Source organism: Mesobacillus foraminis (genome assembly GCF_004340465.1).
Lineage (GTDB): Bacteria > Bacillota > Bacilli > Bacillales > Cytobacillaceae > Mesobacillus_B > Mesobacillus_B foraminis.
In genome coordinates this window covers 106,653-337,338 of sequence record NZ_SLVV01000003.1, presented here as the reverse complement: position 1 = coordinate 337,338, position 230,686 = coordinate 106,653, and the positions used below count along the sequence as shown (strand labels likewise).

Sequence of the window (230,686 nt, the reverse complement as noted above, 5' to 3'; positions counted from 1 at the left end):
ATCTGCATCTCCGCGCTGATCGGCAATGCCTTTCACCCATTCCCCAACTTTCGGGCTTACACGTCCCTGTCTAGTGCTTCCCAGGATAATACCAATTTTTAAGTTTGCCATTGTTTCTTCCTCCTCCGTTTTTTTCTTGCCAAATAATCTCTCTATCAATCCCATTGCTGCACCTCTATGCTGTATTTTTTCTGTTTGTCCGCAGCAACCTCTTTTTAAATGGAATCAGGTTCCATGAGGTCTCACACTATTTAACCATCCTATTTCTTTCAGCTGTTTTTATGCTAAAAGTTTTCCTTATACCACTTAGCAGCAGCATCGACTTCCCCGTAGGTCAGCTGATGGCCATGATTCTCCCAGTGCAGCTCCACGTTGGCGTTCGCCTTTTGCAGCAGGATTTGAAGTTCTTCTGACTCCGCTGCCGGGCAGATTGGATCATTCGTGCCAGCCCCAATAAAAGCGTATCTGCCAGTGAGATCAGGTAATTCAATTCCTCTGCGCGGAACCATCGGATGATGGAGAATCGCTCCCTTTAATGCTTCCTGAAAATGGAACATCAGGCTCGCGGCGATATTGGCACCGTTGGAATAGCCAACAGCAACAATATTCTCACGGTCAAATCCGTATTCCTGAGCCGCCTCATCAAGGAACTGATTCAACTCCCTGGTACGAAACACAAGGTCCTCTTCATCAAAAACACCTTCTGCCAGCCTCCTGAAGAAACGGGGCATGCCATTTTCCAGAACATTCCCTCTGACACTCAGGACAGAAGCTTCTTCATCAATCCGTTCTGCCAGCGGGATCAAATCCTGCTCCGTCCCGCCCGTACCATGCAATAACAGCAGCGTAGGCCTTGCCGGATTGCTTCCTTTGCGAAAAATATGCTTCATCATCATTCTCCTTTCACACTTTCTTGGAATCTGTCCCCCTAAAGTTTTGCCCTCTTTGCCACACTAAAGGGGGTCTGGCACCCTTTGTCTTGCTAAAGCAAAAGGGAGTGCTCGTTCACTATAAATGACGCGGGCAGAGCTTTACCTCATTCAAAAACGCGGAGTCCCACTTTACCTTAAATGGGGTCTGACCCCCTTTTATGCTTTAAAGCATGTAGGGGGGCTGACCCGGTTTATCACTTTAAAGCATGCGGGGAGTGTTGCTCTTTATTTTTTTAAACTAACTGCAAGGAGGACCCACCTTACTTCTTTGAAACAATGAGGGGGAGTGACCCGCCTTGCTTTTTGGAATAGTGGGCCCACTCGCCGGTACTTCAATTGTTAGTTTAGCCTTTATGTCTGGACGCAAACATGATGGAGTTTTTCCTGTTTTGACGAAAGTTAATTCCTGATGTATTTAAGAATCCCTTGATCGTTATCTTTAATTAAAATATCTTGAATATGAGATAATCTTAAACCAGTTACTTTTTTCTGTCAACTAAAAGGATTTTCCCTCTGGCTGAAAACTAGAAAGGAAATTGTACTTGCTTTGTCACGTTCGGGTTCTTGCTTCCCAATTTTAAACATTGCGTGCGGAGGATTATTGAACTATAATTCTGATAGCTAATTGAATATTCCCATTCACCGATGGGATAGAGGCTGCGGCTTGTATGATTAGGACGGACGAGATTCAATGAAATTGATGACTCTTTCTGAAAGGACAAGCTGCCGAAGCCGGGATGATTCATTGATTATTCCAGCTGGTGATGTTTTCGAAGAGAGGCATCACTGTCACGTTCTATAAACGTGGAGAGCTATCTTCGGAAGGATTAAACGGATGATGAAACAGCCGTCGATCTTTTTCGACGGCTGTTTTTTTATTTGTTTTTAATTCTTCCAGTATAAAAGGAGTGTACAGCATTGGCGAATACATCAGCACCATCCAATCCAACTCAATTAAAAAGAACGCTTAAAGCCCGCCACTTAATGATGATCTCTCTGGGTGGTTCGATCGGGACAGGAATCTTCCTGGCAAGCGGCGGTGCGATTCATAATGCAGGACCCGGCGGCGCCTTGCTTGCCTATTCAGCCGTAGGGATCATGGTCTATTTTTTAATGACCAGCCTGGCAGAAATGGCCGCCTTCATGCCTGTCGCCGGTTCATTTAAGGAATACGCAAACAGATTTGTTGACCCTGCATTCGGCTTTGCGATCGGCTGGAACTATTGGTACAACTGGGCCATCACCATTGCCGCAGAGCTTGCGGCGGTTGTCCTCATCATGAAGTTCTGGTTCCCGGACAGCCCTTCGTTCATTTGGAGTGCCATTGCACTAGTGATCATGTTTGGCTTCAACTATATGTCGGTTAAAGGTTTCGGTGAAGCTGAGTTCTGGTTTGCCCTGATTAAAGTGATAACGGTCATTCTTTTCATTGTGACCGGATTCTTAATGATTCTCGGCATTATGGGTGGCGAAGCAGTAGGCTTTACCAACTTCACGATGGAGGATGCCCCGTTCAATGGCGGATTCTTCGCCATCCTGGGTGTGTTTATGGCAGCCGGTTTTTCCTTCCAGGGGACGGAATTGCTCGGAGTAGCGGCCGGTGAGAGTGAAGAACCTGAAAAAAACATCCCTAAAGCAATCAGTACTGTATTCTGGAGAATTTTACTGTTCTACATTCTCGCCATCTTTGTCATTGGAATGATTCTTCCATACACAGATGAACGATTGCTCAGTGACGCCGTTACTGTCAGCCCGTTCACACTCGTATTTGAGCGAGCTGGATTCGCTTTTGCGGCATCCGTGATGAATGCCATCATCTTAACTTCAGTTTTATCAGCAGGAAATTCCGGAATGTACGCATCCACCCGTATGCTTTGGGACTTGGCACGCGACGGCAAAGCACCAAAATTCCTGGGCAAGCTGGATAGGAGAGGGGTACCAGTCAATGCCCTGATTGCCACTGCATTAGTTGGCTCCCTGGCATTCCTGACCACCTTCTTCGGCGATGGTGCAGTTTATATCTGGCTGCTCAATGCTTCAGGAATGGCCGGGTTCGTTACCTGGGTCGGAATTGCGATCAGTCATTATCGCTTCCGGAGAGCCTATATCGCACAAGGGCGTGACCTGAACCAACTGCCGTACCGTGCAAGTTGGTTCCCGATTGGCCCACTTCTGGCATTAATTCTATGTATTTTCATTATTTTGGGCCAAAACTTCCAGGCCTTCACCGGCGAAGGCATCGACTGGAACGGTGTCCTCGTTTCCTATATTGGCCTGCCGCTTTTCCTCATAGTCTGGCTGGTTTATAAGGTAAAGCACAAAACAAAGCTGATTCCTTTAAAAGAGTGCGATTTTAAACAAAGTTAACCAACAGCAAAGAAACGCCCCTTAAACAGGAGCGTTTCTTTTTATTTCATTATTCTTTTACAAATTCCTTATCACTTCGGACCGTATCAATCGGACGGACATAGCTTTCAATTTCATCACGCTTCGGTTCAAGGAATGGCGGCAATGACAGCTTCTCCCCGAGAGTCTCGTATGGTTCGTCCCCCATGAACCCAGGGCCATCTGTAGCAAATTCAAATAATATGGACGGAGCAACCCTGGTATAAAGCGAACCGAAGAAGAATCGGTCCACGAACCCGGAGGTCTGGAACCCAAAGCCGCGCATATGGCGATCCCATTCGTCCAGGACAGATTTGTCATCAACTCGGAAGGCCGCATGGTGAACAACACCGTAACCCTGTCTTGCTGCAGGAAGAACCGAGTTATACTCTACGACTACCTGCGCACCATTTCCTCCTTCTCCCACTTCGAATAAATGGAGATCGCCGTCACTCGCAATTTCCTTAAAGTGAAGGACCCTTTCCATCATTTCCTTAAAGTAATCAAAATTCGCTACCCGGACGAAGATCGGCCCAAGACCAGTGATAGCATGCTCTAGGGGAACCGGGCCCTTTTGCCACGGAGTTCCTGCGGGAACTCCTTCATTGTTCTCATCTGAAATCAGCTGATATTGCTGGTCGTCAATATCCACGAATGAAATCGTCTTTTTGCCAAACAGCTCCTGAATTCCTCCATGTTTTACACCAAGGCGGTCAAACCGTTTGACCCAGTAGTCCATCGCGGCATCATTCGGTACACGAAAAGAGGTTTTATAAATTTCATTTGTCCCATGTGAGCCTTTCGGTATGCCAGGGAAGTCAAAGAATGTCATATCTGTTCCCGGGCTGCCCGTATCATCAGCAAAGAATAAGTGGTAGGTCTGAATATCATCCTGGTTAACCGTCTTCTTCACAAGTCGCATTCCCAGTATATACGTAAAGAATTCATAATTCTTTTCAGCAGAGCTTGTGATGGCTGTTACGTGATGGATTCCTTTTAATCCGTTCATTTTTGTATTCCTCCAATTGAATCACAGGCATAGCCCACAATTTTTTCTAGTACTATATTTTCCCTTTACGAAGACAGAGTTAATCGTTTTTCGTGCAAGAATTTATCTTTAAATAAAGTGTTTTTAATTCGAGATAAATATAGCATGGTTCCCATACCTTGTCAAACAAATCAAAAGCCAACATTCTTGAACTGCCCCTTATCAAAGCTTGGAGGGCAAGTCCCATAGATTGTTGGCTTCTTTCATTACTTAATGCTATTTATAAATTCCCTGACAGCATCCTGGGTCTTTGCGTTGGCACTATGTAAATGGGCTAGCTTTTCGCCATTTTTAAACACCAACAGAGACGGAATCCCCATTACATTTTGCTCCTCGGAAATTTCGGGAAACTCATCACGGTCCACCTTGATCCAGTGCTTGTCCTGGTTCTCTTCAATCACTTCATCAATAAACATATCGAGCCGCTTGCAGTCCGGACACCATGTTGTCGTAAATATCCCGACTGTCAGCTCGTCCTTTGCAATTTGATCCCGATATTCCTGCTCTGTCTGCACTTGTTTCATGAAAGATCCCCCCAGATAGTTTGTACCCTTTTATTATACTCAAACTTTTCCTCCAGTTCACAAAGAATGCCTCTTTTTATTCCACCTGACAGCGGAATTTTTATAGGAAGATTTTCTTACATAAGAAAGGCTTTTTAACACAATCTGTTTTAAGCTTTGATTAAAAACGATTTGTGAGGGGTGAACTCAGGTGAACATTCATGACAAAGTTCTATATAGCGGGAATGTGTACAGAATCATTTATGACTATAAAAATGGATTGTATGAAATTCGGAGAGAATGCAATTTTTATGAGGTCGAACTGGTCAGTGAAACGCAAATTTGCAAACTGTAAGGTGAATCCCCTATCTGCAAGCCTGTGTCCCTTTCCCCGCTCTGCTAAAATAAAATTCTTCTGCGCAGCCGGCATTCACAACTTCATAAAAAAAAATGAGAAACGGCAGCCGCCGTTTCCCACTTTCTCAACTATCTAATTACACCGCCGCACTGTCCCACTTCTTCTCGTCCTGGACAAACAGAATGCCCAGCTCATGATGATCGCCTTCATACAAAGCACGCTGGACAAAACGGATTTGTCCGTTTGTATCAAGGACCTCGAGCTTGCAGTGGGCCCCGTTGCGCTGGAGGGCCTCGTAAAGGCTTTGTTCATCATTGACGGCACTGCCATTTACTTTTGTGATCAATTCCCCAACCTGAAGCTCCATCCGTTCCGCCGGCGAACCTGGAATGATTCCAAGGATCATGACTCCGTGATTTTGCTTGGCAAAATAAAATGGCCGATTGTCGTCGCGCATTCGCTGGACAAGGGCAATCCCTTCACGTCCAATGATCGCGGCAGCAGCTGCCGCAATCGAAGCAATGGGGTACCAGTAGCCTGCGACTGCAATGACGAACACCAGCAAGCCAACACCAAGAACCTGGCCTCCGTAACGTCTCACAGCTTCCTTGGGAAGCATCCCCTGAATCTGCTGCTGGAAGCCAATTCCGAACGGAACGAGCATCAAGGAATATAGGTTGTCCCCCATTTCAAAAACAGGCCACCAGGCAAATGGCGGTTCCAATATTTCTCCAGGTATCAGCAGAAAGACCGGCAGCATCCATAGCCTCTTGGCCTCATGAACCCCTACCGTCTGCCCGCGCTTGCTTTTCGCCAGCTTTGGTGAAGTCCCTTTACTGCCGTTCCTGCTGATTAAAATCCCTTCACCAATCATCAGCAGGGCAAGAAGGATGGCCACAGATGGATAAACTTTGTCCTCGAGAGATTCAAAATAGGTACCGATAAGCGGAATATCCCAGCTTTTCCCCGCAACGTAAGTCAGCACGAAAAACGCCGCCCCGACGGCATAGGCAGGGGAAAGAACCCTTACACGTGAAACCAGGCTAAAAAGGAGCATAAACACTCCGGTTAACAGCACCGCTGCGAAAGGGATCACCAGACCCGTCGCCACCGTAATAATCGACAATATTAGACCAATCAACAGCCCAAGCGGAAACAGCTGCCGCAGTTCATATAAGGCATCCTTGGCCCGGACATGGAAATTCTTCCGTTCCCGCTTCACCCGGGAAATACCAAGAAGACCCGCCAGAAAAACGAAGTAATAGATCAAAGGGTGAAGAAACAGCTTACCCGCACCCTTAAGCAATTCTAATAACCATATCTGCATCACCCAATGTCACCAGCCTTTATCTTAAAGTTAAAATTTTTGGTCAGTTAAATCTATTTTAACAAAATCATTGAATAAAACATATCGCTAGTTTGGTATTTTCTCAAAGATAATTGAAAAGGTGTTCATCCGCGATATAAGGTGCTCATGGGGTGGTAGTCTGCCGCCAGGCGATTATTAGTCTAAAAGAAGACACAGAAATCACTAACTTGCTCTAGATTTTCATTTACATTATCAAGCACTTAAACAACTCATTTTTCTCGATAAGTTTTATCTTGACCTGCCTTTCCCGTAATGTGCATCCCGTTCACCAAAAGAATTTAGGAGAAGTGTTAACATCACTTTCAATCTGGATTCTCCCCACAAAAAATGCTGCCAAAATGGCAGCATTTCCTTTATTTGGCCAGAAGCTTGATGGCCGTCTGCAGCTGTGCATCGTTTTCTTCTTTTTTCATTTCTTCTCTTGCGGCTTCTTCGAGGGCGGCCGCGGTCTTGCTGTCAATAATGCCAGTAACAGCCATTCCTCTTTTTCGCTGGAAGGCCCTTACTGCCATTTCTGTCTGTGTGCTGAAATAGCCATCGGTCCGCCCTGGGGCATAGCCTATTCCCTCAAGGATTTCCTGCGCATTCTTCACTTGTTCGCTGTTCATGTCCTGCTTCAAGGACTGTTCCATTTGGATCGGGTGGGTATGATAGAGCTTTGGCTGTTCTACCGCCACAGTCGGCTTGATTCCATTTTTGTGGATCCAGTTTCCATCCGGCGTCAGCCATTTGAACAAGGTTAGCTTGATATTGCTGCCGTCACCCATTGGAACTGCCTGCTGGACGGTACCTTTTCCAAACGTCTTTTCTCCTACAATAGGATAACTTCCGGCTTCTTTCATCGCTCCTGCTAGGATTTCTGATGCAGAGGCGCTGCCCTTGTCGGTCAAAACGACAATCGGGTATGGCTTCCTCTCTTTTAACGATGAAAAGAACCTGGTTTTTTCACCGCTTCGTTCTTCTATCTGATAAATGGGCTTCATTTCGGTGATCATTTCTTTTAACACTTCTTCTACACTAGACAGGAGCCCTCCCGGGTTGCCACGTACATCAATAATCAGAGAGTTCATTCCCTGGTCTTCCAGTACAGCCAATTCCTTTTTAAATTCCTTGGCTGTATGTTCAGAGAAAGTGGTGATTTCCAAGTATCCGATTTTATCACCAGCATGCTGCTTCATATCTGCATGTACGGTGATTTGTGGAATTTCATCACGCTTCACTTCCACTTTCAGGGGCTCCTTCAACCCTTGCCTTCCTATCTCCAGCTCAACGGTTGTCCCCTTCTTCCCCCTGATTTTCAAAGTGGCTTCGTACAGATCCAACCCCTCAACACTCTCGCCATCTACCTTAAGAATTTGGTCATTTGGCTTGAGCCCGGCTTTTTCAGCTGGAGAATCCTTGAATGGGGAGACAATGATGACTTTGTTATCAATCATGCTAACCTCTGCACCGATTCCTTCAAAAGAAGATTCCAGCGTCTCACTAAACTGTTTGGCTGTTTTTTTATCCATATAGACAGAGTATGGGTCCTCAAGCTTAGTGAGCATCCCCTGAATCGCACCTTCGACCAGTTTGTCCTCTTCTACTTTTTCGACATAGCTGGTTAAAATCAAGCTGTACGCCTGTTCTACTTTCTTCAGCCCTTCCGCTGATATGATTTGTGCGTTTTCTGTTTCCTTAGACCCTAAACTGAATGTTTCCCCTTTCGCAACAGCCCACTGCATGCCGACATAGGTGCTGCCAGCTCCTATCAACAGGGACCCTGTCATCAACAGGGCAATCCATTTTCGGTTCATCTCCGCCCTCCCGCTCTGCCTTGCTTGTTTTATAGTAAACTTGCTTTTCATTATATGAATGGTTCGGACGAGTTATGAGAATTATTTGTACATGCATTCCTCCAAAGTTTAGCTTGAGACGGCTACGGTATGAGGATGTTTTGCTACAGAGTAAAACGGGTATGCAAGAAGACGAACCCACTCGCATAGTTTAATAAAAGTACACGAATGAAGGAGGTCTTAAGCTATGGAAACGATTGAAACATTTGCATGGATCTTGTCCTCCATTTTAGGGTTAGGCTTTGTTGGTATGATCATTGCATTGGCAAAAAAACCGAAGCACCTCTTAAATAATCAACGCAGAAAATCAAGATCTCTTGAGTAGCCCTACTTCATTCCCATATAGTTCAACAATAAAAAAACAGCCTGGAGCGTACTCCAAGCTGTTTTTCTGTTTATTCAAGTCGATTTCCCGGGTATACAATATACTGAGACCTCTTAAATTACAATACCGACAATGGATTAATTGCATTTGATTTGGATGCATTCCAAGGCCCTTTATGAACTTCAAAATGCAAATGTTGTCCGTAGGATTGGCCTGTGTTCCCCATCGTACCAATTCTTTGACCTTTTTTCACAACTGCTCCATTTCCTGCCATTCTCGCACTCATGTGAGCGTAGACTGTTGTATAAACTTGTCCATTAATAGAGTGGGAGACAAAAATCGCATTTCCATAGCTGGAAGAGAAATAAGAACGGATGACAACACCGTCAGCTGCAGCTACGATTGGAACGTTGCCGCCACGGCGCGCAATATCAATACCGGCATGGAAGCTTCCCCAACGCTGCCCCATGCCAGAAGTAACACTTCCGCTGGCTGGCCAAGTGAAGGCGCCACTGGAAACCTTTGGTGCTGGTGCTGGTGCCGGGGCAGGAGCTGGTGCCGGGGCAGCTGAGCTAGCACTGGAGCTGGAGCTGGACGAAGAAGAACCGCTGCTCTTTTTCGACTGTGCTGCCGCAGCCGCAGCTGCTGCCGCTTCCGCTGCTCTTTGCCTTTCAAGCTCTGCCTGTCTAGCGAGTTCTGCCTGACGAGCAACCTCTGCAATTCTATTCTTTTCAAGCTGGATTGCTTTTTCCATTGCTGATGCCTGTGCAGACAGTACAGCAGCCTCTTCCTGCTTGCTAATCATTTCTGCATGCTGATGTTTCTCTTCTTTTTTCAGTGATTCCATCAGTTTATTCTTTTCAGCAATCTGCGCTTTAAGATTTGCTTTTAACGTTTCAAGCTCCTTCTTCATTTCCTGAAGATCTGCAAGCTTCGTTTCAACTTCGTTTTTCTTCTTCTCAAGTTCGTCCTTATCCCTTTGATGCTCTTCAAGAAGCTCCTTGTCGGCCTGTGCGAGTGTAGCAACAGCACCTACACGGTCAACAAAATCGCTGAAGCTTTGAGCTCCCATAAGCACATCAAGGTAGCTCACATTGCCGCCGCTTTCCTGATAAGAACGTGCTCTTTCTTTCAGAAGTTCATTTCTCTTCTCGATGCGTTCCTCAAGAATCTTGATTTCTTCTCTCAGCTTCTTGATCTGCTCCTCAGTTTCTTTAATCTGAGCATTTTTTTCATCGAGCTTTTTAGTTGTATCTTCTACTTTAAGATCAAGTGTCTTGATTTGACTTTCGACGCTTGCCTGCTGATTCTGCAGCTCGCCGATTTTGGATTCTTTTTCTTGCACTTCAGCATTTTTCTTTGCCTGTTCCTGAAGCAGGTTCGCTTTCTTCTGCTCCATTTCTGAAAGATTGTCTGCACTTGCATGGTTTAACGTATATGGGCTGAGCAAGGAACCCAGGCTTAAAGTACTGACTACTGCTAGTGAGAGTATATGCTTTTTCACTAGATTATTTCCCCTCTCCGACTTTTGATAGTTTCGTAACTTTATCTCTCTCTGTATCGTCTATTATTAGAAAGTGTTTATGTAAGGGAGAACTGCCTCCCCTGTTCAGACTACACTTTTAAGAACTTACGGACGGACATAAGACTTCCCCAGATTCCAATTGCTGCTCCCATGATCAGGAGGATAGCGGATAATTGGTATACAAACGGGTTAAACTCAATTAATTTGATAAAATTGTTGGCCAGCTTTTGCTGGAGGATATCAAACAAATAATAGTAAGCAGTTGAAACAGCTGCAATCGGAATAATGGCACCAAAAATCCCCAGCCAGAGTCCTTCAAGGAAAAATGGCCATCTGATGAAGGAGTTGGTCGCCCCGACCAGCCTCATGATTTCAATTTCATTCCGCCGTGCCAGTATCGTAATTTTGATCGTATTCGAGATCAGGAACATCGCCGTAAACAACAGGCCCACAATCAGGATCAGCCCGACATTCCTGCTGACCTTGATAAATTTAAACAGCGGCTCGACTGTGCCTTGTCCATATTTGACGGAGGCAACATGCTTTAACTCTTCAATTTCCCCGGCCACGTTTACAGTATCGGTGGGATTTTTGGTCTTTACGACGAACACATCATTTAAAGGGTTCTCTTGTTCAACTAGCTTAAAGGCTTCTCCTTCTTCCCCAAAGCTGTCAATCAGACTTTTCAGCTCTTGTTCTTTGGAAGAGTAGACGATGCTTTCTATTTTTGGAATCTGCTCCAGTTGCTGTTTTAAAACCTCTTTATCTTTATCATTGGCAGCGATATCGATATGGACGCGAATTTCGACATCCTTCTCAATGGACGTTGCCACGCTATTCAGGTTCATCATAATGACGAAAAAGACACCGACCAACAACAGCGTCACTGTTACGGAACTTATGGATGCGAAGGTCATCCAGCCGTTTCGTCCCAGGCTCTTAAAGCTTTCTCTGAAATGCCTGCGGAAGGTTCTAGCTTTCATAGCCGTAATCACCCTTCTGTACATCACGCACAATCTTTCCGCCTTCGATCGCAATAACACGGTGCGTGATTGTATTAACAACTTCCTTGTTATGGGTGGCCATAACAATGGTTGTTCCTCTTAAATTAATCTCTGCAAGAATATTCATGATTTCCCATGAAGTATCCGGGTCCAGGTTTCCGGTGGGCTCATCGGCAATGACAACTTTCGGCGAATTCACGATGGAACGGGCAATCGCCACTCGCTGCTGTTCTCCTCCGGAAAGTTCTGTCGGAAGCATTCTCGCTTTATGCTTCAAGCCGACAAGATCAAGAGTTTCCATAACCTTTTTCTTTATGGCTGCAGGCTGTTCCTCGATTACCTCCAGGGCAAAAGCCACATTCTCATAAACCGTTATGTTCGGCAGGAGCTTAAAATCCTGGAAAACCACCCCGATGTTCCGGCGCAGCAATGGAACCTTGCTGTTTTTTAATGTAGAGAGGTTAATTCCATTTACCGTAATCATCCCTTTAGTGGCTTTTTCTTCCCGGTACATCAATTTAATGAAGGTTGATTTCCCGGCACCGCTGGGTCCGACAACATAAACAAATTCACCTTGATCTATTTTAACTGTCAATCCGCTGGCTGCAGTTACGCCATTGGAATAAGTTTTATATACATCCTGCATTTCTATCATTCTATAATCACCTTAGATACTAGTTTATCCCATGGCTAACATTCGACATATTTTTCTACCAGAATCATTATATCATCAAGTTCTTCCAAAAAAACCACTTAATATATTACAATTTGTTTTCAAAATGAGCGCTTTCTCCCATTTTTAGCCTATGACAGAGGATAGCGGCAAGGGTATTGGAAAATTCAGGAGAAGGAAAACCGCCAACCCTATGTAATTACTAGGGTTTTAACTTTTGTGCCAAGGAAGCGAATCTTCAGAAGTATTTCATTCATGTTACAAAGGGGTTAAAAATATTGTTGGATAAATTGTGAAAAACGTTTGATTTGAGGTTTATTTTTATGAAAAGGGGGATGTATTAGGGAAAAAAGAAAAAGCCTGTGGCTTTTCAGCTCACAAGCTTCCTGTCTTGGCTTATTTTTTGCCTGCCAGCCATTCTGCGACTGCGGAGGCATCTTCACCTGTCAATAAGCCTTTAGGCATTGCACCCTGACCGTTCTTAATGATTCCCTCGATATCTTCCTGGGTATACTTGGATCCGATATGCGCCAGTTCCGGCCCCGCACCGCCCTGAAGCTCACCGCCATGGCAGCCAGAGCACTTCTGGTTGTACAGCTTTTCTGGATCTCCTGCTCCGGCTGTATCGTTCCCGGCCTCATCTCCTCCGCCGCCGCCACAGGCAGCAAGGGCAAGGGATGCTCCCATCAACAGAGCAAAAAACTTCTTTTTCAATGTTACTCCCCCTCAGCAAATTTTACATACAGTTCTATCATATACTAATGTTATGCCCGTTTAAAACCTTCACCCAATACCTCAGAAGCATCAGTCACAATTACAAATGCTGATGGGTCAATTGTCTGGACAATTTGTTTCAATCTTGTGAACTCCGTCTGATCGACAACGCACATCAGGACAGGGCGTTCTTGATCGGTATAGCCACCATATGCTGATAGTTTTGTCACACCGCGGTCGATTTTATGCAGGATGGCTTCCCGGACCTCATCCTGATGAGCCGTGATGACCATCGCCATTTTGGATCTGCCAATCCCAATCTGGACCATATCAATCGTCTTCGAAGTCACATACAGGGAAATCAAGGCATATAAGCCGCGTTCAATGTCAAAGACGACCGTGGCTGTCAGGACAATCAATCCATCAATCAGAGCAACACAGGTCCCCAGGGATAAACCCGTGAACTTATGAATGATTTGTGCAGCCAGGTCGGTACCTCCAGTTGAAGCCTTTCCGCGAAACGCCAGGCCAAGCCCGAGACCCACACCAATTCCTCCAAACAAGGAACCCAGAAGCGGATCCAGCGTCCAGGGCTCCCAGCCCTTTGTCAAAAACACAACAAACGGCAGAAAAATGGTTCCGACAAGCGTCTTGATCCCGTACCGCCCGCCAAGAAAAATAACACCCGCTATAAATAACGGGATATTAAAAGCCCATTGAACATAAGCTGGCTCCCAGCCCAAAAGACTATTAAGAATCGTGCTGATTCCGCTGACCCCGCCAGAAGCAACCTGGTTCGGGAGCAGGAACTGGTTAAAAGCAATTGCAACAACAGCCGAACCCGCAAGAATGTACACATATTCAAACAGCTTTTCCAATCCCGGATTTTGCACAGTATTTCGTTTTTTCTTCACCTAGTTAGTCTCCTTCAGTCAATTTCCAGCAGTGAGTATAGCATTGGAGACAAAAGTTGTAAATGCCAGCCATCTACCGTGGTAAAGGGCTAAATCTTCTATTTGAATTAGTTTGATTTTATCTGGAGGAATTATGCAGGGGGAGTTGGGCTGTTTGGGGATATGGTATTTTGAGGGAAGGTGGTTGAGTTTTGCGGGCTTCATGGGGAGGAGAATGAGATTCCTTGGAAACCTTGTTTATATTCTTATTGTGATGCTTATTGCTAAATTAGTCCCTTTTTCCATCGTGATGAGTACATAGAACTCCTCTATGTGACCTTCTTCTCCAATTTCCACCAGGGTTGGTTGCATAGAACTCCTCTACGTGACCTCCTCCGCCCTTTTCTACAGGGATTGGTTACATAGAACTCCTCTACGTGACCTTCTCTTCCTTTTTTCACCGGGATTGGTTACATAGAACTCCTCTACGTGACCTCCTTCACCCTTTTCTACAGGGATTGGTTACATAGAGCTCCTCTACGTGACCTTCTTCTCCAATTTCCACCAGGGTTGGTTACATAGAACTCCTCTACGTGACCTTCTCTCCCTTTTTCCACCAAGATTGGTTCCATAGAATTTTTTTCATATGTAACCTCCTCCCTTTATTCGCCGGCACCTTTATGTACATAAACTACACTGTTTTCCTTCATATAAAATAACCGTCGATAAAGCTCGCAAAAAAAGCCCCTTGCCAGGCATCCAGACCAGGCAAGGGGCTTCCTTGTTTCTATATTATACTAACTTCGAGCGCAGGTAGGCATCGATGAATTGATTGATGTCCCCGTCCATGACGCCTTGCACGTTTCCTGATTCGGTATTGGTGCGGTGATCTTTTACCATTGAGTAGGGGTGGAAGACGTAGGAACGGATTTGGCTTCCCCAGCCGATTTCTTTTTGTTCTCCGCGGATTTCGGCGAGCTGCTGCTCCTGCTCTTCGATTTTACGCTGATAGAGCTTTGCCTTCAGCATCGTCATCGCACGTTCACGGTTTTTGATCTGGGAACGCTCGGTCTGGCAGGTCACGACTACTCCGGTCGGAACGTGCGTGATCCGGACAGCCGAGTCGGTCGTATTGATATGCTGACCGCCGGCACCGCTCGCACGGTACGTATCAATCTTTAAATCTTCAGTACGAATGTCAATTTGGATGTCGTCGTTCAATTCCGGCATAACCTCACAGGATACGAAGGAGGTATGGCGGCGGCCCGACGAATCAAATGGCGAAATCCGCACCAGACGGTGAACTCCTTTTTCAGCTTTCAGGTAGCCATAAGCATTGTGTCCTTTAATGGAAAGAGTCACACTCTTGATACCTGCTTCATCTCCAGGCAGGTAATCCAGAGTCTCGACTTTGAAGCCTCTTTTTTCTGCCCATCTTGTGTACATGCGCAGCAGCATGGAGCCCCAGTCCTGTGACTCGGTTCCGCCTGCTCCCGGGTGAAGCTCAAGGATGGCATTGCTTTTATCATAAGGCTCGCTCAACAGAAGCTCGAGCTCAAAATCGCTCAGGCGCTTCGTCAATTGCACAAGCTCGTTCTCCAGCTCTTCCTGAAGCTCTGCGTCGCTTTCCTCTTTTACAAGCTCATAGGTCAGTTCAAGGTTTTCAAAGGTTTCATTCAGATCGTGAAACACATGGACCTGATCCTTCAGAGCATTCGATTCATTAATCACAGTCTGTGCGTTCTGCTGGTCATCCCAGAAATCAGGGGCAAGCATGACCTCATCCAGCTCAGCTATTCTGGCTTCTTTGTTTTCGAGGTCAAAGAGACCCCCTGAAGCCCGCTAATTTCTTAGCTGTTTTTTCTAGTTCATTCCGAATATCTGCTAATTCCATTTTGGTCACCTCATAAAATAATTACTTTCATTATAGCCGATTTTACACTTCAAGGGAAAAGAGGGCTGCAGAACATCCGCCAGCCCTCCCTTCTATTATATTCCAGATTACAATTTATGACATTGTTCCGTGGCAGTTCTTGAACTTCTTGCCGCTGCCGCAGTAGCATGGGTCGTTGCGGCCAATTTCAATTTGTTTAACCACTGGTTTTTTCTTTACTTTTTCGCCATCTTCCTTGGGGTTGACAGCCTGTCCTTTCGCGACTTCCTCACGCTGCAGGTTGTTGCGGATTTCAGCCTTCATGATATAGCGGGCAACATCGCCTTCAATGGACTCGATCATGCTTTCGAACATCGCAAATCCTTCCTGCTGATATTCACGCAATGGATCGATCTGGCCATAGGCACGAAGATGGATTCCCTGGCGGAGGTGGTCCATCTGGTCAATGTGGTCCATCCACTTGGAGTCTACACTGCGAAGAACGATGACTTTTTCGAACTCGCGCATCTGTTCGGCGCTCAGCTGTTCTTCTTTTTCATTATAACGCTGCTTCACCTTATCCATGATGATATCGACAATCATCTCGCGGTCCTTGCCTCGAAGGTCATCCTGTGCAAGATCGCCTTCATTAAGAAGGTTCCCGTTCACATAATCAATCAGGCCTTCAAGATTCCAGGAATCCATGTCTTCGCCTACCGGTGTAAAAGCAGACACATTACGTTCGACAGAAGAAAGAATCATACGTTCCACAATGTCACGGAGGTTCTCGGCTTCAAGCACCTCATCACGCTGTTTGTAGATGATTTCACGCTGCTGGCGGAGAACATCATCATACTGGAGCAATTGCTTACGGGCATCAAAGTTGTTGCCTTCCACACGCTTCTGGGCAGATTCTACGGCCCTGGAAACCATCTTGCTCTGGATTGGCTGTGAATCATCCATTCCGAGTCGGGCCATCATGGTCTTCATATTGTCGGAACCGAAGCGGCGCATTAGTTCATCTTCCATTGAGAGGTAGAACTGGGTGATACCCGGATCTCCCTGACGTCCGGAACGACCGCGGAGCTGGTTATCAATCCGGCGGCTTTCGTGACGCTCTGTTCCAATGACGGCAAGACCGCCCAGCTCCCGGACCCCTTCTCCAAGCTTGATGTCCGTACCGCGTCCGGCCATATTGGTGGCAATCGTAACGGCCCCGCGATGTCCGGCTTCAGCAATGATTTCTGCTTCACGGCCGTGGTTCTTTGCGTTCAGGACATTGTGCCTGATACCTTTTTTCGTCAAATACCTCGAAATCAGTTCAGAAGTCTCAATTGCCACTGTACCTAAAAGGACTGGCTGTCCCAGGGCATTTCGCTGGGCAATGTCCTCCACCACCGCACGGAATTTCCCGTCCATGGTCGCATAAATCAAATCGGCACGGTCATCACGGACAATTGGACGATTCGTTGGAATAACGACAACACTCATATTATAAATGTTGCGGAATTCCTCTTCTTCCGTTTTCGCTGTTCCTGTCATCCCGGAAAGCTTTTCATACATCCGGAAGTAGTTCTGGAACGTAATCGTTGCAAGCGTCATGCTTTCATTCTGGATTTCAAGGCCTTCCTTCGCCTCGATTGCCTGGTGAAGGCCTTCGCTGTAGCGGCGGCCCTTCATCAGACGGCCTGTGAACTGGTCAACAATGACAATCTCGCCGTCCTGGACGACATAATCCACATCCAGGTGCATGCTGACATTGGCTTTCAGCGCCTGGTTAATATGGTGATTCAGGGTTACATGGGAAATATCGAAAAGATTTTCGATTCCAAAAGCCCGTTCCGCTTTGGTAATTCCCTCTTCCGTCAACAGTACACCCTTTGTTTTTTCATCATAGGTGTAGTCTTCGTCTTTTTTTAGCATATTGACAAAAGCATTGGCCTGGATATAGAGACCCGCACTTTTTTGAGCTGTGCCGGAAATGATCAGCGGCGTCCGCGCCTCGTCAATCAGGATGGAGTCCACTTCATCGATAACCGCATAATGAAGCGGGCGCTGAACCTTCTGGTGGCTGTACAGCACCATATTGTCACGAAGATAGTCAAAGCCATATTCGTTGTTTGTGCCATACGTAATATCCGCCTGATAGGCAGCCTGCTTTTCTTCCTTATCCATGCCTGTTAAGTTCAGGCCGACTGTCAGGCCAAGGAACTCATAAAGCTGGCCCATTTCGTTTGCGTCACGGCTTGCCAGGTATTCGTTGACAGTGACAACGTGAACACCCTTGCCAGTGATGGCATTCAGGTAAACCGGCATGGTCGCTGTGAGGGTTTTACCTTCCCCTGTTTTCATTTCGGAAATATTTCCTTCGTGAAGAGCGACGCCACCCATCAGCTGCACCTTATATGGATAGAGCCCCAGCACGCGGCGGGCACCTTCGCGGACAACCGCAAACGCTTCAACAAGGAGGTCATCTGTGGATTCTCCATTCTGGTAGCGTGCCTTGAACTCTTCTGTTTTTCCTCTTAATTCATCATCGGATAGCTTTTCAGTTGCTGCAGCCAGCTTGTCAATTTCATCTGCCAGCCTGGTAAGCTTTTTCACATCGCGTTTGTTCTGGTCGAAAATTTTATTTAAAATCCCCATTCTGATGCTCCTTTTATCTATTGGGTCTAAGAAGACATATTGAAAAACCTTATACTAGAAAAAGATTCGCTTAAAATGCTCTGAATCCTGTTAAAAATTTGGATTTATTCCTAATTTAATCTTACCACTTAGACTATGGAGTGACAACAGATGCACAGCCAACGGGAAACATTGACAAGTTTCTCCATAAAATTTGTCTATTAAACTACATATTTCAGCAATAGGGATGCTTGCGCCCTCGCAGAGGTTTTATCCCTCCATATTAGTGAAAATAGTAAATAGGAATCAATAGGAGGGATACAACCATGAACCTTAACTACAAAACAAAGCTTCTCCCTGTTGGAATCGCATTTAGCCTGGCTTTCGGGGTGAGTGCATGCTCCAGTGACCAGAGCCCTCCGCCGGATGAAGAACGAGATACAGGCAATCAGGTGGAAGAGCTTGAAGAGGAAGAAAAGGAGCTTCAGAAGGAACACGGAGATACAGACACTGAGCATCCGGAAGTTCCAGAAGAACCTGGTACCTCGGAACAGGAGAAAATGGACCAGCACGATGATAATCATGCCGGGTAGACGGGAAAAAAGGAACGCATTTGACGGGCGTTCCTTTTCCCATTTACCGCTGTTTTTTCATAAACTCCAAAACTTCCAGATCGATCTTCCCTCGCTCCTGCTCGCGCTCCTCGAAGTTTTCAGTGTGAATATAGGCTGTCAGTGCCTTAAACAAGTCTTCCTCATCTTCCTTTTCCCCTTTTAAATAATCCAGGCGCCTTAAGTTCGCAATCAGCTCTTCCTTCACCTTTCCCTCAATGGCCGCCACATTGTCCGGCTTTGATTTCGCAAAATAGAGCTGCTGGAGGCCATAGATGCGGATCAGCTCTTTAATGGGCTCCGGATGGTCATCGACACGCAGGTCAATATAACGGTCATTATATCCGCCGTAGCCTCCTGCTTCTTTTACGACAAGAAGCGCTGCGGATTGCTGCCCCCGGCTGTCCCCTCCCGCCAGCTGTCCGGCATACAGGGTGGAAACGAGCCGGTGGGCAAGGCTCCCTTCCGTTTCTGTAAAGGTTTTGGCCATTGCCCGGACGGTTTCCTCGCTAACCAGGATGTTTCCCTGTGCTGCAAAATGCTCTCCGGTCACACCACCGGCCCAGTCATAGCAATAGGTACCTGTAAAAGTAGCGGCATTGCCATGGGCATCAATCAGCCCGACCTGGCGCATCTCCTTATCCTTGTCCTCCCTGGTGATGAGTTCCAGTGCTTCCTGTGCGGACTTGCCTTCTGCCATCAGTTCAAGCGCCTGTGGCCCGTACGCCGTATTCGCGTACGATTGGGTGGCAACTGCTCCCACTCCGGCCTTTGCGAAGGGGACGACTGCCCCCACGCCCAGAAACTTCGATTGAACGGCAATGCCCCACTCTTTTTCCTTTGGATCATACCCGACGATTGAAAAGGTCATAATGTCCTTCCTCCTTGTTGTAAAATGATGCTAAAACCCGCAGCCATTTGTCAGGCTGCGGGTCTCTTTTACACATTTAATTTAAACTTAAAGGGCTCTGGGCTTACTGCGCTTCAATCAAGCCGTAGCGGCCGTCTTTCCGCTTGTAAACGACGTTCGTATTATTGGTTTCAGCATTCTGGAAAACGTAGAAATTGTGGCCCAGCAGGTTCATCTGCAGGATGGCTTCCTCGCTGTCCATCGGCTTCAGGTCGAAGCGTTTGGTACGGACAAGCTCGAGATCCTCTTCTTCCCCATAAGGAGTGTCATCGGAGAAGATTGGCCCAACATCCTTGATGCTGTCCTGGCCGCGGAATTTACGGTTCACTTTTGTTTTATGCTTGCGGATTTGGCGCTCTAATTTATCAGTAATCAGGTCGATTGCCGCATACATGTCTTCGTGCAGCTCTTCAGCTCGGAGGACCAGATTTTTCATTGGAATGGTAATTTCCACTTTGGCTTTTTTATCTTGATAAACCCTCAGGTTCACGCTTACGCTTGCATTTGGTGTTTCTGTAAAATAACGGTCCAGCTTGGAGACCTTCTTCTCCACATACTCTCTGATTGCTGGAGTTACCTCAATGTTTTCACCACGAATGTTATAGTTCATAAGCGATACTCCTCCTTTGAAAAGACTATGTATCTATACTTCTATATTACCCTAAAGAACTCCTTCCTTAACACAGAAAAGATTTGACGAATTAGTGAATTTTCCATGTCGTAAAAAGAGAGAGTCTGTAAGATTCTGTTGAATAAAAAAGAAAACCGCCGGCAATTGGCGGTTCATCACAGTTTTAATTGCGTTTATCATAGAACATCCCGTCCACAGCCAGGCTCTGATACGGATTCACATATTTGTTGCTTGACTCTTTTTTGACATTGAGTTCTTTTAGATCCTTCTGGATGTCATTCTTCTCTGATGCCAGCAGCCTGTCCAGAAGCGAGTTCAGTTCAATCAGCTTTTTCCCGAGCTGCTTTTCCTCATCTGTATAAGGGGCGACCATTCCCTTCATGGCCTCTTCCCGCTTTTGCAAAAGTTCCTCGACCAAGGTGATTTTTTGGTCACGGTTAAAATCCTTTTGAAGCACTTCGATCAGCTGCAACGTTAGCTGATAAACCTGCCGGACGGCACTCACAGGGCACTGCCGCCATGACCGTACTGCTTCTGGCGGTTAATCTGGATAACCTGCTTCCACGTATCACGGAACTCGGTTACCAACCCTTCCACTTCCTCCAAAATGCCGGCATCACTCTTGATGTTCGCTTCAATCAGACGACGGTTCATATAGTCATACAGAGACAGCATATCTTTTGAAACCTCGAGGTCCTGATTCAGGGTCACCATCAGCTCCTGGATAATTTTCTGCGCCTTTTGGATATTAGTGTTTTTCACCTGGATATCTTTTGTCTGGATCGCATTTTTCGCAATGTGAATGAACTTCAGGCAGCCGTTGTACAGCATAAGCGTCAGCTCGCCTGGCGATGCTGTATTGACGGAATTTTGCTGGTAGGATTGATATGGATTGTTAATTGCCATGTTTTTTCTCCTTATTACACAGAATTTCTATTATCGTTTCGATCACCCAAACTGCTGCATTAAATAGGTAGCCTGCTCGTTAGAACGCTGGATTGCTTTCTCCATTGCGGTAAACTGGCGCCAGTAGCGATCCTCCACTTTGGTCAGGCGATTTTCAAATGTGCTGATCTGGGACGTAACATTCGTCAGCTGGCGGCCAAGCAAGAACTGCGAGTTCGTGGAGAACGTATTTCCTGCCTTCGCTTTTAATTTATCCATTGCAGCATTGATCGTGTCTGTTAAGCGGTGGGCAATCCCTTGCTCCGCGCTGGTCGTTCCACTTCCCCGGAACAGATTCTCAACCGACTGAGGATCCTCCTCGATGGCTTTTTTCAGTTTAGCTTCATCGATTTGCAGCTTCCCGCCTTCAAGATAGTTCGAGGTGGTGCTAATGCCTATGCTCGCCAGCTGACTAAATAGCGGTGACACCTCGGAATTTTTCACCGGCGTGCTAAAATTGCTGCGCATTCCGTTCAGCACCTGGGCAAGAATCGGATCCCGGCGAAGCAAGCCGCTTTTCGCCTTCTCTTCCCATTGCTCCTGCTGCTTGTCGGACAGCTGCTCCTTCTGTTCATCCGTCAGCGGCTTGTAGTCCCGGTAATATTCCTCTGACGATTTCTTCGAGATTTTATCAATCAGCTCATTGTACTTATCGATGAAAGATTTAATATTGTCATAGACTTTCGTGGTGTCATTGTTGACTGATAGCGACACTGGAGGAGCTTCTGTTTCTGTAAAGGTCTGCTTCAGCGTGAAGGTGACTCCGTTCATTTCAAAGGTGTTGGAGTTACGCTCTGTTCTTAAACCGTTTATTGTAAAAACTGCATTTTCTCCACCGGATTCAGCGGAATCCGCAAATTTCAATAGGGATTCTGCAAAAAGGCCCGTTGCGGAGATTTCGTTTCCAGTACCGGCTAAAAAGTCTCCCGTTTCTTTTCTTGTCAGGGAAATTTTATCCGAAAAACTGTCATAGAACATCGAAACACCAGCATTGGAACTGTTGACGCGGTTGACTACCTGGTTAAGAGACTCGGAGGCTTCTACCAGGAAGTTTTCGCTCACTTCGCCTTTTGATGTTTGGGTGGTGATATTGAAGCTGGAGTATTTTTGTTTATAAGTTGCTGTCAGCTCGGTGTCGGCGGCTTGCTCAGCATCAAATTTAACTTTTCCTGTCTCAAGATTGATAGAACCAATATACTGACCATTATTTACAAGCCGGTGACCATTTTCATCCTGTGTTCCATCTATGGTATAAGCAACGTCTCCAACCTTTAAAGAAAAATCCATGGTTAGGCCGCCTTTTCCTAGCTGCCACTCAATTGTTGCGGCTGTCAGCTTGTTGGTCTCAACCTTCTGATCAGCGATATAGCTGACCTTAATGGAAGAATCTTTTGCAATTGGACCGCTAAAGGTTAGAGTACCGTCCTCCGCCAATTGCACTTCGTTTTTCCCTGCCGCAGGAGTGCCGGAGACAATTTTATAGGAGGTGCCGTTAACTTTAACCGACATTTGGTCTAGTTTAGTTGTAGCAATCTTTTCATTAGCATTTAAGGTTATCTTTGGTCCAGAGGTGCCATCAGACACAAGGGTGGCATTTCCCACAACTCCATCTTCGGACCAGGTAAACCCAGGAGAAGCTCCAACAGCTGTGGTGTTTAATTTATCCTGCTGGCTGATCAATGATTTTGATGCATCGATTTTACTATTAGGGTCTCCTGACAAAGATGTGTTTGTAATCCTCGTCGCCGCACTCGCCAGCTTTTCAACCGACTTGATGCTATACGATGAAGCTGATGCAGCACTGCTTGCGGTAGCTGAAATTCTGCTTTCGTTTGTTGACGTTACGGAGCGTGCCCGGTATTGGGTGGTCAGCTTCATGTTCGTCAGCTCGGTCCGGAAGTTTAACAGCAGTGTGTTCATTGAGCGGTAGTCATCCCGCTGCCATTCGAGGGCCTGCTTTTTCTGTTTTAGTTTATCGAGCGGCATTCGCTCTGCTTTCATCAGGTCGCTGACAAGCGTGTCGATATCCATTCCGCTGGCCAGTCCGCCTATACGTATCCCTGCCATGTTTCCATCACCTTTATATCTTTTTGTCGACCATCAGCCCGAGGAATTCCGTCATTGCTGCATAGATATCCAGCATCTTTTTTGGCGGTATCTCACGGACCACTTCATTGGTGGTATTATCTACTATACTTACATAGTACTCATGCAGTTTTTCATGATATTGAAATTTGATTGAAGTATCGGAAGCTTGGACAAATTCGTTTAGGGTGTCCACCATTTCTTTCACTTTAGCTTTTGATAGATTAAGATTCTTTTCGGTTTCTTCCTGTGACCTTGAAACACTTTCTATTTCCTTAGTGTTAATGTTGGTAACTCCCGTTTTTGAAGTACTTTGTTGCGAAGGTATATGAATAGATGAAAGTTTATCAATCACCCTAAGTTCCTCCTGCTGTAGCTTTGGTCTTTTGTTTTTATATCGGATGGTTGTATTTAATGTTTAGAAAGATGGCGGAATCCCGTTAAAAAATATAAAATCAGGTGTAAATGGGTGCATAGTGTCCTGGCAGAAATATTATATACTGTTTAAGGTAAGACCTTTTTACTTCTAGAAAGGATTTTTCTAATGACGCCTTTTACCGAAAATGTAATCAGGATTATTCGCAGCATCCCCCCTGGCAAAGTGATGACCTATGGCCAAATCTCAAGTCTTGCAGGAAGTCCCCGAGGAGCCCGGCAAGTCGTCCGCATCCTGCACTCAATGAGCAGAAAGCATCAGCTCCCCTGGCACCGAGTCATCAACAGCAAGGGACAGATCGCCCTCAAGGATGAAGAGTCCTATCAAGAGCAGCTATACATGCTTGAAGGTGAAGGCGTAGAAATTGGACTGCATGGGGTTATCGACCTGGATAAATATCGGTATCATCCTGAGGAATAGGAATTTATTTGATGCGTGAATTCAGCATGAAGTACACTAGAGACGCCATTCCAGCACCACTTTTGCAAAAAAGGGACATCTTCCCAAAAAAGTCCAATCGGAAATGAAGCCTTGAGAACCAAGGCTTTTTTATGTGCAAAAAAGTCTAATAGACGGGTATTTAAAACCGGTGTTAAGATAAATAACCATATTGATGAATTGTTTTATTTGATAAGGCACAAGAATATGCAATTTTGTAACCGCTTGCATATTTCTCCCTTTCAAAGAAACAAAAAAGATCAATAAGGAAGGGGTGAAGGAAAGCGGAACAAATAAAAGGGTGCATTACGCACTTGCAAGGGAGAACTTGTTAAAAAAACAGAGGAGTGAAAACGTAAATTGGGGATGAACAAAAGCAAGATTAAACTATTTTCCGTACTGATGGCGATTGCCCTTATTTTCTCAAACCTTCAATTTGTGGGTGCCGCCAACGAAACTAGCGATTATAACCTGCTCACCAGCACCGATTTTGAAAATAATGATACATGGGGCTTTACAACAGCTGCCAGTACTCTTTCCATCCATAATGAGGATCTTGGGGGCAACACTTCTTCCAAGCTTCAATACAGCATGGTGAACCAATCGGGCGGCCGTGTGGCAACGAAGAAATTTGATACAGCTGCCAAAGGACAAAACATTCTTGTAAAATTCGACTGGTACCCCGGCAAGGTAAATGATAAAGGGGACAAGCTCGAGGAAAACGGCGGCGAGTTTAGAATCATCGACACTTCCGGCAATACGATTTTTACACTAAACAATACCAATAATGCACCACTGAAGTATTTCGCACGCGGCCAGGCTCCAGCCGAAACAAAGATTACAAACAAGGAAGCCTGGTACAGCTTTGAGGTTAATTTTAATATTTCTACCAATGAAGTAGTTTTAAAGATTACGGATCAGACAGGTGCCACCGAAGAATATACTTCTTCACTTGAAGGTGCATCCTTTGATGGTTCTGTCGCATCCGTAAAGCTTGTGGGACTCAGGACCTCCGGAAATAATATCACCTGGACGACTTATCTTGATAATTTTGGAGTCTATCATATTCCAGTTGCGGACAACACGCTTTACCTGGTAGATAAGCTTCCATACCATCGTGTTTATGTTAATGAAACAACAAAAGATATCGCCTCTATCGGTCTGCCTAAAACCGTTAAGGTGACGCTTGCTGATAATAGTAAAAAAGATGTTGCAGTAACTAAGTGGACAAGTGTAGGAAAAGAGTGGAATCCTGATGAGCAGGGAGTTTACGAGTTTAAAGGCACCCTTGCTGAAACAGAGGGGATTGTGAACTCTTTTAACAAGGATGTCAAAATCTATGTGTATAACCGCCTTGCTCCTCCTGAAAATGAGCGGCAGACGGAGTGGCTTGACAGAGGAGTCATTGCTCTTAAATCAGATGATGGCATCTTCGTGAGCTGGCGTTTGCTTGCCGATGAATATGCGAAAGATGTGAAATTCAATATTTACCGCAATGGTGAAAAATTGAATACCGAAGCACTGGATATTACCAACTATCTTGATGCGAACGGTGCTCCAGAAGATACTTACACGGTAGAAACATTGGTAAATGGAAAATCAACCGAGAAAAATGATGTGAAAGCCGCAGGCAAAGATTATCTTTCCATCCCAATGCAGAAGCCTGAGGGCGGAAAAACCGCCACTGGTGAATACACCTACACCGTGAACGATTCCAGTGTAGGAGATCTGGATGGAGATGGCGAGTATGAGGTCATTGTAAAATGGTATCCAACAAATGCGATTGACAGCTCGCAGACAGGGATGACTGGCCCAACGATTTTTGATGCTTATAAGCTGGATGGCACGCTTTTATGGCGAATCAACATGGGACTCAACCTTACTTCCGGCGCCCATTATAACCAGTTTATCGTCGCTGACTTTGACGGCAATGGAAAAAGCGAATTCCTCATTAAAACGGCGGATGCAACCACGTCATACGGTGCAACCGATGGGAAGTTCGACAGCAGCAAAGTCCTGAGTGTAATTGGAAATGCCGAGGACAATGGAAAGTGGGTCGGTGATAATGGCCATGTTATTGGCGGTCCGGAGTACATGTCCGTTTTCAATGGCGAAACAGGAAAAGTGATTAATACGATTGATTACGCCTTCCCGCTTGGTGAAGACGGCGGAGCTTCATGGGGCGATACGTGGCAAAACCGTTCCGACCGTTTCCTTGCTGGTTTAGCCTACCTGGATGGCAAAAAGCCAAGTGCGGTCTATGGCAGAGGATACTATGAAAGAACAAGCTTCGTAGCTTATAGTTTAGTAGATGGAAAGCTGAAAGAAGAATGGACCTTTGATTCCGATGAAGCCGGCAGAGGGAAAAGCCTAGGTTATCACAGCCTCGCCACTGGAGATGTGGATAATGACGGCTTTGATGAAATCGTCGCAGGTTCCTTAACCCTAGATCACGACGGAAGCATCCTTTATGCAATGGACGGCGAAATGGGACGCGAAACAGGTTCCCATGGCGATGCCTTGCATGTCGGCGCCTTTGACCCTGACCGTGAAGGCCTTCATGTCTTTGGTGTCCATGAAGTGCCAGCTGTTGCATCTTTAGAGCTGCATGATGGCGCAACTGGAGAAACCTTGATGTCCTACTACGCTTCCCTGGACGCTGGCCGAGGACTGGCGGCAAACATCACCTCCTCCCCTGGCTATGAATTCTGGGGAACGGGCGGTTCAACCGTAGAGACGGGCGGAGGCATTTACAATGTCCAAGGCAAAGTCGAAGCCAACATCTACCGTTCCGCAGGACTCTCCGTCAACTTTGCCCTTTACTGGGATGGAGACCTTCTGCATGAACTACTCGATAACACATCTATTACCAAGTACAACGAAGCCACTGGAAAAGCTTCATTGTTGAAAGGCTTTGAAGGCGTGGTAAGCAATAACGGCACAAAAGCAACACCAACCCTTCAGGCAGATATCCTTGGAGACTGGCGTGAAGAAGTCCTTTTGCCGACAACCGACAGTTCCGAGCTGAGAGTATACAGCACCACGATCCCTACGGATTACAGACTGTATACACTGATGCATGATGCCACATACCGAAACGCTATCGCATGGCAAAACACTGCCTACAACCAGCCGCCGCATATTGGGTTCTACCTTGGCGAAGATATCAAAGAGGCAGTTCTGGCTGGGGAGTTAAAAGCACCTGGGGTTGACTATACGGCAAGTTTGGATGCTTTGAAGCATGTCGTTGACCTTGAATTGGATGCTCCGGAGTATTTCGTTTTGAAGAATCTCTTGAGGCAGGCTGAGCGGAAGCTGGAGAGCGGGAAGTATGAGCAGGCCGCGAAGCATTTGGGGGATTTTGTGAGGCATGTTAATCGGGAGAATAAAATTAATGAAGATTTAAGGACAAAATTGGTTTCAGATGGTAAAAGATTAATAGAGATTTGGAATGAGTAGATAGCAAGATGTAATTGCTTTAAGCTACAAAAAAGGATGAACGCCTTGAGCGTCCATCCTTTTTGAGTATTAACGAAGAAGTTGAAGAACACCTTGTGGCTGTTGGTTAGCTTGTGCAAGCATTGCTTGAGCTGCTTGACCAAGAATCGAGTTCTTAGTTTGGTTCATCATTTCTTTTGCCATGTCTACGTCACGTACACGAGACTCAGCAGCTGTTAAGTTTTCAGAAGATGTATTTAAGTTGTTAATTGTATGCTCTAATCGGTTTTGATTAGCACCAAGTTTAGAACGTTCAGCAGAGACTTTATCAATTGCAGATTGAATTTTTGTCACTGTTTCTGCAGCTTCCTCATGAGATAATACACTCAAAGCTGTTTCTGAAGCTGTACTATCAGTACCATTAGTAACTGCTAATTTACTATCAGTATTATTTGCAGCTGAAAGACCTAAAGCTTGAGCTCTCATGTCACTGATATTAAGAGTAAGACTTTGGCTCTCATTTGCACCAATTTGGAAATTTAATGGAGCTTTATCAGCAGCACCAGCTGTTGTTGTTACAGGTGCACCTGTTGCACCTGTTGCACCGGAAAGGTCTGCAGTTAAAGCTTTATCTTCTCCATTAGTTTTTGCTTCAATTGCTACTCCAGTAGTGCTTGAAATTGTAACAGTGTATTTATCCTTTAAATCAGCATCGTTATCAATGGCTGATTTAATAGCAGTAGCGGTGCCTCCCGCACTAGTTGAAAAGTTGACTGTTTTACCAAGAACTTCCACAGACCCTGCTGTCATATTAGCAACGTCAAATGTGATTTTTGCTTTACTGCCAGCTTCAGTAGTTGCTTTATCACCATTTAGTAATTTTTGAGTGTTAAATTCGGTTGTATTACCTATACGGTTGATTTCTGAAGTCATTTGGTTGATTTCTTTTTGGATTTCTTCACGGTCAGATGTTGTGTTTGTATCGTTACCGGCTTGAACAGCTAATTCCCGCATACGTTGAAGAATATCGTGAGTTTCGTTTAATGCACCTTCAGCCGTTTGAATTAAAGAAATCCCATCTTGAGCATTCTTTGAGGCTTGATCTAGTCCTCGTACCTGTGCACGCATTTTTTCAGAGATTGCAAGACCAGCCGCGTCGTCGCCAGCCCGATTTATACGTTGACCAGAAGATAATTTCTCCATTGACTTAGCTTGTGCGTTGGAAGCACTATTTAACTTATTGTAAGTGTTAAGCGCCGCAATATTATGATTGATTTTCATTGTTTTTTTCCTCCCTGAATTTAGTTGTCCACTTCCTTGTGAACAATGGGTGATTTGCTTGAGTGATTGGGTCGGCCGCCCCTTCATCTCTTACACTATTATTATCGTCACCATGGAGGAATGTTTAATAGGTTTAATCTTTTTTTATTTAGTTTTTTTCGTTTTTTGACATGAATTTTAGGAGGCCTGAGATGTCCTTTGATGCCTGCTGGTTTTCGCTGGTGATCATGTCGTAGATTTCTTTACGGTAGATTTCGACGTTTTTTGGTGCCTTGATGCCGATTTTGACCTGGTCGTTTTTAGACGCAACGATGGTGATTTCGATATCGTCACCGATTTTGATGGTTTCGCCGTTTTTTCTTGTAAGTACAAGCATATCTGGTCACCCCTTTACCTTTTCAAAGATTGGGTGTTTCGTTTTATAATCAAATGTATGCAGAATCACTTGCTTGGCCTTTGAATTTTTAATGTTAATAATGACTGGTGCCTGCAGGTTGGCGGTTGTTTTTTCAAATGGATCCTGAACCGTTAAGATGGAATAAACCACTACATCCTTTTCTGACTGCAGATTTAGTTCTTCTACCACCGAATCCTCCAGCTGAAAATCATATTCTTTAAAAAAGTTAAATGGAGAGCTCAGGATAAATGCCAGCTGCGGTGTTTCCACCGATTGCAAGACCATAAAAACCTGGTCATCCGACAGCGGGATCAAGGTGAATTTCTTTTCATCCGGGAAACCGGGAATTCCTTTCTCAAATTGCAGGAGCTCCGTTACCTCTACTTCCCCGTGATATTTTGTTTGGATCTTCATTTTGTTCTCCTTCCTCAAATGGACTGCTCGTAATTCGTTCCGATATATTTCAGGTTGTCAAAGTCGATTTTTAATGAAGCATGGTTCTTTAATGAGACTTCTGCCTTGCCTGGCTTGTAGCTGATTTCCGGCTTGTTCATTTTGCTTTCAATCACCGGTTTGTTTACTTTCCAATTTATCTCCACTTTTCCAGGGCTGTAATCAACCTTTACACTGCCGGGAGAAGGAATCCAGCCAATATTGAATGGCTTTGTATCATCCAAATTCCGTTTGGCCTGTGAAGCAATTGGGTTTCCGCCGTTTTCAATCATCATCATTTCATTGCCTTCCTGAATCCGGCGGGAGATGCCAGCAAGCAGGTCACTTCGTCCTTGCTGGGCATCCATCTCGGTTTTCCGGGCAACGGAAATCATTCCGACATCCTCGCGTGCTTTTGTCTGGTCAATCGTCAGCCTTGAGGGTGTCCGTTCGATTGACAAATCCGCTTTAGGCTGTTCGATGGTGAGGTCAGCGGGACGCTGCTGGATTTCCAGCTTGGCGGGTGTGGTGCGGATTTCGGTCTGCGCAAAGGTAGACTGCAATCTGATCTGCGGCAGCTGCATACTTTATTCCCCCTAGAGAAAAAGCTATTCCCCTAGAGAATAGCTTTTTAAAAGATTCTGTTTATCGTAAAAAGTCCATCAATGTGGGCTGGATGATTTTTGCACCGGCACTGAGGGCGGCACGATGGACGCTTTCCTGGGTGGTCAAATCAATGATGACTCTTTCCAGGTCAACATCTTCATTATCAGAGAGCACCCTTGAGGCCATGATTTCCTGCTGGCCGATCCGGGACTCGACCATTTCGAGGCGGTTGTAGCGGGCTCCAAGCTCGGAACGCTCGGCCAGCAAGCCGCTCATCTGTTTATCTAGGTCTTTTAGGAGTGAGTCTAAATTAAGTTGTGCTGGATCAAAGGTGGAAGCTGATTCACTGCTTGGATCCAGCACCGCCTCAATTTTACCCAAAACATCGAAGAGCTCCTGGCTAAACACGTTTTCCGGATTAATGTTCGCTGTCAGGAATACGCCGCGAGAAACTTCCACACGGTAATCCTTGATTGCCGGGCTGCCTACATTGTCTGCAACTGTAGGAGGGCTATCCTGCACAACCACCGGATTCCCAGTGTCGGAGCCGTGAAAAATGTATCGTCCTGCCACCTGAGTGTTAGCAACATTGACAAGGTCTGCCTTGATTTGACCGATTTCCTTGGCCACCGCCTGCTTGTCCTCGGGACTGAGCGTTCCGTTGCTTCCCTGAATAACGAGCTCCCTGACCCGCTGGAGGCCATCGTTGGCATGTTCGAGGCCTGCTTCCGAGTTTTCCATCCAGAGATACAGCTCGGAAAGGTTTCGCTTGTATTGTTCTACCTCTGAAAGGTTTGAACGGTAGTACATTCCCTTCATCGCGACAACCGGGTCGTCCGAGGCTCTTGTAATCTTTTTGCCGGTGGACAGCTGATCCTGAAGCTGCCCCATTTTCCGGTAGCTGTCACTGATATTTTTAAGCGAATTAGAAGAAATCATCGATTGAGTTATTCGCATTTACTTCACCTATCTTCCGCCAGTTCCCATGCCGTTGATGACTTTGTCAAGCAGCTCGTCCACCAGGGTGATCATCCTGGCCGAGGCATTGTAGGCATGCTGGAACTGGATCATGTTGGACATTTCTTCATCGAGTGAAACGGCACTGACGGATTGGCGGCGCGTTTCAACTGCTTCTTTTAAGGAACTGGAGTTTAGCGAGAGCCGCTCTGCTTCCTGAGAAGAAACAGCCATTCCGCCGATCACACCTTCATAAAAGTTCCGGAAGCTGGCCTTCTCATTATTGCCGCTGTAATCATAGGCTTCATTAATGATGTTGGCAAGCTTCAGTACATTGCTGGCATCTCCCAAAGTCGGGTTTGCCGCGTTTGCGGTCGCAATATTATCTAGGCTGTTCTCAATGTTTTGAGCCAGCTTGATTTGACCTGCAAATCCTTTGCGGTCCGCCCCCTCTTCAAAGAATGGATTGGAAGCATTGGTGCCGGAAGCAATCTCGTTCGGGCTCATGCCTTCTTGATGAACCTTATTGAATTCTTTTGCAAAGGTAAAAGCCAAATCATCCAGCTTCGCGAGCATGTCTGGATAGACTCCTTTAACACCGTCTGCTGTATCGTACCCGAAAGAGTCAATGAGAGCTTTCAGCTTTCCATTGGCAGAGGCAAAATCAAAGCTCTTCCCTCCGACAGTTGTCGTTCTCACTGAACCATCACTTCCGTCGAAGTTGATCTTCATTTCATTGTAGCTGCCGCCATTCACCAGTGTGGCATCACTGCCGCCTGCGAGCTTAATGACCGCCTGTCCCTGCGCCATCTTGCTGGCATTTCCGCCTGATGGAGTATATTCCACTTTAATGTTGGCGAGGGTAGAGAGCTGGTCAATCAGCCTGTCCCGCTCGTCGTAAAGATCATTCGGCAAATAGCCGTGGGGCTCAATGCCTCCGATTTGCTTATTGATCTCGCTGATTTGGTAAGCGATCGAGTTGATCTCTTTCTCCGTCACGGAGATTTCATTTTTCAAATCAGTTTGAATGGATGTCAGCGAGCTATGAAGATAGTTGAACGTTTCGGCAACGGCCACACCGCGCTGGCGGACAACCGAGCGAGCACCTGCATTCTGCGGGTTGACGGCCAGGTCCTGCAGCGACTGCCAGAACTGGTTCATTGTTTCGGCAAGACCTGAGTCCGACGGCTCGTTCATGACTTCTTCAAGCTTTTGATAGGCTTCCGCACGAGATTCCCAGTATCCAAGTTTATTATTTTCATTGCGGTATTGAACATCCAAAAAGTCTTCCCTGACACGTCCAATTGAGCCAGCCTGCACCCCCGTACCGACCTGGCCGGGAATTTGCGGCCTGTTCATCGAAGCAGCCGGATAGGGTTCAGTCTGTTCAAAGTTCACGCGCTGCCTCGTGTATCCTGGTGTATTCGCATTGGCGATATTATGGCCTGTTGTATTAAGTGCGCTCTGCTGCGTAAACATTCCGCGGCGCGCCGTTTCTAAACCCATAAAGGTAGAACGCATCTGTTGTTCCTCCGATTACTATGCTTTTGAGTTGAAGAGTCCTGATGTGGGGCCGGCTGCTTTTGGCTTTCCAGCCGGTGGTCCGTACGTATAGGTTTCCTTCTGGGGCATGACCAGGCTCCGGGAAAAGTTAATGAACTGAAGGGACTGGTGAATCAGCTCCTGGTTCAGGGAGTTCACTTGCTTGATTTCTGAAACAGCCTCCAAGAGTTCGTCCCTAAGTTTTAACAGGACAGGCTTCTCTTGAGTGTTTGCTTGTTCAGCGATCTCTCCCACCGCTGGATTCGGAGTTCCAGGAAGGAGGTCGCTGCAAAGACTGAGCCGCTCCTGTTCAAGCCTTCCAATGGCGGCTATGTGAGTCTGCTCATCTTTTATTAGCTGCTGAAGGGCTGCCATGTCCCCCTGTTTCACAATCTCTGTCTTTTTTACCGAAAGCTCCAGCAGGCTTTTATGGAGCACAAGCAGCTTATTCATGTTGGAAATCAGTGATTCAGTGGACATTGGCTACCTCCAAAAGAAAGACTCGCCTCATAGACGAGTTTTATTTCTTATAAAAATCTAGTAAGCTTTTAGCTGTTTCTTTCGCATCCATCTTGTAGGTTCCGTTTTGAACCTGAAGCTTCAGTTCCTCCACCTTCGCTTTGCGCTCGGCGGAAATCTGGGACAGCTGCTGCATTTCCTTTGCTGCGGATGAGATTTCGACCTTATCCGTTTTTTTATCTGTTCGAGCGGCAGCACCGTCCAGCTTGTTCATCTGCTTTTTATATGGATTGATTCCTGATGGACCAAAATTGTTAATTTTCATTTTCCAAAGACCTCGCTTTCAGACCGACTAGTATCTTACTAGTATTATCGGTCATTTGAGCATTATTTTAACTACAAAAACCATTTTGAAACTTTGTGCCTATTTTCTTTGTGTGAAAAAAGTCGGATTGCTTCGTTCCCGTTTCCGCTCTTCCTCGTGCTCATGCTGAATCAGGTCATTTCTCAGTTCCGTTGAGCAGGATGCACACAAACGGCCTTCTCTTATGATTGTCCCGCATTTGTCACAGGGATAGCCCAGGTTCGGGAACTGTGCTGTCTTTAGCCGTCCGGCTTTGACAAATTTTAAAATCAGTTCTTCCGGAACCCCGGTTGCTTCTACAATCTGAAGCGTTGTTGCCGCCCAGTTCTCGCGTTTTCTCATATATCTGTATACCAGGTCGAAGGCTTCTTCTTCCTTCTTCCAGCATTTCTCGCATACAGCGCGGAATTTATTTTTTAAGTAGATTTCTCCACAGACAGGGCAATTCGTTACATCCACTGCCTTTCCCCCTAACATGTTCATTATAGCCCTCATAGAATTGGTACTCAACGGGCCAAGGTGAGGGAATAGATGCTTCCTGCGCCATTCTCCTTTAAAATCTTGGCTGCATGGCGCAGCGTGGAGCCCGTAGTATATATATCGTCAAAGAGCAGAATAGTTTTACCGTTAATATCAGGGATTTTTTCAGGAATCATCTGGAATACCTGGGAAAGGTGGATACGGTCGGTCCGCGACTTCTTTGACTGCTTTTCTGTGTGAATTCTGGAAAGCAGAGGTGTAGGCTGGAGGCCGCTTTCCAGAATCAGCGCTTCCGTTTGGTTAAAGCCTCTTTCGTACTGCCTTTCTGGACTTAAAGGAATGGGGACAAGGCAGTCGAATAGCATGGATTTCACGGCCGAGGCGATGTCCGGCTTAAACCCTCTGGCCAGCACGTAATCTCCGCGGTATTTGAATCTGGCAATGATTTCTTTTAAAAAGTCATTGTAGTGATAAAGGGAAATGTTTTGCGTGAGCAAGCCGGACCAATGGGGATTCTCCTCCCATCTGATGCAATCATAGCAAAGGTTTCCTTTCCGGAACTCCGCTTCCAAGACCTTGCTGCAAATCCTGCAAGTATCCCCTTTAAGTGGCTCGAGCCTGTTTTTACACCCACCGCAAATGTATTCTCTTTCTGTTTTGAGGAATACGCTTCGCCAACTGGCCGCCGTCTTCAGCTCTCCATGGCAAAACAGGCAATGTTCGAAGGCGAACCAGTTCATCCGTCAATCAGCCCTCTCGTTTCCGCTTCTTTATTCATCGCGACAATCTGCTTCTTCGCCTGCAGCATTTCCTCGGTTTTTCCATAGTGAAAAAAAGTGATATCACCAGTTGGGAACTGGGCACTCCTTCCGACACGGCCGGAAATCTGAACCAGGGCACTTTCCGTAAAGATTCGGTCCTCCGCTCCGAGAACAGCCACATCGATATTCGGGAAGGTGACACCCCGCTCCAGGATGGTCGTGGTTAAAAGCAACGGAACTTCTTTGCTGCGCATTTTCATGACTTTTTCTTTGCGTTCCGGGTCTTCGGCATGAACGGCTTCAATATCTGGATGGAGTTTGCGGAACAGCGGGAGCATTTTGTCCATTGAGGCAATCTTCGGGGTGAAAATTAAGGCTTGCTTACCTTCATTCAGTCTTTGTCTCGCCCAGCGGAGAATATTTTCGGGCAGTCGGCCCTTAGAGAGCTGTTTCTCCCAATTGCCGCACCAAACAAATTTAGGGACAGGAAGAGGACGGCGGTGGTACCTGGCCGGAATGGTGACATAATCCCGTTTCCCAAGGCGGCAGTCCCTTTGCCATTTCCGGCTTGGGGTTGCAGTCAGGTAAATGAGCGAGGAGTCCGGTTTCCTGGCCTGCTGTACGGCATATTTAAGGGTTTCATCAACAGAGTACGGAAAGGCATCCACTTCATCGACAATCACTGTATCAAAAGCCCGGTAGAAGCGAAGCAGCTGGTGAGTGGTAGAGATGGTAAGCGGAGCATATTTATGGCGGTCTTCGCTTCCTCCGTAAAGAGAGGCGACTTCGATGTGCGGGAAGACAGCTTTTAAGCGGGGTGTCAGTTCAAGGACGACATCCGTTCTCGGGGTTGCAATGCAGACTCTCCCTCCCTGTGCCAGGGAATGCTCAATCCCTTTAAAAAGGACCTCCGTTTTTCCTGCGCCGCAGACGGCCCAAAGAAGCAGCTCCTTTTTTTCGTCAATCGCATGAACCACCCGCCGGGATGCTTCGCTTTGCCCTTCTGACAAGCTGCCTTCCCACTGTAAGAGGTTTTTGGAGTGTTCGTGAGCTGGTACAGGGCCTGTCCAGCTAATTAGCGGGGTGCAGGAGCTGACCCTGCCCATCATCAGGCACTGGCGGCAATACACACAGGGCTCCCCGCAACGTGAACATGGAAAGCTTGCAAACCAGTTGGGATCCTTCGTGCCGCAGCGCAGGCATTCATGTGTGCTTCCGTTGGTCTCAATTCCCTTTCGATAGGAAAGCATGCCATTTTCATAGTGGTTTTGAATTTCTTCCAGCGGAAATGGAAGATCGTCCAGAAGTAGCTGTTTTCCGGAGAGAAGTTTTTGAAGCTCGGGATTGCAGACGAAGGAAGAATTGCCTGGAATAACAGGTAGATGGGTGATCTTTGAAATAGAAAGAGTATCTTGAGAGGTTAACAGAAGAGGTGCAGGGACTAGTTTGTTCGTTTGGAGGGCAAATCTCATAAAAGCGTCCTCCAATTTTGCGTGATATTCATGAGTACCTCCTTAAAAGTTGATTTACGTTTCTATTATAAATGAATTTCAATCTATTTTTATAAAGCAGTTCTGACAATTTTGGTTCATTTGCAACGCTGGGTAATTCTATGATTGAAGCCTTTGATTTTATCCGATGTTGTACCATTTATTCCTGATCGGACTTGCTTATATTCCCGATGTTGAACGATATATTCCCGATGTGAATCGCTTTATTCCCGATGTTGAACGATATATTCCCGATGCGAGCTTATTTATAACAGCATTATATTCCTAACAGGAGTAAATTATTGTAAATTATCAATGCAGTTCACTCGCAACCATAACAAAACGCCACTCCCCAAAGGAGAGTGGCGCCAAAACTCACTTCTTATACCAGCCCATGCCCATTGAGCCTTCCCCTAAATGGGTTCCGATAACAGGACCGAAATAGCTGATCATGAATTCGACATTTGGGTACTTGGCCTGCAGCTCGCTTCTCCACTGCTTTGCCTCGTCTTCCCGGTTGGCATGGATGATGACGGCACGGTATTCTTCGCCGCTGCCTGCATCTTCTCCTAAAAGGTCGACCACCCGGTTCAAGGCCCGCTTGCGTGTCCGGACTTTTTCAAATGGCTCAATCTTTTTATCAACAAAGTGTAGTAACGGCTTGACCTGAAGCAGGCTTCCGATAAAGGCCTGTGCGCTCGACAGCCTGCCGCCGCGCTGCAGATGGCTTAAATCGTCGACCATGAAATAGGCCCGGGCCGATTCCTTGACTTCAAACAGCCGGGCAACAATTTCTTCTGCCGTGTGGCCTTTTGCTGAAAGCTCTGCGGCTTCCAGCGCGTAGAAGCCCTGGACCATGCAGCTGATTTCGGTGTCAAACGGGAACACCTTGATTCCTTCGACCATGCCGGCTGCGGTGACGGCCCCCTGGTAGGTGCCGGAAATGCCGCTTGATAAGTGTATCGAGATGACGGCATCGTACTCCTTGGCCAGCTCCTCGAACAATTCAACGAAATGCCCGATTGGCGGCTGGGACGTGGTAGGCAGATCGCGGGTTTTAACTTCTTCATAAAATTCTTCTGCGGTAATATCTATTTCTTCACGATAGGTTTCAGTTCCAAAGATGACACTTAACGGAATCATGGAGATTTTGTGCTTCTCCCTCAATTCCTTTGGGATGTACGCTGTACTATCCGTTACAACTGCCGTTTTCATATATTCTGTTTACCTGCCTTTTTTATATACAATATGTACAAACCCCATTTTATATGAAATTGTTTCAAATTGCATTCATTAGTGTGAAAAGACAGGGTAAGCTGCTGGAATACGGCAAATTACCATCAGGATTAGGTCTAGCCGGCAAATGAGATGCGGGACACTAATCCTCTCCTATTCAGTTCTTCTTCAATCAGCTGGATAAAGTGATTTTCAAGCTTCAGCTTGAGTGCCTGGTTGTAAACGTCCAGCAATTTCTCATCAGCCAGAGAGTCAAAAGTAGAAGTCACTAACTATCACTCCTTGTAAATTCTACTATTATTATATCGAAATTTCCCTCTCGGCTGTAAAAAACTGTTAGACAACTCTCTCGGTTTTGCGACAAAAACCGCGAATTGACATAAAAAAGACACATTCGCCTCGGCAAATGTGTCTAATCTCCTATTGAGGTTTCTCGCATTGCTTATCTTACTTCTACCCAGCCATTCTTGATTGCAACGACTACAGCCTGGGTACGGTCATTTACACTCATTTTTTGAAGAATGTTGCTGACATGGTTTTTGACGGTTTTCTCACTGATGAACAGCGCTTCCCCAATACCGCGGTTGCTTTTCCCGTCAGCCAGCAGCTGAAGGACTTCGCATTCCCTGCGTGTCAGCAGATGCAGCGGCCTGCGGATTTCAACCGGGGAAATGTACTGATCCCCTGACAGCCCCTGGTCCGCCGAAAGACGCCGGTACTCTTTTACAAGATTATGGGTAACCTTTGGATGGAGGTACGAACCGCCGTCCGCCACAACCTTAACCGCATCGATCAAGGCATCGGCATCCATTTCTTTTAAAAGGTATCCTGTTGCCCCAGTTTTCAATGCGTGGGTCACATAGTTCTCATCGTCATGGATGGAGAGAATGATCACCTTTGCATCGGGGTATTTTTCAATTAAGTGGCGAGTCGCATCGACCCCGTTTGTGTTTGGCATGTTGATGTCCATAATGATCACATCGGGCTCATGGGCCTCATAAAGTCCAATTACTTCACAGCCATCATCCCCCTCGGCCACAACCTCGAAAGAATCTTCAAAATCGAGAATCCGCTTTACCCCTTCTCTGAATAGCTGATGATCGTCAATAATGACTATTTTGGTTGCCATACGTACGCCTCCCTATGCCGTCTGTCTCTATTTTTATATATCACCGGAACAGGAAGCGGCAGGCTCCTGTTCCTATTATTCCCGATTTGCAACCGGCACCTGGATCATGACCAGCGTCCCGCTTCCAACCTTTGAATCAATGGAAATTTCCCCATCGAGCAGCTCGACCCGCTCTTTCATTCCCAGGATCCCAAAGGACTCAGGCTTCGTTTTCTCCTGATCAAACCCATTGCCGTCATCCTTAATAATAACGGAAATAACGCAGTTCTTAATTTCCAGCTTTACCTGAATCAGATTCGCATTCGCATGCTTGAACGCATTCTGAACGGACTCCTGAATCAGTCTGAACAATGCGACCTCGTATTTTGCCGGAAGCCGCCGGTCTTCCCCGATATTGACAAACTGGATTTTTGTCGTCTTATGATACTCTTCGATCGTCTGCAAATACTTTTTGAGGGTTGGAACCAGTCCCAGGTCATCCAGGGCCATTGGGCGCAGGTCATAAATAATCCTCCTGACCTCATACAAAGCAGACCGGACCATCTTTTTTAAGCTGCGGATTTCAGCAATTGCCTCTTCTCCGCTTCTTTCCTTATAGATCTTTTCTATTAAATCGGAACGCATCATCACATTGGCCAGCATTTGAGCCGGCCCATCATGGATTTCCCTAGATAAGCGCTTCCGTTCTTCCTCTTGGGCTTCAATGATCTTCAAGCCGAAATCCTGCTTTTGCTTGGCATTCTCGAGGGCTTGTCCCATTTGACGGATATCGCTCATCATGTAGTTCATGACAACGCTAATCTGGGATACAAGGGATCCGGCTCTCTCAATTGTTTCGCTCAGGCCAATCAACCGGCGCTCAAGATCATCGCGGCGCTCCCTCAGCTGCTTTTCCTGCTGGCGGTTCATCGTCAGCTCCATCTGCAGCTTATGAGCCACCTCATATGCCTGCCGGACCTCTGCTTCGGTATAATCCTTAAAATGCTTGCTTACTTCAGACAGCCGTTTCCGGGCAAACCGGACCTTCGTCTCAAGCTTGTCCCCGTCATGGATGATCAGCGCGACCATCCTCTTGACTTCTTTTAACTCATCCGTGATTGTTTCATAGTCATGGCGGCATTGCTCCCCGATCCGGAAGATTTCATCTTTGCTGCTCCCGACCGTTTCAATCATACTTTCCAGAATATGATCGAGCGTATTGGCGTCTAGTTTTCTCAATCCCATTATCATTCCCCCACGGGCAGCACTTAATAGTATTTTAGCCTGAAAAATACATAGTTACTAATGATGACTATGGAAAATATGCCAATTTATCACAAATTCGGTAAAAAGGCATAGAATCAGCTTTCCATGCTATGTAATATATCCTATAATTTTAACAGTTACATCCATCATAATCGGAAACCCCTGTTGACATCCACTAAAAAAATATACCAAATTATGCGCCTGGGATACCCCTATTATATCATTGTCTCTATTTACGAATATTAAAGTTTAGTTACATTGCCTAGAGAAATGTAACTAGGAAAGGGACTGAAAGTATAATGATGGGAGGGGGCCTGTACGACGAATGGCTTAGATTCTACAAAAAATTGTAACTTTTTCGCCATTCATCCGTCTTATGGGGTATGGGCTTTTTTAAAAATAAAAGGAAGAAAAACAGCAAATATTGTAGAATAGAGCCAGGACGTTTTTAGAAAGGAGCCATTTACATGCTTCCCCGTTATCTTACGGTAAAAGGCTATGGCGAAAATGAAATCATCATTCAAAAATCAAGATTTATCGCCTACATAGACCGGGCTGAAACAGAAGAGGAAGCCCAGGAATTCATTCAAAAAATTAAAAAGCAAAACTGGGACGCTACCCACAATTGCTCCGCCTATCTCATTGGCGAGCAGGATCATATCCAAAAAGCGAATGATGACGGTGAACCGAGCGGCACAGCGGGGGTTCCCATCCTTGAGGTTCTTAAAAAGAAGAAGCTGAAAGACACCGTTGTCGTAATCACCCGATACTTCGGGGGCATTAAGCTTGGGGCAGGCGGCCTGATCCGTGCTTACGGCAAAGCAACTTCAGAAGGGCTTGCCGCCACTGGAATCGTCGAACGCAAGCTGATGGCCATCATGCATACCACGATTGATTATACCCTTCTTGGAAAAGTCGAAAACGAATTAAGATCCTCAATTTATACCATCAAAGACATTCATTATCAGGATAAAGTGGAAATCGAAGCTTATGTTGAGGAAAATCAGACGGAAAGCTTTACTGCCTGGATGGTTGAGCTGACAAATGGCCAGGGTGAAACCCGCCAAGGTGAAACACTATATCAAGAGGAAGCTTACGAAGGATAAAGAACTGGCAAAAAATACGATTTACGAACAGGTGAAAAGATTGTAAAATGGAGGATAGGTTTCATTTTAAAATCAAGGGTCAATGGACCTTATTATAATAGTAGAAAAGGAGATTCATATGTCAGAAAATAGACGAGCCAATCTTCATCATCCTAAGAAGAAGAAACGAAAGAGAATTGTACGCTGGATCTTAATGCCTCTCCTGCTCATTACTGTGACAGTTGGAGCCTATGGAGCTCACCTGTACAGCAAAGCTGAATCGGTCATTAACAAGTCCTATCAGCCAATCGACCGCGAAGGCAAACGGGCGAACGTAAACCCCTTTGAAGAAAACATTTCCGTTCTGTTCATCGGTGTTGATGACAGTCAAAAGCGCAAGCTTGAAGGAAATACCCGGACTGACGCAATGATGCTTGCTACTTTTAACAAGGATGACAAATCGGTCAAATTGCTGAGCATCCCTCGTGACTCTTACGTATACATTCCAGGCCAGGACGTTTATACAAAAATCAACCATGCCCACGCCTATGGCGGAGTGGAAATGACGCTTGATACGGTTGAGAACCTTCTTGATGTTCCAGTCGATTATTATGTGAAAATGAACTTCAATGCCTTCATGGATGTCATTGATGCCCTTAACGGAATTGAAGTCGACGTGCCGGTTACCTTTACGGAACAGGATTCAAAGGATAAAGCAGGCGCCATCACCCTCGAAAAAGGCCTTCAGACGCTGAACGGCGAGGAAGCCCTAGCTTTGGCAAGAACACGTAAAATTGACAACGACATTGAACGCGGAAAACGTCAGCAGTTAATCATTAAAGCCATCATTTCAAAAGCTGCTTCCGCTAAATCGGTTGCCAACTATACCGATGTCATGGAAGCAATTGGCGAAAACATGAGTACAGACTTAAGATTCAATGAAATGGTCTCCTTCATCGACTATGCGACAGCAGGCAATAAATTAAGTACCGAAACATTGAACCTGGCTGGAGCAGACTCCAGGATCAACGGCATTTACTACTACCAGCTGGACGAAGCCGCACTGGCACAAACCAAGCTTGAGCTGCAAACCCATCTGGGACTTGCCGAGACAACGACAGAAGCAGATTCAGTCACAACTCCTGAAACTGGAACAACGACAGACACAGGAATAACAACCGATCCCGCGACAACAGAAACAACCCCTTCTTACTAAGAAGGGGCTTTTTTTTGTGATGATTCTGGCTGGGAGTGATGGGCGCTTTAGTTCTGCACTGCAACAACGGGGGTCTGGCACCCTTTAGTGCTTCACCTAATCAGCGGGGGTCTGGCACGCTTTAGCACTTCACTTAATCAGCGGGGGTCTGGCACGCTTTAGCACTTCACTTAATCAGCGGGGGTCTGGCACTTTTTTTAATGAGAAACCGGTGACAAATGTGTAAAATTGACCTTTTTTCAGGGTTTCTAGGTTCGAACCGGCGTTTTTCTGTTTCGATGTGAGGGCGATTGGGTAATTTTAGGAGTGAAAACCAGCTCCATCTAGGCTATATGACCAGTCGGTTCCCTGGTCTTAACGGGGAAAGACAAGTTATGCATCAAATAATTTAGTTTATGCATCGTTCCCGGCGTGTTATGCATCGATTATTTCAGGTTATGCATCGATTATTTCAGGTTATGCATCGATTCCCCGTTTTTATTGAAAAACCGGTGACAAATGTGTGAAAGTGACCTTTTTTCAGGGGTTCTAGGTTCGAACCGGCGTTTTTCTGTTTCGATGTGAGGGCGGTTGGGTAATTTTAGGGGTGAAAACCAGCTCCATTTCGGCTATATGGCCGGTCGGTTCCCTGGTCTTAACGGGCAAAGACAAGTTATGCATCAAATAATTTAATTTATGCATTGTTCCCGGCGTGTTATGCATCGATTATTTCAGGTTATGCATCGATTCCCCGTTTTTATTGAAAAACCAGTGATAAAGGAGTGACAATGACCTTTTTTGGATTCAAAACCAAGCTTACTCGTAACCTTTGGATATGCCGTTATTACAGAAAATTCTGCGCCCTTCTTATTAGTATACTGCTTTGAATCAACCCATCCTTTTTACGAGGGTCAGGCACGCTTTAGTTCTGCGCTGCAACAACGAGGGCCAGGCACGCTTTAGGGGAATAAAGTTTCAGGCAGTAAAAAACCCGGCTTCGGTTAGCCGGGTTTTGTTTTGCTCTATCGGTTCTTTGCGTATTTGTTTGCCCTCATCATGTTGAGAAGCGGCCTGTAATTTTTATCGACGAGGCCGACGCTTTCGACAATCAGCTCGATCGCCAGCAGGATGATGGTTAGAATCAGCAGAGAGCCCCACATCGTTGTCAGCGAGAAGATGAAGGCGGTCAGGCCAAACATCGCGGAGATTGCATAAATGAGCAATACGGTTTGTTTATGGGTATATCCAAGGTCCAGGAAGCAATGATGAAGATGAGATTTATCCGGCGCCGACAATGGCGCCTTTTTCACCAAACGGCGAACGATGGCAAAAATCGTATCGGTCATTGGTACTCCAAGGATAATGACTGGAATGATAAACGAGATGAACGCTACGTTCTTGAATCCCAGCAGTGATAGAACAGCGATCATGTAACCCAGGAACAGCGCCCCTGTATCCCCCATAAAAATCTTGGCAGGATAGAAATTGTAAAACAGGAACCCCAGCGTACTGACGAGCAGGATAAACCCGATGGTCATGACATACACATCACCCATGACAATCGCCATTCCGGAGATTGAAATCAAGGCAATGGATGAGACACCAGCAGCCAGACCGTCAAGGCCGTCAATCAGATTGATCGCGTTCGTTACCCCAACAATCCAGATAATCGTGATCGGGACAGCTAGGACTCCAAATTCGAGCACTCCACCAAAAGGAAGGTTAATGAAGTTAACCTGGACGCCTCCCCAGAGGACAACAACGAGGGCTGCTGCAATCTGGTTGAACAGCTTCACCTTTGCTGAAAGCTCGAAGATATCGTCTAATATTCCCGTTGCGACAATGATGACACTGCCCAAAATGATGGCGAGGTGATACTGGCTGTCGGGATTCATGATCAGAATCCCCAGCATAAAGCTTATATAAATAACAAGTCCACCCATGCGCGGCATGATTTTTTCGTGGACCTTCCGATTATTCGGTTTGTCAGTAGCTCCAAGACGAAACGCCAATTTCTTGATCATTGGTGTGATAAGGATGGAGCACACAAAACATAATATTAAGGTCATGTAAAACATATTGCCCCTCCTGGTAGATAGGATGCCCCAAAGTACGGTGTTAAATCAGGCGTTTTTTTAAAACCTTCATTCAAACGTTTTTAATTATACCATATAGCCATACTTTCAACTACGATTTCCAAAATGATAATTTAATAGTTTTTTTACAGAAACTTTACCCTGATTTATCATTTCTAACCCATTTTTTTGTTACCATCTTATTAGACGGTAGAATTTTAAAAAAGTTTCATTCTTTTGTGCGTTAAATTACTTTAAGCTGCGCTTATATTTAGCGACCTCGAAAACGAAAGCAGGCAGCGCCAGCATCCTTCTCCATCTGGAAGGCTGCTTCACCAGCCGGTAGAGCCATTCAATATTAAGCTTCTGCCAGATTTCAGGTGCTCTTTTTGCTGTGCCTGCAAGGACATCGATGCTTCCGCCGACCCCAATAAAAATCCCGTGTGCAAAAGTATCGATATGATCAGCAATCCATCGTTCCTGGCGCGGGAATCCAAGGGCCACAAGAACGATATCAGGCTTTAGCTCTGCGATTTCTTCCTGGATTTCTGTATCCTTTTCGTCAAAAAAGCCATGATGCCTTCCGGCTAAAACGGCTTTAGGATACTTTTCTTTAATACTTTCGGCCGCTGCCTTATTAACTTCTTCTCTTCCCCCAAGCAGGTACAGGCTCCAGCCGTTTCGATTGGACAGCTCCAGCAAACGGACTGTCAAATCAAAGCCGGTAACACGCTCGGAAATCGGCTCCTGCATCATACGGGACCCAACCAGGATACCTACCCCGTCTGGCACCACAAAATCAGCCCTCAGCACAGCCTGTTTATACTCCTCACTTTGAAGAGTATGCATGACGATCTCAGGATTTGCCGTAACGAGAAAAGTTTTTTCCTTGCTTTCAATTCGATCTACAATAATATCGGCCATTTCTTTAAATGTTTTATTTATAAAGGGGATGCCGAGAATGTTTACATGTCTTTTTTTCATTGTTTAACTCTCTTCTCTAAAAAATTCACTATTAACAATAAGGTACCATCTATGACCGTTAAAATAAAGCCTGTTCCACCGTTAAATGAAACAGGCTTTGGTATTATCGATTACTTGCTTTCCGTTAAACCATTATCGGTCAACGCGCTTTTCATCGCAGGAATTTTACCGTCAGCGGAAGTCGTGTCATCCTTTTTGAACAGCCAGTTGAGCGAAGGCTCAACAAGCGGCTTGAACACCGCCCGGACAATTGGAAGTGAAACAGCCCAGCAGAGCACCAGTGCAAACAGCAGCCCCACTGAAATCACAAGTGCCGGATTTTTTGCAGCTTCTTCCGGCATCATCGGACGGAAAACGCGAATAATATTGGTGTGAATGAGGTAAACAAAGACTGAGTAGATCCCAATATGATTAAAGAACGGAATTTTCTTATTCATCGGAACCAGGAAGAACAGCGAGATCGACAGAAGAACTACGAGTCCATACAAAGCAACATGAAAAGCCGCCCCCTTGATGAAGGACCACTCAAAGTAGCTGTAGGATTCTCTCATGAATAAAAACTCGGTTCCCTTGGGAATTTGGGTATAGTACAGCATGCCTCCAAGGTAAACCAGCAGGACAGCAAGCGCAGTCCAGCGTACAGGCGACTTCAGCCCTTTTGCCTTTTCACTTAAAGTATGCAATATTTGTTTTTCGGATAGAAGATAGCCAATTAAAAAGTACGGATAAAAGTTAACAAGCTTCCGAAGCGAGAACCAGCCTGTCACATTTTCAGCATAGCTGATCAACAAGGCAAGTCCAATGCTGATCAGAACCGGATGCTTTAGTTTTAAAAAGTATGGTGTAACAACTGACCAGACCACAATGCCAAGCAGATACCACATTGTCCAATACGGTTCAAATATGGAGAATATCCGTCCTTCAGGTGTGAGTGTCAAGATTGCCTGTTCCTTTATTAGCTTTGACAGGATTCCATGGACCAGCTGCCAAATAAAGAAGACTGATAATAGCTTTACCACCCGATCAAATTTATTGGGACGGTAGAAATATCCGCTAATAATAATGAACAGCGGCATGTGGAAAAAGTAGATGACATCATAAAGATATTTGACAGATTCATTGCCTGCTGTATGACGATAAACCTCGATAGCATGCCCAAAGACGACCAGGAAAATAAGGAGGCCTTTGATGTTGTCAAACCATGGAATCCTTTTCAACTTCATAACCCCCTCGAAATGTTTATGAATCTAGTATAATTTCAGCTAAATGAATTGGTGCCCCAAAAATTTCTATACCCAGCATTGCTGGTGCTTAAACAAAAAAATCTAAAATAACGTTTTTTTTCAAAAGTCATTTTAGATTTTAATTTTTATTTACCAAGTGTTGCGGCTGGACCGCTTTGCTTGCGCATGACTTCTTCACGGAACTTGCGCTGTTCCTCCTTCGTCATGGCTTTGTATTTTTTAAGAAATTTTTCATACTCGGGAATGACCTCTTTGACAGGCCCATAGTCCTTAATTTCCCCATACTCAAGCCAAAGTGCACTATCACAGAACTCCTTGATCTGTCCCATGGAATGGCTCACAAAAAAGATTGTTTTTCCCTTTTCCTTGAATTCAAACATTTTGTTCTTTGACTTTTGTGCAAAAGCCTGGTCTCCTACCGAAAGAGCTTCGTCGACAACCAGGATATCGGGATTGACGGTAACAGAAATGGCAAATCCGAGCCTGGATTTCATCCCGCTGGAATACTTTTTAACAGGCTGGTCGATAAATTTGCCAATATCGGCAAACTCAATGATTTCCGGTTCCATTTCTTTAATCTCTTTTTTCGTAAAGCCAAGCATCAAACACTTTAATTCAATATTATCCCGTCCTGATAATTGATTGTTCAGTCCGGAAGCAATGGCGATCAGGGAGGTTTGTCCAATTGTCTCCACTGTGCCGGATGTCGGAGGAACGACGCCGGCGATAATATTGGAAAGCGTCGATTTCCCGGAACCGTTCACTCCCACAAGCCCGATGACGTCGCCCTTTTTGGCAGTAAAGGAGATGTCCTGCAGGGCATAAAAATCCTCTCCATATCCTCCTGGCAAAATAACATCAAGGAGCTTTTCGGACGGCTTGCTGTGCATTTTATATTTTTTATAGACATTTTTCACAATGACTGTTTCACTCAAGAAATGGTACCTCCATTTTACATATAGTCAACAAAATGGTTTCTGAATTTTACATGCAGAGCTGAACCGATGAGCAGCATCACAATCACCACTCCCCAAAAATAAAGTGTCAGCTGCGTATTTTCAACCAGATACCAGGATGTCCCAAGCAAGGATGCCCTGTAGCCCTCTACAATATAATACAGAGGATTGATCATGATGACCTGCTTGATCCAGCCGCTCGGCTCCCATAAAAGCGGAGTCAAGTAAAGGAGCATTCTTACAATGGATGTGACAACCATGTGCACGTCCCGGACAATGGTTGATAAAGTTGACGTAATTAGTGATAACGAAATCAATAGCATCAGCGTACAAAATATGAAATAAGGGAGCTGGACAAAATATGGTGAAATCGTATAATCCGTAAACTGCAGAATAATGGTCACCAGAGCAACCAGCATAAGATGAGAATAGAGCTTTGAGACAATGACATAGGTAGGAATAACACTCATTGGAAAGCTCATTTTCGAAATAAAATTAATCCTTGTATAAATCGATTTCGAAGCTTCGATAATGGATTGGTTAACAAAGAACCAGACGACCATTCCGGAGAGCAGCCAAAAGACAAAAGGCACTCCATCCACTGGATCGCCGCCGCGGATTCCAAAGCCGAAAACAAACCAGTAGATGGCAAGCTGGATGGCTGGATTGATCAATTCCCATAGCATGCCAAGATAGTTGTTATTATTAGCACTTTTCAACTCAAATAAAGATAATCTTCTAATCAGATAAAAGCTGCTTATCTGCTCCTTGATGACCGTAAACATTGACTTCATGCTCAAAAACCTTCCTAAACAATTTAATCTGTTCCTCATAATCGAAAATCATCAAATAAAAACTTCGAAGTAACCCCCCGAAGCACCATTACAGTTTATCATATTGTGGTTCATTATACTAATACCCAAATGTTACAGGTTTATAACGCTGTGCGCCTCTGGCCCTCCGAAATAACAGCTTCCTTTTCGAAGAGGTAGCCCACAAGGTTTTCACTTGAATGCCCTGCAGAATATCGGTTCCATTTAGCGGCATATTCCTTAATCTCTTCCAGATTAAAATTGTCCTCCTTGATGAGGGCAATTATATCCTTTGTATGATTCACTACTGGACCGGGAACGGTATGTTCATAATTGTCCATTAGTCCTCTTTCCTTTTTATACTGCTCTAAATCATAAGCAAAGAAAATCATGGGCTTATTCAATAAAGAGAATTCATATGGGATTGAGGAATAGTCCGTAATTAGATAATTAGCAATTAATAACAGCTCATTAATATCGTATTTGGAGGAAGAATAATTATAGACAAATCCAGGATACAGCTCTGAGTAATCAACAGTCCCTTTGATGGCGGGGTGAAGTCTCAAAAGAACCACATAGTCCTCCCCAAGTTCACGGGACATTTCATCCAGCTCAAGCTCCATTTTAAATTCGTCGAGCTGATTGTCACGGTAAGTTGGAGCATACAGCACTTTTTTCTTGTATTTTAACACCGGGTTTTCTTTTATCAGCGTGTCAATAATCTGGTTTTGCGTTCTTTCATCATAAAAAAAGTCGGTACGAGGGATCCCCGTTCTTAAAATACGTTCCTGGGGAAGATTAAAAGCATTCATAAAAATATTGGCCATCACATCGGAACCGACGATGACTTTGTCAAATTTGTCGTAAACACGCAAAAAGCGCTCCTGCGCTCTTTTGCTGCGGTATTTAACAGACTGGTCTTCGAGCCCGAACTTTTTCAATGCACCAGACGCATGCCACAGCTGGATGCACTCTGTACCTTCTTTAAAATCTGTCACGGCTAAAAAGCCAAAATAGTTATCAATAATGATATATTTAGAGGTTGCTAAATGGTAAATGGACTTCAAGAAAGAAGCTAGATTCCCAGATTCAAAGGGAATTAAATCAATGTCTCTGCATTCCTGGAAATGGGAACCCGCAGCCCCTTTGTAAAGGACAGCGACCTCTACATCGATGTCTTTCCTGCGAATTTCGTCATAAACATATTTACTGTTATCACCGAAGCTGACTGTAAATGTGACTTTGTTTTTCAGAGGGAACATTTTAAAAATGTTAAAAAGAACCTTAAACACCGTTAAATACAATGTGATAAGTATTTCTCTCATCATTTTTCCACCCCCTGTAAATCTGTTTTGATTTTAGTTGTGGAAACCCCCGTTGTCCTGGGCAGATAAATGACATCGCAGTGTTCTTTCAGGAAGTCAAAATGGCCTTCCCAATCGCTGCCCATCACGAAGATATCAACCTTGTTATCAAGAACATCCTTTACCTTTTGGTCCCAGGAGTTCTCCGGAATGACCCGATCAACATAGCGAATCGCTTCAAGGATTAATTTCCTGTCTTCATAGGAATGGTAGGACTCTTTATGCTTTTGAAGATTGAACTCGTCGGAAGAAAGCCCTACAATCAGGAAATCTCCAAGCTCTTTCGCCCGGCGCAATATATTGATATGCCCCGCATGAAGCAGGTCAAATGTTCCATATGTTAATACTGTTTTCAAATTAATTTCATCTCCTTACCAAGTTTACAGGTGAAACCAGGTAATGACATTATATCTATTTTTGTCGAAAATGGATCGCTTAAGGGTGCTAATTCTAAAAAAATTTATTTTAAATCAGGCTACTCCTCATTATATTACTCGATAAATGTTATTTCAAACCCAATATAAGGATTTCATGCCACGTTAAAAAAGCAGCGGCTTTCTGCCGTATACGACAGAAGGGTCCGCTGCCTTCCAACTTATCCGCTGGCCGCCAGATATTATATAGATATTATTGTTGAATATTCCTTTGGAATCTTTGCAAAGCATCTTCCCAGGACGGTATATCGAATCCCGTTTCTTTTACTTTATCAAGTGACATCACGGAATGCTTCGGCCTGCTGGCTTTTTGAGGAAACTCGCTGGAGTCGACCGGCAATACCACAACATCTTCACCCTTGAGGATTTCCCTGGCGAATTGATACCATGTAGCCTCATTGTCATTGGAGAAATGATATATTCCTCCTTCAATGTTCCGTTCCATGATGTAGATCATAAAATTGGCAAGATCCCTTGCGTAGGTTGGACGCCCATATTGATCATCCACCACTTTTAAGGTATCCATTTTCTTTGCCAGCTTCAACATGGTATAGACAAAATTGTGCCCATGCTCTCCAAACACCCATGAGGTCCTGATGATGCGGGCATCTGGACTGTATTCCAAAACGGCTTTTTCACCCGCAAGCTTGGCCGCCCCGTACTCATTGATGGGATTTGTTGGATCATCGGGCTGATAAGGCTCCTGCCTGGTTCCGTCGAATACATAATCGGTGCTGATGAAGATGAGCTGTGCATCGACCGAAGCGGCCGCTTTGCTGATGATTGCCGAACCATCTCTGTTTACTTTCCAGTTCAGATCCTTCCCTTCGTCCTCTGCCGCTTCCACATTGGTATAAGCTGCACAGTGAAGGATCCAGTCCGGGCTGATCTCTTCGACCTTTGACTGGACGACAGCCTCATCCAGTATATTCAGTTCAGCCTTACTGAAGGGATATACCTTATACCCCTTATTCCGTAAAAGTTCCGTGACGTCCTGACCCAGTTGTCCTTTTGCGCCTGTTACTATTACCTTCATCTTATTTCTCCAGCCTGGCGCGCTCTTTTAAAGGACGCCACCAATCTTCGTTATTGAGGTACCAGTCAATGGTCTCGACAATGCCCGTATCAAAGGTATATTTTGGTTTCCAGCCAAGTTCTGTTTCCAGCTTGTGCGGGTCGATGGCATAGCGCCGGTCATGGCCAAGGCGGTCCTGGACATATTTAATCCTGTCTCTGGACAAATTAAGCTTATCCACAATAATATCGACAATTTCATTGTTCGTTCTTTCATTATGGCCGCCAACATTATAGACTTCCCCCGATTTTCCTTTATGCAGGACAAGGTCAATGGCTGCACAATGGTCTGTTACATGGAGCCAATCACGGATATTCTTCCCGTCGCCGTAAATTGGCAGGATTTCTCCATCAATTCCATTGGTAATCATTAACGGGATCAATTTCTCGGGGAAATGATAGGGTCCGTAATTATTGGAACAGCGAGTAATATTCACATTCATGCCATACGTTTCATGATAGGCACGAACCAGCATGTCTGCTCCCGCCTTGCTGGCTGAATACGGACTGTTTGGAGCAAGCGGTGTTTCTTCAGTAAAATAGCCCGTCTCTCCAAGGGAACCGTATACCTCGTCTGTTGAAACCTGAAGGAATTTATCAATATTGCATTCCTTGGCGGCATTCAGGAGGGAAAGCGTTCCCTGTACATTTGTTTCAATAAAAATCCCTGGATCGATTATACTTCTGTCCACATGGGATTCCGCCGCAAAATTGATGATGGCATTGATTTTATGTTCTTTTATTAAATCCACTACGAGTGCATGGTCGGTAATGTTCCCTTTCACAAACACATGCTTGGGGTTATCCTTTAAATCATCAAGATTATGGATATTCCCGGCATATGTAAGCAGGTCCAAATTGACTACCTTGTATTCTGGATAGTTGGTTAGCATGTGGCGCACAAAATTGCTTCCAATAAAGCCGGCGCCTCCTGTTACAATGATATTCATCCTAATCCTCCCAAACAAAATTATTTTCAGCATCCTTCAGCTGCGGATGCTTCCCGTCCTTTTCAGAAAGAATCGGGTTCGATACAGGCCAGTCAATTCCCAGTTCCTCATCATCCCAGGCGATTCCGCGGTCATGCTCTGGCGAGTACAGCTCATCCACCTTATAAAGCACATTAACGTTTTCAGTAATGGTGCAAAATCCATGGGCAAATCCCTTTGGTACAAGGAGCTGCCGCTTATTGTGTTCGCTTAAAATATACCCTTCCCACTCTCCGTAGGTAGGGGAGCCTTTCCGCATATCAACTACTACATCATAAATTGCTCCCGTTGCGACTCGGATCAGCTTTGTCTGCCCTTTGGGCGCCAACTGGTAATGCATCCCTCGCAGGACACCGGCTTCTTTTGAAAGGGAGTGATTGTCCTGGACGAAGTTTTCAGTAATTCCATTTTCCTTGAAGACCTTCTCATTGTAGCTTTCCATGAAGAATCCCCGGTGATCTCCAAAGGCCTTTGGCTCGATCAGTTTAACACCTTTTAATTTGCTCTCAATGACTCGCATTGCTTTTCTCCTTCCTATTGGCATGGGTATCCAGCATCCGGAGCAGGTACTGCCCGTATTCATTTTTCTTTAAAGGTTCAGCCAGCACCCTGACCTGTTCAGCATCAATGTATCCCATCCGAAAAGCGACCTCTTCAAGACAGGCAATTTTAAGGCGCTGTCTTTTTTCAACCGTTTCGATAAAAGTGGAAGCTTCCAGCAGGCTTTCGTGAGTTCCAGTATCCAGCCAGGCAAACCCGCGGCCCATTACTTCCACTTCCAGCTGGCCTGCTTCAAGGTACAGGCTGTTCAAATCTGTAATTTCCAGCTCCCCGCGCGGTGATGGTTCTATCAGCTTGGCATAATCCACCACTTTGTTATCATAGAAGTACAAACCAGTCACAGCATAATGGCTTTTAGGGTGCTCAGGCTTTTCCTCGATTGAAATAGCCTTCATATTTTCATCGAACTCCACGACCCCAAATCGCTCGGGATCATGAACGTGGTACCCAAACACCGTTGCCCCTCTTTTCTTGGAAGCAGCGCGCTGAAGGATTTTTGAAAAGCCCTGGCCATAGTAAATATTATCACCGAGGATCAGAGCAACAGAGTCGTTCCCAATGAACTCTTCTCCAATAATGAACGCCTGCGCCAGCCCCTCGGGCTTGCGCTGGACGGCATAGGAAAGGGAGATGCCCAAATCAGATCCATTCCCCAATAACTGCTCAAATCTTGGTGTGTCCTCTGGCGTTGAAATTATTAAGATTTCTTTGATTCCGGCAAGCATCAGGACGGACAATGGATAATAAATCATTGGCTTGTCATAGATCGGCAGCATTTGCTTTGAAATAGCGCGAGTCAATGGATACAGGCGAGTTCCACTTCCTCCGGCCAGGATAATCCCTTTCATGGTTTACCTCCCTTTTATTACATTTTTTACAAGAGCTGTAATTTTTCCAAGGTCTGAGGTTTCTGAGTCAAGAGGGCTATTCGCCACCTTTTTCTGTTCTTTCCCTACTATTTTAATGTCACTTTTCTGCACAAATTCAGTATTAAGGACCCCATCGATATCTACCGGACGAAGCTCATACCAGCCTTCAATACTCGGATAAACAGTCAGCTCCTTGCCGGCTAATGGATGATCATTGACGATAATGGCATTAATGGAAGGCCTTGCGTACGTTTTTACATGATCTTTTACTGTGATTACCTTTATCATTTTGCTCTCCTGTATTTAGGTATTAGATTTAGCAACCATATAAATCTTTTAATCTTCCAATCTGATATCCAGTGAAATATTATCATGTGGTTTTGTAAAATAAGACCGTATTGAGTACTTGCGTCCAAAGGAGGATATACCTGAAATCGTCCTTTCTTCTTTAAGCCATGGAGACCTGGATGCTCCTATTCTTCTTCTTTTTACGTAACTGCCGGTAGAGGCCTGAACAAATAAATCCCATGGCCCAGTGAGCGCCTCATTAAATAGAACTTCTTTATAATCCACTTCAAATTCATACTTCCCGGAAGATGTAGCCATTGGGGATCTATGAACCTTTTCGATTCCTGTTGAACGATGGACCAGGATCAATTCATACGATATATCAAAATTAACGAGTAAACTCTGGGTAAAATCTCCTTTTACAATAAACCTTGTATCCTCAAGCTGCAGTTCCGAAACAAAAACATTCGAGGTATTCTTGTGATTAACAACGAGTTCCTCGTTATAGGAACATTCTTTTGATAGTCTTTGAATCTTTGCATAAATAAAACCATTCTGAACTCTTGTCACATGATTAGAGGTAATGTTTTCTATCTGATTATGCACGGACAGGAGCTTTTCGATATCATTATCTTTAGCAACTGTAACCAGATATTGAAAACGGGATGCCAGGGAAGGGATAATTTTGTCCTCAACATGGTTATCAAGAAACCGTTTTGTTTCGTTAAGCCAGTCGATTTTCTGTTCCCTGCTCAGCAAGCCGGATAAAAGGTGGCCCCTAAGCCGGCTCGCATGTAAAAATCGATTTAGGAATGCAATTTTTACCGAACGTTTATAAAGTTCGTTTAAGCTGCTGGCTTCGAGAAATTCCATAATTCTGTTAAAGGAAAAGAAAAATTGCTCAGCCGGAAAGTATTTTAAGCTGAGGTTTTCATTCCCTCTCGAGACAACGAAGTAATAATCATAATCAGCCATTACAGTAATGACTTTGGCGTTTATATAGCACTGCATCACAAATAGCTGATCCTCGCCTACTACAGCTTTGGGGTGGAACTCAAACCCGTTTTCCCTCACAAATGAAAGCTTGAACATTTTATGGGGAGCCAGTGAATACAAAAGATTGTCTTCAATCATATCAGCATTTAAACGATCGCCTTTCTTGAACATGGACTCAGGTACATGACGTCCATTAACCCCGACATACTTGCCATATATTACATCGGAGTTATTTTCTTCAGCGGACCGGTAAAGACGCTCTAATGTTTCTTCACCCAGGAAATCATCATTATCCAAAAATAAGATATATTCGCCGCGCGCAGCTTCAATGGCATTGTTTCTGGGAATCATTGGGCCGCCCGAATTAACTTCTCGATCGATAAGCACTAAATTATCCATCGTCTTCATATAACCTTCGATAACGGCTTTACTGTTATCTGTGGAACGATCGTTCACACAAATCACTTCAAAATCAGAAGATGGCATTGTCTGCTTAATTAACGAATCCAAGGTGACGTTCAAATGCCTTGCCGCGTTGTATATGGGAATTGCTACGGAAATTTTCAACTCATTACCTCCCCGGCTACATATCATCTATATTTTCATGAGTAAAAAATAAAAGTGTCATTGTTTATTAATCTTGTTCTCGAGCTCATTGAATAGAGATTCCCATTTCCTGCAAACGTGTACTTTAGAAAAATTTCTTATTACAAACTCATGGGCTTCAATTCCCATCTTGGTGATTTTTTTCGGATTGGTCAGCATCTCCACAATCCGTTCCGCCAAGGCATCCCGGTCGCCGTAAGAAACCAGGTAACCTGTCTTGCCATTCTGGATAATGTCTCTCATTCCATAGTTGACGTCATAGCTTACCACTGGGACTTTACAGAACATGGATTCCAGGCTTACAACATTGAGCCCTTCAAATTGGGAAGTAAGCAGGGTCATGCTGCTTCTACCAAGGACCTCGCCAACCTTGGTTGTATAACCTTTAAGAAAGACATTTTTCCCCAGCTTCTTTTCCTTTATCATGCTTCGGAGCCTGTCCTCGTCTTCCCCATGGCCGTAGATTTCGAGCTTCGCATCTGGCAGTTTTTTTACAACCTTGCCAAAAGCTATAATTGCTTCATCAATCCCTTTTTCAGGATGGTATCTGGCAATCATTGTTACTAGTTTCGGGTCCCGTTCTAGCTTATAATCTTTGATAGGTGTGATAAAATTAGGGACTACATATACATTTTTGTGATCACCATATTGTTTGACAATGTCTTTTTTCTGCGACTCTGTCAAAACAACCAATGCTTCTTCCTTTTCAAGGTTGTCCAAGAGGGTCACATGATCCTCTTTGATTGGACTGCCATATTGATACGGCGCCTCAAAATGATTGGTATGGATGGCATAGATTCGATAGGCTGCATCAGGGTCCATGCTCAATACCTTTGAAGCGGATCCAACTCCATCACAAATCAGAAATGGTTTTTCCTTTTGCTCGCGGCAAAGCTCGTTCAGCCAGTACACATGAAATTCTTTATTGCTTTTAAATTCACGTGCCTGGTTTGTAAACCTGTCGAATAAAAAAATCTTTTGAAGCTTACCATTGTTGGGATTATACCACTTGTTCAAATAGCAAAACCCGTCTTCGGTAAAATGGAGTTCCTGTTTCGGCTCATTGCATATCAAATCATACCATATTTCCCTGTAAATATATCCCTTTTTATGAAATTCTTCTCTATATAGTCGATTTCGATTCTTACTAAAATGGTCGATATGTGATAATCGACCATCCTGTGACCATTTCTTGTATTTTACGTATTCTCCATTGCCGAAATATCTGGCATAATTTTTTTGTGTATCTTCCTGGACGAACAAACCCTCTTCATGGAGTTTGGAAGCATCCTCATAATGCTTGAGCTGCTCCCTTTTTATTTTTCCGGAGCTGTATTTATCCCTGTAATAGGTATGTACATTCAAAATGTTTACTTTTGGAAATAATCGACCGTCCTGGATCAGCTTCTCCTGGATTTCATCATAATTGTTCTTATAGTCCAGGCTGATTAAATCAACATCATATCCAAACCTGCGGCTTAACTCACGGGACCTGCTCAGCATAACAGAGGTAATCCCGCCTTTATTCACATCAATATCATAAAGTAACATAAAAACCTTTTTACTCAAATAAGAACCTCCCTTGGAATTTCCGCGATCCTTTCTATTTCAAAGCATAAAAATGATACGTCTCCCTCAAGCCCTCTTTTAAGGTGTATCTGGGTTCCCATCCTAATTCTTTTTGTGTTGCCTCGTTGCTTAAAACACTGGCCGGTATGTCTCCTGGCCGTTCGTTCGCATACTGGACTTCAATAGGACCGCCTGATATCTCCCTGACCATTTCGTAAACCTGGTTCAGGCTTATTTCCCGGCCGGTTGAGACGTTCAGTATTTTCCTGCTGCCCATCTCAAGCGCTCTAAAATTGGCCCTGGCCACATCTCCGACATAGATAAAATCCCTCGTTTGCTCGCCATCACCATAAATGGTAAGTGTTTCACCCCTGCAAATTTGGTCCATGAATATCGAAATGACCCCGCCTTCTCCAGTTGCATCCTGGCGTGGGCCATATACATTGGCATACCTTAAAATCGTGTAATCCAAATCATAAAGGCTCGAGTATACATCTAAATATCTTTCCACGCTGAATTTTGAAATTCCATAAGGAGATAGTGGGGCAACAGGGTGCTGCGTATCAATCGGGAGGTACTCGGGCTTCCCGTAAACGGCCGCACTTGATGCGTATATGATTTTCTTTGTATGGGCTTTGAGCGCTGCCTCAATGACATTGATGGAACCGCGGATATTCACTTCTTCGTCATAAAGAACATTTTCAATCGAACCCGCAACACTGACTTGAGCAGCCTGATGGATGATATAATCAGGCTGCTCCTTTAAGACAATTCCTTCAAACTCTTTATCCAGGATACTGCATTTATAGAAACAGATATCCGGTGATGCAAGATTCGATTTTCTTCCTGTCGCTAAATTATCCACAACAACGACCTCATAGCCATTGCTGACAAGCTTATCTGCAATATGTGACCCAATAAAGCCGCAGCCTCCTGTCACCAAAACCTTTTGCGGCATGCAGCAACCCTCCCTTTCCATTGCTCTTTGGAGGATTCTTTAGCATTAATGATCTTCATTTTCTTCCGTTTGGCCTAAAATCAGCCGATCTACTACCCGCTTGCTTGATTTTCCATCATGATGATCAAAGAAGTACTCAATAAACGGCTGAATCTTTTCCATCTCAAACGCCCCGCGGTCGATAGTTTCGATAATATCATCGGTAGAACGAGCGAGCGGTCCAGGAATAAAGGATGTATATTCATAGTAAAAATCACGCTTTTGTACATATTCCTCAACATCATAGGCAAAAAATATCATTGGTTTGTTCAGAAGTGCATATTCAAAGCACACAGAGGAATAGTCGGTAATCAGGATATCTGTGACAAACAGCAAATCGTTTATTTCCCGATAAGATGAGAAATCATAGAAGAAATCCTTGTATTGATATGGAATATTGAAGTCATTCTTTACAAAAGGATGGATTTTGAATAAGAATACATACTCATCCTTCAGTTCGCTGTAAAGCTTATCCAAATCGAGTACTTCCATTGGATAATGGGCCGATTGCTGCCCATTGCCGCGGAACGTTGGAGCAAAAGTTATAACCTTCTTCCCGCGAAGAAATGGAAATTCTTGATAAAGACGCTCCTGAACTTCTCTCTTATAATCTTCATCGAAGAAAATATCAGTCCGGGGAATGCCCGTCGGCACTACTTTTTCTTCATCAATTCCAAAGCCTTCAGCGTAATATTTTGCAACATGTTTGGAGCTGACAATCGCCTTTGTATAATTCCGATGGTTCTTGGACGTCGGCGACGGGCCTCCTGGCCGCCCTATACGGCTGAAGCCAAAGGTTTTAAACGCACCTACCGCATGCCACAGCTGAATCAGCTCCGCATTTTGACGGATTTTCAATGGGTAGACCATCGGATAGAAATCATCAAGGACGATAAACTTGGATGTAGCCAGGTGATAGGCAAGTTCCCTGATTTCTTTTAAAGTCTTCTTTTCTCCCACACCGCTTTTCAGCATAAAGTGATAATCAAGATCCAGTTCACGATTGAGCATTTCTTCGTAGACAAACTGGAAGTTCCCGTTCATCTCGGTTCTGCTGTCTGAAGCAAACAGGATTTTATTTTCCTTTATTGGCAGCAGGCAGTACATTTTGTATAAAAGCCTGAAGCCGGTTGAATTAAAGAAACGGTAAAACAGGCCTCTCCTATGGTCATCAGCGTCAAGAGCCATCTCTCTCGGGTCAAAATCCTTTAATTTTGAAGAAACGATTTTCAGGGTTTTTACAGGCTGGTCATAGGTTGCAAGCAGGTTGAACTTCATTTCCCTTTTCGCAGTGAAGTACTCCATTTTTGCAGTATGGAAGCCTTTATTCAAGAAAGGCGTAATATTTCCCAGTGTGAAGATTTTTTTGTATCTTTTATCACCTGGCACCTGTACTTCCGCTTCAATATAGACTTTGTATTCAGAATCCGGAAGAGGTCGATTATTTGTATCGATTGTGGCAAAATTTATGGTGCCTTCAAACCCGGACCATTGGTAAAATGAATCGACTTCCTCTTTTAGGTTCAGGTCTGAAACAGGAATATCCTGCAAGGTAATGATTAATTTTTTGCCTGCTTTATCGATAAGAACAAGTCTTTTCTTTACGAGATCCTCATCCCGCATCGGGATATCTTCCAAATAGTAATATCCCTTTATTTTCATGATCGGGCCGTTCCAGTCGAGCATCGTGACCCTTCGCTTAGGAATTAAGTTCTCATCCTGGCCTGCCAGTTCATTAATGACAGGCAAGGACTCCCCCAAGTTTTCCTTATTAATAATGATACGATGATCATCAATGACGATCGGGCGATCTGCCCCTAGCTCACTTCCATAATTATTGGCTATCGCTGCCGGGGGTGGTGTTTTTATTAAAACTTTTTTAATTTTCCTTTTCAGTCGAGAAACCATTACTTTACTCCTATCTCCAAAGATATCTATTTTAAGGTGGCAGTTAATCACAAATAGGGGATTATCTTAATCCCCTGAAGCTGTTTATCAATGTTGTTTAGGCTCTTTATTTAGTAAATGGGTGACGATTCTTTCACTTGCCCTGCCATCTTGGTAGTCAAAAAAGAAATTTCTAAAATCCGAGACTTTCTTCATATCATAATTCCCCTTTACTAGCCATCTTGCCAGTGAATGAGTTTCCGTCATCAAAGGACCAGGTATAAAGCTTTTATAATCAAAATAAAAATCCCGTTCTTTAATATAATCTTCCAAATCAGCGGCAAAAAATACGATGGGCCTGCCTAATAAACTGTAATCAAAAATAATGGATGAATAATCAGTTATCAGTACATCTGTTACTGTAAGCAATTCTTCAATCGTAAATTGCCCTTCTATATGACAAGCAAACTCACGGTCTTCATTGTCTATCTTCAGCCCTGACCTCATATAAGGGTGAAGATGGATGAGGAGAGCAAACTCTTCGCCAGCCATCTTTTTTAGCAGCGGGATGTCGATTGGAGATGTGAATTTCCCCTGAGAATGGCTGCTTCCTCTAAAAGTAGGGGCATAGAGGACTAATTTTTTATTTTTAAATTCAGGAAATTTTATATTGAATTCCCTGCGAATCGATTCTTTTGCTTCCTCTTTAAAAAAGAAATCAGTCCGGGGCAGCCCAAGTGGGTAGATGTTCTCCTCCGGCATATCAAAAGCCTCTGCATAATGCGGGATAATATTCCCGGAGCTAACATACACCCTTGTATAGTTCGAGTGGACCTTAATATGTTTTAAGTACTCTCTGCTCGGACCAAAGGATTTCCCAATGGTGCTGTATCCAAACTTTTTAAACGCTCCAGCAGCATGCCAGAGCTGGACAATATCAGTGCCTTTCCGGGGCTTTATCGCATAAACAGGAAAATAAAAATCATCAATGATAAAATACCGGGACGTTGCGACAGCATGGCTTGCCTGAAGCATGTGCATCACATAATTCAATTTCCCCATCAGAGAACCTTGATATTTCTTAAAAAGAAAATGATACTGGTGGCCCTCATCCCTGCGGCGGAATTCTTCATGGATATACAGCAGGTTCCCTTCAAGCTTTCCGGACCGGTAGGAAGCAAAGGTCACCTTTTTTTGATTGACAGGAAATAAAAGACAAGACATGAAAAAGACTGTTCGGATTAAATACTTCACCATTAATGTAGGAATTAATTTTACATTCACCGGTAGAATCCTGCCTTTCCCATGCCCGTCCTTGCCTGGATTATATTTTCCACTCCATCACAGTCTTGCCCCATGATGAGGTTAGATCCTTTTCAAATGCTTCAACGATGTCCTGGATTGTCCTTACTTCCTGCATCTCGCCTACAAGAAGCCCCATATATTCAACAAAATCAGGATGCTCTTTCATAAACTCCACAGTGTTGACAAAATCGGAACGGCCGCTGCGGCTGCTGCCGATTAAGGTAATTCCTTTTTCCAGAATCATTCTTGTGTTCACTTCAACTGGATATTCAGAGACACCCATGAGAGAAATGGAGCCTTCAGGATGCAGGTGGTCAATCATCTGGTCAATTGCATACTGGCTCCCTTTTCCTCCTACCGCTTCAAATGCATGGTCGATCAAAAGGTCATCCGGAATTTCGTCAATCGTATAAGCTTCATCAACAAAAGAAAAATGATCAAGCTTGTACTGGTTTTTACCGAAGATGATCACCTTGCTGTCCTTATACCGTCTCTTCAATATCAGGGTAGTGATGTAGCCAAGATTGCCGTCCCCCCAAACACCGAAAACTCTGCGACGTCTGTGGGCCCTGTCCTCAAAACGGACAATGGAATGCATGGCAATGGTGATAAGCTCCGTAAAAGCCAATACGGATGGATTTAGTTCTTCCGGCAGCTCTACAATCCGGTCGCGGTTCAAAAAGACATAATCCTGCATAAAACCATCATATCCGCTGGAACGGAATTTACTGGTCCTTAAATAGTTTTCGGCAATAATCTCATCCGTTTCAGTGGGTGTATTCGGAACCATGACAACACGTGTTCCAACCTTAACTTCGCCCTTGGGATCATAAACGACCTTTCCAATCCCTTCATGAATCAACGCCATGGGAAGCTTCTTAGCCATCGCCTCTTTTCCGCGCGTTCCGGTATAATAGCGCTGGTCAGCCGCACAGATTGAGAGATGCGTTGGACGTACAACAATATAATCGGATTGAAGAGAACGGTCCTTATATGTTACTTCAAATTGCCGGGGAGAAACTAACCGATATACTTGATTGATCATCTTGAGATCCGCTCCTGTATGATAGCATTAGCTACTTTCAAATCGTATGGAGTTGTTACTTTGATATTGAATACTTCGCCTTTAACTAATTTGACCTTGTCGCCATGAAGTGCACAAATCTTTGCCGCATCTGTCAAAACGACTTTTTGGTCATCCGTTAAGGAATTGTAGTAGTTCACCAATTTCTTTATATTGAAACTTTGAGGCGTCTGGCCCTGGAACATGGTATCACGGACAGGAATATCGGAGATGACGTCGCCGTCCTCCGACTGAATGATTGTATCAATCGCTTCTATTACAGTATCAACGGCGCCGTACTCAATTGCAGCATCAATATTCTCTTCGATAATCCGATGTGTCAAGAATGGACGAACGGAATCATGGGTTATGATAACATCATCATCATTTAGCCCAAAATTCTTCTCAATATATTTAATGCCGCTCATAATGGACTCGTTGCGGTCCTTTCCGCCTTCGACAACCACAATGCGGTCGATTCCCCCGATATGTTTTTTAATGATATCCTTTGTATGGTTGATCCAATCGCGCGGAGAAACGATGATGATTTTATCAAAACGGTCATTTAAGAGGAACTTTTCAATTGTATGAATAATGATTGGCCGATTGTTCAGCGTCAGGAACTGTTTAGGCATATTTATATTACCCATCCTCGTCCCTTTCCCTCCGGCAAGTATCTCAGCGTAAATCACCAATACCACTCCTTTTCTGCTATCCTCAATATGCATTTCTTCTATTATTTATAACACTTGTAAAATTATGATGTAAATTGTCAAAGATTGAGAGCAAAATACATAATTCAATATACACGTTTTCATTTTCATTATCAAGTTACGGCATGGTTACAATCCCAGCTCTGTTGTCACAAATAATATTCAAAAAAAATAGGCTTCCTTGGCGGGAAAGCCTACTGTTCTATGAAGAAAGTCGAGTTAGTTATAGAAATTCATAATCCCTTTATAAATCGCATCGGCTGTTTTCTGTCTGTACGTATTGCTCGCAAGCTTGCTGGCATCAGAGGAATTGCTGATAAAGGCGATTTCGACCAGCACACTTGGCATCGTGGTATTTTTAATCACATAGAATCCGCCTTCTTTCACTCCCCTGTCGTTTGTTCCAAGGGCTTTGACCAATTCTTTCTGAATTTCTTCTGCAAGCTCCTTGCTCTCTGAAGAAGCATATCTTGCGCTGTACCAGGTTTCTGTTCCGTTAGCTGCACTTGAAGCAAATGAGTTCACATGAATGCTCACAAAAGTATCTGCATCGGCCTTTTCAGCCTCTTTAACCCGCTGGTCCAGCGAAATGTATTTGTCGGTAGATCTGGTCATCACGACCTTCGCCAGGGAACTATTAAGCTTTGAATTCACCCTTTTGGCAATATCCATTACGATTTCTTTTTCTACCAGCCCGTTCCCGGAAGCGCCCGGATCTGTTCCACCGTGACCAGGGTCAAGCATAATCGTTGCCCCGACAATCTCGTTGTCCAGTTTGTTTTTAATGCTGTCGGTAACGGAAATCGGTCCGCCCAAGATCATGAATCGGTCAAAACCAATATTGATAATGGTGTTTTTAATCGAAGCAGGCAAGCTATTTGGCTCTATCAATAACATTGGGGCGTTCTTCTTTGCCGCAAGCACAGTTCCTGTCAGAGCATCGGCGAAAATAGAACCTTTTGTAACAAATGCTGTTGAGGCAGACGAATAATAAGCTTTTGCAATATTCGCTGATACCTCGTATCGGCTGTTGCCCCCGAATCTCCTTGGATTAGGAACATTTTTATAGACGGTATTGGAAACACTTAATGGTCCTCCCGATATAATGGTCTGACTGATGGCCCAGCTATTTATCAGGCTTTGAGTTGAATTCTCCAGTAAATGTTTGTTGTTGGTAAGCAGGATAGGATACCCGTTTCTGGCTGCGTATGGAGCAATGGATAATGCATCAGGAAAATTGAAGCCGTCCGCTATTACCACTTTGCTTTTTTTACCCATTGCCTTAGCGATATTATTTGCCACTTCCATACGGCTGTTACCCGAAATCCTTTTGACCGAAATCCCCATGTTTTTCAGTTCTTTTACGATGTTTTCAGAAACACTGATCGGGCCACCGACAATAATGACATTTTTGGCACGCAGCCGCTTGATTTCCTCTTTCGTCCTGGGAGTTATAGAGGCTGGCTTTGTCAAAAGAATAGGCGCATTATATTTGTAAGCTAAAGGTGTTGCGGCCAAGGTATCTCCATAAGCATCCCAGTTAGCCAGAACCACTGTCGTTGAGCTTGACCACCCGTTTTTCGAAACATTAACAGCAACATCAAACCGATCCTGTCCACCCAGCCTTGTTGTACTAGCTGCGGAAACCTGAAAAGAGACGAGAGCAGATAAAAAGAGAACAAAGGCACAGGCAACAAGGTTTTTTTTCATTATAAAAGCCTCCCATGATGACTTGCTAAGCAGATTTAGTAGCTTTGATAACGAACGGTTTAGATTTGAAAATCCGTATTTCGTTCATCCAGCTATTACCCATGGCAAATTTACAAAAGTTTTTTTCAAATAGAGGTTTAATCGTCTGGCAAAAAGGGAATAAAAAAGGATGACTCCTCTCCACCATAATCGGTGTCATCCTTTTTAGTTTACTAATTTGATAGAGATGTTCCTGGATAGTAGAAACTCAAAATGTCTTTATAGTTCTTTCCGTCTTTCGCCATTTGGCTTGCACCGTACTGACTCATGCCAACACCATGGCCGTATCCGGCGCCTGAAAGCTTAACAGAAAGATTAGGCAGACTTAACGCAATTTTTTCGCTAACAGAGATTGGCCCCCCTAAAATGGTAAACTGATCAAATCCGTTTGCTTCAATTGAGTCTTCGATTGGCCACGTAAGCTTTTCAGGTTCAATCAATAGAATTGGAGCGTTTTTCTTAGCTGCTAAGACTGATCCTGTCAAGGCATCAGCAAAAATCGATCCTCTGGTTAGAAAAGCATTGGTGCTGTTTGAAAAATAAGCATTCGCTATATTCGCCGAAACCTCATAGCGGCTGTTTCCGCCAAATCGTCTTGGACCAGGAACACTATTATACACCTTGTCCGATACACTTAATGGTCCGCCAGATATAATGGTTTCCTGGACATTTCTGCTCTTAATGAGGTTCTGTGTTGACGATTCCAGTAAATGCTTATTGTTCGTCAATAAGATGGGGTACCCGTTCCTTGCTGCATATGGAGCAATGGACAATGCATCCGGGAAGTTAAAGCCGTCTGCAATGACAACCTTGCTGCTAGTCCCCAATTCCTCAGCGATATTATTCGCCACTTCCATACGGCTGTTCCCTGTTATACGCTCCACCGAAATCCCCATGTTCTTTAATTCACTTACAATATTCTCTGAAACAGAGATTGGTCCCCCAACAATAATGACATTTTTAGCGTTTAGCCTCTTAATTTCCTCTTTTGTCCGGGGAGTTAAGCTTGCAGGCTTTGTTAGAAGCATAGGCGCGTTGTATTTATAAGCCAAAGGTGTAGCTGCGAGTGCATCCCCAAAAGCTTCCCAGTTTGCCAAAACAACTGTTGATGCAGTTGACCAGCCTTCTTTAGAGACATTTATCGCAACATCAAACCGGTCATTCCCACCCAGCCGCGGATGCTCGATGATTTCATTGCCAGTGACAAGCGTACTTTTCATATTGCTCGTGCCCAGGAGAGTCCTCATGGCATTGGCTGTGATTTTCCCAGTAACAGAAAAGGTTTTAATCTTTCCGTTTTCCATTCGGAAAGTATTGGTCGCCTTGTCCTTCACAAAGAATTCAACGGTAAAAGTGGCATTTTGGCTTCTACCGCTGCTATTTTTATCTGTAAAGGCAATATCAGCGATACGGGTAATCTTGATTTCTGTATTTTCGTAGCCAGTCTGTTTATAAAGGCAGGTTTTAATTCCATTAGTCACGGATGGTGTGCTCTCTGCTGTAGTTGCCCACCAGCTCGACGGCTTGGCTAAATCCAGCTTTCTAGTATTGATTTGGTCCTTGTTATAGGAGACCGTCCAAGTATGGACAGGATCACTTGTATCTCTTTTTGCAGGCAGGTAGGCAACCGCGTTGCCCCACAGGTTCGACGCTGCTTCTGTATATCCGCCGTTGCTGGAAGAGTAGACAGCATTCAACCCGATACTGTATCCGTTATACTTCAGGATCTGGCCCTTTGTTTCCTCTAACGCTTTGGTCGAATTCGGGTGCCAGTCATAGCCGCCGTATACCTGGAAGGCCTGCGTATCATCTACTGTTTTTCCCTGTTTATGAATGGAATAGGTCCTTGCTGTTACAGCCTGTGCCTTTAGGGCTTCCAGATCCCAGGATGCAGGCATCTCGTGAGGGACCACGCTTTTTAGATAATCCTCGAAAGGGATATTCCTGTTGGTTGGACGCACATATTTGGCATCCTCCACTGCATAGCTTACGTCTCCAAGATATTTTCTCGTTTCGTTTCCATAGATTGTATGAATACTAGCGGTAGAATACACCTTTGCTTCTACGGTGATGGATGTGTCAAACTCCTTTAGTTTAGTGCCGTCTGACCGGTAAAGAGTGAGTTTGCCATTTACAGCTTTTATCTTATATTTCTTATTATCCTCGAGGGTCACTTCATTTTTTAAATCTTCCTTAATACTATGTTCGCCAACTATCGAAAAACTTAGTTCCGTTTTCTTCCCAATGTAGTTGCTCAACTTTACGGAAATGGTTTCAGTACTTGCCTCTGCTGTATGAATTCCGGTCATGGAGACAAATAAAAGCACTGAAACAATCACCGCTAGTATTCTTTTAAAATACAATTTTCTAATTCCTCCCTTTTTTTCCTTTTACAATTTACGAGTATATCACAAATCTGTTACGAATTGAGGGGAATTATTGTAAAAATTGAGGGAATTTGTACCATTTTGTCGGATGCTGTAATTAATGTTTTTCAAAGAATAGTACTTTCTTCACTCTACTTAAGCCTGTCCACAAAACAAATGCATGTTTCCTACAGAATCTGAATAGATTGAATTAAAATCTACTTATGAATGGGGAAAGACGATGAAAAATCATAACTTCCATATTGATGAACTCATTGAGCACTTCGCCAATTCTCTTCCGGCACTTCCCAATCAACCCGTAAAAGAGACCGGGACCAAAATACTGGAACTTATCAATCAATTGAGACAGGAAAATTTATTCCTTAAGGAAAAGCTGCGAAAAGCTGATAATGATTTAAAGTGGATGGAAATGAGGGCAGACGAGTGGATGCTTAAAGCAATGGAAAAGTCGCAAAATAAATCCTCTTTATAGTAAGTTGCTCTATTCTGCATTTTCCTCTCAAAACAAAGCTTGTTTAGCCAAAGAACCGGCTCAGTGGTACTGAACCGGTTTCTTTTCTGTCCTTTTAGAGGGTGAATCGGGTGTTCTCCCTTGCTTTATCAAACGTTACAATTCTGGCAAGCTCACCGGTAAGGCTCCGGTAATAGGCGGATTCATAGTGATGCGGGCCGAAGGGGCTTGGGTGATGAACATCACCGATATACCCGTACTTTTTCATATCAATGACCTTGGCCCTAGGCGCTCTCGCCAAAAAATAGTGATTCATCCGGTCCCAGGTACTATTATAGTAGATTAGCTCTTTCTGCGAGATAATCTTCTCATCAATAAAGCTTTTAACCTCTCGATTTTTATCGTAATAACGATTGATAAGCCCGCCTGTATTTAAAACCATTCTTTCTTGCGGTAGGAATTGCTGAATCCTGGCGATAAATTCATCGCATGCTTTCATCCAGATACTGAAAAATTCAGGGCTTCTTGAATCAATCTGCCTAGTTGTCTTTAAGACCTCATTCCGGTAGAAACTTGTGGAGCGAACCGATGGATTCACTCCTATGGCGGCTCCGTTTTCATACATGCGGACGCCGTGAATGGCGTCTACATAAAAATCGATCAATAAATAGTCCACAGCCGCTTCTTTTAAATCTGGAATAATGGACTTATTCAGTTCACTCTTAATTTCCGCAGCCTTCCTTTCGCTTGCATCCTCAAGCATGCGCTTGTCGAACGGGACAGGCTCACTCACCATGGAAATCACGGAGGGCCAGAAATGGCTGTAGCCTACTTTGAAAATCATCTTATAATCTTTATTATTATAGAATTTACTTACGCTGTTAAAATGGCTGCGGGAGTAGCAGGAGCCAAGGACACCAACTTTCATATGGCTGCTCTGTTTGTTCCTGACAAAAAGATTAAGGACTTTTTCCCCTTCCAGCCAGACCTCATTCCGATTCAGGGGATGGCACACCTCTAGCTTATCTTCTAGTCCAGCCTTATAAAAGGTTCCATCCCATGTCTGAATCAATATGCGATACCTTTGTTCATAGTTGGTGTCAATTTCACCAAAGAGGGTTTTTAAATCAAGCAAAAGGTAGCTGTTATCTTCCCCATTATGGAAGAGTTCGAGGTTTTTAAATTCTGTATAGCCATCCTGGCTGCTGACATATTTCAATTTATGATATCGATAAAGACCCGCTTTCCCGGCCAGCTTGGAAGGCAGAATGACTTTATAGACATCTGGGCGGATTTCTTCTATCCTTTTGATTTTAATCTTATTATATTTCCTTGTTACTTTAAGCGCCAGATTCCCTTTTTTAGTCTGATACAGTTCTCCGGTGTAGCTTTTATTCTGAAAATGAAAAGTATGAGTTCGAAACACATCGCCGCCTTGTACCTTTGCAAATGACTCAATAGAAACACCATCCACTTTACTTTCCACACAAAAGTCGAAGATTGTGACTTCCTCTTTGAAATAATCCGGATTCAGCAGACTTTGTTCAAATCTGTAGCCTTCAGGCATATGAGGCATTCTGTAAGATTCTGAATGAATCCCGGCATCCTTATTCACCCGCTTCCGGAGGAACAGCCTTTTCTCAAGGATTTCAGGAGTGCTTAACTGGAAGGTCGCACCGGCGGGTCCAGGATTCACCTTAATGGTTACAGCTGGATTGCGCACACACAGTTTGAAGTTCATTTCATTCTTTTTATTTGTCGATGAGGCCACTTCCAGACTGTTCGAAAGGGGCATATTGAAATGGCTGACTTCTTCGCTTCCATTGATGGGATAATCCTTCCCATCACTCACAACCGCAAGCCAGATGAGCTGGTCTGATTTTAGCACGATACCGCTTTCTTGAAGCAGCTGTTTTATTGGGATATTTGCATAAAAGAGTCCTTCCCGTTGCATAACTTTAATGGTTTGATGATAAAAGTAAGCCTGTCCTCCAATAAATCGTTCCATGTCCTTATATCTCAATTCAAGCTGAAGGTACTTCTGCTGCCCGCCGGAGTCAAATTCCAGGGTGATGCTTTCATTCTGTGGCACTAGCCTTGTTATGGTAAACAACTGAATCACTTCCCTGATGTTAGTTAAGGCCAATCGAAAGGCATGATAATAGCAGGCCGCTAATAATTGCTTTGCAGCCTGCCTGCTTTATAAATAGTTGTCAATCTGCCAGCTTTTTGAGCAGCTGATTGACGACCCGTTCACTCGCTTTTCCATCCTGATAGTCGAAAAAGTAATCTCTGAACGGCTTTACTTTTTGCTGGGCAAAATCCTTGTTTTGGATTTTTTCGATAAGCTGATTGGAATCCTTTACAAGATGGCCAGGAATGAAGCTCTGATATTCATAGTAAAATCCGCGTTTGCTAATGTATTCTTCGACATCGTAGGCAAAAAACAGCATCGGTTTATCCAGCAAAGAGTATTCAAAACAGATCGATGAATAATCGGTGATCAAAAGGTCAGTGATCAATAATAAATCATTTACTTCACGGTAATCGGTAAAATCATAGAAGAAACCCGCATATTTATGAGGGATGATCACTTTGTTCAATACAATAAAATGGAGCTTGAACAAAAATACGTATTCATCCTTGAACGTTTCGTACAGTTTTTCAAAATCCAGGTTTTCAATCGGATAATGAGCTTCTTTCCTTCCTCTGCCTCTAAATGTCGGGGCAAACAGAATCACTTTTTTCCCCTTTAAAAATGGGTATTGATCGTACAGCTCTTTTCTTTTCTCATTTTTATAAGCTTCATCGAAAAAAATGTCCGTGCGGGGGATACCCAGAGGAAGAATACTTTCTTCAAGAATATCGAAGCCTTCCGCATATTGAGGGACAACATTTTTGGAGCTAACGACCGCTTTTGTATAATTCCGGTGGTCTTTGGAGTTGATTTTCGGGCCCCCTGGCTGGCCAAGCCGGCTGTATCCAAACTTTTTAAACGCTCCTGCCCCATGCCACAGCTGGATTAAATCCGTGTTTTTCCTAATTTTTAAAGGCGAGACCATTGGGTAATTCTCTTCCAGAAGAGTTGCCTTTGAGGTCGCGGCATAATAAGCCAGCCTGATAATCTCGAAAAAAGACTTCTTCACGAAGCTGTTTTCCTTAAACATGAACTTATAATCATATGGGAGCTGCTGTCTCTCCATTTCTTCATAGACATACTTCAAGTTTCCGCCTATTTCATCCCTGCTGTCCGAAGCAAATAAAATTCGATTTTCCCTGACCGGAAATAGGTGGAAAAGATAATAAAGGATCATGAACATTTTTGTTCTCATGAACCGGTAGATAGCTCCAGGTTTTTCTGTTTTATTTTTTATGTCGCCGTAAAGAGCGCTTGGATTAAAATCTTTTAGCTTGGTGGATTTAAGCAGCATACTTTTTGAGTTTTTATCATATGTCACCATCAAATTATGCACGGACTGGGACTTGGCAGAGTAATACTCCATTTTCGAGCTGTAAAAGTCATCCTGCAAGTAACGACGGATGTCCCCAAGCGGAATTTTCCTAATAATTTTCTTTTTGTTGCCCAGAGTCGCTTCTATTTCGAGAAATGTTCGATAGGTCCCTGGCGGCAGCGGCTTTGTATGATTGGCGACAACCGCCGAAAAATTTATGGTGCTTTTAAAACCTGCCCACATGTACTCATCCTGTATATAGTCGTCTGTACTCAGGTTGTAGATTGGAATATCCTCCAGGACGAATTTCTTCGTCTTGTCTTTATCATTCATTAAAACAAACCACTTTTTAACATTAAGATACCTTTCGAGCGGAATCCCTTTGATATAGCAATAACCCTCTATATCCAGTATGGCTCCTTTCCATTTCATATCGGTTACCTTATGCTCAACCTCGTAATAATCAATAAGCAGATTCTCAACATCTTCGTGCATGACCGTTTCATAGGTCTCATCCGCATCAAATTCCGCAGCTGTACTGCTTTCCATCTCGTTAGCCTTCATGGTCGTCTTCCCCTTAAGTATTGATCTCTATCCTGTTCCTTTATTTTTCATTCTAAGCAGAGCTACCTATTTTTATTTTAATATAGCAATCTCCAAATTTTTGGCTTTGCCCGTTTTCTTCCCGCACTGTCCATAATCGCTTCCATTTCACTCCCCCATTAGAACCAGAATAATATCCCAACATTGCCTAAATATACCCCTATTGTAATACAATGGCTGTATGTTGTCATTATCTGTAATAAATGAGTTAAATTTGTCCTATCTTGTCGTCATTGGTTATTATACCTATATACCTATATAATAAGAGACGGCATTTAGACAAATTTTGTGGATGATATGACGATTTTGTATCCATCCATACTATTAGTAAGTTAATGCGCATATATTAAAAAATATGCAAAAATTATAAAATAGGGACTTGCTGACTATATTTTCTATATCCAAAACATTAATTTTCTGCTATTCTATTATTCGAATGCAAAATTTTGTCAATCTATGGAGGGGGAGCTAGATGAGAGCTGACCGAACAAAGCAAAAGAATAAGTGGCTCCGTATTACCGGAATTATTGTGTTATTGTTGGCTGTATCCCTGGGAGCTTATCTTTTTACTGTATATAAATCTTTGACCAGTGCTGTTGAAACAATGCAGGAACCGATTGAGCGTGAAACCCGCCCAATCAAGTTTGATAACAGGGAACCATTCACGGTTTTAATGCTTGGAGTTGACGAACGTGAGGGCGACCGCGGCCGTTCGGATACGATCATTGCGTTAACGGTGAATCCCGAGAAAAACTCAATTAAAATGCTGAGCATCCCGCGTGATACCCGTACCGAAATTGTCGGACGCGGAACAGAGGACAAAATCAACCATGCCTATGCTTTTGGCGGTGTTGAAATGTCTATGGACACCGTAGAAAACTTTTTGGACATTCCAATTGATTATTATTTAAAAATGAATATGGAAGGCTTCCAGGAAATTGTTGACGCGGTCGGAGGCATCACCGTGAATAACGACCTTGAGTTTACGGAAGGCAGCTTCCACTTCGCCAAAGGAAATATTGAGCTGAACGGCCGAGAAGCCCTTGCCTATGTAAGGATGAGAAAGCAGGACCCAGAGGGAGATTTCGGCCGCCAGAAACGCCAGCGCCAAATTATCCAGGGCATCATCAAAAAAGGGGCCAGCGTCGGATCCCTTACGAAGTTTGATGATATCTTCGCTGCCCTCGGCAACAATGTAAAAACCAACATATCCTTTGAGGATATGGTCGATATCCAAAGCAACTATAAGAGTGCTGCAGGAAATATCGAACAAATGAGAATTGAAAGTGCCGGGACAACAATCGGCGGAATTTATTACGGAGTTGTGTCTTCCGAAGAACAACAGCGTGTACAGAATGAATTGAAGACTCATTTGGGTATTTAGTGATTACCATTTTATAAAAGTGCAAGGCGGCTCCCAGAAGGGAGCCGCCTTTTTTGTATCGTTTTCCCTCTGGCCTCAAAAAAATCACAATATTTATTTGGATATATTTACAAATCCTTTTTTTAACCGATAAACCCTACATAGGATAAAACTCCTGCTTTTAAGGATCAATATTCAGCAAAGGAGGCACAAGATTAAACAGCAGCAGGAATGAAGGGATTTACGGAGGAACAATGAAAGCAATCAAACAGATAAGGTATGCAGTTCTCATCATTATTTTACTGACAGGGGTATTGGCCCCATATGGAGCTGGAGGATTCCTCACAGCCCAGGCAGCCAGCACCTCCATCAGCAAGACCATTTTCACGACAAGCCAGAACCTGAATATGCGCACTGGCCCGAGTACAAAATACAAAACCATCATAACTGTCCCAAAGGGCAAGAACATAACCGCCATTGCCAGGAACGGGAATTGGTACAAGTCGTCCTATACCTACAAGTCGAAGGGGAAAAACATCACAAAAACCGGCTGGTTAAGCGGACAATACCTTAAGAAGGTCAGTTCAGCGCCGAGCAACACCGTACATTTTGCCAAAACAATCTACCAAGTGAAGGATAACCTGAGACTTCGCACAGGAAGTTCTGCAAAGGACAAGGCTATTTTAACCATTCCAAAAGGACGGACCCTTACATCGACGTCCAAAAAAGGCAATTGGTACAAAGCATCCTATACATACAGTAAAAGCGGCAGGAAATATACAGCGACTGGCTGGGTTGATGGAAGATACCTGAAGGAATACACCCAATATTCCAAAACAGCCGGAACCTATTATTTTACAAAAAAAACGGCCGGTCTTTACTCCGCGCCGGATACGAAAAAGAAGGCGGCCTATACCCTTGGCTCCCATAATGGCTTCTACTCCACGCAAAAGGCAATAAACAGCCTTGGCCAGACCTGGTACCAGGTATCATATAAGGGGAAATCACTATATGTAAAAGCGGCGGATGTGGTAAAACACACTCCAAAATCTATTAAAAAGACAAACTATAAAGCTGCGAAAAACACCTATTTATACCAGTCCTACGGAGAAGGCTATACAAAATTAATAATGATTCCAAAGGGGAAAATCATTTCCGTTTCGTCCAGCATCGAGAATTGGTATAAAACCAGCTACGGCGGAAAAACAGGCTATGTATACATAAGCAATTTTACAAAATCAAGCTCTCCCGCGGAAAAAAAGCCTTTCGTATTTACAGAAACAGCAAGCGCCGGAAAAAAGTACCTGACCAAAGAAGATGCAAGGATCAGGAGGACGCCCGAAAGCACTTCAGCAACACTGGCTTTTATCCCGAAATCAAAACTGATTGTACCGACCCATAAAACATCAAATGGCTGGTATAAGATAAAATACAGCGGGAAAACCGGGTATGTCTCTGCGGGTGCCATTCAGGAAGTGATTACAGGAAGCCCTGCAAACCGTGATAACTATCAATATATCGATCTCAGGACAAAAGCCCCTGTTACGGCGGCCCAGATCAATGCTTATATCTCAAGCTATGTTAAACAGACAGGGAAATCCAGTATACTGACAGGGAGCGGCCAGACTTTCATCCAGGCTGGAAACAAATATGGGGTGAACGCTCTTTATTTGGCTGCTCATGCCATCCATGAAAGCGGGTATGGCACTTCCCTGATCTCTTTAGGCAAATACAATCTGTTTGGCTTTGGCGCCTATGATGCCACCCCCTATATCGGGGCCTACCGCTTCGCTTCCGTTCAGCAATCGATTGAGTATATCGCCCGCGAAATGAAGGCAACCTATCTTAATCCTGGCAGCTGGAAGTATAAGGGATCCTACCTGGGATTCAGTACAAAGACCACGACAGGCACCAGGATTGATTCATACAGTACAGGCATGAATTTCTATTATGCGAGTGACCCCAACTGGGGAAAAGGGATTGCTGCGCACATGCAAAGGATCCTTCCCTACAGCAAGGCTTATTACAGCAATGCAAAGCCTAATACAACTGTTTTCAGCGCACCTGCCAGGCCGGATGGGAAGGACGTGTTCCCTGCAGGCATCCAGGCGACGGCCAGCCAAACTCTTGCTCTTACCCTAAAAAAAGGAGGAACAGTGGCGAAAACCTTGCCAAAAGGGGATGCTTTTACCCTTCTTGAAAAAGGAAATGATTTCTGGCTCAGAGTGAAAGTCGGTTCGAAGACCTATTATGCCGGTGTGAAAAGAGGAAATGATGTTTCGATCATCAGCTTTGACCGATATAAGGAATTTTTGACTGTCAAAAACCTGGGCAGAGTGACGACATCAGGATTAAACGTCCGGACACTGCCTTTGCTGACCGCAAGTAAAGCAGGCGGTCCGCTCAGACTGAACCAATATATCCAACTGAAGCTGGACAAACTAGGTAAACCGAAAATGGACAAAAGCAAAAAGTGGTATCTAATCAAATTGTCCAATGGAAAGGAAGGCTGGGTGAGTTCGCAATTTGTCGCCCGGGAGCTGAAGTAATGTGATGACACTGTCCCTATACGGTCCGGCCGTTTCATGGACAGTGTTTTTCTGTGCAAAAAAAGCGGCTGCCATTAACGGCAGCCGCTTTCCTATCCTAGAATAGATGAAAATTAGTTCTACTTGCTTGAAAAGTATTGAATCAATCCATCATAGATTCCCCTGGCTGCCTTCTTTTGATAAGCAGAAGTGCCAACGATTTTTTCTTCAATCGGATTTGATATAAACCCTAGCTCCACCAGGACTCCCGGACGATTATTTTCTCGAATGACATGGTAATCGCCGAAATGTGCCCCCCTGTTTTTCAGGCCGGTCTGGACAACCAGGTTATTCTGAATGTAACGGGCCAGTTCCCCTTCCTGAGCATAGCTGTAATAAAATGTATCGATGCCAGAACAGGTCCCTGTACAAGCATTATAATGAAAGGAGACGAAAGCATCAGCTTTTGCCTGGTGGCTGATGGTGACCCTTTGGCCAAGAGACAGGTAGACATCTTTATTTCGTGTGTAGACGACCTTAGCGCCGGCATTCTGTAATAGCGATCCTGCCTCAAATGCAGAATTAAGGTTCAGTACTTTTTCACGGTAAAGCCTTCCAACGGCACCACTATCAAATCCGCCATGCCCTGGATCCAGTACAATGATCTTTCCTTCTAATGGAGAATTGCCAACAGGGCTAGGAACAGGACTGGGACTGGGATTGGGACTTGAGCTAGAGCCAGAAGCTTGAATGAGCCAGCCAGCAACCCAGCCTGTTGTACCTTTCGCGTTCTTCACTTGAACCCAGCCGTTTTTTTCCCCAATTTTACTAAGGACTGCCCCTGCCTTCTCAACTATGATGACAGGATAGCTGGTTCCGGGGCCTTTTCGAAGGTTACTGTTTTCTTTTAACACAACCTTTGGTGCATTTGATACAGATGCTCCTGGTGCAGTAACTGGTTTCTTAGAACTCAGGTAGGCTGATGAAACCCAGCCCTGCAGGTTTGAGGCTTCGATTTGGGACCAGCTCCCGCTTTTTTTATAGACTGTAACCGCAGTCCCTTTTTTCAGCGTGCCGACAACACCTGCAGTTCCGGATGCTGTTTTGCGAACATTCAAGGAAGTTGCCATTACATAATAGGTGCCCAGGCTTTTAGGTACTGCTGCTACAGTTGCCGGCTTTTTGATGGATAGATAGGAAGACAATACCCACCCCTTTACATTTGACGCCTCTATTTGAAACCAGTTTCCGCTTTTTTTATAGACTTTAACCGCGGTCCCTTTTTTCAGCGTCCCGACAACACCAGCAGTTCCTGATGCTGTTTTACGAACATTCAAGGAAGTTGCCGTTACATAATAAGTACCGAGGCTTTTAGGTACTGCTGCTACAGTTGCCGGCTTTTTGGTGGATAGATAGGAAGACGATACCCAACCCTTTACGTTTGAAGCTTCAATTTGGGACCAGTTCCCGATTTTCTTATAGACTTTAACCGCGGTCCCTTTTTTCAGCGTCCCGACAACACCTGCAGTTCCTGATGCTGTTTTGCGAACATTCAAGGAAGTTGCCGTTACATAATAGGTGCCCAGGCTTTTAGGTGCTGCTGCAACAGTTGGCGGCTTTTTTGTAGAAATATAAGAAGCCGAAACCCAGCCTGTCCTCTTGCTTGATGGTACTGTTATTTTAAGCCAGCTGCCATCCTTTCCTTGAACGGTGACAGTTGTTCCTGATTTAAGAGTTTCCAGAATTTTTCCTTTGCTGGTTGGAGTACTTCGTAAATATAAGCTTGTTGCATTTACATATCCTTTCCAAGTCACACTAGTGAGAAACTTGGCCGATACCCAGCCAGTTTTCTTTCCAAAGATAATCTTTGACCACCCGCTTTGTTGCCCTGTAACCGTGACAACCTGGCTTTTCTTTAACTTTCCCACAATGGAAGAAGTTGTCCCCGGCTTGGACCGTACATTAAGAACATTCGCATTCACCTTACCTTGATAAGTATAGGCAGCCTCCGCAATATTTCCGCTAAATGGATGTATTAGCGAAAAAAGGACCAAAAAACATAGAACCAGTGCCTTCACTAAAGAAGCAGCTTTCACTCATTTCCCACCTTTTGTCTAATTTTGTCTAATCTTGAAAAGCCTATCCACTATAACCCGAAAATAGGAGAAGAAAGAGGGCAGAAATACCCAATTAAATGGAAGTACCCATTCAAATTTTTGGATTACTATATTCTTTTTAGTTGTAAATATAGATCCAATCTAAACGAGCTAAATTTCCTACAAGGTTTTTTTAATAATTTAACGATTTTAATAGAAAAAAAGGTCTATATGGTCATTTCATGACTGACTATGGCGGAACCTTGACAAACGTCAGCATATTTTGCATCTCCTTAAAAAGTTTGTAGAAACTTTTATTGTTTAAATCTAGTGAAACCGCGGTATTTAAATAACACAGCTAGAAGAATTTCCTAATTATTACAAATCCTTTACGAGGAGTGGTAAGAATGAAAATCCGGGCTGGCAGTTGGGCATTGTTATCTTCCCAGGAGAAGTTATTTATTCTAAAAGCGGTAAGCTTTCGATCAAAGAGATTAAAAAAGGGTGCATAATTCTATGAAACTGATGTCGTCCCCAGGAAAAAGGCGGTGATGGAACCTGTGCTATTAATAGGATCCGTCGCTGCCTTTTGTATATATCGGATGTAATGATTAAAAGTTAATTCAAATATTTACATATTTTTAAAAAGGAAATAACTCCCTGCTTCAGCTTTTCAAAAACCCACCGATAATACCTGTATCGGAGATTCCTATTATTAGAGATAGACTTCGAACCAATTAAAATGAAAAGGGGTTTAATTGTGGGGGTTTTTAGGAAAGGTTTGTTACTCGGTCTTGTGTTAATGTTGATTTTGCCGTTTATCCCTTCTCTTCCTGCAAAAGCAGCAGGAGAGCCGGTTTTACAAGTGAAACTCAGAAACTATCTAGGAAATACGAAGGAAATCAAACTGTATCCAGAGGCAGAATACTCGACTAGTTTGGCTGGTGTTAAATTACAGGCTAACCAATCGTACACACTGAAAATCAGCGGTACGAACATTGTAATCATGAAAGGGACAAGCGAAGTCGGCAAAGCTGCCGAACTGGAAGTCAAGCCAGCAGCAAGCGATGGCCCTCTCTCCATCAACAGCCGTCCTTATCTAGGAAGCTTTAAGTTTGTAATTGACGACGGTTATTTAAGGCCAATCAACTCTATTGGTCTGGAAGATTATCTTAAGGGTGTCGTTCCTGCGGAAATGCCTGCCCTTTGGCACTCTGAGGCATTAAAAGCGCAAACGATTACAGCCCGGACCTATGCAATGGGCTATTTAAATAAAATCATCGATGATACGCAAAGCTATCAGGTTTACGGTGGATATACCTGGCATACCCGCACAACGGAAGCCGTTCAAGCGACAGAAGGAAAAGTAATTACGTACGGCGGAAAAGCAATCGGAAGCGGTGCATTGTTCTCCTCCAGCAATGGCGGAAAAACGGAATCAAACAGCAATGCGTGGGGAACAACGGCATTGCCATATCTGACAATAAAAAGTGATCCTTACGATCCTAAAACGCCTTGGAGCTTTCAAGTCAAAAAGCAGCAAATTGATGCGGCCAAGCTTGATTTTGCACATGCAGACAGCTGGTGGGCTTCCGTTAAGGAAGTGGAACAAACCACTGTTATTTCCAACATCAAAGCGTGGCTGAAAGCAAACGGCTATGCCGGAAAAGATTTGAAGATTGCGGCGGTACCGGACCTTTCCCTTCATGGCGTGACCTCCGGCGGCAGGGTAAGCAAGGGAAGCATGACGATTGAATTTTTAGTGAAGGAAGCCGACAAAGCAGTATTAAAGCGCCTTGAAATCAAGGATGCGGCCGCTTCGAAAATTCGATCGATTATTGGTTTAAACTTAATGAAGAGCTATTTAGTCAATGAGGTAAATACACAAGGGGATTCTATCAGCGTTTCCGGAGCCGGCTATGGGCACGGGATTGGCCTTAGCCAGTACGGAGCTAAGAAGGCTGCCGAACAAGGTGTAGGGTATCAGGATATTCTTGGTTTTTATTTCGATAAAACCAGCATTACGACGGCCTATCAGGTCCCAGCAGTGGATGCAGAAACGAAGCCGGATCCAGCACCGGTAGCTCCGGCTCCAACTCCGGTAGAACCGATTGCAGCAAAGCCAGCTCCGGAAGCTTCTAATCCTGCGCCAGTGGTGGTGACGCCTGCTCCGGAAACCGAAAAGCCAGCACCAGAAACAGCGAAACCAGCGCCAGTTCCGGCGAAACCTGCTCCGGCTCTAAAGAAGCCAGCAGTTGTGAAGGACACTAAGGCACCGATCATTAAATCGATTAAAACAACTTTAGATGCACAGAAGAAACAGGTGAAGCTGAGTTTTTCCACTAATGAAAAGGCTAAAATAACTGTTTATGTAAAAGACTCAAAAGGAAAAATCATCTCTTATCCGTTAAAGGATGCTCAAAAATCAGCTGGTACACAGACAGCGATTTGGTATGTATCCAAGATAAATAATGGAAAATACAGCTTTGGCATCATTGCGGTAGATGGAAGCAATAACCGCGGGTCCGCAGTTTTCAACTACACATTGTCGAAGCCGGCTGCAAAGAAGGCTGCTCCAAAGCCAGCAGTAAAGAAAAAGACTGGAAACGTTACTGCGACAACATTAAATATCCGGTCAACGGCGTCCACCAAAGGAAAGGTCGTCGGAACGGTGAAGAAAAACAAGACCGTGACCGTTTTATCAAAAACAGGCTCATGGTATAAGATCCAGTATGGAACAAAGACTGGATATGTGTCTGCAAAGTATGTTTCTAATGTGAAGTAAATAAAAGCACGAAAGGCCCGTTGAAATGTGGTTGGCCTTCGTGCTTTTTTAATGGGGTTTTATGGAGGCTTCAGTCAGGTGTTGCTTGCCGGCTGGTGGCTGCAGATATTCGTCAGTCTAATTTCTTTCTTGAACACATATGCTCGTTTTATAACTTACTTTTTTAATAGGTGATAAACATGCGAAGAAGACGGGTTCCCCCCATATTGCTTCCAGGAATTTTGATTTTAATTATTGGGATTGTCCTACTGTCAGGAACAAAGCTGCTTCTGTTTTCTCCCGACCGGCAGGCTGAAGCTGCTGTTGAGGAGTTTTATACATTTGAAGCGGATGGTGATTTTTCCGACTCATGGGAGCTTCTTCATCCTTTTATGAAGGAAAAGTTTTCAAAAACGGCCTATATCCAGGATCGAACCCATGTCTTTATCGGCCACTTTGGTGCCGAGACTTTTACCTATGATCTATCCGAAGGCGAAGAAATTGATAACTGGAAAATGGAGGAGGGCCGTCCCCCCTTCAAAACAGCCTATAAATTCCTTGTTACCCAAAGCTATGAAGGCAAGTACGGCAAATTCAACTTTCAGCAGGAAGTTTATGTCGTCCGCCATCAAGAACAGTGGTCTATCCTTTGGGACTACAACCAATGACGCTCGCAAGCTTTGCACCCCGTAGCCAGCTTTTTTTATGTGGTCCCTTCATCAAGGAAAGTGCGGCTTCATCATCAAGCACCTTCCCCATTTACTAAAAGTGCCTGACCCCCTTTAGCATACTAAAGGGGGTCAGGCACTTATTTGGGCATTACAGTACTAAAGTGTAGATTGTGTTTTTAAATTTAATCATTTAAACATCACGGGTAGCTTCGCAGCTCCCTTTGTAGTTTTGCATTAAATTTTATAATAATTGCAGAACGCTTTTATTTTTAACTCTCAAATGGTACTCTTTTCTAATGTAAATAACTTATTTAGGAGCAGAAGAATGCTTTCACAACTTCGTTTTAAAGGGAAGCAGCTAGTTTTGGCCATTTGCTACCTTGGATTTGCCCTTTATATCGCAATGGCAGCCATTCTGCTATTTTTTAGTCCCTACCGGCAGGCAAATCGCACCAATGCTGATGGAGCTGTAGTAACCGATGTTAATTTAGTTCCTTTTCAGACCATTTCCAACTACATTAAAGCATCCGGGCACATCAATTCGAGCGTTTGGGTTACAAACCTGTTTGGCAATGTCCTAGCCTTTATGCCGCTAGGCTTTTTCCTCCCCCTATTATTCAGGAGATTTATGAAATTCTGGCCAACTGTCATTCTGGTTTTCGTTTCCACCCTGGCCGTCGAGTGTCTCCAACTCTTTTTCCATGTAGGCAGCTTTGACATCGATGACATCATCCTTAACACACTGGGCGGGGCCATCGGCTACCTATTCTATAAAGCTGTAGCCAACATCAGCTCCATTGTCCTCAAAGGGAAACAATAAAAGCGTGCCAGATACGGCACGCTTTTCCTATGGCCCTTAAGGGGTCAGGCACGCTTTACCGCTTTATTGCACAGCGGGTCAGGCACGCTTTAGCGTATTGCTTTATCAAAGTGGGTCGGCCCCGCCCCGTTTGTGGTTAATGGCCGTTTTGTTGTGCTCGGTTTTTACCCATGTATGCTGCTGCCTCCATTTGAGCAGACCCATGACCTGCGCGTAAACAAAGGTATAGGCATAATAGAACACCGAGATGCTCATCCGGAACAGCTTGAATTCCTGGTTTGTGTCCACCTTGATGGCGTAATACATGCAAATCAAGAATTGATAGGCAAACAGGATTAGAGAGAGAATGCTTCCTCCAAGGATTAAATAGATAATCCTTTCCCCGCCTGCAGTGAGGAGATCATAGTTTTGGGTCACTAATCCATAACCTGCTGCTCCAAGGATTCCAATAATGACGATGGACAGTTGCACCGCGCGAGCCATTCCAAACAGGTAAACGAGCTGATCAACGATTTTTAGCTTGCCTTTTTCCGTGAACAATTTTTTCAGCATCGGCTTCAGGTTGGTAAAGGCTACATACCAATGCCCTTGTGACCATCGAGTTCGTTGTTTAATGCTGATTTTAAAATTATCGGGCTTTTCATCATAAACCCGCACAAAGTGATTCCAGAGCACCCGCCCATTGTCTTTCACGATTTCCATTTCCAGCTCAAGGTCTTCGGTTAATGAGTGGAATCGGAAACCGCCGTGTTTCATGAGATAATCAAGCCTGACTATGAATCCTGTTCCGCCAATTGCGTTTGGCAGTCCCAGCCGGTATTTGGCCAGCTGGAAAAAGCGGTTGGTAATATAGTAGCTCATCGCATAGCCTAAAGACAGGCTGGTTGAAGAATTCTTGGAATCCAGATAGGTTTGTATGGCCTCGGGCTTCCCTTTTCCGATGTACTGGGAGTTTAGTTCACTTAAAATATCAGGATCTACATGGTTGTCTGCATCAAGAATCATGAGGCAGTCATATTGGTCTGTCAGTTTCTCGAAGCCTAAAAAACGCAGGGCATACTGGAGTCCAGCTGGTTTCCCCACCCCTTCCCTTGGGAACAGCTTCTCCCCCGTATTAATATATTTCATTCCTTTTTCCTCACAAATTTCTCCCGTTCGATCCGTGCTGTTATCATTCACGACATAAATATCATAAAGATCTGGCGAGTACCGGATATTTCTGAGGTTCTCAATTGTGGAACCAATGACCTTTTCTTCATTATGAGCGGCTACTAAAATCAAAAATCTTGTCTGATCTTTCACCAGTTCATAATCCCTTTTCGCTTTTCCAAAGCCAAAGAAGGTTAAAAACACATAATAAATAAAATTAAGATTGATGTACAAAGTCAGCAGAAAAAACAAGCCCAGCAAGACTGTCACTGCTTGTTCAGCAATAAATGGCATTCCTTATCCTCCTGTTTTAGAGACCTGGCTATCATCTGGCGGAAAAAACCCTTCATGAAAAGAATCCTAAACATAGACATAAGCTGCAACCTTAGCCCTGTCTTAGCTATTTTCATTCATTTCCATTTTTAACTAAGCCACAGGAAAATATTCATTTCGGGGTCAGGCACGCTGTTACACTTTACCGCTTCACAGAACAGCGGGTCAGGCACTCTTTAGTGAAGTGAAGTGAAGTACAGTTTTAGCGAGGCACAGGCTGGAGAACTACGGTTTGAAAAACATAGTTAGTGAGGGACCGTTTATTGTGAACCATTATTAAGTAAACGTCGAATTATGCATTGCAGCAGTGAAAATCAAACCTGCAGTAAGGCAAAGCGTGGGATGCTGTTCTTGTTTGTTATCTCGGCACCCAGATTATTTCTTCGCTTGTCTGGCTTTCTGCAAAAATCCGGTATTGCTCGTGCACCGGGTCTTTGAAATAGGAATAGGTACGGGCAGGGTCGACATGGGAATTTTTCGTGTTATGGATGTAAGAGGAATAGCTGCTCCATGGATATTCAGACAGATCCTTTACCATGTTGGCCTCCAGGGGATTTCGATGGATATAGCGGCTGACGCCCAAAAAATAATCAATGGATTCAATCACCTTTGAGCCATAACGACCTTGGAAGACATGGCCATCCTGGTCAAAACGGCGATTAAAATAAACAGCATATCGGGAGTGCATTTCTTTGATGATTGTCTGAATAGGGCTTGTGGCGGTTTCAACTAAAAGATGGAGATGGTTGTTTAAAATACAGTAGGAATGCAATGTGAATGGATGGTTTGAGCGGACACTTTCGAGGATCTTTAAATACTGAAGGTAATCTCGGTCATCTGTAAAGATGGCTCCACGCCGATTTCCCCTGGCATAGATATGGTACGTTGCACCCGGATACCAAATCCGGAATGGTCGAGGCATAATACCCCTCCTAATAATTATTTTGTTGTACATGTACATTTTAGTTGCCTGCAAACAGCCGGTCAACCAAAAAAGTGCCTGACCCCCTTTAGTGTAGCAAAGGGGGTCAGGCACGCTTTAGTGAAGTAAAGATTCAGCTTTTACAGAAAAGGAAATAACGCTTCAGTGCAACTCTAACTTGCAACTGCAGTGGATTTATTCCCCTTTGATTTCAAGCAGCTTCAAGCGCAGGTCGTTTTCCATGTTGGCGAGTTCGTGTTCAGCCTGGCGGCGCTTGTGGCGGCCATCCTCCTGGATTCGCATGGTTTCTTCCAGAGTAGTAATGAGGTTTTCCTGCGTCTTCTTAAGGGTTTCGATATCTACCAAACCGCGCTCATTTTCTTTGGCGGTTTCAATTGTATTGGTTTTAAGCATTTCGGCATTTTTCAGGAGCAGCTCATTAGTCGTTTTGGAAACCTGTTTCTGTGCTTCGACCGCGTGGCGCTGCCGGATCAGTGTTAGGGCAATCGCGACCTGGTTTTTCCAAAGCGGAATCGCCGTCATGATGGAAGACTGGATTTTCTCCACCAATGCCTGATTTGTATTTTGAATCAGCCTGATTTGCGGAGCGCTTTGAATCGTAATTTCACGGCTCAGCTTTAAGTCATGCAGCCGCTTGTCGAGCCGGTCGGCAAATTGGATCATGTCGTTCACTTCCTGGAACTTCATTTGATCCTGTGTTTGCTGGGCAGCCCGCTTTAATTCAGGAATCGTTTTTTCGTTCAGCTCCTCAAGCTTCAGTTCACCGGCCGCAATATAGATGTTCAATGCGTTGAAATATTCCTTGTTATTTTCATAGAGTTTTTCAAGCATGCCAATATCGGATAAAAGAACATTCTTGCTTCGATCAAGTTTTACAGAGATGCGGTCGATCTGTGCACCGGTTTTTTGGTACTTGGATAACACCTCTTGTATCGAGCCGGAAAGCTTTCCGAACATTCTGCCGAAAAAGGATGGCTTTTCTGGTTTGAGCTCATCCGGGCTCACTTCATTCAGCCGCTTCATCAAATCGCTGATGATCTCGCCGACTTCCCCGACATCTTTCTTTTGAACATGCTCCAGCATCGTGTGGGAAAACGCCAATAATTTCCCCTGGGCCTGTGTCCCATAAGAAATCATCGCCTGGTGATTCTTCGGATCAATTTGCTGGGCAAGCTGCAGCGCCTTTGCCTTATTCTCCTCCGGAATCACATCAATCAATTTTACCGGCTTGGCCTCCTGTGAAGGCTGGACCGGCTGCATCGCCAATTCCGGGCTATCTCCAAACGGATTGGCGAGAATGTCATCCATGATGCTGTCTGTATTTTTTAAAAGGTCTGGGTTTTTTTCACTCATCTGTTGGACCTCCTGTTTTCTGCTTTATATCTTTCTTCACGAGTGGTATAGATCGGTATCTCTACTTTTTCTTTAGTATGCGTATTGATCGAATATCTTGGCCCAGTCTGCTGTTGGCTTTCGGTCTTTTCCTCTTCTTCAGCACGCTTGTTAGCATTAGTTTCTGTATGAACGAAGTGGCTAGGAGCAGCAGGGACTTCAGGTTTTGCCGTGTTTTTAGGCAAAGGAACGGACTGCCTGGCTTCATTTTTAATATCATTGGCGGTTTTGATTGAATGCTTGGCAACATCAATCTCAAAGCTCAGGTGCTCCAGGTCGTTTGAAAGAACCTGGTACAGATCCTTTTCAACTGCCTTTGAAAGCTCCGACAATGTCTCCCGGGTCTGGTACAATGCTTCGTCAAGCTCCCGGTTTTTCTTAGGCTGTGAGGAGATGAATGCATATTTTTCCGTCAGTTCAAGTATTGAATCCAAATGGGAAAAATAAAACCGCTCCGCCTGATAAAAACGTTTAGGCTCCTTTTTCGTCATGGAATAGATCTTCCGGATCACACGAAAAAGTTCGATTCTTTGTTTTATAGATGGAAAGTGGCGAATGGAAAACAATGTTTTATTTAAACGAGAGATTTTTTTCTTTGCTTCATCTAAGTTCTTTCTTATATAGCGGTATTCCTTTCGCGTCAGCCCATGTTTTTTAAGGAAACGGGCGTCGGAAAAAATGCCAGCCAGCCAGTAAATCAAAGCTCCCCCGGCCAATGCGGCGGCTGATGAAAGCAGAAATGGAAATTCCAGTCCGAAAAAGCTGATGAGCCAAATGACCACTGCTGCCGGGATTGCCGCTGCCGACCTTATAAGAAACGAAAGAAACGGGTTCATTGTATCGACTCCTTACTAAAATCCTATCTATACTTACGAATGAAAGGGAAACAATGTTTCACTCCACGGAAATTTTCCATAAAAAGACTTCTTCCTATTAAATTCAACAATACACGATTTATTTCCTTTTTTCCACAGTCTGCAACTGTAGTAAATCTAGGACCTGAGACGTAGTTGAGAACTTTTTTACTCCAGGCTTTGACAAAAAAACAGCTTTTCTGCCCTTTTTCCCTGAATCCACACGTTGATAAGAATTCTTTCCTTCCGAAAAAATGGTACTATATAAAATAGACAACAATTTAGTGAACTTTTAATAAGGTGAATGAGGTGAATGATTTGGCCTGGAAAATAAACAGATCGGCTGCCCAAAAGGTGGACCGCTTTGAAGTGATTGTGGATGAGGTCACTCTTCCAAATGGAGATGAAAAAAACTTCTCTTATTTAAGCTTTGCCAAAGGTGTTTGCATCCTTCCGATTACGGAGGATCATCAGGTACTTTGTTTAAAGCAGTATCGACATGCGTTTAAAAGCTGGGAGTGGGAGCTGCCGGCAGGGATGATTGATGATGAGAACGCGCCGCCGCTCGAGACAGCCAAGCGGGAGCTCGAGGAAGAAACGGGCTATGTGGCGGAGCATTGGCTGGAACTTGGAAGCTTCTACCCTTCCCCTGGTTCAACCAGCGAGGAAATTTTTCTGTTTGCCGCGGCGGGTTTAAAACCGGCAGAACAGAAGTTAGAGAACAGCGAGCAAATCGATGTACATAAAATAACCATGGGCGAACTGAAGGAACTTGTGCTCGATGGGGAATTCCGTCACGGAGCAGGACTGGCCGCCATCCTGAGGTATAAATTCAAGACTGATTAATATCGATCTGCATTCAAAGCCCCTTGCCGGGAATTCGCAAGGGGCCTTTTTGCTATCGTGACATTTTAAGCAGAACCTTCCACATTGGGGTGGTGGACTTTAGATCCCGTTCCTCTTTGAACTTGAAGATAGAAGCAGCACGGCACTTTTATAATCGTTCTCTCTTAATGCCCGTGCTCTTTTAGCGCCATGTTCCTTTAGTTCGGCACTCTCTTAAAGGGGGTCAGACCCGCTTTCGCAGGCTAAAGGGTGCCTGACCCGCTTTGCCTGGGTGTAGTGGTAGTGGGCTTTGGTTCGAAGTTTGGTTTTGAGCTGTTCGCATCGGGCGTCTTTTATTAATGCTTGATTGTGGTTGTGCAAGAATAGATGGAAATGGTATTTCAGTTTCGAAATCGCTTTCACATTTTATTCCTCCTTTTCAATAGAAACCTCATGATTTCGTCTTGTGAGCAGGCTGAATGGAAGCAGCTATGAATTTTGCCTGAATGGTTACTACAGTATTCGATCTATATAACATATTTATGTCCTTAAGCTATCAAATGATCACTGGCCGTTTCAAGAGGTAAAATCCTTATTCTCACAAGAGCCTTATCTGGGTATTTCGTCTCCTTCTTTACCCTATTAAATCACCGGGGAAACTCCCCCAAGCTCAACCTCGGTTCCCTTGAAACCATGCGCACAAATGTACAAATAAAAAAAATGCTGCGAGAACCTCAAGCCTCCCGCAGCATTTTCTTCAAATTTTATTTAAAACGGTACTTTGTTACAGAACGGTAAACCTCATCCTTCTCGAGGACACACGGCTTAAAGTGCGGCTGATGTATGGAATCCGGCAGGCCCTGTGTTTCTAGACATAATCCCAGATAAGGGCGTGCCTGTGCACCGCGAATGGAGAAGTCCCCGGAAAGCTGGCTGCTCGTGTAAAGGACAACCCCAGGCTGATCGGTTTCCACAATCAGCTTGCGTCCGCTCTGTTCATCCTCCAGAACGATTTCTTCGTTATTATTCTCCGCCAGAATGAAAGGATGGTCATACCCTTTCCCTGCCAGGATATTCTGTGGATGGTCCGACTTTGCTCCATCCTTGATTTTCCTTCCCTGTGTAAAATCAAAAGGCGTATTCTCAACAGAAAGAATTTCCCCTGTCGGAATCAAGTCATCTCTCAGTTCAAGGAACTCATTGCTCTTTAATGTTAACACGTGTTCCAGGATGTCCCTTTTGAGATCTCCTGACAGGTTAAAATAAGTATGGTTAGTGACATTCAGCAGCGTCCTTTGATCAGATACACCTTCATAAGTGATCTGCAGCTCATTGTCATTGTTCAATGTATAGATGACCTTCATGCTCAGATTTCCTGGATAGCCTTCTTCGCCATCCCTGCTGAAGTAGGTGAACACTAAAGAGACGGCATTCTCGCCTTCTTCGATCTCGCCATTCCAGATCACCTTGTCAAACCCTTTCAGGCCGCCGTGCAGATGGTTGCCATTATCGTTTTTAGCCAGCTGGTAAACCCGGTTGCGGAGTTCGAATTCCGCACCGGAAATCCTACCGGCGACGCGGCCGACAACCGCTCCAAAAAAAGGAGAGTTCTCAAGGTATTCGTCCAAAGAGTCAAATCCCAAGACGACATTTTCCAAAACCCCATTTTGATCTGGCGCATTGATTTTCGTAATGATGCAGCCAAAATCGAGGGAGGTCACTTCCATCCCATGGTCATTCACCATGGTAAAAGCCGTGACATCCTGGCCATCCAGCTCTCCAAATTTCTCCTTAAATACCTTCATTCTACCGACTCCATTCTTTATAGTACTTGAGTAAAGCGGCGGAATGCGTCTTGCCCCGCTTGATTGCGCTTATATACTCCTGCATCTTCTAATACCCTCAAGAATTTGGCGCCAACCTCTTTTTTGACGATTTCTGCCACTGTATCTTCTGCAAGCTGTTCCTGATATTTCTGCTTCATCTCCTCTGCCCATGGCAAGTGATAAGCAGCGAGGTCACTAGGCTCCCCCAGTAAAAACTTTTCCACTTCAGCAAGCTCGGTCTTCAGCCGGGCAGGGAGGACAGCAAGGCCCATGACCTCAATCAGGCCGATGTTTTCCTTTTTAATATGGTGAACATCTCCGTGTGGATGGAAAATCCCCATTGGGTGTTCCTCGGTTGTCCGGTTGTTGCGGAGAACCAGGTCCAGCTCATACTGGCCGTTCCGCATCCGCGCAATTGGCGTGATGGTGTTATGCCGGGTATCCCCGCTGTACGCTTCGATTTGTACGGAGCTGTCGCTATGATTCTTCCATTTTTCTAAAATATGCTGAGAGGCATCAACGAGGCTGGCTTTATCCTTGGCCCTCAGACGGATGACCGACATTGGCCATTTCACGGTTGCAGCGTGAACCTCCGGATGGCTTTCAATGGTAAAAACATATTCCTCTTCCGCCTTTGCCATCGCGAATTCATAGTTTCCGCCCTGGTAATGGTCATGGGTGAGAATCGAGCCGCCAACAATCGGCAGGTCTGCATTCGAGCCGATAAAATAATGCGGAAACTGATCAACAAAATCAAGAAGCCTTGTAAACGAGTCCCGGTCAATCTTCATGTCCCGATGCTCGCCCGACAGCAGGATGCAGTGCTCATTGTAGTAGACATACGGAGAGTACTGGAAATACCAGGCTTCCCCCGACAGCCCCACCCGAATCATACGGTGGTTGGAGCGTGCAGGGTGGCCCAGGCGTCCGGCATAGCCTTCATTTTCAATGCACAGCAGGCACTTCGGATAATTTGCGGCGTGCTGCTTCCGTTCCCGTTCCATCGCAATTTCCTTCGGGTCCTTTTCCGGCTTGGAAAGGTTTATGGTAATATCCAGGTCTCCATAATCCGTTTCTGCCTTATAGCTGATATTTTTGGCAATCCGCTTTGTCTGGATATAATTGCTGTTTTGGCTCAGCTGGTAAAAATAGTCGGTCGCCTCCTCCGGATTGCTTTCATACCTTTCATAAAAGAACCGGTTGACATCCGATGGCCTCGGCATGAACACGTTCATGATTTTGCTTCCCAGGATTTCTTTTTCATCAAAAAGGTCTTCAATCAGGCCCTTTTCAACGGCATAGTTTACCAGGGCGTCCACAAGCTCAGGCAGGTCCTTGCCGCTGTTTTCGCCTCCCTGTTCAGGGAAGTCCTCCAGTGACAAGAGGGCCATAATCTGGTTGCGGGCATAAATTCCGTCCTCTTCGGGAATCAGTTCGCTGATCACACCCTGCTTAACGATTTCGTCTATAGCTGCATAAATTTCCATGAAAGCTCCCTCCTAGTCGTTATAGCCGTTCGGATTTGCCTGATGCCAATTCCAGGCATCCTGGATGATCTGGTGAATCCTCGTCCGGCTTGGCATCCATCCCAATACTTCTACCGCTTTTGCTGAAGAGGCAATCAGGCTGCTTGGATCCCCGGCCCTGCGTTCAACAATTTTAGCCGGAATTTCGTGCTTTGTTACTTCCCTGGCTGCCTCGATGATTTCTTTTACCGAGAATCCCTGGCTCGAACCGAGATTGAAGATATTGCTCTCGCCGCCATTCTGCAGGTAGCGCAGCGCGAGGATATGGGCATCAATTAGATCCTCAACGTGAATATAGTCGCGGATGCAGGTTCCATCCTCTGTATCATAGTCATCCCCGAAGATGGAAATATATTCGCGCTGACCAAGTGCGACCTGGAGGACAACCGGAATCAAATGGGTTTCGGGATCATGATCCTCGCCAATCTCTCCAGTCGATCTTGCACCGGCAACATTAAAATAACGCAGCGAGACGAACTTGATTCCATGTGCGCTGTCGCACCACTTCATCATTTTTTCCATCGTCAGCTTGGTTTCACCGTAGGCGTTGGTCGGAGCGGTTGTCATTTCCTCCGTAATCGGCATTACTTCTTGTTCGCCATAGGTCGCGGCCGTTGAGGAGAAGACAATGTTTTTAACGCCAAATTCAATCATGACGTCAAGCAGGACCTGTGTTCCATAAACATTGTTATCAAAATATTTGATCGGGTTTGTCATCGATTCCCCAACCAGGGAGCTGGCTGCAAAGTGGATGACTCCCTCAATCTTTTCGTTTTGGAAAACACTTCTCAGAAATTCTTTGTCCCGGATGTCCCCATTGTAAAATTTCGCGTCAGGATGGACGGCGGCCTTGTGGCCAGTCAGCAGATTATCCACCACCACGACGTCCATTTTCTGGTCAATAAGCTGGTAAACGGCGTGGGAGCCGATATACCCGGCACCGCCTAAAACGAGAATACTCATTTATAGAACCTCCTTCGTGATTTCCTTTGTTCCGTCCCCAATGCTAGCAACATAGAAGGTTGCCTCATAGCCGATGGTTTCCTCATATTTCTTACCCACAGCTTCGATAAACTCTTCCACCTGGTCCTTTACAACGATGGCAATCGCACATCCACCGAAGCCAGCGCCTGTCATGCGGGCCCCAAGGGTACCTTTTTGCTCCCAGGCAGCTTCCGCCAGTGTATCCAGCTCAATTCCCGTCACCTCATAATCTTCTTTTAAGGAACGGTGTGAAGCATTGATCAGCCCTCCAAAAGTCTGAAGTTCCCCTGCTCTAAGGGCCGCCAGTGCTTTTAGTGTACGCTGGTTCTCATAAACGGCATGCTTTGCCCTTCTTTCAAGGACTTCATCATTAATCAGGTGCCTGTTGGCCTCGAACTCCTCTTCAGAAAGCTCGCCAAGGGTCTCAATCTTCAGCTCCTTCTGCAGGCGCTCAAGCGCGGTTTCGCATTGGCTGCGGCGTTCATTGTATTTGGAATCCGCCAGCTCCCGCCTTTTATTGGTGTTCATGATGATAATCTGGTAGTCTGCGAGATTTAATGGCGCATATTCGTATTTCAGTGTATTGCAGTCCAGAAGGATCGCACAGTCTGTTTTTCCCATCCCAACGGCAAACTGATCCATGATCCCGCTGTTGACGCCGATAAATTTGTTTTCGACCTTCTTTCCAAGCTTTACAAGGTCCAGCCGTTCAATCCCGAAGCCGAACATTTCATTTACCATGACGCCAATCAGCAGCTCAAGGGATGCCGATGAAGACAGACCTGCTCCATTTGGAATATTCCCATTAACCAGGATATCCAGTCCGCATGGAAGTTCTGAGCCTGCTTCCTGAAGGTAGCGGATCATCCCTTTCGGATAGTTGGCCCAGTTATGTTCTTTTCGGTAGTCCAGCTCATCAAGGCTAAACTCAATGATGCCTTTGTCTACAAAATTCATGGAGTATAAACGGATCTGCCTGCCTTCTCTTTTCCTTGCCACTCCATAGGTTCCAAACGTGATTGCACCAGGAAACACATGTCCCCCATTGTAATCGGTATGCTCCCCTATTAGATTAATCCTCCCCGGTGAAAAAAACACTCGGGTTTCATTGCTGTTTTCCTTATATAGTTCATTAAATGTGTTTAATAGAATTTCAGTTTTCATAGCCAAGCCCCTCTCATCTCCATAAAATTTGTTCGAAAGCGCTTTACATTCATTTTAAACAAAAGGTAAAAAATAATCAATCGTTTTTACTAAAAATTTAACTTTATTTTTAACTATGGTGAATTACACTTTTGACATGAGACAGGAGCCTCTTCTTCGCGGCCTCCCATGAGCCGCTTTCCCACTGCCCTTGCCCGCACAAACCTCACAATACATAAAAAAAGAGCAGCCAGAAAATTTCTAGCTGCTGCTTCCGCGGATTTCCAGTTTTGTCGAGACAGTTACGGTTTTCGCTATTTGGCGGTCGCCCATTCTTTCAAGGAGCAAATCAACCGCTGTCTCTCCCATTACTTCTGTATAAACCTTTACCGTGCTTAACGGAGGGTGGACATATTTCGAAACGGAGATATCGTTGACCCCAATAAGGCTCACCGCATCCGGCACGGCAATCCCGGCCTCATGGACAGCCTTCAGGGCGCCGATGGCAAGTGAGTCGTTTCCAACAAAAAAGGCGGTCGGCAGACTTTCCGCATGATCGGCAATTGCCTGTTTCATCAGCTTGTACCCGTCATCGACGGAAAAACGGCCCATATAGACAAGTTCCGGGTCAAAAAGCCCCTTTTCCTTAAGGAACTTCTCATAGCTGACCCTCCGCGGATCCTCAATGATGGCGGTCTGGTCTTTATAGGCTTCCCGGCCGCCAATGTAGCCAATTTTGGTGTGGCCGCGGGACATAAAGTAAGTAAGGGCATTTTCAGTAGCCCGATAGAAATTGCTCACGACAGCATCAAATTGATCCTCGTCGGGTGAACAGTCGACAAACACGAGATTTTCTGTCTGCTTTCTCAGTTCCTCTGCCTGCTTCCTGCTGAACTTGCCAATCGCAATGATTCCGTTCACCTCTTCGCTGGCCCTGGGATTGTCCAGTGACAGCCTGGTGATCTGAATCCCCTGGGCTTCACAGCGTTTTTCAACGCCCAGCCTGATTGACATATAGTACATGTCTTCCAGTTCTTCCGTTTCCGTATACCAATTCACGATCGCTATTTTATAAGTGTTCGGCCGCCGACCCGCTTTTTTCCGGTACCTCAGCTGTTCAGCGACTTCAAACACCTTTTGCTTTGTCTCTTCACTGACGGAGAGGGTGGTATCATAGTTAAGCACCCTGGAGACGGTCGCAATTGAAACCCCCACTGCTTCAGCTATATCTTTAATCGTTGCCATAATCTTCTCCTTGTACTGTCATTCCTTGGGACGAACCTTCTGTCATTTTTTACATAAATCAACAGAAATAAAGCCTTTACAATATCATAACATACTTTTAACTAAAATTTTTACCATAAATAATTGGGTTTTATGGCGGTAAATAAATCCTGTTTTTTACATATTTCACCTTTTGGTAACGCTTTCGTAATGAAACTAGTAAATTACTGAAATAATCTTGTAATATATGTATGTTATTGTAGATTCATCGGAAAATAAAGGAGATTAAACCATGAAAAAACTCTTATTCACGATGATCCCAGTATTTTTTATCTTGTTTGGAATGTCGAGCTTAGCATCAGCAGCGTCTAATACATACACTGTCAAAAAGGGAGACTCCCTGTATGGCATCGCCATCAAACATAAAACGACGGTAAACAGCATCAAGTCCTGGAACAAGCTTAAGTCCAATACGATTTATCCAAAGCAAAAGCTGAAGGTTTCCGGAACAAAAGTAACAGCAAGCAAGCCTAAAACAAAAGCAAAAACAAGCACTTCTTCTAAAACGACAAACAAAGTAGTAAAAACATTAACTGTCAACGCTTCTGCTTTTACAGCCAACTGCAAAGGCTGCTCCGGAATTACGTATACCGGAGTCAACCTTAAGAAAAATCCAAATGCGAAAGTTATTTCAGTAGATCCTAAAGTCATTCCATTGGGTTCCAAGGTTTATGTTGAAGGATATGGATATGCGGTGGCCGCTGACAAAGGCAGCGCCATTAAAGGAAAACGAATCGATGTATTCATGAATTCTTATAATAAAGCCATCCAATGGGGAAGAAGAACTGTTAAAGTCCAGATTTTAAAATAAGTGTTTTATAGAGAGCCCTTCTCAGTCGAGAAGGGCTCTTTTTATATGACTGGTAAGTATAATATTGTTTAACATTGCTATCTAACCGCAAGCTTGTCCGATTAAAGCTGTTTCTCCCAGCCTTCTCCTGTCAGTGCCATAAATCGGTTTTTATCTCGAGCATCAAGCGCTTTGTCAATCTCCTCTTGGCGCCAGTTTTCTAAAAACTGCTGCTGAACCTTCTCGATGATCTCATTCGCTCCTTTAGTGTAACGCGTCTTTTTCTTTGCCAAAATCTCCTGAGTCTCGTCCATATCATGAAATACACCTGACATTGAAGAAATATATTCATCTTGATTAAAGAAATTAGGCTTTTCACTATTCATCACGATCGATCACCTTCCTGTGTATTTAATCTTTTTTATGTTGTTAATTCTTATGTACCCGGAAATCAGGGAAGCTAACCTAAAAAATGGGATACTGCTGCTTTAACAATCGAAAGGGTGCGTACCCCCCTTCTGCGCTTTATCGCAATGGGGGTACGCACCCTTTTTTGCCCTGTCCTTCTTTATACCTAATTTTATTCTCTATAAAGAACATTGTTGTTGAACGCGTTCTCTATATAGGTTAAAATAAATTCAAACACCTAATGGAGGAATCAGCATGCCACTCATTTACATGAAAGAAATCTTCACTCCTTTACGAATGGTAGGGATCAAGATCTTTAAATCTACAGAGGGCCAGCTCTATATTAAATTAGGAAGCAGGCATAGAAGACATATTTTCTAAGGCACTGTCCTGCCCTTTCGCGGGTTCCGCCCTTAGCCAAGCCTAGAGGGCTTAACTTCGTTCCTATCTAGAAAACAAAAAATCTATGGAGTCAAAATTTTAAAAAGACGGTGAAAGAAAATGTATAAGGGGATTATCAACCGATTTGAAGAGGAGAATGCATTTGTCGAGATGGAAGGGCTGACAAAGCAATTTTCTAAATCAATATTCCCTGCATATGCAGCAGTTGGCGATGTGGTCAAAATTGAAGGAGAAAGGCAATAGTTCTGGCTGAAGAGACTGAAAAGCTGAGGCTGGAGGCAGATGAGGGTTGGGAGGAGTAATCATCCTCCTTCTGCCAGCTTCCATCCACTGCAGGCAGCACAAAAAACCCCGGTCTCATGGAAACCGGGGTTGTTTTTTTACTTTATCTTTAATCCATCAGCAGTTTCTTCTATTGGCAGAAACAATGGCCTCTCGCTTCCATGCGGCGTATCTGGATAATGAGTTGCCAGGAAGGTTTGTCCATCAAGGCCAGTGAAAAGGCTGGAATGGCCTGCGTTTCGGTCCATCAGCAGCTGATCCTCGTGGATCCAGGGACCTTCAATGCTCCCTGACCGCGAGCGGGCGATCGCCACTGTATAGCCGCCATATCCTTTGTCGCCATAATTTGGAACAGAATAGCTGGACCAGAGCATCAGCAGGTCGCCATTTTGTGCATGATACAGGAATGGTGCGTCCGTGAGATATCCCTGCTTCTCAATTCGCGGGTCTCCGAACAGCCGGATCCATCTCATTTCCGCCGCATTTAAAATGTCGACCGGCTCCCCGAAGGACTGCTTCAGATCACGGGTCAGCCTGATAGCCTTAATTTTGCCCTCGTATTCCTGGGTCCATTCATGGCAAAAGATCATCCAGCGCTGCCCTTCTTGGTCTTCATAGAAGGTTCCGTCCAAGCATTCCCAATCCTTTGGCGTAACAGCACCATCACTGTGCGGAGAATATGGGCCGCCAGGGTGATCCGCAGCCAAAATGCCTGTACCGCGATGTTCGCCAATACCGCCCTTAAAGGTGGCAAACATATAAAATCTGCCTTCAATTTTAAAAACTTCAGGAGCCCAGTAGTGGCGCACTCCCCAAAAACCCTGCGGCGGATCGAAGGCGATATAGGGGCCTTCCCAGGTCTCAAGATCTTTGCCGACATACACTTCAAACACCGGATCCTTGTCTCCGCAGCCATCCGCGAAGGTCGTCCCAAATAAATAGTATTGATTTTCCTCAGGATAAGGGAATACAAAGGGATCCCTCATATGAATGTCCTCTCTGTTCACCATTTGGACGGTACGAAATCCTTTTTTCACGGATTATCCCTCCACAATTCCTGAATGCCACATATCATTAATCTTCCTGATTTCCTTCAGCTCGCATTTCGGCTTACGGTCATAGGTCAAAAGCCCGTTGATTTCCTGTTCAACATCTGTCAGCTGGGTATAGCAGTAGCCATGCAGGGCTTTTGAAGCATAAATTGCTTCCATGATCCTCCGGTAGTCAGCGACAAATTCATCAGCACCGGTAACGGACGTATATCCCCAGCCGGCATCTTCACCGACTTTAAAGCCAATTCCGCCAAACTCTGTCAGAAGGATCGGCTCTCCCTGATGCTCGAATCCGTTGGCATAAATCTTTCGTTTAGCTGGCTGTGACTGGAGCAGCTGTTCCTTTGTCGAGATGGATTGTTTGTAATGGTCATATTTTGCTGTTTCGTCCGCATTGCCATGATTATAATTATGAATGGCGCAAATATCGGACCGCGTGAGCTCCCAGCCGTCATTTGAAATCACGAGGCGTGTTGCATCAAGGGATTTCACCAAATGGTACATCGCAAGTGAATGGTTTTGCTGCAGCCTGTCTGCACGCACATTCGGGATTCCCCAGCTTTCATTCAGCGGTACCCATGCCACGATGGACGGGTGGTTGTAGTCACGTTCAATGATCTCAATCCATTCCCTGGTCAGGCGCGCAGCCGCTTTGTCATTAAAGGATGGAGAGGCGGCACATTCTCCCCAGACAAGGAAGCCAAGCTGGTCTGCCCAGTAAAGGAATCGCGGATCTTCGACTTTTTGATGCTTGCGGCAGCCATTGAAGCCCATTTCCTTGGCAAGCTCGATATCAAGCTTGAGCGCCTCATCACTTGGTGCTGTCAGCAAGCCTTCAGGCCAGTAGCCCTGGTCCAGTACAAGCTTCTGGTAATATGGCTTATTATTCAGGTACACCATTCCGTCTTCTGTGTGAACCTTTCTCATCCCGAAATAGGCGTCAATTTCATCTAAAATTTCTCCCTGTTCTTTTACCGCCAGCTTCACGTCGAATAAATTGGGATTTTCAGGTGTCCAGCACCAGCCATCATGGTGAAAATGAGTGCGGAAGATTTTATTCTGGAACAGGTTGATGGAGCGATGATTGTTTTTTTCAAACAGCTGGATGACGTCCTTGGCCACCGGCTCTCCTTTAAAGGAAATTTCTACTTCCACCTGCTTGCCGGCAATGTTACCTTCCACCTCTACCTCAAGGTGTACATCCCCTCTATCGACATCCGGGGTGAATTTTACACTTGAGAAATGAACAGGATTGACTGCTTCCATCCAGACCGTCTGCCAAATACCAGTTGTTCTGGTATACCAGATGGAATCCGACTTTTCGATCCAGTACTGCTTTCCTCTGGGGATGGTTTCATCCGTTGACGGATCCTCTACTCTTACAACCACACTTTCTGTTCCCCAGTTTAAATAATGAGTGACATCGAAGGAGAAGGAGACATTCCCTCCTTCGTGGAAACCGACCAGCTGCTCGTTGACATACACCCACGCACGGTAATCGACAGCTCCAAAATGGAGGATGACCTGCTGCCCTTTCCAGTCGGCGGGAACTGTCAGCTCGCGGCGGTACCATACATGATCATGGAACCCAGGATCTTCAATCCCGCTCAGTTTCGTCTGATAGGCAAATGGGACATTGATTTCTTTTGTAAAAGCAGCACCGTTTCTCTGCCAGGCCTCTTTTACCCCGACATTTTCATCATCGAAGGCAAACTGCCAGGTGCCGTTCAGGTTTAACCAATTCTTTCGTTTAAGCTGAGGTCTTGGATATTCTTGGCGCATCATAACTGTTATCTCCTTTATTGACTGCTATTGATTCATGGCGAAGCACATAGCTTTTATTTAATTCCTGAGTTCGTAACACTTTTAACAAAATATTTATTGGCTACGAGGAAAACCACGATTGCCGGAATGGTTGCCACCATGGTCGCCGCCATCATCCCTGCAGGATTGACGAAATTGGATCCTTGAATCAAGGTGGCAATTCCAAGGGTAAGTGTTTTCATTTCATTTGAGTTAATGACCAGCGACGGCCACAGGTAATCATTGTAAATTCCCATAAAGGTAATGACGCCGAGCGTTACGGCAACTGGCTTGATAGCCGGAAAAATCACATGGCGCAAAATCTGCATCTGGGACGCACCATCAAGATAGGCCGCTTCCTCAAGGTCCTTCGGAAAGCTTACGAGGAAGTTGTAGATAAGGAAGACACCCATCGTGCTCGCCGTATATGGCAGAATCAGCGGAATGAAGGTATCGAGCAGATTAAAGCTTTTAAAAATATAGAATGCAGGGAACAGCGTCACAATTCCCGGAATGGTCAACGCCATAATAATGATTCCAATGATGATGTTTTTACCTGGCACATTTAAACGAGCCAGGGAGTAGGCCGCCAAAATATCAATGACTACGACAAGAATCGTGCCAACGGCAGTTATTACCGCGGTGTTAAACACCCATAGCAGGATTGGCGCATCACTTGTCGGCGAGAAAATATCCACATAGTTCTGCAGTGTCCATACCTTTGGAAGGATGGCCGAGCTTGACATGGATTCACTTAGGGTTTTAAAGGAAGTGAATACCATCCAGACCAGCGGTAAAAGGAATAATATGGCGATCAAGACAGCCAAAGTGACAATGATGATGTTTTTTTGCTTTCGTCTCATGTTAATTCACTTCCTTTTTGCGGTAGGACATAAAGTATTGCGCCGCTGTAACGAGCAGCATGATGATTCCCATCAGAATCGCCATCGATGAACCGATGCCAAGCTGGTTCATTCCGAAAACTGTATTTTGGATGCCCATCGTCAAGGTGGTTGTGGATTGCTCCGGACCTCCTGCCGTAATCAGGCGTGACTGACCGTACAGGTTAAATGAAGCAATCACCGTCATAATAATGATGAAAAAGGCCACGTTTTTGATTTGAGGCAAGGTAATGTAAATAAATTTCCTGAATGCATTGGCCCCATCCAGATCGGCTGCTTCATAAAGGCTTGGATCGACCTCATCAAGGGCATTGATGAACAGCATCATATTGAACCCGATTGTCCACCAGACAGTCGCTATCAGGATGGACAGCCATGCATACGGCTGTTCACTGAGCCAGTTAATCGGCTGATCCAGAATGCCGATGCTGACGAGCAAATTGTTGATAAAACCGCCGTTTTCATTAAAAAGCCACAGGAAGATGGCGGATACTGCCGTAACAGAAATAGAGTAGGATACAAAGTAGATGGTCCTGAAAACAGGCTTCAGCCTGGTTGGCAGGTTATCGAGAACCAAGGCCAGTCCCAGAGCGATTATGACAAGCGGAGGAACACTGATCACTACAAATACAAGCGTATTTTTCAGAGCCAGCATAAAAGCTTCATTATATAGAGACCCGGGAGTTAAAATATCCACGTAATTTTGCAGCCCTACGAAACCGTTATTGCCTGATGACAGGTTCCAATTGTGAAGGCTGACCCAGAGGCCGAGCAGCATCGGCGCCAGCCAGAATAAAATAAAGCAAAGTACGAACGGGGAAACCATGAGGATTGCCCATGTTTTTGTCGATGTTCCTTTATGCATTTTACACACCCTCCATTAAATAGGAGAACTAATGCTCACCTTTTGCTGATTTCATGCATTTTTAGTGAGAATGGCGCAGGGATTCCCGCGCCACTCTGCTTTTTTTAGTTATTATTTCGGTTGTGTTTCAGCGATTTGCTGAGCTTTCTTTGTTGCGCTTTCCAGTTCCTTCATTAATTGATCTGCTGTCAGGTTTTCCGTGCCCACAAGTTTGGAGAACACTTTCTCATTCATGTAGCGGATTTGCTCGCCATACTGATAGACTTGCGGCGGAGCAACATAAGAGTCGAACTGCAGCGAGTTCTGGTAGGCAATCTGATATTTATCCTTCTCGGCCGTCACCTTTTCGATTGTCTTTAAGTGAACAGGTGCCTGTCCCCCATCTGCCCAGTTAATCAGGTTTTCAGGAGTGAACATGTATTTCGCGAACTCAGCAATCCCTTCTTTGACCTCTTCGTCTTCAACACTTGCAGATACTGCAAGCATATGGGCATTTCCGTAAGCCGCTTGCTGCTTGCCGATTTGCGGGATTGGAGCAACTCCAAGGCTGTCACCGAATTTTTCTTTCGCCGCCGCATAATACCAAGGGCCAGTCAAGGCAATCGCGGACTGTACTGCTTTTCCGGAATCTGCTTCCTTCATGAACGTTTTGAATTCACCATCAAGGCCAAGGCCAGCTGGAGAAACCTTATCTTTCCATACCATATCGTGGAACGTCATTAATGCATCTGCATACTCAGGCTGAGCAAAGTTCAGGGCATTTCCATCCTGAAGGTCGACGCCGTTTTGGGCAGCGATCATCAGCATATAAAACTCGACCAGGCCTGAAGATGGAACACCGAGTGCATAGAGATCTTTGTTTTTAGCCTGCAGATCAGCATTGAGTTTCTTCAGATCTTCGTAGGTTTTTGGGGCTTCCTGAGTAAATTCTTTATTATAGAACATGGTTAACGGATGGATATCAATCGGGAATCCGTAGAGCTTGCCATCTAGTTTCGCAAGGTCCATTCCAGCCTGGTGGAAGTCTGACTCTTTCAGGCCTGCTTTTTCATATAACGGGCCAACCTCCTGAATCATTCCGTCCAGACGATACGTTTCAAGGTTGTTTCCGTGAATGACAACCATGTCATAGTCGCCAGATTTATATTTTGTATAGTGATCTTTTTCTTGGCTTTCGACGATTTCATACTTATCCTGGGATGCATTGAACCCGTCGGTAATTTTTTTCATATAGGCCCCGTCACCACCGGTAAAACCGTTGATAAAGGAGATTTGAATCTTTCCGTCTTTTGACTTTGAAGCATTATTGCCGCCGGAGCATGCGCCTAAAACTAGGACACTTGCAATCAATAAAACTAGCCATTTAAAAGATTTCATCCTGTTTCCTCCTAGGAAAATAATATCTTTTGGAGCTGAAAGTTTTTTATTGGGCAAACCCTTTCATAAAACGCTTTCAACTTTATGGGGTTATTATTACATAATTTATTATTATAAATCAAGTGTTTTTATAATAATTTTTTATATCATAAAAAAGACCGACTGGAACGATCTCCAGTCAGCCTTTTTTTGAGTGCATGTCAATCTGCCGCAGCATATTGAATTTTCATTAGCAAACCTTGCTCATAGTTACCAAACTTAGAACCAAATAGATTGATGCCGCCTTGGTTCTTGGCGTCTTTTTTCACCCCGAGCTTCAGTGAGATGAAAGGCTTTTCCTGCAATTTTAAATCATCGATCGTAACGGAGGAGATCTTCATTCCATCAATAAAACTGCCTTCATGGTTGATTTTCCAGTATTTCAACACACCGTATTGAGTATTGTGGGTTTCCCACCATCCAGGGGTCAAAAAACCTCGCTCGCCCCCAAAGTCCCCAGGGCTTGTCCAGTAGCCAATCTCTTTCCCATTAATCCAGCAGGTAATATCTGAAGGCCAGTCAAAATTATGGTACGGAGCCTCCGAGCATAATTCCACCGAAAAATTCAGTTCCTCCACTTTTGCTCCATAAGGGACCCTGTTTGGAAAATGATATTCGATATACCCTGTCCGGAACCAGATAAGCTGGGCATTCTTCCGCTCAGGCTCGTAAAAAGAACGCGGGTCATCAAGAATGTGAATGATTCCTTTATCACTCAGCAGCCCGCAGGTCGGTTCAATCTCACATTGAACATATTCACCAATGCCGAGCTCGAAGGTCAATACATCCTCCTTGGCGGCTTCCTTTTCCTCCAGGTCTATGATAATCCGGTCGTAGCGCTTCGAACTGACCTTCTGGCTCCCTCGCCCGGGCACGATTTCCGTTGTGATCAATCCAGCCTCCTCAAGCTTCCTGACATTTACCGCAGCCGAGGAAAAAGGAATATTCAGAAGCTCGGACAGTTCATTGACATTCTTGGGGCCTCCGGTCAGGGAGCGGATCATTTCCATTCGGTGTTCATTTGCGAGCGCTTTACAAATTTCGATCGCTTCTTGTAATGTTAGCTGTAATGTCCTCACTTAAATCTCCTTTTTATTACATGATTAGTTATAATAAAAATACATCATATTCGTTTTCACTGCAACTTTTCTTATAAAGAAAACTTTTGTTTCTCCTTCAATTTTACAATACTTTTATATGAGACTATATGTTTATTTTGAGAAAAATGCCTTATGCGACAGACGCTGACGTGCCATCCTCAAGCCCGATTGCTTGGCTGTGGTCCCGGGGTTTTTTGTTTCTATTTAGCCAAAAGGCCGGCAGGAATTCCTATTTTCAGGGGGGAATATATAGGTTGGGTTGGTGATCCGATTTTATGATTGGAGGAATGTACGATGGCAAGTCCAGAAAGTTCGGCAATCCGAAAATTCCTGAAAGGAAATATGACTGCTCAAAAGCCTGGACAAACAATTGAAGAAGTCCGTCAGGCTTTTGAAGAATTCTCAAGCATGATTCCGGTTGCGCCCGATATAAAGGTCGAGAAGGTTTCAGTTGAGGGAATTCCAGCTGAGTGGGTGTCCGCTCCGAATGCCGATTCGGACATGGTTTTGCTGTACCTGCATGGCGGAGCATACATTATGGGCAGCTGCAGCACGCATCGTGATCTGGCTGCTAAACTGTCATGCGCGAGTGTTGCCAAAGTACTGGTCATCGATTACCGGCTGGCTCCCGAGCACCCATATCCAGCTGCCTTGGAGGATGCGGTCACAGCCTATCGCTGGCTGGTTTCTTCGGGGCATTCTCCTGAGCAGATTGCGGTAGGCGGCGACTCTGCCGGCGGAGGATTAACCCTGTCCCTGCTGTTGTCCTTAAGAGAGGCCGGTGACGCCCTGCCTTCAGCTGCCGTCCTGCTGTCTCCATGGACAGATCTGGAAGGAACGGGGGATTCAATGGAAACCCGGGCGGATGCGGATCCACGAATAAGGCCAATGGAAGCCCGCAATACTCCGGCTCTTTACCTCGGGGATTTGGACCGTCGCGATCCTGTCGTTTCCCCTATCTATGCAGATTTAACCGGACTGCCGCCAATGCTGGTCCATGTTGGAGACGATGAAATCCTACTGGACGATTCCGTCCGGCTGGTCGAGCGTGCCCGGGAAGCCGGGGTCGAGGTCAGCTTCAAGATCTATGATGAAATGTGGCATGTGTTCCATCAGTTCGATATGCCTGAAGCAGCGGAGGCGATTGCGGAAATTGGGGGTTTTGTGCAGAAGAGGATTGGGGCGAGGGCCAAAAGATAAGACAGGCAAAAAGGGTAGCACGCAGCAGGTGCTACCCTTTTTTTGATGGTTATGTATGTTTCTTAGCCCGCGATTTAATGCTGATGCTCGCCTTCCGCCGGCTGCAAGCCGCCGTATACAATGTCTCCATTCATCAAAATAAACGCCGCAACCATCTTGGTTCCATTTTGATTGTTAAAATAGGCGCCTGCCAAAGTCATAGAAGGACCCGGCTGTACTACCTCAATGGCATGAGCCCCATCCCACTGATAATTTGCCCCTTTTAATTCAGCCTTCACTTTCTTGAACTCATCGCTTTTTAATAGAGTTGAGACAATTTTGTTCCTTTCTGACCCAGTAAGCGGCTGGAGCTCATGGCAGCCACACTCTTCACCCAGTACCTCCGCCGCCTGGACAGGACTGCCTTGGGAACCTAACACTAAAAATATCATCAAACACGCCGATAATAACGCCAAAACCCTTTTCATTCCAACTCCTCCTTGAATTCAACTCCCCCTAATCTTCTACCCTAAATGGCAAAATCCTTCAATAACAGAAAAAGTTCGATAAATTGCAACAAAATCTACAACTAAAAAAAGAGGAAGACCGCCACGCATGGCAAATCTTCCTCAGGTGGTTGGGGAACAAAAACACCCTTTAACGCACCGTGGGTCTGGCACACTTTAATGCTTTACCAAACAGCGGGTCTGACCCCCTTTTGTGCTTTAACGAACAGCGGGTCTGACCCTCTTTAGTGCCTTAGCGAACTGCGGGTCTGACCCCCTTTTTTATAGGCTTATTTTCTGTTTTCTGTTTGCTGTGGAATTATGCGTTTGGATTTTATTTTGAAATTGGTGGAAATCGGCTGGCATGAGAGGGATAAGAAAGAGGAGCTTCAATATTTTTGCCTTTTATTGGGGTTTGCTTTTATAAAGGAGTAATAAAAAATGATGATAAAAGCAGCAGCAACACTAAATAGGTAAAGAAAATTCAGTAAATGATACATATGGCTTGCCTCCCCATCTGAGTGAAGTAGAAGGAATTCCTATACTTATATCTTATCCTGCTATTACTAAGCAGGGGTTAAGGTGAGATTAACATTATGTAAAGGATAGGAAGGAAGTTCAGCTGCCAGGCAGCCGCTCCCTTCAGCTGCCTTTTACCGGATTTTATGGGCACTCAAGGCCTCTTCCATAAATTGAATTAATTCTGATCTCAATTCTTCCTTTTGAAGGGCAAATTCAATGGTGGTCTGGATAAAGCCGAGCTTTTCCCCAACATCAAAACGCTTCCCGTCAAACTCGTACCCAAAGACTGGCTGGAAATCGTTCAGCTGCTGAATGGCGTCTGTCAGCTGAATTTCACCGCCAGCACCCTTTTCCTGTCCTTCTAGGATGGAGAATATCTCCGGAGTCAATATATACCTTCCCATAATCGCTAAATTGGATGGAGCCTTGCCGAACGGCGGCTTTTCTACTAAACTTCTGATATTATAAAGCCTGCCTTCCTGGGTGGATGGGTCAATAATTCCATAACGATGTGTTTCCATCTTGGAAACCGCCTGTACACCAATGACAGAGCTTCGCGTTTCTAAATGAACGTCCATCATTTGCCTCAGGCACGGAGTTTCTCCCTGGACAATATCATCGCCAAGCAGGACCGCAAACGGTTCATCACCAATGAACTTTCGTGCGCACCAGACTGCATGACCCAGCCCCTTTGGTTCCTTTTGGCGGATATAATGGATGTCAACGTTCGAGGAGGCCTGCACCTTTTCGAGCAGTTCGAATTTCCCTTTCGTCATCAGGTTTTCTTCCAGCTCAAAAGCGTTGTCAAAGTGATCCTCGATTGCCCGCTTCCCTTTTCCCGTTACGATGATAATATCCTCAATTCCGGACGCAACTGCTTCTTCCACGATGTACTGAATAGTTGGCTTATCGACAATCGGGAGCATTTCCTTTGGCATCGCTTTGGTTGCCGGCAGAAATCGGGTTCCCAGTCCCGCCGCCGGGATAATTGCTTTGCGAATTTGCTTCATTTTGTTTTCCTCCTTAAAAATGCTTCCATCTCTGTTGCAGTTCCTGGTAATCAGAATCGTAGGCATGACCCTGGTGACCGCTGGCTGGCCAGCCCGCCAGGCTGCAGTGCTGGCTCGCAAGCATGCGCCCATTCCCTAAACCAGCGCCACCATCCCGGCAAACACGTCCTGCCAGTCCCTTGTTTTCGCTACCTGCTTCCGCCTTGCGATAGCCTCTGCATCATGCTTGCAGGCTTCAAGCTTTTCGCAGGCGAGGATAAAATCAAGAGGCTCGCTGCTGTCCAGGTGTTCATACACTTTTTCTTCCTGATAGTGTTTCGTGGACGGCAGCGAAACCCCTGCCACCGGCTTCCCTGCTGCTAAAAATTCAAACAGCTTCAGCGGAAACACCGCACAATTATAGGGAGATGGTTTATAGGGCATAAAGCCGATATCAATCAGATTCATGTAATGAGGGACCTCCGACGGCGGGACACTTCCTGTCCATTTGACATTGGGTTCTGCTAAAAGCTGCTGAAAATCCTGGTCTCCGTTCGTTCCATCGGGTCCTACGAAGATAAACAGCCATTCGGGCTTCCGCCGGGCCGCTTCCCGGATCAGCCTGAAATCCAGCTTTGGCTTGATGCCGCCAATAAACCCGAATACGGTCCCCCCGAACTCCTCCGGCAGTATGTTCGCAGCTGAGGCTTGTTCCCCTGCAAACAAGTCAAATTCCACACCATTCTCAAACGTATAGACATGATCATTCTGCTCCAGCTTCTCTGCTACCTGTTCCCTTAAATACTGCGAGGTGCAAAAAATTTTATCGGCAGAGTTCAGGATCCGATTTTCCGCCCCCGCCACGATTGTCTGCCTGACCGTTGAAAGAACCGATCTCTTGCCGCTCATTGGAAAGGACCATAAATCGCTGCAATCATAAATCACCTTATCCCAGGAAAACAGTTCGGTGAGCAGCGGGAATCCGGGAAAGGTATACCACAAATGAATTTTGTACTGGCCCTGCCGCTCTTTTAAATAGCTCAGCAGATTTCGCAGCTTACTTTTATAAAATTGATCAAGATAACGCCCAAACCGAAAGATTTTATGAGGAAACAGATCGGTGATTTTCCATTGCTTAATTCCGTTTTGCAAGGTTGTACAGGATTCCTCCGAAGGATTCGGAGAAGGACATACCCAGATGACTTCACTGCTGTCGGCTTGCTGCTGGAGGAACTCCGCCAGACGATGGCGACGGTAACGCAATCCGTCCAGCGACCACTCTCCTGTTGCCACGATGACATGAATGTTTTTCATAAAAGTCCCATCCTTTTTAAAGTCGTTTCGCTACCGCATTGAAAGCATAGTGGGAGAAGCACCAGCACGCCTTCATCACGTTCAGCTTTTCCACCTTGCGATAGACAAACCAGTTCATCTTTAACGCCTTCCATTTATTTTTCGAAATGGAAGGGTTGCCGGTCCGGTATTCCGCCAGAACCTCGTTCAGCCCGTAGGCCACATGCCCTTTTTTTAAAATCGAAAGCCAGGTTGCAAGGTCTTGCCGGGTGCGGATATTGGGCATCTGAAACCGCCCGGTCTGATTTCGGTCAATCATGACGGTTAAACAGCCAATAATCGTATTCTTCAAAAGTCCCGTATATGAGATTTCCGCCGGTGCGGCTACCTGCTTGTTTAACGGCTCGCCATTCGGCGATACGAGCTCGTAGCCCGTAAATGTGAACGCATAGCCGTTTTCCTGCATAAAACGGAGCTGCCTTTCCAGCTTTTCGGGCTTCCAGCAGTCATCGCTGTCCAGAAAGGCGACATATCTTCCTTCAGCCGCTCTCAACGCTGTGTTCCGCGCAACGGCCGCCCCGCCATTTTCTTCGAGGCAAATCAGCCGGATCCTGGAATCCTCGGCTGCATACTGCCCTACCATTTCCCTGGTATCGTCACTCGAACAGTCATCCACAATCAGCATTTCCCATTCTTGAAAGGATTGCTTCTGTACGGACTCAATGGTCTTTCCAATAAATTCACCGGCATTATAGGAAGGGGTAATGATTGAAATCAACGGCTGTTTTTCCATAACTATGACCTCCTATTGTTTCCGGACCAGTTCCGGAACGATCATCCATGAAAAGGCTAGCGTCACTCCCAGCAGGACGCCGAGAACCGCTCGATCACGTGACGACAATGCTTTGTTGCTGGTTTCTGCTTCCTCCGCATGTGCAGGTTTCACATATGACGCAGCCTTCATGTTCAGTTCGGCCGATTCCAGCTCAAATATAAACCGCTCCTGATCAATCTTTGCTTCATCACCGACCGTTTCTCCTCTCAATGAAGCAATTTTCCCGTTGATGAAGGCCTTCTTTTCCTCGTAATGCTGCTGATCCATTTTCAGAAAGGCATCCGCAATGGCGTTTACGACTTCAGCGGCATTCTCCCCGGAAGTGCCGGTATACGTTAGCTGAAGCACCTTATCCGAGACGTTCACAACGGAAAGATTCTCGGTAATCTGTTCTTCTGTTTCCTTCCAGAGGCCCTCCAGATTATCCTCGTAAAATGAGGGTTTCGAGAGCAGGACCATGACGTTTTTAGGATTATTCATGTCTGGATTATCGTAGTTCCCGAGAGAGATCGTTGCCCCCGCAGTCAGTAACGACGGCTCCCTGCCGACCGGCAGAAACCAGCCCAGCAGGCCGAAGAGCACCGGTAAGGCTAAAAGTATAAAAAGGTATTTCCTGCTTCTTGAAGTGACTCTTTGCAACATGAGTTCCATCCAACCTTGCTCCTTAGTAAAAAAATTCATTTTGATACTGGGGCGGACCAATGTCCCTCTTCTTCCACCCTGCTGACTTTTGCCCATCATGGTCCTCCTCCCTGCTCTTCAGCACTGAAAGCGTTGAAATCACAAAGCCAAGGAAGACCCAGTGGAAATAAAGATTGCTGACGGAGCTTGGGGAGATGCTCGAAATCAGGAAGGCGGCAAGCCCGATCATGCCTGCTTCAAGCAAAGCTTTGTGTTCTTTGGTTTGCTGATAGATTTTATAAAGGCCGATAAAAAGGAAGGCATACATCGTGACATAGCCTAAAAAGACAGGAAGCCCGAAGTTTCCGATAATTTCTGCCAGCCAATTATGTACCTCAACCACCGAATCCGTTTCATAGATGGGGTCATGTTTTAAATAGAATGGGAGATTGCCTGCACCCACACCGAACCCAAATGTATCTAGCAGATAATGGAACGTATTTTTCAGCAGGTTCAGCCTCACAAGGTTGGAGGCCTGCGGATCGGCATTAGCTGACATTTCGTCCAGCTTGGTCAGGACAAACGCCCCGCCTAAAATCACTCCGGCAACCCCCGCGGCCCCGGCGAGTTTTTTTAACATCGGCGGAAGCAGAATGAAAAGGTAAAGCGCCGCTCCGCCCCCAACTGCGAGAAGGCTTGCCCGGGACTCCGTCAGAACAATCGTGTACACACACATCAGGGCCAAGAGGATGCTGGCCGTTTTTAAAAGGACGTTCTTGCTGTTCTTTGCAGCTCCCAGGTAAAAGAAGACGGAAATCGTCAAGAATGTAGCGAAATCATTCTGGTTAAAAAACACGGCTGTCGGGTAGCCAAGCTTGTATTCGGATGCCCCATAAAGAGTAGAGGTCGGAAGCTGGATCTGCAGGAAGTGGTTCATAAACCCTAGCATCAGCAGCCCCGCGGTCATGATCATCCAGATCGCATAAAACAGATACAGTCTGGTCACCTTGGTAAAAGTGAAAACAGCCAGAAACACAAAGGCGACTCCAAGTCCCAGCAGGAACAAATACTTGATTCCCTCAATGAACGACCTGGCCCAAAGCAGCGATACCGCTCCATAAGCCAGCCAGAAAAGGAGGAACCCGAGAACACCTTTTACTCTTACTTCGCTCCAGTATCCCGGCAGGCTTCTTTCTTTTACAATCCGGAGAAGAAACAGTCCGGCCGCGGCAATCAGCAGCAGCCTGTAGAGGAACATGCTGAAGAAGCCAATGTTGAGGCTGAGCACCGACTGGTTCAGGAACGTCGCGATGACCAGGATATACATGGAGCCTCGGAACAGGCTTTCACCTCGAATGTAAAACTTGATTAAAACTGCGAACCCCAATGCCATCCAGACGGCCGCAATCATCACGGCCAGCTTCGGCATTTCAGCAAGTGAATAAAAGGCGGCAAGCCCAGTTATAAGGAAAATGGAGATTCCTGCTGCCTGCATCATTCTTGAACTGCTTGCCATCATTTCTTCTACTCCCTTTTCCTAGCCAATTTTTAGCTTCTTTCCGGCGCTGCTGTGGGCAATCGTATCCTTCAATCCGCGGAAAAGGCCATAAGCAGGCTCCCACCCCAGCAGCGAGCAGGTTTCTTCATTTGAAAGGACGCTGTCCCGGATATCTCCCGGACGCTCTTCTTTATAAACCGGTGTCAGATTGGACCAGGCAATCTCCTTCATCGCCTGAAACAGCTGATTGACGGAAATCTGTGTACCCGAAGACACGTTGACGCATAGATTCTCCTCTGCCAGCATGGCTTTTACATTCGCAGCGGCCACATCTTTTACATAAATAAAATCTCTGGTTTGCTCTCCGTCTCCGTAAATGACAGGAGCCGCATGGTTGGTGATCCGGTCCGAAAAGATCGCTACAACTCCGCCTTCTCCCTTTGCATCCTGCCTTGGGCCATACACATTGCTGTAGCGCAGGATGCTGTATGGAACCTGGTTCAGCTTGCTGGAAAGCTTTAAATAATGCTCGACCGTCAGCTTCGTGAGTCCATAAGGCGACTCGGGCCTTGTCGGATGCGCTGTTGTTACAGGCAGCTCGACAGGATTTCCGTACACGGCTGCCGAAGAGGCAAACACCAGCTTTTGCACTTTTGCTTTGGCTGCTGCCTCGATAATATGAAGAGAGCCTTTAACATTGATTTTTTCGTCCAACAGCGGGTTCTGGACGGATTCCGCCACACTCACCTGAGCTGCCTGGTGGATGATATAATCCGGGCAGAGCGAAACGACCAGGTTGATCACGCTTGGATCAGTAATATCACAGGTATACAGGTCGACATGGAGGTGCTCGATATTTTCCATTTTTCCGGTTGAAAAGTTATCGATGATGGAGACATGAAACTTATTCTGCAGCAATTCTTCAACGATATGGGAGCCGATGAACCCGGCTCCGCCTGTTACGACCACTCTCTTCATTGAAACATCCTCCTACATCGCTCTTGATATCGTATTTTCTTTATGGACAGCCGGCCTTCCAACGGATAAATACGTGAAGCCCAGCCTTTGCATCGTTTCGATTTGGTAAAGATTGCGGCCATCAATGATCAGCGGCTGCTTGAGCAGACTTTTCACCTTGTGCAAGTCGAGTTGTTTGACTTCCATCCAGTCCGTTAAAATCAGGCAAGCGTCTGCCTGTTTCATGGTTTCGTACGGATCCTCGGAATAGGAACACTGATACCCGAGCTTCTTTTTTGCTTCGTCAATGGCAATCGGGTCATAGGCACGGACCGTTGCGCCAAAATCGGTAAGCAGCGGGATAATGTCAATTGCCGGCGAGGAACGAACATCATCTGTATCTGGTTTAAACGCCAGGCCTAGGACGCTTATCGTCTTGCCTTTCAGCGAACCCAATGCAGAAATCAGCTTTTTCACCAGGAGCATCCGCTGTGACTCGTTGGTCTCCATGACTGCTTGAATCAATTTAAAGTCGTAGCCGCAGTCCTTGGAAATATGGAGCAGCGCTGCAGTATCCTTTGGAAAGCACGAACCGCCGAACCCGACTCCCGCTTGTAAAAATTTCGGGCCAATCCGGCTGTCGAGCCCAATTCCTTCCGATACCTTGCTGACATCGGCATCCACTCGCTCGCAGATATTGGCAATGTCATTGATGAACGAAATCTTTGTGGCCAAAAACGCGTTCGCCGCGTACTTGATCAGTTCTGCCGTTTCCACATTGGCCTTCACGATGTTCGAGGTAAATGGTTTGTGGAGCTCGGCAATGATTTCATAGGCCTTGTCGCTGCTGGCGCCAATTACAGCCCGCTCCATGTTCATGGAGTCTTTGATGGCAGCCCCTTCCCGCAAAAATTCCGGATTGGACACAATGTCAAAAGGGGCGCTGGAATACTGTGAAATAATGGTTTGAATCACTTTCCCAGTCCCGACTGGCACAGTGCTTTTCGTGACAACGACTTTATAGGAGTTCAAGTTCTCCGCAATCGTTTGTGCGACTTGTTTTACATAGGTCAGATCCGCTTCACCCGTCACCGACATCGGCGTACCAACCGCAATATAAACGATTTCTGCGTCGCGAATGGCCTGGCTGATTTCGCTGGTAAACTGGAGGGTGCCTCTCCCGGCATTCTTATCAACAAGCTCCTTGAGACCCGGTTCATAGATGGGCATGATGCCTTGTGCAAGCTTGTCAATCTTGCTTTGATCAATGTCACAGCAGGTCACGTGGTTGCCTGCCTCCGCAAAGCAAGTTCCTGAAACCAGGCCAACATAGCCCGTTCCAATAACAGCGATTTTCTTCATATCAATTCTTCCTTTCGTTTGTAGAATGGTTGGTGCCTTCTTGCGGTGGCGGGTGATCCTCGGCTATTGCCCGGGTTTGGGTTCGTAGAGAAGTTCTACGCGACCTTTGGCTCCGCTTTTAGCCGGGTTTGGGCTTGTAGAGAACCTCTACGCGACCTTTGGTTTCGCTTTTTACCGGGTTTGGGCTTGTAGAGAACCTCTATGTGACCTTTGGCTTCGCTTTTAGCCGGGTTTGGGCTTTTAGAGAACCTCTACGGGACCTTGGGCTCCGCTTTTAGCCGGGGTTGGGCTTGTAGAAAACCTCTATGCGACCTTTGGCTCCGCTTTTAGCCGGGGTTGGGCTTTTAGTAGTTCCGCTTGACCTTGCTCACGAACCTGGGTTATAGATAACGTCTATGAGGCCTTATTTAAAATTAACGGTCACTATGAAGCTCTCATGATCACCTTTTTCCATCTTCCCAAAGGAATCCGGGCGTTATGATTTTTCTCATAACTCCCTATTTTTCACCATCTTGGCGGGTTCGGTAGTTATGAACGTTTCATAACTACCTTTTTCTTGTTTTCCGATTCCTTTCGGTCACTATGAAGCTCTCATAATCACCTTTTTCCATCTTCCCAAAGGAATCCGGGCGTTATGGGTTCACTCATACTTCCCCCATTTTCACTAATTCTGCGATTTCGGACGTTATGAACGTTTCGGAACTCCCCTTTGATTTGGCCCTAAACCGGCACCCTGGCTGATTTGACGACTTTCAAGTATGCTTCCTTCAGCTGGCCTGCATTCCGCTGTGCATTGTAGTTTTCCTGCACCCGCTCATACAGCTCCTGCTGGATATCCGGATTAGAAAGGTTTTGTTCCAATACGCCCTTTATGCGCTCTGCCAGGCTGGATACTGATTTAGGCTCGATCAGGAGGTTCCTGTGCTTCCCGAACAAATCTGGGACACCGCCAACATGGGTGCAAATGACGGGGACTTTCAAAGCCAGGGCTTCGATGACAACGGTTGGCATCCCTTCTGTATAAGAAGGAAGGGCAAAGGCATCGCTCGCAAATAAGTAATCTTTGACTCTTTCATTCTCGACCTGCCCGGCAAGGAACAGCCTGGAGTTATACTCGGGATGCTGCTTCAGTTTATTTTTAGCAGGGCCATCCCCGACAAAGACGATTGCCGAATCTTCCGAAAGACTTTCGAGCGCTGCCGCCAGTTCAAAGACGCCCTTGGCCTTTGTCAGCCTTCCAACGAACACAACCAGCTTTTTGTCCAAAGGGAGCTTCAGGGTTTCTCTTACGCCCTGTTGAGTCCCCAAAGGAGCGGCAAACCTGGTGAGGTCCACTCCAATCGGGAGCACTGAACTGCTTCTCCCTGTCATTTCTTCTGTTTTATCCGCGAGATTCTCGCCCACTGCCAGCACCTGATCGGCTGCCAGCACCGATTGCTTAAAGGCCCTCATCGCATTGCCGCTGTAGTGTGGGTACACATTCACGTCGCTGCCATGCAGAGTCAGCAGCCACGGCAGGCCCATCTTTTCGGCAATGATCCTCGCAGCCCCGCCGGACGGCATCGCAAAATGGGCATGAATAACATCGGGCTCCAATTGCTCTGCCTCCACCACCTGCAAAACTGCGTCGGCAATCCGCTTATCAGGCTGTGCCCATCTTAGCTGGCCAGGAAGCGCGGTATAAGCAGGACGATGCACGGCAACCCTATTGCGACGGTAAAAGGCTGGAATCTCCTGATTGGCGCGATATTGTTTTTTCAGCACTCCGAGCACCGAAGGGTTCTTCGGCACCGGACAGATAACCGTCACATCAACGCCCTCTTTCCTCAGAGCCTGCACCTGTGTCTCGTGAAAAACGCCGGAGCCAGGGTGGATGTCGCTCGGATAGGCACTGGTAATCCATAAAACCTTCATAGCTGCTGTCCCCTAGTTCGTTTTTTGATAAAGTTTGGATACGCGAAACCCAAAAGCATGATGTACAGGCCGGCACCCGAAGTCACTGAAATGAGCAAAGGCCAGATGGCTGCCTGCGGGAAATACCCCGAGCTGGTTTCTTTTATAAAATAGGCCGTAACTGTCATGATCAGTGATAAGCCGAATGGGACGGCAATGGTTTTGATGTACGCTTTCCACCTCAGCTGGATCAGCCATGCCAATAACCACCTTCCAACAATAAAATTCACAAAGCTTACTCCCGCATAGGTCCATGCCACCGTCTCAAGACTGCCGGTCAGGACAGCTCCCCATAAGGTCAATCCATATAAAATCAGCACTCCGGCATCCCAGTAAAAAGTGATATTCGCCTTACCTTTGGCAAGGATTACAGAACCATTCGGATTCATCAGCACCCGGAGGATACCGACAATCGCCATGATCTGTAAAATCGGCACCGCCTCCATCCACTTCTCTCCAAAGACGCTTTGGATGAACACATTGGCCACGGCGGTCAGCCCCATCAGCATCGGGAATGTAACCAGTCCCAGAAGCTTTGTCATATGAAGGAAGCCGTCATTCAAAGCCGTGGTATTTCCCTGATGCTTTGAAAACACCGGAAACGCGACCCTTGTCAGGATCGGGTTTATTTTTAGAACGGGAATGGTCACAATTTGGTAGACCAGATTGTAGATCCCCAGGGCTTCCGCACCTAGAAATCTTCCAATTAAAATCACATCAATATTTGAGCCTATCCGGTTGACCAGCCTTGATGACAGCTGGAACGCTCCGAATGGCAGGACTTCTCTGCATTCCGAAAGATCAAATACGAAGGAGGGCCTCCATGTCTTTCGATAGCAAAAGAAATAGAGAATCCCTTTCAGCGCATACAGGACTACTTGCGAAATCACATAGGCATAGATTGGACTAATGGTAAAAATCAGCACCATCAGAATGATGAATGACAGGATGGCTGCCCCCATTTCAATGATAGCCAGGTCATTAAATCGCAGATCACGCTGCAGCAAATACTGTGATTGCTGCCCAACCGGCGCGATTAAAAACATCAGGGCCAGCAAGCGGATCAGCTGAGTTAATTCTTCGCGGTGGAAGAAAGCGGCAATTAATGGGCTGGCCCCCATCAGCAGGGCAAACAGTCCTGCCCCTACAAAAAGATTCAGCCAGTGCAGGGTCGACAGCATTCGTTCCCGGAGCTCTTCTCTTTGGATAATCGCTGAACCTAACCCAAGGTCCAGCAGGATTTGGGAAAAAATCACGATGGTTGTGATCATCCCCACCAGCCCAAACTGGGCCACGCTCATTTGGTTGGCCAGCAGCGCGAACTGCAGGATTTGAATAATCGTAATGAGAAGGGTGGAAATTCCGGTCCACCTCACTCCTTTGAGCATTTGGTTTTTGATGACTGACATTGATTCCCCTGCCTTAACGTGCTCCTTCTCCGGTCAAAACCACTTTGAATGTTTTTATCAGAATTTTTAATTCAAGAGCAAAATTTAAATTTTTAATATACTCAAGATCATAATGAAGCTTTTCCTGGGGAGAGATATCATATCCCCCGCTCACCTGCGCCAGTCCGGTGAGACCTGGTTTTACAAGCAGGCGATGTTCAAAGCCTTTAATTTCTTTATTAAATTGAGCCGTAAACATTGGCCTTTCCGGTCTCGGCCCGATCAACGACATATCCCCTTTCAGGACTGAAAGGAGCTGCGGAAGCTCATCGATCCGGGTCTTCCGGATGAACGCACCCACTTTTGTCACTCGGGTGTCATTGACTTCTGCCCATTTTGCACCGTCTTTTTCTGCATCGGCCCTCATTGACCGAAGCTTGATGATGTTAAAGTGCTTGCCGTTCTTGCCCACCCGCTCCTGGATATAAAACGGAGATCCCGGAGTTTCAAGCATGACGAGAACCGCAAAAAACAGAATCAAGGGGAGAGCCAGAATCATCCCTACAGTTGCCAGTACAAGGTCCATCGCTCTTTTACAATAGAGATATTGCTCCGCCTGCTTTGAAAGCAATGGATCAGAGGCTTGGACAAGAGAATAGTCTTGGTAGATATTGAAGCTTTTTTCAGCACTCAGAACAAAAACACCTCCTACGCCGTAGTATAGGAGGTGAGTTTAAAGGCCATATTGAGCCCTTTTAAAGAGTCTGTAAAATTCATGAAGATTCAGTAAATATGTTAGGGTATTGTAAAGAGTTTTACAAAAAGTGAGAAAATGGTCTTATAAAAGGGAGGAGTCTGAAACAGGGAGGAAATATATTCCTGCGGTGATTTGAATTTTTTACGGGGATATAGCCAGAGTTCCCAGTATATCCTTTTCCCCTGGAGGCTGTTGTGGGATGGAAGGCGATTGTCGGTCAGCGTGAGCCTTGATTTCCCTCAGAGGCAGCTGGAAGAGCGTGGTTTTAAATCTTTGAAAGAATGCAGCGGACTGTGTTTCGAGGATTACTGATTTTAAAATAGGGATTGGATTGCCTCCAAAAAAGATGATTGAGAAAAACGATAACCGTATACTCGCCACAAGATAATATAGGAAGAAACAAGGCTATTTTATTTTAATCAAACGTTTGATTAACGCGTTTTTACATATAAAAAAGCCCCCTTGCGAATCGCTCGGAGGCTGCTTCCGAATGTCACTTGGCATCCAGCAGCTTTACATAGATGGCCTGGGAAGAACTGACCGTCCTGCAGTCCTGAAGATCTTCTTCCTTGATCAGCCCCAGGTCGATGGCGGACTTTATTTTCCCCTCGTCCGGCCGCTTTTGAATCAGCTCGGTCAGGTTTAATTCCTCCAGCTTCTGGACGGTTTTTTCCTGCTGAAACTTCTCCGTTTTCCTGATCTGTCTTTGCAGTTTATATTCCCTCATCACCATTTCTCCCTTGGTATTTTTACCGACGGATTGGTCAAAGTACTCATTAAAAGCGGTTTTTAATTGCTCAATTTCCGATTCAACTTCTTTCTTCTTCCGGTTGAGTTCAAGATAATGAGCCAGCATCTCCCGGGTGATGGGTGTTTCGTTCCTCATCTTATCGCCTCATTTCACTGATGATAATTCATCATATTGTAAAATGGGGCCGGATATTCTTTTTACGAACGAATGTTCCAATCTATTTTTGACTTTAAAAAGGCCTCCACCTCGTTTGCAGTCGGCATCCCTGTTTGCGCCCCCAGCCTGGTAGTGGAAAGAGCTGCAACGGCATTTCCATACTGGCAGGCTTCTTTCAAGGAAAGACCCTTGCTTAAACCAACCGCAAATCCTCCATTGAAGGAATCCCCCGCTCCCGTGGTATCGATGGCGCTGACATTGAATGCCGGAATATTTACGAGCTGGTTCCCTTCATAGTAGGAGACTCCTTCCCTCCCCTTGGTCAGGATGACTTTTTTATGAAGCTCCTCGTTATGACTAGGTAATAGCCTGTATTCGTGCTCATTAGGGGTCAGATACTCAATGTTTTCAAGGAGTTCTCCCGGGAGGTCCCGGATGGGTGCAGGATTGAGGATCACTTTGACGCCATTTTCCTTTGCAATTTGTGCGGCTTTTCGGACGGCTTCCAGAGGGATTTCGAGCTGAAGCAGGAGAAGGTCACTTTGAGCAATGATGTCCCGCCTGGTTTCTACGAAGTCTCCGGTCACATGGTCGTTGGCTCCAGGGACGACGATGATGCTGTTATCCTGGCCAGATACGATGATGGTGGCAATGCCGGTCCGATCTTCCACCTGTTCTACGTGTGCCGTATCAATTCCCTGGTTTTGGAGATGGTGAAGAAGCTCGGTTCCGAACTGATCTTTACCGACACAGCCGATCATTTTGACATGCACTCCAAGCCTGGCTGCCGCAACAGCCTGATTGGCCCCTTTTCCTCCGGGGTTGGTCTGGAATTTTGTCCCCATAAGCGTTTCGCCCATTTGGGGAACCTTGTCCGTCAGGGTGACTAAATCCATATTGATGCTGCCGACTACAGTGATGACCGGGTTTTTATCCATTATTAATAAGCCCTCCCTTTTATGTAAAAAAGCGACAGGACAGGCCCATCGCTTTTTCTTTAAGGATATTACTTTTTCATGCCGGTGTAAATGAGGATGGCATCGCGGAGAAACTCGGCGGTTCCGGGCTGCTCTTTGTCATAATAGGCTGTGAAACGTTCGTCATCGACGTACATCTGCCCGAGTCCTGCATGCGCTTCTTTGCTGTATTCCTTCCAGTAAAACGTGAGCCACTGCTTGTGCAGGTCAGCCGCTTTCTGGGCGAGTTCCCCGGCTGGATCTCCGGTTTTGAAAGCTTCCGCCAAAGTTTCGTTTACTTGGTTGGCCAGTTTGGTGACCTTCTCATAATCTTCCTGGCTCATATTCATCATCTTGGCGTTGGACTGGTCTACTTGATCGTCCCCGTACTTTTGGCGGATTTCTTCCCCGTATTTATGTTCATTATCCTCAACCAGCTTTTTCTTGAAGCCTTCGAATTTTTCCTGATCCGACATAGTTATTCTCCCTTCCTTTGTGGCAATGGTTTTCTCGACATTCGCAATCAATGCATCGAGCTGCTGCCGTTTTTCAAGGAGTTTTTCACGATGTTCCTTCAGTGCCTGGGCCCCGTCAAAGTAAGGTGCCGTGACCATCTTTTTGATGCTGTCGAGATCAAGTCCCAGCTCCCGGTAAAAAAGGATTTGCTGCAGCCTGTCGACCTCGTCCTGCCCGTAGATGCGGTATCCGGACGAATTGATTCTTGCCGGCTTAAGAATCCCGATTTCATCATAATACCTAAGGGTCCTGGAGCTTACCCCCGCCAGCGTCGCCAGCTTTTGCACTGTATATTCCATATCGCTCACCTCCTTATAAGAAAGCACAGGCCCGTAAATCCCCGCGGCCGGATTATCTTCATGGCCTGCTGCTTCCCTACATAACAACCATACACCTTAACGCAGCGTCAAGGTCAACAGCAAAATCAGCCTAATTTTTCGAGGAAGGGAAGATTTAGCTTTACCACTTTAAAGCGCCGCGGGTCAGGCACGCTTTAATACGTTAGCGTATCCGGGGTCTGACCCACTTTAGTGCGTTAGCGTGTCCAGGAATGACCCCGCTTTTGGGGAACGCAGCGTTTTTGCTTTTTACATTATTTTTACAATGGGCTATTATTTTCCGGGACTTTTGATTTAGTTCCGGTCTTTTAATCTATTTGAATGAGACGAGTATTGCTTGTTATCTGTTACCTTCGATTCATGAAATATCCTAATTCTCTTACAGCGCGATTCCCTTTATCATGCCTTCTGATCTAGTTTTCTGAATGTTAAGGGAATCCTTACAGAACTTTAACAGGGGGTTAAGAATAGTTTGTTACTTTTTATATAGAGTGCTTCTTCTTAGAGAATATCATCCTTAAAAACAAGCTGGAGGTAGTGGGAATGAAATCTGGTAATGCAGGATTGAACAGACGTGACTTTTTAAAGGCTGGCGGAATGAGTACGCTGGCGTTGGCTTTAGGTGCTACAGGTGTTTATTCACTGGGCGGAACTGCAAAGGGCTTTGCTGCTGAACAGCTTAACCCTACGAGCGGATTTGGCGGATATGGCCCTTTGGTAAAGGATCCGGACGGGATTCTTGACCTTCCCCAGGGTTTTCAATATCAAATTATTTCTAAAACTGGCGATACCATGACAAACGGTGATAAGGTTCCTGGCGCACTCGATGGAATGGCTGCTTTTAAAGGCGAGAAAAATACCACCATTCTTGTCCGGAACCATGAGCTTGGGACCAACGCCGATTACCCAGTCAACGGGAAAAACCCTTGGAGCATTGGAGCTGCAGGCGGTACAACCGCTCTTGTAGTTGGCCCAAATCGCAAGGTAATCAAGGAGTATGTAACCAATTCAGGGACCATCCGCAACTGCGCAGGCGGGGCTTCCACATGGGGAACCTGGCTGACCTGCGAAGAGACACGCGAACTTGGCCACGGCTTTGTCTTTGAAGTAAACCCTCTTGATCCAGAAAATGAAATGTCCAAAACACCTATTCGTGACATGGGCTACTTTTCACATGAAGCCTGTGCTGTCGATCCGGCAACGGGCATCTGGTACCTGACAGAAGATGCAAGCCCTAGCTTCCTGTACCGTTTTACACCGCATGACCGCAGCCAAAAGCTTGGTTCGCTTCAAAAGGGCGGGATACTTGAAGCCCTCGCAATTGAAGAGCTTCCGGCTGGAGCTGCCAGCCAGTTCACCAGCGGCCAAAAGTTTGGCGTTGTGTGGAAAAAAGTAAATCCTGAGCGGGCGCAGCAGGATGCAAAGGATTTGGGTTGCATTCAGTTCAGCCGCCTGGAGGGCGCTTTCTTTACTGCCGGCACGTTCTGGTTCGATGATACAAGTGCAGGAAATGGAAAGCATGGCCGTGTATACCGCTATTTCCCGGCAACCAATACGCTGGAGCTATTTTATGAATCTACTGCTTCCGAGTTCCTGGAAATGCCTGATAATATCGCAATGGCCCCTTGGGGTGACCTGTGGATCGCCGAGGATGGCGGCGGGAATGACCGGATTATCGGACTGACCCCAGAAGGCAATGTCTACAAATTTGCCGAAAACCGCCTGAATGGCTCTGAATTTGCAGGTCCAACCTTCTCGCCTGATGGCAAAACGTTCTTTGTTAACATGCAGACACCTGGGCTGACGTTTGCGATTTGGGGTCCTTTCGCCCGTCAAAATGCTGCACGACAGCGGGCAATGGGACATGCAGCACCACCTGCAGGCCTGGGTCCAGTCGTATCGGACAAGCTCGCAGCCTTTGCTGAAGACCAGGGAATGTCTATTTTAGAAGCAGCGGCATTGGAACGCCACGGCATGCCAATCCTGTAAGAACCGAACTACATAACCATGGAGGTAAAATAAATGCTGCAAAACATTGGAATACCAGGTCTGATTTTGATTTTGGTCATCGCATTGATCATATTTGGCCCTTCCAAGCTGCCCGAGATCGGCCGCGCCTTTGGAAATACGCTGAAGGAATTCAAAAAAGCCACCCATGACTTGGTCAATGGCGATAGCGAAACAGATTCAAAGTCCTCAGAAGGTACGAAAAAGCTTCAGGCCGTTGAAGTTTCTAAAAGCAAAGCTGGAAGCTAAGAGAAGAAAGATGCAGGCTGGGAGAGTTGGAAACCTGCTTGCATCTTTCCTTTTTAAAAGGAGTCAATCAGAATGGACAAGACTCAGATGAATTATATCGAACATTTAGGTGAATTGCGGAAAAGACTGATCATAACCCTCGCTGCCTTTCTCCTTTCCTTTATTGCCGCTTTTGTTTTCGTAGGTGATATCTACAAGCTGCTGGTAAAGGATCTGGATGGTAAGCTGGCGGTCCTTGGCCCGACTGACATTCTCTGGATTTATATGGCGATCTCAGGGGTGGCGGCCATCGCGGTCACGATACCAGTTGCCGCTTTTCAACTGTGGCAGTTTGTCAGGCCTGCGCTGACAAAAGATGAAAGAAAGGTTAGTTTGGCCTTTATCCCGGGATTATTTTTCTTGTTCCTTTTTGGAATCGCCTTTGGTTACTTCATTTTATTCCCGATCGTCCTTGGGTTTTTGACCAACCTGGCAGGAGACCAGTTTGAGGCTTTTTTTACAGCTGAAAAATACTTCCGGTTCATGCTGAACCTGACGTTGCCATTTGGCTGTCTTTTTGAAATGCCAGCAGTAGTCATGTTCCTGACAAGATTGGGGATCATCAATCCTCTTAAGCTTGTCAAAGCGCGGAAGGTTGCTTACTTTCTTTTAATTGTTGTATCCATTTTAATCACACCGCCGGACTTTATATCCGACGTGCTCGTCATTATTCCGCTGCTGCTTTTATACGAATTAAGCATTACACTCAGTAAAGTCGTTTACCGTAAAAGACTGGCTGCAGAAGCTTCGCTGGCCGCCAGCTAGAAAGGGGAAATGAAATGAGTTCCGCCACTGCTGTTTTAAAAGAGAGAAAAACACCCGCAAGCCTAAAATGCCAGGAATGCAAGCTGTGCCTATGTGGCAAGCAGGCAGTTCAAGCAGAAAGACTGCTTGCCTTAAAAGCAGGAAAACAATAAAAAAGGATGGTGCCGGCGCACCATCCTTTTTGCTTAATTTACACGATAAAGATAGAAATCATCCAGACTTCCCCATGCACCAGCACCAGCTTTGATTCTCGCCCCAATGGTGATGGTTCCGTCGGTTACAGGAATGGCGGCAATTTCAGGGTTGCTCCAATTGACCCAGCCATTGACTCCTGTATTCGCCTTGTATTCCTGTCCGCCCGTCTTTGCATAGAGGTACATATCTGAATTGCCCGCATCTCCGCCCTGCAGGAACATGGAAAGGTTATAAGTTCCTGGCTCCAGGCCTGTTATCGTCTGTTCGACGTTAAAATCCACACCAGTTCCGGAGTAAAAGTGAAGGGAATAGTTCCCTGTTTTCGCATCAGAAGCCTTTTCCTGGAAGTCGGTGTGCGGAGCTGCCCCGTTTCCATACGTAATGCTCCACATGCTTCTGTCGCTGTTTTCAAAGCCCGGGTTCGCCACAAAATTCTTTGGCTGAATTTGCAGGTGGGCCTTGACTGTACTTCCGCCTTCAACAACACCCTCAATCACATAGGCTCCAGCTCCTGTGGAAACAGCCTGCTTTAATGCCTCCTGATCCCATGTAACACCAACTGACCCTTTGCTTCCATCATTGTAGGTAACCGTCACTGTTTCAGGCAGTGCAACTGGTTCACCCGCATTAGCATGTACCGAAACATCGTTTATTTCATCAATTTTTAACGGCGCAACGGCACCGGTGTCAACCAGCTTGAATACATTCAGGGATGGAAGTGGATGTCCATAAAAATCGAACATCGCCTGGTTGTCGACCGCGCTACCGCCGTACCAGTGGCCAGCATCTTCTGGATCATATTCTGTTGCGAAGCTAGAAGCCCAGCCAGATCCATATTTTTCCCAAAGCCTTTGGTTTTTCTCAAGCTTTTTACCCGGAGCAGCCGGAATCCATGCCGGTTCCCAATAGAATACTCCAATACCTGCATCCCCGACATTCGCTACTGCTTCCATGACATCCCGGATGGCTGTCGCCTGCCCCTGGACGGTAATCGGATAATTCAGCGTTTGGCCGGTGGATTTTGGCGCAGTGTTCCCGTGTCCGTCCCCATCTTCCGCCGTATACGTATAGGACGTTTCTGCAACCATCACTTTTTTCCCGTAGGTATTGGCTACATTTTTAAGAACAGAGGTTAAATTCGCCAATGTTCCATGCCAGAAAGGGTAATAGGAGCTGGCGAATACATCGTAATCAACCCCATTCTTTTTAAGGGTTTCTGCAATAGACGCATACCTTCCTGAGGTTTCTGGATTGGTGAAGTGCAAAGCAACCAGGATATCAGAATCAACTGCTCTTACCGCTTTACTTCCCTCATTGAACAGCTCGCTCATTTTGCCCCAGTCTTTTTCACCAGCCAAGCCGCCATTGGTTTCATTCCCGATCTGGACCATGCCAATATCGATGCCAGCTTTCTTCATGTCCAGCAGGCTTTCTTTCGTATATTGGTAGAGTGCCGCTTTTTTAGCTTCGAAGCTCAAGTTCTTCCACGCCTTTGGAGCCTGCTGCTTGGCAGGATCTGCCCAGAAGTCGGAATAATGGAAGTCGACGAGCAGCTTCATTCCGTTTGCAGTTGCCCTTTTCCCGATTTCGATGGCCTTTTGGATGTCATTATTGCCGCCGCCATAGCCATTCCCCTTGGCATTATAAGGGTCATTCCATACGCGGACGCGGACATAATTGACACCCGCTTCTTTCAGGGTTTTAAAAATATCCTGTTTTTTCCCAGATTCACTGTATAATTTCACTCCGCTGTCTTCCAGGGAGATGATGCTCGAAACGTCTACCCCTTTAATGAAATCTTCATCCATTCCTGCCACTCTTTTAACAAAGATGTCCGAGGCAACTGGTTCAGGCACCTCTGCGTCTCCCCCTTCATTAGGTGCTGATTTCAAGATAAAGCTGTCGAGGTAGCCCCACGATTTTGGCGCCCCGGTGACAACTGCTCCCACTTTAAAATTGGTCACGGCTTCTGCCAGTTCAAATTTCAGGACAGGGCTGCCCCACGTGTTGTAGCCTGTGGTTACTGTGGCCTCTGCTGATTTGTCTCCGGCAAACAGCTGGACACTCCCGGCCTCTGCGGCCGAACCTCCCATTGATTTCGCTGAAAGCTCATAGCTTCCGGCCGGCAGCGTCGGGATGGTCTGGCTGACGGTAAATGACTCGTTTCCGACTGCCGTGTCCTTGATCCAGTATTTCAGGGCATGCTCGCCTTCAGCAGGCGTCATCCATGCATCAGTGGAATAGGAAAAATGCTGTACATCCACGGCATCCCAGTTCAAATCTTCAATACTCCAAGAGCCCTCTGCATAAAAATCAGTTTCGAAACCGCTGTTTTTCAAATACTCATTCTGCGCATCGGCAGCAAGTCCAACCCCGCTATGTAAACCAAGTGAGCTGAATACCACCATAAAAGCAAATAACCCTTTAAAGAACGACTTCATTCTACTATTCCTCAAATCTTCCACACCTTTCCATTTTCATGACGAGTCAGCTGAACCTATTAGACTATATTGTCAGTTAAGCGTTTCCATTTAATTGGACAAACCACCTCCCAAGATCGAAATAGAAAGACATCCACCCCATTTTTTGGAGCACTATGGAGTGGATGAATCTTAAACTATTAAGCTAATGTGGGCCTGGCTGCTTAAGTACTTTAGAAGGCCTCCGTAGCCCGTGCATGCTTTAGGTCTTTTCCAGACCTTCGCAGCCTTCTACACACTTTAGTTCATTACCAAACCACCGCGTGCCTGACCCCCATTAGTACTGCACAGTACCAAACAGTGGCTTACCCCCCGTTAGCGCTTTAAAGTACCAAACGGTGCCTGACCCCCTTCAGTGCTTTAGCGAACGAAACGGTGCCTGACCCTCTTTAGCGCTGTAGAACGATTCTTGCTTCGTATTTTTCGAGGGTGAGGTCCCCTGATAGTTCTTCTCCGGTGATCAGGTCGGTCACACTGGATTCCAGGGTGACGTTCTGTTGTTCTTCGGTGAAGTTCATGATGAAGATATAGTCGTTTTCCTGATCCTGGCGAACCTGGACGGATACGCCCTTGCCGTGCTTAACACGGAATGCCGGTTCAAGCCCAAGCTCCTGAATCAGTTCCTGATAGAAATCGCGGTGGAACTGGTCCTCCAGGCGGCCTCCGATGTAATAAGCTTTGCCTTGTTCATAGACGTGGCTTGTTACGGCCGGTGTATTGGCATAAAAATCCTCAACATATACGCCTTCGGTTATTGCTGTATGAACATCAATCACAGTCGCATAATCCTTCAGCTCATAGGATTGATTTTTATAAGTTACATAGTTTTTATCGTTAGGATAGTAGGTATCTGTTTCAACAGGATTGATTCCGAACACTTCCTGCAGATCCTTGTGCCATCCGCCTAAATAGGTCAGATCATGCTCATTGACGATCCCGCTGATATACGTTGTTACCAGTCTTCCGCCGTTTGCCACGAAATCTTTCAGCCTGGCGATCGTTTCTTCACTCATCAAGTACAGCATTGGGACAATCAGCAGCTTATAGGATGAGAAGTCCTGTTCCTTTGTGATGACATCAACAGGAATATCCTGTTCCCAGAAGGTACGGTAATGCTGCTGCAGCGTTTGCGGATAGCGCTTGGTCTTCAATCCGTAGCCCTGTGCATCATTGATTGCCCAGTTGCTGTCCCAATCATACAGGATTCCAACATTTGAAGTGCGATTGGTTCCAACTACATCTGACAGCTTTTCAAGGGTTTCCCCAACCTTCGCTACTTCCTTGAAGACGCGGTTTTCAGGGCTGTTATCATGATCCACGACTGCGCCATGGAATTTCTCCGAAGATCCGCGGGATTTCCGCCATTGGAAGTACAGCACGCTGTCGGATCCGTGGGCCAGCATCTGCATAGAGGACAGCAGGTGCATCCCCGGGCGCTTAGTCTTATTCACCTCATGCCAGTTAACAGCACTTGGAGTCGACTCCATCAGCAGGAACGGCTGCTGCTTCAGGGAGCGGTACAGGTCATTGATAAAACCAACCTTCATCGCCAGATCAGCCGTGCTCTCCCAATCATTGTGCCATGCAGGGTAGGCATCCCAGCTGATGACATCCAGATGCTTGGCAAACTTGCTGTAGTCAAGTCCCTGGAAAGGAATCAAATCAAACGTATCGGCCATAAAATTAGTCGTAATCGGGATATCCGGTGTAATCTCTTTAATCGGAACAATTTCATTTTCAAAGAAAGAGATGGTCTGGTCCGTTACAAACCGGCGCCAGTCCAGATTCAATCCGTGCACAGCGTTCTCGCCGATTGGCGATGGGGATTCAATTTGTGACCAGTCATTGAAGGTATGGCTCCAGAAAGGACCCCACCAGGCATCATTCAGAGCTTTCAAATCATGGTTGTACTTTTCTTTTAACCAGCCTCTAAAAGCATTCTGGCAATGATCGCAGTGGCATTCCCCGCCGTATTCATTGGAAATGTGCCACATCAGCAGCGCCGGGTGATCGCCGTATCTTTCAGCCAGCAAACGATTGATGATCTGAGTTTTTTCACGATAGACAGGCGAAGTAAAACAATGATTGTGCCTTGCCCCGTGAAGCTGCTTGACCCTCGAGCCATTCACACGCAGAACTTCCGGGTATTTCTGGGACATCCAGGCAGGGCGTGCCCCGCTCGGTGTCGCCAAAATCACCTTTCCGCCGATGCTGTGAATATTGCTGAAAATTTCATCCAGCCATTCAAAGGTGAATTTGCCTTCCTCTGGCTCCAGTGCGCTCCAGGCAAAAATACCGACCGAGAACGTATTGGAATGGGAAAGCTTCATCAGTTCGATATCGTCAATTAAAATATCGGGCCGGTCCAGCCATTGATCCGGATTGTAGTCTCCTCCATGAAGCATGAACTTTGCATTCGTCGTATAAGATTTACCACGTTTCAGCATAATACTCTCCTTTTAACAACATAGTCTCTTTGTTATTTCTATTAACCTTTCGTTCCTCCTGCCGTTAAACCAGAAACAAAGTTCTTTTGCAGCATGATAAAAATGATGGCAATCGGGATCGAGATCAGGATGGCCCCGGCTGCAAACGTCGTATAGCTTGCACCCATTACCTCATTCACAAGATTGTACAAACCGATAGGCAATGTATAGGATTCAGGCGTTCTCAGGATGGTAGAGGACAAAACGAAATCCCCTAGCGGACCTGTAAAACCATTCATAGCTACAACTGCAAGCATCGGCCGGGAAAGCGGCATGATAATCTGCAAAAAGATCCTTGTATTGCTTGCTCCGTCAATCTTCGCACTTTCATCCAGGTCAATCGGAATCGAGTCCATATACCCCTTCATCAAATAGGTATTCATCGGAATCTGCCCGCCGATATACAGCAGGATGAGCAGCCAGTGGCTATTCATCATCCCAAGGATCTGCGCTAAAACAAACAATGCAATCAGGGCAGAGAACTGCGGGATCATTTGCAGCAACAAGAACAGAGTTAACGCATTCTTCCTGCCTTTAAAACGAAAGCGTGAAAACGCATAAGCCGTAAAGGATACAGAGATGATCGTTCCTATCATCGTAAAAATGGAGATTTTAAGAGAATTCAAATACCATTTTCCATATTGGAGACTCTCTTTCCCTGCAAACAATTCCTTGTAATGGTCCAGAGTTGGATTTTCAGGAATAATGGACGTACTGACCAAACTGTTGCCAGGGTTGAAGCTTGCCCCCACTGTCCAAAGCAGGGGATAAATGATGACGACCGTCATAAAGGTTAATAGTCCGTAAGAGAGAAGGAGTCGAAAGAATTTTTGTTTTTTCATATCTGACACCATCTTTTAAGCCCCCTCTTTGAAAGAATTCGTCCGTCTGAACTGCCACAATGCAATGGCAATGACAAATACGGACAGCAGAATCGTCAATGCGGCTGCCAGTGAGTATTGACTGGACTGCATGGTCAATTTGTATATCCAGGAAACCAGGATATCGGTACCGCCAGCCGTTGATCCAGGAACTGCCGGACCGCCGCCGTTGAAAAGATAAATAATATTGAAGTTATTGAAGTTAAACGTAAACTGGGTAATGATGATCGGTGCCATGGCAATTAAAATCATTGGCATCGTGATATGTCTGAATTTCGCAAAGACAGAAGCTCCATCAATCGTCGCTGCTTCATACAGGTCGTCCGGAATGGATTGCAGAACACCTGTTGTTACAAGGAAGATATACGGGAAGCCAAGCCATCCCTGCATCAGGATCAGTGCCAGTCTTGACCAGTTGGCATCCGTCAGCCAGGGAATAGGATCAATTCCGAAAGCTGCCAGAATATCGTTGTTAATCGCACCGAAACTGTCATTAAAAAGACCGGCAAAGATGAGGATCGTTACGAACCCTGGCACTGCCCAAGGGAGAACCAGAACGGTCCGGTAAAATCGTTTAAAACGAATATCCTTTTGGTTTACAACAATCGCCATCAATATTCCCAGGCTCACCTGAAGCGAGGAAGCGACAAGCGTCCAGACCACTGTCCAGGCTAGAACATCAAAGAAGGTGGAACGCCAAATATCGACTGTGAAAATTTCGGAGAATGTTTGGAAGCCAACCCAATCCACGAGATTCGCAGGCGGGGAATGGTATAAATCGTAGTTCGTAAAAGCCAGTGCAAAACTAAATAAAATCGGAAAGATGACCGCAAAAATCAAGATAAAGAGCGATGGTCCGCTAATTACATAGGGATAGCCCTGTGAAATGATATTTTGATACTGTTCCTTCAGGGAGCTCAGCTGCCTGTTTTCATCACGCAGCTTTCCATTTAGATAGGCGTCCCTTAAATTGGCATAATAAATCCCCAATCCAAAAACCAGTACAATAACAGCAATAATCCCTTCTGCCAATAGGAAGATTGAATTATCCCGCGGCACTTCGGTTCCAAGTGTAACAATCCCCCAGAGACCCATGTTCAGAAGATCCCCGAAAGCTGCAAAGAACGCTGCACCAACCAGCAGGAATAAAAGGCCTTTGACCACCTGCTTATTATAAAACTGGCCAAGGCCAGGAATGATCGAGAGAAGTAAAGCTATTTTACGATGCTGCATCTTTTTCACCTCTTTATATAGAAGAAAAGTTTTATTCCTTCGTGGTTAAAATAAATGGTGCCAAACTATTAGGCCCGTTTGACACCATTAGTAGTCTTAATTATTTTCCGCCATGCTTGGCTTCAATTTGTCCTTTGACTGTTTCAACTGCCTGGTCTAAGGCTTCTTTTGGCTCTGCTTTGCCTGTTGCAATTGTTTGCAGGGCTGCATCAGCAGGTGTCCAGACTTCATTCATCTCAGGAATATTCGGTGTCAATTCTGAGAATTGGGACTGCTCGGCAATTGCCTGTGCGGCTTCGCTTTCTTTTACAACTGGATCATCAGCCAATGCTTTTACAGCTGGAACTTCTTTTGTCAGTTCATATCTCTTTTTAGAATTCTCTTCGTTCGCAAGGAACTCAACCAATTCTTCTGCCAGTTCTGCATTCTTGGAGTAGGCGCTGACATTGTAGCTCTTTACACCCATGAATGAGCTCATGTTTTCACCATTGGAAAGCTCAGGCAGTTTGGCTACACCATAATCGATTCCCGCTTTCGCAAATGGATCAAGGTTCCATGGACCTGAGATGATGGCTGCGGCTTTCCCTTCAGTGAACAGGGATTCCAGAACGTTAATCCCCTGCTCCCCGATGATACCAGCCGGGAATAGGCCTTCTTTATAGAACTTTTGAATATACTTTGCGCCTTCGACTGCACCTTTGTTATTCAAACCGATATCTGTTGCATCATAGCTGCCGTTTTCACCGCCGAAAATGTATCCGCCGTAGCCGCTCATAACGCTTTGTGCATAATAGATTTGGTCAAACAAGGCGAGGAACCCGAACTTCTTGCCATCCGTAACTTCTTTGGAGTACTCGTACCATTCATCAAGTGTTTTTGGCAGATCTTCCTCTGAGATTAAAGCTTTATTGTAGTAAAGCATGGTGGTTTCCACTGCTTTTGGCAATCCATAAACCTTGCTGTCAACCATTTGGGACTGCATGGCAGCTTCTGTATAAATGGATTGAACGTCACCCGCTACATCCAGTTCCTTGATCAAGCCCTCTGTTACCGCAGTTCCAATCTGATCCCCAGGCATGGTCAGGACATCAGGACCTGTTCCGGCAGGACCGTCCATGCGCAAATCTTCAATTTGCTGTGCGTAAGGTTTTTCAACCACTTTAACGTTTACGTCATGGTCTTTTTCAAATTGTGCAATAGCATCTTCAATGCCGGCACCTTTCTCTATATCTTCCCAAACCACCAATTCTTGATTTTTAGGTGTTTCTTTTGAACCTGTATCTTCTTTTCCGCTTTCCTGCGGCCCGCAGGCAACCAAGGATAAACTTAAAGCGACACCACTCATAAGGCCAAGATATTTTTTATACATCTTTGTATTCATAGATTGTTGTCTTCCCTTCAATTAATGTGAAAGCGTTTTACACTCATAATATAGCATGCCCAAGAAAAACTGTAAACAACTTTTTTACTAGAATAGGTAAAACTTTTTACGAAAATAACAAAACGGCCTTTATCAAGGCCGCCGCTTCAAGTTTGATAGAGTTAATTGGTACTCTTCCTGATGACTAACTCTGATCCAATATATAAGGTTTTAACAATCTTCCTCTTCTCCAGCACTTGCTCCAGCAGGAGTTCGACTGCATTTTTACAGATTTCTTTTAAGTCGATATGAAAAGTTGTCAGGGGAGGCGAGACATATTTCGCAATCGAAATATTGTTGATTCCGATAACGCTTACACGTCCCGGGATGGCAATCCCCTTCTCATTCAAAGCCTGAAGGCAGCCAACAGCAATTGGATCTGCCGCTGTGTAAAAAGCTGTAGGCAAGCTGTCCCCCAATTTTTCAATTGCATTTATCATTAAATGATAGCCATTGTCCACGGAAAACCCTCTGTGGCAGAAAACGAACTCATCCTTAAGCAAGCCCTTTTCCTCCATATAGGCACGGAAGGTTTTTTCCCGGATATCCATTTCATCCTCATCTGTGTTGGGATTATGGTAAGTCCCCCCGATAAATCCGATCTCGCTGTGCCCCTTTTCTATCAGGAAGTCGACTGTCTTTCTGGTCATTTGCGCCAGGTCGGGGCGGACGGAATCATAATGATCGGGATCTGGTGTTGTATCAATAAAAACACCATTGGATGTCCTGCTTCTTAAGTACTCCAGTTCTTTGTTGGAAAAGGAACCTACAGCAATGAATCCTTCAATATTATCCGGAATGGAAGCAATTCCATCGGAGATTTTATAAGTTGTGAGTTCCACATTGCACTTTTTCGCCCATTTCTCCAATTCCAGCCGCATCGTTTTAAAATAAACATCTTCAAGTTCTTCTCGATCGGTCAGCCAGTATAAAAAGGCAATGTTTTTAACCAGAAGTCTTACTGTTTTCTTGCGATAATTAAGCTTTTCAGCCACCTCGTAAATTTTCTCCCGTGTTTCATCGGGAACGGAAAGACTTAAATCATTATTCAATACACGGGAAACCGTCGAAATCGAATACCCCGCCTCTTCAGCAATATCTTTAATTGTAGCCATTTCCTCCACCTCCAAATTGCGGTCCAGCACCGCAGTTTCCCTCTTTAAATGTATCATTCTTTCAGGATTATGTGATTTATACAAGAATAAGTAAAATATTTTACTTTAATTTTACTTATTTTACTAAGAAAGTCAAGGTCCATTCTATCAATATAATTTTTTGCCATGTAATAAAGTCTGATTTGATAAAAAAAGAGGCCGCCCATTTTGAAATGGACAGCCTTTTACTGATGATGCTGCTTGAGCAGCTGCATGCGCTGATTAAACAGGGTTGGATAGGACAGGAAACCGAGCATCACGCTTGTCACCGCAGCAGTGGTCAGCAGCAAGAACAGAATCAGGAGCTGGAACTGCACTGCCTGGATCGGGTCGGCGCCGCCGATGATCTGCCCGCTCATCATCCCGGGCAGCTGGACAAGGCCAACGGTTTTCTGGCTTTCTATCGTTGGAATCATGCTCGCTTTGATGGATTGCATCAATTGGGTATGGATTGCCTGCTTTGGCGTTCCGCCCAGCGACAGGATCAGCTCGGTTTCATCCTGGCGGGATTCTACCTCTGACGTAAAACGGTTAAGGAAAAGGATTGCGAGCACCATGGAATTCCCAATCACCATTCCGCTGATGGAAATAATAAATTGGGCGGTCGGCGGGGTGATATGGAATCTCAGCAGGATGCTTTGCGTCAAAACTTCTACAAACAGCAGCGTTGCACCGACCTTCCAGGTGATGCCCTTGATCGAGGAACCTTTTTTCCTGGCATTGAGCGTGGCCGTCACAAGCATCAGGGTCACCATCAGGAAAATATAGAGCAGATTTTCCGAATCAAAGATAAATTGCAGGACGTACCCAATGGCCAGCAATTGGACGATGGATCGGACAGTCGCAATAATCGTATCCTTTTCGAGGCCAAGTTTAAGCGTCCTGGACAGGATCAGCGGAATAAGGACAAAAATCAGCGTGATTGAAAGAGTGAGATAACTCATTGCGCCTCCCCTTTCACAAAACGCTTTACCTTTTCATTGACAGGGGACTTCAGCAAATCGCTTTCCCCTGTTTCGATAACCTCTCCTTCCATCATGACCCACGTGTAATGGCCGATGGTAAGGGCCTGTTCCAGGTTATGGGTGATCCAGATCATGGTGGTCCCATGTTTACGGTTTATTTTTAAAATCAGTTCTTCGATTTCCTGCTGCGACGTGCGGTCGAGGGCCGAAGTAATTTCGTCAAGCAATAGAATTTGAGGCCGGTTGACGAGAGTGCGCGCGATGGAGACCTTTTGGCGCTGGCCGCCCGATAAATCCCTGATGTTGCGATGGACGTAATCTGCTTCCAGGCCGACATGGTCCAGGAGGTCCGCTGCTTCTTTCTCTGGCAGCTGTTTCCCCTGCAGTGCCAGCGGCAAAGCCAGATTGGTCAGCACGGTTCCGCTGACCATTGGAGCACTTTGAAGCGCCATCCCTACATTTCGGCGCAGCTCCACCGGCTGATAGCTGGAAATCTCTTTATCCTTGATATAAATCTCCCCGGAGTCAGGAGAAATCAGGCCATTGCACAGCTTCAGCAAAGTTGACTTCCCCGCCCCCGATGGGCCTACCAGGGTCGTAATTCGCCCCTCAGGGAACGACCCCGTAATATTCTTCAAAATAGGTAACTCATCCACAGAATAATCCACATGCTGAAAATGCACAGCAGGTTTATACCTTTTCGTCATCCAAACTCCAATCCTTCCGCAAATCTAATAAATTCTTCTCTATCTAATAAACTACCATACCCATCCAATAAAAAACCACCTTAAGCAGAGCGGCCTCTAGCCTCCGTGTTTTTTCGCCAGGGAGGCAAATTGTGGGACTTACGGTCCGCAGGCAGCCCCCTTTTTGCGCGGTGAAAGACTGCTGCGAGTCTGCCCCCCTGTTTTGCGGTGGAGCACTGACGAGGGTCTGTCCCTCTTCTTTGCGGTGGAGCACTGATGCGTGTCTGACCCTCTTCTTCGCGGTGAAGCATCGACGCGTGCCTGACCCCCTTCTTTTCACTAAAGTATCGACGCGTGCCTGACCCTCTGCTTTGGGGTGTTAATGCTGGCCTGGTTTGTTGTAAAATATAGCCAGGTGATGTTTATGAGAAAAAGGATTTTGTATGTTGAGGATGATGTTGAGATCGGTTCGTGGGTGAAGGAGGATTTGGAGCAGCGGGGCTACGAGGTCACTTGGCTTAAGTCCGGCGATGGGGCCGGAACGAAGGTTCAGGAACATGACCTAGTTATTTTGGATGTCATGCTTCCCGGCCTTGACGGGTTTACGGTTGGGCAGCGACTTAAAAAGGATGCTCCCGGGCTGCCTGTTTTGATGCTGTCAGCACGGACTTCCGTTGAAGATAAGCTGCAGGGCCTGAAGTTTGCGGATGATTATTTGGTCAAGCCTTTCCACCCTGATGAGCTGTCGGCCCGAATCGAAGTGCTGCTGCGGAGATCTGGCCAAACAGCGGCAGCGATTATAAGGCTGGGGCATATCTTGGTCAATCTGACGGAAAACAGGATTACCAATGAACAAACCGGGGAGGAAATCCTCCTCACCGGAAAGCAGTACCAGATTTTCATGCATTTTTTACGCCATCCCAATCAGATTCTGACAAAAGAACAAATCTATGAAGCGGTCTGGGGTGAGCCCTACATGGAAGGAGACAAAACCCTGATGGTCCATATCCGCCATCTAAGGGAAAAAATCGAGCTCAATCCCGGCTCGCCTGAGATTATTGAAACAATTCGAGGGATTGGCTACCGGGTGAAACAATGAAACTTAAAAACTCGCTATTAAATCAATACCTGCTGATTATTCTTCTGGCGATCATGATTATGCCGATCAGCTTCCCCCTAATTTCAATGGTTTTTTATGTTCCCTTTAGCAACACCGAAGAGTTGAACCATTTAAACTCGACGGACGTGGAGTCGATATGGCACAAAGAGGCAAAATCCCTTGAAGGAGCTTCCGACCAGCAGATAAAGGAAAAACTTGAGAAGGTAAAAGGAAAATACCCGGAGGCGAACATGTTCTGGGTGGACGAAAGCGGCAAAGCCCGCGACAGGCTCCCAAAGGATTTATCGGTGCAGCAGAACTGGAGTCCGGAATATACGATTGATTTTATGAAAGAAAATCGGGGCGATCAGGTGGACCCATTTACAGTAGTCGCCCTAATCGGGAAGGGCCGCGATGAGGGGTTCATGGTTCTTCAGCTTCCCCGCTCCGAGCTAAGAAGCAACGGAGAAAGAATGCAGGATAAATATTCCTATCTGATGACCCTCTTAATGTTCATCATTCTAGGCACCTTCCTTTTTGTTTCATGGATTTTCTTTTACCGGATCAGAAAACGTCTGCTGAGGCTGCGAACAGCGATGGCAGAGCCCGCAGACCATGGAATACCCGAACCAATCGCCATTGGGAAAAAAGATGAAATCGGACAGCTTGAGATATCATTTAATAATATGATTCAGAAGCTCGAACACAGCCGAGAACGGGAACAAGAAGAAGAGGTGTTGAGGCGTCAGCTGATTGCTAACCTTTCCCATGATTTACGGACGCCTCTCACGACGATCCGAGGGCACGCATTCTCGTTAAAAAAAGAGCCATTGTCCGAAAAAGGGCTGGAGTCCCTCCAATTAATCGACAGCAAAGTCAATTATCTTGGCCAGCTGATTGAAAACCTGCTCTCCTATACCCTCCTCACCGCGGGAAAATATCCTTTTCATCCCGTTAAGACCGATATGGTCCGCCTGGTGAGGACCTCGTTTGCGGGCTGGTACCCCGTTTTCGAAAATGCTGGTTTTCATATTGAGCTGGATTTGCCCGACCAAACCTTTTATTGGGAAATCGACTCTCAATGGATGGAACGGATCCTGGATAACTTTTACCAGAATGTTCACAGGCATGCCAGGGAAGGTCAGTACATCTCCGTTAAAATAAACCCTGATCTTCAGCAAATTACTATTGCAGACCGCGGTCCCGGGATGAACGGGGAATCAACCGGCAAAGGTGCTGGAATTGGGCTTACGATTGTTTCCCTGATGCTTAAGGAAATGAAGCTCGACTGGGAAACAAGGACTGGCACAAACGGAACAGCCATTATCATAAAAAAAAGATAGAGGAAAACAGCTCCTCTATCTTTTTAATTTACATTTCACCGCTGCCGTGGCTGAACTGCCAGTTGATTCCAAACTTGTCGGTCAGCATGCCGTAGCTCTTGCTCCAGAACGTTTCCTGAAGCTCCATCGTAACCCTGCCTCCCTCTTTCAGCTTATCAAAATAGGATTGCAGCTCTTCAACTTGATCAAGGATAATTGTGACACTGAAATTATTCCCGGCAATGAAAGGTGTGCCGGGAAAGGTATCCGAGAACATCACATTGCTTCCGGCTATGTTCAGACGAGCATGCATGACACGATCTTTCGCTTCTTCAGGCAAGGTGTAATTCGGATCCTGCGGCGAATCGCCAAAAGACATGATTTGGGGCTCTTCCGTTCCAAAAACCTTGGCATAAAACTCTACTGCTTCACGGCAGTTTCCGTCAAAAATGAGATATGTTTCAACAGCCAACCTCTTCACTCCCCAATCTGATAAATGGTACAAGTTCATTTTAACCATTAACCACCCGTAAATAAATAGTTTCTGAATATTTTAATAATTTTTATATAATTCCCCCTTTAAATTTAAACCAAAATTAAACTTTGTTATCCCTTGATTTTAACCACACAGAACTAACATGGATAACGAGGTGATAACATGAAGGAAACCATTATTAAAACCAGCGGACTGTCAAAAAAATTCGGTACGAGATATGCTGTTGCAAATGTGGATTTACACATTCCCAGAGGTGAAATCTACGGCTTCCTGGGTCCAAACGGTGCTGGAAAAACAACGACGATCCGGATGCTGCTTGGACTGGCCAAGCCAACAAATGGAACCATCCAAATTTTCGGCAAAGATTTAAAAAAGGAAAAGCTTGAAGTGCTGAAGCGGGTCGGCTCCCTCGTTGAGTACCCCTCCTATTACGGCCATCTGACGGCCCGTGAAAACCTTGAGGCCATCCGGATTCTGCTGGATGCTCCGAAAACAAGGATTGATGAAGTGCTCTCAATTGTCCGCCTGACTCGGGAAGCGAAACGCCCGGTCAAGGGGTTCTCACTTGGAATGAAGCAGCGGCTGGGCATCGCGGCAGCCCTTCTCGGCAACCCCGAGCTGCTGATTCTGGATGAACCTACAAACGGACTCGACCCTTCAGGAATCCTGGAGATCAGGGAGCTCATTAAAAGCATGCCTAAGGAGCACGGCATCACGATCCTTGTTTCAAGCCACCTGCTCTCTGAAATCGACCTGATGGCCACTCAGGTTGGCATTATTTCCAAAGGGCGGATGATTTTTCAGGATTCGATTGAAACGCTAAGACGAAGATCAAGCAGCAACATTGTGATTAAAACCGATGAAGCAGAGGAAGCATGGAAGCTGCTCCTTTCCAAAGGCCATAACGCTGAATTGGAGCAAGGCAGGCTGCAGCTCAGCAATATCTCGGATCATGAAATTTCCAAAGTGATTGCTGAACTGGTAGAATCCCGGTTCCCCGTTTACAGGGTTCAGGAAGAGAAGAAATCGCTGGAAGACATTTTCCTTGAACTGACAGGCGGGGAGGGCGGCCTGTAATGCTAAAAATCCTCGCATCTGATTTGATTAAAATGAAACGGAAGATCATCTGGCTGCTCATTTTCCTGGGTCCTTTTGGGGTTGCGGCACTCGAAGCCGTCAATTTCGGCCTGAGATACGAATATTTAACAAAGGAATATGAAAAAGACTTATGGGGCGGCCTTATAAATGAAGCAGGATTCTTGGCTACTCCCGCTCTAATGCTTGGGCTCACCCTGATTGCCTCCATGATTGCCAGCATCGAACACCAGACAAATGCCTGGAAGCAGCTGCTTGCACTGCCTGTGTCAAAGCTGCGAATATTTACGGGCAAGATGCTCCTGGCCTCCCTACTGCTGCTGATATCAAGTACTTTATTGCTTATCTTTGTGTTGATCTTAGGCCTGGTGCTGAAGTTTGGCTCTGATTTCCCGCTTTTAGGCCTGGCAAAAATGGCGTACTATCCTTATCTGGCAAGCATGACTTTCATCGCCGTTCAGATTTGGCTATCGATATCGATGAAAAACCAGGCCATTCCGCTGACCGTTGGAATTTTAGGAACAATTTTATCGCTTATATCTTTCCGGTTTCCGGACTGGCTTCCATGGAAGTGGCCATTGCTGGAAAACAGCTGGGGCGACCCGGCATACTCTGCCCTGGCCGGCCTTGCTTTCGGGATTGTGATCTACTTTCTCGGAGCGGTTGATTTTACGAGAAAGGATGTGAATTAGCATGGGGAAAATCTTGCGTTCGGAGCTGTTAAAATTAAGGAAATCCTCGATTTGGCTATTGATCTTTGTGAGCCCTGCCTTATCAACGGTCATCGGTTTTGCAGAAAGTGCAGAAGCGCCGCATGAGTGGATGCTGACGCTAACCTACATGGTATTTACCCACGGACTGTTATTCCTGCCTTTGCTCACCGGTGTTTTTTCAGCTTTTGTCTGCCGCTATGAGCACACTGGAGGAGGATGGAAGCAGCTTCTAGCCATGCCGGTTTCGCGTGGAAAAGTGTACCTGGCCAAACTTATGCTGGTGATTGGCTTGCTGTTGGCTACTCAGCTTCTCTTTGCAGGAGGCTGTATCCTGGCCGGACTGGCAAAAGGGTATGAACCTTCCATCCCATGGAAGATGATTGGGACCTCTATATTTGGAGGCCTTGTCGCCTGCCTGCCGCTGGCCGCCTTGCAGCTATTTGTCTCAACCGCATGGTCCAGCTTTGCGGCTCCATTAGCGATCAATGTCATTTTCACCCTTCCGAATATCCTTGTGGTCAACTCGGAGAAATACGGATCCTACTACCCATGGGCACAGCCTTTCCTGGCTATGCTGCCCAGCGCCGAGAGCGACTTTGGGGCCATGAACGTATCCCTGGAAACCCTGCTGTTCGTCATCGCCGGGAGCTTCCTTCTCTTCTTCGCATCGGGCTTCACCTATTTCCTGCGTAAAGAAGTCTAATCCAAACTGCGCCCGCCAAGGACTGAAAGTAGTTTAATCAAACGATTGAATGATTCCGTTTTCCTAATCACCGCGGGGTTGGGGGGCCGTTGTGCCGGGTTTTATCGGGCGATGCTGTTCCTGCTGCAGTGCTTTAACATAACAACGAGGGTCTGACCCCCGGCGGTGCTTTAATGTACCAACGCGTGCCTGACCCCCGGCGGTGCTTTAATGCACAAACGTGTGCCTTACCCCATGACACTCCTTTGGTACGAAATATCGAGGCTGTCCTTGGCTAAAAAAACTCCGGCATCAGGCTTCCAGAGTTTTCTAGTTTAGTTTATTTTATTGCACTGGGCGGTCTTCAAATTCATATGGAACTGGGCCTGGCGCGACTCTGGCGTGCTCCATTGCCGGGGTGTCAGGCCGGGCAATTTGATAGACGGAGGCCCCGACGATTTCTGCTGTTTGCTGCAGTTTGTTTTTATCGATTTTATCGATAGTGTCGGCCGGCGTATGGTACCAAGGCTCAACCGGCGAGTGGATGAACAGTGCTGCCGGGATTCCAAGCTCATGGAATGGCTGGTGGTCGCTGCGCCCCAGCTGACCATACGGAATGACTTCGGAGGTTCTGGCACCGGCCGCTGCGGCAAGGTCGGTCACCAGGTTCTTTTGGCCGTCGATCGTGTACATGATCAGGCCGCCTGCCGGGTTGTCAGCACCCGCGTCCTTGCTGCCGATCATGTCCATTTGGAAATGGGCGACAATGTTATCGGCTTCTTCTTCACTTAATGTTCCTGCATAATGATAAGATCCAAGCAAGCCTTTTTCTTCAGCTCCAAATGTCACAAATCGAAGCTCCGTATCCGTCGGCACCTTGGCCATCACCCTGGCAAGCTCCAATACAGCTGAGACACCGGATGCATCATCGTTTGCCCCTGGTCCGCCGGAGACCGAATCATGATGTGCTCCCACCAGGACGACCTGGCCATTGTCCCTATTTTTATTCGGCTTCATGGAGGCAATGACATTATAGGAGGTTTTTTCGACAAAGCCTGAACCTGTCACTTTTAGATGGGCCTCTACAGGACCCTTTTGTAACTGCTCCACCAACGCCAGCCCCTGAGCCCTCGTAATGCTCACGGCAGGGATGTTTTGGCCAGGATCCGCTACGCCGACATTGTTTCCAGTTCCCGCGTTATTATATAAAATAACACCAACTGCACCCTTGTCGATGACATTTTGCAGCTTCTCTACAAATGTGATGCCGCCCCGCTCAATCAGGGCAATCTTCCCTTTCACATTATCGGGAACTTGTCCATCAAGGGCCAGTCCCACATGAACGATTTCAGCCGTCACCTCTCCGCTGTATGATCCGGAGAAAACGTATGGATTTAGAGATTGACCATTAATTTCAAGCGTCCCGGATACATTGTTCCGGATGGCCTCATAAATCGGAAAAGGCTGCAGCTCTGTTTCATAGCCGTACTCTTCGAACTTGCCTTTTATGTACTTTGCCCCAATCAGCTCACCCTCTGTTCCGGCTTCACGCGGCTGGGCGGACAGTGTTGCAATTGTGTTGTACATATTGTCTGCACTGATTTTCTTGATGATTTTGTTGTCAAAAGCAGTTGATGAGGCTGGTGCGCTTTGCGCCTGGGCAGGAATGTAGGTTGAAACTCCATTCACACTGATGGCCAGGCCTGCAGCCAGAACGGCCGCCATTGTTTTCCGATACATGTTATTCCCCCTTAATCCATAAATTAGTGGTTCCTATCAAATTATTAAACAATTCTGATAGATAGTAAATCATGATAGTTTTACAAATATCGACCATTTCCGACAATAACAAGGACTTTTCCCCTATAAAAGAAGCATTTGAGTGTAAAACAATGTAGCTATTACCAGATATTTTGCTAATAAAGCGGCCTTTTTATCTAAAAGAAACAAGAAACTTTAGCTGAAATTCCTTTATGCATGGTTCCGAGAGCTTTATGGATTCCCGGCCTGTTATACATGTATTATTCTCAGTTATGAATCGATTTTTTTTAATTATTGAAAAACCAGTGTCTAATTTTTAACAGCATCAAAAAAGAGGAGGATTTCTCCTCCCCCTCGATATCAGCTTTCCATTACATCAATAAACCTCTTCGTAATCATTTGCGGCCTCGTGATGGCTCCGCCAACCACCACAGCGTGGACGCCGATTTCTAGGCAGGTTTTCGCCATTTCTGGAGACAAAATATTTCCCTCGGCAATCACCGGCACAGAAATCGTCTGGATAAAATCTTTCAGGATTGCAAAATCATTTTGATAGAGCTTTTGCCCATTCGTATATGGGGTGTATCCTACCATCGTAGTTGAAACGCAATCAAAGCCGAGCTCCTCAGCCTTCCTCGCTTCCTCGATGGTCGAGACATCAGCCATCAGCAGCTGAGCAGGATAGGTCCTTTTCACCTCAGAAAAAAAATCTTCAAGTGTAACTCCTCCCGGCCGCACACGGTCTGTGGCATCTACGGCAATCATTTCGGCCCCTGCGTCTACCAGTTCGTCCACCTCTTTTAAAGTGGGGGTTATGTATACCTCAGAATCAGGGTAATCCCGTTTCACAATGCCAATGACCGGCAATTCTACATTCTCTTTGATTTCCCTGATATCCTGTGCGGAATTGGCCCTTATTCCCGCAGCTCCTCCCTGGGCGGCGGCTTTTGCCATCCTTCCCATAATAAAAGAGCTGTGAAGCGGTTCATCCTCAAGCGCCTGGCATGAAACCACCAGGCCTTTTTTTATTCGATCGAGCATCCTGGCACCTCCTATATCTAATACCCCTATTTTGCCGTAAGCTTCCGGAAAGTCAACCTGTACATGGCAGAATCCTTGGTTTTCTTTTTCTAAAAGCAGGATATCTTGTGCTTGACCATAGGCCATTTGCAAGCTAACGTAGGATATATCTGGAATTCTTTAAATCATCCTGGAGGGCACACACTTTGGAAAAAAGACAGACTAAATTTAATTACTACGTTTTATTATTCGTTGTATTCGGAGGGTTCCTGCTTTTCGGGCTCTCGGAGAATGTAAAGGGGCCAGCCATTCCAAGCATGCAGTCTGATTTCAGCCTCACGGAATCACAGCTTGGCTTCCTGCTGGCATTGAATTCACTCGGCTATCTGCTGGCATGCTCCTTCACCTCCGCCTTGGCTGATAAAATCGGCATCAAGTGGACGGGAATCATCTCATTTGTTTCGATGCCGATAGCAGGGCTTTGCATGTACCTGTCGACGGGCTTTGGATCTTTGGCAGCCTCTTATTTTCTTTTATACATCGGAAATGGAATCCTCGAAATTGGCCTTGGAATTATGGCCGCCCGGATATTTGTGAAAAATACAGGTACCATGATGAATCTGTCCCACTTTTTTTATGGCCTGAGCTCTATCGGCGCCCCAATGCTGGGTGCATCAATGATGGGCTGGAATCTCATGGGCGATGGCGAGCTGGGCTGGCGCGGAATGTACCTGGTGGTTCTTTTGCTGTCACTGCTGCCCATCATTCCGTCATTACTGGGCAAATTCCCTGATGAAGATGAACATGGAGACGGGGAACGCACCTCCTACAAGGCACTCCTCCGTGATAAAATTGCCTGGCTTATCGTCGCAATTCTTTCCTTCGGAGTGATTTCCGAAATGGCTGTCGGCAGCTGGCTTGTCTATTATCTGGAAAACGCCTATGAATGGAGCACCAAAGAAGCTTCCTCTATGCTTTCCTTGTTTTTCCTTTTCTTCACTTTGTCCAGGCTTTTCGTAGGGCCGGTGACCGACAGGCTTGGATATACACTTTCCATCATGATTTTTTCTGCTTTTTCAGGAATTTGCAGCCTGGCTGCTGTTCTGATCGGAAGGGAAGGCGCCATTTTGTTTGCCATTGCCGGGATTGGAATTGCCCCCATCTACCCAACGGTCATGGCTCTGCTCTCCAAAAAGTATGCAAAGGGAATCGGGACGGCGCTTACCTTTGTGGTCACGCTTATGGGCATCGCCTCGGTCCTCGGCAATCTGGCCATTGGACTGATCATCGACGGAGTCAGCAGGGCCTTTAGTCCGGGAGGCAATGAAATCATCGGGCTGCAGGCAGGCTATATATTTATTGCGGCCATGGCTCTGGTTTGCTCGGGCTGCACCCTGGCTTTATATAGAATGCTTCGCAGGCGAAACGAACTTGCCTGATAAAAATGCGAGAATACTAGAATGATGGAGGATGGATATGGAGAGAATATCATTGACGATGGTGCACCATTTAAAGGAAATTCCGGATTACCCTTTTCCCGCTTCATATAAAATGAGGAGCTTTACCGGCAAGGATGAGGCGAAATGGGCTTCCATTTTAACGGCCGCCGGGGAGTTTCCAGATCAAGAGGCTGCGCTAAGACGATTTCAGGAGGAGTTTGAACCCCATCTGACCGATGTAAAAGAGCGGATGTACTTTATCGAAAACGAAGAAGGCAAAGCGATCGGGACAGCTACTGCCTGGTACGGGAAGCAGGCCGGTGAGGAAATGGGCCGGATCCACTGGGTCGGAATCGTTCCTGAACACCAGGGAAAGAAACTGGCCAAGCCGCTGCTGTGCTTTCTATTAGAAAAGCTCGCAGGCTGGCATGAAAAAGCCTATCTAAAAACACAAACCACAAACGTTAAAGCCGTCAATGCCTACCTTGGCCTGGGATTTGTCCCATTCATTCAGGACGAAACCCAAAAGGCTGGCTGGGAGCTGCTGGAGAAGGAACTGGGGAAAAAAATTCTATAAATTCGTGGATTTACGGGAATTTTAGAATGTTGCATAGTAATAGTTTTTAGGGTGAGAGGATCAATACTCCTTTCACCCTTTTTCTGTACTTTTTGGAGAATAACTAGGTTCCGTAGCCAGCATGGCTATAATGATAAAAACCTAGGATTGGCAGTTGTATGCTTTATCACTTTAAACCACTGCGGGTCAGGCACGCTTTAATTAATTGAAGGACAGCGCTGTGTACACGCTAAAAGGAACAGCCGCATAACACCGCTGTTCCTTTTTTCTTAGATTGTGTTGTTTTAATGCGTTTTAGCCTAGTCTTGTTGATATGGGGAGGTCCTTTCCTGCGCTCCGGGGGCGGGTGCCTGCCAATGCGGCAGCCTCGAGTTCGACATCCAGCTCTGCTGTGTGCTTGGCTATGTCTCCTTTAGACCAGTTGAATTTATGGGCCATATAGCTGCAGACGGTGGTTTTCCATTTCTGCACCGACTCGACATCAAACAGCAGATCCCCGGTTCTGCGGAAATAAAAATCGACTGGCGTGGCAATCATCTCATGTTCCAATCCGTAAATCAGCTTGGCGAAGATGACATCCGGAATGCCGAACCTTTCCGCCTCTTTTTTATGGTGCTGGAACAATTCAAAGACACGATGAGCATTGGAGCCGTAGAAGGCAGCCAGATGTACGGCTTCTTCCTGGGACAGTCCGGCTTTCCTTCCCTGCTGTGCAGCGGCAGTGACAAACTGGTCGAAAAGGGCCGATCCTCCAAAGTCTCCTCCCGAAATAGGCAGATGCTTTGTCTGGCAGGGCGGGAAGGTCCGGTTTTCTTCTGACTGCAGTTCCCTGGCAACCAGGTCAACAATGGTTTCGGCCATTTTGCGGTAGCCGGTCAGTTTGCCGCCTGCAATCGTGATCAGTCCGGTCGGCGACTTCCAGATTTCATCCTTTCTGGAAATCTCCGAAGCGTCCTTCCCTTCCTCCCTGATGAGAGGGCGGACCCCGGCCCAGCTTGATTCCACATCCGCCGCGGTTGCTTTTACCTCGGGGAACATAAGGTTGATGGCATTGATTAAATAATCCATATCCTCATTTGTCATCCTTGGAGCAATGGGGTCAGAATCATAAAAGGTATCGGTGGTGCCTACATAGGTCTTTCCGTTCCGCGGAATTGCGAACACCATCCTCTTATCCGGCGTATCAAAGTACACCGCCTGCTTTAACGGGAAGCGGGACTGGTCGATGACAATATGAACGCCTTTTGTCAGAGTAAGGGTCTTCCCTGTTTTGGAGCCGTCCTTTTCCCTGATGGAATCCACCCAGGGACCCGTTGCATTGATGACTTTCTTCGCCCTCACATCAAAGGATTGCCCCGTCAGCAGGTCGATTGCCTTCACTCCAACTACCTGGCCGTTTTCCACCAGCAGTTCTTCAGCCTTGGCGTAATTCAAGGCCTTCGTTCCTTTATCGACCGCCGCCTTAAGGACTTCAATGGTCAGCCTGGCATCATCGGTCCGGTACTCTACGTAGTAACCGCCGCCCTTCAGGCCATCCTGTTTGATCAAAGGCTCCTTGTTGAGTGTTTCCTGCTTGTTCAGCATCACTCGTCGTTCACTTTTTTTAACGCCGGCGAGGAAATCATAGACGCGAAGCCCGATGGATGTCGTAAAACTGCCAAAGGTACCTCCCAGATGGAAAGGCAGGAGCATCCATTCCGGCTTGGTGACATGGGCACCGTTTTCGTAAACAATCGCCCGTTCTTTCCCCACTTCGGCGACCACTTTCACATCAAGCTGTTTTAAATACCGCAGGCCGCCATGCACCAGCTTGGTCGAGCGGCTTGAGGTCCCGGCCGCAAAGTCCTGCATTTCAAGGAGCGCCGTGCTCATGCCCCTGGTTGTGGCATCGAGCGCAATCCCGGACCCTGTAATCCCGCCGCCAATCACCAATACATCAAAGGCCTCGTCAGTCAGTTTATTTCGAATTTCATCCCGTTTCATATTTGAAAACATCCTATTTTCCTCCTTAAAACAGGAAAAGAGACCGCAAACAGCATTACCATTCAGACGGTAATGCTTTCGCGGTCTCTCCGTGTCTCCTGCCGATTTATTAACTTACTTTTAGTATAGCAAAATTCAAACTATTTGTGTAGTTTAACGTTTTATTTAAATGCCTGCGCTGCTCGAACGGCCTTATTCCAGCCGCCGTACAGCTCGCCCCGGGTTTCTTCCGCCATCTCAGGTTCAAAGGATTTGCTGATTGCCCATTGGGAGGCAATTTCCTCCTGGCTTTCCCAGTATCCGACGGCAAGCCCCGCAAGATAGGCAGCTCCAAGCGCAGTGGTTTCACTGACTACCGGCCGTTCAACCGGGACGTTTAACATATCGCTCTGGAAGCCCATCAGGAAATTATTCATCGAAGCTCCGCCGTCCACACGAAGTGTTTTGACTTCAATCCCCGAGTCCATCTCCATTGCGGACAGAACATCCTTCGTCTGGTAGGCAAGCGATTCGAGCGTCGCACGGATAAATTGCTCCTTGCTTGTTCCACGCGTCAGGCCAAACACGGCCCCTCTTACATCGCTGTCCCAGTAAGGCGTGCCCAGCCCGACAAACGCCGGCACAACATAAACGCCATCGGTCGATTCAACTCTTGAAGCATACTCCTCACTGTCTTTGGCGTTTTTAATCATGCGGATTCCGTCCCGCAGCCACTGAATTGCCGAACCTGCCACAAAAATGCTTCCTTCAAGGGCGTACTCCACTTTCCCGTTCAGCCCCCAGGCAAGCGTGGTCAACAGACCATGGTCGGACTTGACCGCTTTTTCTCCGGTATTCATCAGCATAAAGCAGCCTGTGCCATAAGTGTTCTTCGCCATGCCTTCCTCAAAACATGCCTGGCCGAACATGGCTGCCTGCTGGTCTCCGGCAGCTCCAGCAATTGGCACTTCTTTTCCAAAGAAATGATAATTGACCGTATGCGCATATACCTCTGAAGAAGGCTTGACTTCAGGGAGCATCGAATGAGGGATGCCAAGGATTTCAAGCAGCTCATCGTCCCATTTCAGCTCATGGATGTTGTACATCAAGGTTCTGGAGGCATTGCTGTAATCCGTCACATGGGCACGCCCGCCGGAAAGCTTCCAGATGAGCCATGTATCGATCGTGCCGAACAGCAGCCTGCCCTCATCCGCCTTTTGCCTTGCCCCTTCTACATTGTCAAGGATCCATTTCACCTTTGTGCCCGAGAAGTAAGCATCGATCAACAAGCCTGTTTTTTCACGGAACAGATCATTGAGGCCTCTTTGCTTCAGTTCCTCGCAGATTCCGCTTGTCTGCCTGGATTGCCAGACAATGGCATTATAGACAGGCGCTCCTGTTTCTTTGTCCCAAACCACGGCTGTTTCCCGCTGGTTTGTAATTCCTATTCCCGCTATTTGTTCCGGCTTAACATTGGATTCCGATAATACCCCTGCAATGACCGCAAGGATGGAGCCCCAGATTTCGTTGGCGCTATGCTCCACCCAGCCCGGCTTCGGAAAATGCTGGGTAAACTCCTTTTGGGCGGTGTGGACAATCTCCCCTTTTTTATTAAAAAGAATTGCTCTTGAGCTTGTAGTTCCTTGATCCAGTGATAAAATGTACCTTTCCATTTTCTCTCTCCCCTTTGACATGTTTAAGCTGCTGAATTAGATGAAACCATTTCTCCACCTTTTTTACCGATTAGATAGGATAAAACAAGTATAACAGCTGCAGCGCCAGAAATTCCCCAAAATGCTGCAGTGAATTCCCCCTGAAAAATTGCCTGATAAAAGACCGCTCCCAGCGCACCGCCCATCAACGGGCCGACAACTGGGATCCAGGCATAGCCCCAGTTGGATGTTCCTTTCCCCGGAATCGGAAGAAGGAAATGAGCCAGCCTCGGTCCGAGATCACGAGCCGGGTTAATGGCATAGCCGGTTGTGCCTCCAAGGGACATTCCGATCGCCACAATCAAGAGACCGACTGCAATCGGATTCAAGCCTTCTGTAAAAGTATTTGCCCCTATAAATAATAGTCCTAATACGAGAATAAATGTACCAAACATTTCACTAAAAAGATTGGCGAAGGTATGCTCAACCGCAGGAGCCGTTGCGAATACCCCGAGTTTAGCAGCCGGGTCGGCAGTTTCCTTCCAGTGCGGAAGATAGTGCAGGAAAACAAGTGCCGCCCCAATCATTGCCCCAATCAGCTGTGCGGCCATATAGCCGGGCACCTCGGCCCAGGGTATCGACCCATTGATGGCCATTCCCAGTGTAACTGCCGGGTTCAAATGGGCTCCCGAAATCGAGCCGACTGCGAATACTCCCATGGTTACCGCCAGTCCCCAGGCAATCGTGGTGACAATCCAGCCTGCATTGTTTGAGTATGAATGCTTGAGCGTAGAGCCTGCCCCAATACCTGCACCAAACACAATTAAAATTATGGTTCCAATAACTTCCCCCATAAAGGCTGACATAAAAATTCCCCTTTCTGGTTTTTTAGCAACAAAAAAAGGGAGCCACGACAGAAAACACCTTAATCAATCAAGGTCTTATCTCCGTGAATCTCCCAATCTCCGTCACTAGTATTAACTTGTACTGTAGTATACAGCAAGGTTGAAAACGCTGTCAACCGTTTTGTTGATTTTTTACTGTTGAAACGGTTTTAAATCTATTAAGATTAGTGATTAAGTGTCTTGTCGCTGGTATCTTTTGATAACTACTGTTTGGCGCATATTTACTGTGTGAAAAAGTGGAGGGCAGCACCAATCTCAGCGACATCCCTTTTTTAAAAGAAAGAGGCTGTTGAAAATCATAAAGGCGGACGGCTTCCACTTATATATTATAAAAAGTGCTGCCAAAGCTGCCTCTTCGAAGTGGTGACAGCATCAGCTCCGGCATCAAGCGCATTTTGAACTTCCTGCGGTGTCCGGATAAAGCCTCCGGCAAACAAAGGGATATTTACCTTTTGTTTGACTTCATGGATTAAGCCGGGCATTGCTCCAGGGAGAACCTCAATATAGTCAGGCTTCGTTTTTTCCAAAAGCTTAAAACTTTTTTCAAGGGCATGCGAATCAATTAAAAACACTCGCTGAACGGCCAGCACACCCTTTTGCTTGGCTTTTAAAATCACGCTGGATTTAGTTGAAATCAGGCCATGCGGCTTGTACTCCTGGCAAATGAATTCGGTCGCATAGTCATCACTTTTGATTCCATGGATGAGATCAACATGGTAAAGCATCTTTTTCCCGTGTGCCTCTGCCATCAGATGGACGTTTTTCAGCTGGGCAATATGCATTTCCAGGAAAACGCCAATCTTATAGGGACTTTTCAGGAAAGCTTCAAACTCTTTCATGCTTGAGGAGGCCGGGAGAATCTTTTGGTCCATTATTTATGCTCCTTTGAAGTTGTCGGTTTGTGTTCTATCATAGGGGGAGTGGGGGAGAATTACAACCGGCTGGGCGCGGAATTCTAGTTTCTTTGCAAGCTCCAAATCTCTAAAGCAAAAAAACTGATACCATAGGGATATCAGTCTTTGAGGTTATGCACGTGCACTTTTAACGGCCTTCACTTCGTATAAACCGCCTTCAGAGCTTACAATATAATCCGGCTTTGGCTGGCCGAGTTTTGCTTTGTGGCCGGCAATATGGGCATCGCTCTTTTCCCATTGCTTCCAGTGGTCCTCTGACTCCCAGCGGATCTGGACAACAACTTCTTCGTCGCCGCGGCGTACTTTTTTCACCATGACAGTCAAGTCAATGAAGCCTTCCTGCTTTTCAATAATGCCTTCCCCGCTGAACCGGTTGACCACCTGATCAGCATTCCCTTCGGTTACAACTGTTTTTCTCATTTGAACAAACATTCCATTCACTCCTTCATACTGTTCATATAAAATATTTTAACTGAAAATGATTATCATTACCATCAAAAATATCAAATTTATAAACTGGCAATCCATGTTAATATACAATTAATACCAGTCAATAAGGAGGCTTCTCTTATGAAAACCATCACTCAAATGCTCCACCATTCATTCTGGGCCAACGAACGCATTCTCCTATCGCTGCAGCAGATCGACAACCCCAAGGTCAGAAATATATTCTCCCACATCTTGTATGCCGAGCAGGTCTGGGCAACAAGATTACAAGGACAGGATTCTTCCCATTTGCCAATCTGGCAAGAAACAGACCTCGATACCTGTGCACGCCTTGTAAAGAATAATAGAGAAACCTTCATCAGATACCTGAACCACTTAAGCGAGGATGACCTCGATAAAAGCATTTCCTACCAAAACAGCACAGGAAAAGAGTTTACCAATAGCAGACGCGAGATTTTAACGCACCTATCCCTGCACGGACAGCACCACCGAGGGCAAATCAACACCCTCCTCCGCGAAGCAGGTACAGAACCGCCAGCCATCGATTTTATCATTTTCGCACGTTAGTCCACCAAAGGCGTGCCTGACCCCCGCCTGTACTTTAATGCAACAAAGCGTGCCTGACCCGCTGTGCGTTAATGCGTAAAAGCGTGCCTGACCCTCTTTAGTGTAAAAAAAGCCTGCAGGAAGGAGCTTCCTTCTCTGCAGGCTTTTTGTTAATTCAGGGCTTTGCGTTCCTTTTTGAGAATGTTTTTGTTCATGAATGGAACGACCCAGCGGTCAAGTCCATAGCAGCCAGCGTTGTAGCCTGCGAACAGGATGATGGCGCCGAGGAAGATGTCTGTTGGGTTGTGGGAGACGGTTCCTGCCATGAAGAAGCTGAAGTTCATCACAAGTCCAAAGAACATGGCGGCTGTTGTCATGCAGCCAAGGATGAGGCCCAGGCCGACCAGAAACTCCCCAAGCGGAACGATGATATTGAAGAGCTCGACGTTTGGCAGGGCAAAGCTTTCAAGGAAATTCACGTACCAGCCGTAAACTGCACTTCCATCCGGGCCTGTGACGGGATTCGCCACCGCTCCTTTCAGGAATCCGGATGCATCGAAGCCGCCAGTTAATTTATGAAATCCTGCGGTCATCCAGTTGTATCCAAGGTACAGGCGCAAAACTGTTAAGATACCGGCAGCAATCTTATTTTCTCTTAAAAATGTTACGAACATGATCATTCGCTTCCTTTCAGAAATGGATAAGTTATTTAGTACACTTAAAATATAGCAGATTACACCTTAAAAATAATGAATATGTGAAGATGTTCACAAATTAGTAAAAACATCTTGGCAAACCTGTGACAAGAAGTAATTTACTATCAAGTTAGCAGGAATACTCGCTGGATATTCCGCCCCTCACAAGTAACTTTATAACGAAAGAGGCGCTCTAACATCCCCAGGTCCGTAACGAGGAGCGGATCCTCTTTGAGATCTTCGGTCCAATAACTACCCGGAAAAAGTTGATTTTCAAATTAAATTGCCCATATTTATAGCTGATCAGCACCAAATTTTCGGTCTAATCCCCTATCTTACAGCCATTTTCCATGTTGAATGACGTCCCCTAAAGTTTTATGAATCAATAAATTTCATTTATAGATTGATTATCCGATCTTATGAATAGATTATTTTTACTTATGCATCGATTATTGTGATTTATTGAAAAACCGGTGTCTAAATCGTGACGAAGAGGCCCATCACGGTAACATTGCTACAGTGCCCAAATCGTTGCTCCTTTCATCCCCGTCTAACGCTGATAAAAGTCGTGTGCGATTCCTGCTATTTCGTGTATGACTACTTCTAAACACAGATGAAAAATTCTTTTTGCGGAGTCTCGCTCGCTGAACCCTACGACAGCAACAAAAAAACTTGCAGAGAATGCGGCTCCCTGCAAGCTTTTTGTCCTTTTAATCCTTTGCGAGCGGCAGCCTCACCTGGATGAGGGTTCCTTCGTTGAGTTTGCTTTGATAGGTGATACTTCCGTGATGCTGTTTGATGATTTTATGGCAGATCATCAAACCGAGCCCTGTTCCCTTTTCCTTCAAGCTGTAAAAAGGCTCGCCCAGACGAGGCAGCAGATCCTCCGGGATTCCGCATCCATGGTCGCGGATTGAAATCATGCACATTCCTTCTTCGGCCGTTTCAAGCGACAGATGAATTTCGCCGCCATCAGCCATGGATTCAATCGCGTTTTTTAACAGATTGAGGAACACCTGCTTTATTTGATTCACTTCACAGGTAATAAAGAGATCCTTCTCCTCATTGTGGTTGAAAATGAATTCTATATCATACATATGGGCCTGCGGCGACAGCAGCTCGGCGGCATACTCGATCAGTTCCCTGACATTGGCCCTGGACAGCTTGACGGCCTGCGGCTTGCCCAGTGAAAGCAGCTCGCTGGTTATCGTCTCGATCCGGCCCAATTCGCTCAGGAGCAGCTCGTTGTATTCATCCGATCCTGTTTCCCATTTATAAAGCTGGACAAAGCCTTTAATGGTTGTGAGCGGGTTTCGGATTTCATGGGCCACACCGGCCGCCAGCTCGCCGACAATGGAAAGCTTTTCGGATTGCAGAAGGATCTCTTCAGCTTTTTTACGCTCGGAGATATCCCGGCTGATGATGACGATATGTCCGATCCCCCCATCATCAGCCAGCACTGGCATGAACCGCGATTCAAATTCAATCCAGGAACCATTGCTGTGCCTGATGCGGAGTTCAATTGACTGCCATTCCTTCTGCTCGAGTATGGCATTGATCGCTTGTTTCGCCCCCGGAATATCCTCTGGATGAATGAATTTGCACAGTTCTTTTTCATTCACCTCAGTTTCCCGGTAGCCCAGTAATTGCTCATGCGAAGGAGATACATAGATGACTGTGGATTCCCTGTTCATCAGCATGATTAAATCGGAGGTGTTTTCCGCAATAAGCCTGTACTTGGCTTCACTTGCTTCCATCTGTTTATAGGTTTCCGATAACCTGCTGTTCAATCTGTACAGCTTCACATAAGATTCAATCAGCAATCCGCCAATACCCACACCTATCGCGATAAACAGCAGATACTGAAGGTGGAACCAAGGGTGATCCTGCAAGATATTAAAGATAAAAACATTAGCAACATAGATGAGACTGTATGCGCCAAAAAGTGCAGCGCTTTTCTTCAGCGGACTAAACCTCTTCAACAAAGGAAGCAACAGGGATAAACCAGCCATCACCTGCAGCCAGCCGAAGATCGCAGGGATCCAGTGGCCGCTGGCAAACAGCCTCGCAGCGAGGGAAAAAGCACCGGCAATCACTCCGGGAACCGGTCCCAGATAGGCAAACAAAAGAATGGTTGGTGCATATCGAATATCAAAGGAATATCCTTGCTGCTGAAACGACATGAGCACAAGGATCACCGAAACCAATCCCCCATACAGCCCGGCCAGCAGCTTTACACGCGGAAAGGGTTTATGATTGAAGAACGATCGAACCACCAGTGGCGTGGAAACCAGCAGGGAGAAAATAGAGAGATTGATGATATAGTCTAAAAGAAACAAAAGAGTCCCACCCGTAAAATTCTTATTATTTCTCCTTATCATAAACCAGGGATGTAAGCATGGCTATATGTAAAAAATACTTTTTTGTGGCAATTATTGCCCGCAAAAAAGGAGGATCAAAGACATAGTCTCCAATCCTCCTTTTCGACGAACCTAGAGCTTGCTTACTTCTGTGCTTTGCAGATAAAAGACCTGTGACTGGAAATCGCCGCCGCGCTCTGCCTTTTGTCTGTTCACCCCATTAAACTCCGTTGGCAGCGGTAGTCCGACCGCCATCAATTCATCACCATAAAAGGATTGCGCAAGGCCTGGAACCTGATAAACCTTTGAAGGATCCAATCCGTCAAGACGAAGCGTCTGCTGCTTCGGAGGGTTGGCTGTTGCCAGCACTTTGTACCAGCCGATCAAGGCTTCCGACTGATCCCGGCTCACAATCATCCAGGCGGTTTCGTTGCCGGCAAACGGATTTAACAGCCGGTAAAATTGACCGTCGCGGACCAGCTTGCGGTGTTTTTTATAAAAAGCTGCCTGCTCTTTAATTTCTGTCCGCTCTTCTTCGGTGAGCTTAAGAGGATCAAGTTCATACCCAAAGGTTCCGAAGTAGGCAACATTGGCCCGGGTCGACAGCGGTGTCGTTCTTAGTGTCTGATGGTTGGGAACAGCCGAGACGTGGGAGCCCATGCTGTATAAAGGATAGGCGTACGAAGTTCCGTACTGGATCTTCAGTCTTTCAACGGCATCGGTGTCATCGGAAGCCCAGGCTTGCGGTGCATAATACATCATTCCTGGATCAAACCGGCCCCCGCCGCCCGCACAGGACTCAAACAGCACATCCGGGAACTCTTTTGTCAGCTTCTCATACAAATCGTAGACTCCGAGGATGTAACGGTGGAAAAATTCCCCCTGCTGATTCGGAGCCAACCGGGAGGAATATGCTTCCGTGATGTTCCGGTTCATGTCCCACTTGATATAGGACAGCCCGGTCTCCCGGATGATGGCCGCCATTTTTTCATAAAGGTACTCCACAATCTCCGGTCTTGAGAAATCAAGCACACGCTGATTACGTCCCAGCGTATGGGGACGGTCTGCAAATCCAACCGCCCAATCGGGATGCTCTCGGTATAATTCGCTGTTCGGCGAAATCATTTCCGGCTCGAACCAAAGGCCGAATTGCATACCCGTTTCCTTGATTTTCCTCGCCAGGCTTTCAATCCCATTCGGAAGCTTATCGTAATCCACATGCCAGTCCCCGAGGGAAGATGTGTCATCATTCCTTTTCCCAAACCAGCCATCGTCGAGAACGAAGAGCTCAATCCCCAATTCCCGCGCCGACTTCGCAATGTTCACCAGCTTGTCCTCATTAAAATCAAAATACGTTGCTTCCCAGTTATTGATTAAAATCGGGCGTTCTCCCTTTCTCCATTGAGCAGGGATCAGATGTTCACGGTAAAGGTCATGAAACGCCTGGCTCATTCCGTTTAGGCCCTCCCCAGAATGAACCATCACCACTTCAGGCGTCTGGAAGGTTTGTTCCGGACCCAGATTCCACTGAAAGTCGAAAGGATGGATGCCAGCCGTCAGCCTTGCCACATCATAATGGTCCACTTCCACCTGCATGATAAAATTGCTGCTGTACACGAATTGGAAGCCGAAAACCTCCCCGCTGCGCTCAGTGGCATCAGGCCGCTTCAAGGCTAAAAATGGATTATGGTGGTGCGAGCTGGCACCCCGGAGACTCGAGATTGACTGGATTCCAGTCTCAAGCGCCCTTTCTTTCACATGCCGTTCCCGTGACCACGTACCCGCCAAATGAATAAAACGGAAATCTTTATCAGGAAAATCGAGGGAAGCACCCATTAACCTGTCAATCACCAGCTGGTCTTCCCCGGCATTTTTAAGAGAGGCGCTTCTTGCAATGACAGGATGGTCCCGGAAAATCGTGTAGTTCAGTGTGAGCTCAGCCTGAAGATAATGGTCTTTGAGGGTCACCTGAAGTGTCCCGGCCTGTCCTTCCTCCTCCGTATACGTGGCAGGAAGTCCTTCAAGCCCTGGCTTCCCATCTAAGATCCTGAAGCTTTCATATGTAAAATTCGGCACATGGGCCTCACCTGCCTTGCTGACGGAAATCGCAGGCTCGCGAAAATCGGAGTTTCCATAAGCCGGGTATTCCTGACGAAGGGTTTCGAGGGAAAAGGCCGGATCGTCCTCATAGACATGGCAGCTTGCTGCTGTCGGGACATCATAGGCCTGCAAATGGGAAAAATCACTGCGGTGCCGCAGCGCTTTTCCATAGTAGAGGTGGCCAAGCTGTCCATTTTTCATCACATGAAAAATATAGCTCACCTTGCCGTTTGTTAAATGGAACTGCTGGTTGTCCTGATTAACTTGAATCAACATAAGGTTCTTCCTTTCTATATCGTTTTAACTCATAAAAGGAAAGAGTCTGTAAACTTCAGACTCTTTTCCTCTAGTATTCATTCTGGTGAACCCGATTTTTACTGATTAATTCTCAGGGTATGAGATTGGTATCAGCCGTGATCAGGTTAACGAGTTTCAGCTAATGATGTCCCGGGTTTCTACTAGTTTCGGCCAGTTATTCCCCAGCATTTTCATCTGTTTTCATCTGTTTCATTCAGTTATTTCCCAGGGTTTTCTGTTTTGGCAGATGTTCCCTGGGGATTAACCGGTTTCAGCATAATCACCGTAGTTTTCACCGGTTTCACCAGTTTTTCCCCTGTTTTTTTAAAAAAATTAAATCCGGTTAATCATAAATTCAAACTCTAGATCCTGGTCAGCACGCAGGAGATACTCCTGGTGCACGGGCGCTCCCCAGCTGTCGTCGCCGCCGACGCCCATTTGCTTTCCTGCCACTGTGACAACGGTATAGTGGACATTCGGGAGCTCATAGTGGTGCTGGGCATTTTCAAGCTCAAATGCAGTATATGGTGAAAAATTGCATTCCAGGTGTTCGCCAACGGCCGAAATCCTGATACCCTGACCGATCTTGTTGGTTAGGTTGACCCAACGGACACCGGTGCGGTTGCCGGATTCCTGCGGCATGAGATAGTCTGAAAGATTTTCAGATACAGTGTTTTTGAAGATTCCGAGCCTTGCCCCTTTGGAGCGGTCGGAATAGTTCTCCTCCGGTCCCATCGCATACCATTCCAGCTGGTCATAGTCCGCCGGTGTCTTGAATGACAGAGCGAAAATTGGGAGCTGCGGAAGGTTCTCGGCACCATGGTAATGGGTTTTCACCTTGACGCTTCCATCGGCCAGCACCGTATAGAACACCTTCACCGCTACTTCTGAATGGATGGAAAGCTGGTAGGTAAACGCAACGGTCACCTCTCCTGCCTCTTCATTGAGATCAACGGCAGCGCATCTGCGCGCCAGGCTTGCTGCATACCAAAGCCCTGATTGGTATCCTTGCGAGAAGCCCCGGTCATTGTCAGTGGTCGCTCTCCAAAATAATGGCGCAGGCGGGAGGGAAATCATTTCTTTCCCCGCATAGCTCAATGAAATCAAGCTTCCGGCCTGCTTTGAGAAGATAGCAGTGAAATCGCGGCCATGGACCCCAATATTGACATCGCCATCCACCACCCTTAGTTCACCTATGCCGGCAGGCTGTTTCTCTGCTGCCTTTACCTGGAACACATGCTGGCCAAAGGCGATCTCATGTCCGGCTTCAGCCCAGACCTGGTTCTCCTTCAGGTTTAATGAAACATGGAAGCAGTACTCGCCGTTTTGATTCGTGATTCCTTCAGGCAGGCTGAATTCGGCACGACCCTCGCTTTGCGGCTTTACAGCGAGACTCAGCTTGTCACGATACAGCTCCCTGCCTTCACGTAACAGGATGTATTCCAGGCTGTAATCTCCTGTATTAGTGAACAGGCTTTCATTGACGACCGTAACCCCTGCGGCATCCGGCAGCAGTTTGATGTCCTGATACAGATATTTGACTTCCTGCATTTTCGGCGACAGCTCCCGGTTGGCATAGACGATTCCGTTCGTGCAGAAGCCATAGTCTGTCGGGCGGTCCTCAAAATCGCCGCCATAGGCAAAAAATTCTTTTCCATAGCGGTCCTTCTTGATCAGGGACTGGTCAATATAATCCCAGATGAATCCGCCCTGGTACATTGGATATTTCTTCTCCAGATCGGTGTATTTATGCATGCCGCCAAGCGAATTCCCCATCGCGTGCATGTACTCGCACGAGAGATACGGCTTTTCCGGATTGTTCTTCAGGTATTCCTCAATATCAGCTGGCTTCGCATACATGCGGCTTTCCATGTCGCTCGTCTCGTTATACTCGCGATCATAGAATACGCCTTCATAATGGACAAGCCGGCTTGGGTCAGCCTTTTTAAAATAGCGGGAAACATTCAAGATGACTTCCCCGGCATAGGATTCATTTCCGCAGGACCAGATCAGGATGGAAGGGTGGTTTTTATCCCGTTCCAGCATTGAAATGGCTCTGTCCATGACGATGTCCTGCCACTCCGGCCGATTTCCGGGGATGTTCCAGGACGGCTCTACAGCGCCCATCTTTTGCCAGGAACCGTGAGTCTCAAGGTTCATTTCATCGATTACATAGACACCGTACTCGTCACACAGCTCGTACCAGTAGCTCTGGTTCGGATAATGCGAGGTGCGGACGGCGTTGATGTTATGGCGTTTCAGCGTCTTGATGTCCCACAGCATGTCTTCCTTTGTGATTGCACGGCCGCTGCGGCAGTTGAATTCGTGGCGGTTAACGCCTTTAAAGACGATTCTTTCGCCATTCAGGCACATCACTTTATTTTTCAGTTCAAATCTTCTGAAGCCAACCTTTTGCGGAACAACCTCTACTAAACTGCCATCCTCGTTATAGACCTTGATGTAAAGTCTATAAAGATACGGGCTTTCGGCACTCCACTTTTCAGGTTCATCCACTTGAAGTGAAAATGTCCACTTCTCTCCACTGTCCTGCACGGCGTTTTGAGAGGCAGCCAATTTACCATCCGCATGATAGAGCTCAACTTCTATTTTGGAAGGGGCAGCTGTTTCCTGTAAAAGCTTGAGGTCAGCCTGTAGCGTTCCATTTGTATAGGTGTCATCAAGGCTGGCACGAATATGCGTGTCATACACATGAATTTCAGGAACCGTATAAAGATAGACATCGCGGAAAATTCCGGAAAAGCGCCAGAAATCCTGGTCCTCCAGCCAGCTGCCGGTGCTCCGCTGGTACACTTCGACTGCCAGTTTGTTTTCACCGTCCAAAAGGAAAGGGGTCAGGTCGAATTCAGCCGGGGTGAAGGAATCCTCGCTGTAGCCGACAAACGCTCCATTCAGCCATACATAAAATGCAGACTCTACCCCTTGGAAGGATATGTACACAGGTTTGTTTTCCATGATCTCAGGCACTTCGAACACCTTGACATAGCTTCCGACAGCATTGCGATCCTGCGGGATTTCCGGAGGGCGGATATCAGCGAGCCCGTCCCATGGATACATCGTATTTACGTATTGAGGCTTTCCGTGGCCCTGCAGCTGGATATGCCCGGGAACCGTGATATCTCCCCAGCCATTGCTGTCAAATTCCGGCTGGTAAAATGCTTCAGGCCGGCTGGCCGGATTTACGGAATAGTGGAATTTCCAGCTTCCGTTCAGGCTGTGCCTCAGATTCATGGAAGATGCCTGCTTTGCTTCCTCCATGCTTTCGTAATAATAATGGTCGGAGTGGGCTGGAAGGCGGTTCACGGCAAACACCTTTACATCACTGAGCCAATCAAGTGTTGGAGCTGCTTCCCTTCTTGCTAACGTTTTCATTTTTCCCAATCATCCCTTTCTATTGTGCTTGTCTCTATTATTTTACAGAACCCATCATGCCTGCAACAAAATGCTTCTGCATAATGAAGAAAATCAGCGCGGATGGAAGAGTGGCTATGACAATTGCGGTCATGATAACTCCAAAGTCCGGGGAATAGCTTGATCCAAGGTTCGAAATGAGCAATGGAATCGTCTGGTTTTCCGGGGACTGAAGCACAACTAGCGGCCACAGGTAGCTGTTCCAGCTTGCCATGAAAGTAATGATTGCTCCTGCCGCGTAGGTGGTTTTCATCGTTGGAACATAAATCCGGAAAAAGATTCCCAGCTCATTCAAGCCATCAATGCGCCCTGCCTCCAGAATATCCTTAGGAAACATCTTGGTGCTTTGCCGGAAAAAGAAGATCAGGAACGCCGTTGTCACGGTTGGCAGGACGACTGCTGTAAGCGTATCGATGCCTAGGAAAGGAGCAACTGGGGAAATTTTCCCGAACATCCGGAACAACGGAACCATTAGGGCCGCGAACGGAATCATCATCGAAAGCAGGAGGATATTGAAGACAATGTCCTTCGCCTTGCTTTGGAAAATTTCGAAACCGTACCCCGCAAGCGATGCGATCAGCAAGGCCAGCACGGTGGTGAAGATGGAAATTTTAGCTGAATTCATTAAAGCGGGCACAAGGTCCACTGTATCCAGAAGGTTTCTTAAGTTGTCAAAGAAATGACTCCCCGGAAGCAGCCTTCCCTGGGTGACATCGGCCGAGCGGTTTGTCGAACTGACAATCATCCATAAAAACGGGAAGATGGAAACAATCGATGCGATCACCAGGACGGTATAGCTGATTATAGAATTTACCTTACTCATTTCTTATCACCTGCTACTCTAAACTGAATGATGGAGAAAATGACGATCATAATCACAATCGCATAGGAGACAGTCGCTGCATACCCGAAGTCCGGTGTATATTTGAATGACAGATTATAGATATACTGGGAAATCGTCATCGTCGCATTGGCCGGTCCGCCTGCTGTAATGTTCATGACTTCGTCAAACAGCTGCAGGGTTCCGATTGTCGACGTGATGGATGTGAATAGAATGATCGGCTTCAGCATGGGAATCGTAATTTTAAAGAATTGCTGGAAAGCATTGGCTCCATCAATTTTTGCTGCTTCATAGATGGAATTATCGATATTCTGAAGGGCAGACAGGTAGAAAATCATGTTATAGCCGGTCCAGCGCCAGGTAATAGCGATGATAATCGTGATCTTTGCCCAAAACGGGTCGGTCAGCCATGAAATCGGCTCGGATATCAGCGATAATTTCATGAGCATGATGTTCATGATTCCATCCTGGCCAAACAGGTATTTAAAAATAACGGAATAGGCCACGAGAGAGGTGACACACGGCAGGAAAATCGCCGTCCGGAAGAATCCCTTGAACTTTAACGCTTTATTATTCAGTAGCACGGAAAGGAACAAGGCAAGAATAATCATCACCGGCACCTGGACAATGAGATAGACTACGGTGTTCTTTACGGTTGTAAGAAAGGTTGGGTCCTTCAGCAGCCGGGCGTAGTTATCGAGCCCTACGTAGCTGAGATTGGCCCCTGTTCCTGATTGAAAGGATAATAGAAGCGCCTGGATCATTGGGTAAAAATAAAACAAAACGATCATGAGTGCTGCAACGGTAATAAATGACCATCCGACCACCGCGTTTCGCGCGCGAAGCTTTCGTCCGGATGCTGCTGTTTGCCTCCCTTTGCCCTGTTTTTCTGCGGGAAGGCCAGGGGTAGCTTTTGCTGGTATCACATTCATTCAACTCCTCGCCTGATTCTTAAAAGAAAAGCCCCGGAGCGCTTCGCCTGACACATCAGATAGCTCCGTTAAACCCAATAGGAGAGCCGGCGAATTCCGGGGCTTTAGTTTTATCATTTTGCTAATGGTGATGCGGTCAACACTATTGCTTTATTTGATTTGTGCTTCCGCTTGTGCCTGAGCGTCTTCCAGCACCTTGTCAATGTCTTTCCCTTTAAGGTAATTTTGCATTTCAACCGCCAGGATGTCTTCGATGGCATACGTATGGAGGCCATAGTTCACCTGTGGGATTTTTTCTGTCATAGCCGCGAAATCAGTGATCACCTTCTGGCCGCCGAAGAATTCATCAGCCGCTTTGTAGGCTTCCCCTTCAGCTGCCGGCTTGTAGGTGCCGATTGCGCCGATTTCTGTGTTCAATTCCTGGTAAAAATCAACATTGGAACCGAATGTTTTACCAAGGAATTCAGCTGCCTTCTCTTTTCCAGGAACGTTCAGGACATACCATGAGCTTCCGCCCAGGTTGGATGCGTTCACGGAATCAGGGTTGTTGGAAAGCCTTGGCTGCGCCGCTACCGTCCACTTGCCTGATTGGGATTCTTCCGCCTTGATGGATGCTGTAATCCAGTTTCCTGATGGAACAGTCGCTACATCGCCGCTGTTGAAGCCTGCTACAAACTGGCTCCAGTCCGAAACCGGCTTGACCAGGTCTGCGTCCAGAATCGCCTTGTACGTTTCAAACGCTTCTTTTAAAGCTTCGTTTCCTGCAAGATTAGGTGTGACTCCATCTTCTTTCAGGTACCACGATCCTGCTGACTGGATCATTGTACGAATAAGGCCAAGGTCTTTTGGATCTAGTGTAAGCATGTGCTTGCCTGTTGTTTCTTTCACTTTTTTCCCGATTTCAATGTACTTGTTCCAGTCCATATCCTTGAGATCTTCGACTTTATAGCCCGCTTCTTCCAGGTAGTCTGTTCTGAAATACAAACCAGTTACGCCTGTGTCGAACGGCAGTCCGTAGTTTTTGCCGTCAAGGCTTGTTGGAGCGATTTTGTAATCGGCAAATTCTTCTGCCTTGAAAGAGTCCGTCAGCTCATAGAACATATCAGGATACGCCTGCAGGAAGCTTTGTGCACGGTAATCCTCGATCAGGACGATATTGGGAAGTCCCTTTGTAGTACCGGAGCTCAGGCTTGTGTTCAGCTTTTGAATGATGTCCGCCTGGGCATTCTCGACAATTTTCACGTTCAGCTCTGAATCTTCAGCTTTATACGCTTCTTTTGCCATTTCCAAAGCTTTGATATTAAAATTAGGGTCCCATGCCCACACGGTAATTTCATTTGTATCTTTTGAATCTCCAGAAGCTTCTTCTGTCTTCGATCCAGAAGAACATGCTGCTAATAATAGGATGCTGACTAAAAACAGCGCCAAGTACTTTTTCATCTTTCTACCCCCGAATATTCATGTTTTTGTAAGCGTTGTCTCACTTACATGTCTTATGGTAACACCTTCTTTTAGACATTCGTTAGGACGATTTTGTTCTGTTTTTGTACTATTTTTATAAATTGAAGCGTTTACAAAAGGAGTAAATTTGTACTTTTTTTAGGTTTTATGATTTTTTTTAGCGAGCTGGCATGGTCACCCGCACCTTTGTCCCCTCGCCAGGCTGGGACGTGATTTGTACTCCGTAGGACTCTCCGTAAATAAGCTGGATTCGCTCATGCACATTCCTGACCCCGATTCCGGAAAAGAGATGCTTCTTGCGTTTAGTCGCCGGCAGCTTTGTATCATCGGAAACCTCCATCCCATCTCCATTATCCTCGACCTCGCAGATGAGGCTGTCCCCTTCCTTCCAGACAAGGACATTGATGTAGCCATCGGTTTTATGATTAAACCCATGAAAGAAGGCATTCTCGATAAAAGGCTGGAGAATCAGCTTCGGGATGCTGCAGCCGATACAGTCAGGCGAAATGAAGTAATTCACCCTGATCCTGCTGCCATAGCGTTTTTGATTGATAAATACATAGTTTTTCAGATTCTCGATTTCTTCCTGGACAGTGATGGTCTCACTGACAGTGCCGAGGGTGTTCTGAAGCAGGGAGATGAGTGCCCTTATGGTTTCATCCGCCTCTTCCTTTCCGCCCTGCTGGACCATGAACCGGATTGAGGCCAGCGTATTGTAGAGGAAATGCGGATTGATCTGCTGCTGGAGTGCGGCCAGCTCGGCATTGCGCTTTTCCTTTTGCGATTGCATCAGCTGTTCCACATACTCGTGAAGCTCGTCCAGCATCGAATTGAAGGCCTGGCCAATCTGCTTGGTTTCTTCTGTTCCTTTTACATCAACATACTGGTGGAAATTATATTGGGACGCACTCGATATCTGTCTGGAAAGACTTGAAAGGGAATTCGTCAGCCTCCTTGAAGCGAAAAAAACGACACAAAGGGCTATGAGGACAATGATGGCCGAAATTCGGATGATTTCCCTTTTGTCAATCAGGTCGCCAAGTGCGGTCTGCTTGTCGATCACATTGAAGAAATACATATCGTAGGAAGGAAGATAATCCATCATGATGATATGTTCTTTCCCCATAAAATCACCATTGATTGTCCTGTTGGGTGTCTTTTCAAGCTCATCTGTATAACTTAGGAGATCATCGGCGTTCTGCCCGATCCGCTTTGATTGGCTGCTTGAAACGATGACCCCTTCCCTGTTCAGGATGAATACATCATTTCCATTGCTTGTATAATTTGAATAGAATTTTTTAAAATCCTTTTCCTGAATGGAAAAATACATGGAGCCATAAATAAATCCGGAAATTGGCACACTCAGTGCCCGTGAAGCAACAATGAAGCGCTCGTCTCCAGTTTCACCGGTAATGTCCTGACGGTAATCATACTGAAATAAGAGCCTTTTAGGATACAACAGGGTGTTCTTCGTAATGGGGCTCTTTTTTAATTCATCATCTGTAATCGGCCAGTAGGCGCGGTCCGTCGCGTAGCTGACTCCATTCATTCCGGTTACAATGATGCCGACCTCGTAAGCGTCAAGGTTGGACTTGATCCGGTTCATCTGCTGGCCGAGATGGAAGAGGGAACCCATTCGGTCGAAATCGGATTCCTCCGCCGTCAAGGTCCGCTTGATCGTCCCGTTCTGCAGAAGGTTGTTTGATGCAAGAACGATTGAATAATTAAACGACTCGAGATTTTCTTTTATCTGGTTCATGACCTTGGAATTGGTGATGGAGAACCTCTCAATAAAAAACTGCTCGGACATGCGGATGGCGGCCCAGGTTGTCACCGCTGAAACGGTAATAATAATCAGAACAGTAAACAGGAACATTTTCATAAATAAGCCGTTGTATTTAAGGGAATTGGGAAGGATTCTCTTCATGCTGCACCATCTCTTATCATGTGTAATGTTTTCGTTTGTACTGGCTTGGGGACAGTCCCGTTATTTTCTTGAACACCTTGCAGAAATAGCTGTGGTCGGAATAGCCGACCATCGAGGAGATTTCCGATATGGCTGCGGCTTCCTGAAGCAGCAACCTGGAGGCCTCTTCGATACGAAGTCGGTTGATATACTCTACAAAGCTCTCCTTGTTATGGCTGGAAAAGTAGCTGGAGAGATAGGACGGATTAAAATGAAAATGCCTGGCCACATCCGTCAGGGTAAGCGGCTCCCGATAATGCTCTTTTAAATAATCCATCAGCCTTTTCATATTTAAATTCGGCTGCTCTTCCGATGTAAACAAGCACTTTTTAACGTCATCGAGAAACTTGTTCAGGTGACTCACTGCATCTCCGGCCGATGCAGCACCCTCGATCGATTTGAAATAGGTGTATTTGTGATTTTGCAGCTCTTTTACATCGTAATCCATATTTCCAAGCAGGATCGTGATATTGAAAATCATGTTGCCAAGGACCGACTTAAACTCAAAAACATCCGTTGTATAGCACCTGGATAGAACCTGAATATGGTCTTCAAGGTAGGTGAAAGCTTCCTCGAAATTCTTGCGTTTGAACTCCCCATTGAACCAGTCGAGATTGAACTCCCCCGCTCCATCGGCTGGCAGCCCGGGAAGGGTATCTTTTACAATCAGCGCTGTATCCGGCAAGTAAAAGCGGCAGGATAACAGCGGGATCAGCTCCGTTTTACAGATGGTGCCAATTTGGGAAAACTCGCTAAACTCCACACTCATTGCAAATGCTGTATCCCGCATCGACTCTGCCATCCGGTCGGCTGCACTCTTTAAAATGGAAAGATTTTCGCTGGTCGTGTTAAAAACAAAGACAAGTGTATCGTGCTCATAGGAAACGGTGCAGGACGCAGCCTCTGCCACTGTGTCCAGGCAGGCGTTTTCCACCTTTTTGATAAAAGCTGCCTGGTCAATCTTAGAAGAGTGATTTTTGACATCGGCCGCCAACAGCAGATAATCGCTGTAAGGAAAATATTGCATGACCGAAGACTGGTCATAATCGGCTACGTACCCGGACATCAGCTTTTCAATGATGTGCCCGATGGACATCGCCCCATTCTGCTGGATGCCAGCTGGCTGCAAAGATGGAATTCTGGCGGCAGCGGTCCTCAAAGCTTTTAAAAGGCCTTCTCCATCCAGCTTTGGCTTCAGAATATAATCAACCACCCCACTCTGGAAGGCAGAGCGTACATAATCAAATTCGCCAAAGCTGCTCAGAACGATAATTTCAATGTCCGGATACCGTTCCTTGACCACCCTTGTCAGCTCTTCCCCATCCATAATGGGCATGACAATATCCATCAGAATAATGTCAGGCTTCGCGGTCTCAATCATATGCAGTGCTTCCCTGCCATTCGAAGCCTCGCCCGCAATCAAGAAGCCTTCCTGCTCCCAATTGAGATAATGCTTAATTCCCTGCCTGATCAAAATCTCATCGTCTACAATCAGCACCTTGCATAAATCACCAGTTGCCAACACAATTCCCCCCTCACATACATCTCTACTTAATCTAATAATCTTCTAAACCTATATTACTATAGAAACCCGGCAAAAAAAGCGCCAATATATGGCCATTTCCGGGGAGGGGCTGGGAGGATAAAGGGGTTGCGGGCACTTTAATTCACTGAAGAGGGTCAGGCCCCGGTTGCTTTACAGTGTTAAAGGGGGTCTGGCACCCTTTAGCCTGCTGAAGTGTGCCAGACCCCCTTTCGTATGCTAAAGCAAATGATTCTCTAACCTCCTAAAGGGGGTTAATGGATTCAAAAAAAAGCGTACGGAGCATTGGTTGCTCTGTACGCCTTTTTGTGTTTGTATCTGGTTACGCTGCTTTCCCTGCTGTCGCGCCAGCTTTTTTAAGGATTGTTTTGTTCAGGAATGGTACTACCCAGCGGTCAAGGCCATAGTGGCCAGCGTTATAGCCTGCGAACAAGATGATCGCCCCGAGGAAGATATCAGTTGGGTTATGAGATACCGTTCCGGCTAGGACGAAGCTGAAGTTCATCACAAGCCCGAAGAACATGGCGGCTGTTGTAAGACATCCAAGGATCAAGCCCAGCCCGACCAGGAATTCTCCCAGCGGAATAAGAAAGTTAAACAGGTCTGCGTTTGGGATCGCGAAGCTTTCAAGGAAATTCACATACCAGCCATATACCGGACCTCCATCCGGACCAGTTACCGGATTGGCTACCGCTCCTTTCAGGAATCCTGTGGCATCGAAGCCTCCTGTCAATTTATGAAATCCCGCTGTCATCCAGCTGTATCCAAGGAACAGACGCAATGCTGTCAAAATACCTGCGGCCAATTTGTTTTCTCTTAAGAATGATACGAACATGATCATTCGCTCCTTTTCAAAAATAAGTAAGTTATTTAGTACACTTAAAATATAGCAGATTCCAAGGTAAAAATACTGATTATGTGAATTAGTTCACAATTTGTTAAAAACATAATGACAAAGCTGTGAACTTCAGAAAGCCTGTGGGACTTTAACCCACTAAAGGGGGCCAGACCCCCTTTAGTGGGTTAAAGTATATATTACATGCATTTGTTTATTGAAGCGTACAGGCAACTATACTTTTTAGTCTAAAACAAACAAAAAGCCTGCAGAGGAACGTTTACTCTGCAGGCTTTTGGGTTATATGATGTTACACTGTTTTTCCGGCTGGAGCGTTCCCTTTTTTAGCGAAAGTCCTGTTCAGGAACGGCACCACCCAGCGGTCAAGGCCATAGTGGCCAGCGTTATATCCAGCGAACAGGATGATCGCTCCTAGGAAGATGTCGGTTGGGTTATGAGATACAGTTCCTGCAAGAATAAAGCTGAAGTTCATGACAAGTCCGAAGAACATGGCGGCTGTTGTCAGGCACCCAAGGATTAAGCCAAGCCCGACCAGGAATTCTCCCAGCGGAATAATGAAGTTAAACAGGTCTGCATTGGGAATGGCGAAGCTTTCAAGGAAGTTGACGTACCAGCCATAGACAGGACCACCATCCGGGCCGGTTACTGGTTTCGCAACCGCACCTTGAAGGAATCCAGAGGCATCGAAGCCTCCTGTCAATTTATGAAATCCTGCTGTCATCCAGCTGTAGCCAAGATACAGGCGTATAAGTGTTAAAATACCGGCAGCAATTTTGTTTTCCCTTAAGAATTTTACGAACATGGTGATTCGCATCCTTTCGAAATAAGTAATTTGTTTGATTACACTATCAATATATCAAATTCCACTGTTTGAATGATGCTTATATTAGTTAGTTCACAAATCGTTAAAAACATATTGTCAAAGTTGTGAAATCCAGAGGAACTTGTACACTTTGGCATACTAAAAGGGGTCAGGCACGCTTCGCTTGACTAAAGCGTGCCTGACCCCTTTTAGAGCATGAAAGTTTTGTTATACCGGGAATCACAGTATGATGATGGTAAGCAGTAATAATAGTTTAGGAGTGATTGGATGAAAGCTTTAGTTCATGTGGAAAAATCGGGAATGGAAGGTTTGTCCTATCGTGAAATTGTTGAAAGGAAGCCGGGGGCCGGCGAGGTGAGCGTCAAACTGAAGACGGCCGGTTTGAACCATCGCGATCTTTTTGTCCTCCAGCGGCATCAGCCGGGAGAGCCTCCATTAATCATTGGCTCTGATGGCGCCGGGGTCATCGATTTTGTCGGCGATAAAGTGGTGGGCGTCGAAGTGGGCGATGAAGTGATCATCAACCCTGGGCTTGGCTGGGATGAAAAAAGCGATGCTCCACCTGCCGAATTTGACATCATTGGCCATCCCGGGCACGGGACCTTTGCCGAGAAAATCATTGTTCCGATTGAAAATGTGGAGATTAAGCCCGAACATCTTTCCTGGGAGGAAGCGGGTGTGCTGTCACTGGCGGCGCTGACTGCTTACCGGGCCTTGTTTACAAGAGGACAAGTCCAGCCAGGCATGAAGGTATTTATCCCTGGAATCGGAAGTGGAGTGGCCACCTTTTTATTGCAGTTTGCCAAGGCGGCGGGGGCGATTGTTTATGTTACTTCCAGGTCAAAAGAAAAATGTGTACGGGCCATGGAACTCGGTGCCTATAAGGCAATCGACAGCAATGAGGATTGGGAGCAGGCGCTTGACGGTGAGAAAATGGACCTTGTCATTGAGTCTGTCGGCGCGGCGACCTTTAACCAATCAATCAAACAGCTGCGCAAGGGCGGTACGATCGTTACATTCGGAGCCTCAGCAGGCGATGTCGTACAGTTCAACCTTCGCGATTTCTTTTACGGCCAGTACAACTTATTGGGGTCCACGATGGGAAGCCGCGAGGAGTATAAAGAAATGCTGAAGTTCATCAGCGATCATAAAATTCACCCTGTAATGGACCAAATGTTCCCGCTGGAACAATATCCTGAAGCCTTTAAAAGGCTGGAAGAAGCCAGGCAGCTAGGGAAAATTGGATTTACCATCAGCGAATAAGCATACCCATACATGCCAAAGGACGGTCCGATTAATGATGGACCGTCCCTTTTTAAATGTCCGGATGGAATTACTTTTTCTTATACTTCTGCTTGGCTGCATCGATATAATCGACATATTTTAAAAGCAGCACAAATGGCCATAATAGCACTGTCAAGAGATCCATTCCCACAGCTTTCACTGAATCTGCTTTCTTGATCATTAAGCCAGCGAATCCAATAAGAAGATAAAGGGTCAATTCAAGCAGCAACAGGACCACTCCTTTAACACCTTTATTACAGTGTATACAAATATCCCTGTCCTGGTGACCAATCCGGAACAGAGATGGAGCAATAGTCCGTACCTTTGCCGCTAAGATTTTATGAAGTTCAGGAGGTCGGAGTAGTACGCCTCTTTGTTGCTTTTTTGATCACCACTTAATCTCCTCCGCCGCCCCCTGAATCTCCGCCAGAGGAATCTCCCCCATCGTATGCAGATTCATTGCTGTCATGGGCTTTGTCATTATGCCCATTGAGATCATTGCCAAGTTTATGACCATCTCCTTCTTCGCGATGGTGATTATGGTGAAAATCACCGTGATAATAATGGGCACTCCTTTTAGCCTTGGAAGGCTTTCTGGCCCTTTTCCTTCCTGGAAAGAAAACCATTGCCGCCCCTGCCAGCAAAATGCCTATGATCTCACTCCCCATATAAAAAAGAAACAGCCCAATCAAAAGAATGAATGCACAAACGACTCTCGCAGCTATTCTTCCGGCACTCAGACAGATTCCCCCTTTGTGTCAAACAGAAGTCTGTTAAGAAATGGTTATTCGGGCCTATGTTTTTTTAGTACGCTCCCGCCTTCTAAACAGCTTTACCTATAGCAATTCGTTTCCGTGCGTTAGACATCCCATATTCCCAATGTTAAAATTTTTACAATTCATACTTTTAAGGAGAGTGATATCTTTGAAAATCGCTTTTATATCGGATATCCATGGCAATGCCATTGCACTGGATGCAGTTCTGGAGAATTTAAAAAGAAACCTGGTGGATAAAGTCTGTGTCCTCGGGGACCTTTGCTACCGCGGGCCGGAACCAAAACGATCCCTGGACCTTATTCGCTCATTGGACACGGATGTTATCAAGGGGAATGCAGATGAATGGGTTGTACGGGGAGTCCGTGAGGGAGAAGTGCCCGGAAAAGCATTAGAGCTGATGAATGAAGAGCGGAATTGGACTGTGACCAGGCTGGACCAGGAAGATCTTGACTATCTCCAAAGCCTCCCAACTGAATTGAAATTCGAACACGGAGGTATTTCAATCTACGCTTATCATGCAACTCCTGAAAGTCTATTTGAAGTTGTGCTCCCTGATGCTGCAGACAGTGATTTGGAGGCAAAGCTGATGCAAAAGGAAAGCTCCCAGCTGTATGTATACGCTCATATACATAAACCCTATATCCGTTATATCAACGGGAAAATCATCATGAACATTGGCAGTGTCGGACTGCCGTTTGATGGAGTGGCAAAAGCCTCCTATGGATTGGTGGAGATTGAGGACGGAAACATCCGGACTTCCATTCAGCGGGTAAGCTTCAACCAGGAAAAAGTAGTGGAATTGTACCATCATGAAAACTACCCAAATGCAGAAATGATGAGCGGAGTGATCAGAAACGGAAAATTGTGAGGGGCTTGGCACTTTACCACTTTAAAGCACAGCGGGTCTGACCCGCTTTAGTGCTTTAGCACATGATGACGTGCTTTAGTTGGCTGTGTAGCTGGCCCCGAGTTTATCTTTGTAGGCTTTTGTTGATTGGTGGACAATGGTATTGAAGAAGGCCTCATTGATTTCGGGCGTCAGTTTTCTGGCGTATGCCCAGGCGTTTTCTTCGATTTCCAGTGCGATACGAAATTTGTCCATGTCGGACTCACTCTGATCCAACTGTGCGGAAAGTTCTTCAAGCCGAGTATCTTCTGCGTGGCCAATTTCGTGGGCAAAGACGGCTTTGAAATAGTCCGTGAAATGGTCCATTGTGGCAAACAGCTGAAGGCATTGAATTTCAATTTCTTCTATATACATGGTGATGGAATGTGAACTAACACTATATTTGCCGCCAACAATTCGGTCTCCCGGGAAGGAAGCTTCCAGTTTGACTGCGGCCTGGGTCCCTGATCTGAGCACTAAATCATTTACCAGCTTCTCTATTTTTTTAACATTCAATTGTACCATACTCCTAAATGATTAGTTCAGAATATTATAAGGGAAAGGAAGGAAAAAGGAAACAGTGCTTTTTTCCTACATCCATTCAGCCCGTCTCACTAAAAGAGAGACCTCTTCCGATTTAAGAGGTCTCTCTCTGCTATCTTTTTTGCATTTGTTCCTGGGCCATTTTAATCATTTCACGAACCATGCTCCCGCCAAGCCTTCCGCCGACTTTCCCCGCCTGCTCTGAAGTCAGCCGGCCATTGTACCCTTTCGACAATGGGACACCAGCTTCAGCGGCCGCTTCAAATTTGGCGTCATTTGGATCCTGTGTATTCACCACTTTTGCTTTTAACTCATCCAGCGCCTCTCTGGCCTCTGGCACTAAAATCTTGTTTCTTCTCGCCATGTGGAACCCTCCTTGTTATAATCTTCTCCCTGTTTCCTAAGCCCATGTTAATGAAAAATGGGCGGTACTCCCGAAATCCCCCTGCCCTTTAGGGTGAGATTCAATTCGCCTTTTGAATTGACTCCCGCATAAAATATTTCAGATTCCCCGCGAATTTGCTGTTTTTCAAGTTCCTCTCGAAGCCAGTCTTTGTCCTTTTTCAGCCTTTTCAATATGACAGTCTGAATTTCACCGTCCAAAATAATGGGGATTTCATAATCCATTTGCCTTGCTGACAGGTTCAGGTCAGAAACTTTCACAGTCTGTTTTTCAGGGGTCAAACTTACCGAAAGTTTTCCATTTGCTTCGACAATTGCAATGCCGACATCCTTAACGTGAAAAACATCCTTCTCACGCAGCATTTGCAGAATGCTGTCAATGGAGTAATTAATCCGTCTTAGGTTTTCAGGTAAAAACTCTCCTTTATATACAACTGCTGTTGGCTCAAAGGTCATCATCTTTCCTAACCTGCGATTGCGAAGCTTGGCAGTAACTAGCAATTTCTGTAGTAACCCGATGGCAATCATTGCGACTACGGTATGTATATGGTCGATTTGAGGGTCGGCGATATCGGCTCCCACCACCGAACCAAGAACCAGCACCACCATAAAATCAAAGACCGGAAGCTCTCCGATTGACCGCTTCCCCATATATAATCCCAGGAACAGCAAAAACGGCAGAATAGTTATGATTCTTCCAATCACCTTCAGGCTGTCCATTAGAATATCCATACTCACCCCTCCTTGCTTCCGGGTTTAAATAACCAGTCATGCTCCCTACGGAATTTCAACCTGTCTTAACCTATCCCTTTTTCGATTTATTTCCCGGAAAATGTCGGAGGCCGGCCATTATATACGATAACCTTCGGGAAATGACTACAGCCACGCATTAAAGGTCGAAAATAAGAAGCTGTTCATGCTGTAACTATGGCTTCTGCAGTCTTCTGCTTTGCATTCCCTATTTAATGCATTTTATCAAGTGGGTTTCACATAAAAAAATGTGATGTCACTGATCTACATTGGTTCTGATTAATCCCCTCTTCCTCCCTATTATTTGTAGAGGGTAAATAGGAATAAGCGGTAGTTTTATCCATACAAAAAGGATGGTTTAAGCCACCCTTTTTTAAAATAGTTTTAATTTTTAGTAATCTCCGCCTTGCCGCTCATCTTCCTTCAGTGAGGCTTGTGCGCCATGGTGCCCCTCGGCTTTTTTAAACCCTTTGTCAAGCCTGCCAGCATTTTCAATATCCCCTGACATTTCATAGCCGCCGACTTCCATGTTGGAAGTGGTGCCATAAAGTCTCATGCCGCCTAGTTCAACGTTGATTCTCTCATTCGCATCAGGCTTTCGATTTGCCATCCTCCCACCTCCTGTCTTTAATATAGCCATTTTCAGGCCTCCTATCCCTCCATGCTCCCTATCTGCGGACGCTGGTAATAAACGGAATCTGATTAAGGCATGCATCGTTTCCTTTTCAGAAAAGCAAATTAATAACGGAATCTGTATTTAAAGCATGCAAGGGACAGTTTCGCATGATTGGAGGATGCAAAGTGAAGCACTTTTGGGCATTGCTGATAAAATTTACATCTGTTGCAATTGTTCTCTTCTCGATACTAAGCATATTCAATATCGGGGTGGGAACCATTTTATTCATATCCATCGTTACTACTCTCGTTGCCTATGTATTGGGTGACCTCTATATCCTTCCCAAAATGGGGACGATTGCTGCAATCGTTGGGGATTTCGGGCTAACTTTTGGCCTGGTTTGGATCCTATGTGAGCTATTTGTTACAACACCCATGAATACGCTGTCTGCCTCGCTGTTTTGTGCCCTGGCGATCACAGCTGTGGAGGTGTTCTTTCACCTTTATGTCAGAAATCATATTTTGAGCAATAACGCCGACAGCTTTATTCCAACCGTAACCAAATACGATTCCCTGACGACAGAATTTTCAAAGGAAATCAGCCCAGTAAACAATAAAACCAATTCGCGGGACGGTAATAAAAACATGCAAAATCAAAGATCTGCCATGGAGGATAAAAAATGAGAATCTCAGATCCGACTTCTTCTCAGGATAAAAAGAAAAAATATAATCAGACCAACAGCCAGATAAAAGGGGAACTGATGCCTGAAGCCAATCAGCTCTCCATGGCTGTTTCAAAGGCCGTGGGGAATATTGGGGAAGATAACGATAACAGCCAAGGCAAGGCCAAGCGGTAAAACATGAAAATGAAAGAGGTGCGATATGCCTAGAGGAAAAGAACTTGAGCAGCTTCCGATGGCAAACACTCTCCCTGGAATGGGTGAGGACAGGAGCAAATATAATCGGGAAATCCTTGGAGGCATCACCACCGGGGAACGTCCTCAGCCAGCAAAGGTAAAGAAGAAGTAGTTGGAACCCAGTAACCGCCCCGGCGGTTACTATTTGTTTTTAGTTCCTTTTAGGTTAATCCAGGGAATGAAAGCAGAGTGAGTGTATGTTACAAAAAAAACCACTTCGCATCCTCTATACTTATTCTTTAAAAAGCTGAAATAGCCTGAATCGGCTTACGGTCCTCCTGCTGCCCTTCATGCTTCACATATTCAAACGATGTAAAAGCCAGGAAAAAACAATAGCCGATTCTCAAAAGAGAATCAGCTACCGAAGCTGGTTTATTTTTTATTTTGTGCCAAAATGCTTTCAGCTTGCTGTCTGAACTGTTTTGCCGCTTCTTTCGGCGTCAGTTTTTCAAAGGCAATCTGATCGGCCAGGTTCTTTAATAGATTGATGACTTCGCCTGCCCCGATTGGATCCGGGCCATTATATACTGTACTGTTCTCCCCGGCCCAGGCTACATAATTGAATACTTGTTTTTGTTCTGGGGTCAACAAAGGCAGTAATGCTTCCTGGACTTTTGGAGACCCAGGAACACCGCGGTCGCCCAGCATTAGTTTATTGGCTTCAATATCGTTTGTCATGAAGTCGATGAATTTAGCGGCCTCTGCTTTATTCTTGGAACTCTCGGCTACCGACCATAACATGCTCGGTTTCAGGAAGAGTCCTTTCTCAGCGTCCGGACCTGGCAAGCCAACCATTTCAAGGGGACGATTTGCTGCCTGCTGGATGCCGATAAACTGGTTGGACCATTGGATAAGGCCGATGGATTGTTGTTTTACAACAGGGTCATCTTCAAGACCTTTTACTTGAGCACTTGCGTCAGGAGACTGAATCTCTTTTCCTTTTACCATGTCCGCATACCTTTTAAAGAAGTCTATAAACAGTTTGTCATCCTCATAGCCCAGGGTTGTTCCATCTTCGCTATAAAGTCTTTTCCCAAGTGTTCTTAAATAATAGTTGAAGGATACATCCGGAGCCGTGCCCGGTCCATTTTCAATGAACAGGCCAGCCTTAGCTGCCTTGTTGCCCATTTCTTCATAATCTTCCCATGTCCACGTTTCCGGGACTTTGTCCATGCCAATCTTTTTAAGCAATTCAGGGTCATATTGGTAAGCAAGGGCATTTACCCCGGCGTTAAGCCCGTAATATTTATCACCGACTTTGCCGCCGTCAAGAATGTCCTGGCTGAGGTCTTTGGTGTCTATTTCCTTGCCTAGGAAGGGTTCTAGATCGGCAAGTGTATTGTTATTTCCGTATTGGGTGATGTAGGAAAGGTCCATTTGAATGATATCCGGAAGTTCATTTGATGCTGCCTGAGGAGCCAGTTTTGTCCAGTAATCGTCCCAGCTGGCATATTCGGGTTCTATTTTTACGTTTGGATTCTTTTCCTCATACATTTCAATGATTTCCAGTGTGTAATCGTGTCTTGGCTGCGATCCCCACCATGCCATCCGGAGCGTCACCTTTTCATCTTTTGATGCTTTCCCTTCGGATGGTTCGCTGCTTGTTTCACTGTTTCCGCTGCACGCCGCTAGCGAAGAGACAAGCATCATGGAAGCGAGCATATACTTCATTTTCCTCATCAATTGTTTCCCCCTTCTCTTTCTGTAAGTGCTTTCATCAATCATTATACAGTTTTAGTTAGAATTGTCAGAATTTAAAAAACAGTGTTGTTCTATTAAAAAACAGAGGTATTTGTCCAAAAAACAGAGATATTATGAACAATGGTCTAAAAATCCATCTTAGACAATCCTAAAACGACGGAGCATCGTACCTATAAAATTCCCTTTTTTTTACAAAAAGGGAATCACTCTTCCCAGGTCGAACTCTACCCAACAGGCCTGTTCAAGGACACACACGAGTATGTTTCGTAACAGGCAGGCAAAAAGAAAGAGGCTGGCGCCAAGTAATGTCACACTTTTGGCGCCGCCTCCAGCTCTTTTTTTAAATGCTCTCTAAATCCGATAACATCCTATCTTAGTATGATATTAAAGGAATAGAAAGTACGGTTTCCAACATCCACCCTTATTGTATATTCACCAGCAGACATTGACTTTGTGCTGAGGTTGAAGATATATTGATTCGCATCAGAATCATAGCGGAACACATTATCTTTAGATGCTGAACCTGCTGAAACTCCTTTAGAATCTTCCACATAAATCTTTGCCGTTGCTTCAGTAAGGAAGTTGCCGTCGTTATCACTTAACTGGAACTTAACGGGCAGGGTCCTGCCTGCCTTGTAGGCAGTCGTTTCGTCACTTTTTACAGGATCTAAAATTCCACTGGCATTAATCGTTTCACTCGCAGCCACGATCGGCAAGTTCGATTCCCCTTCAGAGTTTACCGCCGTCACCTTATAATAAGAGGTCCCTGTCGGTGCGGTGCGATCGGTGAATTCCGGAATCCCGGATGTGCCAATCTTCTTATACTCTCCATTTGGATTGTCAGAGCGGTAAATATTGTATTTCTCTATTCCCAATATAGGAATCCAGCTGACGTCAACATCTGCACTGTTATTGACAGCTGCCTCAATCCCCGCCGGGACAAGGTTTTCAATGGTTAAATCATATCTTCGGGAATCATATCGGCTGAAATTGTAGTTCCGGAAGTCCGACATCCGGGTTACCCCTGTAATATGTTCCTTTAAGTTGCTTGTGCCATTGGAATAAATCGATACCGAAAGATCACCTGTAAGATTATAGACGAGCAGCTCATCTCTGGAATCCCCGCTCACATCTGCCACCATGACTTGCTCTTTTGCATCCGTATGCTGGTTAAAAGTCACAATCGGATTAAAGTAGCCATCGTAAAGCTTTGGTACGATTCCATTTGGATTGTCGGCATCTTTCCCTCTTCTATAGGTCGTAATAAGCGGGGTATAGCTGCCAGTCCAGTTATCGAGAGGGCGTACAATGCTTCCCCAGTCGCCCTTGGCACGCTGTTCATGGTATAAGGTTTGGCCTTTAGATGTAAAAAGGAACATCCCATCCTGGCCAGGATTTCCCCTGTTCACCCGATCCAGTCCTGCAAGCTCCAAGCCCGGGGAATCAATCCGGTAATTTCCTACCAGAATCTGCTGGGGCTCTACTGTATCGCCGTTTCTAAAAATTTGGTTTCCGTCAACATCGAAGGCAAACGTATCAGAACCGCCCAGAATGATTTCCGACTCTCCATCACCGTTTAAATCTGCTACCCAGTGGGTATCCACGTGATCCGGTAAATTCTTTCTCCATATCTCCTTGCCATCGTGGGAAATTAAGGAATAGTTGTTCACCAATTCATCTCTTCCGTCCCCGTCAAAATCATATGGCAGCAAGCTGTGCCCGGTGTTTCCAGGATAATGCCATAACTGGTTGAAATCCTTGTCCATCGCCCAGATCTTTGAATATCGATCCTTCAATAAGATATCCTGAGGGGTTTTGTTGCCGGAGAAATTAGCGATAAAAATAGCATCATGGGCTCTTTGGTCCGGAAGTTGATGTTTTTTCTCGATCTCACCGGTTTTCCCGTTAAAAATGTAAAAATACTTCTCTGTATCGTCTCCCAGCTGCATGACGGCAAGTACTTCATTTTCACCATCAGCATCAATATCATATATCTGAGCAGGTTCATCCGCCCCGCTGGTTGTCACTCTCGGATCAACGGTTCCCTGCTTCCATAATAAGTTTCCTTCAATATCATAGGCGGCCAGGTGACCTACAAAGCGCGGATTGCGGGCATCATCTCTTACATTGGCCGGCTGTACCATTAAAATATCATGGCGGCCGTCTCCGCTCATATCACCGATGCGCATTCGGTTCCCTGTCCCAGCTTCACTGATATCAATCTTGCTGACCAGATTCGGGAAGGACCATTGAGTTATGCCCAGCACCTCTGCAGACTGTTCCCCTTCTCCCGAGGCATTCAATGCGGAAACCTTATACAAATAATTGGAATCGCTTTCAACTTTATCGTCTTTAAAGTCTGTGGTTTGCGAGCTGCCAACTAATTTATAATCGTTGTATCCCAGTCTGGCTCTATAAATACGATAGCTCTCTGCACCCTCGACCGCCTTCCATTTCAGGGAAATAGAGTTCTGAGTGACAGAAGGGATTTCAATTCCGCTTGGGACTGCCGGTGTTGTATTGACGGCTGTATTTGCAGATACAGGATCCGCCTTGCTTAATGGGACAAATTCTGACGCCATTGTCAGTGATAGCATAACTGCAAGTAAACCTTTGGATTTTTTGAACATGTTTTCCCTCCGACGAAAAATAGTTTTTACCGATACATGCATTTGTTAAATAGATTTACGAATCTCCTAACCTAATTTTTTACTGATTTTAATTAATAGATTTGTTCCCTTAGCATATTTCTGGCTCTTGCTGATTACACAAAACTCTTTGTGTACCAGCTCTCTGGAATAACATCCTTCTCAAGTTCCAGAAGTTCTTTAATCATTTCATCAGCATCCGCAATCGAGTGAACGAGAGGGTCCGTCAACATGGCTCTTCGCAGTTTCTCCATGCTGCCCTCAACTACGGCTTCAGCCGTCAATTCATGGGTATCGAGCACGAGTTCCTGCATCCCGCGGATCCCCCTGGGCATCTCTCCAACGGGCAATGGCTTGACTCCATCCATTGTGACCTCGCATAACAGTTCCAGGAAGGCATCATGATTCATATTCGACACTGCCCCTTGGTTTAAGGTGTTGATGTAGAACGGTTTGCCCAATCCCGCCACCATATTTTCAATAATATCTGTGGCATGGTCCGGGCCAAAGGAAGTCGTAAACTCCTCAATTGGCGTTGCACCGCTGAGGAAGCTGTCCACCTGCTTCCACATAACCTCATGGCGTTTATATCGATCTTCTGTTTCCCATATCGAAAGGGGCGGTATGGTGTCCTTCCGTTTGCCAAGTCCCTGCCAATAAGGGACATACTCCTTGGTATGAGCGGTACATGTCGGGAGATAACCAAAGATGTCGTACAATTGTCCGCTTATCGCATCATTGAAGAGAGCCTTTGCTCCTTTATCCCCTCCTGTCGTTTCAGTCTCCGCCGATCGCTTCAACGACTCTGCAATTGCAGGAACGACATCGATTCCTTCGTATTCTGCCTTTAACAGCCACGTGAAATGGTTCACTCCGGCAATTCGCAAATCGAATTTGCGGTCTGTCTCCTCGGTATACTCGCTTTTATCACGAATAATCCCTGCCCGTTTTGCATAGATGATTTTCTTATGAGGCATATGGTGTGAATCACACAGGGCAAAGCTCTTTAGGTTCGGAGCATATCTTGCCAAGGCAATTCCATTTACTGTGGAAGGGTTAATATAATTGATCACCCATGCCTCAGGACAGATTTCTTCAATATCCCTGGCACATTCCATAATGACTGGAAGCTCCCGCATGGCCCGGAAAATTCCACCCGGTCCGATTGTGTCTCCGGAACACATCCTTATTCCATACTTTTCGGAGATAGCGCAATCGATCCCCCTGTACTTGACGGTATCCTCGGCAAAACTGAGAACAACAAAGTCAGCATCCTTTAGAACCTGCTTCCGGTCAACACACCCCTCAATCTTCAAATCTGCCTTGTTTGCTTCAACCACCATTCTGGCCAGCTTTACCAGCTTGTTCAAACGCTCTTCATTGGTATCTACCAGGGCTAACGTTCCTTTGTTCAGATACTCGGAATGAACCATCTGCCAGATCGCCTGACGACCAAAAAACAAACTCCCCGCTCCTAAAACCACAACCTTTGGGCTAAAACTGGACATGTCATCCCCCTCTAAATGTTCGTACATCTCAATCATAGTAAAATATCTAAAAAACCAAAATGTAATAGAGTAAGCCATTCATGTCTTTTGGTAAGGTTTTTACTAGAATGTCATTGTCTTATCGGGGAGGGGATTGCGATAAAATAAAGATGAAATAGATTGACAGTTATCGGTTTCTATTATTATCGGGACTTGTTTTGGCGAAAGAAGAAGTGATCTATAGGGAAGGATTTAGCGAGAAACCATCCTTTTAAATAGAAGAGGGGCACTTTGACTGTGCCCCGGACAGAATATTTCATAGAGAGGAACATCAAAAACAGAGAGCATATTCCTTCGTGCAATACGAAGGCAAAACGACTAAAAAAACTGTGAAGGCGGAACTTTATAGTAGTTCTTAAACGCTTTCGAAAAGCTGTATGGATCCCGATATCCAAGCATGTCTGCGATATGTTGAATGGAATAGGTGTTTTTGTACAAAAGCTCGCGTGCCCGATTCATTTTTAATTGATAGATGTACCTGCCTGGTGTAACACCAAGGGCTTGTTTGAAATAATAGATGAAATACTTTTCCGACATGCCCGCCAGTGCGGCGAGGTCTCCAATGCGAAGCGGCTCATGAAGGTGATCGTGGATAAAATCAAAGACTGGCTGGAGTGTATGGACATTCATGGTCTGCTTCCGGTTGGGAGCATGATTAAATCTCCCTCGATATTTCCCCAATCCGTAAAGTTCGATAATCTTGGCAATTAGAATGGACAGGCACCCCTTCAGCCGGATGCCCGACATCGTGGTATGGCTTTTAAATTGGTCATAAGCATCCAAAAACAGATTGATTTCCTCCTGGACCAGCGTGCCAGGAATAATGCCCGAAAGCTCGTAATTATCCAGAATCCCATAGTGGTTCCCCAGCCCAAAGTCAAAATGTGTAAACGTAAACCTGCAGCCTGTGCCCAAGCCTGCCGCCGTATAGGCCACCTTTGGACTGAAAAGGACCAAGTCTCCTTTCGAGGCGAAGTGCACTTCTTCATTAATACGGATTTCCATCTGCCCTTCGTGAATGTACCATAAGTCGTAATCCTTATGGTGTTTGCTCTCTACCCAGCTGGCGGGATGGGCCTTTTCCCCGCAGCTGTTTATGCGAAGCATGATGTATTCAGAAAGCTCGTTGAAAATCGTCAGATCATGTATGGCAATCAACTCCGTACCTTAAGTGAGTCCACTCTCAGCCTGACGAATGGGATGGATCAAGGTACTTCACCCGCCGTCAGCCCTGATAAAATTGAAATTATCACCGCATAATTTTCAATAACCTGTTATAGCTGAAAAGGGCTCCAGTTTGTGTTCTTTCATGCCTTCCGCCACCAGTTTCGCAATCTCCAATGCTCCGGACTCCTGAAAATGTGTGTTGTCCTGAATTCCCTCAGGGTACTTGGCGTAATCTCCAGGGTCTGCCCACATAAATAGCTTTTTGGTTCCTTCTTCTCCCAGCTTTTCGTAAAGTGTTTTGCTTTTCCCTGCCAGGTCGATATAAGGGACTTTCTCTTTTAGGCTTAATTCCTCCATAGCTGCAAGATAGTCACCATGGGTATTGATGATGTTCCCCTGCTCATCGAAGAGGCGTCGATGCATCGGACTAATGAGGACAGGGAAAGCGCCCCGTTTTCTTGCTCCCTCTATATAGATTCTTAAATAATCCTGGTAGGTCGACAAAGGCCTGGTGCCGCCTTCATTGTCTTTTTCGTCGTTATGCCCGAATTGTATGAAGAGAAAATCGTTTTCGCGAATTCTGTTCCAGATCCGCTCCAGACGGCCTTCCTCGATGAAGCTTTTCGAGCTTCTTCCAGACATCGCATGATTGGACACTGCAACATCTTCCGGCAAATAGAAAGGAAGCATCTGGCCCCACCCGCAAAAAGGAAGCTGGCTTGATGACTGGTCCGTCACGGTAGAGTCGCCGGCCAGGAACAGTATCGGCACCTCAGGGGCGCTGGTAATTTCCAGGGAACCCGAAAAAGGCTGATTTCCTATAAACGCAATCTTTAATTTACCATCACATACATGAACGGCAAAGCATTCCTCTCTCTCAGCCTGTACGATCCTTCTGTTTAAATGGCCGGGTCCTGTCCGAATGGCCAAATCCCTTTTGTCTCCGGTCATGCTGGCCTTAATGCATACTTTGTAATTGCCGTCCGGTACATCCACATTAAAGGATGGAACAGGGGGAACACTGTACTCCCCGGGCAAAGAATCCCTTTTCTCCTCATTCCTGACAGTCCCATCCGGGAAAACAAACCCATATCCTTCTTCAGGATCATATAAAAGCTTTTCAGGAATCATGCTGTCGAGGATCAATCTTTTATGAACCATTCCTTATTCCCCTTTCCATCCAACATAAATTTTGCCTCTATTATGCGTATTGATCGGAATGAACGAGTTCCTTGCTTACACGGTGATACTTAGAAAAGAGCCTTATCCTTGATGTGTCTCTGTACCAGCATGGCCACCTTTTTGGCCCCGAACTGTGAAAAATGGGTATTGTCCTGAACCCCATCAGGATAGTTTGGATGCTCACCCGGGTTAAGCCAGACAAATAATTGTTTGGATGATTCCGGGCCAAACGATTCATAAAGAACTTTCGTTTCACTCCATAAATCAATCAGAGGAACGTCCAGTTTTCCTGCCAGATCGGTCATAGAGGCTGGATAATCCCCCAATGTATTCACAATCCTGCACCCTTCATCGAAGTTTCGGCGCTGGACGGATGTCAGCAATACGGGAAATGCTCCTTTTTCACGTGCCCCGTTAATATATTGTTCAAGATAAAATGGGTAGGTCGTAAAGGGCTTTGTCCCGAAATCCTTCTGATCATTATGTCCAAACTGGATAAACAGGAAATCTCCAGGCAATATGGCATGAAGGATTTCTTCTAACCGTCCTTCCTCAATAAAACTGTTCGAACTTCTTCCGCACATGGCTTTATTGATCACATAGACATCAGAAAAGAACGACCCGAGAAACTGTCCCAAGCCTGCCATGGGGGCTGCTTCTTCGGAGTATGTTGCAGCTGTGGAATCACCGGCAATAAAAATCCTGATGGGCCTTTCAGATTCTCTTTCTACCTTTTCCATCTTTTTCTCCAATCTTATTTAAAATTTAGGCTGTCGCAGCAGAATCCGCCATTGGATCATACATAATTTAAAATTTGTCCTGCCCAAAACAGCTGGCGTTTCCCGACTGACAGCCCTGGTAATATCCGAAACAGTTCTCTGTACCCCTCTCCGTTCTCATCGAGATGCCGGTGACGTTTCAGCCTTCTTTTTATTAATAGATTGGGGGTTGGTTCCGTCGGAATAAGTCTGTTCCATGCTCTTTTCCAGCTTCTCTGCCAATTGATCATCCATCAGCTGTTTCGTCTTATTGGTAAGCAGCATCACGGCTCTTTCCCCGGCGCTTGTCAGGTACTGTTTTTCCCATTGATAAAATGCGGGTCCATCCCCTAACATTCTCAGATTTCTTCGGACTGTTTCCAACACATACTCTGTTAGGGAAACATTGGTGAGGCAATCATTCTCATAAAAGCCCTCCCATTTCGCATCTGTCGGCTCCTGCATCATGATTAATGACTCCCTGATTTCATTTAGGGCATCATTTACAAGCAAGTAGGCACCGAGATGGTCTTCTGCCCGGAATCTTTCAAATGCCTGTGTAAAACGATACAGGGCCTTGCAGCCATTTTTATGGATATGGACCTGAATGTGCAGCTGATTCCTTATTCTTTTCTGTTCCTCATCCTGGGAGTCTCCCGCCAACGCTTGAAGTTCAGACGCCAACTCTTCCCACTGCGGCAGTTTATCTGCCGCTTTGGTTTGGAACCAGTCAAATTGTTCCTTCAGCCCTGCTTCCCCCGTTGCCCAAAATAGGTTTTTAGCCGGTTGGCTGCCCTGAGAAACGATCCATTGTTTTGCCAGATTGCGGATTGTGAAATGATAGAATTGTTCACCCGCCCGTTCGTCTTCAAAGTTTCCGTATGGAATCACGGCATCGAAAAAGGCTTTTGTATAGTTGCTCATATCTGTCGTATAGGATGGATAGTACCGGGAAACGAAGCCGCTTAGAAATTCTTCTTCATCAACATCGCCTTTCGTCCATAATTCACTGACAAAGTCCAGAAAATAGATGTGCGGCCTGATATTCCCGCAGTTGACAATGAGGAACTCGCTCATTTCATGGTCAAAGGCCCGGGTAAGTTCATCCTTGACAAATTCCGGGGTGTTCGGGAGCATGGTCAAATGGTTCGACGCCTGGAGATCATAAAACGTCACATGATAGTAAATGCCATGCGGACCTTGATCCTGCGGGGAAGCGATCGAAGGGACTCTTGGGTTGTGGCTCCCCTGCCTTCTCGATACCATTTTCCCATACCCGCTGTCAGCCCAGACTTTAATGACTCCCTCAGGGAATTCCAGCAGCCCTTGTTTGTACAGTTCTGTGATTTCGCCGTACAGATTCACACAGCAAATCGGATTCTTCTGGATTTCATCAATCATGTCGTACTGGTCCCTTATGATTTCGGAAATAAGGGCACCTCTCTTTTCATCCGTGTCAAAGGCCGGATCATCCACCCAAAACGGACGGTCTCCCTGTCCCCTGAACCCAATATTCCAGATCACCTTATTATCCTTCTGTTCGCGGATTGCCTCTCTCCATAACTGTTGGAACAGTTCCTTGTTTTCTGTATACGACGCCTTTTTATCAGGAAAAACCCTGGAAAACATGCGGGCCCCAAGCGGTTCGGCATGATGATGCGTAATCCAGAGTCCCATCTCGCTGGCCATCTTTTTATAGACAGGGTTTTCGATATCCGTCCCAGGAATCACCATGTTCCCATTGCACCTCAACAAGGCTTCGAAGACCATTTCCCATACTTCCCCGTTCGAACCGTTGGATCTCCAGGTTGAAATTAACACTTCGTCGTTGATGAACCAGCCTCTGAACTTCGTTTTCGATACATGGGAAAAATAGTCCACAGGCTCGACTGGCACCATGGATTGTGCAGGAGGCTCACAGTCATTCCAGAACCAGAACTTGTCGACGCCAAGGAAGTTTTCACTGATATGAAGGATTCCGTAAATCAGTCCCAGATCATCCCCGGCCATGACTGTCATCTGGCTGAGATCATGAGAGAACTCAATTTTAAACTGCTCGGGTTCCAGGTTTTCGGGATTGCTTTCATCCAGAAGGAACAGGATCGTCGTTTTTCCCCCTTCGTACTTTTCTAAAAAAACTTTTTCCATATCCCTGGCCAGCACCTTCAGAAAATGCCGGATACTAGTTCGTTCTGTTCCCTGATATTCCAGGATGGTTTCCTTGTTAAAAATAAACACTCCGCTCATTCTTCTACTCCTTTATTGTTCCTGCAGGAACATTTGTGACTTCGCATGGACTTTGTCAAACGATTTAGATGAAAACTTCATGACAATCAAGGCAATCAGGTTCCCGCTGAAAAGTATGGCGATCGGCGGGGCGTAGGATAAGGCAAAACAAATTCCGAAAGTCCCAACGACCATGGAAAACGTGGAGACAGGATTCAGAATCATGACGAAGAAGGAATTCTTGATCACCTGGCCAATTTTCATGTCATAATGAACGAACATCGGGATTACATAGAAGGCCATGGAAACAAAGAGGAACACAAGAATCAGCAGAGGAGCATAAAGCAGTGACAGAGATTCATCCGCCACATTCTGAATAAACAGGAAGTCGGCACATAACACAATCCCGGCTGCAAGAATGATGCCACCCAAAAGGTTGCTCTTGATAAACTCCCTCTTATAAGAGGTCCAGAACGTCCTGATAACCGGGATATCGTCTTCCCCGTAGATCCATTTTCTCATGACGGCAAACATCGCAGCCGTTGCAGGGAAAAAACCAAACAGACCGAGCCCAAGAACAGAGAAAAAGATCCATAATAGATTTAACAAAGCCATTTTAGAAATCCAGTCAAACAATCGATACAAACCACCCATAAATCCGGAAGTATCCATTTTGTCCTCCTTGTGTGCTGTATTGATAAAAACAATCAGCCCCTTTTGATGGATTCCTTCAAGGAACAAGGCAATCAATCATGAAGGGGCAGATTGAGGTCATACGTAGATTATCCTTTCAATCCGCTGGTGCTCATCCCTTCCACGATATAACGCTGGAACAGGAAGAAGATGACGAATACAGGTACGAGTGTGACGACCGACATCGCAAACATCGCGCCCCAGTTCGAAACGGTCTCATTGCTGAGGAACATGTTCAGTGCCATGGAAACGGTGTATTTCGCCGGACTGTTCAAATATAGAACTGGTCCAAGCAAAGCGTCCCACGTCCAGTAGAAAGAGAAAATAGCTGCTGTTGCTAATGCCGGTTTGATCAGCGGCAGAATGATTTTATAGAAAATGTTAAAGGTGTTGCATCCATCAATGATCGCCGCTTCATCCAGTTCCCTTGGAATGGTCCTTATAAATTGGACGATAAGGAAAATGAAGAACGGTGTTCCGAAGTAGGCCGGAATCACAAGCGGCTTTAAGGAATTAAGCCATTCGAGTTTGGCAAAAATGATGTACTGAGGGATCATGACCACTTCCCCCGGCAGCATAAGGGTCACCATCATGATGGCAAACCAGAAGGCTTTCCCCCTGAACTGAAGCCGGGCAAACCCATAGGCCACCAGTGTGGAGGAAACAACCTGCCCAACCAATGTTAAGGCCACCAGGATTACGGTATTTTTAATGAACACGCCAAACGAATTTCCGCCGATCCCTTTCCAGCCTTCCACGAAGTTAGTCCAAATCCATGGATCCGGGATCAGCGATTTGGCTGTGACAAAAATCGTGCTGCTTTCTTTAAACGAACTCATGAGAAGCCAGATAAACGGATAAAGCATTAAAATCGCAAACCCGCCGACCAATACATGGTAGGTCCACCATTTCACTGATTTTTTCTTCATAAGTTATTTCCCTCCATCCGCTTCGTAGTGAACCCATAATTTTGATGATGCAAATATGATGGCGGTCAGGATTCCGACGATGATAAGCATGATCCACGCCATGGCGTTGGCATAGCCCATATTGAAGAACTCGAACCCTTGCAGGTATAAATACAAGGAGTATAGAAGCGTTCCGTCCATAGGTCCTCCTGTCCCTTTGGAGATAATAAAGGCTGGAACGAACGTCATGAAAGCAGCGATTGTCTGCATGACGGTATTGAATAAAATGACCGGACTTAACATAGGAAGCGTGATTTTGATGAATTTTTGCCATGCATTGGCGCCGTCTACACTTGCTGCTTCATAATAGCTCTTTGGAATGCTCTTTAAGCCGGCAAGGAAGATCAGCATGGAAGAACCGAATTGCCAAACAGACAAGAAGATCAGCATCCAGATTGCCGCTGTCGGGTCCCCGAACCAGCGAACGCCTGGTATGCCAAGGAAACTCAGTGCGATGTTCACAATCCCTTCATCGCCAAAAATATTTCTCCACATGATGGCGACGGCTACACTTCCGCCGATCAAAGAAGGAAGGTAAAAGAGCGAACGATAGAACCCAACCGCTCTTGAAGCCGTATTCAGCATCATGGCAATTAAAAGGGCGAACCCGAGTCTCAGTGGAACACCGGCAAATACATAGATAAGTGTGACTTTTAATGATTGCCAATACCTTGGATCTGCGGTAAACATTTTTTTGTAGTTTTCCAGGCCGATCCATTTTGGCGGGGCAAACAGGTTATAATTCGTGAACGACAGATATAGGGACATAATGATCGGAATCAACGTAAAGGCAAAGAAGCCAATCACAAATGGGCTGATAAAAGCATAGCCTGTTAAATCTTGTTTCAGTGCCCGTTTACGTGCTTTTGCAGACGGGACATACACCTCGCCTTGCACATTTTCCCTTACAACCGGTGAACTCATTTTGCCATCTCCTTTGCTCCGGGCCATCATCCTTTAGATGAAAGGGCAATAGCTGATCCGAAAAAGGATCAGCTATCGGATTTTGTTATTATTTATTTTGCGACAGGATACTTTCAGCCTGCTGCCTGAACTGTTTAGCCGCATCCTTCACTTTCAGGTTTCCATAACTCATTTGTTCACTTAAGCTGTCCATCAATTCGATGACTTCTCCTGCACCGATTGGGTCCGGACCATCGAATGCAGAGCTGTTTTTCTCTGCCCATTCCACATAATCGAATACCTGCTGCTGTTCAGGTGCCAACAACGGCTTCAACTCATCTTTAACTGTTGAAGATCCCGGTACACCGCGGTCACCAAGCGTCAATTTATTGACTTCTATATCATTGATAAGAAAGTCGACGAATTTTGCTGCTTCTTCTTTATGCTTTGAATTATTGGAAACGGACCAGAACATACTTGGTTTCAGATACAAGCCTTTATCGCTGTCAGGACCCGGCATGCCGTGGATTTCCATTGGTCGTTTGGCCACTTGCTGGATGCCGACAAACTGGTTCGACCATTGCCAGATTCCAATTGCTTTTTGTGTGACGACAGGGTCATCTTCAATTCCTTTCAATTGCGCCAGATAGTCCGGAGTCGGTACCGCCTTATCTTTCACCAAACCGGAAGTCATGCTAAAGAAGTCTTCAAACAGTTTGTCATCCTCGTATCCCAAAGAAGTTCCGTCTTTGCTATACAGCGATTTTCCAAGAGTTCTTAAGTAGTAGTTGAAGAATACATCTGACTTCATTCCGGTATCCACAAAAATACCGGCATCTGCTGCTTTCTTGGCAAGGTCCCGATAATCATCCCATGTCCAATCTTCACTCAGAGAATCGACGCCTGCTTTTTTAAGGGTTTCAGGATCATAATTGAATCCAAGAACGTTTACACCAGCGTTTATTCCGTATAATTTATCACCGAGTTTACCACCGTCAATGACATTTTCATTGATATCCTTGGTGTTAATCTGCTTGTCCACATATGGAGTTAAATCGGCAAGCTGTTTGTTTTCAGCATATTGAGAGAAATAAGAAAGGTCCATTTGAATGATATCCGGAAGTTCATTTGCAGCAGCCTGAGGTGCCATCTTTTTCCAGTAGTCATCCCAGCTTGCATATTCCGCCTCAATATTAACGTTCGGATTTTTCTCCTCATACATTTCGATGATTTCCAATGTGTAATCATGCCGTGGCTGAGATCCCCACCATGCCATCCGGAGAGTGATTTTTTCATCCTTGTCCGCTTTTTCGGATCCGGATGATCCGCTGCTTGTTTCATTTCCTCCGCTGCACGCTGCCAGTGAAGAGACCAGCATGGCTGAGGCCAGTATGCCTTTCCATTTCTTCATCTATGTTTCCCCCTCATTTGTAAGTGCTTTCATCGTTATTATACAACCCTTATCCGAATTGTCTGAACTCAAAAAACAGTGAGAATTGTTTAAAAATCAGACAGGAGTTAAAAAAAGGACGATTCCTTTAGCGCTATGGCCGAAAAACAGGATTCTTTCTATAAAGAACGAACCCTCTAAAATTTCATAAACTCATCTACATGCGAAATTGTACATTAGGACTTCTCATCTTTGGATGGTGTCCTTTTGCCGGAATAATCGCTAACGGTTTCTCTTACGTATAATGGACATTGCAATAGCGAGCTCCTACGAAGAAGACTGGATCTCCCATGAAGGAACTCGCACTTTCCTGCTGCTTTCTTTTAGACGGACTCTGCAGACAGCTTTTCCTCATGCTGGACGTTTTGATTCCGCTTCAGCAGCAAGGATAGAAAGGCTAGCACCAGCCCCTGTCCCCATCCCTGAACGCGTTTGCGCGGAACGCCCCTGTACCCGTCTTCGTCATCCATGACGGCTGTTCCTGCAGACACATTCATGACGGATCCATCCTCCTTGATTTCGTTCAGGATTCCATCGATTGATCTCTGGAGATATTTATTGTACAGCTTGCCTTTTGAAAGCAGGGCTGCGGCAATCCCTGCGGATCCTGAAGTCTCAAGGTAGGAATCCGGGTCGGTTACGATCGTATGCCAGAGCCCTGTCTGGGATTGCAGGCGGACCAGTGTGCTGAGCTGGTCGCGCAGGGAATCCGCAATGATCATGAAGGAAGGATGCTGGACTTTTACCAGTTCCAGCGCCCTTGCCATGGTATAGGCTGCCCAGCTGTTCCCTCTTGCCCAGAAGACGCCGGACATATGGTTCCCAGCGATATTGTCCCAGCCGTGATAATACAGATTTGTTTCCTCATCCTGCAGGAATTCCTCATGTCCATGGTATTGCTTCAATCCAAACTCAAAGTAATCCTTCCGGTCCAGGAGGTGGCCGATCCTCAAAAGGAAATACCCGGCCATGAACATCGTATCCACCCATGCCTGCTGCGGAAAGACGGTCTTGCCCCCGTTCACCGTATGCTGGAGAACCCCGTCCCCGAACCTTTCTGCATCGTTCAGCAAGAAGTCAGCCATCTGAACCGCATAGTCCAGATATTTTTGCTCTTCTGTTGACTTGTATAAGGTAAGGAGCGTATGACCGATGGAGGAAGCATTGACCGTCAATGGGGGCAGTCCGTCTTCCAGTTCCTCATCCACCCAATCCCTGAGATAGTGAAGATATTTCTCCTCCCCGGTCGCTTCATAGGCTTCGGCAATGCCAAAAAAGGCCACCCCTCCAGGCCAGTCCCAGCCATAATCCATCTTCATCGTTCTCTCAACAACAGTATCAATCTTCTCTTTAACTACCTTTTCATCAAACCTTAGGTAAGGCATGTCACACTCTCCTTCTTCTTAATTTTTTCACCGCACTTTTACGAGCTATGGCTGATTTCTTTCAGTAGGTCCTTAATCCGGTAAGGCCTGTTATCACGGCTGGAACGCCATACTCCCTCCCCAACCGCAATAGAGTAAGCCCCTGCCTCGGCTCCGGCCAGTATAGGATAAGGCCTGGTTGGGTCGATTCCTAAAAACAGGTCCTCCTGCAGAACGGGATCGCCGCCTCCATGACCTCCCGCATTTTGAACCACATGAATGGTTTCCTTGGAGCCAAACAATGGATAATAATCGATTGTTTGCTCTGGATACGGAAATGGAATCCGGCTTGGCTCATGATATTCCGTCGTTTCTATCCTTCCTTTCGTCCCATTGATGGCTAAGCGGTATCCCTCGTATGGGAGAGAGAAATTGACAGAATAACTCAGGAAGGCGCCTTTGTCATAACGGACGGTGACGGCATACGTATCTTCGATGTCGATTTCGTGGTCAAAGATACAGGAATCCGGCCGGTAACCGGTATAGTTCTGAGATGACTTTTCGATGCTGTCCCCTTTGATGTGATCGTCTTTTACAGAGATGGAGTTTCTCCGGTTGGACCAGCGGCTGTAATATCCGCAATTGAGTTTTTCCTCACATGTGCTGCAATACCGCCCGTCTGCCGGACTGGGATTCAGCTCGCCGTCTTTTCCGTAATAATTCAGGGCTCCGTAGGCAAATACCTCTTCCGGCACCTGGTCGATCCACCAATTGACAAGGTCGAAATGGTGGGTGGATTTGTGGATGGACAGCCCGCCTGAAAATTTGCGGTTTCGGTTCCATCTTTTGAAGTAACTTGCGCCATGATAGGTGTCAATGTACCAATTCAAATCCACGGAAGTGACCCTGCCTATTTTCCCTTCCAGGATCAGCTCCTTGATTTTCCGGTGGAAAGGGTTGTACCGGTAATTGAAGGCGACAATGACTTTCCCTTTGCTCTGTGCTTCTGCCTCCATCACTCTTCTGGCATCATTCGCATTTGTCACCATGGGCTTTTCTGTAATGACGGTGAGATCATTCTCCAGGCCCTTCAGAATGTAATCGATATGGGTATCGTCCCTGCTTGTGACAATGACGGTGTCAGGATTGGTTTCGTTGATCATTTGCTGAACATGCTGCGGTTCATAAAATGGAATGGAGCTCAGCTCAGGAAAACTCTCCCCCGCCAGTTCCATTCTTCGATAGTCTGAATCCAGCAAACCCACAATCTTATTTTCATGGGCATACTGTGTAAGAACCGGTGTGATGAACATGCCTAAAGCCCGGTTGCTTAAACCGCAGACAACAATTCTATTCAAGATTGTCCCTCCTTATGTAAACGCTTTTACAAGTATCTTAGCTTCTATAAACTCCCGTTGAATAGTGAAAAATCAGTCTATTGTGTTAAAAAAACAGTCAGGATGTTTGAGGCATTAAGAATTATGGGGATTAATAGCGAAACACTAATTTTTGAGAAATTAACTTCGAAATGTCAGTTTGCAGGTGCTTTACACCTTTCGTTAAAGAGGGATGACTTCTGGATTATTTTCTGAGTATATCGGCGGACTGCCATTTTACTTATTTTTCTAAAAATTCTTTTTTCACTTTGACAAGGATACCGCTCTGTGATAAATTGATATCAACTTAATAAGAAGTCCACTAGGGGTGCCGTTTTGGCTGAGATAAGAGTTACTCTTGATCCCTTTGAACCTGATCTGGTTAGTACCAGCGTAGGAAAGTGGAGTCGGCTTTCTTTTATTCTGATATTAAGTACATTCTTATGCTTATTTTACGGTGTAAGTATGTATTTTCTTAAAAGCTGCTCCATTTGGGGCGGCTTTTTTTATTGGATAAAACCTGAACGGGCTTCTTTTAAGAACAAAAAGGAGGATTCGGACATGAGTTTTTCACAGGAATTGCGTAAAGAGGCAGATTACATTTTTGAGGCGATCTATCAGCACCCCTTTGTAAAAGGGATTGCGGAAGGACATCTGGAGAAGGAGCAGCTTGTCCATTATGTAAAGCAGGACTTCGAATATTTGAATGCGATGATCCGGACTTATGCCCTCGGGATTGTCAAATGCAGCAGGCGGGAAGACATGGAGCTGTTCAGCACAAGCATTGATTTTATCTTGAACAGTGAAATCCATCCTCATCATAATTTCTGCCGGGTGGCTGGCGTGAAATACGAGGATCTGCAGGGATATGCCCTGGCTCCGACCGCAAGGAATTATACGAGGCATATGCTGAATACGGCACATGAAGGGTCCCTTGGGGAAATCATCGCTGTGGTCCTCCCCTGCCCATGGGTATACCTCGATATTGCGGCCCGCATGCTGAGGGAATGCCAGCCGGAAGATAGCCATCCATTCTATGAGTGGATTTCCTTTTACGGATCACAGACCGAGCCAAGAATGAACCTGTACCTTAAGAAGCTTGACGAGATTGCCGAGAGTGCGTCCGAGGAAGAGAAAGCGAGAATGAAGGAGCATTTCATCTACAGCTGCCAGCTTGAGTATATGTTTTTCGATATGGCCTATAAAATCGAAGAGTGGCCCGTTCAGCAGGCGCTGGCGGCCAAGTAAGGGGGAGCAGCGATGAAAAGTCCAACCAAGTTAAATCTGCGTGAAATTGTTGTGATGGCCTCCATTTCAGTTGTCTTTGGCGTTCTTTATCTCGGCTGGATCTTCCTGGGCCAGATTGTCCAGGGAGTTACAGGGCCAGTCGGCCACGGGCTGATGACGGGATTCTGGATCATGGCCAGCATTGTCTGCGCCTATATCATCCGCAAGCCGGGCGTGGCCCTGATCGCCGAAATGATCGCAGCGGGGACAGAAATTTTAGTTGGTTCCGTGAGTGCGGGTTCGGTGCTGATTCTCGGCTTTACGCAGGGACTCGGCGCGGAGCTTGCATTGGCCCTGTTTTTATACAGAAGCTACCGGCTTCCGGTTCTGATGCTGTCGGGAATGTTTGGCACACTCGCCAATTTTATCACCATTTATTTTATGTACGGATACAGCCAGTACTCCTCGGTCATTACTGGTGCAATGCTTGGTGCCATGCTATTGAGCGGGGCCTTCCTGGCGGGCTGGGGCAGCAAGGCGATTGCCGACTCCTTAAGCCGGACCGGAGTGCTGGACAATTTTACGCTCGGGAAAGTCCGCCGGCAGCAAAGGATGGAGAAAAATGCCCTTTCTCAAGATTGAGGAATTGTCCATTCGGTATCCCTTTCAGTCCGAAGATGTGCTGAAAGGGATCTCCCTTGACCTGGAACAAGGCGAGAGGGTCCTGATCCTGGGGCCAAGCGGAGGCGGCAAAAGCACGCTGGCTCTCGCGCTGAACGGAATCATTCCCCGTGCAGTCGAAGCCGACATGAAAGGAACTCTTTTAGTGGACGGCAGCTCCCCGGCAGAGCTGTCCCCAAGTGCGGTTAGCAGGAAAATTGGCATTCTGTTTCAGGACCCGGAAACGCAGTTCTGTATGGTGACGGTTGAGGAGGAAATCCTGTTCGGGCTGGAAAACCTGGGCCTCACAAGGACAGAAATGGAGGAAAGGCTGGAAACCAGTCTCGAGCTGGTCGGCCTTTCCCATGTAAGAAAAGCCCAGCTGCAGGAGCTTTCCGGCGGTATGAAGCAAAAGCTTGGAATCGCCTGCCTGCTGGCCATGGACCCTGACGTTCTCATTCTGGATGAGCCAACCGCCAACCTGGACCCTGCCTCTACACAGGAAATTTTTCAGCTACTGCTGAGCATTTCTGGCAGACTGGGGAAAACGCTGATTTTTATCGAGCATAAGCTGGACTCCCTCCTCCCTCAAATGGAAAGAGTCATCGTCCTTGACCAGCTTGGAAACATCATGGCGGACGACGGGCCGCGGCTTGTGTTTGAACAGTATTATGACGCCATAAAAGAAAACGGCATCTGGGTCCCTCACCTTCTCCAATTCGCCAGGCTCCTTGAGGAGAAAGGCATGCAGTGGTCCCGGCTCCCTCTTACTATCGAAGAATGGCAGGAGGAGCTGGCGATGCATGGGAAGGAGGATATGCAGGAATGGCGGGGTGCTGCGGCTGAGGCTGATGGGCTGAACGGGGGCGAAGGGCAGACTGAGACTGTGGCTGGACATGAATTACCTTGGCAGGTTACAGCGGAATCGTCTTTTGTTTCCCGGGAAGGTACACCAATTTTAAAAATAAGGGACCTTTCCTTTTCATACGGAGGCCGCGATATTTTAAAATCGATTTCTCTCGATGTTCGTCCCGGGGAATTCATGGCATTGGTCGGACCGAACGGAACAGGCAAGACGACATTGTCCCAGCTCTTGATCGGCCTGCTGAAGCCTGCTGCCGGAGACATTCAGTTAAACGGCGTTCGCTACCAGGACTTAAAGCAGAATGAGCTAATGAAACAGGCAGGCTATGTATTCCAGAACCCTGAGCATCAGTTTGTTTGTGACAGCGTCGAGCAGGAGCTGGCTTTTGGGTATAAAATCTCGGGATGGAAGCCGGAGGAATGGCAGCCCATGGTCGAGGAGCAGCTCGAGAAATTCCGCTTAAGGGCAGTGCGGGAGCATAATCCGTTTTCGCTGAGCCAGGGGCAAAAACGCCGCCTGTCGGTTGCAACGATGCTCACCAATGACCAGCAGCTGCTGATCCTTGATGAACCAACCTTCGGCCAGGACCAGGTCAATACGGAGGCTTTGATGAATCTGCTGCAGGAGCTGAATTCAATGGGCAAAAGTATTATTATGATTACCCACGATATGGAACTGGTTTATCAGTATGCCAGCAAGGTGGTGCTCTTGCAGGAAGGCACAGTTGCTTATCAGGGAGAGCCCGGGCATTTTTTTGAAAATCACGCACTCTTGAAAAATGCAGCCATCACAGTACCGCTTTCCTATAGGCTGAAGCCATGGCTGCAAGCTTTTAAGGAGGACAAAGTATTATGCTAGACAGATATCAGCGAAACAGCCATTTTCTGCAGCAGGTCAACCCAACCCTGAAGCTGGCCAGTCTGCTGATGGTGATTTTCTTTATGGTGATGGTGTTTGATCCCTTGACGCCGTTGATCCTGCTAATGATCACCATCGCCGGGGTCTCCATTCTGGGAGGAATTTCGCTCCGGTTTTTACTGATGATTCTTCTTCCCTTCAGCGTGTTTGCATTCAGCTTCATATGGATCAACGTCGTTTTCCCGGACGAACGGGGAGAAACCATCCTGTTTACGATTGGCGGTCTGGCAGTGGCGAAGGAAAACTTGATGGTTGGGCTCTCGCTCGGTCTTCGGTCGCTCGTGTTTGCTTCCTGGTCGCTGTTGTTCGTGCTGACGACGGAGCCAACCAAGCTGATGCTGAGCCTCATCCAGCACTGCAAGCTGCCGCCCCGCTTTGGATATGGAATGATGGCGGCTTACCGCTTCCTCCCCCTATTCCGGCAGGAGCTAAAACAAGTGCGGGCCGCCCACCGCATCCGCGGCCTTGGTGAAGCCTGGGGCCTGGGTGCCCGTCTGACGGAAACGAAGCGCTACATGATTCCATTGATGGCCAGTGCTATCCGCAAAGCCGAGCGGGTCGCCATTGCCATGGAATCCAAAGGGTTTGACGGCAGCCGGGACCGCAGCTTTTACTATGTAGTCCCATGGACCCGGAATGATGCTGCCTATGCGGTCGGGCTTGGCGTACTGTATGGAGGACTGGTACTGCTGCGGGCACAGTCAGGAGGATAGATACACTGGCGTGCCCGTGTGCGGTTGGTTGTACTGAGTTGTGTGTGCGCTTTGTGCGATTGAATCGTTTTGTGCCCGTTTGAATCATTTAGCGTGTTGCCAAAGCGCGGGTCTGACCCTCCTTCGTACGTTACCATACTGAAGGGGGTCTGACCCCCTTTCGTACTTTACTAAACCAATGCGGGCCTGACCCCCTTTCGTGCGTTACCAAACCAATGGGGGTCTGACCCCCTTTCGTGCTTTACCAAACCAATGGGGGCCTGACCCCCTTTCGTGCGTTACCAAACCAACGCGTGCCTGACCCCCTTTCGTGCGTTACCAAACCAACGCGTGCCTGACCCCCTTTCGTGCTTTACCAAACCAATGCGTGCCTGACCCCCTTTCGTGCTTTACCAAACTGGTGCGTGCCTGACCCTCTTTCTTGCGTTACCAAACCAACGCGTGCCTGACCCCCTTTCGTGCATTACTATATCGGTGCGTGATGGATCCCAAATAAAGAAACTCGGCTGAGTTATTCAGCCGAGTTTCTTTATTTGAGGTTGAGCCCTTCTGCCAGGAGTGCCTGGAATTCCTCTGCGGGACTTGGCTTGGCAAACAGGTAGCCCTGAACGTGATGGCAGTTGTGTTCTTTAAGGAAGTTGAGTTCTTCCACGGTCTCGACTCCTTCGGCAATGACGTCCATTTTTAGATGCTTCGCCAGATTGATCATGGCCGAAGTGATGCTGGCATTTTCCGATTCACTGGAAATATCCTTGATGAAGGAGCGGTCTATTTTTATTCCATCGAGCTTAAAGGATTTTAGGTAGGCAAAGGATGAATAGCCTGTCCCGAAATCATCAATATAAATCTTGACGCCGAGCTCCTTCAGCTCTTCAATGGTCTGCTCCACATATTCCTCCGTCCTCATCAGCGAGTTTTCGGTAATTTCGATTTCGAGCAAGCTTCCGTTCAGATCGTACTTCTCCAGGATTTGTCTGACACAGGTTGCAAAATCAGATTGCAGGAACCTCTGCGGACTGACATTAATGGAAATGGGCACCAGGGGAATTCCTTCCTCCCGCCACTTCACCAGCAGCTCGCAGACCCTTTTCTTCATCCATTCACCAATCGGAATGATCAGGCCGGTCTCCTCTGCAAGGGGAATAAATTCGGATGGCGGCACTAGCCCATATTTCGGATGTTTCCAGCGAATCAACGCCTCGGCGCTAATGATCTTATTGGTCCTGGCATCCACCCGCGGCTGGAAATAAGCCGTAAACTCATCGTGAATCAACGCTTTCCTCAAATCCCTTTCCATAAAAAAGGACTGGTAGCTGGTTGCATCCATGGAGGAAGAATAAATCTGGCAATTGTTCCTCCCCAGGTCCTTCGCCCGGTAAAGCGCGACATCGGCACGCCTCATCAAATCCCCAACATTAAGCCCATCCGAAGGGAACGTGCTGATTCCAATACTGGCCGTCACATAAAGTTCGTGCCCTTTTATAAAAAATGGTTCCTTCAGACGGTTCAAGTACTCATTGGCAAATTGGATGGTCTCCTCGTTACTTTTTATTTCGGGACAAAGAACCATGAACTCATCCCCGCCCATCCGGGCAATATAGGTTCCCTCCCGGATGCTTCCGCTTAAACGAACGGCAATCTGCTCCAGTAAGCAATCCCCGATAAAATGGCCCAGGGTATCATTAATGTTTTTAAAACGGTCCAGATCAATATACATAACCGCCAGGCATTTCTGATTCTTCTCAGCATGAACCAGGGAATTTTTCAGCACAGCCTCAAATCCCCTTCGATTCAGGAGCTTGGTCAGCTCATCATGGTGAGCCAAGTACTCATTCAACTCCTGAACCTTTATCCGCTCACTGATGTCCTTTCCAATTGAATAGATTCCTGCAACCTGCTGATCCACGATAATAGGCAGAAAGGTGAAATTAAAATAAACTCGATCTCCGTTCAAGTGACGGACTTCAGCATCAAAATTCTGCAGTTCGCCCCGCAGGGTCTTTTTAAAACACCCATGTCCGAGAGCCTGGTCCTTGGGAGCAATCATATCCAGAAGGGACTTGGTTTGCGTTTTTTCAAAGAGAAGGCCCAATTTCATCTCTGCGGCAGGATTCATTTGCTGGATCACCCCTTTTGCATCGAGGCTAAAGACAACATCCTGGCTGTGTTTAAAAAGAGATTGGTAGAGGGACTTGTTTTCCTGAAGCTGTTTTTGGGTGGATCTTAGCTCCGTGACATCGTGGACAGAACCAACAAGCTCGGCGACTGTCTCTCCTTGCCGGATCGGCGAAACGTCCACATATAAAAGCCGGCCTGAAAGCTGCACCTCATAGCTAATATGATTTCCTTGAAAAGCTTTTTTATATTTTTTATTTTTATAGGATGCAATATGCTCTGGAAAAGCATCAAAAGGGGTTCTTCCTTCGAGTTTCCCCGTGCCGATCCCAAGCTCCTCCATCAGCTTCCCTTCCGCCATCACATAGACACAATTTCCACGTTCATCCTGAATCATTTTAAAAATTCCATTCTCCAGGTTCTTCACTGTCTGGTTAAAATCTTTGCGAAGGGAATCTCGCAAGGCGGTTTCCATTTGCTTTCGTTCCGTAATGTCCACCCTGAAGGAAATATAACGGTAAGGCTTTCCTTTTTCATTTAATATAGGAACAATCGTTGTATGCACCCAGTATAAGGTTCCAATCTTGGTCTTGTTCAAAATTTCGCCTCGCCATACTTGACCGGATCCAATCGTTTTCCACATATCCCTGAAAAAGGACTTGGGGTGATACCCTGAATTCAGGATTTTGTGGTCCTTGCCAAGCAGCTCTTCTTCCTTATATTTGGAAAGCTCACAAAATTTCTTATTGACTGCCTGGATGATCCCGCTCTGATCGGTTATCGCAATGATCGAGGATTCATCCAGTGCCCATTTTAAATCCGCCAGCTCTTTATTTACGCTCACTAGTTCCTGAATCGTGTCGTTACCTTTTTCCTCGACGCACTTGATGCGAAGGACATCATACCATTTGCTTCCCACCTGCAGCGGATTCGCCATCACCTGGATCGGGAATTCCCCTTTTCCGTTCACACCTGTAAAACGGCTCATAGTTGAATGAGGGATATTCTCCTGGTCAAAACCCGGAATGAGCTTCTGAATCGGCCTGCCCTCCATTTTAATGGACATCACCTTAAAGAAACGCTCAGCACTGGTATTCAGATAGATAATCGTCCCCTCCTCATCAATGACTATTAAACAGTCAGATGAGTGGGCAAAGATGGTCTGAATTTGATCAAAATACTCGCACTCTTTTACACTATTGTTTTCCATACTTGGATATCTCCTAAAAATCAGCTGATACTGACGCGTTCTCTGCTTAATAGAATATTAACTCTATTTTAACCTGAAACTGGCATACGCGGTCATGCTATCTATTGTAAATTATTAGCATATCCGGCTTTTCCTATTAAAAAAAACGCCAGATTCCCCACTACGGGAATGCCTGGCGTTTTTAACCATTCATTTCTGCTTACGCAGCAGGATCGTTCTTTTTCTTAATATCTTTTAGATAATATTGCTCTGAAGTGAAAAACTCGTTCGTCAATCGCTTGACCTCTTTGCTTAACAGCAGAACCGCGATAATGTTTGGAATCAGGATACCTGCCAGTGCAAGGTCAAGGAACTGCCAGATGGTCTTGGCGGCCCCAACCGAACCAAGGACAATTGCGATCAAGTAGACAACCTTGATCACCGCACCAGCCTTCATCCCGAATAAAAATTCAGCCTGCTTTGCGCCATAGTGCATAACCACAAGGATGGTCGATAGAACGAAGAAAATGATACAGATAGTAACAAGCATTCCGCCTGCATTCCCAAAGTAGTTTGTAAATGCAATGGTAGTCAGCGCGGATGGATCCTTCATCGCACCCTCCTCGGTCCAAACCCCGGATGACAGGACGACAAAGGCTGTCGCTGTACAAACAATCAACGTGTCGACAAGGACGCCGATGACCGACCACAGCCCCTGGCGAACGGGATGATCAGTCTGGGCAGCCGCATGAGCAATTGGGGCAGTCCCAAGTCCTGCTTCATTCGAATATAACCCCCGGGCAAATCCCCAGCGGATGACTTCAGCCACAGCTGCTCCGGCAAAGCCGCCAAGCGCTGCCATTGGCTGGAACGCATACGAGAAGATCATGCCAAACACTTCCGGAAGCTGGTTCAGGTTCATGAAGATGATGATGAGGGCAGCTCCTACGTAAAAAATGGCCATGAACGGAACCAGTATTTCCGTGACTTTCCCGATTCGCTTAATCCCGCCGAACACAATCAGGCCGACCAGAAGGGCCATAAAAATGCCGGTATAAAGCGGATTAATGCTAAATGAAGAGGAAACTGCAGAGGATACTGCATTTCCCTGTACCATAATACTTGGAATCAGCTCAATCATCAGACCGAAGGCAAACCAGACGCCGAGCCACTTCATATTCAGGCCCTTGGTCATATAATACATCGGGCCTCCCACATACTCTCCGGCCTCGTTCTTTTCGCGGTAGCGGACCGCCAGAACACTCTCAGAGAATTTGATTGCCATGCCAACCAGGGCAATGACCCACATCCAGAAGATGGCGCCAGGCCCCCCGAACATAATGGCAGCCGGGACACCGACAATATTGGATGCGCCGATTGTTGACGACAGTGCAGAAGTCAATGCCTGGAAAGGAGTAACGGTCCCTTCCCCTTTCGGCTTTTTAAAAATACTGCCAAACGTTTGCTGAAAAATATAAATAGGATACCGAAATTGAAAGAATTTAAGCAGGATGGTTAAATAGATGCCGGTTCCCGCCAGCAGGATAATCAGCGGCGGCCCCCACAGCCAGGTTGAGATGGATGTTACAATGGATAAAATTTTTTCCAAAAATGATCCCCCTTAATTCATAGCTATCTAAATAACTCATTCCCTATTCAAAACGGCGTAAACGTGAATCTTCTAATGAATTCATAGTTTTGAGAATCATCTCAGAAAGGTGACATTCCAGAGACAATCCTGTGAGAGGCGTTTAAAGCCCGGGCTTCGGAGTTATAGTACGACTAGAGTCTATTCTCCGCTTTTTGCTGTAGTCAAGGAGGTTTTTTTAATGTTTGGGTTAGCTGATTTCTGGCGATTTTTATGGTCACTTCTATTAATCTATCCATTAGTTATTTTTATACACGAACTGGGTCATGCCTTTTTCGTGAAGCTTCTTGGAGGAAACTTCCGCTTAATGATCGGCCGCGGCCGACAGCTTTTTAAGAAAGGGCCCTTCTCCCTGCATGTTATGTATTTTTTAGATTCCTATTGTGAATATGCGAAGCTTCAATGGAACAACAGGCTCACTCATTTCCTGGTTCACGCGGGCGGTATCCTTTTTAATTTGGCCTCTGTCCTGATTCTTAATCTGTTAATCTCAAATGGCTATCTGGAGGAACGCAAGGTGTTTGAGCAATTCTCGTATTTTTCCGTCTGGCTGTCCGTGTTTTCTCTTGTGCCAGTTGATTACGGGGACGAGAACTACAGCGACGGGCTGGCGATTTACTACGTGCTGCTGTATCGGAAGTGGCCAAAGCTTACGGGGTGACTGGTTTGCTGGCGAGCAAAAGACGGAGGTAGGGAGCCCAAAACCGGTCTCTAACATGTCCTTTTGGGTTAAAACGGATAAAAAAGTTCCCTTCGTACCCTCTTTCCTTTTTACGGGCGTTATGAATGAATTCATAATGCCCCTTTTTGCTTCATGGTTATCGTTACGGGCGTTATAAAGCTTTTATGGTTTCACGTCTAAACAGACTTAAACGCCCTAAAACATTATCAGACAAACAGAGCCAATCGAAAATCACCACAAAAAAACCAGCCCTCCAACCGGAGAACTGGTGATCATCAGCTTATGTACAGCCGCATTGCCGTAATTTAATATAAGAAAGTTTTAAACCACCACTCCTCAAAGTGGGTGTTCGCAGAAACGTTCCTGCATGTCCTCCTTGTCATATAGACAGAGGCTTGTCATTCCGGTTTCAATTAAAACTCCCTTTTACAGCTTAAAGGTTAAAACTTTATTATGATTACGCACAACGCAGCTTCTGTTACTATAATACCTAATTTCAGAGCGCAAATCAATGTAAAAAAATGGAGTTTAAAAAATCACTGGGTTCCGGCACTGCCGCCAGCATGCCTGTCCATCCTTCAGTGAGGCACTTCACTGACGCGTGCCTGACCCACTTTAGCACTGCACATCATTGGCGCGTGCCTGACCCTCTTTAGCACTGCAATTCATAGGCGCGTGCCTGACCCTCTTTACTACAGCACTGCACTGACGCGTGCCTGACCCTCTTTAGTGCGGCAGAGGGATGTGGGTTTTCCACTGGGTCCAGTCTGTTATGCGTGGGATGTTGAGGTGCTGGTTATAGGTCTGGTCTTTTACGAAGAGTTTGACGGGCTCTTCTGACAGGGTGTTGAGCACGGCCGGCTTGTCGTCGAAGTAATAATTGAGCTTGAGCTGCCGGATGGTCTGGATTTTTTCTTCGTCCTTCATGCCGCAGAAAAAGCGGTCGTCGCGGACGGGAAATCCGTTATCCTTGAGCCATTGCTTCGTGCGCTCTCCGTGCTCCCGGTCCCTTGCGGTGATATAAAAGATCTCATGGCCCTGCTCTTCCAGCTCTTGCAGCATTTCAACGGCTCCGGGATAAGGAGGGCAGGTGGTGTAGTAGATTTCTTCCCGCGAGCTGTTCCACATCTGCTTGCCCTCCTGCGACGTCATCCCAAAGGGCTCGTGGATCTCAACTGTTTTTAATGCATGGAAAAGCTCCAGTCCCAACTGTTTCCCAAGCTTCCTGTTATAAATATTGAACGCATGCTCTCTAAGGTTGATCAACGTATCATCAATATCAAAGCCAAATCTCATTTTAAAACCTCTTTCCAAAACCTTCTGTAAAAACGGATTAGCAGGCTGGGGCGGCTCTCCCTCGGTGATGATTAAAATAGGGGTCCTTTTTCCCCCTGATAAAAACCAACCATAAATGCTGGCACCCAACCTACCAAACCTAAGTCAGTAAACCCTAAAAGCCGGCAGCCTTGCAAGCCAGCCTCCGCATCCAATCCTAGTAAACTGGATAGCCGACAAATTTAAAATCCCTGCCGACCGGAGTGACCGTGACATCAGACAGCTCCACTGCATCGCTCATGTTCTCGATGCCTGTTCCTTCAAGGAAGGTTGGCGCCTGCTGTCCGCCGACCAGCTTCGGAGCGATATATAAAACAGCCTTATCAATCAGTTTATTTTCCAGGAAGGCAGCATTGATGCTTCCGCCGCCCTCAATTAATACGGAGGAAACCAGCTTTTCTCCGAGGATTTGCACAACCTGTTTTGGATCCACGGTCTTTGATCCGCCCGTTTTGAACACAGAAATTCCCATGGCCTCCAACGTCTTGCGCTTTTCCCTGTCATGGCTCTCACTTGTAAAAATCCATGTTTCCGCCTGCTTATCCTGAATCACCCTGGATTCCAGCGGAATTTTTAGCGTCGAGTCCAAAACAATCCGGATTGGATTCCGGCCATTTGGTATTCTTGATGTCAGTTCGGGATCATCATGGATGACTGTATTCACCCCAACCAGGATCCCCATGTTCTCGCTTCTCAGCTGATGAACATCCTCCCTGGCCTCAGCCGAAGTAATCCACTTGCTGCTGTTCTTATGGGTGGCAATTTTCCCGTCAAGCGTAATGCCGGATTTGAGTGTAATGAAAGGTTTTTTCTCAACGATGAATTTGTTGAATACTTCATTCATTTTCCGCGATTCTTCCTCGCAGATTCCAATCACCACTTCAATTCCGGCTTCCTCGAGGATTTTCACGCCGTTTCCGGCCACAACCGGATTTGGGTCCAGGGTGGCGATCACCACTTTTTTAATCCCCGCCTCAACAATAGCGACGGCACAGGGGCCGGTCCTGCCTTGGTGGGAACATGGTTCAAGCGTGACATAAATCGTTCCGCCCTCCGCCTCTTCCCCCGCCATTCGAAGGGCATGGATCTCGGCGTGGGGTTCCCCAGCCTTCAGGTGTGCTCCAACCCCGACGATCCGGTTATGGTTGACAATCACGGAGCCCACGATGGGGTTCGGATCCGTCTGCCCTTTCATGGCCTGGGCATTTTTCAATGCTAATTGCATGTAAAACTCATAATCCATTGTTACAAAGTCCCTTCCCTTTGTTTTTAGCTTTATTTAGATTTCCGCTTTGATGACAATAACAAATCCCTGCCTTAAAAACAGCTTCCTACGCCATATGTCCCGACTTCTTCACCTTTGTGTTGAGATACTTTTCATTAAACTCCGAAACATCGCCCCATAAAGGGGTTCTTCCGGAAACTGGCAAGCCGGATTCCTTCAAAGCCTTAAGCTTTTTCGGATTGTTGGTAATGAGCGTGACCGGCTTCGACCTCAGCGCTTTAAGAACCTGGATGGCATCGTCGTAATTCCTTGTGTCGTCCGCAAAGCCAAGGCTTTCATTCGCCTCAACCGTATCCAGCCCGTTTTCCTGAAGAATATAGGCCATCGCCTTAGAAAACAGGCCGATTCCTCGCCCTTCATGGTTCGCCAGGTAAAATAAAGCACCTGTGCCATGCTCGGCGATCATCTTCATCGACTGCTTGAGCTGAAAGCCGCAGTCGCACCTCTTGCTGCCAAAAATATCGCCGGTATGGCAAATGGAATGCATACGGATCAAGGCGTCCTCTCCATACTCAAAGTCCCCATAAACAAGGACACTCGACTGCTGCAATTCCGCCAGATTGGCTGAAGATAAATGGGCCACCACCTGAGTAAAGTCATCCATTTCCTTATCGCTCTTCATCCAGCTGTACCATTTAAACTCGACCGTTTCCCCGTACAGATTCACCGGCAGCCTGATTGGACCCACCAAGTAAATGGCTCCATCGCCAGTCTGAATTCTTTTTATTTTATCCTCTAAAAGTGACAGAACGTCAAATTTTTGCTGTACTGTTTCCACCTAGAATTCCCCCAATTCCCTATTTTAATGGGCCATCGCGAAAACTTCAAAATGGTCCCTGAATGCCGCTTCTTTCTCTAATTGCTGCCGCTGCAGCTTTTCTATGTCGGCCCTGCGCTTGTTCTCAAACTTCCTTAGCTGGCTTTCGCTCACATCGTGGAAGTGAAGTGCCTCTATAATGACCTCTGATAACACACTCGCATCCGCCAGGGCGCAATTGATGCCAAATGCACCGGTCGGGCTCATGGTATGGGCAGCATCCCCCATGATGGCCAGCCCATCCTTCACCCATGCCGGGCAATGGCAGCTGTGAACTTTTAATAAAATAAAATCGTCCCACGATTGAATATGCTCAAGAAGTGCCTCCTCTATTTCCGGAAAAGCCTCTATCGCCTTTTCAATAAATGGAGCAAAGGACTGCTTTTTCAGATGGGGGTAGGAATCTTCTTCAATATTCCAGCCAATTTGTATCCATCCTCCGGCCTGAGTAAACAAAGCGAGCTGCCTTCCGCCCACCAATGCATTTTTTATGGTTGGCTCCCAGCCTGGGGGGCTTGGTATTTTGGCCCAAAGAAGATCGTAGCCGTGCCGGATCGTTTCATATGGGAGCTCCGCCAATTTTCTCACGGTCGAGAAACGCCCATCCGCCCCAACAACGACCGAGCTTTTGATGGTGATTTCCTTCGTTCCATCATGGGCATGAACACCCGAAACCCTGCCATTTTCATCTAAAATTAATCCTGTCACCTTTGTGCCCATCATCAGCCTATAGTTCTCATAAGCCTGGGACTCTTTCATCAGCACACTTAACAGGTTGCGCTGCGGTACATGAATTCCTACATGTTCCTCCCCGTCTGAAGGAAAAATACTTTTTATGACATGGCCGCGATCGCAATACTCAACCCGGTCCATTAACAGGAGGCCTGCTTTTTCCACTTTTTCATACAGGCCGTATTTTTTCAAGAGGGATTCGCCCTCTTTATTTAAATGTTCACCCCGAAATTCCTTGTCAATTCCCTTATGGCGTTCGAGGACAATCGTTGATACCCCGCTTTTAGCAAGCAAATAGCCTAACAGAGCGCCGCCTGGTCCGGCTCCGACAATGCAAACTTCCGCTTCAAGATTCATTCCAAACCACCTCTGTTAAAAGCAGCGGCACTTCCAAGAAAGCTGCCGCTCGCAAACTTTATTTTAAAATTCTTGCTAGATACTCAGTTCGATCGCCGTACCTGAAGGGTCCTTGGTCATATAGACCCCGTTCTCCCCGGTAACCGCAGCACCCAGGGTTTTCAATCGTTCAACCGCTTGTTCCCTGGCATTGGAATTCGGGAAAACAACCGTAAAGAATCTCAGTCCTGCACTATTTTCCGAAGGCGCAGGAGCTCCCACGCCATTCCAGGTATTCAGCCCGATATGGTGATGATACCCCCCTGTTGAAATGAACAGTGCCTGGCCGCCGTACCGGCAGACAATTTCAAAGCCAAGACCCTTGCAATAGAATTCTTCCGTCTTTTCAAATTCGGAGACATGCAGGTGGATATGACCCATGACCGTCCCCTCAGGAAGTCCTTCCCAGCGCTCCCCTTTTGCTTCAGCAAGAACACTCTCCGCATCCATCGCTTCTGTTGTCATCACAACTTCATCACCGTTCCATTTCCACGTGGAAGCAGGGCGGTCAGCGTAAATTTCAATGCCATTGCCATCCGGATCGGCAAGGTAAAGCGCCTCGCTCACGAGGTGATCGGACGCTCCCTGAAGAGGATAGCGCGTTTCAATCAGGTGGCGGATCACTTTCCCCAAATCAGCCCGGGTCGGCAAAAGCAGCGCATAGTGATACAAACCGGCACGGCGAGGTTCCTTTTCAACCACATGGTCGGGCTGCTCAATTGTCACCAGCGGCGTCCTGCCATCAGCCGTAAGAACCGCTTTTTTTCCGGTCTGCTCCAGCACTTTAAATCCAATTACTTTTTGATAAAAAGCGAGCGAAAGCTCAAAATCCTTCACCTTTAAATGAACCTGGCTTACAAACGTGTTTGGTTTCTCGTGAAATTTCAATTGGATAACCTCCATCTGTTTTTGGTTAGTATTTATTTAAAACGTTAAATTTAGTTAGTTACTTTATGTAAGTAATTATATTTTTAAAACTTACTTGTGTCAAATAAATTTATTGTGTAAAGTAAATGATAGGATGAAAGCGAATATGGTAAGATAGAACGTACAGGGGTGATAACGATGGATCAGTCTCTCATTTGTCCAAGATTTGAAAAAGCGATGAGTCTGATGAGCCAGCGCTGGACTGGACTTGTAATCTACCAGCTGCTGACTGGACCGAAGCGATTCTGCACCTTGGAATCTTCGATGGGAATCAGCGGGAGAGTTCTTTCCGAGCGGCTCAAGGACCTGGAAACCCAAGGAATTGTTAAACGAGAGGTCTACCCGGAAACGCCGGTGCGAATCGAGTATTCCTTAACAGATAAAGGCTTGGCACTGGAGCCGATCATGAAAGAAATTGAAAAGTGGTCGCAAACCTGGCTGCCAGTTGAATAAAAGCGGATTGTCTTTATCGACAATCCGCTTTTTATTTTTATAGGAAATGGAAGGCGTTCGTACAGGTACCACCACTGGGCACCCTGCATATATATAGTAGAAATATGGAGACAGAGGTGAGCCACTATGCCGAAAAAACCTGACGAGCACAGGCATCCGGACAAATTGGAACCATTCGGGGATTTGCTTAAATCGGTTCATCAATTTTTTCAGGAGCGGCCTGTTAAAGGAGTTCTTCAAAGTATTGATGATTTCTTCAAGCAGCCTTTTCCGCATGCCTCCTTTCCTGTCGACATCAGGGACGCAGGTGACAATCAAATCATTACCGCGGCGCTGCCAGGAGTCAAAAAAGAACAGATTTCGCTTAACATCCTGGGCAATTCCCTGACCATCTCGCTTCAAAATCAGGATATCCTGACCGAAGAAGATGATCAAAAGAAAACCTTTCGGCGCTTTGGCTCCTACCAGTCCGCCAGCAGGATGGTCACCCTGCCGCATCCAATTGATGAAAAAAAGGTGAAGGCTTCGTACCGGGACGGGCTGCTGGAGATTACCATTCCTAAAATTCAGGGCAAGAAAATCGATTTGGTTGATTAATAACCTAAAAAGCAAAAGAGGCTGTCCGTTTTTAGAACGGGCAGCCTCTGATTCTTTGTCTAAGGCAAAATCTATTGTGCGTTAGGAACCTTCGATACTCCCTGCTGGCGAGCTTCCTGCTTTCTCCACACCATTTCCATTTGTTCGAGTGTTTTCCCTTTTGTTTCAGGCACCCATTTCCACACAAACACAGCAGAAAGGACACTCATGAGTCCATAAAATCCGTAAGTTAACCCGCCGCTGTATTCCATCATCATTGGGTAGGTTGAGGAAATGAAGTAGTTGGCGGCCCATTGAGCAGCGACCGCAATGGCGACCGCCTGCCCGCGTATTTTATTCGGGAAAATCTCCGAAATCAGTACCCAGCAAATCGGTCCCCATGACATCATGAAAGCCGCTGTATAGATGATGATAAACACTAATGTGCTGATTCCAATGATGTTGGCAAAGGCTAGACCTGCCACACCAAACATCCCAACGGCCATCCCGATGGAGCCGGTGATCAGCAGCGGTTTGCGTCCCCATCTGTCGACTGTATAAATGGCCACTACGGTAAAGACAACGTTTACAAGACCCATCACAATGGTCTGGACCATGGAGGCGTCCTTTGCAGCGCCCATGCTTTCAAAAATACGAGGGGCATAATATAAGGCCACATTGATTCCAACAAATTGCTGGAAGATTGAAAGCAGGATGCCAACAACGATGACCAGCTTTCCGTAAGCGAATAATTTTTCCGATGATAGATGAGAAGATTGGGCAATCGTCCTCTTAATATCATGTAAAACTGTTTTGGCCTCTGCCGGCCCATTGATTTTGGTCAATACACCAAGAGCCTTATCATCCTGCTGCTTCATCGCCAAATAACGCGGTGTCTCAGGCACGAAAAACAAGAGTGCCCCAAACAGCAAAGCTGGAATTGCTTCAGAGGCGAACATGTATCTCCAGCCGATTTCATTGATCCATTCCACCGACTGGCCGTTGGCAATTCCCCAGTTGACAAAATAAACAACGAGCATGCCAAAAATAATCATAAATTGATTGAAAGAAACCATTTTTCCGCGTATGTCTGCCGGTGCAATCTCTCCAATATACATCGGGGTGATCGCGGATGCCAGACCAACGCCAATCCCGCCAATGATGCGGTAAAAATTAAACGTCCAAAGTAAAGAAAGACTTGGTTCCCCCTGGGTAAAAAATAAAAATTCGGGAAAACCGGAACCCAGGGCTGAAACGAAAAACAGGACAGCCGCAATAATAAGCGATTTTTTCCGGCCAAAATTCGAAGCAAAATAGCCGGATATCAGCCCTCCGATAATACAGCCAATCAGTGCGCTCGAGGTTGTTGCACCATGGGCAAGCGCCCCCAGACCCAGACTATCGATCAAATAAACTTGCAGTGAACCTTCTGCACCTGAAATAACCGCAGTATCATAGCCAAAAAGCAATCCTCCTATGGCAGCTACTAATGTAAGTGAAAAGATATAGAGTGAATTTCGATTTTTTTTCATTATATGGATTCCCCTCTCAGATGAATGCACAATGGACGATGGGCTCAGTATAGCTGCTGGTGACCGCGCTATTGCCGGCGATGGATCGAAATGGACAATTTCCGTGTCTTGTAATTTAATGCATATAATTGATAGATTCCATCATAATTTTTTACATGTAGTCAAATGACAGGGCAGCCAGTCAGGCAACCGCTTTCTTTTTATCCGTCAGGACGGCATAACTACGATTCCTATTCATATGTATTTCGTTTCTTTCAAGCAAAAGTTGGTTTTATCCACATATGGCACTTCACATGGGCAGCCATTGCCTCTTTTAGAACTAGCAAACCCAATATGGGCAGGCTGGCAGAAATCCCTGCCAGCCTGGTCCATTTTAAGCCTTTACTGTTGCATATGCATCAAGGATATATTGATTCACTGTAGCTTTCAACTGCTCCGTCCTGCCGGATTTGTTTTCAATTTTATCCAGGCCGAGCGCATACTGGGAAAGCTTGTGGAAATCGGCTTTTCCTTCCACAATGTCGAGACCGATGCCTTCTGTATAGCTCTTGTAGCGATCATCAATAAACTGGTCAAGTACACGATCTTCAATTAAACGGCTTGCCACCTTTGCTCCTACAGCAAATGCGTCCATGCCGGCAATATGGGCAAAGAACAAATCTTCAGGGTCAAATGAAGTTCTTCTCACTTTGGCATCAAAGTTTAATCCGCCTGAACCAAGGCCGCCGTTCTTCAGAATCTCGACCATTGCAAGTGTAGTTGCATAGAGGTCAGTCGGGAATTCATCTGTGTCCCAGCCAAGAAGCGGATTGCCCTGGTTCGCATCCACGGAACCAAGCATTCCATTAATCCTTGCGGTATGCAGTTCATGCTCAAACGTGTGGCCGGCCAATGTCGCATGGTTAGCTTCAATGTTAAATTTGAAGTCATCCTGCAAGCCGTATGCCTGAAGGAAGGACAGGCTTGTCGCCACATCGAAATCATACTGATGGGTAGTTGGCTCCTTCGGCTTCGGTTCAATTAAGAATTGAGCGTCAAAGCCGATTTCCTTAGCATAGTCCTTTGCCATATGGAAGAAGCGTGCCAAGTTGTCTAGTTCAAGCTTCATATTTGTATTTAGCAGGGTTTCGTAGCCTTCACGTCCGCCCCAGAACACATAGTTCTCTGCCCCTAATTCTTTTCCGACTTCAAGGCCTTTCTTTACCTTTGCAGCCGCATAGGCATATACATCGGCATTTGGCGCTGTCGCAGCACCGTGCAGCCAACGCGGGTTCGAGAACATATTGGCTGTATTCCACAGCAGCTTGGTTTTGCTGGTTTTCATATACTCTTTAATCATGGAAACGATTTCGTCAAGATTTTTAAAGGTTTCGCTTAAATTGGCTCCTTCTGGTGCAACATCGACATCATGAAAACAGAAGTAAGGCACATTCAGCTTTTCATAAAATTCAAACGAAGCTTCCACACGGGCTTTTGCAAGGTCCAGTCCGGAAAACCCGTTGTAAGGGCGCAGCATGGTCCCTTCCCCAAACGGATCATTTCCGTCCATTGTAAACGTATGCCAGTAAGAAACAGCAAATCGGAGAAGGTCTTCCATTCTTTTGCCGTTAATTTGTTCTTCTGGGTTGTAAAATTTATAGGCGAGTGGATTATTGGAGTTGGATCCTTCATATTTTACAAGATTTACATTTTTAAAATAGCTCATCATTCATACCTCCAACTGAATTTTAATAGTTTATTGCCGGATTTTATACCGCTTTCACCCACAGAATGAAAACGTTTTTTTAAGTACAAATAAATCTTACCACCATTTACTTAGTTTGTCCATTTAATAAACAAAGTTTTTTTATTTTTATTGTTTTTTTTACTTACTTTTAGATGTTTTTAACTTAGTTTATCTACTAAATAAACTAAGTGTGATATAGTATTTTTATAAAAATCTTAAAGGATGAGAATCGTGTCAAAACACCCTACGACCTGGAATAATCAAATGATTAAAAGAATGAATAAAGAAATGGTCCTTAATCAAGTAATGGAATCTGCGCCCTTATCCCGAGCCGATATTGTTCAGCAACTGGGCCTTAATAAAGGAACGGTTTCTTCCCTTGTGAATGAACTTATAGAAGAGGACCTGATTCATGAATCAGGCACCGGTGAATCCAGCGGGGGTCGCAGGCCGGTCATGCTGCTTTTTAACGAACACGCCGGATATGCAATTGGAATTGACATCGGGGTCAATTATATTTTAGGCGTGGTGACAAACCTGGCGGGCGGCATCGTTCATGAAAAGCTTAAGAAAACCAGGGATCTGTCTGTTCATCAGCTTACATCTCTTGTGTCGGCGACGATTCGTTATCTAATGGAACAGGTTCCGCCCAGCAAGTACGGTGTCATCGGAATTGGGATCGGTGTGCCCGGCATCGTTGATACAGCGGGCAAAGTCCTCATCGCTCCTAACTTGAAATGGCAAGATGTCGATTTAAAGAGAATCCTTGAAAAAGAGTTTCAGTGTCCGATTTTCATTGAGAATGAAGCAAATGCAGGAGCATACGGAGAAAAAAGGTTTGGCGCAGGCAGAAACAGCCACTCCATGATTTATGTCAGTATTGGAATTGGCATTGGGTCCGGAGTCATCTTGAACGATGAGCTGTACCGCGGAAGCAATGGATATTCGGGGGAAAACGGCCATACGACGATCATTGTTGATGGAAAGGAATGTACCTGCGGCAGCCGTGGATGCTGGGAGGCATACTCTTCCGAATTTGCTTTGCTCCAGTCGGCCGAACAGCATGAACACCTGGCGGGCGCTTCCCTGGAGGATTTAATCACGCTCGCTGATGCAGGAAACCCGGCCGCACTGGAGCTTTTTCAAACCCTTGGAACTTATATTGGCATCGGCATCGCAAATTTAATTAAAACGTATAACCCTGAGCAAGTCATTATCGGCAACAGGATCAGACAGGCAGAGCACCTAATCAGGAACCCAGTAATGGAAGCGGTTCATTCATCCTCGCTGCCATTCCAGCGGGCAGGGCTCCAAATCAACTTCTCCGAGCTGTCCACCTATTCAGCAGCCGCTGGTGTTTCTGCCTTTGCCATTGAAGGATTCCTAAAATTCAGCCAGAGACCCTTGGCTGGCCCCGGGTTTCCGGTTTAGAGGTCAGGTTCCCGTTTTTTTGTTTAAGAGCAGACTCTCGATTTTCGGTTTAGGAGCAGGCCCTTGGTTTTCAGTTTAGGGCAGGCTCGCGGTGGCTGATCCTCCCCGCGGCTCATCAGGACAGAAGCTGGGCCAAGCCTTCAACGGCCTGCTTCTGGCCGTAAATAGTATAGGAACCGGCTATCGCTTTTACTCCACCGGCCTCGGCAATAAGCAATTGGCCAGCCGCAACATCGTAAAATTCAGGATTCATGTAAAGCGCTGCATCCAGCCTGCCTCCTGCAATGTAAGCGAGCGTTACGGCCGCCGTGCCAATCATTCGCACCCGGTATACATCATTGACGATTTTCCCGAGGAGCTCAAGGCGCAGGGCATTCATCTCCTTGTCACCATTTTTCGCAAAATCGCCATGGGAAACGAAGGACTCCTGAAGACTCACATCACGCACGGTGATGCGTTCGCCGTCTTTAAAACATCCCCCATCCTTCGATGCCCAGTACACCTCGTTTAAACCAGGCAGGGAAATCACCCCGACAACCGGCTCCTTTTTATAGGTCAGGGCAATGGAAACCCCATATAAAGGTACGCCCATGCTGTAATTAATCGTTCCGTCGATGGGATCAATCACCCATTCAAAATCACTTTCTCCCTCAATCGTCCCGGCTTCCTCACTAAAAATCCGGTGCTCCGGATACCGTGACTGAATCCGGTCAATGATCAGTCTCTCCACCTTCACATCCATTTCCGTGACAAAATCCTTCGCTGCCTTTAGCGTCTGCCCGCCTGCCTTGCCGGCAAATGGCTTAATGAACTCCCCTGCTTCCCTTCCGACCTCAATCGCAAATTCAAGATAGTCTTTGTACATCGTTTTGTTCTCCTTGTTATGTATTTTTATCCTATTTCTATCATCTATGGTTTTGGCGGTCATTACAAATAAGTTGGCTTTTATTCTATAGAACTTCTTGATATAGGTTGTTTAGGACAAGTGCGGGTTTTCGCAAAAGAAGACTTTTTTTGTGTGCAGCAGCCGGGCGCCGCGGGTTATTTTTCGTAGGCGGTCTATTATTTTTCAAGAATTCTAATTTATATTTCAATCTCTCCAATTTATCTTTCATAATTTCCTTTTTATTTTTTAATTGGGGCTCTTTATTTTTCAAAGACATCGGCCAGGGGTTCACTCAAGTTTTATTTTTCAAAAGAATTCTAATTTATATTTCAATCTCCCCAATTTATCTTTCATAATTTCCTTTTTATTTTTCAATTGGAGCTCTTTATTTTTCAAAGGCATCAGCCAGAAGGTGCCATCAAGTTTTATTCTTCAAAAGCGGTCTCTTATTTTTCAAGAATTCTAATTTTTGTTTCTATCTTCCCAATTTATCTTTCAAAATGCCCTTTTTAATTTTTCAATTGGAGCTCTTTATTTTTCAAAGGCATCGGCCAGGGGGTCCACTCAAGTTTTATTTTTCAAAAGTGGTCTCTTATTTTTCAAGAATTCTAATTTATATTTCAATCTCCCCAATTTATCTTTCATAATTTCCTTTTTATTTTTCAATTGGAGCTCTTTATTTTTCAAAGGCATCGGCCAGGGGGGCCACTTAAGTTTTATTTTTCAAAAGCGGTCTCTTATTCTTCGAAAGTTCTAATTTATATTTCAATCTTTCCAATTTATCTTTCATAATTTCCTTTTTATTTTTTAATTGGAGGTCTTTATTTTTCAAGGGCATTGGCCAGGGGTCCACTCAAGTTTTATTTTTCAAAAGCGGTCTCATATTTTTCAAGAGTTGTAATTTATGTTTCAATCTCCCTTAATTATCTTTCATAATTTCCTTTTTATTTTTTTAATTGAGGTCACCTATCTCCCGAACGCCTCCGGCAGTTGCTCACTGTGGCATTTTCTCTATAGTCCCTGATCACTGGGAACCCAGAACCCACTTCCTCCATATACTGTTGGGAAACTGCTTTTAAAGAAAACTTCCAGGCTTGTTAAAGGTTTATTCATATTTGCCTTGTAACCTGATTTCATAGACAAAGTGAGAAAGAAAACGAGGGCCAGACTATGAATCAACTAGTTAAGTTAGGGGTAACAGCCCTTTTTATAAGCGGGGTTCCGCTAGGAAGTTCAGAAGCGATTAGCACAGAAGAGGTTGTCACGCCGGAAAAATCCGTGCTGGAATCTACCCAAACTTCAGACACGGATGCAGAGTTTCTGGATTTTTATAAAACTGCTGCCGTCAATGGCTACAATTCAGCATCGTCCCAGCCGACAGAGGTACTGCTCGATGTCCCGATTCTCAATCAAATGGACAGCCCGCGCCTTTACAACGGGTGTGAGGTCACAAGTCTGGCGATGATGCTTTTATATAAAGGTTTTGAGGTAACCAAGAATGAGCTGGCCGATGCAGTAGCCCGGGTGCCGCTGACATACTCCAATGGCGACAAGGGAAACCCCAATTCTGGCTTCGTGGGAAATATGGAGGACGGACCGGGCTTAGGGGTGTACCATGGCCCGATTTTCGAGCTTGCCCGGAAATATGCCGAAGATAAAGCGGCCGACTTCACCGGCCAGCCATTCAAAGCTTTGCTGGAACAGGTTGCGGAAGGAAATCCGGTCTGGGTCATCACGACCTCCACGTTTGCCCCTGTTTCCAGTCTGGAAACCTGGCAAACGCATGACGGAGCCGTGGGCATTACCTATAGCATGCACAGTGTGGTGATAACCGGTTATGATTCTGACCATATTTATATCAACAATCCCTATGGAATGAAAAATCAGGCTGTGGACCGGGAGAATTTTATAAAAGCTTGGGAGCAGATGGGAGAACAGGCTGTGGTCATCAATTAAGCTGTTCCGGAGCATTCCCCTAAAACTATCAAAAAGCCCGTATCGTGAAGATACGGGCTTTGCCTGTTAAAGACTGACTTTTTGCGGGCTCTTAATCTCCTTTTGATCAGGAACAGGCTTGCCAAAGTCGGGCGTGCCATCCTCTTTCCAAGTGAAGACCTGTGCACGGGTATGCCGGTTAGGATCGTAAAGCGGATCCCCTACAATTTCGGTGTAAGTCCTGGCATGGTAAACAATAATGTCCTCGCTGCCATCCTCGGAGACTGTAAAACTATTATGGCCAGGGCCATATTGGCGCTCTTCAAAGTTCGTCTGGAAAACAGGCCCCTCAGACTTCTTCCAGGACTCCGGGTTCAGCAGATCGGCATTCTCATCCGCTGTTAATATTCCCATGCAGTAATTTTCATCCGTGGCGCTTGCAGAGTAGGTAATGAAAATTTTGCCATTGCGCTTAAGTACGGCCGGACCTTCATTAACCCAGAAACCTTTTATTTCCCATGGGTACTCCGGCTTGGAGATCATCACCTGCGGCCCTTCAATTGTCCAAGGGTTTTTAAGTGGAGCGATGTACAGATTGGAGTTGCCGGTAATTTCGGGATCCTTTTGAGGCCAGACAAGATATTGGGTTCCATTATGTTCAAACGTTGTGGCATCAAGGGAAAAGGTATCCAGGTCCGTCTTGATTTGTCCCTTTTCCACCCATTCTCCTTCGAGAGGATTCGGGGAGTCATTTTCAATGACGAACATACGGTGATCAAAAAGACCGTTAATAATTTCACTTGTCCATGCCGCCGCGTAATACACATACCATTTCCCATCAATATAATGGAGCTCTGGCGCCCAAATCAGGTTGCTCATCGGCCCCTCGTCCGGCTTGGTCCACACCGTAATAGGTTCAGCATCCTCAAGCCCCTGGATTGTCTTCGCTCTCCTCAGCTCAATCCGGTCATATTCAGGAACCGACGCAGTGAAATAATAATATCCATCGGTATGCTTATAGATCCACGGATCCGCGCGCTGTTCAATAATCGGGTTTTTCAATTCCTCTTTCCTAGCCATGTCATCCACTCTCCTAAAATGAAATCAATCTCATGATGCATTCACACATTACCGTAATGCAGCGGGTCAGACCCCGGCTGCATTAACGCGTTAAAGGTTTTGACGGGTGCCGGCTCTATAACACGGTACTGTCTTGTCGCTTGCTTGACCCTCTTTAATACGGTAAATCCTTAGCGCGTGCCTGACCCTCTTTAGTACGGTAAATCCTCCGCGCGTGCCTGACCCTCTTTAATACGGTAAATCCTCAACGCGTGCCTGACCCTCTTTTAAAGTGCTTTATTTTGCGTCTGGTACGGGGATGCCGAAGTTTGGCGTTCCGTCCGGGTTCCAGGTGAAGACTTGCGCACGGGCATGACGATTTGGGTCCCACAGGGGGTCGCCCTCGATTTCGAGGTAGTTGCGTGCATGGTAGACCAGGATGTCTTCGCCTTCCGGTGAGGTTGTAAAGCTATTGTGCCCCGGACCGTATTGAGAGTTCTCCACGCTTGTTTCAAATACGGGCTTTTCTGATTTTGTCCATGACTCCGGGTTCAGCAGGTCGGCATTTTCATCCGCTGTCAGCAAGCCCATGCAGTAGTTATGGTCGGTTGCACTTCCAGAGAACGTGATGAAGATCTTGCCGTTTCTCTTCAGGACGGCTGCTCCTTCGTTCACTAAGAATCCAATCTTTTCCCAGTCATATTCCGGTGTAGTGATCATCACCTGAGGGCTTTTGATGGTCCAAGGATTTTCCATGGCCGCAATATAAAGATTTGAGTTCCCCTCAATTTTCGGATCCTTCTGGGCCCAGACAAGATAAAGCTCGCCATTGTGTTCAAAAGTAGTGGCATCAAGCGAGAAGGACTCCCAATCGGTTTTGATTTGCCCTTTCTCGACCCATTCACCTTCCAGCGGATTTGCGGACTCATTTTCAATGACATACATACGGTGGTCAAAGATGGCATCCGCCCTTGCTGCTGCATAATGGATGTACCATTTTCCATTTATGAAATGAATTTCCGGTGCCCAGATATTGGCACTCATTACGCCCATCTCACGCTTTCTCCAGACGTCAACAGGTTTGGCGGTCGCCAATTCCTGGATCGTTTTTGCCCTTCTGACCTCAATTCGGTCATACTGAGGAACTGAACCAGTGAAATAATAGTATCCATCCGTATGTTTATAAACCCATGGATCTGCTCTTTGCTCCACTATCGGATTTTTCAGGGTTTCTACTTTTGTCATGATGCATCACCTTTCTTTTAGTTAATGACTTTATGCTCTGTTCTAACCACTACATTCAGGAATTTCAGCATCGTGAACCGGTCCCTGAGGGAATGTGCCTCATTGAGGCTCTGGACCACCAGCTCATTGCTGATGCCAAGCTGTTCCGGTCTGGTTGCACCGCCAACTTTTTCAATGAGGCTCCTTAAATAGTCAGAGGAAGGGATCCCTTCAAGGATGGAGTTTATTTCGCATTCGAATTCCTTGATCCTTTCAATATAGCTGAAGTCCTCGACGGAGTGGATATAGTCGTCCAGCTCCTCCCAGTTGCACAGCAGCCTTCCAAGCTCTCTTTTATATAATTCTGCTAAAATTGGCATCGATACCGCTACCTTGGCCCCGTGCAAAACCTGCGGCCGCCCTTCACGCAGGAACTCCATTTCCCAGAAATGGGACAAATGATGTTCCCCTCCGGAGGCTGGGTGGGACTGGCCAAATAAAAGCATGGCCAGCCCTGACAGGATAAGGCCGTTAATTAAAATTTCAATGCCCTTTTCATCACCCTTGGCAATTTCATCAGCATGCTGGATGCAGGAATCCAGGGCTTCCCTTGTCATTTGTGCTACCAGAGGACAATAAGGCTCCCCGGCAATCAGATGGCTGAACTTCCAATCCGCCAATGAGGTCACTTTGGCAAGCATGTCCCCAAAACCGGCGGCCGTCATTTTCATCGGGGCGTTTTTTAAAACCTCAAGGTCCGCAAACACGGCAATTGGCGAAACGGTCTGGAAGGTTTTCTTTGTTCCTCGCACGATGATAGGCGCGCCCATGGAAGTAAACCCATCCACCGATGCCGCTGTGGGAATCGAGATAAATGGCTTTCCCGTTTTATCACTGCAAAAGCGCGTGATATCATGCAGGGTTCCGGATCCAGCAGCAATCAGCACTTCAGCATCCCTTGGCGTTTCATTCAAAGCCTGTACAAGAGAAGCTTCGTCCGCCACCACATCGCCGTTTTTATCTCCCTCGATCAAACAAACTGAAACCTCAAGCCCTGCTTCCTCCATCATTGCCTTAAGTCTTTCTCCAACTGCTGTGAAGGTTAGTTCGTCTGCAATGATGACCGCTTTATGAAATGATTTTTCCTTTAAAAACGAGATACACTTCGGCAGTGCTTCTGCCCCAACAATGATTTCCTCAATTGGAATGTCAAAGTGTTTGTTTCCACAACTGCAGCTTTCAGCTTGAGCAATAATCTCTTCAATATACGTTTTCATGTGCAACGCCCCTTCTCATTCAGATTGGAAAATGACTTATCTTTTCGTTCACCAAAGGCTAGCCGACAGAGACACCAAACCGATATTTCGTACGAGTGCAATATTCCTGATCCTTGTCAAGAACGATAGTTGGAAACTTCGGATGATGGATGGCATCGGGCACTCCCTGCGTCTCCAGGCAGATTCCCATATACTTTTCCGACTGTACATCTGGTCCAAGCTGTGTCCCGGAGTAAACTACAACCGCTGGTTCGTCCGTTTCAATCGTAAGAGTCCTTCCGCTTTTTGGATCCTTTAAAACAATTTCTTCCTTATGGTTGGAATTCAGCAAGAACGGATGGTCGTATCCATTTCCCGCCAGAACATTCTGCGGGTGATCGGAGTTTGCGCCTGTTTGAATGAACCGGCCTTGCCGGAAATCAAAATCTGTCCCTTCGACATCGAGAATGGTTCCGGTCGGCAGCAGTTCCTCGTCCAGTTCCAGGAAAGCATCACTCTTCAATGTGAGAGAGTGGTTTAAAATATTCTCTTTGCCATTGCCGCTTAAGTTAAAGTAGGAATGATTCGTCATCGTAAGCAGAGTTTTCTTCGTTGTGGCCCCGTTGTAGGAAATGACAAGTTCATTCTCATTGCTCAATGTATAGGTAACAGCAAGGCTGACTTCCCCGGGATATCCCGCTTCCCCGTCGGTACTTGTATAGGTAAAGTTCACTCCGGCTTCATTCTCGTTCTCGAAAGGGGTGCAATCCCAAATCACCTTGTCATAGCCATTGAATCCGCCGTGCAGGGAGTTGCCATTATCATTCTTTGGAAGATGATACGTTTCTCCATCCAGTTCAAAGGACGCTCCCTTTATTCGGCCAGCTACCCGGCCAATGATGGCACCGAAGTAGGCGGTTCCTTTTTCATAATCCTCAAGGGTATCGTAGCCGAGCACGATATTTTCCATTTTACCGGCTGCGTCGGGTGCAAGAATTTTTGTAATAATGCACCCATAATTGATACATGAGACTTCAAGGCCATTATTGTTGACGATGGTAAAAGAATGGATCTTCCGTCCATCTTTTTCGGCAAATTCTTCCTGTATCACTTTCATTGTCTTTCCTCCTTCCAGCCTTTCGTTCAGTTCTGTTATGTATTCATATTTAATCTATGCCTTTACCCGTCCGAAGCAGGGCAAAGGCATGGCCTTTTAATCTTACTTTTTCGCGAGACGAATTACGTTCCAGCTTAGCTTTGGAAGCATCGCTGTCACCAGGCCGCCGTCAATGGCCGCATTGCCGTTTGTATGAGGCTCTACAGGCGTTCCCTGGGCAGAATTAGTCTTCTTCAAGTCATCATTCTCAAGTACGATATGTTCGATCACCTGGTAGCCTTCGAAGTTGCGAATATCACACTCTAGGTGCAGGCCTTCTTCAAGGTCGCGGTTAACGGCAAAAATGGTAAGCTCTTCCTTTTCTTCATTATAGACCGCAGTAGACTCAAGCACAGGGACATCCGTAAAGTCTTTGCTGTCATATTTAGGGCTTGAGATAATCGGGTTCAGCGCTACACCGCGGCCGAATACCGATGTGTGCATGAACGGATAGAAGATGGTCTGTTTCCAGGCCGTTCCGTTCTCTTCTGTCATGATTGGAGCAATGACGTTGACCAATTGAGCAAGACAAGCGATCTTCAGGCGGTCCGCATGCTTAAGCATGGTGATCAGCATGCAGCCAACCAGCAAGGCATCTTCAAAATTGTAGATATCCTCAAGCTGCGGCGGCGCAATGCTCCATGGCTCAATCTTTTTATCCTGTTCATTTGAGTGGTACCAGACGTTCCATTCATCAAAGGCCAAATTGATTTTCTTTTTGCTTCGTTTCTTGGCCTTGATATAATCGGCAATGGAAATGACTGATTTGATGAAGTCATCCATTTCAAGGGAAAGGGCCAGATAATTGGCTACGTCGTTGTCACGATTTCCATAGTATTGGTGCAGGGAAATGAACTCGACATGATCATAGGTATGATCAAGCACAGTTGCTTCCCACTCCGCGAATGTCGGCATATTGCGGTTTGAGCTTCCGCAGGCAACAAGCTCGATGGTTGGGTCGACCCACTTCATGACTTTTGCAGCCTCTGCGGCAATCCTTCCGTATTCAGCAGCAGTCTTATGCCCGATTTGCCATGGGCCATCCATTTCATTTCCAAGGCACCAGGTCTTGATTTTATATGGATCCTTCACGCCGTGGGAGATGCGCAGGTCACTGTAATAGGAACCTGAAGGATGGTTGCAGTACTCAACAAGGTTCCGCGCGGCATCAATGCCTCTCGTACCAAGGTTTACAGCCATGTTCACTTCCGCATTGGCAAGTTCGGCCCATTTCATGAATTCGTTTGTACCGATTTCGTTTGTTTCAGTGGTTCTCCAGGCAAGGTCCAGACGGCGCGGCCTTTCCGCTACCGGACCAACTCCATCTTCCCAGTTGTAGCCGGATACGAAATTTCCTCCCGGGTAACGGACAAGCGGAACCTGAAGCTCCTTCACCATTTCAATTACATCCTGCCGGAAGCCGTTCTCGTCAGCCTGCGGATGGCCTGGCTCATAAATTCCTCCATAGACAGCACGGCCAAGATGCTCGATAAAAGAACCATAAACCCGCTTATCAATTTCTGCTATTTTAAAATCCTTTTCCAGGATCATCTTTGCTTTATTGCTAGCCATTCCTGCTCACCCTTTCTATTTAGCGATCGATCGCACAACACTTTTTAAATCACTTTAAGCCGGGGCTTTGTCGCTGTGCCATTTAGGACTGGACGGCGACGGACATTTCTTGTCTTTAAACATGGCCCGGTAGCGGACGATGCATCCGCTGTGGGCACAGGTGGTACCATACTGAAGGGACTGGCAGGCTTCACAGGCAGCCAGGCGGCTTGAGTAAACCTCCTCGGAAACGATCTTCGAAGGGTTTTCCCTTGCCTCCTCGACAAGCTCCTGGATCACCTCTTCCGTGACGATCACACTTTCCGCACATCCCTTGCACAAGCTTGGTTTATTCATGGCGGCAGCTCCTATTCAATTGCTAAAACAACAACAGACATTGGAGGCAGAGTGATGGACAGTTTGTTTTCATTTACGGAAACCTGCTCAAAAGCAACTGGCTTTACATTTTCAGGCTCCTCGAAGGTGTTATGGGCGTTCATGCTGCCGGCTGTAAGGATCCTTCCGGAAACATTTGCTGCCGTTACGCCAAGGCCGCGAACATCCAGTTCAAGCTGGGCTTCATTTTTATGGTCGATATTGCAAAGGCTGATATGGACTTTGCCTTCATCATTTTTGGATGCAGATACACTGACCTGAGGAAGCTTTTCATCTTTGTATTCGTATTCATTTACAAGTGAGTCAACAGCCAGAAGCTTTGCATCCTGATGGACCTTGAACATTTCAAACACATGATAGGTTGGTGTCAGGATCATCTTTTCGCCTTCTGTTAAAATCATCGCCTGAAGAACGTTAACGGTCTGGGCAATGTTGGTCATTTGGACACGGTCGCTGTGCTTATGGAAAATATTAAAGTGGAGACCGGCAACCAATGCGTCACGGATGGAATTTTGCTGATAAAGGAATCCTGGGTTGGTGCCAGGCTCCACATCAAACCATGTTCCCCACTCGTCGATGATCATGCCAATTCGTTTTTCAGGATCGTACTTATCCATGATCGTACCGTGTTTTTTGATCAGTTCTTCCATATGAAGGGACTTTTTCATGGTGATGAACCATTCGTCTTCTTCAAAATCAAGGGCGGATCCCTTTCCTAGCCAGAAATCACCTGGAATGGTGTAGTAGTGAAGGCTCAGTCCATCCATCAGCCAATGGGCATTCTTCATCAGCACTTCTGTCCAGTTGTAGTCATCAACATTGGCGCCGCCGGCAATCTTGTAAACCTTGTTGTCGCCATAGTTCCGGACGTAGGTCTGGTAACGGCGGTACAAGTCGGCATAGTACTCAGGGCGCATGTTCCCGCCACATCCCCAGTTTTCGTTGCCAACGCCAAAATATTTTAATTTCCAAGGCTCGTCCCTGCCATTTTCACGGCGCCAGTTGGCCATTGGGGATTCACCTTCAAAGGTCATGTATTCTACCCATTCGGACATTTCCTGGACGGTCCCGCTGCCAACATTTCCGCAGATATATGGTTCAGTACCAAGCAGCTCGCACAGCATCATGAATTCATGCGTTCCAAAGTGGTTGTTCTCAACCACGCCGCCCCAGTGGGTGTTGACCATCCGCTTGCGGTTCTCCCTTGGCCCGACGCCATCCTTCCAGTGGTACTCGTCTGCAAAGCAGCCGCCCGGCCAGCGAAGTACGGGGATTTGAATATTTTTCAACGCTTCCAGCACATCATTGCGGATTCCATTTGTGTTTGGAATTTCGGAATCTTCTCCAACCCAAATTCCTTCATAGATACATCTGCCAAGATGCTCAGCAAAATGGCCATAAATATTCTTATTTATCTTCCCTTTTTCAATATCGGCGTTAATGACGATTGAATTTTTCATCAGGATTCTCCTCTTTTAAGATTTATGTGCCGCTTCTTTCTCTCTCGACCTCCTCTAACTCTATTGAAAAGAAGGCCGCCCCGCTTCTTCCAGTCTGAAAATCTTCCGCTAAAAAGAGGGCGGGGGCTTCTTTATAACCGTTCTTTGATTTTGCTTACAATGGACTCTGCAGTAAATCCGTATTCCCTGGCAATGCGGCCTCCTGGTGCAGAAGCGCCAAAACCGGAGATTCCGATCATCAAGCCTTCTCTGCCGATGATTTGCGCCCAGCCTTGCGGCGATGCCATTTCAATGGCCACGTTCAGCTTGATTTCCGGGCTTAACAGTTCTTCCTGATAGGAAACAGGCTGCTGTTCAAAGAGTTCCCATGACGGCATGCTGACCACTCTTGAAAGGATTCCTTCTTTTTGCAGCTCCGCTTTGACCTCAAGGGCTAAGGCAACTTCAGAACCGGTAGCAATCAGCTGAACAGCTGGAACTCCCTCTAAATCTTCCAGAATATAGGCGCCTTTTACAACATTTGAGTGAGCTGTTGGTGAATCTACAACGACCTCAAGGTTCTGGCGGCTCAATACCAGTGCCACCGGGCCGTTTTGGTTTTCGACGGCATATTTCCAGGCAGCTGCGGTTTCGTTAGCGTCTGCAGGTCTCAGGACAGTCACATTCGGGATGCCTCTCAAAGCTGAAAGCTGTTCGATCGGCTCATGTGTCGGGCCATCTTCGCCGACGAAGATACTGTCATGTGTGAACACATAGGTAACCGGCAAGTTCATGATCGCTGCAAGGCGGATCGCCGGACGGAGGTAATCGGAAAAGACGAAGAAAGTTGAGCCGAACGGGATGGTTCCTCCGTGAAGGGCCATTCCATTTACGACTGCTCCCATCGCAAACTCCCGTACCCCGTAATAAAGATTGCGTTCGGCATATTGGCCAGGCGCAAATCGTCCGGTGCCATTGATGTGTGTCATGGTGGAGGACTCAAGATCTGCAGATCCTCCAAGGAAATTAGGGACACCCTTCGCAATCGCATTCAGTACCTGTCCTGAAGCCACACGTGTGGATAAGGAGGCACCTTTTTCATAAACTGGCAGTTCTGCATCCCAATTTTCAGGAAGACCCTTGCTGATTTCCCTCTGAAGGCGGGCTGCCAGTTCAGGATAAGCCTGCTGGTACTGGCTGAACAGTTGATCCCACTCCTGGTTCTTTTCAATCCCCTGCTCCTTGACTTCCTGGTAGAAAGCCTTAACATCCTCAGGAACAAAGAACTCCTCCTGGGAAACCTGATAAAACTCTTTTGTCAATTTGACTTCTTCTGCACCGAGTGGGGATCCGTGCGTGCCCTGATGGCCGCCTTTTCCGCCTTTGTTCGGGCTTCCGTAGCCAAGTGTGGTTTTAACCTCAATCAGGGTAGGCCTTTGGAGGTCGTTTTTCGCTTCCAGGAGCGCCGCTTCAAGCGCACCAAGATTATTTTCTTCCTCGACGCGAAGCACCTGCCAGCCGTAGGCTTCAAACCTCTTGCCGACATTCTCGGAAAATGAGAGTCCCGCTTCCCCGTCCAGGGTAATATCGTTTGAATCATAGATCATGACAAGCTTGCCAAGTTTTAAATGGCCGGCAAGCGAAGCAGCCTCGGAGGATACTCCTTCCATCAGGTCGCCATCTCCGCAGATGACATATGTAAAGTGGTCAACCACCGGGAAGTTTTCCTTATTGTAGACAGCGCCCATATGCGCTTCCGCCATTGCCATTCCGACACCCATTCCGACCCCTTGTCCAAGCGGGCCCGTGGTGGCGTCGACTCCAGGTGTGTGGCCATATTCGGGATGGCCAGGCGTACGGCTTCCCCATTGCCTGAACTCCTTCAAATCATCAAGTGATAAATCATAGCCGAAAAGGTGAAGCAGGCTGTACAGCAGCATGGAACCATGCCCGGCGGAAAGGACAAACCGGTCCCTGTTGAACCATTCCGGGTTGGAAGGATTGTGGTTCATCACCTTGGACCAAAGGACATGCCCTGCCGGCGCCATTCCCATCGGCATGCCTGGATGCCCCGATTTTGCCTTTTCAATTGCATCAATTGCCAGTGTGCGGATTGTATTGACCGCAAGTTCTTCGATATGTACTTTATTTGCTGTTTCGACCATCTTTTCCCCCTGCTTTACATTTATTTTACAAATACGAACCTATAAAAACTTCAGGGCTATTGGTAAAACAGCCCTGAAGTTTGATATTCCATCAGCCCGCAAACGGGATAAATGGTTATTAACGGTAATAGATTTCGTTCCAGCGAAGCTCGTTTTTAAATGCCTGGACTTTCGTATCGTTGTCAATGACAACACATTCGATGCCGGACAGCTCAGCGAAGTCGATCAGCTGTTCAGTTGTAACCACATAGGAGAAGCAAGTATGGTGCGCTCCGCCGGCAAGAATCCAGCTTTCTGCCGATACGCTCAACGATGGCTGTGGTTTCCAAAGCACTCTTGCTACTGGAAGCTTCGGCATGTCGATTTCAGGCTGGACAGCGTCAATTTCATTGATCAGCATGCGGAAGCGGTTCCCCATGTCAACGATTGAAGCGTTGACTGCTGCACCAGTTGCTCCGTCAAACACGATGCGGGCAGGATCTTCCTTGCCGCCAATGCCAAGCGGATGAACTTCAATGCGCGGCTTTGTTGCAGCGATTGTCGGGCAAACCTCAAGCATGTGAGCTCCAAGGATCATTTCATTCCCCGGCTCGAAATGGTTGGTGTAGTCCTCCATGAAGGAAGTCCCTTCATTGCCGGCAATAATTTTCATCAGGCGGACAAGTGCAGCCGTTTTCCAGTCACCTTCTCCGGCGAAGCCGTAGCCATCTTCCATCAGGCGCTGAACAGCAAGTCCCGGAAGCTGGCGGATGCCATGGAGGTCCTCAAATGTAGTAGTGAATGCTGTATAGTTTCCTTCTTCAAGAAACGCTCTCATTCCAAGCTCAATTCTTGCCTGTTCGCGGATGGATTCTTTTACAGCGCCTTCTTGCAATCCTTCAGGGACAATATCGTACAATGTCTTGTACTCTTCATATAGAGCGTCAACCTGCTGTTCGGAAATGTCATTGATGCGCTGTACAAGGTCGCCTACACCGTAACCGTTTACCGTCCAGCCGAATTTGATTTGTGCTTCGATCTTGTCGCCTTCTGTTACGGCTACTTGACGCATATTGTCGCCAAAACGTGCGATCTTCAGATTTTTCGATTCTGCAAAAGCGGCAGCTGTCCTCATCCAGCTTCCGATGCGACCCTTTGTCTGCTCATCTTCCCAGTGGCCGACAACGACTTTCCGTTTTACATTCATGCGGGCTCCGATGAAACCATGTTCACGGTCACCGTGCGCGGACTGATTTGTGTTCATGAAGTCCATGTCAATGGAATCCCATGGAATATCACGGTTGAATTGAGTATGTAGATGAAGCAAAGGCTTTTGAAGAACACTCAAACCGGCAATCCACATTTTTGAAGGGGAGAAAGTATGCATCCATGTGATTACGCCTGCGCAATTTTCATCATTGTTGGCTTCAAGGAAAAGCTTGCGGATGGCATCCGACTCCTTAACAACGGTTTTAAAAACAAGCTTGTATGGAAGGGAAGAATCCTGATCCATGGCTTCCACCATTTGCCTTGAGTTCGCTTCAACCTCTCTCAGTGTTTCTTCTCCGTATAGTAATTGGCTTCCTGTAACAAACCAGTATTCATAAGCTTTTGTTTGCAGCATGGTTCATTCCTCCTAGGTTTTTTATATAAAAGTTGAGGAGTCAGCAGATCTGCTTATAATTTCGCTGAAAATCCGGTAACTAACTCCTCAATTCAGGTAATCTCTTAGTCTCTAAACCTTTATTTCTGCCCGTAATAGGCATTGGCACCATGCTTGCGCAGGTAATGTTTATCCAGCAGGAACTGGTCAATGTCTTCCACCTGCGGATTGAGCTGGAAGCTGTGAAGCGCCATTTTTGCGACTTCCTCAAGGACCACTGCGTTATGGACTGCCTGATGGGCATCCTTTCCCCAAGCGAACGGGGCGTGGCTGGCAACCAGGACACCTGGCATGGCAACAGGGTCAAGCCCTTCACTGCGGAACTTCTCAATGATGACATTTCCCGTTTCAAGCTCATATGCCTGATTGATTTCCATTTGAGTCAATGGCCTTGTACAAGGAATTTTCCCGTAAAAATAATCAGCATGAGTGGTCCCAAGCGGCGGGATGGCCCTGCCGGCCTGTGCCCAGCTTGTCGCCCACGGGGAATGTGTGTGAACGATTCCGCCGATGGTTTCAAATGCTTTATAGAGCGCCAGGTGTGTCGGAGTATCAGAGGAAGGCCTCAGGTTTCCTTCGACAATATTTCCTTCCAGATCCACAACCACAAGATGCTCTGCCTTCAATTCATCATAAGGAATGCCGCTTGGCTTAATGACGACAAGCCCTTCTTCACGGTCAATACCGCTTACGTTTCCCCATGTAAAAGTGACAAGTCCATATTTAGGAAGATCGAGGTTTGCTTCAAGCACTTCCTGTTTCAGCTTTTCTAGCATACTGTCTCCCCCTTTTTCTCCTGGACGCTTTCTCTCTTAATCTTCTTAAGACGCTTCATCACATCGTTTTCTCCGCGGCCAAAGTAATCATAGAGATTTGCATATTCCGCATAAAGCTTGTCATATACAGCGGCATTATCGGAAACAGGCTGATAGAATTCATCTTTTACCCGGCCCATTACCTTGGCTGCATCGGTTATGCTGTCATAGCCTCCGCGTTCTTTTCCGGCTGCTACCGCTCCAAACATGGCAGAACCTAGTGCCGGAGTCTGGGAAGAAGCAGAAATCTTGATATCCATGTTAAGAACATCGGAATAGATTTGCATCATCAGAGCATTCTTTTCAGCAATCCCGCCGCAGGCATAAACCTCATTGATCGGAACACCGGCCTTGCGGAAGGTTTCCACGATCATCCTTGTTCCATAGGCAGTAGCTTCAATCAGAGCTCGGTAAATCTCTTCCGGCTTTGTTAACAGCGTTGCTCCCAGCAATACCCCAGTCAGGTCAGCATCAACAAGTGTCGAACGGTTTCCGTTCCACCAGTCAAGAGCGATGAGACCGCTTTCACCAACCCTCAAAGAATTCGCCTTGTCGGTTAGCAGCTGGTGAATATTGACGCCCTTTTGCTCTGCTTCTTCATAATAGCTTGCAGGAACGCAATTTTCGATAAACCATTCAAAGTGGTCGCCCACACAGGATTGGCCTGCTTCATAACCCATTAATCCAGGAATGACACCATCTTCAACCACACCGCACATGCCAGGTACGACCTTTTCTTCTTCGCCAAGTAAAATATGGCACGTAGAGGTTCCCATGATCATCAATAGCTTGCCTGGCTCTGTTATGCCTACTGCAGGAACGGCAACATGGGCATCAACATTGGCGATTGCAATGGATGTGCCTGGTTTTAATCCTGTGAGCTTTGCAGCCTTTTCAGTGAGTTCCCCGGCTTTAGAACCTATGGAGTAGATGTCATTGGACAGCTTGTCTTCAACGACATTTTCCAGGCGAGGGTCAAGCGCCTTAAAGAATTCCTTAGAAGGATATCCTTCCTGTTTGTTCCAGATTGCTTTATAGCCAGCTGTACAGCTGTTTCGCTTCAGGTCTCCCGTCAGCTGCGAGGTTACCCAGTCTGTTGCCTCGACGATCTGATCCGCTGCCTCATAAATTTCCGGAGCTTCATTCAGGATCTGCCATACTTTCGGGATCATCCACTCAGAGGAAATCTTGCCGCCGTAGCGCTGCAAAAAGGCTTCTCCGCGTTCTTCTGCAATTTTATTTAATTGGTTCGCTTCATCCTGTGCAGCATGATGCTTCCAAAGTTTAACATAGCTGTGAGGATTCTTTTCGAATTCCTCTGTCAAGCATAAAGGAGTTCCTTGTTTATTGATCGGAAGAACCGTACAAGCTGTAAAATCGATTCCCAATCCAACTACATCCTCTGCGGAAACACCCGATGTCTTCAAAACTTCCGGAATGGTAACCTGCAAGACTTCCAAATAATCATTCGGATGCTGCAAAGCCCAGTCATTTTCAAGTCTTGTTGTACCGTCAGGCAGGAACTCGTCCATTACCCCATGGGTG

At 46.1% G+C, this 230,686-nt stretch carries 197 protein-coding genes, 1 other RNA gene, 1 pseudogene and 2 riboswitches (2 of these 201 only partly in view); of the genes and pseudogenes, 43 read left to right on the top strand and 156 right to left on the bottom strand.

From position 1 onward, the window contains the following. Both EV146_RS06135 and EV146_RS06130 read right to left on the bottom strand, forming a co-directional pair. A protein-coding gene (locus EV146_RS06135; RefSeq protein ID WP_132003400.1) for an NADPH-dependent FMN reductase crosses the window boundary here: on the bottom strand, positions 1-165 show its 5' end (the start). 435 nt of this gene lie to the left of the window's left edge; 165 of the gene's 600 nt are visible here — the first part of the coding sequence; the start codon lies at positions 163-165; its stop codon lies beyond the left edge, outside the window. 119 nt (positions 166-284) lie between these two features. Next, on the bottom strand, positions 285-893 hold the full coding sequence (locus tag EV146_RS06130) for an alpha/beta hydrolase (RefSeq protein ID WP_181215838.1): 609 nt from the start codon (positions 891-893) through the stop codon (positions 285-287). Between the two features lie 682 nt (positions 894-1,575). Then, positions 1,576-1,755, top strand: a riboswitch (Lysine riboswitch). A gap of 95 nt (positions 1,756-1,850) precedes the next feature. Between EV146_RS06130 and EV146_RS06125 the strand changes: the two genes are divergently transcribed. Further along, positions 1,851-3,299, top strand: coding sequence for an amino acid permease (locus EV146_RS06125; RefSeq protein WP_241993827.1), 1,449 nt, complete (start codon positions 1,851-1,853; stop codon positions 3,297-3,299). Positions 3,300-3,348: 49 nt separating this feature from the next. Here EV146_RS06125 and EV146_RS06120 read toward each other — a convergent pair whose 3' ends face one another. The 4 genes from EV146_RS06120 to EV146_RS06105 all read right to left on the bottom strand — a co-directional run bounded on the left by EV146_RS06120 (position 3,349) and on the right by EV146_RS06105 (position 8,391). Then, the gene (locus EV146_RS06120; RefSeq protein WP_132003397.1) at positions 3,349-4,326 is read right to left on the bottom strand and encodes a ring-cleaving dioxygenase; all 978 of its coding nucleotides are present in this window, start codon (positions 4,324-4,326) and stop codon (positions 3,349-3,351) included. Between the two features lie 245 nt (positions 4,327-4,571). Next, positions 4,572-4,889 (bottom strand): thioredoxin family protein, encoded by a 318-nt coding sequence (locus EV146_RS06115; RefSeq protein ID WP_132003394.1) that lies wholly within the window; start codon positions 4,887-4,889, stop codon positions 4,572-4,574. Between the two features lie 473 nt (positions 4,890-5,362). Beyond that, positions 5,363-6,556 (bottom strand): PDZ domain-containing protein, encoded by a 1,194-nt coding sequence (locus EV146_RS06110; RefSeq protein ID WP_132003391.1) that lies wholly within the window; start codon positions 6,554-6,556, stop codon positions 5,363-5,365. A gap of 392 nt (positions 6,557-6,948) precedes the next feature. Beyond that, the gene (locus tag EV146_RS06105; RefSeq protein ID WP_132003388.1) at positions 6,949-8,391 is read right to left on the bottom strand and encodes a S41 family peptidase; all 1,443 of its coding nucleotides are present in this window, start codon (positions 8,389-8,391) and stop codon (positions 6,949-6,951) included. A 226-nt stretch (positions 8,392-8,617) separates the two neighbouring features. On the opposite strand from EV146_RS06105, the gene EV146_RS27435 reads away from it, so the two are divergent. After that, positions 8,618-8,755, top strand: a complete 138-nt coding sequence (locus EV146_RS27435; protein ID WP_162990197.1) for a hypothetical protein — start codon at positions 8,618-8,620, stop codon at positions 8,753-8,755. 118 nt (positions 8,756-8,873) lie between these two features. On the opposite strand, the gene EV146_RS06100 is transcribed toward EV146_RS27435, so the two are convergent. The 7 genes from EV146_RS06100 to secA all read right to left on the bottom strand — a co-directional run bounded on the left by EV146_RS06100 (position 8,874) and on the right by secA (position 18,083). Beyond that, positions 8,874-10,259, bottom strand: coding sequence for a murein hydrolase activator EnvC family protein (locus EV146_RS06100; RefSeq protein ID WP_132003385.1), 1,386 nt, complete (start codon positions 10,257-10,259; stop codon positions 8,874-8,876). A 110-nt stretch (positions 10,260-10,369) separates the two neighbouring features. Then, positions 10,370-11,263, bottom strand: coding sequence for a permease-like cell division protein FtsX (gene ftsX, locus EV146_RS06095; RefSeq protein WP_121611034.1), 894 nt, complete (start codon positions 11,261-11,263; stop codon positions 10,370-10,372). Beyond that, the gene (ftsE, locus tag EV146_RS06090) at positions 11,253-11,939 is read right to left on the bottom strand and encodes a cell division ATP-binding protein FtsE (protein ID WP_121611033.1); all 687 of its coding nucleotides are present in this window, start codon (positions 11,937-11,939) and stop codon (positions 11,253-11,255) included. Before ftsE ends, ftsX begins: the two co-directional genes overlap by 11 nt. A gap of 414 nt (positions 11,940-12,353) precedes the next feature. Beyond that, on the bottom strand, positions 12,354-12,671 hold the full coding sequence (cccB, locus tag EV146_RS06085) for a cytochrome c551 (protein WP_121611032.1): 318 nt from the start codon (positions 12,669-12,671) through the stop codon (positions 12,354-12,356). Positions 12,672-12,721: 50 nt separating this feature from the next. Beyond that, complete coding sequence (locus tag EV146_RS06080) at positions 12,722-13,585, bottom strand: YitT family protein (protein WP_121611031.1); 864 nt, start codon at positions 13,583-13,585, stop codon at positions 12,722-12,724. 771 nt (positions 13,586-14,356) lie between these two features. Beyond that, positions 14,357-15,458, bottom strand: a protein-coding gene (prfB, locus tag EV146_RS06075) for a peptide chain release factor 2 (RefSeq protein ID WP_132003382.1) whose coding sequence is annotated in 2 segments (ribosomal slippage) — positions 14,357-15,385 and positions 15,387-15,458 — 1,101 coding nt in all. Because the reading frame shifts where the segments join, the coding sequence is not laid out codon by codon here. Between the two features lie 114 nt (positions 15,459-15,572). Continuing rightward, a complete protein-coding gene (secA, locus tag EV146_RS06070) occupies positions 15,573-18,083 on the bottom strand; it encodes a preprotein translocase subunit SecA (protein WP_132003379.1) in 2,511 nt (836 codons plus the stop codon). A gap of 305 nt (positions 18,084-18,388) precedes the next feature. Here secA and EV146_RS06065 point away from each other — a divergent pair, with 305 nt between their 5' ends. Next, entirely contained in the window at positions 18,389-18,655 is a 267-nt protein-coding gene (locus EV146_RS06065) for a hypothetical protein (RefSeq protein ID WP_132003376.1), read from the top strand. A 43-nt stretch (positions 18,656-18,698) separates the two neighbouring features. Here EV146_RS06065 and EV146_RS06060 read toward each other — a convergent pair whose 3' ends face one another. The 6 genes from EV146_RS06060 to flaG form a co-directional block, all read right to left on the bottom strand. Then, positions 18,699-19,544 (bottom strand): DUF1028 domain-containing protein, encoded by an 846-nt coding sequence (locus EV146_RS06060; protein ID WP_132003373.1) that lies wholly within the window; start codon positions 19,542-19,544, stop codon positions 18,699-18,701. 103 nt (positions 19,545-19,647) lie between these two features. Next, on the bottom strand, positions 19,648-20,193 hold the full coding sequence (gene hpf, locus EV146_RS06055) for a ribosome hibernation-promoting factor, HPF/YfiA family (protein ID WP_121611026.1): 546 nt from the start codon (positions 20,191-20,193) through the stop codon (positions 19,648-19,650). Positions 20,194-20,377: 184 nt separating this feature from the next. Then, a complete protein-coding gene (fliT, locus tag EV146_RS06050; protein ID WP_132003370.1) occupies positions 20,378-20,719 on the bottom strand; it encodes a flagellar protein FliT in 342 nt (113 codons plus the stop codon). Then, positions 20,716-21,120: a flagellar export chaperone FliS gene (fliS, locus tag EV146_RS06045; RefSeq protein ID WP_132003367.1), complete on the bottom strand. Its 405-nt coding sequence runs from the start codon at positions 21,118-21,120 to the stop codon at positions 20,716-20,718. Before fliS ends, fliT begins: the two co-directional genes overlap by 4 nt. Positions 21,121-21,162: 42 nt before the next feature. Then, positions 21,163-23,226: a flagellar filament capping protein FliD gene (gene fliD, locus EV146_RS06040; protein ID WP_158287024.1), complete on the bottom strand. Its 2,064-nt coding sequence runs from the start codon at positions 23,224-23,226 to the stop codon at positions 21,163-21,165. 13 nt (positions 23,227-23,239) lie between these two features. Further along, a complete protein-coding gene (flaG, locus tag EV146_RS06035; RefSeq protein WP_132003364.1) occupies positions 23,240-23,599 on the bottom strand; it encodes a flagellar protein FlaG in 360 nt (119 codons plus the stop codon). Positions 23,600-23,788: 189 nt separating this feature from the next. On the opposite strand from flaG, the gene EV146_RS06030 reads away from it, so the two are divergent. Both EV146_RS06030 and EV146_RS06025 read left to right on the top strand, forming a co-directional pair. After that, positions 23,789-24,100: an MGMT family protein gene (locus tag EV146_RS06030; RefSeq protein WP_132003361.1), complete on the top strand. Its 312-nt coding sequence runs from the start codon at positions 23,789-23,791 to the stop codon at positions 24,098-24,100. A 384-nt stretch (positions 24,101-24,484) separates the two neighbouring features. Next, entirely contained in the window at positions 24,485-27,577 is a 3,093-nt protein-coding gene (locus tag EV146_RS06025; protein ID WP_132003741.1) for a rhamnogalacturonan lyase family protein, read from the top strand. A gap of 69 nt (positions 27,578-27,646) precedes the next feature. On the opposite strand, the gene EV146_RS06020 is transcribed toward EV146_RS06025, so the two are convergent. The 11 genes from EV146_RS06020 to EV146_RS05970 form a co-directional block, all read right to left on the bottom strand. Beyond that, complete coding sequence (locus EV146_RS06020) at positions 27,647-28,837, bottom strand: flagellin N-terminal helical domain-containing protein (protein ID WP_132003358.1); 1,191 nt, start codon at positions 28,835-28,837, stop codon at positions 27,647-27,649. Positions 28,838-28,985: 148 nt separating this feature from the next. Next, entirely contained in the window at positions 28,986-29,213 is a 228-nt protein-coding gene (gene csrA, locus EV146_RS06015) for a carbon storage regulator CsrA (protein WP_132003333.1), read from the bottom strand. A 6-nt stretch (positions 29,214-29,219) separates the two neighbouring features. Beyond that, complete coding sequence (gene fliW / locus EV146_RS06010; protein WP_132003330.1) at positions 29,220-29,648, bottom strand: flagellar assembly protein FliW; 429 nt, start codon at positions 29,646-29,648, stop codon at positions 29,220-29,222. Positions 29,649-29,662: 14 nt separating this feature from the next. After that, positions 29,663-30,250: a DUF6470 family protein gene (locus EV146_RS06005; protein ID WP_132003327.1), complete on the bottom strand. Its 588-nt coding sequence runs from the start codon at positions 30,248-30,250 to the stop codon at positions 29,663-29,665. A 61-nt stretch (positions 30,251-30,311) separates the two neighbouring features. After that, complete coding sequence (gene flgL, locus EV146_RS06000; RefSeq protein WP_132003325.1) at positions 30,312-31,229, bottom strand: flagellar hook-associated protein FlgL; 918 nt, start codon at positions 31,227-31,229, stop codon at positions 30,312-30,314. Positions 31,230-31,238: 9 nt separating this feature from the next. Further along, positions 31,239-32,750: a flagellar hook-associated protein FlgK gene (flgK, locus tag EV146_RS05995; RefSeq protein ID WP_132003323.1), complete on the bottom strand. Its 1,512-nt coding sequence runs from the start codon at positions 32,748-32,750 to the stop codon at positions 31,239-31,241. 18 nt (positions 32,751-32,768) lie between these two features. Next, positions 32,769-33,251 (bottom strand): flagellar protein FlgN, encoded by a 483-nt coding sequence (locus EV146_RS05990; protein ID WP_132003321.1) that lies wholly within the window; start codon positions 33,249-33,251, stop codon positions 32,769-32,771. Positions 33,252-33,291: 40 nt separating this feature from the next. Continuing rightward, positions 33,292-33,555, bottom strand: coding sequence for a flagellar biosynthesis anti-sigma factor FlgM (gene flgM / locus EV146_RS05985; RefSeq protein ID WP_132003319.1), 264 nt, complete (start codon positions 33,553-33,555; stop codon positions 33,292-33,294). 99 nt (positions 33,556-33,654) lie between these two features. Then, complete coding sequence (locus EV146_RS05980) at positions 33,655-34,053, bottom strand: TIGR03826 family flagellar region protein (RefSeq protein WP_241993826.1); 399 nt, start codon at positions 34,051-34,053, stop codon at positions 33,655-33,657. Between the two features lie 47 nt (positions 34,054-34,100). Beyond that, on the bottom strand, positions 34,101-34,814 hold the full coding sequence (locus EV146_RS05975; protein ID WP_132003317.1) for a ComF family protein: 714 nt from the start codon (positions 34,812-34,814) through the stop codon (positions 34,101-34,103). After that, positions 34,811-36,307: an ATP-dependent helicase ComFA gene (locus EV146_RS05970; RefSeq protein WP_132003315.1), complete on the bottom strand. Its 1,497-nt coding sequence runs from the start codon at positions 36,305-36,307 to the stop codon at positions 34,811-34,813. Before EV146_RS05970 ends, EV146_RS05975 begins: the two co-directional genes overlap by 4 nt. Before the next feature lie 166 nt (positions 36,308-36,473). Between EV146_RS05970 and EV146_RS26830 the strand changes: the two genes are divergently transcribed. After that, entirely contained in the window at positions 36,474-36,614 is a 141-nt protein-coding gene (locus EV146_RS26830) for a hypothetical protein (protein WP_158287023.1), read from the top strand. A gap of 86 nt (positions 36,615-36,700) precedes the next feature. On the opposite strand, the gene EV146_RS05965 is transcribed toward EV146_RS26830, so the two are convergent. The 4 genes from EV146_RS05965 to EV146_RS05950 all read right to left on the bottom strand — a co-directional run bounded on the left by EV146_RS05965 (position 36,701) and on the right by EV146_RS05950 (position 39,914). After that, a complete protein-coding gene (locus EV146_RS05965) occupies positions 36,701-37,540 on the bottom strand; it encodes a DegV family protein (RefSeq protein WP_132003313.1) in 840 nt (279 codons plus the stop codon). A 137-nt stretch (positions 37,541-37,677) separates the two neighbouring features. Next, positions 37,678-37,830 (bottom strand): sporulation histidine kinase inhibitor Sda, encoded by a 153-nt coding sequence (sda, locus tag EV146_RS05960; RefSeq protein WP_241993825.1) that lies wholly within the window; start codon positions 37,828-37,830, stop codon positions 37,678-37,680. A gap of 173 nt (positions 37,831-38,003) precedes the next feature. Further along, the gene (locus tag EV146_RS05955) at positions 38,004-38,690 is read right to left on the bottom strand and encodes a response regulator (RefSeq protein WP_121611011.1); all 687 of its coding nucleotides are present in this window, start codon (positions 38,688-38,690) and stop codon (positions 38,004-38,006) included. A 75-nt stretch (positions 38,691-38,765) separates the two neighbouring features. After that, a complete protein-coding gene (locus tag EV146_RS05950) occupies positions 38,766-39,914 on the bottom strand; it encodes a sensor histidine kinase (protein ID WP_132003311.1) in 1,149 nt (382 codons plus the stop codon). A 488-nt stretch (positions 39,915-40,402) separates the two neighbouring features. On the opposite strand from EV146_RS05950, the gene EV146_RS05945 reads away from it, so the two are divergent. Then, positions 40,403-41,041 carry a YigZ family protein gene (locus EV146_RS05945; RefSeq protein WP_132003309.1) on the top strand — a complete coding sequence of 213 codons (639 nt, stop codon included), beginning with the start codon at positions 40,403-40,405 and terminating at the stop codon, positions 41,039-41,041. A gap of 118 nt (positions 41,042-41,159) precedes the next feature. Continuing rightward, positions 41,160-42,236 (top strand): LCP family protein, encoded by a 1,077-nt coding sequence (locus tag EV146_RS05940; RefSeq protein ID WP_132003307.1) that lies wholly within the window; start codon positions 41,160-41,162, stop codon positions 42,234-42,236. A 1,001-nt stretch (positions 42,237-43,237) separates the two neighbouring features. Here EV146_RS05940 and EV146_RS05935 read toward each other — a convergent pair. From EV146_RS05935 to EV146_RS05835, 21 genes and pseudogenes are all read right to left on the bottom strand, one after another. After that, on the bottom strand, positions 43,238-44,293 hold the full coding sequence (locus EV146_RS05935) for a glycosyltransferase family 4 protein (protein ID WP_132003304.1): 1,056 nt from the start codon (positions 44,291-44,293) through the stop codon (positions 43,238-43,240). A 246-nt stretch (positions 44,294-44,539) separates the two neighbouring features. Continuing rightward, positions 44,540-45,274: a WecB/TagA/CpsF family glycosyltransferase gene (locus EV146_RS05930; RefSeq protein WP_132003301.1), complete on the bottom strand. Its 735-nt coding sequence runs from the start codon at positions 45,272-45,274 to the stop codon at positions 44,540-44,542. A gap of 110 nt (positions 45,275-45,384) precedes the next feature. Beyond that, positions 45,385-46,491, bottom strand: coding sequence for an acyltransferase family protein (locus tag EV146_RS05925; protein WP_158287022.1), 1,107 nt, complete (start codon positions 46,489-46,491; stop codon positions 45,385-45,387). A gap of 176 nt (positions 46,492-46,667) precedes the next feature. Continuing rightward, positions 46,668-47,453: pseudogene (tagH, locus tag EV146_RS05920) on the bottom strand (teichoic acids export ABC transporter ATP-binding subunit TagH); the annotation flags it as partial. Between the two features lie 17 nt (positions 47,454-47,470). Further along, positions 47,471-48,268 (bottom strand): ABC transporter permease, encoded by a 798-nt coding sequence (locus EV146_RS05915; RefSeq protein ID WP_132003292.1) that lies wholly within the window; start codon positions 48,266-48,268, stop codon positions 47,471-47,473. A gap of 140 nt (positions 48,269-48,408) precedes the next feature. Beyond that, positions 48,409-49,614 carry a CDP-glycerol glycerophosphotransferase family protein gene (locus EV146_RS05910; protein WP_132003289.1) on the bottom strand — a complete coding sequence of 402 codons (1,206 nt, stop codon included), beginning with the start codon at positions 49,612-49,614 and terminating at the stop codon, positions 48,409-48,411. Further along, positions 49,611-50,006 carry a glycerol-3-phosphate cytidylyltransferase gene (gene tagD / locus EV146_RS05905; RefSeq protein ID WP_132003286.1) on the bottom strand — a complete coding sequence of 132 codons (396 nt, stop codon included), beginning with the start codon at positions 50,004-50,006 and terminating at the stop codon, positions 49,611-49,613. Before tagD ends, EV146_RS05910 begins: the two co-directional genes overlap by 4 nt. A 271-nt stretch (positions 50,007-50,277) precedes the next feature. Further along, complete coding sequence (rfbD, locus tag EV146_RS05900; RefSeq protein WP_132003283.1) at positions 50,278-51,120, bottom strand: dTDP-4-dehydrorhamnose reductase; 843 nt, start codon at positions 51,118-51,120, stop codon at positions 50,278-50,280. Position 51,121: 1 nt separating this feature from the next. Beyond that, entirely contained in the window at positions 51,122-52,108 is a 987-nt protein-coding gene (gene rfbB, locus EV146_RS05895; protein WP_132003280.1) for a dTDP-glucose 4,6-dehydratase, read from the bottom strand. A gap of 1 nt (position 52,109) precedes the next feature. After that, positions 52,110-52,667, bottom strand: a complete 558-nt coding sequence (gene rfbC / locus EV146_RS05890) for a dTDP-4-dehydrorhamnose 3,5-epimerase (protein WP_132003277.1) — start codon at positions 52,665-52,667, stop codon at positions 52,110-52,112. Then, positions 52,654-53,556, bottom strand: a complete 903-nt coding sequence (gene rfbA, locus EV146_RS05885; protein WP_132003274.1) for a glucose-1-phosphate thymidylyltransferase RfbA — start codon at positions 53,554-53,556, stop codon at positions 52,654-52,656. The genes rfbC and rfbA overlap by 14 nt, the downstream gene beginning before the upstream one ends. A gap of 3 nt (positions 53,557-53,559) precedes the next feature. Then, positions 53,560-53,865: a hypothetical protein gene (locus EV146_RS05880; RefSeq protein ID WP_132003272.1), complete on the bottom strand. Its 306-nt coding sequence runs from the start codon at positions 53,863-53,865 to the stop codon at positions 53,560-53,562. 48 nt (positions 53,866-53,913) lie between these two features. After that, positions 53,914-55,428, bottom strand: a complete 1,515-nt coding sequence (locus EV146_RS05875; protein ID WP_158287021.1) for a glycosyltransferase — start codon at positions 55,426-55,428, stop codon at positions 53,914-53,916. Between the two features lie 57 nt (positions 55,429-55,485). Continuing rightward, a complete protein-coding gene (locus EV146_RS05870) occupies positions 55,486-57,036 on the bottom strand; it encodes a glycosyltransferase (protein WP_132003265.1) in 1,551 nt (516 codons plus the stop codon). Positions 57,037-57,070: 34 nt separating this feature from the next. Then, on the bottom strand, positions 57,071-57,994 hold the full coding sequence (locus tag EV146_RS05865) for an NAD-dependent epimerase/dehydratase family protein (RefSeq protein ID WP_132003262.1): 924 nt from the start codon (positions 57,992-57,994) through the stop codon (positions 57,071-57,073). Between the two features lie 45 nt (positions 57,995-58,039). Beyond that, on the bottom strand, positions 58,040-59,941 hold the full coding sequence (locus EV146_RS27810) for a CDP-glycerol glycerophosphotransferase family protein (protein WP_132003259.1): 1,902 nt from the start codon (positions 59,939-59,941) through the stop codon (positions 58,040-58,042). Positions 59,942-60,028: 87 nt separating this feature from the next. Further along, entirely contained in the window at positions 60,029-61,204 is a 1,176-nt protein-coding gene (locus tag EV146_RS05855) for a CDP-glycerol glycerophosphotransferase family protein (RefSeq protein WP_132003256.1), read from the bottom strand. Positions 61,205-61,244: 40 nt separating this feature from the next. Then, complete coding sequence (locus tag EV146_RS05850; protein WP_132003253.1) at positions 61,245-62,270, bottom strand: ribitol-5-phosphate dehydrogenase; 1,026 nt, start codon at positions 62,268-62,270, stop codon at positions 61,245-61,247. Continuing rightward, positions 62,267-62,980, bottom strand: coding sequence for an IspD/TarI family cytidylyltransferase (locus EV146_RS05845; RefSeq protein ID WP_132003250.1), 714 nt, complete (start codon positions 62,978-62,980; stop codon positions 62,267-62,269). The genes EV146_RS05850 and EV146_RS05845 overlap by 4 nt, the downstream gene beginning before the upstream one ends. A 240-nt stretch (positions 62,981-63,220) precedes the next feature. Next, positions 63,221-64,711, bottom strand: coding sequence for an N-acetylmuramoyl-L-alanine amidase (locus tag EV146_RS05840; protein ID WP_132003247.1), 1,491 nt, complete (start codon positions 64,709-64,711; stop codon positions 63,221-63,223). A gap of 212 nt (positions 64,712-64,923) precedes the next feature. After that, positions 64,924-67,113, bottom strand: coding sequence for a SpoIID/LytB domain-containing protein (locus tag EV146_RS05835; RefSeq protein WP_132003244.1), 2,190 nt, complete (start codon positions 67,111-67,113; stop codon positions 64,924-64,926). A 244-nt stretch (positions 67,114-67,357) separates the two neighbouring features. On the opposite strand from EV146_RS05835, the gene EV146_RS05830 reads away from it, so the two are divergent. Then, on the top strand, positions 67,358-67,609 hold the full coding sequence (locus tag EV146_RS05830; protein ID WP_132003241.1) for a hypothetical protein: 252 nt from the start codon (positions 67,358-67,360) through the stop codon (positions 67,607-67,609). Between the two features lie 94 nt (positions 67,610-67,703). On the opposite strand, the gene EV146_RS05825 is transcribed toward EV146_RS05830, so the two are convergent. Both EV146_RS05825 and EV146_RS05820 read right to left on the bottom strand, forming a co-directional pair. Next, positions 67,704-69,680: a DUF6270 domain-containing protein gene (locus tag EV146_RS05825; protein ID WP_158287020.1), complete on the bottom strand. Its 1,977-nt coding sequence runs from the start codon at positions 69,678-69,680 to the stop codon at positions 67,704-67,706. 121 nt (positions 69,681-69,801) lie between these two features. Continuing rightward, positions 69,802-71,604: a CDP-glycerol glycerophosphotransferase family protein gene (locus EV146_RS05820; RefSeq protein WP_132003235.1), complete on the bottom strand. Its 1,803-nt coding sequence runs from the start codon at positions 71,602-71,604 to the stop codon at positions 69,802-69,804. A 511-nt stretch (positions 71,605-72,115) separates the two neighbouring features. Here EV146_RS05820 and EV146_RS05815 point away from each other — a divergent pair. Together EV146_RS05815 and EV146_RS05810 are read left to right on the top strand one after the other, a co-directional pair. Further along, entirely contained in the window at positions 72,116-73,027 is a 912-nt protein-coding gene (locus EV146_RS05815; RefSeq protein WP_132003232.1) for an LCP family glycopolymer transferase, read from the top strand. A 233-nt stretch (positions 73,028-73,260) separates the two neighbouring features. Beyond that, positions 73,261-75,555, top strand: a complete 2,295-nt coding sequence (locus tag EV146_RS05810; protein ID WP_132003229.1) for an SH3 domain-containing protein — start codon at positions 73,261-73,263, stop codon at positions 75,553-75,555. Between the two features lie 119 nt (positions 75,556-75,674). On the opposite strand, the gene EV146_RS05805 is transcribed toward EV146_RS05810, so the two are convergent. After that, complete coding sequence (locus EV146_RS05805; RefSeq protein WP_132003226.1) at positions 75,675-77,630, bottom strand: N-acetylmuramoyl-L-alanine amidase family protein; 1,956 nt, start codon at positions 77,628-77,630, stop codon at positions 75,675-75,677. Between the two features lie 802 nt (positions 77,631-78,432). Here EV146_RS05805 and EV146_RS05800 point away from each other — a divergent pair. The 3 genes from EV146_RS05800 to EV146_RS05790 all read left to right on the top strand — a co-directional run bounded on the left by EV146_RS05800 (position 78,433) and on the right by EV146_RS05790 (position 81,885). Continuing rightward, positions 78,433-80,415, top strand: coding sequence for a SpoIID/LytB domain-containing protein (locus tag EV146_RS05800; protein WP_158287019.1), 1,983 nt, complete (start codon positions 78,433-78,435; stop codon positions 80,413-80,415). A 221-nt stretch (positions 80,416-80,636) separates the two neighbouring features. Beyond that, entirely contained in the window at positions 80,637-81,062 is a 426-nt protein-coding gene (locus EV146_RS05795) for a hypothetical protein (protein ID WP_241993824.1), read from the top strand. A gap of 328 nt (positions 81,063-81,390) precedes the next feature. Next, positions 81,391-81,885, top strand: coding sequence for a VanZ family protein (locus tag EV146_RS05790; protein WP_158287018.1), 495 nt, complete (start codon positions 81,391-81,393; stop codon positions 81,883-81,885). A gap of 105 nt (positions 81,886-81,990) precedes the next feature. Here the strand turns inward: EV146_RS05790 and EV146_RS05785 are convergent, their stop codons facing one another. From EV146_RS05785 to EV146_RS05770, 4 genes are all read right to left on the bottom strand, one after another. Then, positions 81,991-83,328 (bottom strand): glycosyltransferase family 2 protein, encoded by a 1,338-nt coding sequence (locus EV146_RS05785; RefSeq protein ID WP_132003214.1) that lies wholly within the window; start codon positions 83,326-83,328, stop codon positions 81,991-81,993. A gap of 397 nt (positions 83,329-83,725) precedes the next feature. Further along, complete coding sequence (locus tag EV146_RS05780) at positions 83,726-84,289, bottom strand: transposase (protein WP_132003211.1); 564 nt, start codon at positions 84,287-84,289, stop codon at positions 83,726-83,728. A gap of 195 nt (positions 84,290-84,484) precedes the next feature. Further along, a complete protein-coding gene (locus tag EV146_RS05775; protein WP_132003208.1) occupies positions 84,485-85,663 on the bottom strand; it encodes a toxic anion resistance protein in 1,179 nt (392 codons plus the stop codon). Continuing rightward, complete coding sequence (locus tag EV146_RS05770) at positions 85,660-86,538, bottom strand: 5-bromo-4-chloroindolyl phosphate hydrolysis family protein (protein WP_132003205.1); 879 nt, start codon at positions 86,536-86,538, stop codon at positions 85,660-85,662. Before EV146_RS05770 ends, EV146_RS05775 begins: the two co-directional genes overlap by 4 nt. A 327-nt stretch (positions 86,539-86,865) precedes the next feature. Here EV146_RS05770 and EV146_RS05765 point away from each other — a divergent pair, with 327 nt between their 5' ends. Further along, on the top strand, positions 86,866-87,402 hold the full coding sequence (locus EV146_RS05765) for an NUDIX hydrolase (RefSeq protein ID WP_241993823.1): 537 nt from the start codon (positions 86,866-86,868) through the stop codon (positions 87,400-87,402). Positions 87,403-88,145: 743 nt separating this feature from the next. Here EV146_RS05765 and EV146_RS05760 read toward each other — a convergent pair. The 5 genes from EV146_RS05760 to EV146_RS05740 form a co-directional block, all read right to left on the bottom strand. Then, the gene (locus EV146_RS05760; RefSeq protein WP_132003199.1) at positions 88,146-89,186 is read right to left on the bottom strand and encodes an aldose epimerase family protein; all 1,041 of its coding nucleotides are present in this window, start codon (positions 89,184-89,186) and stop codon (positions 88,146-88,148) included. Positions 89,187-89,203: 17 nt separating this feature from the next. Next, positions 89,204-90,694: a UDP-glucose--hexose-1-phosphate uridylyltransferase gene (gene galT / locus EV146_RS05755; protein WP_132003196.1), complete on the bottom strand. Its 1,491-nt coding sequence runs from the start codon at positions 90,692-90,694 to the stop codon at positions 89,204-89,206. 12 nt (positions 90,695-90,706) lie between these two features. Next, on the bottom strand, positions 90,707-91,696 hold the full coding sequence (gene galE / locus EV146_RS05750) for a UDP-glucose 4-epimerase GalE (RefSeq protein WP_132003193.1): 990 nt from the start codon (positions 91,694-91,696) through the stop codon (positions 90,707-90,709). Next, a complete protein-coding gene (locus EV146_RS05745; protein ID WP_132003190.1) occupies positions 91,697-92,881 on the bottom strand; it encodes a galactokinase in 1,185 nt (394 codons plus the stop codon). It abuts the gene before it with no gap. 240 nt (positions 92,882-93,121) lie between these two features. Beyond that, complete coding sequence (locus EV146_RS05740) at positions 93,122-94,105, bottom strand: LacI family DNA-binding transcriptional regulator (protein WP_132003187.1); 984 nt, start codon at positions 94,103-94,105, stop codon at positions 93,122-93,124. 271 nt (positions 94,106-94,376) lie between these two features. Between EV146_RS05740 and EV146_RS05735 the strand changes: the two genes are divergently transcribed. Next, entirely contained in the window at positions 94,377-94,955 is a 579-nt protein-coding gene (locus EV146_RS05735) for a 3D domain-containing protein (protein ID WP_132003183.1), read from the top strand. A gap of 101 nt (positions 94,956-95,056) precedes the next feature. Here EV146_RS05735 and EV146_RS05730 read toward each other — a convergent pair whose 3' ends face one another. Further along, positions 95,057-95,320 (bottom strand): IDEAL domain-containing protein, encoded by a 264-nt coding sequence (locus EV146_RS05730; protein ID WP_121610977.1) that lies wholly within the window; start codon positions 95,318-95,320, stop codon positions 95,057-95,059. A 523-nt stretch (positions 95,321-95,843) separates the two neighbouring features. On the opposite strand from EV146_RS05730, the gene EV146_RS05725 reads away from it, so the two are divergent. After that, the gene (locus EV146_RS05725; protein ID WP_241993822.1) at positions 95,844-95,987 is read left to right on the top strand and encodes a DUF3006 domain-containing protein; all 144 of its coding nucleotides are present in this window, start codon (positions 95,844-95,846) and stop codon (positions 95,985-95,987) included. A 137-nt stretch (positions 95,988-96,124) separates the two neighbouring features. Here EV146_RS05725 and EV146_RS05720 read toward each other — a convergent pair whose 3' ends face one another. The 6 genes from EV146_RS05720 to EV146_RS05695 all read right to left on the bottom strand — a co-directional run bounded on the left by EV146_RS05720 (position 96,125) and on the right by EV146_RS05695 (position 103,143). Then, positions 96,125-97,063, bottom strand: a complete 939-nt coding sequence (locus EV146_RS05720; protein WP_132003180.1) for a glycoside hydrolase family 43 protein — start codon at positions 97,061-97,063, stop codon at positions 96,125-96,127. A gap of 3 nt (positions 97,064-97,066) precedes the next feature. Then, entirely contained in the window at positions 97,067-98,863 is a 1,797-nt protein-coding gene (locus EV146_RS05715; protein WP_132003177.1) for a glycoside hydrolase family 2 protein, read from the bottom strand. Positions 98,864-98,916: 53 nt separating this feature from the next. Continuing rightward, positions 98,917-99,744, bottom strand: coding sequence for a carbohydrate ABC transporter permease (locus tag EV146_RS05710; RefSeq protein ID WP_132003174.1), 828 nt, complete (start codon positions 99,742-99,744; stop codon positions 98,917-98,919). Position 99,745: 1 nt separating this feature from the next. Beyond that, complete coding sequence (locus EV146_RS05705) at positions 99,746-100,648, bottom strand: carbohydrate ABC transporter permease (protein ID WP_132003171.1); 903 nt, start codon at positions 100,646-100,648, stop codon at positions 99,746-99,748. Between the two features lie 111 nt (positions 100,649-100,759). Beyond that, the gene (locus EV146_RS05700; protein ID WP_132003168.1) at positions 100,760-102,025 is read right to left on the bottom strand and encodes an ABC transporter substrate-binding protein; all 1,266 of its coding nucleotides are present in this window, start codon (positions 102,023-102,025) and stop codon (positions 100,760-100,762) included. A gap of 200 nt (positions 102,026-102,225) precedes the next feature. Then, complete coding sequence (locus EV146_RS05695; RefSeq protein WP_132003166.1) at positions 102,226-103,143, bottom strand: ArsR/SmtB family transcription factor; 918 nt, start codon at positions 103,141-103,143, stop codon at positions 102,226-102,228. 315 nt (positions 103,144-103,458) lie between these two features. On the opposite strand from EV146_RS05695, the gene EV146_RS05690 reads away from it, so the two are divergent. Continuing rightward, positions 103,459-104,364: an alpha/beta hydrolase gene (locus EV146_RS05690; protein ID WP_132003163.1), complete on the top strand. Its 906-nt coding sequence runs from the start codon at positions 103,459-103,461 to the stop codon at positions 104,362-104,364. Between the two features lie 74 nt (positions 104,365-104,438). On the opposite strand, the gene EV146_RS05685 is transcribed toward EV146_RS05690, so the two are convergent. From EV146_RS05685 to EV146_RS05615, 14 genes are all read right to left on the bottom strand, one after another. Beyond that, on the bottom strand, positions 104,439-104,831 hold the full coding sequence (locus EV146_RS05685) for a hypothetical protein (RefSeq protein ID WP_132003160.1): 393 nt from the start codon (positions 104,829-104,831) through the stop codon (positions 104,439-104,441). A 671-nt stretch (positions 104,832-105,502) separates the two neighbouring features. Further along, positions 105,503-106,381, bottom strand: coding sequence for a UTP--glucose-1-phosphate uridylyltransferase GalU (gene galU / locus EV146_RS05675; RefSeq protein ID WP_132003157.1), 879 nt, complete (start codon positions 106,379-106,381; stop codon positions 105,503-105,505). Between the two features lie 135 nt (positions 106,382-106,516). Continuing rightward, the gene (gene tuaH, locus EV146_RS05670) at positions 106,517-107,674 is read right to left on the bottom strand and encodes a teichuronic acid biosynthesis protein TuaH (protein WP_132003154.1); all 1,158 of its coding nucleotides are present in this window, start codon (positions 107,672-107,674) and stop codon (positions 106,517-106,519) included. A gap of 16 nt (positions 107,675-107,690) precedes the next feature. Continuing rightward, the gene (gene tuaG / locus EV146_RS05665) at positions 107,691-108,446 is read right to left on the bottom strand and encodes a teichuronic acid biosynthesis protein TuaG (RefSeq protein WP_132003151.1); all 756 of its coding nucleotides are present in this window, start codon (positions 108,444-108,446) and stop codon (positions 107,691-107,693) included. Positions 108,447-108,458: 12 nt separating this feature from the next. Continuing rightward, entirely contained in the window at positions 108,459-109,139 is a 681-nt protein-coding gene (locus EV146_RS05660) for a hypothetical protein (RefSeq protein ID WP_132003148.1), read from the bottom strand. A 13-nt stretch (positions 109,140-109,152) separates the two neighbouring features. Next, positions 109,153-110,628 (bottom strand): teichuronic acid biosynthesis protein TuaE, encoded by a 1,476-nt coding sequence (gene tuaE / locus EV146_RS05655; RefSeq protein WP_241993821.1) that lies wholly within the window; start codon positions 110,626-110,628, stop codon positions 109,153-109,155. An 18-nt stretch (positions 110,629-110,646) separates the two neighbouring features. Next, positions 110,647-111,585, bottom strand: a complete 939-nt coding sequence (locus tag EV146_RS05650) for an NAD-dependent epimerase/dehydratase family protein (RefSeq protein WP_132003145.1) — start codon at positions 111,583-111,585, stop codon at positions 110,647-110,649. 12 nt (positions 111,586-111,597) lie between these two features. After that, a complete protein-coding gene (gene tuaD, locus EV146_RS05645) occupies positions 111,598-112,926 on the bottom strand; it encodes a UDP-glucose 6-dehydrogenase TuaD (RefSeq protein ID WP_132003142.1) in 1,329 nt (442 codons plus the stop codon). Between the two features lie 720 nt (positions 112,927-113,646). Continuing rightward, a complete protein-coding gene (tuaC, locus tag EV146_RS05640) occupies positions 113,647-114,840 on the bottom strand; it encodes a teichuronic acid biosynthesis protein TuaC (RefSeq protein ID WP_132003139.1) in 1,194 nt (397 codons plus the stop codon). Further along, entirely contained in the window at positions 114,837-116,288 is a 1,452-nt protein-coding gene (gene tuaB, locus EV146_RS05635; protein WP_132003136.1) for a teichuronic acid biosynthesis protein TuaB, read from the bottom strand. The genes tuaC and tuaB overlap by 4 nt, the downstream gene beginning before the upstream one ends. A 13-nt stretch (positions 116,289-116,301) precedes the next feature. Further along, positions 116,302-116,961: a sugar transferase gene (locus tag EV146_RS05630; protein ID WP_132003133.1), complete on the bottom strand. Its 660-nt coding sequence runs from the start codon at positions 116,959-116,961 to the stop codon at positions 116,302-116,304. A gap of 556 nt (positions 116,962-117,517) precedes the next feature. Then, positions 117,518-117,910, bottom strand: coding sequence for a hypothetical protein (locus EV146_RS05625; RefSeq protein ID WP_132003130.1), 393 nt, complete (start codon positions 117,908-117,910; stop codon positions 117,518-117,520). Between the two features lie 62 nt (positions 117,911-117,972). Continuing rightward, positions 117,973-118,869, bottom strand: coding sequence for a ribokinase (gene rbsK, locus EV146_RS05620; protein ID WP_132003125.1), 897 nt, complete (start codon positions 118,867-118,869; stop codon positions 117,973-117,975). A gap of 68 nt (positions 118,870-118,937) precedes the next feature. After that, positions 118,938-119,702, bottom strand: coding sequence for a MerR family transcriptional regulator (locus EV146_RS05615; RefSeq protein ID WP_132003122.1), 765 nt, complete (start codon positions 119,700-119,702; stop codon positions 118,938-118,940). A 582-nt stretch (positions 119,703-120,284) separates the two neighbouring features. Between EV146_RS05615 and EV146_RS05610 the strand changes: the two genes are divergently transcribed. From EV146_RS05610 to tatC, 3 genes are all read left to right on the top strand, one after another. After that, positions 120,285-121,730, top strand: coding sequence for an alkaline phosphatase PhoX (locus tag EV146_RS05610; protein WP_132003119.1), 1,446 nt, complete (start codon positions 120,285-120,287; stop codon positions 121,728-121,730). A 33-nt stretch (positions 121,731-121,763) separates the two neighbouring features. Further along, positions 121,764-121,997: a twin-arginine translocase TatA/TatE family subunit gene (locus EV146_RS05605; RefSeq protein ID WP_132003116.1), complete on the top strand. Its 234-nt coding sequence runs from the start codon at positions 121,764-121,766 to the stop codon at positions 121,995-121,997. 72 nt (positions 121,998-122,069) lie between these two features. After that, positions 122,070-122,801, top strand: a complete 732-nt coding sequence (tatC, locus tag EV146_RS05600; RefSeq protein WP_132003113.1) for a twin-arginine translocase subunit TatC — start codon at positions 122,070-122,072, stop codon at positions 122,799-122,801. 185 nt (positions 122,802-122,986) lie between these two features. Here tatC and EV146_RS05595 read toward each other — a convergent pair whose 3' ends face one another. The 8 genes from EV146_RS05595 to EV146_RS05560 all read right to left on the bottom strand — a co-directional run bounded on the left by EV146_RS05595 (position 122,987) and on the right by EV146_RS05560 (position 134,322). Continuing rightward, positions 122,987-125,404: a glycosyl hydrolase 53 family protein gene (locus EV146_RS05595; protein WP_158287027.1), complete on the bottom strand. Its 2,418-nt coding sequence runs from the start codon at positions 125,402-125,404 to the stop codon at positions 122,987-122,989. A gap of 461 nt (positions 125,405-125,865) precedes the next feature. Beyond that, positions 125,866-127,923, bottom strand: a complete 2,058-nt coding sequence (locus tag EV146_RS05590) for a beta-galactosidase (protein WP_373566051.1) — start codon at positions 127,921-127,923, stop codon at positions 125,866-125,868. Between the two features lie 41 nt (positions 127,924-127,964). Next, positions 127,965-128,816: a galactooligosaccharide ABC transporter permease GanQ gene (locus EV146_RS05585; protein WP_132003107.1), complete on the bottom strand. Its 852-nt coding sequence runs from the start codon at positions 128,814-128,816 to the stop codon at positions 127,965-127,967. Positions 128,817-128,819: 3 nt separating this feature from the next. Then, complete coding sequence (locus EV146_RS05580) at positions 128,820-130,076, bottom strand: galactooligosaccharide ABC transporter permease GanP (protein WP_132003104.1); 1,257 nt, start codon at positions 130,074-130,076, stop codon at positions 128,820-128,822. A 100-nt stretch (positions 130,077-130,176) separates the two neighbouring features. Next, a complete protein-coding gene (locus EV146_RS05575; protein WP_373566052.1) occupies positions 130,177-131,457 on the bottom strand; it encodes a galactooligosaccharide ABC transporter substrate-binding protein GanS in 1,281 nt (426 codons plus the stop codon). Positions 131,458-131,618: 161 nt separating this feature from the next. Next, positions 131,619-132,611 (bottom strand): LacI family DNA-binding transcriptional regulator, encoded by a 993-nt coding sequence (locus tag EV146_RS05570; RefSeq protein ID WP_132003101.1) that lies wholly within the window; start codon positions 132,609-132,611, stop codon positions 131,619-131,621. Positions 132,612-132,835: 224 nt separating this feature from the next. Then, on the bottom strand, positions 132,836-133,594 hold the full coding sequence (locus EV146_RS05565) for an ABC transporter permease (protein ID WP_132003098.1): 759 nt from the start codon (positions 133,592-133,594) through the stop codon (positions 132,836-132,838). Next, positions 133,591-134,322, bottom strand: coding sequence for an ABC transporter ATP-binding protein (locus EV146_RS05560; protein ID WP_132003095.1), 732 nt, complete (start codon positions 134,320-134,322; stop codon positions 133,591-133,593). Before EV146_RS05560 ends, EV146_RS05565 begins: the two co-directional genes overlap by 4 nt. A gap of 403 nt (positions 134,323-134,725) precedes the next feature. Between EV146_RS05560 and EV146_RS05555 the strand changes: the two genes are divergently transcribed. Both EV146_RS05555 and EV146_RS05550 read left to right on the top strand, forming a co-directional pair. Continuing rightward, the gene (locus tag EV146_RS05555; RefSeq protein WP_121613867.1) at positions 134,726-135,400 is read left to right on the top strand and encodes a response regulator transcription factor; all 675 of its coding nucleotides are present in this window, start codon (positions 134,726-134,728) and stop codon (positions 135,398-135,400) included. Next, on the top strand, positions 135,397-136,743 hold the full coding sequence (locus tag EV146_RS05550) for a HAMP domain-containing sensor histidine kinase (protein ID WP_132003092.1): 1,347 nt from the start codon (positions 135,397-135,399) through the stop codon (positions 136,741-136,743). Before EV146_RS05555 ends, EV146_RS05550 begins: the two co-directional genes overlap by 4 nt. A 28-nt stretch (positions 136,744-136,771) precedes the next feature. Here the strand turns inward: EV146_RS05550 and EV146_RS05545 are convergent, their stop codons facing one another. After that, a complete protein-coding gene (locus tag EV146_RS05545; protein ID WP_121610950.1) occupies positions 136,772-137,194 on the bottom strand; it encodes a VOC family protein in 423 nt (140 codons plus the stop codon). Positions 137,195-137,380: 186 nt separating this feature from the next. Here EV146_RS05545 and EV146_RS05540 point away from each other — a divergent pair, with 186 nt between their 5' ends. The 3 genes from EV146_RS05540 to EV146_RS05530 are packed head-to-tail and all read left to right on the top strand — an operon-like array spanning position 137,381 to position 139,729. Then, complete coding sequence (locus EV146_RS05540; protein WP_132003089.1) at positions 137,381-138,295, top strand: ABC transporter ATP-binding protein; 915 nt, start codon at positions 137,381-137,383, stop codon at positions 138,293-138,295. Beyond that, entirely contained in the window at positions 138,295-139,005 is a 711-nt protein-coding gene (locus EV146_RS05535) for an ABC transporter permease (RefSeq protein WP_132003086.1), read from the top strand. Before EV146_RS05540 ends, EV146_RS05535 begins: the two co-directional genes overlap by 1 nt. 1 nt (position 139,006) lies before the next feature. Beyond that, complete coding sequence (locus EV146_RS05530) at positions 139,007-139,729, top strand: ABC transporter permease (protein WP_132003083.1); 723 nt, start codon at positions 139,007-139,009, stop codon at positions 139,727-139,729. A 324-nt stretch (positions 139,730-140,053) separates the two neighbouring features. Here EV146_RS05530 and EV146_RS05525 read toward each other — a convergent pair whose 3' ends face one another. Further along, entirely contained in the window at positions 140,054-141,448 is a 1,395-nt protein-coding gene (locus tag EV146_RS05525) for a M28 family peptidase (protein ID WP_132003080.1), read from the bottom strand. Between the two features lie 381 nt (positions 141,449-141,829). Next, complete coding sequence (locus EV146_RS05520; RefSeq protein ID WP_132003077.1) at positions 141,830-142,510, bottom strand: N-acetylmannosamine-6-phosphate 2-epimerase; 681 nt, start codon at positions 142,508-142,510, stop codon at positions 141,830-141,832. A gap of 185 nt (positions 142,511-142,695) precedes the next feature. On the opposite strand from EV146_RS05520, the gene EV146_RS05515 reads away from it, so the two are divergent. Further along, a complete protein-coding gene (locus EV146_RS05515; protein ID WP_132003074.1) occupies positions 142,696-143,928 on the top strand; it encodes an MFS transporter in 1,233 nt (410 codons plus the stop codon). A gap of 37 nt (positions 143,929-143,965) precedes the next feature. After that, positions 143,966-144,505: a GNAT family N-acetyltransferase gene (locus EV146_RS05510; protein WP_158287016.1), complete on the top strand. Its 540-nt coding sequence runs from the start codon at positions 143,966-143,968 to the stop codon at positions 144,503-144,505. A 294-nt stretch (positions 144,506-144,799) separates the two neighbouring features. On the opposite strand, the gene EV146_RS05505 is transcribed toward EV146_RS05510, so the two are convergent. The 5 genes from EV146_RS05505 to EV146_RS05485 all read right to left on the bottom strand — a co-directional run bounded on the left by EV146_RS05505 (position 144,800) and on the right by EV146_RS05485 (position 150,370). Further along, a complete protein-coding gene (locus EV146_RS05505; RefSeq protein WP_132003068.1) occupies positions 144,800-146,500 on the bottom strand; it encodes a glycerol-3-phosphate dehydrogenase/oxidase in 1,701 nt (566 codons plus the stop codon). A gap of 149 nt (positions 146,501-146,649) precedes the next feature. Continuing rightward, on the bottom strand, positions 146,650-148,140 hold the full coding sequence (gene glpK / locus EV146_RS05500) for a glycerol kinase GlpK (RefSeq protein ID WP_132003065.1): 1,491 nt from the start codon (positions 148,138-148,140) through the stop codon (positions 146,650-146,652). 23 nt (positions 148,141-148,163) lie between these two features. After that, on the bottom strand, positions 148,164-148,985 hold the full coding sequence (locus EV146_RS05495) for an MIP/aquaporin family protein (protein ID WP_132003062.1): 822 nt from the start codon (positions 148,983-148,985) through the stop codon (positions 148,164-148,166). 365 nt (positions 148,986-149,350) lie between these two features. Further along, the gene (locus EV146_RS05490) at positions 149,351-149,896 is read right to left on the bottom strand and encodes a glycerol-3-phosphate responsive antiterminator (protein WP_132003059.1); all 546 of its coding nucleotides are present in this window, start codon (positions 149,894-149,896) and stop codon (positions 149,351-149,353) included. Between the two features lie 153 nt (positions 149,897-150,049). Next, entirely contained in the window at positions 150,050-150,370 is a 321-nt protein-coding gene (locus tag EV146_RS05485) for an antibiotic biosynthesis monooxygenase (protein ID WP_121610940.1), read from the bottom strand. Between the two features lie 138 nt (positions 150,371-150,508). On the opposite strand from EV146_RS05485, the gene EV146_RS05480 reads away from it, so the two are divergent. Beyond that, positions 150,509-150,952, top strand: coding sequence for a DinB family protein (locus EV146_RS05480; RefSeq protein ID WP_132003056.1), 444 nt, complete (start codon positions 150,509-150,511; stop codon positions 150,950-150,952). A gap of 149 nt (positions 150,953-151,101) precedes the next feature. On the opposite strand, the gene EV146_RS05475 is transcribed toward EV146_RS05480, so the two are convergent. The 11 genes from EV146_RS05475 to EV146_RS05425 form a co-directional block, all read right to left on the bottom strand. Next, positions 151,102-151,605, bottom strand: a complete 504-nt coding sequence (locus EV146_RS05475; RefSeq protein ID WP_132003053.1) for a DoxX family protein — start codon at positions 151,603-151,605, stop codon at positions 151,102-151,104. Positions 151,606-152,336: 731 nt separating this feature from the next. Beyond that, positions 152,337-153,965 (bottom strand): ATP-binding protein, encoded by a 1,629-nt coding sequence (locus EV146_RS05470; RefSeq protein ID WP_132003050.1) that lies wholly within the window; start codon positions 153,963-153,965, stop codon positions 152,337-152,339. Positions 153,966-154,118: 153 nt separating this feature from the next. Further along, positions 154,119-156,362 carry an alpha-galactosidase gene (locus tag EV146_RS05465; protein ID WP_132003047.1) on the bottom strand — a complete coding sequence of 748 codons (2,244 nt, stop codon included), beginning with the start codon at positions 156,360-156,362 and terminating at the stop codon, positions 154,119-154,121. 354 nt (positions 156,363-156,716) lie between these two features. After that, positions 156,717-159,773, bottom strand: a complete 3,057-nt coding sequence (gene lacZ / locus EV146_RS05460; protein WP_132003044.1) for a beta-galactosidase, LacZ type — start codon at positions 159,771-159,773, stop codon at positions 156,717-156,719. A 37-nt stretch (positions 159,774-159,810) separates the two neighbouring features. After that, complete coding sequence (locus tag EV146_RS05455; protein ID WP_121610934.1) at positions 159,811-160,635, bottom strand: carbohydrate ABC transporter permease; 825 nt, start codon at positions 160,633-160,635, stop codon at positions 159,811-159,813. After that, the gene (locus tag EV146_RS05450; RefSeq protein ID WP_241993837.1) at positions 160,632-161,444 is read right to left on the bottom strand and encodes a carbohydrate ABC transporter permease; all 813 of its coding nucleotides are present in this window, start codon (positions 161,442-161,444) and stop codon (positions 160,632-160,634) included. The genes EV146_RS05455 and EV146_RS05450 overlap by 4 nt, the downstream gene beginning before the upstream one ends. A 291-nt stretch (positions 161,445-161,735) precedes the next feature. Beyond that, entirely contained in the window at positions 161,736-163,025 is a 1,290-nt protein-coding gene (locus EV146_RS05445; protein ID WP_132003038.1) for an ABC transporter substrate-binding protein, read from the bottom strand. A gap of 178 nt (positions 163,026-163,203) precedes the next feature. Continuing rightward, positions 163,204-164,973: a sensor histidine kinase gene (locus EV146_RS05440; RefSeq protein WP_132003035.1), complete on the bottom strand. Its 1,770-nt coding sequence runs from the start codon at positions 164,971-164,973 to the stop codon at positions 163,204-163,206. Between the two features lie 16 nt (positions 164,974-164,989). Continuing rightward, a complete protein-coding gene (locus tag EV146_RS05435; RefSeq protein WP_132003032.1) occupies positions 164,990-166,534 on the bottom strand; it encodes a response regulator transcription factor in 1,545 nt (514 codons plus the stop codon). A 343-nt stretch (positions 166,535-166,877) separates the two neighbouring features. Continuing rightward, positions 166,878-167,390, bottom strand: a complete 513-nt coding sequence (locus tag EV146_RS05430; RefSeq protein WP_121610929.1) for a DoxX family protein — start codon at positions 167,388-167,390, stop codon at positions 166,878-166,880. 310 nt (positions 167,391-167,700) lie between these two features. After that, a complete protein-coding gene (locus EV146_RS05425) occupies positions 167,701-168,213 on the bottom strand; it encodes a DoxX family protein (RefSeq protein ID WP_132003029.1) in 513 nt (170 codons plus the stop codon). A 288-nt stretch (positions 168,214-168,501) separates the two neighbouring features. Between EV146_RS05425 and EV146_RS05420 the strand changes: the two genes are divergently transcribed. Continuing rightward, positions 168,502-169,497 carry a zinc-binding dehydrogenase gene (locus EV146_RS05420; RefSeq protein ID WP_132003026.1) on the top strand — a complete coding sequence of 332 codons (996 nt, stop codon included), beginning with the start codon at positions 168,502-168,504 and terminating at the stop codon, positions 169,495-169,497. Between the two features lie 70 nt (positions 169,498-169,567). On the opposite strand, the gene EV146_RS05415 is transcribed toward EV146_RS05420, so the two are convergent. Next, positions 169,568-169,747, bottom strand: coding sequence for a hypothetical protein (locus tag EV146_RS05415; RefSeq protein ID WP_121610926.1), 180 nt, complete (start codon positions 169,745-169,747; stop codon positions 169,568-169,570). Positions 169,748-169,913: 166 nt separating this feature from the next. Beyond that, a complete protein-coding gene (locus EV146_RS05410) occupies positions 169,914-170,210 on the bottom strand; it encodes a hypothetical protein (protein WP_158287014.1) in 297 nt (98 codons plus the stop codon). 232 nt (positions 170,211-170,442) lie between these two features. On the opposite strand from EV146_RS05410, the gene EV146_RS05405 reads away from it, so the two are divergent. Then, positions 170,443-171,162, top strand: coding sequence for a metallophosphoesterase family protein (locus EV146_RS05405; RefSeq protein ID WP_132003019.1), 720 nt, complete (start codon positions 170,443-170,445; stop codon positions 171,160-171,162). A 75-nt stretch (positions 171,163-171,237) separates the two neighbouring features. Here EV146_RS05405 and EV146_RS05400 read toward each other — a convergent pair whose 3' ends face one another. The 4 genes from EV146_RS05400 to EV146_RS05385 form a co-directional block, all read right to left on the bottom strand. Then, a complete protein-coding gene (locus EV146_RS05400; protein ID WP_132003016.1) occupies positions 171,238-171,696 on the bottom strand; it encodes a hypothetical protein in 459 nt (152 codons plus the stop codon). 139 nt (positions 171,697-171,835) lie between these two features. Further along, a complete protein-coding gene (locus EV146_RS05395) occupies positions 171,836-172,087 on the bottom strand; it encodes an alpha/beta-type small acid-soluble spore protein (protein WP_121610922.1) in 252 nt (83 codons plus the stop codon). Between the two features lie 47 nt (positions 172,088-172,134). Then, positions 172,135-172,857 (bottom strand): DUF421 domain-containing protein, encoded by a 723-nt coding sequence (locus EV146_RS05390; RefSeq protein ID WP_181215833.1) that lies wholly within the window; start codon positions 172,855-172,857, stop codon positions 172,135-172,137. 409 nt (positions 172,858-173,266) lie between these two features. Continuing rightward, a complete protein-coding gene (locus EV146_RS05385; protein WP_132003013.1) occupies positions 173,267-173,485 on the bottom strand; it encodes a hypothetical protein in 219 nt (72 codons plus the stop codon). A gap of 191 nt (positions 173,486-173,676) precedes the next feature. On the opposite strand from EV146_RS05385, the gene EV146_RS05380 reads away from it, so the two are divergent. Genes EV146_RS05380 through EV146_RS27425 form a run of 3 tightly spaced genes read left to right on the top strand, consistent with a single transcriptional unit; the run spans position 173,677 to position 174,519 of the window. Then, complete coding sequence (locus EV146_RS05380) at positions 173,677-174,174, top strand: YndM family protein (protein ID WP_158287013.1); 498 nt, start codon at positions 173,677-173,679, stop codon at positions 174,172-174,174. Further along, a complete protein-coding gene (locus EV146_RS26820) occupies positions 174,171-174,347 on the top strand; it encodes a hypothetical protein (RefSeq protein ID WP_158287012.1) in 177 nt (58 codons plus the stop codon). Before EV146_RS05380 ends, EV146_RS26820 begins: the two co-directional genes overlap by 4 nt. 25 nt (positions 174,348-174,372) lie before the next feature. Beyond that, positions 174,373-174,519, top strand: coding sequence for a hypothetical protein (locus EV146_RS27425; RefSeq protein ID WP_162990184.1), 147 nt, complete (start codon positions 174,373-174,375; stop codon positions 174,517-174,519). A gap of 260 nt (positions 174,520-174,779) precedes the next feature. Here EV146_RS27425 and EV146_RS05375 read toward each other — a convergent pair whose 3' ends face one another. From EV146_RS05375 to EV146_RS05315, 13 genes are all read right to left on the bottom strand, one after another. Next, positions 174,780-176,087, bottom strand: a complete 1,308-nt coding sequence (locus EV146_RS05375) for an ABC transporter substrate-binding protein (RefSeq protein ID WP_132003007.1) — start codon at positions 176,085-176,087, stop codon at positions 174,780-174,782. Between the two features lie 389 nt (positions 176,088-176,476). Further along, positions 176,477-178,738: a rhamnogalacturonan lyase family protein gene (locus tag EV146_RS05370; protein WP_132003004.1), complete on the bottom strand. Its 2,262-nt coding sequence runs from the start codon at positions 178,736-178,738 to the stop codon at positions 176,477-176,479. A 134-nt stretch (positions 178,739-178,872) separates the two neighbouring features. After that, a complete protein-coding gene (locus tag EV146_RS05365) occupies positions 178,873-180,264 on the bottom strand; it encodes a family 4 glycosyl hydrolase (protein WP_132003001.1) in 1,392 nt (463 codons plus the stop codon). 357 nt (positions 180,265-180,621) lie between these two features. After that, positions 180,622-181,461 carry an AraC family transcriptional regulator gene (locus tag EV146_RS05360; RefSeq protein ID WP_241993820.1) on the bottom strand — a complete coding sequence of 280 codons (840 nt, stop codon included), beginning with the start codon at positions 181,459-181,461 and terminating at the stop codon, positions 180,622-180,624. A gap of 105 nt (positions 181,462-181,566) precedes the next feature. Further along, positions 181,567-182,631 (bottom strand): rhamnogalacturonan acetylesterase, encoded by a 1,065-nt coding sequence (locus EV146_RS05355; protein WP_132002998.1) that lies wholly within the window; start codon positions 182,629-182,631, stop codon positions 181,567-181,569. An 89-nt stretch (positions 182,632-182,720) separates the two neighbouring features. Beyond that, positions 182,721-183,392, bottom strand: a complete 672-nt coding sequence (locus tag EV146_RS05350) for a rhamnogalacturonan acetylesterase (protein ID WP_132002995.1) — start codon at positions 183,390-183,392, stop codon at positions 182,721-182,723. Positions 183,393-183,548: 156 nt separating this feature from the next. Continuing rightward, positions 183,549-185,657 carry a glycosyl hydrolase 115 family protein gene (locus EV146_RS05345; protein ID WP_132002992.1) on the bottom strand — a complete coding sequence of 703 codons (2,109 nt, stop codon included), beginning with the start codon at positions 185,655-185,657 and terminating at the stop codon, positions 183,549-183,551. Between the two features lie 12 nt (positions 185,658-185,669). After that, positions 185,670-186,386: a YesL family protein gene (locus tag EV146_RS05340; RefSeq protein WP_199232659.1), complete on the bottom strand. Its 717-nt coding sequence runs from the start codon at positions 186,384-186,386 to the stop codon at positions 185,670-185,672. Positions 186,387-186,418: 32 nt separating this feature from the next. Further along, positions 186,419-187,258 (bottom strand): carbohydrate ABC transporter permease, encoded by an 840-nt coding sequence (locus EV146_RS05335; protein ID WP_121610913.1) that lies wholly within the window; start codon positions 187,256-187,258, stop codon positions 186,419-186,421. A 3-nt stretch (positions 187,259-187,261) separates the two neighbouring features. Next, positions 187,262-188,221: a carbohydrate ABC transporter permease gene (locus EV146_RS05330; RefSeq protein ID WP_121610912.1), complete on the bottom strand. Its 960-nt coding sequence runs from the start codon at positions 188,219-188,221 to the stop codon at positions 187,262-187,264. A gap of 88 nt (positions 188,222-188,309) precedes the next feature. Then, a complete protein-coding gene (locus EV146_RS05325; protein WP_132002986.1) occupies positions 188,310-189,611 on the bottom strand; it encodes an ABC transporter substrate-binding protein in 1,302 nt (433 codons plus the stop codon). A 362-nt stretch (positions 189,612-189,973) separates the two neighbouring features. Beyond that, positions 189,974-191,035, bottom strand: coding sequence for a glycoside hydrolase family 88/105 protein (locus EV146_RS05320; RefSeq protein ID WP_132002983.1), 1,062 nt, complete (start codon positions 191,033-191,035; stop codon positions 189,974-189,976). 38 nt (positions 191,036-191,073) lie between these two features. Further along, positions 191,074-192,372, bottom strand: a complete 1,299-nt coding sequence (locus EV146_RS05315; RefSeq protein ID WP_132002980.1) for a Gfo/Idh/MocA family protein — start codon at positions 192,370-192,372, stop codon at positions 191,074-191,076. 332 nt (positions 192,373-192,704) lie between these two features. Next, positions 192,705-192,807, top strand: a riboswitch (TPP riboswitch). A 144-nt stretch (positions 192,808-192,951) separates the two neighbouring features. Between EV146_RS05315 and tenA the strand changes: the two genes are divergently transcribed. From tenA to EV146_RS05295, 4 genes are read left to right on the top strand one after another with little or no spacing between them, the layout of a single operon-like run. Then, positions 192,952-193,638 carry a thiaminase II gene (gene tenA / locus EV146_RS05310; protein ID WP_132002977.1) on the top strand — a complete coding sequence of 229 codons (687 nt, stop codon included), beginning with the start codon at positions 192,952-192,954 and terminating at the stop codon, positions 193,636-193,638. Positions 193,639-193,650: 12 nt separating this feature from the next. Next, complete coding sequence (locus EV146_RS05305) at positions 193,651-194,259, top strand: ECF transporter S component (RefSeq protein ID WP_132002974.1); 609 nt, start codon at positions 193,651-193,653, stop codon at positions 194,257-194,259. Then, entirely contained in the window at positions 194,240-196,000 is a 1,761-nt protein-coding gene (locus EV146_RS05300) for an ABC transporter ATP-binding protein (protein WP_132002971.1), read from the top strand. Before EV146_RS05305 ends, EV146_RS05300 begins: the two co-directional genes overlap by 20 nt. Beyond that, the gene (locus tag EV146_RS05295) at positions 195,994-196,773 is read left to right on the top strand and encodes an energy-coupling factor transporter transmembrane component T family protein (protein WP_132002968.1); all 780 of its coding nucleotides are present in this window, start codon (positions 195,994-195,996) and stop codon (positions 196,771-196,773) included. Before EV146_RS05300 ends, EV146_RS05295 begins: the two co-directional genes overlap by 7 nt. Positions 196,774-197,302: 529 nt before the next feature. Here the strand turns inward: EV146_RS05295 and EV146_RS05290 are convergent. After that, complete coding sequence (locus EV146_RS05290) at positions 197,303-200,098, bottom strand: EAL domain-containing protein (protein WP_132002965.1); 2,796 nt, start codon at positions 200,096-200,098, stop codon at positions 197,303-197,305. 199 nt (positions 200,099-200,297) lie between these two features. Next, complete coding sequence (locus tag EV146_RS05285; RefSeq protein WP_132002962.1) at positions 200,298-201,686, bottom strand: alanine/glycine:cation symporter family protein; 1,389 nt, start codon at positions 201,684-201,686, stop codon at positions 200,298-200,300. Positions 201,687-201,906: 220 nt separating this feature from the next. Here EV146_RS05285 and EV146_RS05280 point away from each other — a divergent pair, with 220 nt between their 5' ends. Beyond that, the gene (locus EV146_RS05280) at positions 201,907-202,386 is read left to right on the top strand and encodes a site-2 protease family protein (protein ID WP_132002959.1); all 480 of its coding nucleotides are present in this window, start codon (positions 201,907-201,909) and stop codon (positions 202,384-202,386) included. 304 nt (positions 202,387-202,690) lie between these two features. On the opposite strand, the gene ssrS is transcribed toward EV146_RS05280, so the two are convergent. From ssrS to EV146_RS05250, 6 genes are all read right to left on the bottom strand, one after another. Then, a non-coding RNA gene (gene ssrS, locus EV146_RS05275) (6S RNA) lies at positions 202,691-202,885 on the bottom strand. Between the two features lie 248 nt (positions 202,886-203,133). Continuing rightward, a complete protein-coding gene (locus EV146_RS05270) occupies positions 203,134-203,703 on the bottom strand; it encodes a 5' nucleotidase, NT5C type (RefSeq protein ID WP_132003717.1) in 570 nt (189 codons plus the stop codon). Positions 203,704-203,899: 196 nt separating this feature from the next. Further along, positions 203,900-204,967: a bifunctional diaminohydroxyphosphoribosylaminopyrimidine deaminase/5-amino-6-(5-phosphoribosylamino)uracil reductase RibD gene (ribD, locus tag EV146_RS05265; protein WP_241993819.1), complete on the bottom strand. Its 1,068-nt coding sequence runs from the start codon at positions 204,965-204,967 to the stop codon at positions 203,900-203,902. Between the two features lie 106 nt (positions 204,968-205,073). Further along, complete coding sequence (locus EV146_RS05260; RefSeq protein WP_132002953.1) at positions 205,074-205,805, bottom strand: GTP cyclohydrolase II; 732 nt, start codon at positions 205,803-205,805, stop codon at positions 205,074-205,076. 24 nt (positions 205,806-205,829) lie between these two features. After that, positions 205,830-206,933, bottom strand: coding sequence for an FAD-dependent monooxygenase (locus EV146_RS05255; RefSeq protein WP_132002951.1), 1,104 nt, complete (start codon positions 206,931-206,933; stop codon positions 205,830-205,832). Between the two features lie 75 nt (positions 206,934-207,008). Next, complete coding sequence (locus tag EV146_RS05250) at positions 207,009-207,860, bottom strand: VOC family protein (protein ID WP_132002948.1); 852 nt, start codon at positions 207,858-207,860, stop codon at positions 207,009-207,011. Between the two features lie 177 nt (positions 207,861-208,037). Here EV146_RS05250 and EV146_RS05245 point away from each other — a divergent pair, with 177 nt between their 5' ends. Then, positions 208,038-208,352, top strand: coding sequence for a winged helix-turn-helix transcriptional regulator (locus EV146_RS05245; RefSeq protein ID WP_132002945.1), 315 nt, complete (start codon positions 208,038-208,040; stop codon positions 208,350-208,352). A gap of 126 nt (positions 208,353-208,478) precedes the next feature. Further along, complete coding sequence (locus EV146_RS05240; RefSeq protein WP_132002942.1) at positions 208,479-208,949, top strand: Hsp20/alpha crystallin family protein; 471 nt, start codon at positions 208,479-208,481, stop codon at positions 208,947-208,949. A gap of 71 nt (positions 208,950-209,020) precedes the next feature. Here EV146_RS05240 and xylE read toward each other — a convergent pair whose 3' ends face one another. Both xylE and xylA read right to left on the bottom strand, forming a co-directional pair. Next, positions 209,021-210,490: a D-xylose transporter XylE gene (gene xylE, locus EV146_RS05235; RefSeq protein ID WP_373566053.1), complete on the bottom strand. Its 1,470-nt coding sequence runs from the start codon at positions 210,488-210,490 to the stop codon at positions 209,021-209,023. Positions 210,491-210,833: 343 nt separating this feature from the next. Next, the gene (xylA, locus tag EV146_RS05230; protein ID WP_121610894.1) at positions 210,834-212,165 is read right to left on the bottom strand and encodes a xylose isomerase; all 1,332 of its coding nucleotides are present in this window, start codon (positions 212,163-212,165) and stop codon (positions 210,834-210,836) included. Positions 212,166-212,450: 285 nt separating this feature from the next. Here xylA and EV146_RS05225 point away from each other — a divergent pair, with 285 nt between their 5' ends. Then, the gene (locus EV146_RS05225; RefSeq protein WP_241993818.1) at positions 212,451-213,617 is read left to right on the top strand and encodes an ROK family transcriptional regulator; all 1,167 of its coding nucleotides are present in this window, start codon (positions 212,451-212,453) and stop codon (positions 213,615-213,617) included. A 115-nt stretch (positions 213,618-213,732) separates the two neighbouring features. Here the strand turns inward: EV146_RS05225 and EV146_RS05220 are convergent, their stop codons facing one another. Continuing rightward, complete coding sequence (locus EV146_RS05220) at positions 213,733-214,482, bottom strand: inositol monophosphatase family protein (protein WP_158287011.1); 750 nt, start codon at positions 214,480-214,482, stop codon at positions 213,733-213,735. Between the two features lie 1,191 nt (positions 214,483-215,673). On the opposite strand from EV146_RS05220, the gene EV146_RS05215 reads away from it, so the two are divergent. Then, positions 215,674-216,459 carry a C39 family peptidase gene (locus EV146_RS05215; protein WP_132002933.1) on the top strand — a complete coding sequence of 262 codons (786 nt, stop codon included), beginning with the start codon at positions 215,674-215,676 and terminating at the stop codon, positions 216,457-216,459. Positions 216,460-216,525: 66 nt separating this feature from the next. Here EV146_RS05215 and EV146_RS05210 read toward each other — a convergent pair whose 3' ends face one another. From EV146_RS05210 to araB, 11 genes are all read right to left on the bottom strand, one after another. Next, positions 216,526-217,518: a glycoside hydrolase family 43 protein gene (locus EV146_RS05210; RefSeq protein WP_132002930.1), complete on the bottom strand. Its 993-nt coding sequence runs from the start codon at positions 217,516-217,518 to the stop codon at positions 216,526-216,528. 276 nt (positions 217,519-217,794) lie between these two features. Continuing rightward, entirely contained in the window at positions 217,795-218,742 is a 948-nt protein-coding gene (locus EV146_RS05205; RefSeq protein ID WP_132002927.1) for a glycoside hydrolase family 43 protein, read from the bottom strand. Between the two features lie 17 nt (positions 218,743-218,759). Next, on the bottom strand, positions 218,760-219,998 hold the full coding sequence (locus EV146_RS05200) for a sn-glycerol-1-phosphate dehydrogenase (RefSeq protein WP_132002924.1): 1,239 nt from the start codon (positions 219,996-219,998) through the stop codon (positions 218,760-218,762). A gap of 58 nt (positions 219,999-220,056) precedes the next feature. Continuing rightward, positions 220,057-221,094 carry an aldose epimerase family protein gene (locus EV146_RS05195; RefSeq protein WP_132002921.1) on the bottom strand — a complete coding sequence of 346 codons (1,038 nt, stop codon included), beginning with the start codon at positions 221,092-221,094 and terminating at the stop codon, positions 220,057-220,059. A gap of 102 nt (positions 221,095-221,196) precedes the next feature. Beyond that, the gene (gene arfA, locus EV146_RS05190; RefSeq protein ID WP_132002918.1) at positions 221,197-222,705 is read right to left on the bottom strand and encodes an arabinosylfuranosidase ArfA; all 1,509 of its coding nucleotides are present in this window, start codon (positions 222,703-222,705) and stop codon (positions 221,197-221,199) included. A gap of 54 nt (positions 222,706-222,759) precedes the next feature. Then, on the bottom strand, positions 222,760-223,041 hold the full coding sequence (locus tag EV146_RS05185; protein WP_132002915.1) for a DUF6171 family protein: 282 nt from the start codon (positions 223,039-223,041) through the stop codon (positions 222,760-222,762). An 11-nt stretch (positions 223,042-223,052) separates the two neighbouring features. After that, positions 223,053-224,540 carry an alpha-N-arabinofuranosidase gene (locus tag EV146_RS05180; RefSeq protein WP_132002912.1) on the bottom strand — a complete coding sequence of 496 codons (1,488 nt, stop codon included), beginning with the start codon at positions 224,538-224,540 and terminating at the stop codon, positions 223,053-223,055. Positions 224,541-224,671: 131 nt separating this feature from the next. Further along, positions 224,672-226,684, bottom strand: a complete 2,013-nt coding sequence (gene tkt / locus EV146_RS05175; protein ID WP_132002909.1) for a transketolase — start codon at positions 226,682-226,684, stop codon at positions 224,672-224,674. 118 nt (positions 226,685-226,802) lie between these two features. Beyond that, complete coding sequence (gene araA, locus EV146_RS05170; protein WP_132002906.1) at positions 226,803-228,287, bottom strand: L-arabinose isomerase; 1,485 nt, start codon at positions 228,285-228,287, stop codon at positions 226,803-226,805. Between the two features lie 119 nt (positions 228,288-228,406). Further along, positions 228,407-229,102 (bottom strand): L-ribulose-5-phosphate 4-epimerase, encoded by a 696-nt coding sequence (araD, locus tag EV146_RS05165; RefSeq protein WP_132002903.1) that lies wholly within the window; start codon positions 229,100-229,102, stop codon positions 228,407-228,409. Beyond that, positions 229,096-230,686: the 3' portion of a ribulokinase gene (gene araB / locus EV146_RS05160; RefSeq protein WP_132002900.1), read on the bottom strand. 104 nt of this gene lie beyond the right edge of the window; 1,591 of the gene's 1,695 nt are visible here — the last part of the coding sequence; its start codon lies beyond the right edge, outside the window — the gene reads right to left on this strand; its stop codon occupies positions 229,096-229,098. The genes araD and araB overlap by 7 nt, the downstream gene beginning before the upstream one ends.

Bases quoted from the DNA above. Each gene is read 5' to 3' on its own strand.
- EV146_RS06130 (WP_181215838.1), bottom strand. From the start codon at position 893: ATGATGAAGCATATTTTTCGCAAAGGAAGCAATCCGGCAAGGCCTACG.
- EV146_RS06120 (WP_132003397.1), bottom strand. From the start codon at position 4,326: ATGAACGGATTAAAAGGAATCCATCACGTAACAGCCATCACAAGCTCT.
- EV146_RS06115 (WP_132003394.1), bottom strand. From the start codon at position 4,889: ATGAAACAAGTGCAGACAGAGCAGGAATATCGGGATCAAATTGCAAAG.
- EV146_RS06105 (WP_132003388.1), bottom strand. From the start codon at position 8,391: ATGAACCGAAAATGGATTGCCCTGTTGATGACAGGGTCCCTGTTGATA.
- EV146_RS27435 (WP_162990197.1), top strand. From the start codon at position 8,618: ATGGAAACGATTGAAACATTTGCATGGATCTTGTCCTCCATTTTAGGG.
- ftsX (WP_121611034.1), bottom strand. From the start codon at position 11,263: ATGAAAGCTAGAACCTTCCGCAGGCATTTCAGAGAAAGCTTTAAGAGC.
- ftsE (WP_121611033.1), bottom strand. From the start codon at position 11,939: ATGATAGAAATGCAGGATGTATATAAAACTTATTCCAATGGCGTAACT.
- secA (WP_132003379.1), bottom strand. From the start codon at position 18,083: ATGGGGATTTTAAATAAAATTTTCGACCAGAACAAACGCGATGTGAAA.
- EV146_RS06065 (WP_132003376.1), top strand. From the start codon at position 18,389: ATGAACCTTAACTACAAAACAAAGCTTCTCCCTGTTGGAATCGCATTT.
- EV146_RS06060 (WP_132003373.1), bottom strand. From the start codon at position 19,544: ATGACCTTTTCAATCGTCGGGTATGATCCAAAGGAAAAAGAGTGGGGC.
- hpf (WP_121611026.1), bottom strand. From the start codon at position 20,193: ATGAACTATAACATTCGTGGTGAAAACATTGAGGTAACTCCAGCAATC.
- fliS (WP_132003367.1), bottom strand. From the start codon at position 21,120: ATGGCAATTAACAATCCATATCAATCCTACCAGCAAAATTCCGTCAAT.
- fliD (WP_158287024.1), bottom strand. From the start codon at position 23,226: ATGGCAGGGATACGTATAGGCGGACTGGCCAGCGGAATGGATATCGAC.
- EV146_RS06030 (WP_132003361.1), top strand. From the start codon at position 23,789: ATGACGCCTTTTACCGAAAATGTAATCAGGATTATTCGCAGCATCCCC.
- EV146_RS06025 (WP_132003741.1), top strand. From the start codon at position 24,485: ATGAACAAAAGCAAGATTAAACTATTTTCCGTACTGATGGCGATTGCC.
- EV146_RS06020 (WP_132003358.1), bottom strand. From the start codon at position 28,837: ATGAAAATCAATCATAATATTGCGGCGCTTAACACTTACAATAAGTTA.
- csrA (WP_132003333.1), bottom strand. From the start codon at position 29,213: ATGCTTGTACTTACAAGAAAAAACGGCGAAACCATCAAAATCGGTGAC.
- fliW (WP_132003330.1), bottom strand. From the start codon at position 29,648: ATGAAGATCCAAACAAAATATCACGGGGAAGTAGAGGTAACGGAGCTC.
- EV146_RS06005 (WP_132003327.1), bottom strand. From the start codon at position 30,250: ATGCAGCTGCCGCAGATCAGATTGCAGTCTACCTTTGCGCAGACCGAA.
- flgL (WP_132003325.1), bottom strand. From the start codon at position 31,229: ATGCGAATAACTCAATCGATGATTTCTTCTAATTCGCTTAAAAATATC.
- flgK (WP_132003323.1), bottom strand. From the start codon at position 32,750: ATGCGTTCTACCTTTATGGGTTTAGAAACGGCGCGCCGCGGAATGTTT.
- EV146_RS05990 (WP_132003321.1), bottom strand. From the start codon at position 33,251: ATGTCCACTGAATCACTGATTTCCAACATGAATAAGCTGCTTGTGCTC.
- flgM (WP_132003319.1), bottom strand. From the start codon at position 33,555: ATGAAAATTAACAATTTTGGTCCATCAGGAATCAATCCATATAAAAAG.
- EV146_RS05975 (WP_132003317.1), bottom strand. From the start codon at position 34,814: ATGAACTGGTTCGCCTTCGAACATTGCCTGTTTTGCCATGGAGAGCTG.
- EV146_RS05970 (WP_132003315.1), bottom strand. From the start codon at position 36,307: ATGAGATTTGCCCTCCAAACGAACAAACTAGTCCCTGCACCTCTTCTG.
- EV146_RS26830 (WP_158287023.1), top strand. From the start codon at position 36,474: ATGTTGTACCATTTATTCCTGATCGGACTTGCTTATATTCCCGATGTT.
- EV146_RS05965 (WP_132003313.1), bottom strand. From the start codon at position 37,540: ATGAAAACGGCAGTTGTAACGGATAGTACAGCGTACATCCCAAAGGAA.
- EV146_RS05955 (WP_121611011.1), bottom strand. From the start codon at position 38,690: ATGGCAACCAAAATAGTCATTATTGACGATCATCAGCTATTCAGAGAA.
- EV146_RS05950 (WP_132003311.1), bottom strand. From the start codon at position 39,914: ATGGGATTGAGAAAACTAGACGCCAATACGCTCGATCATATTCTGGAA.
- EV146_RS05945 (WP_132003309.1), top strand. From the start codon at position 40,403: ATGCTTCCCCGTTATCTTACGGTAAAAGGCTATGGCGAAAATGAAATC.
- EV146_RS05940 (WP_132003307.1), top strand. From the start codon at position 41,160: ATGTCAGAAAATAGACGAGCCAATCTTCATCATCCTAAGAAGAAGAAA.
- EV146_RS05935 (WP_132003304.1), bottom strand. From the start codon at position 44,293: ATGTTTTACATGACCTTAATATTATGTTTTGTGTGCTCCATCCTTATC.
- EV146_RS05930 (WP_132003301.1), bottom strand. From the start codon at position 45,274: ATGAAAAAAAGACATGTAAACATTCTCGGCATCCCCTTTATAAATAAA.
- EV146_RS05915 (WP_132003292.1), bottom strand. From the start codon at position 48,268: ATGAAGTCAATGTTTACGGTCATCAAGGAGCAGATAAGCAGCTTTTAT.
- EV146_RS05910 (WP_132003289.1), bottom strand. From the start codon at position 49,614: ATGATGAGAGAAATACTTATCACATTGTATTTAACGGTGTTTAAGGTT.
- rfbD (WP_132003283.1), bottom strand. From the start codon at position 51,120: ATGAAGGTAATAGTAACAGGCGCAAAAGGACAACTGGGTCAGGACGTC.
- rfbB (WP_132003280.1), bottom strand. From the start codon at position 52,108: ATGAATATCATTGTAACAGGAGGCGCCGGCTTTATTGGAAGCAATTTT.
- rfbC (WP_132003277.1), bottom strand. From the start codon at position 52,667: ATGCGAGTCATTGAGAGCAAATTAAAAGGTGTTAAACTGATCGAGCCA.
- rfbA (WP_132003274.1), bottom strand. From the start codon at position 53,556: ATGAAAGGGATTATCCTGGCCGGAGGAAGTGGAACTCGCCTGTATCCA.
- EV146_RS05880 (WP_132003272.1), bottom strand. From the start codon at position 53,865: ATGATAAAGGTAATCACAGTAAAAGATCATGTAAAAACGTACGCAAGG.
- EV146_RS05865 (WP_132003262.1), bottom strand. From the start codon at position 57,994: ATGCCGCAAAAGGTTTTGGTGACAGGAGGCTGCGGCTTTATTGGGTCA.
- EV146_RS27810 (WP_132003259.1), bottom strand. From the start codon at position 59,941: ATGGTTTCTCGACTGAAAAGGAAAATTAAAAAAGTTTTAATAAAAACA.
- EV146_RS05850 (WP_132003253.1), bottom strand. From the start codon at position 62,270: ATGATCAATCAAGTATATCGGTTAGTTTCTCCCCGGCAATTTGAAGTA.
- EV146_RS05840 (WP_132003247.1), bottom strand. From the start codon at position 64,711: ATGAAAAAAAACCTTGTTGCCTGTGCCTTTGTTCTCTTTTTATCTGCT.
- EV146_RS05830 (WP_132003241.1), top strand. From the start codon at position 67,358: ATGAAAAATCATAACTTCCATATTGATGAACTCATTGAGCACTTCGCC.
- EV146_RS05820 (WP_132003235.1), bottom strand. From the start codon at position 71,604: ATGAAGGCTAACGAGATGGAAAGCAGTACAGCTGCGGAATTTGATGCG.
- EV146_RS05815 (WP_132003232.1), top strand. From the start codon at position 72,116: ATGAGAGCTGACCGAACAAAGCAAAAGAATAAGTGGCTCCGTATTACC.
- EV146_RS05810 (WP_132003229.1), top strand. From the start codon at position 73,261: ATGAAAGCAATCAAACAGATAAGGTATGCAGTTCTCATCATTATTTTA.
- EV146_RS05800 (WP_158287019.1), top strand. From the start codon at position 78,433: ATGTTGATTTTGCCGTTTATCCCTTCTCTTCCTGCAAAAGCAGCAGGA.
- EV146_RS05790 (WP_158287018.1), top strand. From the start codon at position 81,391: ATGCTTTCACAACTTCGTTTTAAAGGGAAGCAGCTAGTTTTGGCCATT.
- EV146_RS05785 (WP_132003214.1), bottom strand. From the start codon at position 83,328: ATGCCATTTATTGCTGAACAAGCAGTGACAGTCTTGCTGGGCTTGTTT.
- EV146_RS05780 (WP_132003211.1), bottom strand. From the start codon at position 84,289: ATGCCTCGACCATTCCGGATTTGGTATCCGGGTGCAACGTACCATATC.
- EV146_RS05775 (WP_132003208.1), bottom strand. From the start codon at position 85,663: ATGAGTGAAAAAAACCCAGACCTTTTAAAAAATACAGACAGCATCATG.
- EV146_RS05770 (WP_132003205.1), bottom strand. From the start codon at position 86,538: ATGAACCCGTTTCTTTCGTTTCTTATAAGGTCGGCAGCGGCAATCCCG.
- EV146_RS05760 (WP_132003199.1), bottom strand. From the start codon at position 89,186: ATGAAGGTATTTAAGGAGAAATTTGGAGAGCTGGATGGCCAGGATGTC.
- galT (WP_132003196.1), bottom strand. From the start codon at position 90,694: ATGGAAATTTATGCAGCTATAGACGAAATCGTTAAGCAGGGTGTGATC.
- galE (WP_132003193.1), bottom strand. From the start codon at position 91,696: ATGAGTATTCTCGTTTTAGGCGGTGCCGGGTATATCGGCTCCCACGCC.
- EV146_RS05745 (WP_132003190.1), bottom strand. From the start codon at position 92,881: ATGAAAACTGAAATTCTATTAAACACATTTAATGAACTATATAAGGAA.
- EV146_RS05740 (WP_132003187.1), bottom strand. From the start codon at position 94,105: ATGGCAACGATTAAAGATATAGCTGAAGCAGTGGGGGTTTCAATTGCG.
- EV146_RS05735 (WP_132003183.1), top strand. From the start codon at position 94,377: ATGAAAAAACTCTTATTCACGATGATCCCAGTATTTTTTATCTTGTTT.
- EV146_RS05730 (WP_121610977.1), bottom strand. From the start codon at position 95,320: ATGAATAGTGAAAAGCCTAATTTCTTTAATCAAGATGAATATATTTCT.
- EV146_RS05725 (WP_241993822.1), top strand. From the start codon at position 95,844: ATGTATAAGGGGATTATCAACCGATTTGAAGAGGAGAATGCATTTGTC.
- EV146_RS05715 (WP_132003177.1), bottom strand. From the start codon at position 98,863: ATGATGCGCCAAGAATATCCAAGACCTCAGCTTAAACGAAAGAATTGG.
- EV146_RS05710 (WP_132003174.1), bottom strand. From the start codon at position 99,744: ATGAGACGAAAGCAAAAAAACATCATCATTGTCACTTTGGCTGTCTTG.
- EV146_RS05705 (WP_132003171.1), bottom strand. From the start codon at position 100,648: ATGCATAAAGGAACATCGACAAAAACATGGGCAATCCTCATGGTTTCC.
- EV146_RS05700 (WP_132003168.1), bottom strand. From the start codon at position 102,025: ATGAAATCTTTTAAATGGCTAGTTTTATTGATTGCAAGTGTCCTAGTT.
- EV146_RS05690 (WP_132003163.1), top strand. From the start codon at position 103,459: ATGGCAAGTCCAGAAAGTTCGGCAATCCGAAAATTCCTGAAAGGAAAT.
- EV146_RS05685 (WP_132003160.1), bottom strand. From the start codon at position 104,831: ATGAAAAGGGTTTTGGCGTTATTATCGGCGTGTTTGATGATATTTTTA.
- galU (WP_132003157.1), bottom strand. From the start codon at position 106,381: ATGAAGCAAATTCGCAAAGCAATTATCCCGGCGGCGGGACTGGGAACC.
- tuaH (WP_132003154.1), bottom strand. From the start codon at position 107,674: ATGAAAAACATTCATGTCATCGTGGCAACAGGAGAGTGGTCGCTGGAC.
- tuaG (WP_132003151.1), bottom strand. From the start codon at position 108,446: ATGGAAAAACAGCCGTTGATTTCAATCATTACCCCTTCCTATAATGCC.
- EV146_RS05660 (WP_132003148.1), bottom strand. From the start codon at position 109,139: ATGGAACTCATGTTGCAAAGAGTCACTTCAAGAAGCAGGAAATACCTT.
- tuaE (WP_241993821.1), bottom strand. From the start codon at position 110,628: ATGATGGCAAGCAGTTCAAGAATGATGCAGGCAGCAGGAATCTCCATT.
- EV146_RS05650 (WP_132003145.1), bottom strand. From the start codon at position 111,585: ATGAAGAGAGTGGTCGTAACAGGCGGAGCCGGGTTCATCGGCTCCCAT.
- tuaD (WP_132003142.1), bottom strand. From the start codon at position 112,926: ATGAAGAAAATCGCTGTTATTGGAACGGGCTATGTTGGCCTGGTTTCA.
- tuaC (WP_132003139.1), bottom strand. From the start codon at position 114,840: ATGAAGGTTTTATGGATTACCAGTGCCTATCCGAGCGACATCCACCCT.
- tuaB (WP_132003136.1), bottom strand. From the start codon at position 116,288: ATGTCAGTCATCAAAAACCAAATGCTCAAAGGAGTGAGGTGGACCGGA.
- EV146_RS05625 (WP_132003130.1), bottom strand. From the start codon at position 117,910: ATGAGGAACGAAACACCCATCACCCGGGAGATGCTGGCTCATTATCTT.
- rbsK (WP_132003125.1), bottom strand. From the start codon at position 118,869: ATGGATAAAAACCCGGTCATCACTGTAGTCGGCAGCATCAATATGGAT.
- EV146_RS05615 (WP_132003122.1), bottom strand. From the start codon at position 119,702: ATGGAATATACAGTGCAAAAGCTGGCGACGCTGGCGGGGGTAAGCTCC.
- EV146_RS05610 (WP_132003119.1), top strand. From the start codon at position 120,285: ATGAAATCTGGTAATGCAGGATTGAACAGACGTGACTTTTTAAAGGCT.
- EV146_RS05605 (WP_132003116.1), top strand. From the start codon at position 121,764: ATGCTGCAAAACATTGGAATACCAGGTCTGATTTTGATTTTGGTCATC.
- tatC (WP_132003113.1), top strand. From the start codon at position 122,070: ATGGACAAGACTCAGATGAATTATATCGAACATTTAGGTGAATTGCGG.
- EV146_RS05595 (WP_158287027.1), bottom strand. From the start codon at position 125,404: ATGGTGGTATTCAGCTCACTTGGTTTACATAGCGGGGTTGGACTTGCT.
- EV146_RS05590 (WP_373566051.1), bottom strand. From the start codon at position 127,923: ATGCTGAAACGTGGTAAATCTTATACGACGAATGCAAAGTTCATGCTT.
- EV146_RS05585 (WP_132003107.1), bottom strand. From the start codon at position 128,816: ATGGTGTCAGATATGAAAAAACAAAAATTCTTTCGACTCCTTCTCTCT.
- EV146_RS05580 (WP_132003104.1), bottom strand. From the start codon at position 130,076: ATGCAGCATCGTAAAATAGCTTTACTTCTCTCGATCATTCCTGGCCTT.
- EV146_RS05575 (WP_373566052.1), bottom strand. From the start codon at position 131,457: ATGAATACAAAGATGTATAAAAAATATCTTGGCCTTATGAGTGGTGTC.
- EV146_RS05570 (WP_132003101.1), bottom strand. From the start codon at position 132,611: ATGGCTACAATTAAAGATATTGCTGAAGAGGCGGGGTATTCGATTTCG.
- EV146_RS05565 (WP_132003098.1), bottom strand. From the start codon at position 133,594: ATGAGTTATCTCACTCTTTCAATCACGCTGATTTTTGTCCTTATTCCG.
- EV146_RS05560 (WP_132003095.1), bottom strand. From the start codon at position 134,322: ATGACGAAAAGGTATAAACCTGCTGTGCATTTTCAGCATGTGGATTAT.
- EV146_RS05555 (WP_121613867.1), top strand. From the start codon at position 134,726: ATGAGAAAAAGGATTTTGTATGTTGAGGATGATGTTGAGATCGGTTCG.
- EV146_RS05550 (WP_132003092.1), top strand. From the start codon at position 135,397: ATGAAACTTAAAAACTCGCTATTAAATCAATACCTGCTGATTATTCTT.
- EV146_RS05540 (WP_132003089.1), top strand. From the start codon at position 137,381: ATGAAGGAAACCATTATTAAAACCAGCGGACTGTCAAAAAAATTCGGT.
- EV146_RS05535 (WP_132003086.1), top strand. From the start codon at position 138,295: ATGCTAAAAATCCTCGCATCTGATTTGATTAAAATGAAACGGAAGATC.
- EV146_RS05530 (WP_132003083.1), top strand. From the start codon at position 139,007: ATGGGGAAAATCTTGCGTTCGGAGCTGTTAAAATTAAGGAAATCCTCG.
- EV146_RS05525 (WP_132003080.1), bottom strand. From the start codon at position 141,448: ATGTATCGGAAAACAATGGCGGCCGTTCTGGCTGCAGGCCTGGCCATC.
- EV146_RS05520 (WP_132003077.1), bottom strand. From the start codon at position 142,510: ATGCTCGATCGAATAAAAAAAGGCCTGGTGGTTTCATGCCAGGCGCTT.
- EV146_RS05510 (WP_158287016.1), top strand. From the start codon at position 143,966: ATGGAGAGAATATCATTGACGATGGTGCACCATTTAAAGGAAATTCCG.
- EV146_RS05505 (WP_132003068.1), bottom strand. From the start codon at position 146,500: ATGTTTTCAAATATGAAACGGGATGAAATTCGAAATAAACTGACTGAC.
- glpK (WP_132003065.1), bottom strand. From the start codon at position 148,140: ATGGAAAGGTACATTTTATCACTGGATCAAGGAACTACAAGCTCAAGA.
- EV146_RS05495 (WP_132003062.1), bottom strand. From the start codon at position 148,985: ATGTCAGCCTTTATGGGGGAAGTTATTGGAACCATAATTTTAATTGTG.
- EV146_RS05490 (WP_132003059.1), bottom strand. From the start codon at position 149,896: ATGGACCAAAAGATTCTCCCGGCCTCCTCAAGCATGAAAGAGTTTGAA.
- EV146_RS05485 (WP_121610940.1), bottom strand. From the start codon at position 150,370: ATGTTTGTTCAAATGAGAAAAACAGTTGTAACCGAAGGGAATGCTGAT.
- EV146_RS05480 (WP_132003056.1), top strand. From the start codon at position 150,509: ATGAAAACCATCACTCAAATGCTCCACCATTCATTCTGGGCCAACGAA.
- EV146_RS05475 (WP_132003053.1), bottom strand. From the start codon at position 151,605: ATGTTCGTAACATTTTTAAGAGAAAATAAGATTGCTGCCGGTATCTTA.
- EV146_RS05465 (WP_132003047.1), bottom strand. From the start codon at position 156,362: ATGTTGATTCAAGTTAATCAGGACAACCAGCAGTTCCATTTAACAAAC.
- lacZ (WP_132003044.1), bottom strand. From the start codon at position 159,773: ATGAAAACGTTAGCAAGAAGGGAAGCAGCTCCAACACTTGATTGGCTC.
- EV146_RS05455 (WP_121610934.1), bottom strand. From the start codon at position 160,635: ATGAGTAAGGTAAATTCTATAATCAGCTATACCGTCCTGGTGATCGCA.
- EV146_RS05450 (WP_241993837.1), bottom strand. From the start codon at position 161,444: ATGATCGTTTTGTTTTATTTTTACCCAATGATCCAGGCGCTTCTATTA.
- EV146_RS05445 (WP_132003038.1), bottom strand. From the start codon at position 163,025: ATGAAAAAGTACTTGGCGCTGTTTTTAGTCAGCATCCTATTATTAGCA.
- EV146_RS05440 (WP_132003035.1), bottom strand. From the start codon at position 164,973: ATGAAGAGAATCCTTCCCAATTCCCTTAAATACAACGGCTTATTTATG.
- EV146_RS05430 (WP_121610929.1), bottom strand. From the start codon at position 167,390: ATGTTCGTATCATTCTTAAGAGAAAACAAATTGGCCGCAGGTATTTTG.
- EV146_RS05425 (WP_132003029.1), bottom strand. From the start codon at position 168,213: ATGTTCGTAAAATTCTTAAGGGAAAACAAAATTGCTGCCGGTATTTTA.
- EV146_RS05420 (WP_132003026.1), top strand. From the start codon at position 168,502: ATGAAAGCTTTAGTTCATGTGGAAAAATCGGGAATGGAAGGTTTGTCC.
- EV146_RS05395 (WP_121610922.1), bottom strand. From the start codon at position 172,087: ATGGCGAGAAGAAACAAGATTTTAGTGCCAGAGGCCAGAGAGGCGCTG.
- EV146_RS05390 (WP_181215833.1), bottom strand. From the start codon at position 172,857: ATGGATATTCTAATGGACAGCCTGAAGGTGATTGGAAGAATCATAACT.
- EV146_RS05385 (WP_132003013.1), bottom strand. From the start codon at position 173,485: ATGGCAAATCGAAAGCCTGATGCGAATGAGAGAATCAACGTTGAACTA.
- EV146_RS26820 (WP_158287012.1), top strand. From the start codon at position 174,171: ATGAGAATCTCAGATCCGACTTCTTCTCAGGATAAAAAGAAAAAATAT.
- EV146_RS27425 (WP_162990184.1), top strand. From the start codon at position 174,373: ATGCCTAGAGGAAAAGAACTTGAGCAGCTTCCGATGGCAAACACTCTC.
- EV146_RS05375 (WP_132003007.1), bottom strand. From the start codon at position 176,087: ATGAGGAAAATGAAGTATATGCTCGCTTCCATGATGCTTGTCTCTTCG.
- EV146_RS05370 (WP_132003004.1), bottom strand. From the start codon at position 178,738: ATGTTCAAAAAATCCAAAGGTTTACTTGCAGTTATGCTATCACTGACA.
- EV146_RS05365 (WP_132003001.1), bottom strand. From the start codon at position 180,264: ATGTCCAGTTTTAGCCCAAAGGTTGTGGTTTTAGGAGCGGGGAGTTTG.
- EV146_RS05355 (WP_132002998.1), bottom strand. From the start codon at position 182,631: ATGGTTCATAAAAGATTGATCCTCGACAGCATGATTCCTGAAAAGCTT.
- EV146_RS05350 (WP_132002995.1), bottom strand. From the start codon at position 183,392: ATGGAAAAGGTAGAAAGAGAATCTGAAAGGCCCATCAGGATTTTTATT.
- EV146_RS05345 (WP_132002992.1), bottom strand. From the start codon at position 185,657: ATGAGCGGAGTGTTTATTTTTAACAAGGAAACCATCCTGGAATATCAG.
- EV146_RS05335 (WP_121610913.1), bottom strand. From the start codon at position 187,258: ATGAAGAAAAAATCAGTGAAATGGTGGACCTACCATGTATTGGTCGGC.
- EV146_RS05330 (WP_121610912.1), bottom strand. From the start codon at position 188,221: ATGAGTTCACCGGTTGTAAGGGAAAATGTGCAAGGCGAGGTGTATGTC.
- EV146_RS05325 (WP_132002986.1), bottom strand. From the start codon at position 189,611: ATGAAGAAATGGAAAGGCATACTGGCCTCAGCCATGCTGGTCTCTTCA.
- EV146_RS05320 (WP_132002983.1), bottom strand. From the start codon at position 191,035: ATGCCTTACCTAAGGTTTGATGAAAAGGTAGTTAAAGAGAAGATTGAT.
- tenA (WP_132002977.1), top strand. From the start codon at position 192,952: ATGAGTTTTTCACAGGAATTGCGTAAAGAGGCAGATTACATTTTTGAG.
- EV146_RS05305 (WP_132002974.1), top strand. From the start codon at position 193,651: ATGAAAAGTCCAACCAAGTTAAATCTGCGTGAAATTGTTGTGATGGCC.
- EV146_RS05300 (WP_132002971.1), top strand. From the start codon at position 194,240: ATGCCCTTTCTCAAGATTGAGGAATTGTCCATTCGGTATCCCTTTCAG.
- EV146_RS05295 (WP_132002968.1), top strand. From the start codon at position 195,994: ATGCTAGACAGATATCAGCGAAACAGCCATTTTCTGCAGCAGGTCAAC.
- EV146_RS05290 (WP_132002965.1), bottom strand. From the start codon at position 200,098: ATGGAAAACAATAGTGTAAAAGAGTGCGAGTATTTTGATCAAATTCAG.
- EV146_RS05280 (WP_132002959.1), top strand. From the start codon at position 201,907: ATGTTTGGGTTAGCTGATTTCTGGCGATTTTTATGGTCACTTCTATTA.
- EV146_RS05270 (WP_132003717.1), bottom strand. From the start codon at position 203,703: ATGAGATTTGGCTTTGATATTGATGATACGTTGATCAACCTTAGAGAG.
- ribD (WP_241993819.1), bottom strand. From the start codon at position 204,967: ATGCAATTAGCATTGAAAAATGCCCAGGCCATGAAAGGGCAGACGGAT.
- EV146_RS05255 (WP_132002951.1), bottom strand. From the start codon at position 206,933: ATGAATCTTGAAGCGGAAGTTTGCATTGTCGGAGCCGGACCAGGCGGC.
- EV146_RS05245 (WP_132002945.1), top strand. From the start codon at position 208,038: ATGGATCAGTCTCTCATTTGTCCAAGATTTGAAAAAGCGATGAGTCTG.
- EV146_RS05240 (WP_132002942.1), top strand. From the start codon at position 208,479: ATGCCGAAAAAACCTGACGAGCACAGGCATCCGGACAAATTGGAACCA.
- xylA (WP_121610894.1), bottom strand. From the start codon at position 212,165: ATGAGCTATTTTAAAAATGTAAATCTTGTAAAATATGAAGGATCCAAC.
- EV146_RS05225 (WP_241993818.1), top strand. From the start codon at position 212,451: ATGATTAAAAGAATGAATAAAGAAATGGTCCTTAATCAAGTAATGGAA.
- EV146_RS05220 (WP_158287011.1), bottom strand. From the start codon at position 214,482: ATGTACAAAGACTATCTTGAATTTGCGATTGAGGTCGGAAGGGAAGCA.
- EV146_RS05215 (WP_132002933.1), top strand. From the start codon at position 215,674: ATGAATCAACTAGTTAAGTTAGGGGTAACAGCCCTTTTTATAAGCGGG.
- EV146_RS05210 (WP_132002930.1), bottom strand. From the start codon at position 217,518: ATGGCTAGGAAAGAGGAATTGAAAAACCCGATTATTGAACAGCGCGCG.
- EV146_RS05205 (WP_132002927.1), bottom strand. From the start codon at position 218,742: ATGACAAAAGTAGAAACCCTGAAAAATCCGATAGTGGAGCAAAGAGCA.
- EV146_RS05200 (WP_132002924.1), bottom strand. From the start codon at position 219,998: ATGAAAACGTATATTGAAGAGATTATTGCTCAAGCTGAAAGCTGCAGT.
- EV146_RS05195 (WP_132002921.1), bottom strand. From the start codon at position 221,094: ATGAAAGTGATACAGGAAGAATTTGCCGAAAAAGATGGACGGAAGATC.
- arfA (WP_132002918.1), bottom strand. From the start codon at position 222,705: ATGGCTAGCAATAAAGCAAAGATGATCCTGGAAAAGGATTTTAAAATA.
- EV146_RS05185 (WP_132002915.1), bottom strand. From the start codon at position 223,041: ATGAATAAACCAAGCTTGTGCAAGGGATGTGCGGAAAGTGTGATCGTC.
- EV146_RS05180 (WP_132002912.1), bottom strand. From the start codon at position 224,540: ATGAAAAATTCAATCGTCATTAACGCCGATATTGAAAAAGGGAAGATA.
- tkt (WP_132002909.1), bottom strand. From the start codon at position 226,684: ATGGTCGAAACAGCAAATAAAGTACATATCGAAGAACTTGCGGTCAAT.
- araA (WP_132002906.1), bottom strand. From the start codon at position 228,287: ATGCTGCAAACAAAAGCTTATGAATACTGGTTTGTTACAGGAAGCCAA.
- araD (WP_132002903.1), bottom strand. From the start codon at position 229,102: ATGCTAGAAAAGCTGAAACAGGAAGTGCTTGAAGCAAACCTCGATCTT.